Origin of the sequence: Bradyrhizobium oligotrophicum S58 (assembly GCF_000344805.1) — a bacterium.
GTDB lineage: Bacteria > Pseudomonadota > Alphaproteobacteria > Rhizobiales > Xanthobacteraceae > Bradyrhizobium > Bradyrhizobium oligotrophicum.
In genome coordinates, this window is sequence record NC_020453.1 from 4,977,038 (window position 1) to 5,203,871 (window position 226,834).

The following is a 226,834-nucleotide window of genomic DNA, read 5'->3' on the forward strand; positions in this document are numbered from 1 at the left end:
GAACCAAGTGCCGCCACGATACTGCGCGCACGACAGGCTATCCGCAGTGGTCATGGCTCCTAGATGTCGTGAGCTGCCCGGCCATGCGGCGCATCAAAGCACGGGCGTCGGGCGAGGGTTCGTCGCTGCGATCTTGCAATGCCGCTGCTCACCCCCGAAAGGGTGGACGCGAATGTCAGGGCGGCAACGGTTGGTCGGCTTCAGACGCAAGGTGTGTCGATCCACGCCGACATGGATGGGCCGGCTAGTCCGGGAATCTCGATCAGACCAAGCCTTATCGCCCTCACGACGGCGACCGTCCGGCTGTTCGTGCCAAGCTTTCTCATCGCCTTCTTGATGTGGAAGTTGATCGTGTTTTCGCTGATCTTGAGGATTATTCCGATGTCCCAGGAGGATTTGCCCTCCGCGGTCCACTTCAGACATTCGCGTTCGCGCTGCGAAAGCTCGATCGCCTTCTTGCCCGCCGCTGGCCGGGCAAGCTCGCCAAAAGCGACATGGAACTGACACGCCATAGCGTGAAGATGCTTGAGATGCCGGACCGGGTCCGCATCCTCGAAGCTGGATGCAAAGGATAGAACGGAGATACGTCCCGACGGGCCAAACAGCGGCACGCTCACCCCGTGCTTGAGACCGGCTTCGCGGCCCTCATGAAGGACCAATCGCTCGCCGTCCTGCAGCTGCCGCCGCTCGAGCAGCTGATCCCACAGGAATGGCCTGCTGTGAAACGCCGTTCTCCTGACGACCGGATCGATCTCGTGATACTTGCGCTCGAAATAGTGCTTCCGCCAATCGAGCGGAAAGTTGAGAGCGATGGCCGGCATCGGATGATCTGGCAGCCGTACCGTCTCTTCGTAGTTCAACGCGCCATAGGCCACCTGACCAAAACCCTCATCGGCTGCAGAACCGACGAGAAGATCGAACAGGTCGGACAACGACTGCGTGCGGTTTGCACAATCTATGAAGCTGAAGAGGTCCATTGCCACCTCACGGCAGACAAAGCTGCGCAGACTTCCGCCCAGATGTGATCGTGAAAGCGAATCCGTCTCAGCGCCCCGAACGCCGACGGTCCGTTCTTGCCCCCTCGTGCGCCTCGACTAAGGCGAGAAGCGGGCACTTGTTCGTCAAAACTTCAACCCAACCTGAGGTAGACTGTACCATGATACGCTCCGTCGTGCAATTGACGATCACATTCGCTTAATCATTCGGAAGCCTTGATGTCATCAGCATTGCCCTCCTCGGGAGTCGGCAGCCGAGACGATCTTGCCAACTCGGTCGACGACATCGCGCAGCAAAGTGCCTGCTGGATAGGCGCTCTCTGGCACTTCTGTCATCATGCGTTTGCTTGCTTGTATGAGCTTCCAGCGGATCATGGGCGCGAGAGACATTCATCCCGGCACGCCGCACCCGCAAGTCAGGCCTCATGGCTCTCCCACGCTGAACCCGTTCGCACCTGCCACAACAGCCTTGCAAAAGCCAAGAACCCCACCACAACACAACTCAGAATTGCGTCTAATTATAGGTGATATTGGGGCGAGGCCTGACTGCTGCCGTCCTCTGAGCAGCCAATGAGACGGCGGCCGCTCGACAGGCCCGCGAGCTACTCGACTGGGTAGCTCCCTCGCTGACGCTGCGCCGATTAGTCTGCACCTTCCTTTCACGCGGCACATTGGAAGATGCTCATGCGTACCCTTTCAATCAGGTGGGAAACCGTCCATCGATATGGCGAGGCGTGGATCTCGCATCATCGGTTGCGGTACCGGATGTTCGTCGAGCGCCAGGGGTGGTCCGTGCCTCATTATCAGGGCCTGGAATATGATGAGTTCGACACGCCGGCAGCTACCTACATTCTGGTCGTCGACGAGCACGATCAGGCCCTGGGAACTGCACGGCTGATTCCGACCACACGCCCCTACATGGTCAAGTCCTTGTGGCCTGACCTGGTTGAAGGCTTGCTGCCGCATTCGGATGCAGTCTGGGAAGCATCGCGCTTCGGCTGCGATCGCGCACTGAGCGCCGGCGGACGGCGCCGAGTGATCGGGCAGCTCATCCAGGCCTGTCAGGAATTCGGTCTCGCCAACGGCATTTCGTCCTATCTGGGGGTCATGCCCTGCTGGATCTTCAAGAATGTCATCGCTGCCCATGGCTGCCCCGTGAGGCCATTGGGAGCGAAGCTGCCGTTGCAGGGGCATGACATTGAGGCCGCCTATATCGGGGTATCATCAGCAATCCTGGAATTGGTTCGCCGGCATACAGGCATTCCGAAGGCGCTGCATGAGGGCCCCGCTCCTGTTGAGCCTGTCCCATCCGCACTGTCCCCGCGCTTGGCAGAGGACGCTCTATCGGAGCCCGCCGAAGGGCTGGCCTGCAGCCCGGACTTGGAAGGACTCGTGGGGGTTGGATGAGCGCGATCCGGAAGAGGCCAGCTCCGAGGTTGAGCGGAGCAAGCCAACGCGATGCGCGACTCCGCGTCTATTTGGCCTTGGGGCTGGTGTCCGCTTCGACTTGGCAAACGCCCGATCAGTCGCCATGAAACGTACCACCATTGCCGAGGCCAGGCGACAATGAGGTCGTTCTCGCCAAACAACTTTCGCTGGTTCTCTGCCCCCGATGCGTTCTGTTCGGTCAGGATTTCGGGCCAGACCAACGTGAGATGCAAGCGCGACTGTTCGAGACCAGGTCCGTCGCTAGGCGATTGCCGCGCTGGCGCAGCTATGGGCCTCGAGTTCCGCCTGCAACCTGGGACCGATACGTCGCGTCGTTTGGGAGAAATGCTCCAGCAGAGGCACGACCAGCCGGACGACGTGGAGCGGCGCATCGGGCGGCGTGTAGATGACCCGATAGATCGGCCGGTCGATGACGCGTCGCAGGCTTGCCGACACCGTGGCCCACTGAGCCGCCAATGAGGCGGCCGCTACGGGGCGCTCCGGAACGTCATCGAACCGGATCGACGGCGTCTGGCTCGACACGCTCGCGATCTGCCGTCGCACGCGATCGGCTTCCGCAACGGGATCGTCGCATCGGTTCGGTTCGCGCAGGCCGTGCAGGACCGCCACGCGGCTTTGCGCGACCTCCGTGACCGCGCGCATCAACGCGATCCCGCGTTCGTCATGGCATCCCCAGCCACCATTGAAAAAGCGACGCTCGGGGTGGGTCGGATCGACCAAGAAGGCGGCAAAGAACGGGATGCAATAGTCATTGGGGACGAAACGGATCACCAGCCGCAACCCGTTGCGGGCGGCGGTCTCGACGATGGCCTGAACGGCTCCGGGCAAGCTTTCACCCGTGACCCGGACCGAGCGTCTGCGGACGAACTCGATCGACCAGATGTCGCGCTCGATCAATTCATAGAGCGCGTGAATGCTCGCTTCCAGCACGCTGTTGCCGGACGCCAATCCATTGCTCGATGCGCCGTAAAGCGGCATGCCGGCATCGGGCGCCGGATTGAACGCCAGCTCAGCCGGGATCCAGCCGTCGGCGCCGCTGTCCGCATCCTCTGCGCGAGCCAGCAACAAGGCCTGATCGGGCTCGGCGCGGCGGCCCAACTTCGGCGCGAACGCGAAGACCGGGTCACAGCCCTCACCAACACCTGAGAGTTCGGATGGCAGTCCCCATCGTGTCTCGATCGGCGCGACCCCCGGCTCCGAGAAATAGGACTCGATCGCCTCCATATAGGCGCCGACCTCGGATTCGATCGGAAGCCCTCCCTTGCCAAAGGCGTAGGCACCGGTTGCAGAGCCTGGCCGTTCGCTGACAAAAATCGGAACGCCAAGGCAATCCATCGCGGTGATATCCCTGACCGTGCGGATCCGGGCCAGTTTCGCCCAAGCCATGGCGTGACGCAGGGTCGTCTCGGGAGGCACGAGGCGGGCGCTCGTATGCAATCTGTTCATGCAAGCCACCCCCGTCCCCCGAATACGCGGCACGCACACCCATCGTCGACCAGCCTGCTTGCGGGTCGGACGATCGCGAGCCCGAGCCCACGACGTCGTTCGGCGCATCAGCTCAATGAGCAAACCAGCACTTCGAGCTCTGCACCGCGCGGAGCCGAAGCAGACCGAGCGCCGCTTGATCCGGCCGCTGATGCCCCCGCGGTCTGGAAAAAGCGTCCCCGGATGCGGGACAAGACGACTGCCTTGCGGCCTTATTTGCCGGGCTCCTTCGGATCACTCGGCGGCCGATCGGGGGCATCGTCGCCATCGTCCGGTTCGTCGTCTCCGGGCGTCGGTTGGGGACAGTGAACGCCGACGGCATCAATGCCGGCAGATAGAAGCTCCAGCAGAAATTCGTTTGCCTTCGTAGACATCGTATTTTGCATCGTCGTCTCCCTCGTAGTAGCCAGAATTGGCCAGGATGCACGATCAGACTTTCCCGCGAAGCGAATGCGCATATCGATTGGCCGGTATTCACCTCGATGGCTGATGTCAGATCGGTGGCATTGAAGATCAGGTGCATCTGACAGGACATGCAGGAATCGAAGCTCTGAACTGCCCGCACGAGATCAATTCCGTGGAAACTGGCCAGACCGCTCCAGTTGGATTCCATGATTGGTGTATTCAGGACGGCCAGTTCACACGGACCCAATTCGCCCCAGGGCCGTCTCGGACCGCCGTTGATGCGCGACGGCGCCGAGACCTGATAGTTGCTGATCGCCGCGCCAGTCAGAACCGCCCGATGCGCCAGAAAACCACGGCCTGCTCCGCCAAACCCAACGCCGAAACGCTTGCCGGTGTGATCCGGCAGCGGATGCGCCCGCGGTCTTCAAAAGAGCGTCCCCGGATGCGAGACTACACGGCTGCCTTGCGGGCGGCCTTCATGCAGGGCAATCCCCCGCCCGACCGGCCGCCCGTTCCCGTCCGGGCCAAAAGGTCCGGCCCCGCTGGCGCGCGCTTCTCCAGGCCTAGCAATTGCCGGCGCGATTGACGCAAGCGGACTTGCTGGGCTCCTTCGGATCACTCGGCGGCTCATCGGGGGCATCGTCGCCATCATCCGGCTCGTCGTCTCCGGGTGGCCGACAGTGAACGCCGACCGCATCAATACCGGCAGACAGGAGCTCCAGCAGCAGCTCGTTTGCCGTCGTAGACATCGTATTTTCCATCCTCGTCTCCTTCATCGTCGCCAGAGTGGGTCAGGATGCACGATCAGACTTTCCCGCGAAGCGAATGCTCATATCAATTGGTCGGTATTCACCTCGATGGCTGACGTCAGATCGGTGCCCTTGAAGATCAGGTGCATCTGACAGGGCATGCAGGGATCGAAGCTCTGAATTGCCCGCACGAGATCAATTCCGTGGAAACTGGCCGGACCGCTCCAGTTGGATTCTATGATCGGTGTATTCAGGACGGCCCGCTCGCACGGGCCCAATTCGCCCCAGGGCCGTCTGGGACCGCCGTTGATGCGCGACGGCACCGAGACCTGATAGTTGCTGATCTCCGCGCCGGTCAGAACCGCCCAATGTGCCAGAAAACCACGGCCTGCTCCGCCGAACCCGACGCCGAAGCGCTTGCCGGTTGCCGGCAGATCGAAGGGAGTCAGCGTCTCGCGCTCACCGCGCAGCAGCAGAGCCCTTGCGCGGCGGTGGTTCTCGAGCGTCACCATCAGGTTGAATGCGACCGCATAGGCGCGGGCACGGTTGCGCTCGAAGGCGTTCCATAGCGGCGGCACCTGCCATTCCAGGCGCTCGCTGGGCAACTCGCCCGCGGGAACGTCCAGCACCACGCTGCGGCCGGTCGACGCCGCAAATTCGTTGGCCGGCATCTTCCGGGCCAGCGCACTGATATAGAGCCGGGCATAGGCACCGACCTCGAAGGTGTTGCGATCCCATACGATAGCCGTGGCCCAGCTATACGGCGGCGCATTGGAATTCTTCGCAGGGTTGCGGTTGATCGCCTTGTTCCACGGGTGATGTTGGCTCACCGGGTTGCCGGCGGGATCCTGTCGGTGCGGGTAACCCTCCCAGGCATCATAGAAGGAGCGGTCGACGAACTCCTCGATGCCGCTGTTGAGCCGCCTCAGATCGGTCGTGACAAGCTTGCCGTCGATCACCGCTCCCGGTGTCGACCATCGCTTCTCGCCCCACCGGTCGCAATTGGCGTAGGTCCCGTCGTAGTAGTCCTCGTGATCCCACTGACCGAAGTCGATCATGCTGGCCGGCCCGCGCCCCAGCTCCCGAAAGGCCGGGTTGCACGAATAGAGGAAGTCGAATACGTCGTCCCAGATCCGCGCACAGCGCTTGGCGTAATCGACAAACGGCTCGAGCTTCTGAACGAACGCATCGAGCTGGTCGGTGCCGAGCGTGAGCGAGACACCGCCCGGACAAATCGACTCGGAATGCGGATATCTTCCGCCGAGCAGGACGTAGGCGGCGCGCGCCGTCCGCATCATATCGAGCGCTTCGACGAAAAGCTTGCCGCAACCGCGGTTCAAGTCCGTCATGATCGCGCCGATGGTCTGGTAGCCGTGAACTGCCGCATGAGCGGTAGACGTGCGTTGCGCTACGGCCCAGATCTCGGGATTCGCAGACTTCACGACATCCTCGGAATAGTCGGGTCCGCACAACACGAAGAGATGCATCGGATTGTCGTTCAGGTACTGGCAACTCAGGAGGAGGTTGCGCGCGATGATGGCGAGCGGCGGCGGCCTGATCCCGAGCGCCATCTCCAGGCACTGCGCGGACGTCGCGGCATGAACGCCACCACAAATCCCCGACGCCGTCGACCCGATCAGGCCGGCATCCTGCAGGCCACGGTTGCGCAGCAGGGATTCGTAGCCGCGATACGCCGTGGCGACCGAGGCGACATCCGATACCTTCCGCTCCGCGAGATCGATGCTGCAATGGAGAACTAGCCCGCCGCCGATCCGCCGGTACGGATCCGAGTTGTCGGACTCCAGCGTCGCGTTCGTCTGCGCGATCTTGGCCATCAACGCCTTGCCCGGCCCGACGCGGCCGGCCAGACAAGCGATCGCTTCCGGACCAACCGGCGATGCGCGCTCCGCAAGGATGTCGTCGGTCTCGCAGGGTATCGGGAGCGTCAGGCTCGTCATTCTCGGCGTCCCCCTTGAAATCGCTGCGTGAATGAGAATCGCCAAGTGAATGCTTGCGAGTGAATGCTTGCGTTCGAAACTTTCGCAGGAGAACGCAGACCAGGCCGACGAAGCTGGATCGCGAACGAGCGCGCCCAACATTTACAACTCTAACGGTAATAATCCTAACATTGCACTGGAACAAACACAACAACCTATGGTATAAACTATGAAGGATCCCGAAGCGACTGTTTCAGGTCGCTAGGTTTGTTGATGCCGGCGTCAGACTCTGCCCGGTGTTCAAACAAGGGGAATTGGGGCTATGGACGCAAGCGCGGCCGGCACTGAAGCATTGAGGCCGCGGCACGGCGTCGAGACGGTTGAGATTCGGGTCCGCGGCACCGTTCAGGGCGTCGGCTTCAGACCCACTGTCTGGCGCCTCGCGAGAGACAATGAACTTGTCGGGCACGTTCTGAACGACAGCTGCGGCGTACTGATCAGGGCGACCGGCGAACAGGCGCGCATTGCCCGCTTCCTAAGTTGCCTGGAAGCGAATCCCCCGCCCCTGTCGCGCATCGAAAGTCTCGATATCCATCGTCTCGATGAGATCCTGACATTCGAAGACTTCTGCATTGCGCGCAGCATCGGCGGCGACACACGGACCAACGTCACTGCCGACGCCGCGACCTGTCCTGCCTGCTGGGCCGAGCTGCTCGACCCTCGCGAGCGACGTCACGGCTACGCGTTCACCAATTGCACCCATTGCGGACCGCGCATGTCGATCGTGACCGCGGTGCCCTATGATCGGGCGCACACGACGATGGCCGCGTTTGAGATGTGCCGGGCGTGCGCGGCGGAGTATCGCGACCCATCGGACCGGCGTTTCCATGCCGAACCGATCGCCTGTCCGGAATGTGGGCCGAAGCTGTGGTTCGAGCCGCTCGGCGGAAACATGCCGGACGACGAGTCGCCTGTCCCAGCGCTCGACGCGGCCGTGCGTTGGATCAGAGACGGCAAGATCCTCGCCATCCGCGGTCTCGGCGGATTTCATCTGGCGTGTGATGCGACCAATGCGGGCGCCGTGGACCGGCTGCGCGCACGCAAGCGGCGGTTCGGCAAGCCGTTTGCCCTGATGGCGCGGGACACCGCCGTCATCCGGCGCTTCGCAGCAATTTCGTCGCGGGAGCTGGAGCTCTTGCAGAGTCCGGGCGCGCCAATCGTTCTGCTGCGCGCCGATGGACCTCGACATCTGCCCGAGAACGTGGCGCCAGGGCTTGCTACGCTGGGCTTCATGCTGGCCTACACGCCACTGCACAAGCTGATCCTGGAAAACTTCGATGGTCCACTGGTCATGACCAGCGGCAATATCTCTGATGAACCCCAGGTCACCGACAATCGAGATGCCCGCGCCAAGCTTGCCGGGATTGCCGATGGCGCCCTGCTCCATGACCGCGACATCGCCAATCGGATCGACGATTCAGTCGTTCGCGTCATGAGCGGACGGGCGAGACTTCTTCGACGCGCCCGCGGCTTCGCGCCGACTCCGATCGCACTCCCGCAAAGCCTTGCGGACGCGCCGGACATCCTGGCCTTCGGCGGCGAGCTGAAGTCCACCTTCTGCTTGATCGGCAACGGCGTGGCCATTCCGTCCCAGCATCAGGGGGATCTGGAGGACGTCGCGACGTTCGACGACTACAACAAGAACCTCGCGCTTTACGGCGAACTCTACAGCCATCGGGCGCGTGTCCTGGCGGTCGACATGCATCCCGAGTATCTGTCGAGCAAGCTGGCCAGGAAGCGCGCGTCGGGTGACGACGCGACCGTGCTGCACGAGATCCAGCATCATCATGCCCATATCGCGAGCGCCCTGGCCGAGAACGGCCGAGAGCTTGCAGCCGCGCCGGTGCTCGGCGTGGTGCTTGATGGCTCGGGGTTCGGCGTCGATGGCACGCTCTGGGGCGGAGAGTTTCTTCGCGCCGATTATTGCGGTTACCAGCGCCTGGCGGCGTTCAAGCCGGTCGCGATGATCGGCGGTGCGCAGGCCATTCGCGAACCCTGGCGCAACACCTACGCGCATCTGGTGGCGGCATTCGGTTGGGAGCAATTCCAGCGCGATTTCGGCGACCTGAACCTCGCGCGCTATCTCGCCGGCAAGCCACGCGCGATCATCGATCGGATGCTGGCCAGTGCCATCAACGTGCCGTTGGCCAGCTCATGCGGCCGGCTGTTCGACGCCGCGGCGGCGGCAGCAGGACTTTGTCCGGAGGTGGCGCTGTTCGAAGGCCAGGCTGCGATGATGTTCGAGGACCTGATTGACGATCGGGCGCGCGCCGCCGCTGAGTCGCTCGGCTTTTATGCGTTCGGTTGCGAGACGCCGCCGGAGACCGGCCACGAAATCCTCGAACCCCGTCCCATGTGGCGCGCCTTGCTCGAAGACCTGCGGTCGGAGACGCCGACACCGGTCATTTCCGCGCGGTTTCATCTCGGCCTGGCGATATCGGTCGCTGACATGGCGGTGCGCCTCGCACGACAATCACGCGCAGAGCCGATCGATACCATCGTGCTCACGGGCGGCTGCTTCCAGAACAAGACACTGTTCGAGGCCTGCGTGGGCCGGATCGAGAGCCAAGGGCTGACGTGTCTCACTCAGTCGCAAGTCCCGATGAATGACGGCGGGCTGGCGCTGGGACAGGCGGCCATCGCGGCAGCCCGCGAGATCACCATGCGAGCCGCCGCCTGAACCTTCGGGAAATGGGAACAACACCATGTGTCTTGGAATTCCGGGCCGGATCATCCGAATTACGGACGCAGCGCGCAAACTCGCAATGGTCGATGTGAGCGGCGTGCAGCGCGAGGTGAATGTCGCCTGCGTCGTCGAGGATGCACGGCCAGTTGAGGACTGCGTCGGTCATTGGGTTCTGGTCCATGTCGGTTTCGCAATGAGCCGGATCGATGAAGACGAGGCCGCCGCGACACTCCGCGTGCTCAACGAACTCGGCGAGGTCCAACAGGAGCTGGCCGCGATGGCCGGCACGGCGTGAAGCAGACCGCATCATGGCAAGCGACGAAAACGATACGCTGAGGTCCCTCTATCCGTTCCTGCACGGCAGGAAGCAGGAGCCGCTTGCGATGAACGCCGCGCTTCTGGAGGCGGTTGGCGAGAAGGTCGGCCGGCATCGCGACGTGATTGGCACGTTCTTCGCGAAGAACGCCCAGGCGGTCATCGACGCCGCAGGCGCGATTGCGGCCATGTATCAGCGTGGCGGCAGGCTCTTTTCGATGGGCAACGGCGGATCGAGTTGTGACGCGTCGCATGTTGCCGTGGAGTTCCAGCATCCCGTAACGGCGGGCCGCCCGGCTCTAACGGCCATCGATCTGAGCGCCGATCGTACCATGTTGACCGCAGTCGGAAACGACGTTGGCTTCGAGCACATCTTTGTCCGCCAGATCATCGCTCAAGGCAGGTCCGGCGACGCGCTGATCGGTCTGTCGACCAGCGGCAATTCGAAGAACCTGGTGAAGGCCTTCATCAAGGCCAAGGAGATGGGGCTGACAACGATCGGGCTCGCCGGAATGAGCGGCGGCGCAATGGCCACGATCGGGCTGGACCACTGCCTGATCGTAGAGGCGGACAGCATTCATCGCATCCAGGAATGCCACGTGACGATCTATCACATCCTCTGGGATCTGGTGCACTCGCTGCTGGCTGATGACCGCGGCTCGCTGTCGGTGGCGGCGCGCGAATGAATGAAGGGGTTTGGCGTGAGATATGTCGACGAATTCCGGGATCCGGAAAAGGCGCGAAACCTGCTGAAGGAAATCACCGGCCTTTCCGCGAGGCTGCAGAGCGGCAAGGCGCGCCCATTGCAGATCATGGAAGTGTGCGGCGGACACACGCACGCGATCTTCCGCTACGGCATCGAGACCATGCTGCCCGACGAGATCGAACTCGTGCACGGCCCGGGCTGCCCGGTCTGCGTGCTGCCTATGGGGCGGGTCGATGATTGCGTGACCTTGACGGAAATCCCCGGCCTCATCTTCACGACCTTCGGCGATGCCATGCGCGTTCCCGGGTCGAAGAAGAGTCTCCTGCAGGCCAGGAGCGAGGGCGCCGATGTGCGCATGGTCTATTCGCCGCTCGATTCCCTGCGCATCGCGCAGGAGAACCCGGACAGGGAGGTCGTGTTCTTCGCGCTGGGATTCGAAACGACCATGCCGAGCACGGCCATGACGGTGCTGCGAGCCGAAGCCGAGGGCATTACGAACTTCTCTCTGTTCTGCAATCACATCACCATCATTCCGACAGTCAAGGCGATCCTCGATTCCCCTGAACTCGAACTCGACGGGTTTCTCGGGCCGGGCCATGTCAGCATGGTGATCGGCAATGCGCCTTACGACTTCATCGCCGGACAATATCGCAAGCCGATCGTCGTCGCCGGCTTCGAGCCGCTCGATATCCTGCACGCCCTCTGGATGGTCCTGAAACAGCTCGATGAAGGACGATCCGAAGTCGAAAACCAGTACGCCCGCGTCGTCCCCAAGGACGGCAACCCCGTCGCGCTCGATGCCATCGGCAAGGTGTTCGAGCTGCGCGAGTTCTTCGAATGGCGGGGTCTCGGCTCCATCGATCACTCCGGCGTGCGGATGCGCAGACCCTATGAGAAATATGACGCCGAGACCAAGTTCGCCATCCGCTCCACCAGGATCGCCGATCCGAAATCCTGCCAGTGCGGCGAAGTCCTCAAGGGCGTGATCAAGCCCTGGGAATGCAAGGTGTTCGGCACGGCCTGTACGCCGGAAACACCGCTGGGCGCCCTGATGGTGTCGTCCGAAGGCGCCTGCGCCGCGTACTACCAGTTTGGCGATGTCGAAAAAATCCATGCCAGGCGTGCCGAAGTCAAGGCCGTCGAACCCATGATGGCGAGGACAAGGTCATGACGGTCGTCCAACTCACGCCCGCCTCGTCCGCGCCCCGTCGTCAACTGGGCCGCATTCACGTCCCCAATGTCACGATGGCCCATGGCGGCGGCGGCAAGGCGATGCGAGACCTCATTGACGACGTTTTCGTCGCCGCATTCGACAACCCGGCACTTTCGACGATGGAAGACCAGGCGCGCTTCCGCCTCGCCGAACTGACAGCACATGGCGACCGTCTGGCGATGACGACGGACTCCTATGTGATCCATCCCATACGTTTCCCGGGCGGAGATATCGGCAAGCTGGCGGTCTGCGGCACGATCAATGATCTGGCGGTCGGGGGTGCCAGGCCGCTCTATCTCAGCTGCGCGGTCATCATCGAGGAAGGGCTGGACGTCGATACACTGCGAGAGATCGCCGGCTCGATGGCCCGTACCGCGGCCGCGGCCGGCGTCTCGATCGTCACGGGAGACACCAAGGTCGTCGACAGGGGCGCCTGCGACAAGCTGTTCATCAACACGACGGGAATCGGCGTCATTCGCGAAGGCATCGAGCTTGGCGTCGGCCGCGTCCGTCCGGACGACGTCATCATGGTGAACGGCCTGTTAGGCGATCATGGCGCAGCCATCCTGAACGCGCGCGGCGACATGGCGCTATCGACCCCGCTTGAGAGTGATTGTGCCGCCTTGCACGGATTGATCGGCACCTTGCTGGCCGCAGCTCCCGGCACGCGGTTTCTGCGCGACGCGACGCGCGGCGGCATCGCGACGGTGCTCAACGAAATCGCCGAAGCGTCGCAGGTCGGCATCCTCATTCACGAAGAGCGCACGCCGTTGCGCGACGAAGTCCGGGGGTTCTGCGAGATCCTGGGGCTTGATCCGCTCTACCTCGCCAATGAGGGCAAGATCGTGTGCGCGGTGCCGCCGGATCAGGCCGAAGCGGCGCTCGCCGCCATGCGCAACCATCCGCTCGGCCGCGACAGCGCCATCATCGGCCATGCCACGGACGGGCGGCCCGGACGTGTGGTCATGCACACCGTGTTTGGTGGGCGCCGCATCGTCGACATGCTGGTTGGCGAGCAGCTGCCGAGGATTTGCTAGAGCCGGCGCAAGACGGCGCAGCACCAGGACTGGAACGATAGAGAGAGGCTCTCTTATGCCGAGCACTGACGCCGCTGCCATCACGCCCGTCGATGCGACGATGGTCCGTATCATGGACCGCGGAGAGATCCGGGAAATCGATTACGACGGCGCCATGACCAGGCATGTCGGTTCATTGTGGTGGGGCACGGCGGTCGGCTACCGCGCCATGCAAGCCGCGGCCGAAGCCTTGTCGATAGATGGGCTGTGGAGCCGCGACAATCTCTACGTCGTCGGTGCTCACCCCGGGCCGGGCGTACGCGACGCGATCGACCATGTCACCGGTGTCGTCGGGCGCGACCGCTACAGGGTGGTTCTCGAAGCCGACTGCGGCATGAAGTGCAACAGCTCGATGAAGTTCGAATGGTGGGTCAGCGATGGCCGCAGGACGGCGTCCGTCAAGCTCCGCAAGGATTTCGTGCCGCGGGCGTTCTACGAGCTTTCCGACCGGCTTGGAACCGCCGCCGAGACCAAACAGGACAAGCGGCAGTTCGAAATTTTCAAGGTCACGCTCTCGACCCGCATCTGGGCCGCGCCGCTTGCCCGCAACTTCAACGTCGAAGTGGTCGATCGGCCGCTGGCACCCGGCGAACTGCCTGCTGAGGTGCTGCGCGACGACTATTGGAGCGATCTCGAGACCCGACATCCCGAAGGCGTCAGCGTCTAGATTCGACAGCTCACAGAGGAGCAAATGATGGCGAGCGATATGAAATGCGGTAGTCCGGTCATTGCGCCGCTGCGGGCAGCGGCCGGTCTCGGCGCGGTCGTCGCCCTGGCGGCGCTCTGTTGCGACGGCACGGCCTGCTACGCCCAGGCGGAGACGGCGATCAGGTTTCCTACGCTGAGTTCGCAATTGCCGGCGGATATTCCGGGCGGTGCGGGCAACGCGACCATTACCGACGCTGCGGTGTTCGCATGGCAGGAGTTCATCGCGCTCAATTGGCCGGCGGCGAAGCAGACCGGCGTAGCAGGATCCCAGACCCGCGGCGTGCCGGACAACAGCAAGAGGTTCGGTGACGACAGCAGCGGTGCCAACCAGGCGAACCAGCCCGTCGTCTGGGAAACCTACCGTTCCAAGGTCGAGACCTTCCCGGGCGTCGGCGACCCACCGGGCTATGTCAACGATCCGACGAAGGACTACGGCTTCGATGTCGGACCGGCCTATGTCTATGGGACCCGGTCGACAACGTCCCCTCCGAATGGTCCGCCGCTGCAGAACAATCCCGGCGGGTCTCCGCTGAATGTGCCTCCCTGCCAGAACCCGGCGCAGAGCGCGGTGGCAACGCCGGCCTACGTCAATCTGGACGAGATCACCCAGATCGGCCTGGACTCGATGCTCGCGGGCGTATTGCCGTCCTCGATCAAAAAGCCGACGGCCCAGAACGCCAACGCCCAGCCGCAACTGATCCGGTTCCTGGCCAAGGGCAACCGGACTTTCTACGACTACGTGGCGGCCAACACGTTCTGGTACCAGGGAGCGGCGTTCGTGACGGCGAAATCGAATTTCAACACCGCCGCCGTGAACAATCAATATCCGCCGCCGCAACCCACCATCGCGTTGCCGGCCGGCACCGTTCTGGTGAAGGCGGCGTGGCGACAGCTGGCGCCGAGCGAGAACGCCTCCAGCTTCCACACGAAGACCGTCCGCTTCTACGACGAAGGCGCGGGGACCCAGACCGCCTGCTATCGCGAGCAGACCTGGGCCCTGATCGCGCTTCACATCATCCAGAAGACGCCGACTGCACCCAACTTCATCTTCGCTACGTTCGAATATACCAGCAACATCCTGAACCAGAACGGAACTCCGGTCGAGAACAACAACGGCGCGGAGGTCAAGGCGCCGCCGGGCGACGCCATGAATCCGCGGCTTAACTACTTCGACGTCAACAACAAGTACTACAGCCCGGATCAACCCAAGGGCGTTCCGGCGCAGCCCCCGGCGCCGACGCCACCATCCGGTGCAACGCTGCCGCTGGTCCAGGTGACCGGGGCCTATTGCAAGCCGGAGAGCAGCTTGTACTTCCAGGACCTCGACCTCAATGGCGACCCCGTTCCGCCGGCCAATAGCGGCGTTTGCGTGAAAAAGCGCTACTTCGCGATTCCACCGCAAATCCAGCAGGTCAATGCAGCGGCACACGCTGCGCTCTCGAGCTACGGCGCTCCGCCGATATGGCAGAACTACAAACTGGTCAATGTCCAGTGGCAGCCATTCGACATCAGCGACATCGACACCAGCGGCAAGAATTCGAGCCGGCTCTCGTCGACCTTCAGCCTCGCCAACAGCGTCGTGGAGACGGACAACACGCTCCAGCAGTTCTTCGGTGGCCTGTTCTATTATCCGAATGCGAATAACGGCCTGTTCTTCAAATCGGCGTTCGAGATCGATCCGAACACCAGCAAGTCGACCGGCCCCGCCTTCAACATCTATGGCCCCCCCGGCGGCCAGGTCCCGCCGAACCAGTTCACGCGGACCAATATGGGCGGTTGCATGGGTTGCCATGGCCGGGCCCAGCGCGGCGGCACCGATTTCAGCTTCACACTGAGCGGCGGCCCCGTGGCGCAGCCCGAATTTGCGGTACCCACCACCGCGGTCCAGGCGACCGCCCCTGCCGCGCGGGGCTTCCCGGTCGGCTTCGACAAGAGCCGTCTGGAAAAGCTGCACGCAGCTCTTGCCGGACGCTGACCGGCCGTCCCTGCGCTCCGCGCCAGCCAGGCGCGGGGCGCACACACGAGCTGTCCTCCTCACGGCCGCAGCCGTCGGGCGAGGCGATGCGCGAGGACAACATGGTGGTCGCGTGATCTCAGCCTTGCACACCATCCGCACTTATCCATTTGACCCGGGTGTCCCACTCCTCTCGCATTACCCGGCCATGAAACTCGGCCACCGAAAAAGCGTGGACCACTTCGCCGGATTGCTCGCACCGATGGCTCACCAGGCCATGCGCGACGCGCCCCGGCACCAGCAGGACTGGGTGCTGACATCGCCACCGCTGCAGGGATTGCCGTGCGGCGCCAATCTGGTCTGCCGCGCGGCTTACGGCATGATCGCCAAAGCCCTGCCGCCCGGCATGACCCTGCGCCTCGACGCGATGCAGATTCAGGGCTCCAGGAAACCAATCGACAGCGAGGCCGACTTCAAGGGCTACAACGACTACAGCAAGCACGACCTGAAGACCCGGCAGCACTTTCACTTGGCGCGCGATCAGCCCGCACGCTACGATCTTTCCAACTTCGCAGGCCGCCGCGTAATCTTCGTGAACGACATCAACGTTACCGGCACGCAGCTCGCCGTGATCACGAAGCTTCTGGATGGCGCCGGTGTCGAGCGCCTCGACGTCTTGCTGATCGTGAATGTCGAGCGCCCGATCGGACGCACGTTTCCCCAGATCGAGAGCGAGATCAACGCTTCGAGCCTCGCCGGTCTCCCGGACTTCATCGCCTTCCTGCGCGATGGCGAATTCGAAGCCACGGGAAAATTGATCTCGCGGCTGCTGTCCCATGATCCGGATGAACTCGCAGCGATCTTCGACGCGCTGCGCCCTTCCGGGCGACGGGTGCTGCATCGCGCGATCCTTCAGGAGGGCCTCTATGGAGGCCGCTTTTTCAAGGAAAGAATGCAGGTGGTCGAGCGGGCCGTTCTCGAAGAATGAACGATCAGACGATCGGCTGGGGTCCGAGGGAGGCTGGCAATGACCGCGTCGATTTTCGATCTTGCGTATGAAGTCCCCATCATCAAGCCGAAGGTCTATGCCGGGAGCTATACGCGCATCCCCTTCGACTCGACTGACCCACGCCGGAACGAGCCTTTGGTCAGGCTGGAAACCGTCGGCGTCGCCTATGAAGCCCATCACGCGCGGACCGACGGCGGCAACTGGCCGTATTTCGGAGCGGTGCCTGGCGCACGCAAGGATGTCTGGCTGCGCAAGACCGTTGCCGGCATGCTGGCCGACGTCAATGACCTGCTCCGGCCCTACCGCGTCGAGCTGATCGTTTGGGATGGATATCGCACGCTCGCCTGCCAGCAAGGCATGTGGGACTTCTTCTATCGCGAAGCAGCTCGAGCGCTGCCCGACGGAACGCCGGCGACCTGGCGCGCGCAGGCGCTCAAGCATGCCGTCGATCCCAGCGATTTCAGGGAAGATGATCCGGAAACCTGGCCGACCCATGCGACTGGCGCTGCCGTCGACCTGGCGCTGCGCGACCTGCAATCCGGAGATTACTGCGAACTGGGCGGCCGTTTCGAGGACATCAACGACGTCGCCGCTACGGATTATTTCGAGCGGAAACTCGCGCGCGGGGAGATCGCTGATGACGACCCCCGACTGAGATATCGGCGCCTGCTCCATTGGGCCATGCTCAGCGCGGGCTTCGAGAACGATCCGTTCACGTTCTGGCACTATGATTGGGGTAGCCAGCTCTATGTAAAGATGACGCATGCGCTGCGAGCCGATCCGGTCAAAGCCGCCTGGTACGGCTATATCGCTCCCCCTTGAGCGTCGCCGCGGTGAACGCCGTATCAGGCGCTCGCACGACATTGTTGGATTTGCGTGGTCTTGGCTCTCCGGTCGGCGCCCAACGTTGACCCCACTCGAGAGTCGGCATGTCTTCTATTCCGAATTGCAGCGGCTTGCCGGCGTCGATGTTGGACGTCGACGCATACTGCCGATAAAATGTCTGCAGCGCGACGGCGACGCCGTCAGACAGGCCGCAGATCACTCTGCCCGGGCCTACTTGATGCGGGACATCGCACGGACGCGTGTCATACGTTTCAGACGGCGGGCATGGCTGAGCCATCTCGCGGCGATCTCCACCCGAGTTGTGGTCCTAAGTGAACCTCTTCTTCAAGAAGAGGCGCAGGGAAGACCGGGTATCGGCTGATACCCGCGGTCCGCGTGCAACAAAAAGCACGCGGCAGAACCACAGGTTCAGCCCAATATCCGGCCTTCCCTGCGCGACGGTTTTGCGGGTTATAGGCGCTCTCCCCGGGGATCGGCTGTCTTGCCCCCGTCGCCAGCGGATCATCATCACCACCGGCTTGGCATCAGCACCGCGATGCCAGGACCACACCATTTCGCCGTCGCATCGCTCCGTTCGTCGGCCCGGCTGTGACACCAGGCTGCAGAGCAACGCGCCCATCGCATCTCCGGCTCGACGCTCGTGACGATCGCGAAACGTCCCTCTTCAGCGAGCCGGGATGCGCGGAAATGTGCAGGTGATTTGCCCGACGGTGCAAGTGATAAGTCCGCGACAAACTGGCACGACGGGCAGTCGCCGCATGACGGCCATGCGGAAAATTGCTCGTCGTGCAATCTGGCCGAGCCCTGTCGGGAAGCAGAGCTGATCAATTGGCCTCGGTCCGTAGCGTCGACAAAGCGCAGCTGCCCACCGATGTCGGTGACCACCAGCGGTAGGGCACGGCGCTTCGCACCTTGCCCGCCTCGCCGAGCAGGGCGGGCGCTCATCATCCTCCCGCGAATTCGAACCAAGACGCTAGAGCGGCGTTGGTGGCAGCCGGACCGAGTGCACATCCGGCGCCAGAACCGGAGGCCGGCATGACTGTCCGCAAATTCGCTTTGACAGACGTTTCCTTCGCGCGCTCGCCCGGACAGGACGGCGACGTGTTCGCGGCCAATGTCATCGACCAGCGACACGGCGCGCCGGTCAGCATCGGCTACGGGCGTTACGCGCCCAACCAGAGCCTCGTCGAGACGATCGCCGTGGACGATGTCATGGTGGTGCTCCAGGGGCAGCTGTCGGTCTCTTCCGACGGCAGCACGGTGACCGCCGGCGCAGGCGAGATCGTACACATGCCGAAGGGCTCCGCCGTCACCATCCGCTCCCATGACGAGGGTGCGGTGACCGCCTACGTCACCTATCCGCATTGGCAGCAGGCGTCGGGCTGACGCCGCCCACCGCAATGGCGGCCAGGCACAGAATGCCTCGGGACGCCTGACGCGCTCGCAATGGATCAAGCGCTGGGGGCTCGACATCGCCAAGCGCATGCACGCCGAGGTCACCGAGGGCCTCGAGGCTTTTGAGGAACTGGTGCGATCGAGCCCTGTCGACGTCGAGCCACAGCGCGGCGGTCACCTCTACATCGCTCACCGCCAGCGCAATCTCGACAAGATCGCAGCGGAATCAAAAGTACTCAACGATGTGTTCGGCTACGCCTCGCACGTGATCTCGCATGAGGAACTGGCGAACGACTTCGTCAACGAGGCCGAGGCCGTCGGCGCGGTGCACCGCTTGGAACAGGCGTGCATCCGGCCAAGCTCGCCTTCGGCTATCTGCAGATGGCGCGCGCGCTCGGCGCGCGGGTCCATCCCGCAAGCCCGGTCCAGCGCATCGAGCAACGCGACGGGAAGTTCGTGCTGCGCACGCCCGGTGGCGCTGTCGGTGTGAACGGCGTCGGCATCGCCACCTGCGCCTATACGTCGCTCGGGCTCACGCCAAACTTGTCCGGCCGCTGCATGCCGATCCTGTCGAACTCGCTGGTCACACGCACGCTCACCGCGGCCGAACTCACCGACACGCGCACCTTGCGCTTCTACTACCGGCTGCTGCCGGATAACCGGATTCAGATTGGCAGCCGCAGCGCCATCACGGGTGCCGACGCCACGCATGACCGCCACCTCCAGCCGGCCAGGCGAAACGCGACATCGACATTGCGGCTGCGCTTGAATTCGTCGAAGAAGCCTTGCCCGAAGGTCAGGCCGAACTCGACCGAACCGAGATGCCTGCCGGCCGAGACGATCGGCACCACGCCGCGGAGCCCGAGGCCGGCGACGCCGCTCTCGAGCCCGACGATCGGCTTGCGCTCGGCGTTGGCCGCCACCACGGTCTTGCGAAAGCCCGACAGATCGTCGCCGAACTTTGCCGACTGGTGCACGCGCAGAAAGGACGTCGCCGGCGGGGTGTGAAACTGAAACTGGTCGACGCCGTAATCGGACTTCATGCTCGCCATGCCCGCGCCGAACAGCCGCATCAAGGCGTCGCGGTCGTTCTGCGCCATGGCATCCTGGACGGCGGGAATCTTGGCGACCACCGCGCTCATGGCTTCCGCACGGGTCGACTCCAGCTGCAAACGCAAATTGAAGGCGTCATATTGGGCGTGGAGCTCGCGCTCGTTGGCGCGGTCGATGATGCCGCCGATGATCCACATGGCGACCACGAGCACGAACAAGGCCGTCGCAGCGGCACCGATCACCAGAGAAGGTGATCCGGGTTCTCAAGCCACCAAACTTCAACATGCAATCCTCGAACGTTGACCGGTGCTCGAGTATTGTAGCGCTGAAACTAATTATTCCTGAATGAGTCAACCAATGTTGCGAACTAACAGCAAGGGTGCGCAGCGAGGCGAGAGGCCGCCGTCGACACTTCCGCTCCCGCTCCGTTCCCTGCCGCAAAATCTTTTAGTTGCACGACGATCACAACTCAACAAGGACAGACACTCGGCGCCCTGACGGAGCCGAGTGTCTGACGGATCGGAGAGGGCCTAGGCGACAGGACCGCCATGCGCGCGCCAGCGGCTCATGCCGCCGGCATAGTGGCGGATGTCCTGCCGTCCTGCCGCCAACGCCCGCCGCAATGCCGTGGCCGAGCGGCCGCCGGCCTGGCAGATCAGAACTACCGGCTTGTCGTGCACAAGACTGTCCGGATCGAAACGCGACAGCGGATGATTGACTGCGCCCGGAATGTGACCGCCCTTGAACTCGTGCGGCTCGCGGACATCGACGATCACACAGCTGCGCTGCTGATGCGCCTTGACCAGCTCGTCGTGCTCGATGGCCGGCACGCTGGTCGATCCCGTCAGCTTGTTGAACAATCCTGCCAGCATTGGATGAACCTTTCGACTGTTGATGAGGACTGGTCGGACGAAAGCCGCCTAGCCCCGCAAGCGCCCCGCCCTCGACTCGGACGCTTCGACCCAGAAGAAGAACGCCCCTGCGCCAATCGCGAGCGCGACGAACCAGACACCATCCGGCACGCCGGTGATATCTGGCAGCCGCACCTTGCCGAGCGCCCAGACATTGAGGATGTGGGCCTTCACCCAGTCGAAGCTCAGCGCATAGAGGATCGCGCCGACGATCATGCCGAACGCGCCGACCGCGGCATGCACGCTGCCGCTGGCGATCGCGCCGAGCGCAGTGCCGGGGCAATAGCCGTAGACGACCATGCCGATGCCGAACAGCGCCGCACCGAGCGCGACGGCCAGCATGTTGGCATCCTTGACGTAGTATTTGGTGTTGCCGGTATCGACCAGCAGCAGCACGCCGATGCCGCCGACGACGATCGCGGTGCCCATCACCTTCAAGACCGTGAAGTCGCGCAGCCGGAACTGGTTCTCGATCACGTTGCAACTCGTGACCTTGCCCTGCTGCAGGAGATAGCCGAACACGGCGCCCATCAACAGCGGGCCGGCGATGCTCGTCAATGACGTCATGGCCCTTCTCCTATGCTTTGCGGAACATGATGCGCGACACCATCAGGCCGGTCGCGAACATCACGGCGAGGAACAGCCAGCTCGACAGCGCCAGTTGCAGACCGCCTGAAATGCCGTGTCCGCTGGTGCAGCCGCCGGCCAGACGCGCGCCATACATGATGACGATGCCGCCGAGAAACGCAGCGACGAAACGCTTGAACACCGACGGACCAAAGCGCTCCCTCCAGACCTCCGGCACCAGCTCGAGGCGCCAGGTGCCGGAGATGACCGCCGAAAGGAATGCGCCGAGCGGAATGCCGACCAGGAACCAGACGCCATAATCCCATTTCAGCGGCATCGATTTCCAATAGCTGTTGGCGGCGACAGCGTCGGATCCGATCACCGGCACGGCGAACAGTGACGCGATACGCGAAAACGCCGTCGTCACACCGAGCGGGTCGCCGAACCCGGCAAAGGCCACCCAGCTGAGGATGCCGATGCCGGCGCCGACCAGATAAGGCGACCAGTCGATGCGACCGGACTTCCTTGCACCTCCGACCGCGACGTCGGTCATGATCGTCATGACGCCTGTCCTCCCTGCTCGCGCGGCCCGGTGCCGCGATCGACAAGTACGGCACTATATACGTATATTCGAACTTGTGAATGTATTTTTGAGAATATCATGCGGCGCGCAGGCTCCGAGACTCCGTCGATCCGGCGCGACTTTGCCGTTGACCGCGGCATCCGAAGCCCAGCCTACCGGGCTTGCTGCCGCCCCAAACAGGCTCATGACATCGCGCGGCCGACGTCGTGGCCGAACCAAAGATGGGCGAGCCGCTGCGCGGCGAGCAGACAGTGGCGCGTCCCGAATCCGCATCAGGCATGCGCTGCATTGCTATCCGCGCCGCTGCAGCCGGTCGAGACGGCGCCCCGTCCCTCCCCCGCCACCCGTAGAGGCGGCCTGCTAGGCCGCCCTCACGCCGGTGATGAACTTCGTGACCTCGATGCTCAGCCTCGCACTGTCGCCGGCCAGCGACTTTGCGGCGGCCAGAACCTGCGACGCGGCGGTGCCGGTATCGACTGCACCACGCTGCACATCCGTGACGTTGGCCGAAACCTGCTGCGTCCCCGAAGCCGCGTGCTGGACGTTGCGCGATATCTCCTGCGTCGCAGCTCCCTGCTGCTCCACGGCTGCAGCAATCGTCGACGAGATCTCCGACAGCTTCTCGATCGTGATGCTGATCTCCCGGATCGCTCCGACCGACTGCTGGGTCGCGGACTGGATGCCCGATATCTGCTGGCCGATCTCGCCGGTGGCCTTGGCCGTCTGCTCGGCCAGCGCCTTGACCTCGGACGCGACCACGGCAAATCCGCGACCGGCCTCGCCGGCGCGCGCGGCTTCGATCGTTGCATTGAGCGCGAGCAGATTCGTCTGGCCGGCAATCGTATTGATGAGCTCGACCACGTCGCCGATACGGGCAGCGGACTTCGAAAGCTCGCTGACCTGCTCATTGGTCTTGCGGGCCTGTGCCACCGCCTCGTTGGCCATGCGCGCAGAATCCTGGACCTGTCTGCTGATCTCGTTGACGGATGCGGACAGTTCCTCCGCCGCCGAGGCCACCGACTGCACGTTGTTGCAGGCTTCTTCGGACGCAGCGGAGACGGACGTCGCCAGGTTCTGCGCGCGATTGGCCGTATCGCTCAGTCCTCCGGCGTGCCCTTCCAATTTGCTCGACGCGGTCGAGACGGTCTCGACGATCTCGCTGACCACCGTCTCGAAACGGCCCGTCATCTCGTCAAGCCGCCGACTGCGATCCAGCTTCACCTCCGCCTCCCTCGACGCAATATTGTCGGCTACCTTCTTGGCGATCAACGCGACCTTGAAGACCTCCAGGGCGTCGGCCATCATGCCGACTTCGGTCTTCTGGCCGCGATACGGAATCTCCGTCGCCAGGTTGCCCTCGCCGAGCGCTTGCATGGGTCGGATGATCGAGGCGATACACCTGGAAATGTCACGAACGAACCAGCTTCCGATCCCGATGCCAGCGAAGACCGCAAGCGCGATGATCGTCGACATCAGTGTGAATGCCTGGGCGTAGCCATCGGCGGCGACCTTCGTCTCCGCGTCGGCGCCACGATTGTTGAGCTCGATGGACTTCTTCAGATATTCATCCGACTGATTGGCGATGCTCCGGACCGTCTTGTTGAACAGATCACTCGCCTGCTTGGTCGCATTACCGTTCCCAGCGCGCAGAACGTCGAGCACGCCATCCGCCGTCTTCAAATATTGCTCCCAGGCTCGCGACCAGCTCTCGAACAGGTCACGATCCTCAGCCGACGAGATCATCGCTTCATAGGAGCGACGCGCCGTCGTGATGGCCGCAAGCGTCGCCTTCATGTTGCGATCGAGGTTATCTCTTTCTTCGGCCGTGTCGGCGGTCATATAGGCGCGGAGCTGCGCGCGATTGAGATTGATACCGGAGCGCAACTCGCCGAGCACGCGGACGCTCGGCAGCCAGTTCTTGGCAATCTGTTCGGTATGCGTGTTGGTCGTCTGCATGCCGCGGACTGCCAGCAATCCTACCACGGCCATGGCCACTAGCAGCAGCGCAATGACGATGGCCATCTTTGCTCGAATTGAGAGTTGTGACATCTCGCGCGCCTTTGATTGCAGCAGCATTTCGTATCGGTCCACCGCATGATGGCGCCGCATTGCTCGTGAGAGTAACATTGAACCTTCGAAAATTGGTTAATGGAGCAACCGCGGAGTACATAGCAAGCTGGCGCCGAGGCCTGCTATGCGGTGATTCACGAAGACGTCGCGGCGGACGGTGGCGCTACGCTCTGCAGCGGGATCGGCGCCGATCTGGCGGCGAACAGCCATCGGTCGACGACGAAGTCGGTGAGCGCCGCGCCCAGCCACATGCCGCCGAGCACGATCCATGCGGTGAGAGCGAACACCGATGCTCCGGTCACGCCGGCGCCGACGGCACAGCCGCCGGCCAGCATCGCGCCAAAACCCATGAGAACGGCGCCGATCAGATAGCGGCGCATGCCGCGCCCATCCGAGAAGCCTTCCAGATTGAGTTCGCGCGCCAGAGCGGCCGCGACAAAGGAGCCGATGAAGACGCCCGGGATGATGCCGAGATCGAAGCCCGGCTTGAGTTGCGTGCCGGCGAGCACCTGCATCAGCAGCTCCGCCGAAGGACCGCTGAAGGTCAGGCTCTTCAGCGGCACCGGCGAGAACGAAGATTGGCCGAGCTGATAGGTCAGCAGCCAGCCGGCCGCGACTGCGGCTCCTGCTGGCACTGCCGCGCGCAGGATCTTCGGTCCGACCTGAAACTTCGACACCGCGGCGAGGCCTGCCAGGAACCACAGCATGCCGAAGCCGAGCTTCTCTGGCGTGCCGCCGCCGAACAGACCCATGATGTCGCGCGACGGGCCGCCATCGACGAGCCAGAGGTTGGTGAGCCACTCGCGCAGCGGTGAGAGCAGCCCGTGATACGCGGACTGCGCCGTCACAGCGAAGATCAGGCCCGACAGCAGCGCCCGCAGATTGCCGTTGGCCGAGAGCACCAGCAGGCGGCTGGCGCATCCGCGCGCCAGGATCATGCCGCAGCCGAACAGGGTGCCGCCGATCATCGCGCCGGAAATGCTCCCCTGCTGCGCAAGCTGGCGCGCTTCGGAAACGTCGAGCAGGCCCATCGCCACCAGCGCCTGGGTGCCGAGCAGCGCCGAGGCGAAGGTGAGGAGCCACACCGCCAGACGCGGGCCACCATATCCGCGTGCGAACTCGACCGTGGCCGCTCGCAGGCAGAAGCGGCTGCGCTGGGCGAAGAAACCGAACGCGCAGCCGACCGCGAGCCCGCACAGCAGCGACACCAGCTCCTCACCCAACAGGTCGATCAATGCGGTGAGCACGGGCGCTCTCGTTGTTCAGGTCCGCCGCGCGAGGCACCGGGCGGCATCGGCAAAGACATAAGCGCCCGTCATGGGCGCAGATAGGCATATCCGCTCTGCTGCAGCTCAGTGAGACGCACCACGCCACCCTTCTCCGCGACCGCGAAGCCGGGCAGGAGATCGTCGAGCTTCACGCCTTGCGCCTTCATCGTGTTGGCACAGGCCTCGAAGCCGACGCCGGCCTTCATGAGACGCTCGGCGAGAGCCGAGATGGTCTGATCGACCGAGATCGCATGAAAGGCGCGCAACCCCGGACCATGGATCACCAGGCGAATGTCGGCGCGTCCTGGCCCTCCGGTGCCATCGACGTGGTTCTGGAGGTTGCCGAGAACGAACAAAGCGCGGTCCTGATCGGCGAGATGATAGGCGACGCGCTGGCGCGGAGACTCCGTCGCCGCTCGTGCGCTGCCGACACCGAACATTCCAAACACGCCAGCAAGACCAGCTTGCATCAAAGATCGTCGTTCCATGGGTTACTCCTAACGCGCGGCTGCAATGAATCCTGCGATGCGATCAGCGGCATCCTCGGCGGCGAGATCACGAAAGAAGTGATCCGCGTCGTCGATCGTCTCCAGCCGGACACGGCTGCCGGCGCGAGCGGCCAGCGGCGCGAACGAGGCTGCCACGTCCGGCACGGTCTTGTCTTGCGCGGCCGCAAGCACCTGGACCGGGAGACTCACCTCTGCGATCAGCGCAGCCGTGTCCTGGCGCCGGCCGGCGCGATAGAATGCCGCGAAGGCGCGCGCGGTCACCTTGGCATCGCGGCAATAGATGAAGCCCGGCACGGACATCCACTCGCTGCCGCGCCCGGCCGCAATCGCGGCCTCAGCCTTTTCGAGCAGCGGCGCCAATGGCTGGCCGTAGCTCTCGGCATAGGCGGCTCTCAGGGTGGTCTCAATGCCTGCGGTGGCCGGAGCCAGCAGAATCGCGCCTTCAATGGCGGCATTCGCATTGGCGACCAGATAGCGCGCAACCTGATTGGCGCCGCGCGAATGCCCGAGCACAAAGAGGTGCGACGAGGTCTTACGCGCCTCGCTGAGCCACGCCGCGATCTCCGCGATCGCATCATCAGGCGCATAGTCATGAGGCTTGGCGCAGTCGTACATGCCGGTGCGGCCATCGAGGCCGAGCACGAGGTTGTGCGCGAGCGAGGCGATGCCGCGCCCGGCCAGAGCCTTGGACAGGCCCTGGATGGTCTCCATGTCCTTGTGGGCGAGCGTGCCGTGGGTCATCAGCACCAGCGGCACATCGGGCCCCGATTGCGCCGGCAGCCGGAGCGTGCCGAGCGCGATGCGGCCGCCAATGACGAGCTCGCGCGGCTCCTCCGCAGCGAGCGCGACCGATGTCACGAGCGAGACAACGAGAGCGAGCGACCACCGCATCTTCAAGCCCTTCAGGGACGCACGATCGTCCAGTTCTTCTCGGCCAGGTCCAGCAGGGTTGCGACCCCGGTCTTGACCACCGTGACACCCTCGAGCAACGGCGGCAGCCGTCCCTCCTTGCTCGCGAGCGTCTCCAGCGTATTGCCGCAGGCGATGAAGCTCACATTGGGCATCGACCTGGCAAAACCCATGACCCGCTCCCTCACCGGCGACCGATCGGCCAGCAGCATGTCCAGGCCGCCGTTGAAGGCGACGATCACGATCTCGACCTCGCCGCCCTCGCCCGAATAGTGACGCGAAACGTTGGCGGCAACGTCGAGCACCGCGCGCATCTTGGCCGGGTCGTCGTCGCTGATCTGCAGCGCGAGCCTGTGCGGCCCGGCCGCGACAGCGATGGACGCAGCCCCACCACAGGCCACCGCGACGGATGCGACCGCCAACAGCATCTGGCGGCGACTGCATCCCGCAATCGTCACTCGACGCCTCGCGGCTTGCCGTCCTTGTCCTCCGGCGTGACGTCGACCGCGGTCGCCCTCCCGGTGATCTTGACCGGCGCGATGCAGTTCTTCATGCAAGGGTCCTTCTGCCAGAACGCCTTCTCGCTCGTGGCCCGGTCGTCCATGATGAATCCGGCCTCGTTCGGCATCTTGATCGTGGAGAGATTGCTGTTGCTCAGCTCGAAATTCTGGTCGGTGACGACATCGTTCAGGTAGAGCACATAGGCGACCAGCGCATAGTACTCGTCGACCTTCAGCGACTGCGGGCTGCCGAACGGCATCGCGTGGCGGACATAGTCGAACAGCGTCGAGGCGTAGGGCCAGTAGGAGCCGACCGTCTTGACCGGATTGTCTGCCGTCAGCGAGCCCTTGCCGCCCGCCAGCACCGGCCAGCGGCCGGCGCCCTCGCCGAACTCGCCATGGCAGCTGGCGCAATTGTCCATGAAAAGCTTCTCGCCCTGCGCGACGCTGCCCTTGCCGACCGGCAGCCCCTGCCCGTCGGGACGCACATCGATGTCCCAGCCGCGAATTTCCTCCGCGCTGGGCGCGCGGCCGATGTTGAAGCGCTGCGGCGCCTTCGTCTCGATCTTGGCCTCGGTCTTCTCGCTCGGACCGCCGGCAAGTGCCGCCGAAGCTACAAGCGTTGCCAGCGCGGCGGCTGCAATGATGAGCTTAGGCGACCTCGACATTCTCGACCTCACCGTTTGCCTGCACGTGCCAGGTCTGGATGCCATTGTTGTGATAGATGGAGTTGTAGCCGCGGACCTTGCGCAGCTCGGCCTTGGACGGCTGGACGTAGCCGCTCTCGTCCTGCACCCGCGACTGCAGCAGCAGCGGCTCACCGTTCCAGTCGAACTCGTAGTAGAAGCGCGTCAGCGCCTTATCCAGCACCGGACCGTCGAGCCGCGCCGGCCACCAGTTGCGGCCGCCATCGAGCGACACATCGACGCGCTTGACCTTGCCGCTGCCCGACCACGCCAGGCCCGAGACGATCGTAAAGCCCTTGCCATGCCTGATCGGCGCCTGCGGGCTCGGGCTCGTAATCACGGATTTCGCATCCATCGCCCAAGTGAAGCGCCGCGCCTTTCCGTTCGGCAGCAGATCCGTGTACTTCGATGTCTCCTCGCGCGTCTGCCAGGGCTGATCGCCGACCTTGATGCGGCGCAACCATTTGACCCAGAGATTGCCCTGCCATCCCGGCACGACGAGCCGCATTGGATAGCCCTGCTCGGGATACAGCGCCTCACCGTTCATCTTGTAGGCGATGATGCAGTCGTCGAGCGCCTTCTCGATCGGCAGGCTGCGATCCATCGATGCGGAATCGGCGCCCTCCACCAGCAGCCACTTGCCGTTGGTCTTGACGCCGGCTTCTTCCAGCAACGTGCGCAGCGAGACGCCCGTATATTGCACGCAGTGGATCATGCCATGGGTGAACTGGCAGCCGTTGAGCTGGGCGCCGCGCCATTCCATGCCTGAATTGGCCGCGCATTCCATGAAGTGGATGCGGTTGACGCGCGGGTAGCGCTTGAGCTCGTCGAGCGAGAGCAGCAGCGGCCGATCGACCAGACCATGGATCATCAACCGGTGATCGGCAGGATCGACGTCGGCCACACCGCCATGATGGCGCTCGAAGCACAGGCCGTTCGGCGTGATGATGCCCTCCAGCTCATGCAGCGGCGTGAAGCTGACCGAGGACTCGCGCGACGCCGTCAGCCATTCGACGTCGCGGCGGACGACGTCCTTCTCGAACTTGGACGGCTTGCCGTAGGGACGCACGGCTACACCCTCGCCGAGCGTCCGCGTCCATTCCGGCACGTTCGGTGGCTGGTTGGCGGGATTGCCGGCACCGGCACGGGCCTGCGGGGCCAGCGCCGTGGCTGCGAGGCCACCGGCCGCGGTCAGGAAACCGCGGCGCGACGCGCGCGGGGCTGAGGGCAGAGATTTGTCCTTCGACATCGTCGTCACACTCCGGAGACTTTGACGGCCCGGTTGGGCTCGAGACGCACGGTTTTCTGGCGCTGCAGATAGCTCGACACGACCTCCCAGATCGGCGGGCCCTGGGTGCCCTCGTTGACGCTGGCCCAGCCAGCGACCTGATATTCGCGCGCCGGATCGATCGCTGCGCCGGTCTTGATCAGGCGCATGTCCGAGATGCGCTGCCCTTGCGGCTTGTTGACGTCGATCGCATAGGACATGCCGCCGATGCGGACCATGTCGCCGCCCTGCTGGTAGTAGGGATCGACGTTGAACAGGTTGTCGGCGACGTCCTCGATGATCTCCTTCAGGCGCGTGCCGGTCATGCCCATGCGGTAGACCGCGGGATAAGTGATCGCGGTGGCGTTGGTGACGTCCTCGAAGGTGATGTCCTGGCCCGGCATCACGCTGGTGCCCCAGCGGAAGCCCGGCGACAACGCGATCTCCGCATCGCGCTCCTGTAGCAGCGCCTGGCAGATCAGATCATCGAACGTGCCGTTGAAATTGCCGCGGCGATAGAGCAGCGTCTCGGTACGCCCGAGCGGGCGAGCGAGTTCCGCGGCGAACGGCTTGCGCACCTCGGCGATCTTGGCGGCCATCGCGGCATCCGGCGTAATCACGTCGGAGAACAGCGGGATCAGCTTGTAGCGATAGCCTTTGACCTCGCCGTCCTTGACGTCGAGATCGAGCCGCGAGACGAACTTGCCTGAGGAGCCCGACGCAATCAGCAGCGTCTTGCCGATCTTCACGGCCTCGGGCAGCGCATCATGAGTGTGCCCTGTCAGGATGACGTCGAGACCCTTGACCCGGCTCGCCAGCTTGCGGTCGACGTCAAAGCCGTTGTGAGACAACAGCACGACCAGACCAGCGCCGGCTTTGCGCGCCTTGTCGACCTGGCTCTGGACGTCCTCCTCGCGCACGCCGAACGACCAGTTCGGAATCATCCAGCGCGGATTGGCCACCGGCGTATACGGGAAGGCCTGACCGAGCACGGCGATCTTGAGGCCGCCGCGCTCGATCATCGTCGACGCCTCGAACGCCGGCTCGTTCCACTCGGTGTCGCGGATGTTGAGACCGAGGAACGGGAAGCCGAGCGCGTCGACCGCCTGCTTGACGCGCTCGGTGCCGTAGGTGAACTCCCAATGGCCGGTCATCGCATCGGGCTTCAGCAGCGCCATGCAGTCGATCATGTCCTGACCGCGGGTCTTGAGCGACGTCCATGATCCCTGCCAGGTGTCGCCGCCGTCGAGCAGCACCACCTTGTCGCCGCGCTCGGCGCGGATGGCCTTGATGACGGTGGCGGCGCGGTCGAGGCCGCCAATACGCCCGTAGGTCTTGGCCAGCGCCTCGAAATCCTCCGATGTCAGCGCGTAGGCGGACGACGATCCCGGAGCGATGCCGAACTTCGTGAGGAAGTCCTTGCCGGTGACGTGCGGCGGCTGCCCCTTGGCGTCGCCGACGCCGAGATTGGTCGACGGCTCGCGGAAATACAGCGGCATCAGCTGCCCGTGAATGTCGGTGACATGCACGAGCGTGACGTTGCCGACCGGCTCGAACGCCAGCAGCTCCTTCTCTGTCAGCTTCTGCTGCGCAAAGGCGCGGGACGTGCCGGCGAGGCCGGATCCGCCCGTCAGGGCAGCCGCCGCCAATGCGACCTGAACGAATTCGCGACGCGATATCATGATGTGTCTTCCTTGTGTCCGCTAGTTGCGGACCGACGGTGTCTCGACGGGCAGGCCGATGCCGCGCCAGGCGACGTAGACTTCGAGCGCGAGGAACTCGTCCGACAGCGGCTTGTAGGGCACGCCGCGAACGTCGAACATGCAGCCCTCGAACCGTTCGTGCAGCGGGATCAGGCGCTGATCGCGCAGCCGGTAGGTCGGAAAGCCGTTGGTCTGGCCTTGGCTCAGAAAATCAGCACGCATGAACTTGCCGTTGTTCTTCTCATGACAGGAGGCGCAGGCGAGATCGAGCTGGCCGACCCTGGTGTAGTAGATCGCCTTGCCCTTCTCGAACCAAGGCGACATCGGGCCGTCCGTCTTCACCGCCACCGGCATGCCGCGCGACTGGAAGCGGACGAAGGTCGTCATGTCGGTCAGCTCCTTGGACTTGAAGGCCCAGGGCTCCGCCTTCATGTGCTCGGTGCGGCAGATGTTGATCTGCTGCTCGAGATTGACCGGCTTGTTGAGCTTTTCGCTCCATTTCGGCATCGCCGCACCGACGTCCTTCATGCTCGTCTCGGCATCGCCGTGGCAGCTCATGCACGACTTGCCTTCGCTGCCGTCGACCGCCTTCCAGACGTCGGCGGCCCGCTCCACCGAGAGGAAGCCCGGATTCTCCAGGTCGTCGTCCTGCAGCGCGCGCGTTTCCTTGGTGCGGAACTGATAGCCCGAGATGATGGTCTGAAAGACGTGGCCGGGAGGCGCCGGAATGCCCTTCCGTTCCGCCTCCTGACCGAACGTCGCGATGGCCGAGAGGGTCAGCGCAGCCGTGGCCAGGACAGCGAGAGAACCGTAGCGAATGGACATCCGTCACTCTCCGTAGCGATCACACGCTGCCGATCAGGCCTTCAACGCGATCTTTTCCTCGGCCGTCACCACCGAGCCGTCGTCATCCGTCCAGGCGAACTTGAACGTGCCTTCCTCGTCGATCTTCGCGTCGAACTGGATGTACGGATTGGCGGAGATCGCCGGCTCCAGCACGCAGGAGAACACCGGCTTGCCGTTGAACTCGCAAGCGAACTTGTTGATGATCTTGCGTGGGATCGGCTTGCCCTGCGCATCCTTGCGCTGGCCCGATTCCATCAGATGCGAGACCAGCGTCTTGATCTGGATGATCTCGCCCTTCTTGGCTTCCTTCGGAAGCTTGATCCGCGGCTTGTCTGCCATGTTGCTTTCTCCCCTGTCTCAGCCGCCGCAGCCGCCGATGGTGACCTTGACGGTCTTGCGCTCGGTGAAGAGCGAGCCGTCGCTCATCTTCGCGATCGCGATCACGTTCTGGGTCTGCGCCAGACGAATACGGATCGACGCCTCGGCCTTGCCGGACATCGGTGTGAACATCAGCGTCGCGACGCCGGCGTTCGGATTGCCGTCGGCCACGAACAGCACTTCCTTGACGTAGTTGTCCGGCGTCATCGGGCTTTCAACCGAAAGCGCGAGCGGCACGGTATTGCCGTTCTCGGCGATTTCAGGCAGATCGAGCGTGATCTTGCCCTTGGCCGCTTCCTTGCCGCCGGTGAACGTCTTGATCAGCTCGGCCGCGTCGTTGCTCGGCTCGGCGTTGGCGGCCATCGGCATCACCGTCAGGGCGACGAAACCGCCGCCGAGAAGGAACGCCTGTCGTCTATTGATTGCGCCCATGCATCATCCTCCAGAGGCGGTTATTTCAATGTTTCGAGAAATGCGACGACGTCCTCGACCTGCGCGGCGGTGAGGACGGGCTTGCCGACGAACTCCGGACGCACGCGATTGAGGCCGTCGTTCTTGTAGAAGGCGGGCATCACCGTATCGACGAAGATTCGCTTGGGATCGGCAACGATGAGGCGCAGCTGCGCCGTATTGTAGCGACCAGCGACGCCGTCGAGCGACGGACCGAACTCACCGTGAAACTCTTCGGATTTGAGCTGCGACACCTGGTGACAAGCGAGGCAATTGCCCAGCGTCCGCGTCAAGAACACCTTCTTGCCGGCATCGGCATTGCCGGGCGCGCCCGTCAACGATTTCGGAATGGCATCGTCGACGACGTCGAGCCTGATCGACTCGTCGCCTCGCGCTGTTGCTGACAGCAACGCGCAGAACAAGGCAGCCGGGATCAAACGGCGCATGCTTCCACCCTGACCGACGAGGCTTCCCCTCGCCTGCTCATGTTCGACGAACTTACGGCTCGTCATATTCACAAATTATGATTTGATAATGTGACTAATGTCAAGCCGATTTCGATGCGGCGGCACACTCAACCTTTAGACGCGGCGAGATAGTCGCGGAACGTGCCGCGCTCATAGGCTTCGTCGCGCACGAAGCGAAACATTGCGAGGAAGTGCGGCGGCTTGAGATAGCCCGGCGCACGCGCCACCTCGCGTGCGAGCGGCTCCTTGGCTGCGACGCCGTCGGCGGAGGGCGGAAAGAACTGGAAGGTCGGCGTGAACCGGATGGCGTAGCGCTCGGCGAGCTCCTTCTCGGTGAGCTCCTTGCCGTCGAAGTCGGTCACCTTGCGGGCGCCGAGCAGATTGAGCTGCAGCACTTCGAAGTTCGCCCGGATGTAGTCGGTGATGGCAGGATCGGCAAAGTTCACCAGATGCGTCTCGCGGCAATACGGACAGCCGCGAAGCTCCCACATGATCGCGAGCCGCTTGCCTTCCGATGCCGCGCTGTCGAGATCCTCGCGGAGATCGAGGAAGCTGTTGAGGAACCACGGCTGATGATACAGCCCGTCGTCGCCGAGCGCCGCGTCCGCTCGCGCCAGCGTCGGCACGGCGCCGAGGATGGCCGCGGCAGGCAGCATGGCCATCAGATCGCGCCGCGTCATCGTCCCGGTCGAAGTCATGAGCCCGCCCAGCGCGCTTTGCCAAATCTTTCGAAGTTCGGTACACCATATTCGAATAATAGAATGTGAAAAGGACATTCGATGCTGCGCCGCGCCATCATTCTGTCCCTCGTACTGTCGTGTCTCGTCCCGAGCGTCCATCTGCATGCCGCAGAGAAAGCGGACATCGCTGCGCTGATGCCGGCGGCGATGGGCAGCCTGCGCGCCGCTGCGAGCTATGCGCGCACCGGCAATATCGGCCTCGCGCAGACCGAGCTCGACGATGCCCGGCGGGCCTGGGCAAAGCTCGGAGGACTGACCGCGCGCGCGGCAGGCCCCCATTCGGACACGTCGCTTGCGGAGCTGATCGCGGGCGGAAGCGATCGCCTGAGCAAGGCCGACGCGGCGCTGGCCGCCGGTAATGGCGCCCGCGCTGCGGCGGACATCGCCGCGCTGCGCCAGTCGATCCACGCGCTGAGACGCGATGCCGGTATGATCGAGCTCAGCGATTGCGTGTTCGAGCTCGCCCCTGTCATGGACGCATTGCGCAACGTCGCGACGCGGTTCGCGGCGAACACCGCCGCGCCCGACGATGTCGTCGAAGCCGGCGCCGCTCTGCACGCCCGGTTGCAGCGCTGCAACGGCCTCGCCGCGCCCGACATTGCGGGCCAGGCCGAATTCCGCCGCCTGATTGACGGCGCCACCGCGAGCGCCGCGGAGATCGGCCGTGCCGCGCGCGAGGGCGATGCCGGCCTCGTGCATCGCTTCGAGATCGAGCTGCAATCCTTTGTCAATCTGCTCGACTTCCGCTTCGGCTGATCAGCCGATGGTGGTGAGCGAGGGAAAGCGCTCGAAGATCCATTGCGACATCTCCGGAATGACCCCGGCGAGAAAGGCCACGCCGGTGAGGACGAGAAAGCCGCCCATCGCCTTTTCAACCCATGGCAGATGCGGCTTGATGCCCTTCAGCATCGTCATGAACTGCCCCGTGAAAGCCGCCGCGATCAGGAACGGGATGCCCGTTCCGACCGAATAGGCCGCGAGCAGCAGCGCGCCCTTCCCCACGGTGGCCTCCGCGCCGGCCATCATCAGCACGGCAGCGAGCACCGGCCCCGCGCACGGCGTCCAGCCGAAGGCGAAGGCCAGCCCCATGACGAACGCCCCGAGCAGGCCGGCCGGTGTGCGGCCGACATCGATCGTCGCGCTCCGGTACAGCAAGGGAATCCTGAGCACCCCGAGGAAATGCAGCCCCATCGCGATGATAACGAGCCCCGCGACCATGCCGAGCTGGCCGAGATGACCGGCGATGAAGCGGCCGAAGACGGAGGCTGTCGCACCGAGGCCTATGAACACCAGCGAGAAGCCGGCGACGAAGCACAGCGCCGTCAGCATCGTCCGCCGACGCTGGACCATGCCGCCCTCGGTCATCGGATCGGCCGCCGAGATGCCGGCCATGTAGCACAGGAACGGCGGGACCAACGGCAGAATGCAGGGTGACAGGAACGACAGGAGGCCGGCGGCGAGCGCAGCGCCGAGCGTGACGTCGAGATCCATCTATCCTCCCGCGGCCCAATGATGAGGCCCGCCTGCACGGCAGGATTCGGAAATCGTGCACTGGTACATATTCGAATTTAATGATAGATTGGCCGGAGAGTCCAGAGAGGATGGCAGCATGCCCGGTCAAATCACAGCGCGCAGGCTCGCAACGCTCGCCTCGGCCGCGATCGCCGTGCTGTCCCTGTCGACCCCGCTCCTCGCCTCCGAGCTCGTGATGTTCGAGCGCCCCGGCTGCGGTTGGTGCGCCCGGTTCAATGCCGAGATCGCGCCGATCTATGGCAAGACCGACGAAGGGCGCGCCCTTCCGCTGCGACGGGTCGACCTCACCCAAAAGCTGCCGGCGGATCTCGCCGGCATAGACCCCGGCGCCTTCACGCCGACCTTCGTGGTGGTCGACCAGGGCCACGAGATCGGGCGGATCCGCGGCTATCCGGGCGACGCGTTCTTCTTTGGGCTGCTCGGCCGCATAATGAATGCTACAAGCGGAACGCCGGCCCGCTCCTGACGGACAATCGAGGATCCCAAATTCATGCCGCTGCCGAAGTTGAAGGACATCGAAACCTCCGCCGAGCTCGAGCAGATGATCGAGAAGGCGCGGGAAGCCAGCGAGATGCTCAAGGCGCTGTCCCACGAGTCCCGGCTGCTGCTGCTCTGCATCCTTTCCGAAGGCGAAAAATCCGTCACCGAGCTCGAGCAGTTTCTCGGCGAGCGGCAGTCGACGGTGTCGCAGCAGCTCGCCCGTCTCAGGCTCGACCGGCTGGTGACGACGCGGCGCGACGGCAAGACGATCTATTACAGTCTCGCCAGCGAGGACGTCCGCAAGATCCTGACCGCGATCTACGACGTCTTCTGCGAGCCGGTCCGCAAGCGCCGCCGCTGAAGGTCCCGCTTGCGTTGCGACGTCGTCGGCCCCGCAGTAAGCGGGCGCGAACGCCGGCAGCGGCCTTCGCAACAGCTCTGGCTTCGCCGTCGATCCTGGCGCACAATCGCCCGGACAAGAACAAGGACATCGGGGAGGCATGCTCAGTCCGTCAGCTTTGACGTTCATGTGCGGACTGCTGGCAGGCGGCGTGCTCGGGGTCGCCGGCCGCGCGGGTCGCTTCTGCACGCTCGCGATGCTCGAGGACGCCTTCTTCGGCGCCGACACGCGGCGGCTCAAATCCTTCGCCTTGGCTGCGGCCATCGCGCTGGTCGCGACCCAATTGCTCGCCGGCTTCGGCCTCGTCGATCTGTCCCGCTCGATCTATCTGACCTCCTCCATTCCGCTCGGCGGCGCCATCCTGGGCGGCTTGTTGTTCGGGATCGGCATGGCGCTGGTCGGCACCTGCGGCTTCGGGACCTTGGTTCGCATCGGCGGCGGCGATCTGCGCGCCATCGTGGTCTTTCTCGTGCTCGGCGTCTCGGCGCTGGCGGCGATGCGCGGGCTCATTGGCTTCATGCGCGTCGGCCTGATCGAGCCGCTGTCCGTGCGTCTGCCTGACGCGATGACCCAGGGCATGGACTCGCTGCTGTCGCCTGCGCTCGGCTCCTATGCCAGGCCTGTTCTCGTCTCTCTGATGGCGGTGGCGCTCGCGGCCTGGGCGCTGGCCGATGGCCGGCTGGCAAGATCGCCGCGGCTGTTGTTGTCGGGGCTTGCCGTCGGCGGCGCGGTCGCCTTCGGCTGGTTTGCAACGGGATGGCTGGGGAATGACGATTTCGATCCGGAGCGGGTCGCCTCGCTCACCTTCGTCGCGCCGCTCGGCAACACGGTGCTGTACATCGCCACGCTCTCCGGCAGCCACGCCGACTTCGCGATCGGCTCGGTCCTGGGCGTCATCCTGGGGTCCTTCGCCGCCGCGATGGTCTCGCGCGTCTTCCGTTGGGAAGCCTGCGACGACGCGCGCGAGCTGAAGCGCCACATGATCGGCGCGCTGCTGATGGGCACCGGCGGCATCATGTCGATGGGCTGCACCATCGGCCAAGGCCTGTCCGCATTCTCGACCCTCGCACTGTCGGCGCCGCTCACAATGCTGGCGATCGCCTGCGGCGCACGCCTTGGACTCGAATACACCATGACCGGCGAATGGCGGCCGGCCTTGCGCAACCTGCTCCGGATGAGCCATTGACGTCTGCACGCAAGGGGAATGATCCCGCGCGTCCCGGCGCGACATCGTCAGGGGCACCTTCTCCACGTTTCAAACACCAGGCATGACTGCGCCATCTCGCGGCTGCTTCCGCCCGAGCTTTGCAATCAGTCGACCTCTCCTTTGAAGAAGAGGCGCAGGGAAGGCCGGGTATCGACTGATACCCGCGGTCCGCGTGCAACAAAAAGCACGCGGCAGAACCACAGGTTCAGCCCAATATCCGGCCTTCCCTGCGCGACGGTTTGACGGGTTATAGGCGCTCTCCCCGGGGATCGGCTGTCTTGCCCCCGTCGCCAGCGGATCATCATCACCACCGGCTTGGCATCAGCACCGCGATGCCAGGACCACACCATTTCGCCGTCGCATCGCTCCGTTCGTCGGCCCGGCTGTGACACCAGGCTGCAGAGCAACGCGCCCGTCGCCTCCCCGACTCGACGCTCGTGACGATCGCGAAACGTCCCTCTTCAGCGAGCCGGGATGCGCGAGAATGTGGAGGTGATTTGCCCGACGTGGCAAGTGATTAGTTTGCGGCAAACTGGCACGACGGGCAGTTGGCGCATGCGGGGCATGCGAAGATTACCCGTCGGGCAGATGGACAGGGTTAGGAGATAACCGTGGGAAGCCGTGGCCGAATACGGACATGACCACGGAGAGAGGACCGTAAACGGACGTGGATGCACTAGCTTCGTGCGGGCCCCGCTCTAAACGGCGCAACGAGGGGAGTTCGATAGCGAGCGAAGCTAAGGAGTCTTATGCGGGCCAGCAGGCGCCACCGAAATCCCGTCACCGTAATCCTACGGTGAAGTTACGCCGCTACTCACGGCTGGTATGCGTTGGCTCATGCCCCTCTCCGCGTTGCCAGCTTGCCGCAGGAAGGCTGCTGAGCTAACAACTTCGATGTCCACGATATTCACGTAGAAGAGTAATACCATTAGCACGCAATCCACATTTCTTCAGTTTTATCAATGCATTAGATCGACAATTAATATTTCCGCGCTTACCAACAATAGCTAGTGAATAGACGCGCTCTTGATACTATGCGAGACATGCATATATTTCGCGAAATCGTTCATAGGAGAATCGATTGGATACTTCCGATGAATTGCTGAAGGCTATTTTGGCTACTGTTGCACGGAATACATTTCCGCCTGCGGTTATTACCAAGATTGTGGCTCCGACCTCGGGAAGCGAAAAACAGCTCCTGGCGTACAACCTGTGCGACGGGCAGACGCCACAAGCCGAGATTTGCAAGAAAGCAAAACTCGACAAAGGAAGCTTTAGCCGCTCTCTAACGAAGTGGATAGAAGCCGGAGTCGTTGTGCGTATAGGCAGCGAGCGCCTGCCTCTACACGTTTATCCGCTCACCAAGGTCTCGGCGAGAGACGAAGATTAGGCCATGAACGAAGAAATACTGGAGAAGCTCGACATCCTCATAAGGCTGCAAGCTGCAGCTCTGACGGCGGCGATGGAATCTTCAAAGGAAAAGATCCTATTCCTTTCGGCCGCAGGCCTCCGCCCAACGCTGGTCGCTGACATCCTCGGGACTACAGCCAACAACGTCAACGTCACGCTGTCGAAGAGCCGCAAGCCGTCGAAAGCGAAGTAAAGCAGGGGAGCGACCATGGAAAGCAACGAAACTCTGGAGGAGCTACGCGCCATCAAGATGCTGCTCATCCTGAATGCGCTCGCGCAGGGCTGCCAGCAGAAGCACGTCGCTGCGGCGCTCGGCATTAGCGACGCCACGCTAAGCCGGATGTTTCCGAAGGGATTCGCCAGGGAAATTGCCAAAATTGTTGAACGCCGCCTTGTTCACACGGACACGGCATGACGGAAGAACAGGCCGCTCAGATAATCAAGGAATTGGAAATCATCCGCAAGCTTAAGCTCGCGGAAATGCTCGAGCGCGGCTATTCCCAATCACAACTCGCACAAATCCTCGGCGTGAGCCAGCCTACAATCAGCCGTATGGCGCCGAAAGTAACCGGCAAGAAAGGCTGAAGCGATGATAGGCAGGACCGCCGTAATCGACTGGTCAGGCAACTACGAAGAGAATTGCGAACGTCTTGCGAAGCACCTCGGCACTAGCAAAATCCGTCGGAAGTTGTTCGATACAATATACGGTCGCGGATCGAAACCGCGATCGCGCAAGCAGATGCGTATCGATGCCCAGCTCAAGGCGGGCGACGAGCAACAGGCCCAGAATGAACTAGACCATCTTGCGCGTTATGGCCTTATCCGCCGCGAAGATAATAATGGGCAAGTGAAAGATGGCAGCAAGTATTTGTACAGTAAGGATTCAAACGTTCGCGCCCATCGCAAGATGATCGTTAAGTTCGCCGATAATCCCAAGCTAGCCGCAGCTATACCGACCAAGCGAAGGCCCGCGGTGAAGGTATCCAACGTAAAGACTGTCACCGTTCGCGCGCTAAAGAAGCTCAAGCGACTCAATGTGTTGTACTTGACAGCCAATCCCGACGAGCAAAATTCATTGCGGATCGATGCAGAAGTTCGGCAAGTTCAAGAAGCCGTGCGTGGATCAAAGCTACGAGACAACATCGAATTACTTTATCGACCTGCTGCGGACCTCGATTCCTTAGTCGACGGACTGAATGATTATGCGCCTGGAATTGTACATTTTTCGGGGCACGGCTACAGCGGAGGCCTCGCTGTCGATCACGCTAAGGTCACTCGGCCGAAGAGAAGGATTCTGACATTTGAGCATCTTGGAAAGGCGTTCGCCGCAGTCGATACTCCTCCTCGGGTCGTCGTTTTGAACGCATGCGAAAGTGCTGGCGCAGAAAAGGCGTTGTTGCCTTTGGTTTCGGCCATTATCGTGATGAGGGACAGCGTAAGCGATATTGCGGCAACGGCATTAGCAACCCGTTTCTACGCAGCGATTGCTGCCGGTCAATCACTGAAGTCCGCATTCAAGCAAGGTGTGCTTGCAGTAGAGCATGCGTCAATAAATGAGGCCGACATTCCGCAGCTAATCACTGCGCCAGGCGTGAATTCGGCCACTTTTTATCTCGTGTAACTCACGGAGGAACGCGATCTTCGCTACCCGATGAATGCCGGTAGACCAGAGTTCTCCTGGGGGTGATATGCTGAAAGCGCTGGCAATGAGGCACCGAAAAGCGCGGAGGCTCAGGATTGAGTAGCGTTAGAGGCGCCCCACGGTCCTTCTCAATTTTGTACATAGGTCGAGGGCGGAGCCCAAAGTCCATTGTGTGATAGACTATACTGATAAAGAATGGTGCCACTTAGATTTTTTTTTGCGCCCGGTGGCGAGTGGGATTACAATGCTTGTTGATGTCTCCTGCTGGCATTTTGAGTACCTGCACGACACACCGCAGGATCGCGCGCTTCGCGCATACGATGCGTCACTCGTGCGGGGTCCAGAGTATTACGACTTCCCCGACACCGAGGCCCTGCTGAAGCACCTGGACGGGCCTGGGGACGACGACCGCTGCCGATTTCAGCAGAGCATAGCGGAGCGGCTAGGGCAGGACCCGGATGTCGCGGCTGTAAAAGCGCTCCGCACACCGCTCAAGAACCTAAAACACTTTCGGGCTTATCGTCGCCGCCAATATGACAAGTACCATGCGGCGGCTCGGCAGATTGCTGACGGGAAAGCGTCGACGACGGATCGAAAGCTTATCGACGAGTTCGACCTCGAGTTCAACGCCTCCAAGATATCACTAGACCCGGGTCAGATCTTGTTTCATGGCCGATGCAACGACCAACTCGTCGCAGAGCATCCCTACCCTAGCTACGTCTCTGCTACACTCGATCCCATCGTTGCCCTAAACAGCGCTTACAGGCGGGCTGGCGTTGACTGCATCAATGGACGCCCAATCGTTCTGGTACTTAAGTTGTGCGTGTCGCTGCGTTCGCTATGGGGCCACGTCGGGAAGTCTCAGGAATGGGAGCTGCTCCTGCCACGCGGCATAGATTGGAAAGAGACAGAGCGCCGGCCGGGGAAGGCCTTCGACATCATTCACGCCACAGCAGTTGCCGAGCCCAAACGTCCGAAAACATGAGGTCAGCTTACGAAAAACCGGCTTTTGGAGCGGCCAGTATTGATCTGGAGTGGCGCACCGCGGCAGTTGCACCCACGGCAGTGACCGCATTGGAGCCGAACAGGCCAAGCACCGCCGAGCAGCAGCCCCGTGCCAACCTAAATTACGACCTTCGAGACCAGGATGATCCTTCGACGCTCGGCAGCTTCGGCGAGCTCCTGTAGCCGCGCCTCCATTCGGGATATCTTTCGCTCGAGCCGTCTTGATCCATCAGACCAACTGTTCTCCGCGATCTTTGCACCACGAAGCGATTGGGCCTGCGTCGCTGGCGTCAGATCAAGACTTGAACGACCCCACAAACCTCCGGTCAGCCGCATCCCAGCCGTCGGGCGGTTTGAGGTTCATGACCTGCATGAGGAAGGTGTGCGGTCCGGAGAGGCGAACACGCTCCTGGCGAGCGCCGGGGCCGGATGACGGCGCCACGGAGGATGGCCAGCAGATAGCACCACGATATCCGCTCGTGACGGCCTACCCTACTCCCACTCGATCATCTTGAGCGTGACTAAGACATTGATCCTAAAGGCTTTTGCCGAGATGTCGTCTCAGGACGCCGATTACGAGACCGGCGATTTTCTTTCATCTTGATTCCACAGGAATATTTTGCGCGCTCATGCCGAGGTCCCCTTCAGCAACTATCGGCTACTATTGCCCTGCACAGCAATGAGTAACTGCTGACCTTGGAGTCAGCCGCTAGCGAATGAGAGCTGAGCGAAGACCATAGGTCGCTGTCGGCCGGCGACGCAAGCTCTGGACGCTGCAATGGCCGACATCCTCCCCGCTTGCCGACGATGTATCACGGCCACTCCGCGCAGCAGCGCCGTCGCGACGATCCTGGAGCGTTCGCAGGGATGTCGATCAAGGCAGCTCGGCGACACGATGACAGGCGACGTAGTGGTGTGATCCGATCGCATCCAACGCAGGAAGACGCTGCGCGCATTTGTCAATCGCGGCCGGACAGCGCTGCGCGAAACGGCAGCCGGGCGGCGGGTCAACCGGACTCGGCGGATCGCCCTTGACGAGATGGCGGCGTTTCAATTCGTCGCGCATGGGTCCGGGCGGCGCGGCGGCCGCAATCAGAGACCAGGTATAGGGATGGCGCGGCGCAGCGAATATCTCGGCGGCGGGCGCCTGCTCGACGATCTTGCCGAGATACATCACCGCGACCTCGTCGCAGAATTTCTGGATCACGCCGAGATCGTGCGAGATGAAGATGTAGGTGAGATCACGCTCGCGCTGCAGCCGTTTCAACAGATTCAGGATCTGTGCCTGGATCGCCACGTCGAGCGCGGATACCGCCTCGTCGCAGACGATCAGATCGGGCTCGGGCGCCATCGCCCGCGCGATGCAGAGCCGCTGACGCTGGCCGCCCGAGAATTGATGGGGAAACAGATCGGCTGCCTGCGGCGGCAGGCCGACGTCGCCCAGCAGCCTGCGCACCCGCTCGTCGCGCTCGCTGCGCGTCCCGATTCCGAGCAGGTCGAGCGGCTCGCGGATCTGGTCGCCGGCGCGGCGGCGCGGGTTGAGCGCCGAGAACGGGTCCTGGAAGACGATCTGCAGATGCCGCCGCACCTCGCGCAGCGGCCGACCGGTGAGGCTGGCGATGTCACGGTTGCCGAACACGATCTGGCCCGATGTCGCCGGCACCAGCCGCATCACCGCTTGCGCGGTGGTGGACTTGCCCGAGCCGCTCTCACCGACGATGCCAAAGGTGGTGCCGCGGCAAACGCGGAAGCTGATGCCGTCGACTGCATGGACGAAAGACGGCTTGCCCTGGCGGCGGCCGGCCGGGAAATGCACGACGAGGTCGTTGACGTCGAGCAGCACCTCGCGGGTGCCTGTCCCGCGGATCGCGTCAGCCAAGCTCATGCGGCGATCTCCGTCTTGCGCCAGCAGGACACCGCGTGGCTCGGCGCGATCGGCTCGAGCGCCGGCTGCGGCTGCGCGCGGCAAACGTCGCGGGCCTGCACACATCTTGCCAGAAAAGCGCAATCGGCGCCGCGCGCGCCGAGCGGCGGCACCATGCCGGGGATCTCGCCGAGGTCGACCCAGGGCTGCGGCGCCTGCCCCAATGCGAGGTGCGGGACGCAGCCGAGCAGACCGCGCGTATAGGGATGGCGCGGTGCCGTCACGATCTCGCGCGAGGCCCCGGCCTCGATGCAGCGTCCGGCATAGAGCACGAGGATCTCGTCAGCGAGTTCAGCGACTGCACCGAGATCGTGGGTGATCAGCAGGATCGCCGTCCCGGTGCTGCGCTGCAGTTCGGCCAGCAGGTCGAAAATCTGCGCCTGCACGGTCACGTCGAGCGCGGTGGTCGGCTCGTCGGCGATCAGCAGCTTCGGCCGCCCGGCCAGCGCCATCGCGATCATGACGCGCTGGCGCATGCCTCCCGAAAGCTGGTGCGGATAGGCATCGATCCGCTGCTCCGCGGCCGGAATCTGCACCGCGCGGAGCAGCTCGACGGCGCGCGATCGCGCCGCGGCCCGATTGAGCCCCTGGTGCCAGCGAAGCACCTCCCCGATCTGGTCACCCACGGTGAACAGCGGATTGAGCGCGGTCATCGGCTCCTGGAAGATCATCGACATGGCGCTGCCGCGCAAGGACCGCATCTCCTTCGCCGGCAGGGTCAGCACGTCCCTGCCCTCCAGCACGATGCGGCCCGAGGTAATGACGAAATCCTCCGGCAGCAGCCGCATCAGGGCCAGCGCCGTCATGCTCTTGCCGCAACCGGATTCGCCGACCAGCGCCAGGGTCTGCGCCGGAGCAACCGCGAACGACAGGTTCTCGATGACGGGTACAAGGCGGCCGGCCCCGTTGCGCATGCTCACATTGAGATCATCGACTTCGAGCAGCGCACCCATCATGACCTCCGCCGCAGACGCGGGTTGATCGCGTCGTTGAGGCCGTCGCCGACCAGGCTGATCGCGAGCACCGCAAGGAAGATCGCCGCGCCTGGGAACATCACCGCCCACCACGCATCGAGAATGTAGTTGCGGTTCTGGCCCAGCATCAGCCCCCAGCTCATGACGTTCGGATCGCCCAGGCCAAGGAAGCTCAGGCCGCCCTCGAACAGGATGGCGACACCGATCGCCAGCGTGGCCGACACGATCACCGCGGGCAGCGCATTCGGCAGCAGCACAAGCAGGATCAGGTTGGCGCTGGATGCGCCCGCCGCGCGCGACGCCTTGACGAAATCGAGATCGCGCAGCCGCATGAACTCCGCCCGCGTCAGTCGCGCCACCGAGGTCCAGCTCACCCCGCCGATCGCGAGCGTGATCGTGGTCAGCTTCGGCCCGAACAGCGTCACCAGCACCATCGCGAACAACAGCGGCGGCAGGATCTGGAAGAACTCGGTGATCTTGACCAGCCCGGCATCGATGGCGCCGCCGAAGAAGCCGCTGACGGCGCCGACGACGAGCCCGATCGCGATCGTGATCAGCGCCGCGGCGGCGCCGACCGCGAGCGTCGCGCGACCGCCGTAAATCAGTCCGGCCAGCACGTCGCGGCCGAGATAGTCGGTGCCGAACCAGGCATCGGCATCCGGCGGCATGAACGGCGCGCCGACGAGATCGAGCGGATCGACCGGATAAAGCGACGGCCCGACCACGGCCACCAGAATGATCAGGACCAGCATCCAGGCGCCGGCCACGCCCGACGGACTCTTCATGAACTGCCACAGGGCCAGGCGCCAGGGCGGCACGGCCGCCGGCGCGGAAAGATCGATCTGCGGCGTCGCCATCGGCGAGGACGTCTCAATCGTCATCGCCGCCCCGTCCGGATTCGCGGGTCGACGAGGCGGTAGATCATATCGGTCACGATGTTTGCGGTCATCACCATCAGGGCGGAGAAGAACAGCACGGCCATCAGGGTCGGATAGTCGCGACGCAGGATGGAATCGAACACGAGCCTGCCCATTCCGGGCCAGCTGAACACGGTCTCGACCAGCACGGCGCCGGCGAACAGATTGCCGAACTGATGACCGGCGACGGTCACGATCGGTATCAGCGTATTGCGCAGCGCGTGCTTGCCGACCACCAGCCATTCTGGCAGCCCCTTGGCGCGGGCTGTTCTGACATAGTCGGCCGAGAGCGCCTCGATCATGTTGACGCGCGCCAGCCGACTGTATTGCGCGATGAACACCAGGGCCAGCGTCAGCGACGGCAACACCAGATGGCGGCCGACGTCGAGCACATAGGCGAAGCCGTGCTTGGGATTCACGACGTCGGCCATGCCGACCACCGGGAGGATCGGCCACACCGAGCCGAACAACAGGAGCAGCAGCAGCCCGGTCCAGAAGATTGGCGCCGCATAGCCCGCCAGCGAGACCACGGTGACCGCATGGCTGAACAGGCCGTTCGGCCGCCGGGCACTGACCACCCCGAGCAAGGTCCCGATCGCAAGCGCGGCGGACAGCGCGCACAGCGTCAGATAGAGCGTCGCCGGCAGCCGCTGCAGGATCAGGCCGAGCACGGGCTGGTTGAAGTAATAGGAGTAGCCGAAGTCGCCGACGGCAACGTTGCCGAGGTAGATGGAGAGCTGCTGCATCAGGCTCTGGTCGAGTCCATATTTGGCGCGCAACGCCGCAACGACCTCCGCCGACGCGCCACCCATCTCGCCGGCGATCACCTGGACGGGATCGCCGGGAGCAAGATGGATCAGGCAGAAGTTCAGCACCAGCACAGCGATCAGCAGGGCAATCGCATTGACGATCTGCCTGGCCAGATGGGTGGCGAATGCCATGGTGCAGCAAGTCTCCTCGTGGCTTTCGGAACGCCGTTGTCGGTCGGATCCGCCTCAGGTCTTCGGCGGGACTTCCCAGTACAGTTCGTCGAGCGGCGACATCATGCCCCAGATCGAGTTCGGGAGATTGCCGAGCCCCTTGGCGAACGCATTGTAATACGGACTGACATTGATGAAGTAGATCGGCACCTCTGAGACGACGATCTTCTGGAATTCCGAGTAGAGCGCCTTGCGCTTCTCGGGCGAGGTCTCGACCGCCGCCGCCTGCAAGAGTTCGTCAACCTTGGGGTTGGAATATTGCTGTGTGTTCGACCAGATGATGCCCTTGCGGATGTTCGACGTCAGGTAGGTCCGGTTGACGCCGATCACTGGGTCGCCCCAGTTGTAGACGGTATCCATGGTCAGGTCGAAATCGAAATTCGAGACGCGCTGCGCCCAGGTCGGAAAATCCGGCGCGGCGCGCACCTCGAGATTGATGCCGACGCGCTTGAGCTGCGAGCGCATGTATTCGGCGACGTTGCGCTGCTGCTCGTCAGCGCCGGGAATGTAGTCGATGGTCAGCGAAAAGCGCGAGCCGTCGGCGCCCTTGGCATAGCCCGCGGCATCCAGCAGCGCGGCTGATTTGACATAGTCGACCTTGTAGGGCTCGACGCCGGCTTCGGCCAGCGGCGACTCCGGCGCGATCGGCCCGAGCGCCGGCGTCGCCTTGCCGCCCATCAGCTTGGAGACGATGAAATCGCGGTTCGCCGCATAGGCGATCGCCTGGCGCACACGGACATCATCGAGCGGCTTCTTCCTGGTGTTGAAGGCGAGCCAGTTGAGCGGGCCGACGCCGGCCATGCCCTTGTCGGTCACGATCAGGTTCGGGGCCTTCTGCAGGCGATCGATATCACGCGCACCCGCGATGAAAGGAAGCGCGCTGAAATCGCCGCGCTCCAGCGAGACCACGGCCGCATTCTGATCCGACACCAGCCTCACCACGATCTTGTCGAGCTTGGGCCGGCCGGGGATGAAGAATTTGTCGAACTTCTCCAGCGTATAATATTCGCCCTGCTTGTATTCCGTCAGCTTGAACGGACCGGAGCCGATCGGCTTGAGATTCGCCGGATGCGTCTTCAGGTCCTGGCCGTCGCCATAGACGTGCTTGGGCAGGATCGGCATCAGCGCCGGCGACATTGCCAGGAGCAGCGACGGGCTCGGGTTCTTCAGGCGGAGGATCGCGGTCGCGGGATCCGGCGTCTCGACCTTGTCGACCGCCGCCAGCATCGTCTGGAACGGATGATTGGCCTTGATCGCCATGATCGAGAACGCGACGTCCTCCGACGTCACGGGATGGCCGTCGTGGAAGACGGCATCCTTCACCAGATGCAGCGTGACGGACAATCCGTCAGGCGCAACCTCCCATGACTGCGCCAGATAGGGCTGTGGATTCCACTTGTCATCATAGCGCAGCGGGCTCGCGAAGATCTGCGCTGTCGGCATGGCCGTCGCCATGCCCGACTGCACAGCGCCGTTGAAATGCCGTGGCACCTGCGTGGTCGCGACCACCAAGGTGTTGCCGCCGGATGACTGAGCCTGCGCCGCGGGGGATGCGGCCGTGGCCGCAACGAGTCCGATAGCTCCGAGCACGAAATGTCGTCTGATCAACATGGCTATCCCGCTTCCTGATTCACGACAGGGTGGATGATGAGAAAGTCGCTTGGTGGTCCGATAGGCCTCGATGTCATCGCGTCATGCCGCAGCGGTCAGGGCGCGGTCGAGGATCGCGTCCAGTTCGTGATCCGATGGCAAATTCGCGGTGCCCACGCCCGCGAGCGTGATCGTCTCGGCCACATCAGGCGCAGCATCATCTGCCGGCGTCAGCGACCAGTTGCGCGACACCAGCTGGAACACCTGCGCCCGGTCGTCGCCGTTGACTCGGCAGATTCCCTTCAGCCGCAGCAATTGTCCCGGCAGATCGAGCACGGCCGCGGCGAGCCTGTCGCGATCGAAACGTCCGGGACGCTGATAGGTCCAGCGACGGAAATCGCTCTCATGATCCACCGTCCCCACGACCGGCTCGGCGCGGAAACGCGCGGGCCGCCCTCGTCCGAAAACGGCGTGATGCACAGGAGCTAGCGCCGATAGTTGCTCGATCGGCACATCCGGCCGGATGGCGCCGATGACGGCACACGCCGCCGCGCGCTGGCTCTCGCTGGCCAGGTCGCATTTGCTCAGCAGCACGACGTCGCATCTGGCGAACTGGTTGCGGATGGTCTCGCCGATATGCCGGTCCTCGCATTGCATTGCGATACGGGTTGCATCGGCCAGCACGACGACGCCGTCGAGCCGCAGCGACGGCTCCACCAGCGCGATCTCGGCGATGCGCCAGGGATCACCCACTCCGCTGGATTCGATCACGACGCGATCGAAGCGCCCGACATCGTCCAGCAGCCGCGCCAAGGTATCGAGAAAGCCCGCCCCGATGCTGCAGCAGACGCAGCCATTGGTGAGCGACATCGTCGTGCCGTCGTGGCTCCGGATCAAAGCCGCATCGACGTTAATCTCGCCGAAATCGTTCACCAGCACCGCGCAGCGTTCCGTGCTGGCGGATAGCAGGCGGTTGAGCAGCGTCGTCTTCCCGGCGCCGAGAAAGCCGCCGATCACGGTGAACGGAATGGGCGCTGAGACCGTCATGCGCGGGGCGCCTCCTTGACGATGCCGCCGACCACCGTGCCCCACACCGGAACGTCCTTCAACATCTCCGGCGCGACCGTCAACGGATCCTGCTCGAGGACAGCGAAATCGGCGTATTTGCCGGCCTCGATGCTGCCGACGAGATGATCGAGCTTGAGCGTATAGGCCGCGCCGATCGTGATGGCGTTCAGCGCCCGCTCCACGCTCAGCGCCTCGGTCTCCGCGCCGAGCTTGCGGCCCGACGAGGACACGCGGTTCACGGCGCACCACGCGGTGAACAGCGGCGACAGCGGCGTGACCGGCGCATCGGAGTGGATCGAGAACGGGACGCCGATCCGCTGTGCCGTGCCGGTAGCATCGAGGCGGTTCGCCCGCTCCGGCCCCATCGTCAGCTCGTAATGGGAATCGCCCCAGTAGAAGACGTGGTTTGCAAACAGATTGACGCACATGCCGAGTGCCTTCATGCGGCGGAATTGCGCCGCGTCGGCCATTTGGCAGTGCTGCAGGGTGTGGCGATGATCCGGACGAGGGTGAGCGGTCTGCGCCTTCTCCACCGCGTCGAGCGCAAGCTCGGTCGCCTCGTCGCCATTGGTGTGGATGTGAAGCTGGATGCCGGCCCGGTGGTAGAGATCGACCAGGCGCGGCAGCTCCTCCGGCGCGATGTACCAGAGGCCGTTCGGCGCGCCGTTGTGATAACCGGGCCAGCGCAAGCGCGCCGTGAAGCCCTGGATCGAGCCGTCGACGACCAGCTTGACGATGCCGTAATGCAGCTTGTCGTTGCCGGACTCGCGCAAGCCAACGATCTTTTCGATCGCCTGGTCCGGACCATGTGTGGCCGAAGCCAGCGCCGGCACCAGACGCACGCCGAAATCCGGCTGCTGCGTCGCGGAGCGGTAGAGGTCCAGCGTGTTCTCGCTGAGGTCGTTGTGCAGATCGGTGATCGTGGTGACGCCCTGCACGCAGGCTGACGACGCATAGCGCTGCACATCGGACATCGTCAGTAGCTCCGACAGCGGATTGCCCACCAGGCGGAACGCCCGAAGTCGTGCCGCGATGCCTTGCAGCTCACCGCTGGCCAGACCGTCGGCTCCGGCGACCACGCCAGAGATGTCGGTGGCGTGCAGGAGCTGCGTCCGCTCCAGCACCAGCGTGTTGACCACACTGATGTGGAAGCTGGCGTGGATCACCATGATAGGCCGCGTCGTCGAGACCCGGTCCAGCGCTTCGCGCGCCAGCTTCTGGCCACCGATATGCAGCGGATCGAAACCCCAGGCGAACAGCGTTGCATCCGGATCGGCCGTTCCGGCTTCGGCCTCGCGCAGCCGCGCGACGATGGCGTCGAGGTCAGCAACGCCGGCGACCGCCCTGCCCTCCGGCGAGCGCCGTTCGAACGCCCCGACATAGGGCAGCGACCACATGATGCCTTCCATGATGTGGCTATGGCCTTCGACGAAGCCCGGAAGCAGCACCTTGTCGCGAAAGCGCATGTCGATCCGACCGTCCGGAGCGAACTGAGCGATCTCCGCTTCGCTGCCGGCCGCAACGATCCGCCCCGCCCGCACCGCAACATGCGTCGCAAACGGCCGCGACGGGTTCATCGTCACGATCCTGCGGGCCGCGTAGACGACGGTATCTGAACTCACCGCGAACTTCCTCAATTTCCGAGAGCCGTTAAGAGCCGTTCTCGAAACCTGCGGTGCCGAATGAGTCCAGGCCAGCGCCAGATGCCATGCACAAATGGAGCCAGCCCATGCGAAACACGGCCGCAGGCATTCCGCCATGGCGCGGTTTTTGCTTTAGTTTCAGCAGCTCACAGGGTCAGGACCAAATACCTCGATGGCAAAATTCGCGCCCTTGCTGCGATCCGAAGCGGACCGGCCAACAGTTCCGATTCACGACCTCCTGTTCTGGGTTTCACTGTTCGACGGCCTGGACCGCGGCGGCACCTTCCTGCAACTTCAGATCCGACAGATGATCGTAACAGCGATCGAGGATGGTCGTCTGCCGCTCGGCGTTCGCATGCCGTCCAGCCGCGATCTCGCCGCGCTGCTCAAGGTGTCCCGCAATACCATCGTCATCGCCTATGAGCAGCTCGTCGATCAGAACTTCCTGGTCTCACGCGAGCGCAGCGGTTACTTCGTGGCCGGCCTGCCCAAGCATATCGGCGAAGCCCAGCAGCCTGCGACGGAGGTCTACAGCCGCCGCTGGACCGAGCGGTTCGCACTGCAGCCGTCGGCGCTACGCAACATCGTCAAGCCGCTTGACTGGCAGACCTATCCCTATCCCTTCATCTTCGGCCAGTTCGACCCGAGCCTGTTTCCCACCAACGACTGGCGCGAAAGCGCGCGCGCGGCGCTCAGCGTGCCCGAGATCAACAACTGGGCGCGCGACATGATCGACGGCGACGATCCGGCGCTGATCGAACAGTTGCAGCGGCAGGTGCTGCCGCGCCGCGGCATCCGCGCCCGCGCCGACGAGATCATGCTCACGATCGGAGCACAGCACGCCCTGTACTTAATTGCGAAGCTGTTCCTGCAGCCCGACACCCCGATCGGAATCGAAGACCCCGGCTATCCGGACGCGCGCAACATCTTCGGCATGATGACGTCGCAAGTCCTGCCGCTTCGGCTCGACGATCAGGGTCTGGTGCCTGACGAGGCGTTCGCGCGCTGCGCGCTGGCGTATGTGACGGCGAGCCATCAATGCCCGACCACGGCCACGATGTCGCGGGCGCGCCGCGAGGAGATTCTCAAGGTCGCGCGCGAGCGCGACATCGTCCTGATCGAGGATGATTATGAAAGCGAGCTGATGCCGGAGGGCAGCAGCCTGCCGCCGTTGATGAGCCTGGATCGCGACCAGAGCGTGCTCTATGTCGGCAGCCTGTCGAAGGCCTTGGCGCCCGGCCTGCGGCTCGGCTACGTCGTGGCGCCGGCGCCCGTCATCCGCGAGTTGCGTGCGCTGCGCAGGCTGATGCTGCGCCATCCGCCGCTGAACAACCAGCGCGTCGCGGCCTTGTTCATCGGCCTCGGACACTACCGCTCCCATCTGCAGCAGGTCGGCCGCGTGCTGCTCGAACGCGCCACCCTGCTCGACACCCTGCTGCCGCAGGCACTGCCGGGCTGCAGCTGGTCGCGCGGCCCGGGCAGCACCAGCTATTGGATCACCTGCCCCGCGGGAACGGACACGGTCAAGCTGTCAGAGGTCGCGCGCGCCGAAGGCGTCGTCATCGAGCCCGGCGACGTGTTCTCGATCAACCCGGATGCGACGCGCAACTGCTTTCGTCTCGGCTTCTCCTCGATCCGGACCGACCGGATCGCGCCGGGTATCGCGAAGCTGGGCCAGATCTTCGCCCGGTCCATGTCGTCGCAAGACACCTGAGCGGCTACAGCAGGTCGCTTAGCCCCTTGAGCGCGCTGCCGAGAGCGACCGCTGCGAGACTCGTCATCGACACCCGGCGATGCAGCGTGTCGCTGCCGCGGTGAAAACCGAGATCGCCGAGCCAGGTCCCGACCAGCATCACGGGAATACCAAGCGCGGTCAGGACCGCGACATGCAGGTCGAGGAGATCGAACGACGCGAGGGTGGCGGTCGCAACGATCGAGGAGACGAGGAAGAACACCATCATCGAGGCACGCGCAGCGATTCGGCCGAACGCGCCCGAATTGTAGTAGACGATCACCGGCGGCCCGGGCATGCCCGCAAGACCGTTGAACATACCGGCGGTGAGACCGACCAGCGCTGTGATCCTGCGCGCCGGTGCCGTCGTCAACCGAAACCCGGCGTTCAGCAGCACGACCGCGCCGACCGTGATCAGGGCAATCAGGAGGCGTGCCGCCGAGGCCGAGACCAGGCTGAGCACCAGCACGCCGATCGGAGAGCCGATTACGCCTCCGAGGATCAGCCAACGCAGCGAGGGCCAGTCACAGACCCGCGAGGCGCGCGGCAGATCGCCGAGCCCGATCAGAAGCTGCAGACAGACTGCGACCGGCACCGATTGCGTTGGCGGCATGAACAGGCCGAGCAACGGCACGGCCGTCAGCGCAAAGCCGAAGCCCGTGAAACCGCGCACCAGCGCCGCTGCAAAGATCGACAGCGCCGCAGCGAGCACCAGTGCGGCGCTCGGCAGCGAGGTGGCGGCGATGTCATAGACCGCGACGGCCAGTTGCTGCGGGGCCATCGTCAGGGTGTGATGTAAGGACACAGAGGCGGCGTCATGCGCCCAGTCATCAGGATCGCCATCGTTGTGAAAGGGCCAGCCGCGCCCGACCACCGGGCCAGTTCTGGCTACAGAGCTCGCCCGCTCTGGTTCTAGGGCCCCCAACCGCCGGCGTGGCACATGCGAGCCAAGCTCCAACCGCGGAGGACATGACATGGCCGATCTCGAAACCGTCCGCAGCGAACTGCTCGACAATCTGTTCGCCGCCTTCAACCGTCACGATGGCGCAGCCGTGATGGCCTGCATGACCGATGACATCGTGTTCGACGCAGCTGCCGGCCCCGACAGCTGCGGGCGTCGTATCAACGGCAGGGCCGACGTGCGCGCCGCGTTCGAGGCGACCTGGGGCGGCATGCCCGACGTCAGCTGGGAGTGTACGCGCCATGCGGTGTTCGGCGACCGGGCCCTGTCCGAGTGGATCTTCCGCGCGACCGCGCCCGACGGCCGGCGCATCGAAGTGCAGGGCTGCGACCTGTTCAGCTTCCGCGGCGACAAGATCTGCACCAAGAGCGCCTTCCGCAAGGACCGGCCGCCGCAGCCGGCCGCGAGCGGGAGTGCCGCGCGATGAACATGCATGCCTTGCCGACGGCCGCCTACGACCCCCACTACGACCCGCTGGTCGCCGACGGACCAGGTCGTAACCGCGACTACGCTCCCACCTACTGGATCGCCACCGCCGGCACGCCGCCGGAGAGCGACGGTCCGATCACGACCGACACGACGGCCGAAATCGCCATCATCGGCTCGGGCTACACCGGTCTCGCTTGCGCGATCTTCCTGGCCCGCGAGCACGGCATCAAAGCGATCGTGCTCGAGGCCAACCGCGTGGCCTGGGGCTGCAGCACGCGCAATGGCGGCCAGGCCCAGAATGCCTCTGGCCGGCTGACGCGCTCGCAATGGATCAAGCGCTGGGGGCTCGACGTCGCCAGGCGCATGCACGACGAGGTCACCGAGGGCTTCGAGGCCTTCGAGGAACTGGTGCGATCGAGCCCTGTTGACGTCGAGCCGCAGCGCGGCGGTCACCTCTACATCGCTCACCGCCAGCGCAATCTCGACAAGATCGCAGCGGAATCAAATGTGCTCAACGATGTGTTCGGCTATGCCTCGCGCGTCATATCACGTGAGGAACTGGCTAGCGACTTCGTCAATGAGGCCGAGGCCGTCGGCGCGGTGCACGAGCCGCTTGGAACCGGTGTGCATCCGGCAAAGCTCGCCTTCGGCTATCTGCAGATGGCGCGCGCGCTCGGCGTGCGGATTCATACCGCGAGCCCGGTAACGCGCATCGAACAGCGCAACGGCAAATTCGTTCTGCATACGCCGGGCGGCGCCGTCAGCGTGAACGGCGTCGGCATCGCCACCGGTGCCTATACCTCGCTCGGGCTGACGCCGGAATTGTCCGGCCGCTGCATGCCGATCCTGTCGAACTCGCTGGTCACGCGCCCGCTCACGGCGGCCGAACTTGCGGCGACCGGCTTCAAGACCCGGCAGGTCATCACGGACACACGCACCTTGCGCTTCTACTACCGGCTGCTGCCGGACGACCGGGTCCAGATCGGCAGCCGCAGCGCGATCACCGGCGCCGACGCTACGCATGACCGCCACCTCCAGCTTTTGATCGATGGCCTGCATCGCAAATTCCCCGCGATCACCGGCATCGAGATCGATTACTCCTGGTGGGGCTGGGTCGATGTCAGCCACGACATGATGCCGCGCATCGTGCGCCCCGATCCCCAGGCGAGACTGGTGTATGCGCTCGGCTATGGCGGCAACGGCGTGTCCTATTCGGCCCAGGCCGGCCGCCGCATGGCGCAAATGCTCGCGGGCCAATCCTTCAAGGGACAGGACCTGCCGATCTTCACCTCGCCGCTGCCGACGCATCCCTTCGCGCCGTTCCGCCGCATCGGACAGCGGATGCTCTATCGCTGGTATCATCTGCGCGACGAGGCGAGTTGAGCCTCCCTGGCGTAATGCAAGATCGACCAGACTGGCCTGCCGGTGTCCGCTTCGAGGTCAACAGCACGGAGTTCTGGTTCATGACGATCGCCAAAGGCAGGATATCAGCGTGCCGTCCTGAACGAGGGTATACCAACGCCTCGTACTACTCATGCTCTCCCAAGGGACTCTTCGATATTTGCCAGGGCAAGGCTCAGCCTTGGTGCAACGAAATCCAGGAAGGCACGGCGCTTGAGCGGCTGGACCGGTTGCGGCTGGTGCATGAGGTTGACCGGGGTTGGGTGATCGTCCCGGCGGTGCAGGATCTGCACCAGCCGACGGTCAGCGATCGCAGGAGCGGCCTGGTATGACATCAGGCGCGCGACACCGAGGCCGGCCGCCGCCGCCTCCACCACGGCGTCGGCCGTGTTGACCGAAAACCGCGGCTTGATGGGCACTGTGCGTTCGTTGGCGCCACTGCCGAACGTCCAGCTCCGGTAGGTCTGCAAGCCTTCGAAGGCGATGCAATCATGATCGCGTAAAGCCTCGAGGTTCGCGGGTTCGCCGCGGCGGGCGAGGTAGTCCGGACTGGCGCTGAGGATCCAGCGCACGTGGCCGACCTGGCGGCTGATGAGTTGGCTGTCTGGCATGCGGCCGATGCGGACCGCGACGTCGACATGCGCTTCGACGATATCGATGACGTGGTCCGACAGGATCAGCCGCACGCTGACCGGCGTATAGGCGGCAAGGAACGCATGGACGAGCGGCGCGACATGAAGCTTGCCGAACATGATCGGCGCCGTCACCAGCAACTCGCCGCGCGGTTCGCGATATTCGCCGCTGGCCGCGCGCTCCGCCTCGGCCAGATCGTCGAGCAGGCGCCGCGCCACAGCCGCGAAGGCTTCGCCGGCCTCGGTCAGGATCAGCTTGCGGCTGGTCCGCACCAGCAGCCGCGAGCCGAGATGTGCCTCCAGATCGGAAATCCAGCGACTGACCGTCGGCAGGGGCACGCCGAGCGCTCGGGACGCCGCCGAGAGGCTGCCGCCATCCACTGCCGCCACCAGCGTCCGCATCGCTTCGAAGCGGTCCATCACTCTTCCAAAAATTGAAACCTCGGCTCTCAAAATTAACGCCTACTGCTCAAAAATGGAAGAGCGTAGGTGAGGGTCATCAGCCAACAGGGCTGCCACGAAAGGACCCTCCCATGACCCGCATCCCGACCCCCGCCACCATCGCCGATGCGCCCGAAGCCTCGCGTTCGCTGCTTGAAGCGGTCGCCAAGCAGCTCGGCAGCACGCCAAATATGTTCCGTGCGATCGCGCTCAGCCCGCAGGCGCTGGCCGGCTATGTCGCTTTGTCCGGCGCGCTCGGCAAGGGTTCGCTGCCCGCCGCCACGCGGGAGCGGATCGCCTTGGCGGTGGCCGAAATCAACGGCTGCAGCTACTGCCTGTCCGCGCACACCTATCTCGGCCGCAACCTCGCCGGGCTGGATGACGCGGAGATCACCGCCAACCGCAACGGCGCGTCGAACGACCTCAAGGCCGACGCCGCCGTTCGCTTCGCAGCCCTGGTCGCTGCCAATCGCGGCCATGTCACCGACGCCGATTTCGCCGCCGTGAAGCTCGCCGGCTACACCGACGCTGAGGTCATCGAGATCGTGCAGCACGTCGCTCTGAACAGCTGGACCAACTTCTTCAACGAAGTGTTCAAGACCGAGATCGACTTCCCGGTCGTCGAAACCAGCAAGGCCGCCTGACCCCAAGGGCGTGAGGACCGCATCGGCTCTCCCCACGCGCCTGACGCCCTTTCACCCCTTCATCGGAGCTTCCCCCGTGACCCACTACAAGTTCGCCACCGTCAATGATCGCCAGGTGTTCTATCGCGAAGCCGGCGATCCGACACATCCGACCATCATCCTGCTGCACGGCTTTCCCACCAGCAGTTTCATGTTCCGAGACCTGATCCCGCTGCTGGCGGAACGGTTCCACGTGATCGCTCCCGACTACATCGGCTTCGGCCAGTCAGATGCGCCATCGGTTGCCGAGTTCGACTACAGCTTCGAGAATCTGACCACGCATGTGGCGGGGCTGATCGAGCAGCTCGGACTGAGCTCCTACATCCTCTACATGCACGACTACGGCGGCCCCGTCGGCTTCCGGCTGTTCACGCGCAATCCGAAGGCCGTCACCGGCTTCGTCATCCAGAACACCAATGCGTATATGGAAGGCGTCGGCGAGATGGCGGCGCAGGTCTTCCTGCCGCTGTGGGCGAAGCGCGACGCGGCCAGCGAGGCCGCCGCGCGCGGGCTCCTTGCCGCCGACACGACGAAGTACCAGTATCAGGTCGGCGCCCGCAATGCCGAAGCCATCAGCCCCGACAATTGGACGCATGATCAGGCGCTGCTCGACCGCACCGGCCATGATGCGGCACATCTGAACCTGCTCGAAGACTACAAGACCAACGTCGGGCTCTACGACGGCTGGCACCAGGCCTTCCGCACCCACGGCCCGAAGACGTTGATCGTGTGGGGCAGGAACGATCCGTTCTTCATCCCCGCCGGTGCCGAGGCCTATCTCGCCGATCTGTCCGACGCCCGCCTCGTCTGGCTCGATGCCGGCCACTTCGTCCTCGACGAAAACGCCGCCACGGTCGCCGCGGAGATCAAGGCGAGCTTCGCCAACTGAAGTCTCCAATCCAAGGAGACTTTGCTGTTTGCGACCATTGCGATCACTGGTGCGGCGTCGGGCTTTGGCCGCGACACCGCGAGAACACTCACCAATGTGGGGCATCGCGTATTCGCCGCGATACGCGCGATTGCCGGCCGGAAGATGGACGCCGCGAATGCACTGCTTGCCAGGGCCGGCGCGCCGAGACCGAGCACAGGATCTCAGCTTCACGGCTGCTGAGGTCCGGCTTTTCAAAAGCCTGCTTCAACCGCGGCCCAGACTAGCGCCGCCATCGACGAACAGCGTTTGTCCGGTGATGAAGCCAGCAGCGTCCGACGCGAGGAAGGCGATCGCGGCGGCGATTTCGGCGGGCGCACCCAGCCGGTTCATCGGCACCTGAGCGAGGTACCGGGCTTCACCCTCGCTGCCGGGAGCATTGTTGGAACGGAACAGCTCGGTCTCGGTCGGCCCGGGAGCAACCGCGTTGGCGGTGATGCCGTGCGGCGCCTGTTCGATGCCGATCGTGCGCGTGATGCTCTCGAGCGCAGCCTTCGACGCGGCATAGCTGGTGCGTTGCGGCAGACCCAGTGTGACGAGGCTGGTGACGTTGACGATCCTGCCGAACCGTGCGGCCCGCATCGCGGGCAGCAGCGCCTGGGTGAGGCGGAGCGCCGGTTGCAGGTTGAACGCCAGCAGACTGAGGAAGGCCGTCGGATCGACGTCGCCGAACCGCTCCGCCCGCGCCATGCCCGCATTGTTGACGATGCCGAGCACGTCGCCGCGCGCCGCGACGCTCTCGACCAGCGCGCTGGTTGCTGCCGCGTCAGCGAGGTCAACCTCGATGAATGTGCCAGGAAAGGCGGCCGGCGCGGATCGGGCGATGCCGATCACATGCCAGCCGTTTGCGGAAAGCGCCTCGGCGGCCGCTCGCCCAATGCCCTTGGAAGCTCCGGTCACGATGATGCTGCGCGCCATCGCCTCAACCCTCCGCCATCGCGATGGTCCGCGCGATCCCGCGCTGGAAGGCGGGCCGGGCCTCCAATTCGGCGATATAGCGCTGGACGTTAGGCGCAGCGTCAATCGACACTTGAGCGAACTGGCGTCGCCACAGCCAGCCGAAATGGGCGATGTCGGCGATGCTGAGCGCGTTGCCTGCGACGAAGCGCTGATGCGCCAGAAGATTGTCGAGAAGGCCGGTCACGCGCTGCGCCTCGTTGCCGAAGCGGTCGATGGCAACCGGAATCGACTGGGGCGCTAAATTGCGGAAAAAGCCCGCGTTGCCGAACGCCGGCCCCAGCCCCGACGCGTGGAAGAACAATTGTTCGAACACCCGTGCCCGCGCTGCGCCCGATGTCGGCAGCAGCTTGCCGGTCTTTTCCGCCAGATAAACCAGGATCGCGGCGCTTTCGCTCAGGACAAGATCGCCATCGACCAGCACCGGTACCTTGCCGTTAGGGTTTAGCGCAACGAAATCGGGCGCCTTCTGGCCCCCTTGGCGGATGTTGACGCTGGTGAGGATGTAATCGAGCCCCAGTTCTTCCAGCGCGATCGGAATTTTGACGCTGTTGGGCGTCGAAAAGGCATAGACGTGGATCATCGGTCAGTCTCCGGGAAATGCGGCGATCTATCCGTGCGGGCAATCAGGCGCGCGCCAGCGACGCGGCGCGGACGGCGGGCAGCATGTCAGACGGCTCAGGCCGGCGCGTGTAGTCGGGGTTCACCTCGGCATAGCGGATCGTTGCGTCCTGCCCGATCACGAAACGGCCCGGCATCGGCAGCGTCCAGCTGGCGTCGCCATTGAATGCAGGGAGATCGTTGCGCAGCACGTCGCGGTAGAGCGCGATCAGATAGTCCGGCATGCGGAAGCGCAGGCCGAACATCGCGGCAACCGTGTTTTCGGCATCCGACAGGATCGGAAAGTCGAGTTCGTTCTGGCGCACCGATTTGCGGCTGTTGACTCGGGTCTGCGGGCTGATCGCAATCAGGTTGGCTCCGGCCTGGCGAAAATCGGGCAGCGCGGCCTGCAGGGCCTGCAGCTCCATGTTGCAATAGGGGCACCAGACGCCGCGGTAAAAGCTAACGATCAGCGGTCCGCGCGCGAGAAGATCGCGCGAACTCACCAATGTTCCGTCCTCGGCGGGCAACGCGAAGTCCGGCGCCTGTTCGCCCGCCTTCAGCGCGCGGCCGGCAGCTCCCGAAGCGATCAGTTCGTCGGTGGCACGGTCCATCGTCGCAATAACGGCGGCGGGCACGCTGTAGGGCGGCTTGCCCGCGCGGAAGTCGGCCTTGAAGGCGTCGAGTCTGGCTTGCAGGGTCATGTCGGGTCTCCTGATGACAAGTGTTCGAACGGGTGTCCTGGCGGCCGGGTGGTGCGCCGCCCCGCCAGAGGAGGCGGATCAGCCTTGCGCGGCCATGCGGCGGGCGACGTCTGCGGCGCTGATCCCTTCGAGCGCGAGGCCGTAACCGGCGCCTTCGTCGATGATGCGACGCAGCTTCTGCGTCAGCGCGATGCGGGTATAGCGGCTGGTCAGCGGCGGCAGCGCAGCGAGACCGTCGGCAATCTCGTGCGCGCGCGCCAGCAGGCGGTCGGCAGGGACGATTTCGTTGACGGCGCCATATGCCATGGCGGTCCGGGCATCGAGCACCTGACGGGTGAGGATGAAATAGCGTCCCCGAACACTTCCGATCACTTCGGGCCACAACAGATTGACGCCGTCGCCCGGCACGATCCCGAAATCGAAATGCGGCTTGTCCTGAAACACCGTCTCGGGCGTCGCGAGGATGATGTCGGTCAGAAGCGCGTATTCGCTGTGCAGCAGCACCGGGCCATTGAGCGCGGTGATCATCGGAACTTCGATGTCGAGGATGTTGGAAAGGACCTTCCGGCCTTCGCGCAGGATCCTGTCATAGCCTTGCGGGCTGAAGAAATCGAAGCCGTCCGCTTCGATCGTGTCCATGAACGCGTCGCCGCTGCCCGTGAGGATGACGACGCGATTATCGCGATCCTCGCCGATCACGTGGAACAGATCGACGAACTGCTCATGCGTATGGCCGTTGAAGATCAGCTTTCCACCGCCGGAATGAAGGGCGACTTCGAGCACGCCATTGTCCTGGCGGGTCAGCCGGGCGTTGGGAAAAGCATCCTTGTAGGTATCGAACTTGGCCATCGGAACCTCTATCGGGCCATCCGGGGATCGGCGGCGTCTCGCCAGAGGTAAGCCGGGTCACGCCGGCGCGGACGATGGCTCGTGGCGATATCGCTTATTCCCATATGGAATAGATGAGTGTAACTTGCCCGTCAGTGGGGGAGGTGTCCGGCATGGACCGAATGGGAGCGATGCAGACATTGGTCCGGGTGGTCGACACCGGCTCCTTCTCGGCTGCTGCGCGTGCGCTCAACATCGGACAGCCGGCGGTCTCCAAGACGGTTGCGCAGCTCGAGGACCGTCTGGGGGTTCGTTTGCTGACCCGGACCACTCGGGGGCTCAGCCCGACCGAGGCAGGCCTGCGCTTCTACGAACGCGCGCGTCGCGCCATCGAGGAAGCCGACGAAGCGGAGCTTGCGGCACGGGGCGCCGGCGCGGGGCTACACGGCACCTTGCGTGTATCGGCGGCGACGACTTTTGCGCGGCTGCATGTCGTGAAGCTGCTGCCCGGTTTTCTCGCCGCCCATCCGAGGCTTGAGGTCGAGCTGATTCTCGACGACAGGGTGATCGATCTGGTCGAGGAGAGGATCGATGTCGCGCTGCGTATGGGCGACCTCGAGGACTCGTCTGCGACGGCACGGCGGCTGGCGTCGAGCCCGCGGTCAATGCTTGCAACGCGGCGCTATTTCGAGCGGGTGGGGATGCCCGCATCACCTTCCGACCTCGCCGGGCATGACAGCGTCGTCTACATGCAGGGGCGTCACGGCACATGGCGATTCCGGCACGATGGAACCGAGACGTCTGTGGTGGTCGGCGGTCGGCTGCGGGTCAGCAGCGCCGAGGGCATCCGTTCCGCCGTGCTGGCAGACATGGGACTGACAATCGCGTCCCACTGGATGTTCGCACCCGAAATGGCTTCGGGCGAGGTCTGTACCGTGCTTGACGCATGGACACTCGACCCCATCGACCTGTGGGCGGTCTTCCCCACTGGCCGTCTGGTGTCAGCAAAGGCGCGTGCCTTCACCGATCTGGTTGCAGCGGCGCTACGATCCGATGCGGGTTGATCGAGCCACGCACGATTGCTGCCAGGACTGGGCCTGGCCGATGGTTTCGAACAGATAGTCGACATAGGCGCGCACGCGGATCGGGCGCGACGTCGCTCCGATACAGGACCTGACTATCGTTGACGCCGATCAATCTGGGCCCCTGGGGGACAAGCAGGAAACGCACTGAGGTTGCATCGAAGATATTCTCGGTGACCGGCTCCGCGATCTGTCCTGGCTGGTGTCAGCAAATTGCAGTGATCCAAGCTCCCTGCCCCTCCCCCCATTCCTGCCTCAACGACACCAGGATGTAGACGCGGGGGTTGTCGCCGGAGCAAGGGCTTCGGAAAGCGGGTCGACTCACTCCTTGAACCACGACACGAGCACGGCGGCTATGCCGAGCGCCAGCGCTATTCCGGCGACACAGGCGCTCCAGCCGCACCGATCGAACAACTGACCGAGCAGCGCGCTGCCGGCCAGGCCACCGAAGAAATAGCAGGCGAGATAGCTGCCGCTGGCGATGCCTCGATTCTTGGTCGCAGCTCGCCCGACGAAGCCGGTGACGGCAGCCTGCGCGAAGAAGGTTCCTACCGCGACCAGCACCATGCCACTCAGCACAGCGGCGAGGTGCGCAGAGAGCAACAGCGGCAGGCCGGACGCGGCCAAGGCCACAGCCGCCCATATCGTTACGCGGGTGCCGAGCCGGATTGCGACGGGCCCCGCCAGAAGCGTCGTGACCACTGAGGGCGCGAACACAAAGTAGACGACGCCAAGCGTCATCATTCCGAGCGAGAGCGGTGGCTGCACCAGTACGAAATTGACGAAGGTGAAGGTGCCGATGAAGGCGAACAGAATGCAGAAGCCGATGCCGAAGGCCGCGCGCAGACGTGGATTGCGCCAATGTGCAGCCAGGGCTTTCCATGGACTGTCGCCGGGCCTGCCCTCGCTGATCCGCGCAACGCTGCGGATCGTGAAGTACACCAGCACGGCGCCGGCCAGGTTGAGCGCGGCAAACAGCAGGAAGTTCCAGGCCAGCCCAAGACCATCGACCACCGCTGCGGCGATCAGGCGCCCGACGAGATTGCTCACGACATTGCCGGTGATGTAGGCCGCAAAGGCGCTGCCGGCATCGGCCGCGCTGCATTGCTCGCCGAGATGAGCCAGCGTCAGCGCAAAGGCCGAGGCCATACAGAGACCCTGCATGACACGGAGCGCCGTGAAGGTCATCAGACCGGGAGCCACCGCCAGCAGGCTGGTCGGCACAGCAAGCAGAACGAGACTCAGCAGGATGCCGACGCGGCGATTGATCCGCGGGCTGAAGATGCCGACGACAAGACTCGCGATGGCCATGCCGATCGTGCAGGCGTTGACGGCAAAGCCCATCGCCGCAGGCGTCACGCCGTAGTGGCGGGTCAGTGCCGGCAGGATCGCCTGGGTCGCAAAAAGATCGACGACGGTGAGAAACGCGGTCAACCCGATGACCAGCGCGCGGCGTACGGTGCTCGGAGCATGGCTGACCGTTGCTATCGCAGCCGGCATCATCGGTGCGGAGGACATGTCGATCATCATGGGAGGGTCTCCTGCCGCCAGGACTAAAGAGATGTAACGCCCCCGCGTGCAGGCGCGGTGCGGGGCGTCGGGGGCGTCACATCGGGCAAAGCAGTCGCCTGACGAGAGGCGCTCGATACAATCGGGTCGTTACATGTTGTGATCGTGTGGATCGCGGCGGACGTCGCCCACATAGAGGATGACGGTCTCCTTGCCGAGATTCTTCCACCAGTGCGATGTGCCGTGGACTTCGGGGCGGATGTCGCCGGCCTTGTGCACGATCGGGTCGACGCAATTGGAGGCGTATTCGACGATCTCCCCCTGCTGCACGAAGATGAGTGCCGGCCGGTCGTCATGGCTGTGCCACGGCACGATGCCGCCGGGCTCGATGGTCAGCTTGCGGAAGCGCAGCTCGCGGTCCTTGATGTTGGCGGGCTGCTTCTCGAGGTCGATCGAACCCAGCGTCACGTCGGTGACGCCGACCGGTTTGTAGTCGACCATGGCGCGCGCATCCGGCTTCATCTTATCGGCCGGACATTCGCCGGCGAAGGACGGCTGCGCGGTTAGTATGGCTGTGCCGAGGACGGCCAGGCTGAGCGACAAAGTCCGGGGAAGACGGCATTGCAGGAACATCGGGAGTCTCCTCTGTTGATGGTGCATTCAGCAGCAGTGATGGCATTGTCATCGAGGGCCACGGCCTCCGGAAATGCCAAGTGTCTTTCGAGACGATATCGCGGAGCTATCCGTGTCCGAGCCTATGTCGGATCTCGGCAGTACCGATCTCACCGAGGATGTTGCGCCCGGTGCCGACAATTGGAAAATGCAGTCTGGCTCTGAACGCGATAGCGCCGCGCTATCCCAGCGCGATTGGCGACGGCTATCGAACCGATTGGGGATCGGCATTTCCGCCTCGCCGCAGACCATTGTGAGGTGTCGGCTGCGCCATGTTGCGCGGCGGCGCCCTTTCAGGAACTGCGCAGAAGCCCTATCCTGCAACCCTTGCCGGAGCCGACCATGACCGCTCTCTCCCCCGCCGACGCCGAACGGCTCAAGCTCGCGTTCCAGCGCTGCCGCGAGATGGATGGCCCCTTGAACGAACAGCTCCGCGCCTATGCGGAGGCCGGTCGCGACATCTTTCCTGCCTATGCCGCGGCCGTGGACCGGCTGGTCGAGCGGCTCGACGAGAACGGCGGCGGCGTCAATGCACCACGGCCCGGCGAACCGATGCCCCCCTTCATCCTGCCCGACGAGCGCGGTCGTCTCGTTGCACTGTCATCCCTGCTGGCGAAGGGCCCGGTCGCGGTGATGTTCTTCCGCGGCCATTGGTGTCCGTATTGCCGGCTCAACGTCCGTGCCGTGATCCAGGCCGCGCCACGGATCGAGTCCATGGGCGCGCGGTTGGTGGCCATCATGCCGGAAACGCAGGAATACACCGGCAGGTTCAAGGCGGATTGCGACGCGGACTTTCCGATCCTGACCGATCTCGACAACGGCTATGCCCTGTCGCTGAACCTCGCGATCTGGCTCGGTCCCGAGATCCAGCAATTGCTGTCCCACCAGGACATGGCGAGATTTCACGGCAATGCCAGCTGGATGCTCCCGATCCCCGCCGTGTTCGTGGTCGGCCGCGACGGCATGGTCTCGTCGCGCTTTGTCGATCCGGATTTCCGCAGGCGCATGGACGTCGAGGACCTGGTCGATGCGCTGGAGCGCGCGCGCTGAGCTTATCGCCTTATCCCGCGATCGCGCGCCAGTCGGCGCCGCGAAGCATCCGCATCACGGCCGAGGCCACGGCGGTGCGCTGGCGGCCGGCAACTCCGTAGAGATGAACGGTGCGTCGTGCGTCGAGACCCGTGATCATCGTGCGCTTCAGCGTCTCCGGCACCGGTGAGGTGTGCGGCATCATTGCAACCCCGATGTCGGCCTGCACCAGCTCAATCAGGTCTCGCTCCGAGCAGACCTCATGGCTACGATCGATGTCGAGACCGTGCTCTCGCAGACCGTCGGAAATCCGGTTGCGGTGTTCGCAATAGGTCCGGCTCAAAAGCTGTTCGGTCCGCAGATCGTCGATCTCGACCTTGTCGCGGTCGGCGAGATGATGATCCTTGCGCACGACCAGCTCGAAATCCTCGGTGAACAGCGGCCAGACATCGAGCCGATCCCAGCTCTCGTCGATCTCGGCGGCGATGCCGAGTTCAGCCTCGCCCTTCTTCAGATACTCGGCCACCTCGCGGCTGTTGCCGCGCAGGAAGCGGAACTCCAGCTGGTTGAATTGCCGCTTGATCTGCTCGAGGTGCGGAATCAGCAGCGCAAGGTCGATCGAATGCGTGAGCGCGATCCGCAGCGCGCCGACCTCACCGCTCTTGAACGAGGACGCCAGCGATCGGGCGCCGAGCGCGGCGTCATAACACTGTTGCAGGAGCGGGTGCATGCGCTGCCCGAGCTCGGTCAGTTGGGCCGCGGGGCGTTCGCGCCGAAACAAATCACCGCCGAGCTCTGCTTCGAGCTGCTTGATGGCGCGCGTGAGCGATGGCTGCGTGACATTGCACTCCTCGGCGGCCCTGGTGAAGTTGAGCAGCCGCGCAACGGCGAGGAAATAGCGGACCTGATGCATCTCCACGGATCGCCTCCCTGCTCCTTTATCCCGCGGTTGAATATCCTAAAGCCGTGACGAAGGACATCTGGCCGACAATAGCGCCGTCCTATCGTTTCGGAAGCCATCCAGCATTTCCATTGGATCGGTTGGCCCTGCAGACTGCAATCGAGATTGTGCACCCCAGGCGTCCGTTCGCAAAGATCATACGAGGGATCAGTCATGAACGTTACTGCGCCAATGCCGTCGCCGGTTACCGCCAGACCACTGTCCGGGAAGGTGGCGCTGGTGACCGGCTCGACCAGCGGCATCGGACTCGGCATCGCGCGTGCGCTGGCAGAGGCCGGCGCCGACATCGTGCTGAACGGCTTCGGTGATGCAAAAGAGATCGAGATAACTCAGGAGCAGATAGCAGCTGGGTTCGGCGTCAGGGCGAACTACTCCCCGGCCGACATGACGAGCCCAGACTCCATCGCCGAGATGATCGTCACGACCATCACTCAATCCGGCCGGCTCGACATCCTCGTCAACAATGCCGGCATCCAGCATGTCGCGCCGCTCGAACAATTCCCGCCGCAGAAGTGGGACCAGATCCTCGCGATCAACCTGTCGTCGGCCTTTCACACCACCCGCCTGGCGCTGCCGGCGATGCGCCAGAACGGCTTCGGCCGGGTCATCAACGTCGCCTCGGCTCACGGGCTGGTCGCTTCGCCGTTCAAGGCCGCCTATGTCGCGGCAAAGCATGGAATCGTCGGCCTGACCAAAGTGACGGCCCTGGAGACGGCCGAGGCTGGCATCACCTGCAACGCGATCTGCCCCGGCTATGTCTACACGCCGCTGGTCGAGGCACAGATCGACGGACAGGCCAAAGCCCACGGCATCTCGCGCGATCAAGTGATCCGCGACGTGTTGTTAGCCCAGCAGCCCAGCAAGCGCTTCGCTTCCGTCGAGGAAATCGGCGCATTGGCCGTGTTCCTGTCGAGCGCGGCAGCGGCGTCGATTACAGGGACGGCGCTGCCGGTCGACGGCGGCTGGACCGCGCATTGACACGTCAAGGTAAGCCTCGGGACGTATTACAAACACGGTGAGGGAGCTGCAGATGACAGGCAGGGACGCTGCGAAGGCGATCAACGACGAGCCGAGACAGATCGTGCTGGTGCTGCAGGGTGGCGGGGCGCTCGGCTCCTACCAGGCCGGCGTCTATCAGGCCCTGCATGAAGCGGGGATCGAGCCGGACTGGATCATCGGCACCTCGATCGGCGCCATCAACGCCAGCCTGATCGCCGGCAATGCGCCCGCGAAGCGGCTGCCGCGGCTGAGGGAGTTCTGGAAGCGGATGGAGCAGAACCCGGTCTGGAACCTGCGCACCGCCTTTCCGGGATTCAACGAACGCCTCGCCTACTGGTCGACCATCACCAACGGCATTCCCGGCTTCTTTCGTCCCAACCCGTTCGCCCATGCCGGCTATTCCTATCCGCTCGGGGCCGATAATGCAGGCTTCTATTCGACCTCCCCGCTGGAAAGGACACTGAACGACCTGGTCGATTTCGACCTGATCAATCGCTCTGCGCCGCGCCTGACCGTCGGTGCCGCGCATGTGCGCACCAGCCAGATGCGCTATTTCGACAGCCGCGACGGCGAGCTGACAGTGAAGCATGTCATGGCCTCGGGCGCCCTGCCCCCGGCCTTTCCCGCCATCCGCATCGACGGCGAGCTATACTGGGACGGCGGCATTCTCTCGAACACACCGACCGAAGCCGTGTTCGACGATAATCCGCGCAGGAACTCACTGATCTTCGCCGTCCATCTCTGGAATCCAGTGGGAGCCGAGCCGACGACGATGGCCGAGGTGTTGAACCGTCACAAGGACGTGCAGTACTCCAGCCGTATCGTGAGCCAGATTGCGCGCCAGCAACAGGCTCATCGACTCCGCCATGTCATCAACCAGCTGGCGGCGCGTCTGCCGGAGAATGAACGCAACGATCCGGCCGTCCGCGAGCTCGCCAGCTACGGCTGTTCGACGAGGATGCATGTGGTGCGCCTTCTCGCGCCGCAGCTCGACCACGAGACCCATACCAAGGACATCGACTTCAGTCCCTCCGGCATCATGCAGCGCTGGGACGCCGGCTACGCGCATACCCGATCGGTGCTGCAGCAGAAGCCGTGGATCGGCGAATTCGATGCGCTCACGGGCGTGATCCTGCACGAGCACATGGACGAGATGCCGATCGCGGCGGAGTGAGAACGCCTCCGCGAGCCATCGCGAAGCAGGGAGAAGAGCCGTGCCCGCTCGGACGCGGCTTTGATGCGCTCCTGAATCCTGGACATGCGTCGATCAGGTCCGGCCTCGCCAAGCACAAATCAGGTAGTCGAGCGAGACCCGTCCGCCGCCATGTGCCATGAGCGCAAGCGCCATCGCCGCCCAGGTGATGTGCAGCGGCCAGCCATCGGGCACGGCGAGCTCGACGATCGCGGTCATGACCAGCAGGCCGAGTGCTGCGAAGCGCGTTCCCAAACCGAGCACCAGCAGCACCGGAAACGTGATCTCGCCGCAGCCGGACATGAAGGCCATGACGCCCGGAGCCGGGAAATGATAGGGACCGCCCGGCAGATGCAGCATGAACTCGTCGGTGAACAAGGTCACGGCGGTGTCGCTCAGCTTCAGGAAGCCGTCCCATTTCAGGATGCCGGATCGCCAGAACGGCACAGCAAGCGCGACCCGCAGCGCCAGCTGGGCAACCGACAGCGGCGCGATCATCTGAACGAGGTGCCTCGCTTTGTCGACGAGGGCGCCGAGCGGAGGAACATTCGAACTGGCTGCAATGCGCTGCTCTGTGATCATGATGGATGTCCCGACGTGACTGAGGTGAAGGCGCCGGCCTCGATCAGACCTGCGATGTTGGTGGCGAGGTCGAACTGCCGCTCGGCGTCCAGGGCATTCACGGCTGCCTCGCCGAGCGGCCGGCCGTCGATCAGGCTTGCGACGAAGATTGCGCCGCCGAGCGGCAGCCGCCGGACCTCGACGTCGAAGTCCGGACGGACGACGAGAGCGTCCTCGGCGGTTGAGGCATCGATGCGTCCTGTCGGCTCAGTGGTCCGATTGGCGGCAAAGATCGTGACCGCGGCGAAGGTCGAGCGTACGAGCCGGGTGGCGGGATGCGGAGTGAACACGACATTGGCGAGCCTGTCCGGCGCGATCGTCGACAACGCTGCGGGCGCCAATGGTGCGGCGTCGGCGGCATGGTAGGCGTCCAGCCACGCACGCTCGATCCGCGCCACGTCGGCGAGCCACGGCAGCCCGGCGGCATGAGGATACGTTTCGATAAAGGCCGGAAAATCGTGGCCATACGCGAACAGCAGCGGTGACGTCGGCGGCGTCCGCCGCATGTGGCTGCGCGCCATCGCGCGAAAGAAGTCGTCGCCCGTGATCCGCTGCACCGCCGGATAGATCGCGGCCAGCGCATTGATCAGGCTCACCGTGACGTTGTTGCGGTACACGTCGTAGCGACGGCCGGCCGATCTGCCGCCAGGTCCGGCGACGTCAACCGGGGCGGCCGCGCTTGGCGCGAGCAGGCCTGCGGAAAACGCCGCTGCGTAGTTGGACGACCCGTCAGGCTGCATGGCGGATGCTCTCGGTGGCTCGATCGAGAATGCGCTGAGCTGCGGCCGCCTCGGCCTTCAGGACCGGCCACTCCGGGACCTTGCTGTCCCATTCGATCAACGTCGGTACGGGCCCGCAGCGGGCGATCACGATCTCGAATAGTTTCCAGACCGCATCGGCGACCGGTCCGTCATGGCTGTCGATCAGCAGCAGATCGCCATCGTCGCTGTGCTGCTCGGCATGGCCGGCGAGGTGGATCTCGCCGACACGCGCAAGGGGAAATTCGTTCAGATAATCCAGCGCTGCGAAGCCGTGATTGGTTGCAGAGACGAAGACGTTGTTGACGTCGAGCAGCAGCCTACAGCCGGTCCGCTGCGTGATGCTGCGAAGGAAATCAGTTTCGCTGATCGTGGAGTTGCGAAAGGTGACGTAGGTTGCGGGATTCTCCAGCAGGATGGGCCGCCGGAGCGCCTCCTGGACCTGGTCGACATGATCGCAGACCCGCGCCAGCGTTGCCGCCGTATACGGGAGTGGCAGCAGGTCATTGAAGAAGCTGGTCGCGTGCGTGGACCACGCCAGATGTTCGGACACCAGCGTGGGCTGGTAGCGTGCGACGAGCCCGCGAAACCGGGCGAGGTGGTCACGGTCGATCGGGGAATGACCGCCGATCGACATGCAGACGCCGTGCAGCGACAGCGCATGGTCGCAGCGGACACGCTCCAGCGCGCGATGCGGCGGCCCGCCGGCGCCCATGTAGTTCTCGGCATGCACCTCGAAGAAGCCGCGCTGCGGCGGCTCCCCGAGGATCGCGGGAAGATGCTCGTGCTTGAAGCAGGTGCCCGCCACACCGCCGAGCGGCGGCGGGAAGCGAAGGGGCATGCGCGTTGAACCCCGCAGCGAGATCCGATCTGTCATGCTCTCCTCCCCCTGCCCCCCGTTGTTCACCAGCTCAGATCGGCTTGAGCGATCCGCGCTTGCCGTTGGGCAGCTCGATATTGGCGCAGGTGCCACCAGCGACGAACTTCCAGGCATTGCCCTGGTAGTCGGTCGTGGAGGTGCCCTGGCACGTCGTGCCCGGTCCCGCGGCACAGTCGTTCTGGCCCTTCAGGGCGACGCCGAAGCATTTCTCTTTCTTGGCGGCCACGGCGGCATCGACCTCGGCCTTGGTGAGGGGGCCGGCGGCGGCGAGCGTGGCCAGCGCGGTGGAGACGGCGCCGGCGAGCGCCAGCGAGGTGATGGTGGTCTTGGCAGACATGGAATTTCTCCTCTTCGTTTGCTTCGCCTGGACCGGCGAAATGGCACTGTCTCCTTCGGATCGATTGGGATCGCCGTTAGCAGCGGTCCGGATCACAGATCCGTGAGACATCGACATGCGCCCACTTCGTGCAGCGCCGGGACGGATTAGTCTGGAGCTGCCGGCCGGGCGCCAATGCCTTGTCCCTATGGCGGCGTTAGCGCCTGGGCATTGGCTTTCTCCGCCCTTAGCCCGCAAAGACCTGATGTAACGAGCGGAGCCGTCAGGGCGTAAGGCGATGAAGCATGACAGGCGGGCATGGAAAGCAGACGGTGACTCCAGACGCGCAACATCGACATGCGAGACCCGCATCCCATGGCGTTACCGTCAGCATTCGCCTGGTGGTCTCGGCGATGGTGCTGGCTGCCATCCTGCTGACGGCGGTATCGTCCAGCCTGGTGTGGTGGCGGACGGCCGACGCGACCAGCCGCCAGCTGGCGTCGACCATCAACGACCAGATCGTCGCTGCGGTCCGCAAGGAGGTCGCATCCATCGTCGATCAGGCGCGCGCGGCGCACACCGCGATCCGCACCCTGTTCCTGCAGAACGTGCTCGAAACCCGCGAGGCCGACAAGCGCGAGTTCGTCTTTCTCTCGCAGTTGCAGTCGCACCCGACCATTTCCTGGGCGGCGTTCGGCTGGCCCGACGGCTCGTTCTTCGCCGCCCACAAGCTCGGGGATCGCCGGCTGGAGATGATGGAAATCTCGCTGACCGATCATGCGGGCGAGCGCCGCATCGACGAATATGACGTCGTGCCCGGCGACATCGAATTCGCCAGCCGACGGTTCGAGCCGACCGGCTTCCGCGTCGCCGAGCAGGCCTGGTTCAAGACTGCGATCGCCGCCGACGGGCCGGACTGGTTCAGGGTGGCCGAGCATCCGACCGGCGAGCGCGCGGCGATCGCGTTCGCCGGGCCGATCGACGTGTACCAGGAACGGCAGGGCGTGCTGGCGATCATCATCGAGTATACGCGGCTGTCTCGCTTCCTCGCCCAATTGGAGGTCGGCCGCACCGGGGCCGCCTTCATCTTCGACGGCAGCGGCGCCCTCGTGGCGTCGCCCGACGCGAAGGCCGACGAGATCAATCCGGCGCAGGGTGAGCCGCCGGCACTGCTGCCGCTCGCGCGACGGGCGGTCGCAACCGCCATCGCCCAGAAGATGGACGAGGCCTGGCGCAGCCGCCTCTCCGATGCCGCCGACGCCTACGAAACCACGGTGACACCATTGCCATTCCCGGGCTGGCGGCTGGTGACGGTGATCCCGGAAGCCGAGTTTCTCGGCCCGGTACAGGCAACCCTGCGCCGGTTGATCATCATGCTGGTGGCCGGCGCTGCGCTGGCCGCACTCGCCTCGGCGATCCTGGTGCGCTCCATGATCGCGGTGCCGCTCGCGCGGGTCGTCGGCGAATTGCGCCACGTCGAGGCGTTCGCGCTGGAAGCGGTGCGCCGTCATCCGTCGCGGCTGCGCGAGATCGGCAGCCTGTCGGGGGCCATCGCCGAAATGGCGTCGGGCCTCTCGGCATTCCGCAAATTCATTCCGACCGATCTGGTCCGCGGACTGTTGCGTCAGGGCGTCGAGGCGAAACCCGGCGGGACGCTGCAGGAGCTGACCGTGATGTTCATCGATGTCGCGGGCTTCACCGGCCTGTCGGAGCGAATGGGCGACGGCGTCGTCGGGCTGCTGTCGCGCTATCTCGATCTGGTCTCGGAGGTCGTCGTCGCGCATGGCGGAACGATCGACAAATTCATCGGTGACGCCGTGATGGCGTTCTGGGGCGCGCCACAGCCCCAGGCCGACCACGCATTGCGCTGCTGCCTCGCAGCGCTCGCCTGCCAGCGCGCCATCGACGAGGCCGATCTCGTCGACGATCTCGGACAGAGACTGCGGATCCGGATCGGCATCAACACCGGCCGCATGCTGGTCGGCAATATCGGCTCCGAGCTCCGGCTGAACTATACCGTGATCGGCGATGCCGTGAACGTCGCAAGCCGACTGGAGGGCGCCAACAAGGCCTATGGCACGACGGTGCTGATGGGAGAGGCGACCGCGCAGAGCGCCGGCCCCTCGGTCATCGCCCGCGAGGTGGACCGCATCGGCGTCTATGGCCGCGAACAGGGACTCGCAGCGTATGAGTTGATCGCGCGCGTGACCGGCGCAGCGATCGGGCGACGTCCGTCCTGGATCGACGACTACGAACGCGCCTTGGCCTGCTACAGGGTCAAGGACTTCGCCGGGGCCGCCGCCGGCTTCGCGCAGGTGCTGCTGGAGCGTCCACACGACGGCCCCGCGACCGTGATGTTGGAACGCAGCACGCGCATGCTCGCCAATGCCGGCGACTCCGCCTGGCAACCGGTCGCAGCCCTGACTGCAAAGTGACGACAGCCTTTTGCGAACGAGACCTGGGCTCATCGGCGTTGGCCCCGGGCTCGACGATCGTCGCAGATCGACCAACCGACGCGTATCGCAGCAAGAGCCTTCCGGCATTTCCATCGGCGCGACACGGCCTTCTTCATCGACGGGCCGGCGCCGCTGTGCAACGCCGGCACGGGATGTCGTCACGACAAGCTTCTCCACGTTTCAAACAGCAGGCATGACTGAGCCATCTCGCGGCACCTTGCGCCCGAGCTTTGCATTCGTTCGACCTCTTCGTCGGAAGAAGAGGCGCAGGGAAGACCGGGTATCGGCTGATACCCGCGGTCCGCGTGCAACAAAAAGCACGCGGCAGAACCACAGGTACAGCCCAATATCCGGCCTTCCCTGCGCGACGGTTTGACGACTTATAGGCGCTCTCCCCGGGGACCGGCTGTCTTGCCCCCGTCGCCAGCGGATCATCATCCCCGCCGGCTTGGTCTCAGCGTCGGGAGACCAGGACCACGCCACTTCGCCGTCGCCTCGCTCCGTTCGTCGGCACGGGCTGTGACACCCGGCTGCAGAGCAACGCGCCCGTCGCATCTCCGGCTCGACGCTTCATGACGATCGCGAAACGTCCCTCTTCAGCGAGCCGGGATGCGCGAGAATGTGGAGGTGATTTGCCCGACGAGGCAAGTGATTAGTTTGCGACAAACTGGCGCGACGGGCGGTTGACGCATGCGGGGCATGCGAGGATTGCCCGTCGGGCGGTTTAAGCCGGCTGTCTCAAATCCCATGGAGATTGCGGCGACAGCGAACCAAACATTCGCTTCCGCGTTAACCGCCACCGCTTCAAACCATCCGCCGGACAACCCAGGTGACGCCATGACTGTCCGCAAATTTGCTCCGACCGACGTTCGAACGCTCGCCCGGACAGGATGGCGACGTGTTCGCGGGCAATGTCGTCGACCAACGCCATGGTGCGCCGATCACGATCGGCTACGGGCGTTATGCGCCCAATCAACGCCTTGTTGAGACGCTCGCCGTAGACGACGTCATGATCGTGATCGAGGGACGACTGTCGGTCTCGACCGGCGGCAGCACCGAAACCGCCGGTCCGGGCGAGATCATCCATATGCCGAAAGGCGAGCATGTCACGATCCAGTCGCATGACGAGGGAGCGCTGACTGCCTACGTCACTTATCCGCATTGGCAGGAGGCACAGGCCTGAGTGCTCTGACGCGGACCGCGCCCACCCTCGCTCCAAATCCAAACCTCACCAAGGCAGTTTCGTGCACGGTCACCGTAACCTGGGCACCCTTCGAATGCACTACCCCCCAAAATTCCTGATGAATTTTCTGCACTTTCACCGCAACCCGCCCAGAGGCTGATTAGCGGCTAAGCCGCTCCATCGCCTCAGCAGGAGTCATTGGCAGCACGTAGTATCCAGCCCTCCATCCAGGGATAGCTTCGCACTGATCCACCTCGATCACCACGTAACGATAACCGACAAAATCATCCATGCCACTGGACGCAAACCGTGGGGGCTCCAGTCCACGGTAAAATGATGGATCAACGTGCAAAGTCATGATGCAGCCCGAAAGAGCAAGCTCGTAAACGGCTTCTCCCAGGGTAGGATTATCGCCACCTTTTGCAAACCACACCTTTGCCACGCTGCACCTTCTCGATCTGATGAACAACTTTATGACAGGCAAAAAAGAACAGCACATGAAGTGATGGTCTACGCGAACTCCCAACCTATTCGGTCCCAACTGCGTTTCGTACGTCACCCACGCCTAAACGCTTGTAACTCTCGAGAGTCGCCGCATTCTCGATATCGGTCTTATAGCTTCTCATCATCTGCAACACTTCGTCCGCCAAAACAATAAAATCTGCTTGGGGGAGATCCAAGTATTCACCATGAGCTACCTTGTTGCGCCTACTTACCAGACTTTCATCGATCAGCTTGAACTTCGTTGCATAAGGCTCTGTGGAAATATCCAACGATTCAGCAATATTAACGAAGACTTTGGACGAAAGGTTCGACTCCGTATCGATGGCGCTCGACATACTCATCTTTGCCGGCTTGTCCATTTCGGCTAGAACAAAGTCAAGAGCCTCAATATTGGACCTCGCCTTTCGGCCACTGCTTAGCAAGCCAAGACGCCCCTTCAAACCGAACACCGCAAAACAAGTCTTGAGGTCCCGATAAATGTGCCCCTGATTGTCTACGAAGTTCAGGTAGATCTCAGACGACGCCTTTATAAACCCCTCCCAGTGCGCGTAGATCAGCGCGACCCCCGCGCGGATGAAAGTTTTTGAGCTCGCAGCTTGACCCTTCGTTGCCAACTTGAAGTCAGATATTTCCTTAATGCGCCAACTCATCTCAGCGTCGAGCGCTTCTTGAAGCTGAGACAACGTACGTATCTTCGCCATCTTCTTTGGTCTCGCTACTGATTAGGATTCAGCAGCTGAGCAGCGATGGGAAGCAATTTCGAGAGACGAGTAGTCCCTCTAACTCCCGCGCCAGAACTGGTTGTAAATGCGTTGTTGTTCCAAATACCTCGAGCAACCCGCACGATAAACCCACTTCGGTCATCCGCTTCCATAGCCTCAAGTGCAGCTACGTTATGAGAAACGCCTGTGGCGAGCACCTCAAATACGGACATGAGGAATTTCCCTGCGAACGCATGGCCGTTCCAGCGCTTGAAGGCCTGATCGCTAAGAGCTTCATCTAGATACCGAAAAGTCTTGACAAATATTGCATCTTCGCCCGCCTTATCAAAATTTCGGTTCGTCGCCATTTCGATCAAGGCCCGATCTAGGTATTCGTGAACATCTAGACCGGCGCGATAAGGAACAGAACGAAAAGAGAGAAACCGCAAAACGAGCTCCACGCCGGCCTGCGCCTCTATTGCCGAATCCGTCTGCGCGGTTGTTCTTCTGAAGGGCTCATACTCTGACAGGGCAATTAGCCAGTGGTAGAAATCTGGATTGATCGAGACCGCAATACTATTTCTCACCTCCTGCTCGGTCAGCCCTGCACCGCCGGTGTTCAATCTTTGAAATAGCTCAAATTTTGCCGCGAGATCACTTTCGCTCTTTAGTATCTCCACGCGAACTCGCGCGCGCTTGATTTCAATCTGCAAAGACTGACCAATGCCATCTTCAGCTCCATCGCTGGAGTCGGCCCAGCGCTTTCCGTCCAAACTGGGCAGAAACTGAGTTCCATTTAGAACCAGAGGCCCGAGTTCTTGTGCGCGCTCACCCTTGAGATCGCCGGTAAGCTGGAACAGAGTAGACAGGCGCTGAAGGCCATCGATTAGCTCCCAAATACCACCCTCGTTCTGAAAAACGAAAATCGGAGGAAAAGGGATTCCGAGCAACAAAGATTCGATAAAACGAGTTTTACGTTCATCGTCCCAGCGAAACAGCCGCTGGAAGACGGGATCAATTTTCAGTTCGTTATCCTTGTACAGATTTATTAGTTCGCCGAGCGACATTTCATAGCCGTCAGTAACGACTTTTTTTCTGGCTGCCTTGACTTCATCGAGCAACGACATTCGTCCCTCTTTCAGAAAGAGACACTGACTAGACACGAAATTGTATTCTTGAAAGGAAGATCGCAACACCCCTTTGATCTTCCAGTCCAGTTCGATCCACTTCTTAAGCGTCGATGCGACAGAATTGATCTTTTAAGCCCCCTACTCCCACTCAATCGTCCCCGGCGGCTTGCTCGTCACGTCGTACACCACCCTATTCACGCCCTTCACCTCGTTGATGATGCGCGTCGCCGTGTTCCCTAAGAACTTCATGTCGAACGGATAGAAGTCCGCCGTCATGCCGTCCGTCGAGGTGACGGCGCGCAGGCCGACGACGTAGTCGTAGGTGCGGCCGTCGCCCATGACGCCGACGGTCTTGACGGGGAGCAGCACGGCGAAGGCCTGCCAGATGGTGTCGTAGAGGCCCGCTTTCCGGATCTCGTCGATGTAGATGGCGTCGGCCTTGCGCAGGATGTCGAGCTTGTCGACGGTGATCTCGCCGGGGCAGCGGATGGCGAGGCCCGGGCCCGGGAACGGGTGGCGGCCGACGAACACGTCGGGCAGGCCCAGCTCGCGGCCGAGCACGCGGACCTCGTCCTTGAACAGCTCGCGCAAGGGTTCGACCAGCTTCATGTTCATGCGATCAGGCAGGCCGCCGACATTGTGGTGCGACTTGATCGTCACCGAGGGGCCGCCGGTGAAGGAGACGCTCTCGATCACGTCGGGATAGAGCGTGCCCTGCGCCAGGAAATCGGCGCCGCCGATCTTCTTGGCTTCGGCCTCGAACACGTCGATGAAGAGTCGTCCGATGGTCTTGCGCTTCGCTTCCGGGTCGGTGACACCGGCGAGCTCGCCGAGGAAGAGTTTTGACGCGTCCACGTGCACCAGCGGGATGTTGTAGTGGTGCCTGAAGAGATCGACGACGGTCTCGGCCTCGTTGAGCCGGAGCAGGCCGTGATCGACGAACACGCAGGTGAGCTGGTCGCCGATCGCCTCGTGGATCAAGACGGCTGCGACGGCGGAATCGACGCCGCCGGAGAGGCCGCAGATCACCTTGCCTTTGCCGACCTGGGCGCGGATCTTCTTGATCTCCTCGGCGCGGAAGGCGTGCATGGTCCAGTCGCCGCCGAGGCCGGCGATGTTGCGGACGAAGTTGCGGATCAGCTTGGCGCCATCCGGCGTGTGCACCACCTCGGGGTGGAACATCAGGCCGTAATATTTGCGCGCCTCGTCCTGGATCACGGCGAAGGGCGCGTTCGGCGAGACGCCGGCGACCGAGAAGCCCGGCGGCATCTGGGTGATGCGGTCGCCATGGCTCATCCACACCTGGTGCTGCTCGCCTGTCTGCCAGACGCCCTCGAACAGGCGGCTATTGGTCTTCACCTCGACGTCGGCGCGGCCGAACTCGCGGTGGTGTCCGCCCTCGACGGTGCCGCCGAGCTGGGCGGCCATCGTCATCTGGCCGTAGCAGATGCCCATCACGGGGACGCCAGAGTCGAAGATCAGCTGCGGGGCGCGCGGGGAGCCGGCCTCATGGACGGATTCGGGGCCGCCGGACAGGATCACGGCCTTAGGCCTCATCTCGCGGAAGGCGGCCTCCGCCTTCTGGAACGGCACGATCTCGCAATACACGCCGTCCTCGCGCACCCGGCGCGCGATCAGCTGCGTGACCTGGCTGCCGAAATCGACGATCAGGATCTTGTCGTGGAGCGCGGCCACGGAGGTGTCGGCGGCGGCGCTGGTCTGGGTGTTGGCTGGGGCTGTCATGGCAAGGAATTACGCCGAGAGCACGAGTCCCGCAACCCTTCGACGGGGCCGACGCCCTTTCCTCCCCGTCATTCCGGGGCGCGCGGAGCGCGAGCCCGGAATCCATAACCAAGACCGGGAAGTATGGATTCCGGGCCCGCGCCAAGGGGCGCGTCCCGGAATGACAGCGTGATTGTGGCGACGCCGTCAAACCCCGCGAAAGCGGGGTATCCATTACGCCGCGGCGTCTCGGTCGGCCACGACCGGCGGTGGAATACTGGGTCCCCCGCCTTCGCGGAGGACGACAGCGGAGGGTGTCCGCGGCCGCCTGCCCCGTCATCGCCGGTGGCCGTGGGGCGGCCCCGGCTCCATCCTCCGTCATTGCGAACGCAGCGAAGCAATCCAGGGCTGCGGGTGGGACTCTGGATTGCTTCGCTGCGCTCGCAATGACGACGGAAAGAGCTTTGACGGCGGAGAGGGATTACGCCTTCTTCAGCACCGACACGAAGAAGCCGTCCGTGCCGGTGCGGCGGGGGGTCATCAGCCAGCCTTCGTCCGACTTCAGGGCGGCCTCGGCGAAGGCCTCGGCCTTGTCCCAGAGGACGGTCGCGGTCTGGTCGGGGGGCTGGATGGTGAACTCCGGGTGGCGGGCGACGAAGCTGCGGACCTGGCCGCCGTTCTCCGGCTGGAGCACCGAGCAGGTGATGTAGGCGATGCGGCCGCCGGGCTTGACCAATGCGGCTGCGCGCTCAAGCACTTCGGCCTGGTCCTTGAGGCGGATCTCGAGCGCGCCGGGGCGCATACGCCATTTGGCGTCGGGGTTGCGGCGCCAGGTGCCGGTGCCCGTGCAGGGGGCGTCGATGACGACGAGGTCGGCGGAGGCCTTGATGTCGGCGAGCGGGTCGGCGTCGCCTTTCGGCGTGCGCACGTCGGCGTTGTGGACGCCGGCGCGCGACAGCCGCTCGTGGATGGGCGCCAGCTGGCGCTTGTCGCTGTCGGTGGCGATCAGCCGGCCCTTGCCGCCCATCATCGCAGCCAGAGCGAGCGTCTTGCCGCCGGCGCCGGCACAGAGGTCGATCACCTGCTCGCCAGGCTTGGCCGCGGTGAACAAAGCCGCGAGCTGCGAGCCCTCGTCCTGGACCTCGATCGCGCCCTTGATGAAATCCTCCTCGGCATGAACGCCGGGATTGCGGGCGTCGGCGCCGAGCTGGATGCGCAGGCCGATCGGCGACCACGGCGTCGGCACGGCGCCGAGATGCTTGAGCGAGGCCTCTACTTTTTCGCGCTTGGCCTTGAGCGTGTTGACGCGCAGGTCGAGCGGTGCGCGGCTGGCCATCGCCATGGCTTCAGTGACGCGGTCATCGCCGAACACCGCCGTGAGATAGGGGTCGAGCCAGTCGGGATAGTCGCCGGCGACCGGCGGCGGCGCGCCTGCGGTGGTGCGCGACGCCAGCGCCCTCTCCTCCTGCGCCGTCAGCGGCGGCGGCGCGAAACGGCTGCCGTCGCACATCGCCGCGATGGTCGCGACATCGAGGCCGCGCTCGAGCTTGAGCATGCCGAGCACGCGCGCACGCGCCGTGTCATCCTCCATGAGATAGGCGCTGGAGGCGCGGCGGCGGAGCACGTCCCAGACCAGGCCGGCGATGGCTGCGCGGTCACCGGAGCCGGCGAAGCGGTGGCTGGTGCCCCAGTCCTTGAGGGCCTTGGCCGCCGGCGCCCTCTGGGCCTCGATGGACTCGATGATGTCGATGGCGGCGGACAGCCGGGCGGCGGGGGTCATTACGAATCCAGGGGTTAGAGCAGAAGCAATATCTTGAGGGCGAAATACAGCCACATCGCCAGCAGCACCAGCGCCGAGGCGGTCCAGGCCAGCCCGCGGCTGTCCTTGGCGCCGCTGACGAGGCCGGCATTGACGAAGCGGGTGACGACGAACACCCAGGACAGCAGCACGATGACCAGATCGGCGTGCCTCAGCGGCAGCGCAATGGCGATCAGGGCGTAGAACAGGGTCGGCAGGCCGAATTCGTCCGCAGCGTCCGAGGCTTGCGCCCGAGCCTTGTTCCAGAACAGCAGCGCGAAGGTGAGCCCGACCTCGACGAAGACGGGCAGCAGCACCATGGTCAGCGACATCGAAAATCCCCCTGGGAATGTCGAAGGCCCGGCGTGGTGCCGGGCCCTGATGATTGAACCGGTTCCCAAGGGACTCCCGACAAGCCCCGTGGTTCCCTTCATTTTCCCGGCTACGCCGAACTTTCACATCAGGAGTGGCTCAGGCCTTGTCCGGCCCGACCCGCACCAGCTGCTTGCCGAAATTCGCGCCCTTGAGCAGGCCCATGAACGCCGTGGGCGCGTTCTCGAGGCCGTCGGTGACGAACTCCTTGTACTTGACCTTGCCGTCGCGCACCCAGGCCGACATGTCCTTCAGGAAGGCGTCACGGCGGTCGGCGAAGTCAGAGACGATGAAGCCACGGATCGTGAGCCGCTTGGTCAGCACGTGCTGCATCAGGCTGCCTGCCCATTTCGGTGCAACGGCCTGGGTGTCGTTGTAATGGGCGATCCGGCCGCAGACGGGCATGCGGGCGAAATTGTTGAACAGCGGGAACACCGCCTCGAACACGGCGCCGCCGACATTCTCGAAATAGACGTCGATGCCTTTCGGACAGGCTTCCTTCAGCTTGGCGGCCAGATCGGGATCGCGATGGTCGAGGCAGTCGTCGAAGCCGAACTCGGACTTCACGTAGTCGCATTTGTCCTTGCCGCCGGCGATGCCGATGGCGCGGGCGCCCTTGATCCTGGCGATCTGCCCCACGGCCGAGCCGACCGCGCCGGAGGCGGCGGCGACCACGACCGTCTCGCCTGCCTTGGGCTGGCCGATGTCGAGCAGGCCGGTGTACGCGGTCATGCCGGGCATGCCGAGCACGCCGACGGCGGTCGAGATCGGCGCGAGGCTCGGGTCGACCTTGGCGAGGCCCTTGCCGTCGGAGATCGCATGCGTCTGCCAGCCGGCGCGCGCCAGCACGATGTCACCGGGCTTGAAGCCGGGATTGTTGGACGCGACGACCTCGCACACGGTCCCCGCTTCCATCACGCCGCCGACCGGGACCGGCTGAGCGTAGGACGGCCCGTCGCTCATCCGCCCGCGCATATAGGGATCGAGCGACAGCCAGATCGTGCGCAACAGCACCTCGCCGGCGCCGGGGGTCGGGATGGCGTGCTCCTCAAGGCGGAAGTCGGACGGCTTGGGCTCGCCGACGGGACGGGACGCGAGCACGATGCGCTTGGCTTGGGACATGGTGTTTCCTCATTCTTGTTGATGTGACGCTCGGTGCCGGCCCCAAAGGACGCCGTCATTGCGAGCGAAGCGAAGCAATCCAGAGCCGCGTGTGCAAGCCCCGGATTGCTTCGTCGCTTCGCTCCTCGCAATGACGGAGACGGTCCCGTAGCCCGGATGAGCGAAGCGACATCCGGGGTCACACGCACTGCTTGCTAGAACCCGGATGTCGCTTCGCTCATCCGGGCTACACTCGCCATTGCGAGCGAGAGTCGGCTTACGCCCCGCCCGGATAGTTCGGGCTCTCGCGCGTGATGGTCACGTCGTGGACGTGGCTTTCGCGCAGGCCCGCGCCGGTGATGCGGACGAACTCGGCCTTGCCGTGGAATTCGGCGAGGTCCTTGGCGCCGACATAGCCCATGGCCGCACGGAGACCGCCGGCGAGCTGGTGCATGACGTTGCCGACCGGGCCCTTGTACGGCACCTGGCCCTCGATGCCTTCCGGCACCAGCTTCAAGGTGTCCTTGATGTCCTGCTGGAAGTAGCGGTCGGCCGAGCCGCGCGCCATCGCGCCGACCGAGCCCATGCCGCGATAGGCCTTGTAGGAGCGGCCCTGCCACAGGAAAACTTCGCCGGGGGTCTCGTCGGTGCCCGCCAGCAGCGAGCCGACCATGGCGACGTCGGCGCCGGCGGCGAGCGCCTTGGCGAGGTCGCCGGAGAACTTGATGCCGCCGTCGGCGATCACGGGCACGTCGGCCTTCTTGGCGGCTTCCACCGCATCCATGATCGCGGTGAGCTGCGGCACGCCGACGCCGGCGACGATGCGGGTGGTGCAGATCGAGCCCGGGCCGATGCCGACCTTGACCGCGTCAGCGCCGGCATCGATCAGCGCCTGCGCGCCGTCGCGGGTGGCGATGTTGCCGGCGATCACCTGCACCGCGTTGGAGATGCGCTTGATGCGGTTGACCGCCTCGAGCACGCGCGAGGAATGACCGTGCGCAGTGTCGACCACGACGAGATCGACGCCGGCCTCGATCAGCTTCTCGGTGCGCTCGAAGCCGCCCTCGCCCACCGTGGTCGCGGCGGCGACGCGGAGCCGGCCCTGGCCGTCCTTGCAGGCCAGCGGATGCGCGACCGCCTTCTCCATGTCCTTGACCGTGATCAGGCCGACGCAGCGGTAGTGCTCGTCGACAACCAGCAGCTTCTCGATGCGGTGCTTGTGCAGGATCTTCTTGGCCTCGTCCTGGCCGACGCCCTCGCGCACCGTCACGAGGTTCTCATGCGTCATCAGCTCGGAGATCTTCTGGCGCGGATCGGTGGCGAAGCGCACGTCGCGGTTGGTGAGGATGCCGACCAGCTTGCCGGGAATGCCCTTGCCGCCGCCGGTCACCACCGGAATGCCGGAGAAGCCGTAATCCTTCATCAGCGCCATCGCATCCGCGAGCGTCGCCTCCGGCGAGATCGTCAGCGGGTTCACCACCATGCCGGATTCGAACTTCTTGACCTGGCGCACCTGGGCCGCCTGGCCCTCGGGATCGAAATTGCGGTGGATGACGCCGACACCGCCGGCCTGCGCCATCGCGATCGCCATGCGCGCCTCGGTGACGGTATCCATGGCGGACGCCATGATCGGAATGTTGAGCGGGATCTCGCGCGTCACGCGCGAGCGGATGTCGACCTCGGAGGGCAGCACATCGGACAGGCCCGGCTTCAAGAGCACGTCGTCGAAGGTGAAGGCTTCGCGAAGTCCCTGGACGGTCGCCATCGTCAACTCCTTGTCTGCGGCCGGTCACGGCCGCGATGCGATTACGGATGAGCGGCGACGCCAGCGAGACCATGCCTCGCCGTCGAATCGGAGCCCATCGGTGGGGTTGACGCGGGTCGATAGCATGGGCCCGTGACGAATCAAAGGGCCGATGCGCCGCCCTCCCGCGATTGCGAAGGGCGGCCGAGACCGGCTCTGATCAGGCCCGAAACGCGCAATAAAAGGTCGCGAATGCCCCGATTTCGGGGCGGAAGTTCCGCTGTCAGCGCCAGGCGCCCGGCGGCGGGCCGTAGCGCCTGATCGCCTCGACCACTTCGCGGTGCCGCCGGTCCTCCCGCCGCATGTGAACGGCGATCAGGGCGTGGGCCGAGGGCACCAGCAGCAAAACGTGGAAGAACAGGCCAAGGATCAGACAGATCACGCACAGCAGCAGGTTGAAGATGGCCGCGAACGGCTGGCCGTTGAACAGCAGGCCCAGCGGCGGCACCAGAGCGGCAAGCAGGTAGATCATCGGCCATCTCCAACACGTGGGACGCGACAGCGTCGCGCTGCATTTAGGCGGCCATGCGACCGGCGCAATGGCCTCCCCCGTCGCAGGGTGATAAAGCCGCAGCGCTCGCCCCCGCCCTCCTCCCGATTCCCCGCCGCAGATGAACAAGCAACGCATCATTCCGCTGATCGTCGCCACCGCCCTGTTCATGGAGAACATGGATTCCACGGTGATCGCGACTTCGCTGCCGGCGATCGCCCGGGATATCGGCACCAGTCCGCTGACGCTGAAGCTCGCCATCACCTCGTATCTGCTGTCGCTGGCGGTGTTCATCCCGGCGAGCGGCTGGACCGCCGACCGCTTCGGCGCGCGACGGGTGTTCTCGAGCGCGGTCGCCGTGTTCATGATCGGCTCGATCGGCTGCGCACTGGCCAACTCGGTCGAGAACTTCGTATTCGCGCGCATCCTGCAGGGCATGGGCGGGGCGATGATGACCCCGGTCGGCCGTCTCGTCCTGCTGCGCTCGGTCGACAAAAGCGCGCTGGTCGGGGCCATGGCCTGGGTCACCATCCCTGCTTTGATCGGCCCGGTGATCGGGCCGCCGGTCGGCGGCTTCATCACCACCTATTTCTCCTGGCACTGGATCTTCCTGATCAACATCCCGATCGGCATCGTCGGCATCATCATGGCGCTGCGCTTCATCGATCCGATCAAGAGCGACAATCCCGAGCCGTTCGATCTCTATGGCATGGTGCTCGCCGGCATCGGCCTCGCGGGCCTCGCCTTCGGCCTCTCCGTCGCCGGCCTCAATCTGCTGCCATGGTCGGTGGTCGGCAGTCTGGTCGCGATCGGCGCGATCTCGATGACGCTCTATGTCCGGCACTCCTGGCGCACCAATTCACCAGTGCTGGATTTCTCGCTGCTGCGGCTGCCGACCCTGCGCGCCTCGATCGTCGGCGGCTTCATGTTTCGCCTCGGCATCGGCGCGCTGCCGTTTCTGCTGCCGCTGCTGATGCAGATCGGCTTCGGCCTGTCGCCGTTCCAGTCCGGCCTCGTCACCTTCGGCTCCTCGGCCGGCGCGATGGGCATGAAGGCGCTGGCCGCACGCCTCATCCGCACCTTCGGCTTCCGCCATCTGATGACCGTGAACGCCGTCGTCAGCTCGGTCTTCCTCGCCGCCTGCGCGCTGTTCACGCCGGCAACGCCATTGCTGCTGATCCTGATCATCCTGGTCGTCGGCGGCTTCTTCCGCTCGCTGCAGTTCACCGCGATCAACACCGTCGCCTATGCCGAGGTCGAGACCGCGCAGATGAGCCGCGCCACGACGCTGACCAGCGTCAACCAGCAGCTTGCGATCTCAGCCGGCGTCGCGGTCGGCGCCTTCTCGGTGGAGACCACGATGTGGATGCACGGCGCGAGCCAGATCAGCGCCTCGTCCTTCGCGCCGGCCTTCATCGTCGTCGCCATCACCGCGGCACTCTCGTCGATCTTCTTCTGGCAGATGCCGGACGATGCCGGCAGCGAAATCTCCGGCCGCAAGGTCGCCGCGATCGCCAGCCGCAAGGGCGCCGAGAAGGGCGTCGAGAAGGCCGCCACCAAATCGGCGAGCGAGACCACGCAGGATGCGCGCGATCAGCGGCTGGGGTAGTTACCGGTCGTCGTCATCGCGAGCACAGCGACGCGATCCAGAGCGGCAGTCCACCGGACTGGATTAGTGCCACCGTGGCGGTCAATACAGCGCGCCCAATCTCTCCGCTGTCATTCCGGGGCATCCGCGCGCAAAATGGCACAGCCATTTTGAAGCAGCGCGGAAGAGAGCGCGGGATCCGTCTGCTGCTGTCATTCCGGGCGCTACACGCCGGAGCCCGGTGACATCACCGCCCGACGAAGCCGCGGCGGGCGAGGCCTGCCAGCGCGCCGCGCAGGCGGGCGCGGCCGGTGATGACACCGCAGGAGGAGTTGAACAATCTCACCACCAGTTTGCGGCGCTGCGATTCGTCGGGCTGCAGACGGAGGTGAACGGTCTTCCTGAACACGTCGACAACGGATGCGTCGACCCATCCGAGGCCGTCGAGATGGAGCGTCAGCATGGCCCCCGGCTTCACCGGGCTGCGATCGCGCGGTTTGGCAATCCGAGCCGACGACAGCGACAGCGCCTCGATCGAACACGGCACCACCTCACCCTCTTGCGCTAGCCACCCCGCCTCATCGCTCGGAAACAGGTCCTCGCCGCGCGGCAGCTCGAAGCACACGAGAAATGCGATGAAGGCGATCAGCATCGCGATCCCGGCCCACAGCAGGTTGAAATAGTCTATCGACGAGATCTCGCTCGCGGCGTTCGGCGACACGAAAGCCCAGACGATGGCGGCGGCCGAGCTCGCCGCGATCAGGCCGAAGATCGCGGCGAGCTTGCCATGCACGCGCGGCTGCGAGCGGTCGCCCCCCTTGTCGGTCACCTTGAATGGGCGGCCGAACGGCCTCACGGCGGCGCTCAGCAAGGTCGCCGTGACCGCGAAACACGTCACCGCATGCGTCGCCTCCATGAACAGCGGCAAGGTGCGCGAGCGCGAGATCCAGCCCATGTAGATGATGGTGCCGAGCAGCGCCGGGACGCCGTAGCGCAGGAACGACAGATAGTCGGCCTCGAACGCCGGCAAGCCGGCGAACCAGTAGATCGGCGGCGCAATCAGCAAGAGCACCATGAACGGCTTGCAGGCCCAGTTGAGCACGCCGTGGAGGAACTGCCAGCGCTGCGTAAAGCTGTAGCCGCGGCTGCGCATCGGACCATCGCGCAGCAGCGCGACCTGGATCGTGCCGAGGCACCAGCGGGCGCGCTGGGTTATGTATTCCGGCACGCCTTCGGCCGAGAGCCCGAAGCTGAGCGGCTCGTTGAGCCAGACGGTGCGATGGCCGCGCTTCAGCAGCGTGTAGGTGAGATTGAGATCCTCGGAGATCGCCGCATGCGGGAAACCGCCGATCTCCATGAGCCGCTCGCGGCGCACCACGAAGGAGGTGCCGACGCAGAACGCGCAGCCCCAGGCGTCCTTGGCCGGCTGAAACACGTCGAAGAAGAAGCGCTGATCATCGACCCAGCTGCCGGACGCCAGCAGATTGTGCTGGATCGGATCGGGATTGTAGTAGAACTGCGGCGTCTGCACGACCGCAATGTCGGGCTCCGACAGCAACAGCCCCACGGTGCGCTGCAGGAAGTCGCGGCGCGGCGCGAAATCCGCGTCGAGCACCAGGATCACCTGCGCGTTGGACTGCTGCGCGGTCGCGGCCAGCGCGTTGTTGAGATTGCCGGCCTTGGCGCCCTTGTTGTCGGGCCGCGTCAGATGGCGCGCGCCGACCTCATCGCAGAAGGCTCGAAGCCGGTCGCGCCTTGTGTCGTCGAGCACCCACACGGTCTTGTCGGGGTAGTCGAGCGCGAGCGCCGCCAGGATCGAGCGCTCGACGATCTCCATCGGCTCGTCATAGGTGCAGATGAAGACATCGACGGCGGGATGGTTTCCGCCCAGCCTGCGATGCGCCTCGTCAGCCTGCGCCGAGCGGTCGACGCTGCGGGTCAGGATCAGGATCGACATCAGCGTGTAGGAGATTGCGATGATCTCGAGCGTGATGAACAGCCGCGGCCACAACGCCTGCAAGCTCAGATCGAACGGCGGCAGCGTGTCGTGCCAGCGCCACAGCGTGTAGATCAGGAGGAAGGACGCGGCGGTCGCTCCGAACAGCACGCGGTCACGCGTCCGCGACGGATCGAGCAGCCGCGCCATCACCAGAAGCCCGAGCAGGACGCCGAGATCGGTCGACAGCACCGACGCATCGTTGCTTGCGGTCGGGAACATCATGGCACCCTCGCGCCGGTGAAGGGATTCCAGCCGGCCTCGGCGAGGACGGCCCAGGCGGTGGCGCCGAGATGCGGACGCTTGTAGTAGAAGAAGTCCGGAATGGTGGTCTGCCCGCTCGGATCGATCGACAGGCCGGTGGTCAAACGTGCGCTGCGCGTCGCATTCAAGAGCCCCGAGGCGGTGCGGTCGGCCCGCATGCCGGCGAGCAGCCGCTGGCCGTCGGCGGGATCACCGACCATCCGATAGGCGAGCGCCGCCTGTGCGGTGCCCTCGACCCAGACGCCGTCGCGATCGCCGTTGAAGTCGAAGCCGCCATCGACCGCGAGGTGCGTCCCGGCAAAGGTCAGCGCCTTGCGCCACGCCGGCGCATCCGCCACCGCCATCCACGGCCACAGCTGCACGTCGAGCGCGAGCAGATTGTCGTCGGCGAGACTGCCATCCGGCTTGGTGCCGAGCAGGAAGTGATCGCCGCGGAAGCTGCGGTCGAGCAGACGGCGGGCCTTTTGCGCGGCGTCCTGATAGCGCGGCTCCGAGGTGATGCGAAACAGCCAGCTGGCCACCGCGTGGACGTCGGCATTGTGCTCGGTCGACATCCAGGTCAGCCGTATCTGCTGCGGATCGTAGCCGTGAAAGCCGCCGCTGAAGCCGTCGGCGCCACTGCTCGCGTTGCTGATGATCCAGTCCATCAGGCGCCGTGCGGCAGACAAATAGGTCGCCTCCCCGGTCGCCTGATGCAGGGTCAGGAGCGCCAGCGCCCCCCAGGCCACGTTGCCGGTCGAGGTGCCGTCCTGCGCGGCATCCTCGCCCCAGATGTTCTTCTGGCCGTCCCACCAGCCCGGCAGCAGCGCGGCGCCGGCGCCGACCGGACCAGCGCGATAGGCGTTGCGGAGCCGGCCGTCGTCGAAGGTGCGATCGTGGGACGCGGCGTGCACCAGCGCATTGCCGATCGCCCGCGCCTGATCGACGCGGTCGCACGCGACCAGCGCGATCGCGGCCAGCGCGTTGTCGTAGACGAAGGCCGTCGTGGACAGGCCGAGCGGCAGCCCCTCCTCGTCGGCACCGGGCTCGTAACTGCGGATGAACATCGCATCATGGCCCGCGAGCTTGGGCCCGACGGCCTTCATCAGGCCGGGGCAGAACGAGCCCTCGGCACGCGCAGGCAGCGCGCCGCCGAACAGCGCCATAGCCACCATCACCATGGATATGAGCCTCATTGCGCCGACACCGCGCGAGCTGCCGGCAGCCAGTGCTCGTCCAGTTCCGGCTGCTGTACCAATGCCGGCTGCGATCGCAGGGCGTCGTCGAGCTTGGTGACGCCGGCACGGCGCGTCGCCGCGTCGGGCTCGGATGGATCGAGATCGGTGAGCGACGCAACGAGGTGGCCGAGCCGCCGCCACGTCACCGACATCGACGGAATGACGCCGTTGTCACGCGTGACCGTGACCCACTGTCCCACCGTGCAGGCGGGCGTCGCCGCCGAGGCCAGCGCCACTGCCGCCTGCTCAGCGGGCGCATCCGGCGTGATCATGACATAGAGCTCGCGCCGCTCGGTCTGCGGAAACGGCACGGCGAAGCGCTCGTCGACCTTGTCGCTGGTCTTCGGCAGCACCGCGCTGACGACGCCGGCGTGAAAGCCGCCGCCGTCGATACGCACCTTGGTCCCCGGCTTCATCTGTTCGCCCTGGCGATAGGAGAAGATCGCGACCACGAAGCGCTTGTCGCAGTCGACCACAGAGGCAATCGTGTCACCGGCGCTGACGTGGCGACCGGTCTCGGCGCCGACGGCCAGCACCTTGCCGGGCCCCGGCGAGAGCACGTCGGCCGAGGCGAGCCGCGCCAGCCGGGCGCGCTCGGACTTGATCAACCCTTCGAGATCGTCGAGCACCGCCGATTGCTGCTTCTCCTCGATCTCCATCCGCCTTGCGTCGAGATCGATGTCGCGGCGCTTCTGATTGAGCATGTTGAGCGCGACGAGGTCCTCGCCGACATAGATGCCGGCGTTCAAAGCCTTCAGCTGCGCCAGCTTCTGGTTCAGCCTGGCGTTCTGCGCATCGGTGTCGTGCAGCGCCGCCGCATATTGCTGCTCGGTCGGCTTCAGCATCTCGACGCTGGCGGCATCGCGCGCCACCATGCGGTTCTGCCGGTCGACGATCGCCTTCTTCTCGCTGCTCATCGCGTTGGACTGCGCGACGCGGGCGCGCAGCTCCTCGATCTGCGACTGCAGCTGCGCCTTGAGCTGCCCGGCCTGGCCGCCGATTTCCTCGTCGAGCGAGCTGACATACGCAATGTCGGACTGATGCTTGGCCCGGGTGGCATCGAGCTTCTGGCGCGCGTCGCCGGCCTTCTCCTCCAGCGAGATCAGCGTGGTGCGGTCGAGCCGCGAATTGCTGATCTGCGCCAGCCGATCGCTGCTGCGAACCTCGCCGCCGGGCGTGGCGGTGAGCGTCTCGACCTGGCCCGCGATCGGCGAGGTCAGCAGCATCACGGGCGCATCGACCACGGCGCGATCCGACTGGTCGGCCACGATCGGCGGCACCACGGCCGTCAGCATCAGCGCCGACAGGATGCCGGCGACGCCGATGGCGGAGACGCGGAGGATCACGGGATGGCGATGCCGGCGCACCGCGGGTTTCTCGGGTGCGGAACGTGGCGCGGGCGATGGCTTGAAACCGGCATCGAAGCGATCGGTCATCGGGTCTCTTTCGGTGTGGGTTGACGCCCCCGAAAGACGCTTCCTCGGATGATCCGGAGTTCCAGGCTCCAGTCTCGATGTTCAAGCGCAAACCACGTCGCGCGCACATCGTTTCAAGCCGAGGCCGATCTTCGCCCCTTCCTCGCGGTCACGTTATGTTGCGATGCGGCAGCGCCGTTTTCGCGCTTGCCTGCCACACTCAATCCTCATTCGCCTTGAAGCGACCGAGTCCCTTCAGGATGAACGGCGCGATCAGCGCAATCAGCGCGATGACCAGCAGCGTCGCTGAGATCGGAGATTGCAGCAAGGTCATGGGATCGCCGAGACTGATGGCGAGCGCGCGCCGCAACTGGCTCTCGGCGATCGGTCCGAGGATCAGTCCGACAACGACCGGCGCAATCGGAAAATCGAACCGGCGCATCAGGAAGCCGAGCACGCCGAAGCCCGCGAGCATCGACAATTCGACCACCGACGGCTTCGCCGCGATCGTGCCCATGGTCGCGAACACGAGGATGCCGGCGTAGAGCCAGGGCGTCGGGATGGCGAGCAGCTTCACCCACAGTCCGACCAGCGGCAGATTCAGCACCAGCAGCATGGTGTTGGCGATGAACAGGCTCGCGATCAGGCCCCAGACCAGGTCTGGGCGTTCGGCGAACAATAGCGGTCCCGGGTTGAGGCCATATTGCTGGAAGCCGGCGAGCATCATCGCGGCGGTCGCAGACGTCGGCAGGCCGAGCGTCAATAACGGCACCAGCGTTCCGGCCGCAGACGCGTTGTTCGCAGCCTCGGGCCCGGCGACGCCCTCGATCGCGCCCTTGCCGAATTGGTCCGGATATTTGGTCAGCCGCCGCTCGGCCGAATAGGACAGGAAGGTTGGAATCTCGGCGCCGCCGGCCGGCAGCGCGCCGATCGGAAAGCCGAATAGCGTGCCGCGCAGCCACGGCTTCCACGAGCGCTTCCAGTCCTCGCGCGTCATCCATAGCGAGCCCTTGATGGCCTCGATCTTCTCCTCGCTGTGATGCCGGCGCGAGGCGACATAGAGCGCCTCGCCGACCGCGAACAGGCCGACCGCCAAGGTCGTCACCTCGACGCCGTCGAGCAGCTCGGGCACGCCGAAGGCGAGCCGCGCCTGCCCCGTGAGCTTGTCGATGCCGATCAGCCCAAGCGTCAGCCCGATGAACAGGCTCGTGAGCCCGCGGATCGGCGAGTCGCCGAAGGTCGCGGACACCGTGACGAAGGCGACACACATCAGCGCAAAGTAGTCCTCCGGTCCGAAGCGCACGGCGATGTCGACGAGATACGGCGACAGGAACGCCAGCCCGATGGTGGCGATGGTGCCGGCAACGAAGGAGCCGATCGCCGAGGTCGCCAGCGCCGGGCCGCCGCGGCCGGCCTTGGCCATCTTGTTGCCTTCGAGCGCGGTCGCCATCGAGGCGCTCTCGCCGGGCGTGTTGATCAGGATCGCGGTGGTCGATCCGCCATACATGCCGCCGTAATAGATGCCGGCGAACATGATCAGCGAGCCGCCGGGATCGAGCTTGTAGGTGACCGGCAGCAGCAGCGCGACGGTGAGCGCGGGACCGATGCCGGGCAGCACGCCGACGGCGGTGCCGAGGAACACGCCGATCAGCGCATAGAGCAGGTTCATGGGCTGGACGGCGATCGCCATCCCATGCGCGAGCGCGGCGAAGGTGTCCATCAGAGCAATCTTTCGAGCGGACCGGCGGGAAGGCTCAGGGTGAGGAGACGGTCGAAGGCAAGGTAGATCAGCGTCGTCAGCGCCGCGCCGATGACGAGATCGGTGACGAAGGCGCGGCGGCCGAACGCCGCCGACGTCGTCACGAACAGCGCCGTGGTCGCCAGGATGAAGCCGCCGCCAAAGCAGATGATGCCAATCAGCAGCGCAAGCCCCACCAGAATGAGCAGCACCGCGACAGGATCTGAGCTCTCGCGCGGCGGCAGGTTGCCCCTGACCGCATCGATCAGATTGGCGAGCGCGAGGATGCCGAGCCCGATCGCGATCACCACCGGCATCACCTGCGGGCCCATGCCGTACATCGTGGTCGCCGGGATCTGGTTGGCGTCATAGACCAGCACCAGCGCGACGGCTGCGAGCAGCGCCGCGATGACGATGCCGGCCTTGTCGACGCTTCCCGAGGCGGGAGTCTCGGTGCCGGCGCTGTCCGGCGTCATGACTTGACGAGGCCGACCGACCTCAGCACGTCGGTGACGCGGACATTCTCCTTCTTGAGAAACTCGGCGAAGGCATCGCCCGGCAGATAGGCGTCATCCCAGCCCTTCTGTTTCAGGATCTCCTTCCATGCGTCCGACTTCACCATCTTCTCGACGGCGTCACTAAGCGTCTTCTTCTGCTCCGGCGTGATACCGGGCGCAGCGACGACCGAGCGCCAGTTGGCGAGCACGAGGTCGATGCCCTGCTCCTTGAAGGTCGGGATGTCGACGCCGGGAATGCGGTTCTCGGAGGAGACGCCGATCGCGCGCAGCTTGCCGCTCTTGATCTGCCCGTCATATTCCGACAGGCCGGAAATGCCGGCCGTGACCTTGCCGCCGAGGATCGCCGCCAGCGACTCGCCACCGCCCGAGAACGGGATGTAGTTGACCTTCTTGGCATCGGCGCCGACCGTGCCCGCGAACAGCGCCGCCATCACGTGGTCGACGCCGCCGGCCGAGCCGCCGGCAAACGTGACCTTGGCAATGTCGGCCTTCAGCGCCGCGGCGAGATCCTGCGCCGTCTTGATCGGCGATGCCGCCGGCACGACGATGACCTGGATTTCCTCGGTCAGCCGCGCGATCGGCGTGACCTGCTCCAAGGTCACCGGCGACTTGTTCATGGCGAGCGCGCCGACCATGACGAAGCCATTCACCATCAGCTGATTGCCATCGCCCTTGGCGCCGTTGACGAACTGCGCGATGCCGACGGTGCCGCCCGCCCCCGCGACGTTGGTGACCTGCACGCTGCGCGCCACCCCCGACGCCACGAACGCCTGCTGCATCGCTCGCGCGGTCTGATCCCAGCCGCCGCCGGGCGCGGCCGGCGCCATCACCTTGAGCTCGAGTTGCTGGGCCGAGGCCGGCGCACCGGCCAAGAGAACCAACGCGCATGTCAACGCGACAGCTGCGCCCAACAGGCGCGCACAGAACGACTTCAAAGGACCCCTCCACGGCCGACCGAGCGGCTCACGTTTCTTTATCGGTGTCGCGAAAGCGAACACGCGGCACCAAGACCCGCGCCCGCGCAGACGTGAATGCGCACAGACGGGTCAGGTCCGCTCTCGGATTCTCAAGACACACCAAAAGCTTACAGCCGTAGAAGGGGCATTCAAGGCGCCATCCTGCGACAGGATAGCGCACCCCTCTGCGCACGCGGCTCTTCAGCCGGTCGGAGCCTCGAAGGCCTAGCCGCAGGTCCAGACCATGCCGACCGGCGTCCGCGTCCAGCACGGGCCGAAGCTGCCGCCATTGTAGTGGCCGCGGTAGAAGCCGGGCTGGCCGAAATAATGCCACTCGCCGTTGTAGAGCATGTATTTCGGGGTGCCGTCGATGTACCAGTGGCGCCGGTTGCCGCGCGGCCCGTTGCGCATGGCCTCCTTGTCGGCATAGAGCGGCAGGCTGTTGTTGGGCGGCTGCCTGTAGCCGGGCAGGAAGCCGTAGCCCTGCAAGCGGTGCGCCTTGCGCTTGTGCGCCGGCGCGGCCAAGGCGAGCGCCGGCAACAGCATCAGGAGCATCACGATCGAGACGAAGAGACGATGTGGCATGACGGCAGCCCGATGGATTCGAGGTCTCGAATCTTCAGTTCGATTGCGGCACGGCAACGGCCGTCCCGTCATGAAATGTTTCAGCGATGCCGCCGATGCGCGCGACGCGGCGGAGGCTGCGGCGGCGCGAAGAACGGATTGAGGTCGCACATCGCCGCGCGGCCCGACGCCGTCGCGCGGCATTGCGGCAGCGAGGTGTAGCTGCAGTCGATCCATTCGCCACCCCAGCGGCCCTCATAGACCTTCATGCACACGGGATAGCGCGGATCATAGGCCTGGGCCTGAGCCGGAACCGACAGGGCCGAGCCCATCGTCAAAGCGAGCACGAAGGCGCTCCAGGTCAGAACACGCATCAGGACCTCCGGAATTGGGTCTCGTCGGCCCAGGCCGATTCCCGAGACCATTGTGCATCTGCTCTGTATCGCCAGGGCGGGATGGCCGCAATGACGCCATTACAACAGGTCGGCCTGCTCTCCCCCGCGGAAACCCATCGCCAGCACATAGCGTTCCGACGAGTCCTGCCGGCTCGCCGCCGGCTTGACGTGACGGACGCTGGCGTAATCGCGCTTGAGCTGCGCCAGCAGCTCGGCATCGGCGCCGCTCTGGAAGGTCTTGGCCAGGAACGCGCCGCCCGGCTTCAGCACCTCGCCGGCGAAATGCGCGGCGAGCTCGACCAGGCCGACGATGCGCAGCTGGTCGGTCTTGCGATGGCCGGTGGTGTTGGCCGCCATGTCGGACATCACCACGTCGGCGCGGCCGCCGATCATCTCCCGCAGCTTCTCGGGGGCATCGGGGGCGTGAAAATCGAGCTGGGTGAAGGTCACGCCGGGGATTTCACCCATCTCCAGCAGATCGATCGCGATCACCTTGCCCTTCCCTGCCTCGGCGCCGACCCGACGCGCCGCGATCTGGCTCCAGCCGCCGGGCGCAGCGCCGAGATCGACCACCGTCATGCCGCTCTTGAGCAAATGATGCTTGTCGTCGACCTCGAGCAGCTTGTAGGCCGCGCGCGAGCGATAGCCGTCGCGCTTGGCCTGGGCGACATAGGGATCGTTGAGCTGGCGCTCCAGCCAGAGTTTCGAGGACAGCTTGCGCTTGCCCCCGGTCTTGACCTGCACATGCATGCGGCCAGTCGTGTCTTTTGCCATGTGTGTCTCGGTGGGTCGTCACCAGTGCCGTCAACGATGATCAGGCGATGCGCAAGGTACGACAGAAATACTCGGTTCACCCTCCCCGGGAGGGGGAGGGTCGATCGGGAGCGAAGCGAGTGATCGGGGTGGGGTGAGCCACAGCGGCACCGCCCGTGTGGCTCACCCCATCCCGCCTCACATTTCGCTTTGCTCAATGTGAGCCGCCCCTCCCCCTCCAGGGGAGGGTGAAGAGGCTACGCCGTCCTGAGCGCGCCGTCCTCGCGCATCATTTCGACCAGCATGCCCTCGCGCAGGCCGCGATCGGCGACGCGCAGCCGCGGCAGCGGAAACGCCAGGCGAATCGCGTCGAGAATGGCGCAGCCGGCGAGCACGAGGTCGGCGCGGTCGATGCTGATGCAATTGTTCTCGGCGCGCTCCTGGTAGCTCATCGCCAGCAGCTTTCCGATCGTCGTCGTGATGTCGGCATCGTTGATCCAGATGCCGTCGACCCGGCGGCGATCATAGCGCGCGAGATTGAGGTGGATGCCGGCGAGCGTCGTCACGGTGCCCGATGTGCCGAGCAGGTGCATGCCGGAGAGATCACCGCCGTTCTCGGCCGCGAACGGCCCGACATGCTCGGCCACGGCTTCGACCATGGCGGCATAGATCTCCGGAGTCACATCGCGGCCGCCGAACCGTTCGGCCAGGGTGACCACTCCGAGCGGGATCGACATCCAGGCCTTGATCCGCGGCTCGGCGTTGCGGTCGCCCGCATCGCGCTCGATCCGGACCAGCTCGCTGGAGCCGCCGCCGATATCGAACAGGATCGCCCCGCGCCCGCCCGGATCGAGCAGCGGCGCGCAGCCCTTGACGGCCAGCGCCGCCTCGGTCTCGCGGTCGATCACCTCGAGCTCGATGCCGGTCTCCGCGGCCACCCGGCTGCGGAACCCCTCGGCATTGGCCGCCGCGCGGCAGGCCTCGGTCGCGATCAGGCGCAGGCGCCCGGCCTTCTTGGACTGGATCTTGTCCCGGCAGATGGAGAGCGCCGCGATGGCCCGATCCATCGCCGCGTCGCTGATGCAGCCGGTGGTCGAGATGCCCTCGCCCAGCCGGACAATGCGCGAGAAGGAGTCGACCACGCGGAAACTGTCGCCCGAGGGACAGGCGATCAGGAGCCGGCAATTGTTGGTTCCGAGGTCCAGGGCCGCGTAGACGCTGCTGCCATTGCTGGCGCAGGAAGGCGTCGCGACGTTCAGACCCGGACGCAAGCCGGGCTCCAGGTTCCCGCGCGGCATGGGACTCTCCCGCAGCCGCGTGTCATTGATCATTCAAATCTCTTTCCGCTGGCCGAACCGGCCCAGATGGAAGTTCTCTTTCATGAGACATTATCAGTGGATAGCGCCGGCGCAACAGCCCCTCCATCAGGCGTGATGCACCATTCCTAATCAACCGTTGTCCGGCCGTGGGCGCTGCACTATCTGGGAACAGCCCGCATTTGCGACCAATCCAGCCCGTTGGGTCCTCATCCATGCAAGATCACACCTCCCCGGCCTCCCTCGAAAACGCGATCGCGCTGCAGAAATACGGCGTCGGGCAGCCGGTCCGGCGCAAGGAGGACGACACGCTGGTGCGCGGGCACGGCAAATATACCGACGATTTCAACCTGCCCGGCCAGGCCCATGCCTGGATCGTCCGCTCCAGCCACGCCCACGGCATCATCAAGAGCATCGATACGGCGGCCGCCAAGGCCATGCCGGGCGTGCTCGGGGTGTGGACGGGCGCCGATCTCGCTGCCGCCGCCTACGGCCCGTTCACCTGCGGCCTGCCGCTGAAGAGCCGGGACGGCTCGCCACTGCTGCAGACCAACCGCGCCGCGCTCACCACCGACAAGGTGCGCTTCGTCGGCGACCCCGTGGCGTTCGTGGTGGCGGAAACCGCCGCGCAAGCGCGCGATGCCGCCGAGGCGGTCGAGATCGACATCGAGCCCCTGCCCGCGGTCACCAATGCCGAGGAAGCGGCCAAGCCCGGCGCGCCGCTTCTCTACGACCACATCCCGAACAACGTCGCGCTGGATTACCACTATGGCGACACCGCCAAGATCCAGGAAGCCTTCGCCAAGGCCGCCCATGTGACCAAGCTCGATATCGTCAACACCCGCGTCGCCGTGGTGTCGATGGAGCCGCGCGTGGCGCTCGCCGCCTTCGACGGCAAGAGCGAGCGCTTCACGCTGCAGGTGCCGACCCAGGGCGTGTCGGGGAACAAGGCGACGCTGGCGAAAATCCTCAACGTCGCGCCGGAGAAGGTCCGCATCCTCACCACCAATGTCGGCGGCTCCTTCGGGATGAAGAACGTCTCCTACCCCGAATATGTCTGCACCCTGCATGCCGCGAAGCAGCTCGGCCGTCCCGTGAAGTGGCGCGACGAGCGCACCACGAGCTTCCTGTCCGACAGCCAGGGCCGCGACCAGATCATCCATGGCGAGCTCGCGCTCGACGCCGACGGCAAGTTCCTCGCCGTGCATCTCTCCGGCTATGGCAACCTCGGCGCCTATATCATGGGCGTGGCGCCGCTGCCGCTGTCGCTCAACACCGGCAAGAACCTCGCCAGCGTCTACAAGACGCCGCTGCTCGGCGTCGACATCAAGACCGTGCTGACCAACGTGACCCTGATGGGCGCCTATCGCGGCGCCGGCCGCCCGGAAGCGAACTACTTCATGGAGCGGCTGATCGACACCGCTGCGCGCGAGATGGGGATTGATCGTCTCACCATCCGCAAGCGCAACTTCATCAAGCCGAGCCAGATGCCGTTCCCGGCCGCCTCCGGGGTGACCTACGATTCCGGCGACTTCGCCGCGGTGTTCGAGAAGGCGCTGGAGGTCTCGGACTACGCCGGCTTCGCCAAGCGCAAGCGCGAGAGCCGCAAGGCCGGCAAGCTGCGCGGCATCGCCGTCGGCTCCTACCTGGAGGTCACCGCGCCGCCATCCGGCGAGCTCGGCAAGATCACCTTCGATCCCGACGGCGGCGTGACCTTGACCACCGGCACGCTCGATTACGGCCAGGGCCACGCGACCCCGTTCGCGCAGGTGTTGTCGGCGCAGCTCGGCGTTCCCTTCGAAAAGGTGCGGCTGGAGCAGAGCGACAGCGATCTCGTGCGCTTCGGCAACGGCACCGGCGGCTCGCGCTCGATCACCGCGACCGGCCAGGCCATCGTCGAATCCTCGCAGCTCGTCATCGCCAAGGGCAAGCAGGCTGCAGCGCATCTGCTCGAAGCCTCGGAGGCCGACATCGAGTTCGCCAACGGCCAGTTCACCATCGCCGGCACCGACCGCAGCATCGACATCATGGAGCTGGCGCGCCGCATGCGCGAGGGCAGGATGCCCGACGGCGTGCCCGCCTCGCTCGACGTCGACCACAACTCGACCGTGACCGAATCGACCTTCCCCAATGGCTGCCATGTCTGCGAGGTCGAGGTCGAACCCGACACCGGCGTCGCGCAGATCGTGGCCTACACCGCGATCAACGACTTCGGCACCGTGATCAACCCGATGATCGTCGCCGGCCAGCTCCACGGCGGCGTCGCGCAAGGCATCGGCCAGGCGCTGATGGAGCATCTGCGCTACGACGAGAGCGGCCAGCCGATCACCGGCTCGCTGATGGATTACGCGCTGCCGCGCGCGACGGATGTGCCGATGATGACGGTCGACAACCATCCGGTGCCGGCCAAGAGCAATCCCCTGGGCACCAAGGGCTGCGGCGAAGCCGGCTGCGCCGGCTCGATGGCGAGCGTGATCAATGCGGTGATCGACGCGCTGTCGGATTATGGCGTGACCCATCTCGACATGCCCCTGACCACCGAAAAACTCTGGCGCGCCATCCAGGACGGCAAGGCGAAGACGGCGGCGTAGTTATCGACGAGGTGCAACAAGCCCGGGCATGACGACTGATTCTTAGGCGCCGTCGTTGCGAGCGCAGCGAAGCAATCCAGAGTCCCGCCCACCACCCTGGATTGCTTCGCTGCGCTCGCAATGACGGTGTGTTGGGCAGGCGGCTTGCCCCACCCTCCGCTGTCATCGTCCGCGAAAGCGGACGATCCAGTACGCCGAGACGGTTGTGATTGAACCGAAAGGCCGCGGCGTACTGGATGCCCGCCTGCGCGGGCATGACAGTTGTGGTTGGGGAGGCCGCTTGCCTCTTTCCCGGCCGCGGCGCTACGCCGCCGCCTGCGCACGCGGCTGGTAGATCGCCACGTGATGGCACTGCGCCAGCGGCCGGGTGCCATTCGCCACCACCAGCGCATCGATCTCGACGAAGCGGTGGCCCTTCTTGTCGTAGTTCGCAACCACCCGGCCGCGCGCCGTGATCTCGTCGGTTTCCTCGATCGCCGACAGCAGCTGCATCCGGCTGCCGACATGAATCCAGGGGCCGAGCACGACATTGTCGACCAGCAGCCGGTTCATCACCCGTTGCAACATGCCGGGATGCCCGAGCCGCTCGCTCGCATAGATCGGATCACGCTCGCGGATCTCGGCGAGATAGCTCGTCGCCGCCTGCCCCGGCCATGCACGGGGCGCGGTGCCGAGCCAGCTGCCGACGGCGAATGACTCCGCGCTGACTGGCGGTCGCATGGCCGCGGGCAGAACCTCGCAATACTCTGCCAGCACGACATCTGGCGCCGACGCCGCCAATGACGCGGAACCGGTGGCGCAGAGCTGGCCCTGACTCATCACCTCCAAGTCGAGCCCACCGCCCGCCTCGCTCGCCCGGACCTCGGCGACCTCGCCGTCATAGACCGGCTTGATGAACCGCGCCTCGATCAGGCCGCGCTCCAGGAACGCCCGGCCCCAGCGCGCGACAGGCTGATGCACCATATAGGCGAGCACCTCGACCCCAGGCACGAGGCCGCCGGCGAAGCCGAAGCGGCGCGCCACGCTGTCGTCGTGCATCTTGTTCTCGGACTGCTTGGCCGTGTTGAATGCCTCGACCGCATAGGCCGCGATTTCGCCTGCCATCCACGCCTCCTTGACCTTTTCGGGCGATGGTAGCGGCCGGAAAGGTCCTGGCAAGGTCGGCGTTTGGCTCGCAATTCCCGCTGCGATGGGGTACCAACCGGCCATCCCAACCGATGGCCCGATGACGATCGAAACCGCCGAACCCGCCCCTGTCAGAATCTTTGTCGACGCCGACGCCTGTCCGGTGAAGGACGAGATCTATCGCGTCGCGATCCGGCACGGCCTGCCGGTCATCGTCGTGGCCGGCGGCTTCATCCGTGTGCCCGAAGACCCGCTGATCACGCGCGTCGCGGCCGGCAGCGGCATGGATGCGGCGGACGACTGGATCGCCGAGCGCACCGGGGCTGACGACATTGTCATCACCGCGGACATTCCGTTGGCGAGCCGCTGCGTCAAGGCCGGCAGCGCCGTGATCGCCCCCAACGGCAAGCCGTTCACGGAGGAGTCGATCGGCATGACCCTGGCGGTGCGCAACCTGATGACCGACCTGAGGTCCTCCGGCGAGGTCACCGGCGGCCCGCGCTCGTTCACGCCGCGCGACCGCTCCACCTTCCTCTCCACCCTCGATACGACGATCCGCCGCGTGCAGCGCCAGCGCGCCGCGCGGATCCAGCAGCAGAGCTAGAGAACAGACATGGCGCCACCTCTCATTCAACTCAAGGACATTCGCCTGACGTTCGGCGGCACGCCGCTGCTATCCGGCGTCGAGCTGTCGGTCTCGCCCGGCGAGCGCGTCTGCCTGATCGGCCGCAACGGCTCCGGCAAGTCGACGCTGCTGAAGATCGCCGCGGGCCTCGTCGAATGCGACAGCGGCACGCGCTTCGTGCAGCCGGGCGCAACGGTGCGCTATCTGCCGCAGGAGCCGGATTTCTCCGGCCATGCCACCACGCTCTCTTATGTCGAGGCCGGGCTCGGGCCCGGCGACGATCATTATCAGGCGCGCTATCTCGTCGAGCAGCTCGGATTGACCGGCGATGAAGATCCGGCGCACGTCTCCGGCGGTGAGGCGCGCCGCGCGGCGCTGGCGCGCGTGCTCGCCCCGAACCCCGACATCCTGCTCTTGGACGAGCCGACCAACCATCTCGACCTCACGACCATCGAGTGGCTGGAAAACGAGCTCGACGGCCGCCGCTGCGCGCTGGTGCTGATCAGCCACGACCGCCGTTTCCTGACCAATCTGTCGCGCGCGACCGCTTGGCTCGACCGCGGCCAGATCCGGGAGATCGACCGCGGCTTTGCCGGCTTCGAGGCGTGGCGCGACGAGGTGCTGGCGGAAGAAGAGCGAGAGCAGCACAAGCTGGATCGCAAGATCGTCAACGAGGAGCACTGGCTGCGCTACGGCGTCTCCGGCCGCCGCAAGCGCAACGTCAAGCGGCTTGCCAATTTGCACGCGCTGCGCCAACAGCGTCGCGATTACCGCGGCACGGCCGGTGCCGCCAATCTCGCCGCCGCCGAGGCGGACAAGTCCGGCAAGCTGGTGATCGAGGCCAAGGGCGCGTCGAAAGCGTTCGGCGATCGCAAGATCGTCGACAATTTCTCCATCCGCATCCAGCGCGGCGATCGCATCGGCATCGTCGGCCCGAACGGCGCCGGCAAGACCACGCTGGTCAATCTGCTCACCGGTGGCAGCGAGCCGGACAGCGGCAGCATCCGGCTCGGTGTCAATCTGGAGACGGCGACGCTCGATCAGCATCGTGAGAGCCTCGACCCCAGAACGACCTTGGCCGATGCGCTGACCGGCGGCCGCGGCGATCACGTCATGGTCGGCGGCAAGCCCAGGCATGTCGTCGGCTACATGGAGGACTTCCTGTTTTCGCGCGAGCAGATGCGCACGCCGCTCGAAGTTCTCTCCGGCGGCGAACGCGGCCGGCTGATGCTGGCGCGCGCGCTGGCCAAGCCCTCGAACCTCCTGGTGCTGGACGAGCCGACCAACGATCTCGACCTCGAGACGCTCGACGTGCTGGAAGACATGCTCGGCGACTACGAGGGCACCGTCATCCTGATCAGCCATGACCGCGACTTCCTCGATCGCGTCGTGACCTCGGTGATCGTGCCCGAGGGTAATGGCAAATGGCAGGAATATGCCGGCGGCTACAGCGATATGCTGGTGCAGCGCGGCGCCGATCTGAAACGCGAGCACGCGAAGGCGGCGGAGGAGAAGAAGGACGCCAAGCCTGCGGCTGCTCAGCCTGCGAGCTCGCCGAAGCGCAAGCTCTCCTTCAACGAGAAGCACGCGCTGGAGACCTTGCCGAAGACGATCGCCAAGCTGCAAGCCGAGATCGCCAAGCAGCAGAAGCTGCTCGACGACCCCGCGCTGTACGCGAAGGATCGCAAAAGGTTCGACGCCGCCTCCACGGCGATGGCCACCGCGCAGGCCGAACTCACCGCTGCCGAGGACCGCTGGCTGGAGCTCGAAGTGCTGCGCGAGGAGATCGAAGGCGCGTGATGAGTCCCGTAGGGTGGGCAAAGGCGCGCCAGCGCCGTGCCCACCGCGGTCTTGCGCAACAGAAGACGGTGGGCACGCTTCGCTTTGCCCACCCTACGTTCTCTCCGTCATTGCGAGCGGAGCGACGTGTCCGCAATAGCCCGAAGGGCGACGGCGGAAGCAATCCAGAGTTCCGGCCACGACTCTGGATTGCTTCGTCGCTTCTCTCCTCGCAATGACGCAATCCAACAACGGAGTAAGCCTATGACCACCCCGCTCGCCACCAAGATCGCCCGGGAGTACGGCACGCCCTGCGCCGTCATCGACATGGACAAGGTCGAGCGCAACATCGCGCGCATCCAGGCGCAATGCGACGCGGCGGGCGTCGCCAACCGTCCCCACATCAAGACGCACAAAAGCCCGGTGCTGGCCAAGCTGCAGATCGCGGCCGGCGCGCACGGCATCACCTGTCAGAAGATCGGCGAGGCCGAGATCATGGCGGACGCCGGCATCAATAACATCCTGATCAGCTACAACCTGATCGGCGAGGAGAAGATGGCGCGGCTCGCCGCGCTCCAGGCCAAGGCCGACATGACGGTGGCCGCTGACAACGCGACCGTGATCGCCGGCCTGCCGCAGGCGGCCAAGCAATCCGGCCGTCCCCTGTCGGTCGTGGTCGAATGCGACACCGGCCGCAAGCGCGCCGGCGTCGAGACGCCGGCCGAGGCCATCCAGCTCGCGCGCCAGATCGCAGCGTCAGAAGGCCTGCGCTTCGCCGGCTTCATGATGTACCCGACCGAGACTGGCTGGGACGATGCGCAGCGCTTCTACGACGAGGCGCTGGCCGGCGTCCGCGCCGAGGGGCTGGAGGCTGCCATCGTCTCGACCGGCGGCTCGCCGAACCTGAAAAATCTCGGCAAGCTCAAGGGCGCCACCGAGCACCGGCCCGGCACCTACATCTACAACGACCGCATGCAGGTCGCCGCCGGCGTGGCCAGCTGGGACGACTGCGCGCTGCACATCTATTCGACGGTCGTCAGCCGCGCCGCGCCCGAGCGCGGCATCCTCGATGCCGGCTCCAAGACGCTGACGACGGACACCGGCGGCCTCGACGGCCACGGCCTGATCCTGGAGCACCCCGAAGCGAAGATCGCCCGCTTCGCCGAGGAGCACGGCTTCCTCGATCTGTCGCGCAGCAACACCCGCCCCAATGTCGGCGACGTCGTCCGCATCGTGCCGAACCACGTCTGCGTGGTCGTCAACATGATGGACGAGGTGGTGATGGTCCGCGGCGAAGAGATCCTGGGCACGCTGCCGGTCGCGGCAAGAGGAAAGTTGCGCTGAGGCGGAGATTTTTCGACTGTCATTGCGAGGAGCAAAGCGACGAAGCAATCCAGAGTCACACGCGCAGCCCTGGATTGCTTCCGCCGTCGTCCTTCGGGCTATGGCGGACAAGTCGCTTCGCTCGCAATGACGACTGGAGATGGGATACGCTCATTCCCGCACGAATAACCTCGAAAGAATCGTAGGGTGGGCAAAGGCGCTGCCGTGCTGCATGCTCATGCACGGCTCGAAATGGCGCCGTGCCCACCGTCTCGCCACGGTATCCGCTGTACGACGGTGGGGACGCTGCGCTTTGCCCACCCTACAATTTCAGCCATTTCGACGCGCCCCTGCCGGCCGCCGCGCCGGTCGCAAACGACGCCTGCAGCAGATAGCCGCCGGTGGGCGCCTCCCAGTCCAGCATCTCGCCCGCGGCGAATATGCCGGGCAGGCGTTTGAGCATGAAGTCTTCATCGAGCTCCTCACGCGCGATGCCGCCGGCGCTGGAGATGGCGTGTGCGAGTCCGGTCGTACCTGTCAGCCTGACCGGCACGGAATTGATCAGCGCGGCGAGACGTTCCGGCGGGAGCGACGACAATGACAAACCTTGCGACTTCGCGACCTCCTGCAGCAGCCCGATCGCGACCGGCGACAGTTGCAGCGCCTTGCGCAGCACGTTCGAGAAGGATTGCTTGCCGCGCGGTGCCGACAACCTCGCGATCAGTTCTGCGGGGCTCACATCAGGCCGCAGCGCGACGTGCAGGATCGCCTCGCCGGTCTGCGCGATCACCTCGCGTAGTTCGGCCGATAGTGCGTAGATGGCGCCACCTTCGAGGCCGCCGCGTGTGACAATGGCTTCGCCGCGCGCGCTGCGGTCGCCGAACGACAGCGCGATGCCCTTTAGCGGCTGGCCCTCAAAACGGCCGCGGAAGATATCGGACCATGCGACGGTGAAGCCGCAATTGGCCGGCCGCAGCGGCGCGATCGCGACACCTTTCGCGGCAAGGACCGAGACCCAGCCGCCGTCGGAGCCGAGCCGCGGCCAGCTGGCGCCGCCGAGCGCGAGCACGACGGCGTCGGCGACGATCGCGCGGGGTCCGTTCGGCGCCCGGAAAGTAAGCCGCCCCTCGCTGTCCCAGCCGGTCCAGCGGTGCCGCAGCTCGAAGCGCACGCCCCGCCCATCGAGCCGCCGCAGCCACGCGCGCAGCAGCGGCGAGGCCTTCATAGCAACCGGAAACACGCGGCCTGAGGAGCCGACGAAGGTCGGCTCACCCAACGCCTCGCACCACTCGCGCAGACGTTGCGGCGGAAACGCTCTGATAGCAGGCTCCAGCCAAGCCGCCGCCTCCCGATAGCGCGACAGGAACGCCGTCAGGTCTTCGCTATGGGTGAGGTTGAGCCCGCCACGACCAGCCATCAGAAACTTGCGCGCCACCGATGGCATCGCATCGTAGACGGTCACAGTGGCACCGCCCTCGGCCAGAATCTCGGCCGCCATCAGTCCGGCCGGGCCGGCTCCGATGACGGCGATGTTCGGTGTTGCTGAGGACATCGCGCAAACGGTTTGGGTCAGACGGAGGATCCACAACAGAGATCGTCATTCCGGGGCATCGCGAAGCGATGAGCCCGGAATCCATAATCACGATCGGGAGTATGGATTCCGGGCTCGCGCTTCGCGCGGCCCGGAATGACAGCGAGAATTACAGCTTGATGCCCAGCCGTGTCGCGGCCTGCGTGACATACTTCTGCGTCTGCTCGAACGCACCCTGCAGGGCCCTCGCCTTCGACATGTCGCTGATCTCAGCGAAACGTGCGGCGATCGCGTCCGGCGTCCACTCCTCCTCGGCCAGGTTGATGCCCTCGCTCTCCAGGATCTTGATCACGGCGAACGAGCCGGCGCCGGCGCCCATGATGGTGCGGGTCGGCGAATCCTCGCTGAGCAGATATTCGACTGCCGGCGTGATCGATTCCGGTTTCATCAATTGCAGCGCCTGCGGCGGCAGCAGTTCCTCGGTCATGCGGGTCGCTGCCGTCGGCGAGATGATGTTGACGCGGATGTTGGTCTTGCGGCCCTCCTCGGCCAGCACGTTCATCAGGCCGACCATGCCGGTCTTCGCGGCACCGTAATTAGCCTGGCCGAAATTGCCGAACAGGCCGGACGACGACGTCGTCAGCACGATGCGGCCGTAGTTGCGCTCGCGCATGCCGTTCCAAACCGCCTTGCAGCAGTAGAAGGAGCCGACCAGATGCACGTCGAGCACCTTGGCGAAGTCGGCGACCTCCATCTTGGCGAACGACTTGTCGCGCAGGATGCCGGCATTGGCGCACATGATGTCGACGCTGCCCCACTCCTTGGTGGCGCGCTCGACCATCGCGGTGACCTGCTCGAAATTCGAGACGTCGGCGCCGTCGGCGATCGCGGTCCCGCCGGCTTTGCGGATCTCCTCGACCACGGTCTCCGCCGCCGTCATCGAGCCGCCGGTGCCGTCGCGCGCGCCACCGAAATCATTGACCACGACCTTCGCGCCGCGGCTCGCCAATCCCAGCGCATGCGCGCGTCCCAGACCATTGCCTGCGCCGGTGACGATGGCGACGCGTCCGTCGAATCTGATTGCCATGATGTTCTGCCCTGCGGTTTGAGCTCGTCATGCCCGGGCTTGACCCGGGCATCCATCCCTTTTCAGAAGTGGATGGATCGCCGGGTCAAGCCCGGCGATGACGAGGGGTGGGTTATGACGAAGAGAGTTAGCTCAGATAGATCAGCCCGATCCAGTCGGCGACCAAAGCGGGCTTGTCCTCGCCTTCGATCTCGACCGTGACATTGGTGCGCGATTGCAACTCCTTGGGCTTGCGCAGCGTGGCCTCGGCCAGCACGAAGCGGCCGCGCACGCGTTTTCCCGATTTGACCGGCGAGATGAAGCGCAGCTTGTCGAAGCCGTAATTGACGCCCATCGCCGTGCCTTCGATCGCCGGCATGACTTCGTAGGACATCACTGAGAGCAGCGACATCGTCAGGAAGCCGTGCGCGATCGTCGTCCCGAACGGCGTCGCCTTGGCCTGCTCAGGATCGACATGGATGAACTGATGATCCTCGATCACGTCGGCATAGGTATCGATGCGCTTCTGATCGAGCACGTGCCACGACGACACGCCGATCTCCTGGCCGACCATGGCCTGATAGGCCTCAAGCGAGATCGGCGGCTTCTTCCAGATCTTGTTCATGTGTTCCTACACCTCGTGCCCGGACGGCCTGGTCTTCAGCTCCGGGAAATCCTCTTCCTTGAATTCCGTCCCGCGCAGATGATCGGTGCGGTTGTCGTCATGCTCCAGCCGGCGCAGCTGCACGCGGCGGATTTTTCCGGAGATCGTCTTCGGCAGCTCGCTGACGAGCTCCAACCGCCGGATGCGCTTGAACGGCGCCAGCCGCGCCTGAAGATGCTCGAAGATCGACAGCGCCGTCGCGCGCGAGCGCTCCGCGCCTGCCGTCAGCAACACATAGGCCTTGGGAATGGCGAGCCGGATCGGATCAGGGCTCGGCACCACGGCCGCCTCGGCAACCGCCTCGTGCTCCAGCAGCACGCTCTCGAGCTCGAACGGCGAGATGCGGTAGTCTGACGATTTGAACACGTCGTCGGAGCGGCCGACAAAGGTGAGATAGCCATCCTCGTCCCGGAACACGACGTCGCCGGTGCGATAGCGCTCGCCATCAGCACCCGACAGCTTGCCGTCCTCGCTTTGGTAGCCCTGCATCAGGCCGGCCGGACGTTCCCCCGTGAGCGCAAGCGTGATCTCGCCTTCGCTCGCAGGATTGCCGTCGATGTCGGCGACCTCGACGCGATAGCCCGGCAGCGGCCGTCCCATCGAGCCGATCTTCAGCCTTTGCCCCGGCGAGTTGCCGACGATGGCGGCGGTCTCGGTCTGGCCGTAACCATCGCGGATCGTCAGCCCCCAGGCGGCGCGCACCTGGTCGATCACCTCCGGATTCAGCGGCTCGCCTGCCCCGCACGCCTCACGTAACGACACCTTGAAGTCCGCAAGATGCTCCTGGATGAACAACCGCCACACGGTGGGTGGCGCACACAGCGTCGTCACGCCGCAACGTTTGATGATCGCGAGCAGGCCCTTGGCGTCGAAGCGCGGCTGGTTGACGACGAACACGGTCGCGCCCGCATTCCACGGCGAGAAGAAGCAGCTCCAGGCGTGCTTGGCCCAGCCCGGCGAGGAGATGTTGAGATGCACGTCGCCGGGCTGCAGGCCGAGCCAGTACATCGTCGAGAGATGGCCGACCGGATAGCTGCGATGGCTGTGCCGCACCAGCTTCGGCTTCGCCGTCGTGCCCGACGTGAAATACAGCAGCATCGGATCGTCGGGCTGCGTCGGACCATCCGGCGTGAACGCCTCGGCTGCGTCAGCCGCCTGCTCGAACGACAGCCAGCCGGCAGCGGCTGCCGGCGCACCGACCACGATGCGGACGAGATCATCGGCGCCAAGATCGGTAAACTTCGCCACCTGGTCCTGCGCCGCGACCACCGCTTTGGCGCGGCCGCGCTCCAGCCGGTCGCGCAGCTCGTCGATGGTCAGCAGCGTGGTCGCGGGGATCACGACGATTCCGAGCTTCATCGCCGCCAGCATGGTTTCCCACAGCGGCACGACGTTGCCGAGCAAGAGCAGCAGATGGTCGCCGCGCCTCAAGCCCTGCGCACGCAGGAAATTCGCGACCTGGTTGGAGCGGCGCGACAATGCCGCGAAAGACAGCTTGGTCTGGCGATCGTGCGCGGCATCGAAGATCCACAGCGCCGCACGATCGCGACTCTCCGGGTCCGACGCCAGCTCGGCATCGAACCAGTCGAGCGCCCAGTTGAAGGGCACCGCATCCGGCCAGCGGAAACCCTTCACCGCGGCATCGTAGTCGGTGCGATGCGCCAGCAGAAACGCGCGTGCGTCCTTGAATGTCACCATCAGGTGGTCCCGGCGAGGTTGCGAACGTGCTGAATGATCCCTGAGAAGTCGACGCCGCCTTGGCCGGCCGCCTCGAACGCCTTGTAGATCTCCTGCGCGTGCTGGCCAAGCGGCGTCGCCGCGCCGGCGGCCTTGGCCGCATCCTGCGACAGCGTGAGATCCTTGAGCATCAGCGCGGTGGCAAAGCCGGGCTTGTAGTCGTTATTGGCGGGTGAGGCCGGCACCGGACCCGGCACCGGGCAATAGGATGTCAGCGACCAGCACTGTCCCGACGAGGTCGAGGCGACATCGAACAGCGCCTGATGCGACAGGCCGAGCTTTTCGCCGAGCGCAAACGCCTCGCTGACCGCGATCATCGAAATGCCGAGGATCATGTTGTTGCAGATCTTGGCCGCCTGCCCGGCGCCGGCCCCGCCGCAATGGACGATCTTCTTGCCCATTTTTTCCAGGATCGGCCTGGCCTGGGCGAACGCGCCCTCCTCGCCGCCGCACATGAAGGTGAGCGTCGCGCCCTTGGCACCGCCGGTGCCGCCCGACACCGGCGCATCGACGGATGCAATGCCGTGCTTCGCGGCGAGTGCATGCGCGGCGTGCGCGCTCTCCACATCGATGGTGGAGGAGTCGATGATGACAGCGCCCTTCGACATCGCCGGCACCACCTCGGTCCAGACCGCCAGCACATGCTTGCCGGCGGGCAGCATCGTGACGACCACCTCGGCGCCGCTCACGGCCGCGACCGCGCTGTCTGCAATATCAGCACCGTCGGCCCTGGCCTGCGCGCGCGACGCCTCCACCAGATCGAACGCCACGACCTTGTGGCCGGCCTTGACCAGATTGGCGGCCATCGGTCCGCCCATGTTGCCGAGGCCGATGAATGCGATCGTTGCCATGGTTGGTTCTCTCCCCTCGACTTGTTATCTGCTTTGCGGAAATGTCAGCTCGTCGGTGCCGATCTCGGCGAAATACGGCGCCAGCATCTCCGGCGTCACCTGATCGACGTCAGATGGCGACCATCGGGGATTGCGGTCCTTGTCGATGATCGCGGCGCGGACACCCTCGCGGAAATCGTCACTGCGGAATACTTCAAGCGCCGCGCGATATTCGCGCACCAGGCACTCTTCGAGCGAGGCCGCTCCTCGCGCCAGCTGCAGCAGCTTCAACGTGACCACCATGCCGCGCGGCGACTTCTCCTTCAGCGTCTTCAGCGTCGCGAGTGCGAGATCAGAGCCATCGGCTTCGAGCGCCGCGAAGATACCGTGCATGCTGTCATGAGCTAACCAGCGATCGATCTGCGCCTGCTGCGCGGCGACCGGCCCGGCCGTCTCCGCCGTGGCGAAGCCCGCAATCAGCCGATCGACTTCAACTGATAGCGTGCCGGGCCTGACCTTGGTCAGGACATCGCGCAGCGCCGGCCATGTCTCGGTCGGCACCATGGCATCCGCGAAGCGCGCGTGGATCGCATCCGGCCCGTTCATGGTCTGACCGGTCAGGCCGAAATAGGCGCCGAGCTCGCCGGGTGCGCGCGACAACAGCCAAGTGCCGCCGACGTCCGGAAAGAAGCCGAGGCCGACTTCCGGCATTGCCAGCTTGGTCTTCTCAGTCACGATGCGGTGGCGACCGTGTGCTGACAGCCCGACGCCGCCGCCCATCACCAGCCCGTCCATATAGGCCACGTAAGGCTTCGGGAACGCCGCGATGCGCGCGTTCATGACGTACTCCTGGCGCCAGAACACCTTGCCGAGGTCGCCGTTCACCTTCGAACTCTCGTAGAGCCCTCTGATATCGCCGCCGGCGCAGAGGCCGCGCTCGCCGGCGCCTTCCAGCACCACGACCGCGACGGCCGGATCGGCCTCGAACTGATCGAGCGCCGCGTCGATGCCGATCGACATCTCCAGCGTCATCGCGTTGATCGCCTTGGGCCGGTTCAGCCGGATGATCCCCGCCGAACCTTCGTGGCGGACGATCAGGTCGCCTTCGACCACCTCGCTCATCGCGCGCCCTCGATCAGCTTGCGCGAGACGATCAGCCGCATGATCTCGTTGGTCCCTTCGAGGATCTGGTGCACGCGCAGGTCGCGCACGATCTTCTCGATGCCGTATTCGCTGAGGTAGCCGTAGCCGCCGTGCAGTTGCAGCGCCTGGTTGGCGACCTCGAAGCCGACATCGGTGCCGAAGCGCTTCGCCATTGCGCACAGCATCGTCGCATCCGCATCCTTGCGGTCGAGAGCGGCCGCCGCGCGCCAGACGAAGGTGCGCGCCGCTTCCAGCTCGATCGCCATGTCGGCAATCCGGAACTGCAGCGCCTGAAATTCATCGAGCCGCTTGCCAAACGCCTTGCGCTCCCTGGTATAGGCCAGCGTCTTGTCGAGCGCCGACTGCGCTCCGCCGAGCGAGCAGGCAGCGATGTTGAGACGGCCACCATCGAGCCCGGCCATCGCGATCTTGAAGCCGATGCCTTCTTCGCCCAGCCGGTTGGCCACCGGCACGCGCGCATTCTCGAAGATCACGGCGCGGGTCGGCTGCGCATTCCAGCCCATCTTGCGCTCATTGGCGCCGAACGACACGCCGGGCGTTTTGGAATCGATGACGAGCGTCGAGATGCCGCCGGGGCCGTCGGCGCCGGTGCGCACCATCGCGACGAGGATGTCGGTCGCGCCGGCCCCGGAGATGAACTGCTTCTGGCCGTTGAGCACATAGTCGTCGCCGTCGCGCACCGCGCGCGTCCGCAGCGCTGCGGCGTCCGAGCCGGCGCCCGGCTCGGTCAGGCAGTAGCTCGCGATCAGGTCCATGGCGCAGAGCTTCGGCAGATACGCCTGGCGCTGCGCCTCGGTGCCGAAGGTGTCGATCATCCACGACGCCATGTTGTGGATCGAGATGAAGGCCGACACCGTCGGGCATCCCGTCGCCAGCGCCTCGAAGATCAGCGCCGCGTCGAGGCGCCCCAGGCCCGAGCCGCCGACATCGTCGCGGATGTAGATGCCGCCCATGCCGAGGCCCGCCGCCTCGCGCATGACGTCGACCGGGAAATGCTTCTCCTCGTCCCAGCGCAGGGCGTGCGGCGCGATCTTCTCCGCCGCAAAGGCCCGCGCCATGTCGCGCACCGCGATCTGATCCTCGTCGAGAGCGAACTGCATCCGTTCTCCGCGTTTCCCAATTTCTGATTGTTGGCGTTCGCCGCCGCCTCAAACTCCGTCATTGCGAGGGGCGAAGCGACGAAGCAATCCAGAGTGCCGCCGCGGAGGGATTCTGGATTGCGTCGCTTCCGCTCGCAATGACGCAAGTGGGAGCCCTTGCGGGCTCCCACTTGCCCTTACTTCATCAGCGGGATCGAGAACTCCGCGCCTTCCTTGACGCCGGACGGCCAGCGCGAGGTCACCGTCTTGGTCTTGGTGTAGAAGCGGATCGAATCCGGGCCGTGCTGGTTGAGATCGCCGAAGCCGGACTTCTTCCAGCCGCCGAAGGTGTAGTAGGCGATCGGCACCGGGATCGGCACGTTGATACCGATCATGCCGACATTGACCTTGGCCGCGAAGTCGCGCGCCGCATCGCCGTCGCGGGTGAAGATGGCGACACCGTTGCCGTAATCGTGCTCCGACGGCAGCGCCAGCGCCTCGGCGTAATCCTTGGCGCGGACAACCGACAGCACCGGCCCGAAGATCTCTTCCTTGTAGATCCGCATGTCCTTGGTGACGTTGTCGAACAGGCAGCCGCCCATGTAGAAGCCGTTCTCGTAGCCCTGCATCTTGAAGCCACGGCCGTCGACGGCGAGCGTCGCGCCTTCCTTGACGCCGATGTCGACATAATTCTTGACGCGCTCGACCGCCTCGCGGGTCACCAGTGGTCCGAAATCCGCCGACGGATCCACCGACGTGCCGATCTTGAGGCTTTCCACCCGCGGAATCAGCTTCTCCATCAGCCGATCGGCCGTGGTCTTGCCGACGGGTACCGCGACCGACACCGCCATGCAGCGCTCGCCGGCCGAGCCGTAGCCGGCGCCGATCAGCGCGTCGACCGCCTGGTCGAGGTCGGCGTCGGGCATGATGATGGCGTGGTTCTTGGCGCCGCCAAAACACTGGCAGCGCTTGCCGTGGGCGGCGGCGCGCTCATAGATGTATTGCGCGATCGGCGACGAGCCGACGAAGCCCACCGCCATGATGTCCGGGTCTTCCAGGATGGCGTCGACCGCCTCCTTGTCGCCGTTGACGACATTGAGGATGCCGGCCGGCAGGCCGGCCTCGATCATCAGCTCGGCGAGCTTCATCGGCACGCCCGGATCGCGCTCGCTGGGCTTGAGGATGAAGGCATTGCCGCAGGCGATCGCGGGCGCGAATTTCCACATCGGAATCATCGCCGGGAAATTGAACGGCGTGATGCCGGCAACGACACCGAGCGGCTGGCGCATCGAATAGATGTCGATGCCCGGACCCGCGCCCTCCGTGTACTCGCCCTTCATCAAATGCGGAATGCCGCAGGCGAACTCGACCACTTCGAGGCCACGCTGGATGTCGCCCTTGGCATCGGGAACGGTCTTGCCGTGCTCGCGGGCCAGCAGCTCGGCCAGCTGGTCGTAATCGCGCTGGGCAAGCTCCAGAAACTTCATCATCACCCGCGCGCGACGCTGCGGATTGGTCGCGGCCCAGGCCGGCTGCGCGGCCTTGGCGTTCTCCACGGCGGCCCGCAGCTCGGCGCGCGAGGCGAGCGCGACCTTGGCCTGAACGTCACCGGTCATCGGCTCGAAGACATCGGCCGTCCGTCCAGACGTGCCCGCGACCTCTTTGCCGCCAATGAAATGACCGATCGAACGCATGGGGTATCCTCCGCAGGGGGTAGCAGTGCCGATTTGGCCGGCATCTTGCAGTCTTTGCGGCGTTTGGGAAGGGTCTAAGCGCTGACCGGCGCTGCGAAAATGCCGCCCCTTGGCTGCCCCGCCAAGACCTGCGGTCGCGCGCTGCGTCCCAGTCAGCCGGCGGCCCAGCGCTTCGCGGCCGCCGCCTTCTTCACCGGCTTTTTCGCGGGTGCCCGCGCCGGTGATTTACCGGCCTGCCCGCCGCCGGCGGCGACGGCCAGGGCCACCTCTCGCCCGGAGTTCAGGATCTCATCGGACAATTCGCCGCTGCCGGTCACGCGGGCCATGACCAACGTCCCCATCAGGGTCGCGAGCATCGACGATGCCCGCTTTCGCGCGGTCTTGCGCGGCACATCGACGATGTAATCGGCAAACAGCTCGATCAACTCTTCCAGCTTGGCGGCAAAGGCCTTGCGCGTCTTGGCGCTCTCGCGCGCGATCTCGGCGCCGAGCGCGGGAATCGCGCAACCATGACCGGGATCGTCGCGATGCTGCGGCGAGAGATAGCCGTCGACGATCGCAGCGAGCCGCTTCTGCTGCGGAAGCTCATCGAGCTGCTTGCGCCAACGCTCCACCGAACGGTCGATCGCGTAGCCGAACGCCTCGACCACCAGCGCCTCACGTGATTCGAAATGCGCATAGAAGCCGCCATGGGTCAGGCCCGCCTCTTTCATCAAGTCGGCGACACCGACGCCGTGAGCGCCCTTCTCGCGCAGCCGCACCGACGCCTTGCGCACGATTCGCGCGTGGGTTTCCGCTTTGTGTTCCGGAGAGTAGCGCATTGCCGTCCCATTGAATGTCTGCAGTCATACAATAGCAGTTCCGCGCCCTGCTCGCTGCAGCTATTTGATGAATTCGACTTGATCTAGATCAAGTCCGTGACACCATTCTGGCCTCGGCCGGAACTCACCTGCCATCCTGATGAGGCGACCAATGGACATGCTCAATTCCCACTGCGGTGTGACTCGCGACAGTCGCGGCGTCGCCCGGTTGACGATCTGCAACGCCGGCAGCCTCAACATCCTGGGATCGGCTGCAATCGTTGGCATCCAAGCCGGGCTGCAGTCACTCGCCGCGGATGACGGCATTCGCGCCCTCGTGCTGGCCGGAGAGAGCGAGAAGAGCATGATCGGCGGCGCCGACATCAAGGAGATGGCGACGCTCGAGCAGGCTTCGGCGGAAGCGTTCATTTCACGCCTCGCCGGGCTCTGCGAAGCAGTCCGAACATTTCCCGCTCCCGTCGTGGCGCGAATGCCGGGCTGGTGTCTCGGCGGCGGCCTGGAGGTGGCAGCCGCCTGCGACATCCGTGTGGCGGGGCATGATGCCAAGTTCGGCATGCCCGAGGTGCGCGTCGGCATTCCCTCGGTCATTCACGCCGCGCTGCTGCCGCGACTGATCGGCTGGGGCCGCACCCGCTGGCTGCTGATGACAGCGGAGACCATCGACGCGCCGACCGCGCTCGCCTGGGGCCTCGTCGACGCCGTTGCAGCGGAGGGAGAGCTGGACGCCGCGGTCGAGAAGGTCGTTGCGTCGCTGCTCGCCTGCGGCCCCGAGGCACTCCGGGGGCAGAAGGCGCTGCTGCGCCAGTGGGAGGACCTGCCGCTCAAGGAGTCGATCGAGGTCTCGATCGGCGCCTTCGGACGATCGTTCCTGACCGACGAGCCGAAGCGGCTGATGCAGCATTTCATCGACCGCAAGCGATAGCAAATTTCTCCAAGTTTTCCGGCGCGGCCCCTTGGCAATCTCGTTCCGTCTTCACCGCGCGTGCAGCGAGGATCACCGGGTTTCCTTTTTTGACACACCATTATATGATGCTTAACATCTCTTTTCAGGAAGCCCGTCATGGCGTCGTCCGAACCCATCGTGATCCTGTCCGCCGGGACGCGAGCGGCGCGCGCTGCTGCATGCGATGGAGCGGCGAGGCGACTGCGATTGCCCTGGAGAATCCTGATGTCCTGAAACGAGGGAACTTAGCTGTTTAAGTCATCCGTCCATCCTGGCAGAATGGGGGTGCGTCCCCATCGAACTGAGAAGATCATGATCTCGAACCAACTTGCAGCGGTCCTCGAACGACGCAACATCCACTACGGCTGGGTGATGGTCGCCGTGACCTTCTTCACGGCGCTGGTGTCCGCCGGCACGGTGGGCGCCCCCGGCGTCTTCATCGTGCCGCTGCAGCAGGAGTTCGGCTGGAGCACGGCGGAGATTTCCTCGGCGCTGTCGATCCGGTTCGTGCTGTTCGGGCTGATGGCGCCGTTTGCCGCAGCACTGCTCAATCGCTACGGCCTGCGCAACATCACGCTGCTGGCGCAGTTGATCGTGGTGTCGGCGCTGCTTTCGTCGCTGGCGATGAGCCAGGTCTGGCATCTGGTGCTGCTGTGGGGCGTGGTGATCGGCATCGGCACCGGCATGACCGCCCTGGTGCTCGGCGCGACCATCGCCACGCGCTGGTTCGTCGCGCGCCGCGGTCTCGTGGTCGGCATTCTCACGGCCAGCGTCGCTACCGGGCAGCTGGTGTTCCTGCCATTGCTCGCGAGTCTCACCGAGCGGCTCGGCTGGCGCGTGGCGCTCGGGCTCATCTGCGTCATGCTCGGCGTCTCCGCGACCGCCGTGCTGCTGCTGATGCGGGACCGGCCGAGCGATCTGGGCCTGCGTCCCTATGGCGACAAGGGCACCGACCCGGTCACGGGCCCTGCTCCCGTCACCATACCGATCCTCGCCGCCGCGCTCGGCACCCTGCGCGACGCCTCGCGCGCGCCGGTGTTCTGGATGCTGTTCGCGACCTTCTTCATCTGCGGCGCCTCGACCAACGGGCTGGTGCAGGTCCACCTGATCCCGATGTGCCTCGACTTCGGCATCCCGCAGGTCCAGGCCGCGAGCCTGCTCGCCGCCATGGGCATCTTCGACTTCTTCGGCACCATCGTGTCGGGCTGGCTGTCGGACCGCTATGACAATCGCTGGCTGCTGTTCTGGTATTACGGCCTGCGCGGGCTGTCGCTGCTGTTCCTGCCGTTCACCGACTTCTCATTCTATGGCCTGTCGCTGTTCGCGATGTTCTACGGCCTCGACTGGATCGCCACGGTGCCGCCGACGGTGCGGCTGACGGCCCAGCGCTTCGGGCCCGAGCGCGCCAATCTGGTGTTCGGCTGGGTGTTCGCCGGACATCAGCTCGGCGCCGGCACCGCCGCCTTCGGCGCCGGCCTGTCGCGCACCCTGCTGCAGAGCTACCTGCCGGCGTTCTTCACCGCCGGCGCGCTCTGCGTGGTGGCGGCGCTGCTGGCGCTGTCGATCGCACGCCAGGCCAAGCCGGCGTGAGACCGCGAATAGCGAATGGCGAGTAGCGAATTGGTTTTTGTCTCCGCCTCCCCTATTCGCTACTCCCTACTCGCCATTCGCCCCTCTCACGGCCGCGTCGTCATCGCCTGGGGCGGCCCCGGCGTGCGCAAGGGCTCGGCAAGGCGCGCGAACTCGCACAGCAGCCCGCGCGTCTTGCGGGGGTCGATGATCTCCTCGACCCAGAACTTCTCGGCCGAGCGGAACGGCGAGCGCAGCTTGTTGAGCCGATCCTCGATCTCCTTGAGCTTGGCCTTCGGATCCGGCGCCGCGTCGATCTCGGCGCGATAGGCCGCCTCGATGCCGCCTTCGAGCGGCAGCGAGCCCCAATAGGCCGACGGCCAGGCGTAGCGGATCGAGAACCGGTCGGCCGGCTGATGCACGACGCCGGCGACGCCGAAATTGTTGCGCACGATCACCGTGCACCACGGCACCGTCGACTGGTTGACCGCGGCCATCGCGCGCACGCCATGGCGGATGGTCGCCGCCTTCTCCGCATCGAGTCCGACCATGAAGCCGGGGCAGTCCATCAAGTAGACGATCGGCAGATGGAAGGTCTCGGCGAAATCGACCCAGCGGATCACCTTCTGGCAGGCATCCGCGGTCCATGAGCCGCCGAAGTGATAGGGATCGCTCGCCAGCACCATCACCGCGCGGCCCTCGAGGCGCGCGAGGCCGATAATAATCGGGCGGCCGTAATTCTGCGCCACCTCGAAGAACGAGCCGTTGTCGACGACCGCCTCGATGATCGGCCGCATCTTGTAGACGTGGCGGCGGTGCCGCGGCACGGCACTGATCAGCTGCTCGTCGGCGCGCTGCGGATCATCGGTGCATGGCAAGGTTGGCGGCAGCTCATAGACGGACGACGGCAGATAGGACAGGAAGCGGCGCGCACAGGCGAACGCCTCCGCCTCGGTGTCGACGGCGTGGTCGACGCCACCGGCCTTGGTCTGGATATCGGCGCCGCCGAGCTCCATCTTGCCGAGATCCTGGCCCAGCCGCTTCACCACCGGCGGGCCGGCGACGAACATCGCCGACTGCTTGGTCATCACCGAATAGTGGCTGGCGGCGAGCCGCGCAGCGCCCAGGCCCGCGACCGAGCCGAGGCCGAGTGCGACCACCGGCACCAGCGACATGTTCTCCGTCGTGTAGCGATACCAGCGATTGCCGCCGATGCCGCCGGGCAGGTTCGCCGCGCCCTTGGTCTCGATCGTCTTGACCGAGCCGCCGCCGCCTGAGCCCTCGATGATGCGGATGATGGGCAGGCGGAAGTCGTGCGCCATCTCCTCCGCCATCAGCGGCTTGGCCGCGATCGAGGCATCCGCCGAGCCGCCACGCACGGTGAAATCGTCGCCGACGACCACGACGGTGCGGCCGTCGACGCGGCCACGCCCGAACACGCAATTGGCGGGCGTCACCTGCTTGAGCTCGCCCTGCTCGTCATATTCGCCGAGGCCGGCAACCGCGCCGATCTCGTGAAAGCTGCCGGGATCGACGACGCCGTCGATGCGCTCGCGAACGGTGAGGCGGCCCTGGTCGTGCTGACGCTTGACCTTGTCAGGCCCGCCCATCTCCCGCGCGAAGGCTTCGCGCCGGGCCAGTTCCTCGAGCTCCGGCTGCCAACTCATTCGTATCCCCCGTCCCGGTGATGGTCTTGTTTTTATGGTTGGTCTTCGTGGTCACAGGAAGCGGCTTCCTCTCCATCCGGCTGTTGAAGACATCGGCTTCGGCCCCCTGCAGCAATGCTGCGATGTTGCGGCCGAGCTCGCGCATCGGCTGGGCGACCTCGTCATGCAGGCGCTGCTCGTCATACATCGCCGACAACAAGCCGATCGTGAGCACGACATAGGTCTGGTATTGCGGCGACCACAGCGGCAGCGCGAGGCCGTTGATGTGCGGGCTCCACAGCCCGCAGGCGACGACATAGCCGTGCTCCTTGAAGAACTGCCTGTTGTGCTCGAGCCGCGGCCGCAGCAGCTTGGCCGCATCGGGCATCTCCCGCTCCATCTCGGCGAGCAGCGCGTCGCCGATCTCGGGATCGAGCGCAGCGACATAGGCATGGCCGGCCGCCGTCGAGGCCATCGAGATGCGGCTGCCGGTGGTCTCATGCAGGCCGAGCGCGTTCGCGGCGCGGCCGAATTCGAGATAGACGAGGTGGAAGCGGTCCGGAATCACGAAACCGACCGTGCCGGGCAATTGCTCGGCGACGTCCTGCAGCCGCTGCCGGATCAGATTACGCAGCTGCAGGCCCCTGGTCATCGACGTGCTCATCGCAACCGCGCTCGGGCCGATGCGGTACTTCTGGTCACGCGGCAGATAGACCAGCTGGCCCATGCGGGTCAGCGTGTGCGTCAGGCGCGACACCGTCGATCGCGGCAGACCGCAGCGGTTCGAGATCTCGAGATTGCCGAGCCGTGAATCGTGCCCCTCGAAACAGCGAAGCACGTCGAACGCCCGCGAGACCACCTGGATCACTTCGCCCTCGCCGGCGATATCTCCGGGCAGCATGCCCACCCTGCTCAGTCGCTCAGACCGTCGTCCCATGCGCGTCCACCCAATTCCGTTTTACGGAATGATATTCCGCTTATTGAACAAGCTAGCGCAGCCCTTTTGCCGTCACAACCGTAGACCGTCTCTAAAAGCCGTCGTTCTTCAGCGTGTTGGCACAAGACTCGGCGTCTTCCCGGCAATGCCGGAGATGAACAGGATGGCCGGTTCCGAGTCCTGGCACTGCGGCTGCCCGCCCGGTTTCGGACCGCGTCTCTCACGCATCGGCCCCACCACGGGCCAGAGTGATCGCGCTCAATCCCTGAGCAGCGGCAACATTTGACCAGTGATGCGACAAGTGTGGGCTGGCTGCCCCGTCGCGGCTGCGACATAACCGGCGCGCCCCCTAAGTCCCCGCCGAGCTTGCCATGACGACCGAACAGCCGAAGCCGATCCGCCATCCGCAGCATTGGGCCACGGCCGCGATGCCGCCGCTGCAGCGCTTTCTCGCTGGCTGCCATGCCGAGTTCTGGCCGGATCATGACGGCGCGGTCGCCAACTACATTCCGGAGCTCGGCAAGGCCGATCCGGCGCATTTCGGCATCAGCCTCGCCACCCTCGACGGCCATGTCTACGAGGTCGGTGACAGCCGCGTGCCGTTCACGATCCAGTCGATGTCGAAGCCGTTCGTGTTCGCGATCGCGCTCGATGCGCTCGGCTCCGACCAGGTTGAACGCGTGATCGGCGTCGAGCCGTCCGGCGATCCCTTCAACTCCATCCGGCTCAATGCCGAGAACCATCCGTTCAATCCCATGGTCAATGCCGGCGCGATCGCCTGCAGCGGCCTGGTCCGCCAGGCCCGGCACGGCGACGCGTTCGAGACCATTCGCGATGCGCTCGGCCGCTTCGCGGGCCGCAGGCTCGACGTCGACGATGCGGTGTTCACCTCGGAGGCCGCGACCGGCGACCGCAACCGCGCGATCGCCTATCTCTTGAGAACGTCCGACGTGCTCAAGGAGCCCGTCGACGACGTGCTCGCGGTCTATTTCCGGCAATGCGCCGTGCTGGTCACCGCGCGCGACTGCGCGATCATGGCGGCGACGCTGGCCAATCGCGGCGTCAATCCGGTCACCGGCGAGCAGGTCGTCACGCCCTATGCGGTGTCGCGCACGCTCGCGGTCATGACGTCGTCCGGCATGTATGACTTCGCCGGCGAATGGATCTACCGCGTCGGCATCCCCGCCAAGAGCGGCGTCGGCGGCGGCATCCTGGCGAGCCTGCCGGCGCGGCTCGGGCTCGGCAGCTACTCGCCGCGGCTCGACGGCCACGGCAACAGCGTGCGCGGCATCAAGGTCTGCGAGGCGCTGTCGGCGCATTACGGCCTGCACATGCTGAACCGCTCCGACGACGCCCGCACCTCGATCATCGCCGACTACGACATCGGCGCCAACCCATCGCGCCGCAGCCGCCGCGCGCAGGAGCGCGACATCCTCGCCGCCCATCCCGACGCGGTGCGCGTGCTCGAACTGGTCGGAACACTGTCCTTCTCGAATGTCGACTACGTCTCGCGGCAGCTCGCGGGCAGCGCACGCCCGCAATTCGTCATCTTCGATCTCCACCGCGTCACGGCGATGACACAAGCCGGCTTGCGCCTGCTCGCCGAACTGTTTCGCGAGCTCGCCGACTTCCACGTCACCGTGGTGCTGTCCGGCATCCGGCGCTCGTCTGCGGAATGGCAGGAGATCACCGAGCGGACCGGCGACCTCGGGAACGTGCGCGACTTCTATCTGCTCGATACCGCGATCGAATGGGCCGAAGACCAGATCGTCTACCGCTACGGCGGCGCGATCGACTTCATCGAAACCACCGAGCTCGCCGAGCAGCCGCTGCTCGCAGGGCTTTCCGGGGACGAACGCCACGAACTCGCGGCGCTCGCGACGATCAAACATTATCAGCAGGGCGAGCGCATCCTCGCCGCCGGCGAGCCGGCGAACTCGCTGTTCTTCCTGCGCTCCGGCGTCATCCACGTCACCCTGCCCGATGGTATCAGGCTGGCCACGCTGACGGCCGGGCAGTGCTTCGGCGAGATGGCGCTGTTGGAGCCCTTGCGCTCCGCCGATGTTGTCGCCGACTTCTCGGCCACGGCATTCGAAATCACGCTGGACGATTTCGAGCGCTTCCGCGCGCGACATCCGAAGGCGGGCGAGCGCATCATGCGCAATCTGGCGCAACTTCTGGCCGAGCGCCTGACCATCGCGAATGCGCGGCTCAACCTGCTCGCGGCAGACTGATTTCACGGCGTCAAAGTCAGTCATCCAAGCGTCGCATACGGCCGGAGCTAACGAACACTTAAAGTTGCAATTCACAGCAACTGATGGCTTCCGGGCGATATTTGTCATCACTCGTATTTGTACGGCCTCGCCTAAACGTTACCGGGAGTCGGTCGCAGGACAACCATAAGCGAGCCCAATTCGCGCCGCATTACCCGACGATGTTCTGAACCGTCGATGAACGCCGAGTGGGGACTCGCGAAGCGAACGTCGAAGTGGGGTGTTCCGAGTAAAATTCCAGCCGCCGTCGCGTGCGTATTTGCGCAACGGAGAGTCGTGTCCAGTGTCCAGGGAGGAAACGGCATGAAGGAAGCCACTAAGAGGGCAACATCGGAAGCACTCGCGCACATGCTGGCGGTGACGTCGATGATTGTCATCGCCAGCGTCCTGTTCTACGGGCGATGAAGGGCTGTCTGGAGGTTCTGCGTCGCAGTTTCTTCATCGCCCGTAGGTAGGAATGTGAGCTTGATTGCTCACGCGAAAGACAGAGTAGAGTTGCGTTTGAGTTAGTAAGCGTAGCGTAACAGTTTTGCGTCAATCGCGCGGCGATCCGGGTCGGGACGAATTGGTATTGCGTATCGTCCCGTCTCGGCCGCCCCGCGTTCGTACCCTCCGAAGCCGCTCGGCGACGTCTCGTCATTCCGCTTTCCCGAAGTAAGGCACAATCCCGCCTGCGAAGGCGGTGAAACGCGCTTCGACCGCGTCGCCGATCGCAAGATCGTGGTCGCCATGGGCCATCATGCGAAAGCCCTCGCGCATATCCACCAGCACGATGTTGTAGGGCACATGCGCGCGCGTCTCCGGCGTCGCAGCGCGGCAGACCAATGACGTCGCATAGATCACCCCTTCGCCGCTCGCCGCATGGTCGGTGAGTGCGAGCGAGCCGCAGGCTGCGCAGAAGTCGCGGCGGAAATACTGCACATGGGCGCAGCACGCGCAGCGCTGATAGCGAATCGCGGCGACGCCCCTGGTCCAGTCCGTCGATTCGCTCATCGCACCCGCTCCCAGAACATGCTGACATGCGACGACAGCACGCCGCCGTCGCCATGCAACAGCGCCAGCGAGGCGTCGCGCACCTGACGCGGGCCCGCGCGCCCTGTCATCTGCAGATGCGCCTCGTTGAGATGCGCCATCGCGCCGCCGACGCCGCAATGGCCGTAGCTCAGCAGCCCACCATGGGTGTTGAGCGGCACCGCGCCGTCACGGCTGAAATGACCGGCCCTGACCCGCGCCGCCGCCTCTCCGCGGCCGGCGAGCCCGAGATCCTCGAGCAGCATGCAGAGCGTGATGGTGAAGCTGTCATAGACGGCGGCGTAGTTGACGTCTTTGATGCCGACGCCCGCTGCTGCCTTCGCCTTCTCGATCGCAATCTCGGCGCCGAGTTCGCTCAAGGCCGGCGCCGCCGTCACATGCTGATGCGTGTGCGCCTGGGCGCAGCCGCGCACGCGTACGGCAGTGGTGCCAGTCGGCTCGCGGCTGACGATGATGGCGGCGCCGCCGTCGGACACCGGACAGCAGTCGAGCAGCTTCAGCGGCCGCGCCACCGGCTTCGACGCCATCACGTCGGCAATGGTGATCGGCTCATGGAATTGCGCGCCGGGATGATCCAGCGCGTGCCTGCGCATCAGCACCGCCAACGCGGCGAGGTCCTCCTCGGTGACGCCGTGCTCATGCATGTAGCGCGAGGCGACGAGACCGTAATAAGCGGGGATGGTCGGCCCCAGCGGCAGCTCGTAGTCGGGATGGCCGACCTGTGCCAGCGCCTGGATCGAGGCGTCGCGGCTCTGCCCGGTCAGGCGATTTTCGCCGGCGACAACGAGCATGTGCTTCATCACGCCGGCCTCGACCAAATGATGGGCGAGCATCACCATCGCCAGGCCCGTGGCGCCGCCGACCTGCACGGCGTGGGCATAGGACGGCTGGATGCCGAAATGCTCGGCGAACACGGTGGCGAGCATGATGTGCGGCGACACGGTGGAATAGCCGCAGAGAATGCCGTCGATGTCGGTGCGTTTGAGCTCGGCGTCATCGAGCGCCAGCTGCGCCGCCATGCTCATCAGGTCGAGCGAGGAGCGGCCGTCGTGACGGCCGAATGATGTCAGGCCCGTGCCGGTGATGTAGGTCATCGTGCCACACCCTCCGCCATCATTCCGGGGCATCGCGCAGCGATGAGCCCGGAATCCATAACCACAGGATGTCGTTCGAGGCACGCACCTGGTTGGCATCGTGCCTCACGACATCTTCCTGGGGGTGTGGATTCCGGGCTCGCCCTTCGGGCGCCCCGGAATGACGCGTGGAGAGAGTGCGGGCACGTCACGGTCAGGAGCATCCTCAATACGACTTCGGCATACCGAGCACCTTCTCGGCGATGAACGACAGAATCAGTTGCGGGCTGATTGGCGCGATGCGCGGGATCAGGGATTCCCGCAGGTAACGCTCGACGTGATATTCGCGGGCGTAGCCGAATCCGCCATGGGTCATCACCGCCTGCTCGCAGGCCTGGAAGCCGGCCTCTGCCGCGAGATATTTCGCGGCGTTGGCGGCCGGGCCGCAGGGCATGCCCTGGTCGTATTGCCAGCCGGCCTGCAGCACCATCAGCCAGGCGGCTTCCAGCTCCATCCAGTTCTTCGCCAGGGGATGCTGGATACCTTGATTCTGGCCGATCGGCCGGTTGAAGACGTTGCGCACCTTCGCATAGGCCGACGCGCGCGACAGCGCGAGATGGCCGAGCCCAACCGCCTCGGCCGCGATCAGGATGCGCTCCGGGTTCATGCCGTGCAGGATGTAGTCGAAGCCCCGCCCCTCCTCACCCAGCCGGTCCTCGACCGGGATCTCGAAATCCTCGAAGAACAGCTCGTTGGAGTCGACCGGCTTGCGGCCCATCTTCTCGATCTCATGCACCTTGATCCGGCTGCGGTCGAAATCCGTGTAGAACAGGCTGAGCCCATGGGTCGGGCGCTTCACGTCTTCCAGTGGCGTGGTGCGCGCCAGCAGCAGGATCTTCTCGGCGACCTGAGCGGTCGAGATCCACACCTTCTGGCCGTTGACGACGTAACGGTCGCCCTTGCGCACGGCGCGCGTCTTGAGCTGGGTGGTGTTGAGGCCAGTGTTGGGCTCGGTGACCGCGAAGCAGGCCTTCTCGCTGCCATCGACGATGCCCGGCAGCATGCGCGCACACTGCTCCTTGCTGCCGAACACCACGACCGGGTTGAGCCCGAACACGTTCATGTGGATCGCCGACGCGCCGGACATGCCGGCGCCGGACTCTGCAATCGTGCGCATCATGATCGCGGCATCGAGAATGCCGAGGCCGGAGCCGCCATAGGCTTCCGGAATGCAGATGCCGAGCCAGCCGGCATCGGCCATGGCCTTGTGGAAGTCTGCCGGGAAGCCGCCCACCTTGTCCTTCTTCAGCCAGTAGGCGTCGTCGAAATCAGCACAGATCTTCGCCACCGCATCGCGGATCGATTCCTGATTGGCCGAGAGTGCGAAATCCATCGTCTCACTCCTTCGCAGGCGCCGGGGTCGTCACGCCGTCACGGATCATCGCGGCGATTTCGTCAGTTGAGAAACCGACCTCGCGCAAAATCTGTTCGCCATGCTCATTCGGCCGTGCCGCCAGACGCTGCGGCTCCGCCTTGGTCTCGGACCAGGTCGCCGAGACGCGCGTGCTGCGGATCGGACCTTCGGTCGGATGCTGGACCACGGGAAAGAAATCGGTCGCGACCAGATGCGGATCGTGGAGCAGGCTTTCGAGGTCGTGCATCGGCATGACCGGAATATCGGCCGCATTCAGCAGCTCGGTCCATTCGGCCGTGGTGCGCGTCTGGAAGATGCGCGCGAGCTCGGCATAGACCAGGTCGATGTTGGCGGCGCGCCGCGCAAAGCTGTTGAACCTGTCATCCGCGCGAAGGTCGGTGCGGCCCGACGCCGTGAAGAACGCGTCCCATTGCTTGTCGTTGTAGACGATCACGCAGATATGGCCGTCGGCGGTCTTGTAAGGCCTGCGGTCGGGCGACAGATGCCGGGCATAGCCGCCTTTGTCGAGCGGCGGCTCGTAGGTCAGCCCGCCCATGTGATCGCCCATGATGAAGGCCGCCATGGTCTCGAACATCGGCACATCCAGCCGCTGGCCGCGCCCGGTGCGGTCGCGATGCACCAGGCTCGCACAGATGGCCCCGACGGCGGTCAGCCCGACGATGCGGTCGACCAGCGCATTCGGCACATAGCGCGGCGTGCCGTCGCCGGCGACCGCCATCAGGTGCGACAGCGCCGCCCCGCCCTGGATCAGATCGTCGTAGGCGGGCTTGGCCGCGTAAGGACCGTCCTGGCCGAAGCCGAACACGCCGGCATAGATCAGCCCCGGATTGACCGCGGCGATCACGTCATAGCCGAGGTTCAGCCGCGCCATCGCCTGCGGGCGGATGTTGTAGATCAGGACGTCGGCGTCCTTGATCAGCCGCAGCACGGCTTCCCGCCCCCTGGGCGTCTTGAGGTCGAGGCAGATCACGCGCTTGCTGCGATTGGTGTTGAGGGTCACCGGCCCCATGCCGGGATGGCGCCAGGGGCCGATCTTGCGCGTGACGTCGCCCTCGGGCGATTCCACCTTGATGACGTCGGCGCCGTAATCGCCCAGCGTCTGGGCGGCATACGGCCCCATCAGCACGGTGGTCATGTCGATGACCTTGATGCCCGCAAGCGGTCCCATCGTGGCGTCGGCTCCCTCGATCGTTGTTGTCGCCAGAGCTAACGGCACCTGATGTTCCCGAGCAAGCGGGCCTGCGCGTATGGGGCCATGCGCCGGGCTTCGCCGCCACGACATTCCGTGTCGCGGACCACGGATGAGAGCCGCTGCGTTGCACCAGATGTTCCCTGCGGCGGACTGCATTCTGCGATTCCATTTCGCCATTCAGGTGTGTCAGCATGCCGGTCCAACATCAGAGAACACCACACGAGGGAGAACGCTCATGACGCTCTATCAGGGCAAATGCTTCTGCGGCACGGTCGAGATCGAGGCCGATGGCGAGCCGGAAGCGATGGGCTATTGCCACTGCGCGTCGTGCCGCTCCTGGTCGGCCGGCCCCGTCAACGCTTTCACCCTGTGGAAGCCTGAGAACGTGCGCGTGACCAAGGGCGCGGAGGCGATCGGCACCTACCACAAGACTGACATGAGCCACCGCAAATACTGCACGAAGTGTGGCGGGCATCTGATGACCGACCATCCGCCGCTCGGCATGATCGACGTCTATGCCGCGACGATTCCGGCCTTGAAATTCGCGCCCGGCGTGCACGTCAACTATGCGGAGAGCGTGCTGCCGATCAGGGACGGCCTGCCGAAGCTGAAGGATTTTCCGGCCGAGTTCGGCGGCTCCGGCGAGATGATGCCGGAGTGAGCTCGGCATAAGCTCCACCGTAGCCCGGATGAGCGGAGCGATATCCGGGATCACACGAGCTGTGCAGATGAACCCGGATGTCGCTGCGCTCATCCGGGCTACGAATAGATACACGAGCATCGATGGCCTCGCGACAGGATCTGTCCGAGCTTTGCTGATCGAACCTGCCCTCTTTCGAAACAGAGGGCGCAGGGAAGGCCGGGTGCCGACTGGCACCCGTGGCCCCCGTGCGAAAGAAAGCACGGGGAACGAACCACAGGTCCGGCCGGATCAACCCGGCCCTCCCCGCGCGATGGTTTTCACGCTTACTTCGCGCTCTCCTCGGTGTCCGGCTTGTTAGCCACCGTCGCCCTTGGGATCATCATGCCCCTCGGGCTTGGCATCAGCGTCGGGATGCCAGGACCACGCGACTTCGCGTCCGCAACCTGCCGTCCGTCCGCATGCTTTCGCACACTGCGACATGTTGCGGCCACCGCATCCCTGCCTCAACGTTCGTGACGATCGCGAAGCGCCCCTCGTGGCGAAGCAGGATGGCGGGAGTGAAGCATACTTTCTGGAAAAGCGAAACAACTATATTTTTCGCCGAGGGACTGGACAGGGCAAATCAGCTTGATTGCGCGAGGGAAATTCGCCGATCGGCGCAGCCGCGTAGCCCGGATGAGCGCAGCGACATCCGGGTTCAAACGAGCTGTACAGATGAACCCGGGTGTCGCTTTCGTCGAAGCCCTTCGGGCTTCGCCGGAGCTCACCCGGGCTACGCGCTCAGACCTGCACCTGCTCCGCCGGCCGTTGCGGCGCCATCTCGGGAGCAGCATCGGGCGGCCTCCTGTCCAGCTCCTCGATCATGCCGCGCGCGATCTCGCGCTCGCCCATGATCACGATGTCAGCCCCCAACGATTTCAGATGATCGACCTCGGCATCCGAATGCGCCCGCGCCACGATGTGCAGAGCGGGGTTGGCGGCGCGGGCCTGCTCGACGATCTGGCCGGCTTCGAATGCCTCGGGGATGGCGATGACGAGCGCGTGCGCGCCCGCGGGATTTGTCGCGCGCAGCACGTTGCTGCGTGCGGCGTTGCCGGTGATGGTCTCGACGCCGGCGCTCTTCAACGACTTCAGGACGTCGTCCGACGTCTCCACCGCGAGGAACGCATGTCTGCGCTGCTGCAGGGCGTCGCCGACGAGGCGCCCGACGCGGCCATAGCCGACGACGATGGTGTGCTCGGTGAGCTCCGTCACCGGAATCTCCGCTGGTGGCGGCGCGGCCGGCGTGGACGGATCGGCGCGGCGGCGCTCCAATCGCGGCAGCAGCCAGTCGAGCGCGGCGAACATCAAGGGATTGAGCATGATCGAGATGATGGCGCCGGCCAGGATGAGGTCCCGTCCTGCTTTCGGCAGCAGGTTCGTGGCGCCGCCGATCTCGGCGAGGATGAAGGAGAACTCGCCGATCTGCGCGAGGCTCGCGGAGATCGTCAGCGCGGTCGAGGCCGGGTGGCGGAAGGCGACCACGATCAGGAACGCGGCGACCGACTTGCCGAACAGGATGATGAACAAGGTCGCGAGCAGCGGCCAGGGCTCGCGGATCACGCTTCCCGGATCGAACAGCATGCCGGCGGAGACGAAGAACAGCACCGCGAAGGCATCGCGCAGCGGCAGCGATTCCTGCGCGGCGCGCTGGCTCAGCGGCGACTCGCCGAGCATCATGCCGGCGAAGAACGCGCCGAGCGCCAGCGACACGCCGAACAGTTTGGTCGAGCCGAAGGCGACGCCGAGCGCGATCGCCAGCACCGCCAGGCGGAACAGCTCGCGCGAGCCGGTGTGGGCGATGTAGTGCAGGATCCACGGGATCAGCCGGCGTCCGACCAGCAGCATCACCGCCATGAACACGCCGATCTTGACGAAGGTCAGCAGCAGAACGCCGGTCAAGCCGAGGCCGAAGCGGGCGGCGAGCGGATCGGCGGCGGCGACGTCGCCATTGCCATTTTGCAGGCTGGCGAAGGCCGGGATCAGCACCAAGGCCAGTACCATCGCGAGGTCCTCGACGATCAGCCAGCCGACCGCGATGCGGCCGCGCTCGGTGTCCATCAGGCGCCGCTCCTGCAGCGCGCGCAAGAGCACCACGGTGCTGGCGACGGAGAGCGCGAGGCCGAACACGAGGCCGCCGCCGAGCGACCAGCCCATCGCCCAGCTCAACGCCATGCCCATCAAGGTCGCGACCGTGATCTGCACAACGGCGCCGGGCACCGCGATGGCGCGCACCGACATCAGGTCCTTGAGCGAGAAATGCAGGCCGACGCCGAACATCAGCAGGATGATGCCGAGCTCGGCGAGCTCGGTCGCCAGCGCCTGGTCGGCGACGAAGCCGGGCGTGAACGGGCCGACGGCGACGCCGGCGAGCAGATAGCCGACCAGTGGCGGAAACCGGAACCGCTGCGCCAGGGCTCCGAAGACGAAGGCGAGGCCGAGGCCAGCGACAATGGTCGCGATGAGGGGTGTGTCATGCGGCATCTGAACTTCTTGCACAGGTTGGGCGCCGATGCACCGTGACCATTTGAGGCAGAGTTCCATCACGCTGATGGGGATGATGCGCGGCCGAGCGCCGAAATCGGTGGTGAATGGCGGCATCAGTTCCGTATGATCTGAAGCGAGCCATCACGGGGTGCCCCGACACAATGCCCGCCGATCTCGTCCAGACGCTTCGCGCCTTCGCCTACAACAATGCATGGGCCAATCACCGGCTGCTGGCGGCCTGCGGCCAGCTCAGTGCCGAAGAGTTTGCCGCCGAACGCACCGGCTTCTTCCCCAGCCTGCAGAAGACCCTGAACCACATCTACATCATCGACCTGTTCTACATCGACGCGCTGGAGGGCGGCTGGCTCGGCCCTATGGCTTGGCAGAACGAGGTGCCGTTCCCGCGACTGCCCGATCTCGTCAAGGCGCAGGGCGCGATGGACCGCAGGCTGATTTCGTTCTGCGAGACGCTGACGCCGGCGCGGCTCGACGACACCGTCCGCATCAACCGCGAGAGCCGGGTGCAGAACGAGCGCTGCGACCGCCTGCTGCTGCACCTGTTCCAGCACGACATCCACCATCGCGGCCAGGCGCACGCGATGCTGTCGGGCACATCGGTGAAGCCGCCGCAGCTGGATGAGTTCTTCCCGGCCGACGATGCGGGCTTGCGCGCGAAGGATTTGGCCGAACTCGGCTTCAGCGAAGAGAAGGTGTGGAAGCCGTAACCCGGATGAGCGCAGCGACATCCGGGGTCTCATGAGGAGCGCGTGTGAACCCGGATGTCGCTACGCTCATCCGGGCTACGCGGGACAACCGTCATTGCGAGGAGCGAAGCGACGAAGCAATCCAGAGTCGAGCGCTCGGCCCTGGATTGCGTCGCTGCGCTCGCAATGACGCGGATGGCGCTGGGCCTACTTCGCCGGTTCCAGGATCGAGACGTAGTTCGCGACAGCGGCCCCGCCCATGTTGAAGATGCCGCCGAGCTTGGCGTTGGCGAGCTGCATGCCCTCCGGCGCGGAGCCGGTGAGCTGCATGGCGGTCATCACGTGCATGGAGACGCCGGTGGCGCCAATGGGATGGCCCTTGGCCTTCAGGCCGCCTGACGGATTGACCGGCAGCTTGCCGTCTTTCAGCGTCCAGCCTTCCTTGATGGCGCGGGCGCCCTGCCCTTTCGGGGTCAGGCCCATCGCCTCGTACTCGATCAGCTCGGCGACCGTGAAGCAGTCATGGGTCTCGACGAAGGAGAGATCGGACAGGGTGACGCCGGCCTTCTCCAGCGCGCGCTGCCAGGCCACGGTGCAGCCTTCGAAGGCGAGGATGTCGCGCTTGCTCATCGGCAGGAAGTCCTGCGCATGCGCGGTGGCGCGGACGGTCACCGCCTTGGCGAAGGACTTCGCCCTCTCGGAATCCGCGAGCACCAGCGCAGCGGCGCCGTCGGACACCAGCGAGCAGTCGGTGCGCTTCAGGGGACCGGCGACGTAAGGGTTCTTCTCGCTCTCGGAGCGGCAGAACTCGAAGCCGAAATCCTTGCGCATCTGCGCATAGGGATTGGCGACGCCGTTCTTGTGGTTCTTGGCCGCGATCAGCGCCAGCGCGTCGGACTGGTCGCCGTATTTCTGGAAATAGCCCTGGGCGATCTTGCCGAACACGCCGGCGAAGCCGCCGACGGTGTCGCCGTCCTCCGGCAGATAGGACGCCTTGAGCAGGTTCTTGCCGATCTCCGGCCCGGGCGTGCGCGTCATCTGCTCGACGCCGACGACCAGCACGATCTTGGCGGCGCCAGCCGCGATGGCGCGGATGCCCTGGTGGACGGCGGCGGAGCCCGTGGCGCAGGCATTCTCCACCCGAGTGGCCGGTTTGAAGCGCAGCGCGGGATCGGCCTGCAGCACCAGCGAGGCCGTGAAGTCCTGGGGGGAGAAACCCGCGTTGAAATGGCCGAGCACGATCTCGTCGACATCGCCGGCCGAGATGCCGGCGTCGGCGAGCGCCTCATTGGCGACCTTGACGACGAGGCTCTCGACGGTCTCGGCGTCGAACTTTCCGAACGGCGTATGCGCCCATCCGACGATGCTGGCGGTCATGATCTCTCTCCCGAATGTCTCCCTGCCTTCAAATGGCGCTTTGCGCCATTCGAGTCCAGAGGCTGGTGGCGGTCTCAGGCCACGAACTTGCCGCCGAGCTCATCCTCGATGTGGATCCGGATGATGTCGTCGAACGTCTTTTCCTCGGTGGTGAAGCCGAGCTCGCGGGCGCGCTTGGCCTCGAACGTCCGCGGCCAGCCGGCGACGATACCGATGATGAAGGGGTCCGGAACCCGCTTGATGCGGGCGGCGACGGCCTCGCCCGCGACGCGCTTCAACGCCGCGATCTGCTCGCCGACGGTGGCCGTCAGGCCGGGCATGGTCAGGTTCCGGCGCGGCCCGATCTTGGCGGTATCCATGGTCGCGGCGTGCAGCAGGAAGCCGACCGCCGAGCGCGGCGTGGCGTGCCAATGCTGGACGTCTTCGGACACCGGCAGCACGGCCTCCTTGCCGGCGAGCGGTTCGCGCAGGATGTTGGAGAAGAAGCCGGACGCGGCCTTGTTCGGCGCGCCGGGACGAATGCAGATCGTCGGCAGGCGGATGCCGACGCCGTCGAAGAAGCCGCGGCGGGAGTAATCGGCCAGCAGCAGCTCGCCGATCGCCTTCTGGGTGCCGTAGCTGAGCAGCGGCGCATTGACGAACTCGTCGCCGATGGTGTCGGGGAACGGCGCGCCGAACACCGCGATCGACGAGGTGAAGACCAGCCGCGGCTTGTAGCCGTCGCCGATCAGCCTGACCGCGTCGAACAGCATCCGCGTGCCGTCGAGATTGATGCGGTAGCCCTTGTCGAAATCGAGCTCGGCCTCGCCGGAGACGATGGCGGCCAGATGGAAGATCACGTCGGGACGCGCGGCGACCAGCTTCTCGGCAAAGCCGGGCACAGCGAAGTCGCCGGCGATGGTCTCGACCGCGATCGACGTGTCCGGCTTCGCTGGCGCGACGATGTCCTGCAAGGTCATGCGGGTGATGGCGCCATCGCCGAGACGGCCGTCGCGGACCAGCCGCTCCACCAGCTTGCGCCCGACCATGCCGGCGGCGCCGAGAACGAGAATATGCAAGGGAATGCTCCTTCAATTGCAACGATGGGGCGCGGTCTCAGCGTTCGTCATTGCGAGCGAAGCGAAGCATCCAGAGTCATCGGAACGGCTCTGGATTGCTTCGTCGCTTCGCTCCTCGCAATGACGGGCGTTTGAAATCCGCGTGAGCCGAAAGCGACGCGTTGAGCCGGCTCACGGTCAAGTCCGCCCTACTCCTTCACCGCGCCGGTCATCGCCGACACATAGTGCTCGACGAAGAATGCGTAAAGGATCACGAGCGGCAGCGAGCCGACCAGGGCGCCGGCCATCAGCGATCCCCATTTGTAGATGTCGCCATCGACGAACTCGTTGACGATAGCGACCGGGACGGTCTTGTTCGGCGTCGATTGCAGGAAGGTCAGCGCGTAGATGAACTCGTTCCAGCACAAGGTGAACGAGAAGATGAAGGCCGAGATCAGCCCGGGGATCGCCAGCGGCACCACGATCTTGACCAGGATCTGCCAGCGGCTGGCGCCGTCGATCAGCGCGCATTCCTCGAGCTCGAAGGGAATCGTCTTGAAGTAGCCCATCAGCAGCCAGGTCGAGAACGGGATCAGGAGCGTGGGATAGACCAGGATCAGCGACAGCGGCGAGTCGAACAGGCCGTAGGCCTGGATCACCGAGGCCAGCGGAATGAACAGGATCGACGGCGGCACGAGATACGCGAAGAAGATCAGCACACCGACGGTGTCGGCGCCCTTGAAGCGCAGCCGCACGATCGCATAGGCCGCGAGCACCGAGGCGAAGATCGACAGCGTGGTGGCGCCGACTGCGACATACATCGTGTTCCACAGCCAGCGCGGATATTGCGTCTCGAACAGCAGTTTCGAGATGTGCTTGAAGGTCGGATGCACGACCCAGAACGGGTTGTACTTCTCCATGTCGATCAGCTGCTCGTCGGGTTTGATCGACGTCAGCCCCATCCAGTAGAACGGGAACAGCAGCACCAGCAGAATGATGCCGAGCGGCAGATACAGCGTGATCAGCCGGCGCGGCAGCGATTCGAGGTAGCTCATGCCTTCGGTGTCATCGGCGGCCGCGAGCGTGGCGGCGTTGACGGTCACGTTGGACGGAGATTTGGGGGGCAGCGCGGTGTCGGTCATTGGTCGGATCCTTGCTGCCATTTGCGCCGTTGCATGCCGAACCAGGAGATCGCGATCGCGGCCATCAGGAACGGGATCATTGCAGTCGCAATCGCGGCGCCCTCGCCGAGGCGGCCGGAGATGATGCCGCGCTGGTAGCTCAAGGTCGCCATCAGATGCGTGGCATTGACCGGGCCGCCGCGGGTCAGCGCCCAGATCAGCTGGAAGTCGGTGAAGGTGAACAGCACCGAGAACGTCATGACGACGGCAATGATCGGGGTCAGCAGCGGATAGGTGATGTAGCGGAAGCGCTGCCAGCTGGTGGCGCCGTCGAGCGTCGCGGCCTCATAGAGCGAGGGCGACACGGTCTGCAGGCCCGCGAGCAAGGTGATGGCGACGAAGGGCACGCCGCGCCAGATGTTGGCGATGATGACGGAGGCGCGCGCCCAGGAGGTGTCGCCGAGGAAGTTGATGTTCTGGGTGATGAGCCCGAGCTTGATCAGCGACCAGGAGATGATCGAGAACTGCGCGTCGTAGATCCACCAGAACGCGATCGCCGACAGCACGGTCGGCACGATGAAGGGGATCAGCACGATGGCGCGGACCATCGCCTTGAACGGCATGTGCCGGTTCAACAGCAGCGCCAGATAGAGTCCGATCGCGAATTTGATCGCTGACGCGACGATCGTGTAGAGCAGCGTGTTGAACACCGACAGCCAGAAGATGCTGTCGTCCCACAGCCATTCGTAGTTCTCGAGGCCGACGAAGACGCCGCTGCGGCCGATCTTCTCGTCGGTGAAGCTCATCCAGACGCCGAGCCCAAGCGGATAGGCCAGGAACAGGATCAGGAACGCCGCCGCCGGCAGCATGAACCACAGCGCGATGACGTTGCGGTTGGTCTTCATGCGCGCCCACGCCGAGGGCTCGCCGATGACGGCGCGCTGCGGCAACGAGGTCTGAATGGTACTCATGTATCGAGCAGCTCCCTTCGAACCGTAGGGTGGGCAAAGCGCAGCGTGCCCACCGGCGTTCGGGACGGATAGACGTTGGTTCCGTCATTGCGAGGAGCGAAGCGACGAAGCAATCCAGGGTTCTGGAAGGAAGTCTGGATTGCTTCGTCGCCTACGGCTCCTCGCAATGACGAAAATCAAACTCGTAGGGTGGGCAAAGGATCTTAGCACGATGCTCGCATCATGCTGAGGGCCGTGCCCACCGCCAGGTGTGCGTCAGTCTCTTTGGTGGGCACGGCGCGGGAGACATCGCGATCTCTCGCTTCGATCCCGGCGCGCCTTTGCCCACCCTACGCAGTCGACTCTCGGCTCAGCGGAAGATGCGCTTGGCGGACCGCTCCGCGCTCGCCATCGCCGTCTTCACGTCCTCGCGGCCGGTGCAGTAGTTGGCGAACATGTCGACCAGGACGAAGTCGGCGATCGCGGCCGCAGCCGCCTCGCCGAGCTTGCCGAGGCCGGCCGGCGTGGTCGCGGTCGCCGCAACCTCGCGATACGGCGTGTTCTTCGGGTCGACGGTCCAGATCGGGTTGGCGTCGTAGGCCTTGAGGAAGTGCGACAGGTAGCCCTGCGCCGCCTCGATCCACGGATTGAACTGCTCCGGCTCCAGCAGGAAGGCGGTGAACGCCTTGCAGGTCTGCGGATACTTGGAGAAGTTGAACACCAGGATCGGGAAGCCCAGATGCATTTCGCGGGTCTTGCCGTCGAGGCCGGGCGGCAGATGCGCGTGGTTCATGTCCTCGGCGATCTGCGGCGCTTCCTTCTTCGCGGTCACATAGATCGAGATGCCGTTGACGGTCGCATAGAGCTGGCCGGCGAGGAACGCCTTGTTGTTCGACGAGTCGTTCCAGGACGCGGTGCCCGGCACGAAATTGTCGTACAGGCCCTTGACATATTCGAGCGCCTTGGCGGTCTCCGGCGAGTTGATGACAACCTTGTTGTCCTTGTCGATGAGATTGCCGCCATGCGCCCACAGCGCCCAGTGCACCCAGCCATTGGCATCGCCCGAGGCATGGCCGAGCGCCATGCCGCCCGGCGTGCCGTTCTTGTTCATGGCCTTGAAGAACTCGGACAGTTCCGCGAGATTCTTCGGAAACGTCTTGAAGCCGGCCTTCTCGGCCGCGGAGATGCGGTAGTTGACAAGGCCGCCGGTCGCCGCAACGGGAATGCCGATCCACTTGCCGTCGAGCATGCCGTAGGCCTTGCCCGAGTCGGTCCAGCCGCCGCACTTCTTGCCGAGGTAGTCGGCGACGTCGGTCATGTCGACGCACTTGTTGGAGAACAGGAATGGCAGCGTGTAGAGGCCCCACACCATGTCGAGCCCCTGCCCCGTATTGGCGGCCACCGAGGCCTTGGGCTGGACGTCGTCATAGGATTCGTTGGAGACGTTGATGGTGACGTTGTTAGCCTTCTGGAAGGCGTCGACGATCTTCATGAAGGCCACGTCCTCGGCCTCGACGAAGCGCTTCCAGCGCATCATGTTGATCTTGGCGCCGGGCTCCGGCTTGAACGGCGAGGTCTGCGCCCATGCCTTGGCGTAGCCGAGCAGCTCGTCTGCCGACATCGTTGCCGCAGCCGCCAGCAAGGTCGCGCCGCCCTTGAGCAGAGACCGTCGATCGGTGGGGAAATAAGTCATCTGAAGTTTTCTCCCGTTGAATATTTTGCTTGTTTTGTTTGTTGTATTCTGGCGTCGCGCGACCGGATCAAAGTCTCCGGCCGCTGTCCTTGTCGAACAGATGCGCCGCCGACGCGCGCGGACGCAAATGGATCTTCTCGCCGGGATTGACCTCGTGGCGATCGCGGAACACCGCGATGATGTCCTGGGTGCCGATGCGGGCGACGATCTGGGTCTCCGATCCGGTCGGCTCGACGACGACCACCTCAGCCTCGATGCCGTCATCGGCAAGCTCGAGATGCTCCGGCCGCACGCCATAGACCACCGGACGGCCGTCGGACGCGGCCGGCGCCGAGAGCAGCGGCAGCTTGGCGCCGTTCTCGGTCACGACATGGACCGAGCCGTTGGACTTGAGGTGGCCGTTGAGGAAATTCATCGCGGGCGAGCCGATGAAGCCGGCCACGAACTGATTGTCGGGCTTGTCATACAGATCGAGCGGCGAGCCCATCTGCTCGACGATGCCGTCATGCATCACCACGATCTTGTCGGCCATGGTCATGGCCTCGATCTGGTCGTGGGTGACGTAGACGGTCGTCGTCTTGAGCCGCTGATGCAGCTCCTTGATCTCGGTGCGCATCGCGACGCGCAGCTTGGCGTCGAGGTTCGAGAGCGGCTCGTCGAACAGGAACACCTGGGGATCACGCACGATGGCGCGGCCCATCGCGACGCGCTGGCGCTGGCCACCGGAGAGCTGGCGCGGATAGCGATCGAGCAGCGGCGTCAGCGCCAGGATCTCGGCGGCGCGCGCGACGCCCTTCTTGATGTCCTCGGGGCGCGCGCCCCGCAGCTTGAGCGAGAAGCCCATGTTGTCGGCCACCGTCATGTGCGGATAGAGCGCGTAGTTCTGGAACACCATCGCGATGTCGCGCTCTTTCGGCTGCACGTTGTTGACGACGCGCTCGCCGATCGAGATCGTTCCGGCGGTGATGTTCTCGAGCCCTGCGAGCATGCGCAGCAGCGTCGACTTGCCGCAACCGGACGGCCCGACCAGCACGACGAACTCGCCGTCCTCGATCGGAATCGTCACGCCGTGCAGGACCTCGAATCCGCCGAACGATTTGCGCACGTCGCGAATTTGCACCGACGACATCAATTTCCTCCTCAATGACCGACAGCATTGGCTGCATGCCGGCGGCATCCTGACCGTTGTTCTCGGCCGTTTGATCAGGCCGCTTGTCGTTTTGTGATCTTGGTCGTGTAGCTTTGGTCGAGCAGTGTTTTTCTTGTTCGTCTTGGTCGTCCCGACTGGATCCGAAACGAGGACCAGCCCGGCTGACATTGTCCGCAGTTTAGTTCGCTTCCGCAATGCTTCGCTTAGCAACCGCGTGATAGCGCTGTCAATATCGCTTGTGTACCAGACCGCCTATGCTATGAGCGAGGCATGGGACGGAAGCGCATCGAGCCGGGCAAAGTCCGGCTGACCGAAGTTGCGGCACTGGCGGGCGTCAGCCCGATCACGGTGTCACGCTTCTTCCGCAATCCCGACACGGTCTCGGCCGGCCGCCGCGCCAGGATCGAGAGCGCCGCCAAGGAGCTCGGCTATGTGCCGAACCTCGCCGCGCGTGCGCTCGCATCGCAGCGCACCGAAGTGATCGGCGTGCTGATACCGTCCCTCACCAACAATGTGTTCTCCGACGTGCTGCGCGGCATCTATGATGCGTTCGACGGCAGCCGCTACAGCATCCAGCTGGCGAACACGCGCTACAGCGTGCTGCAGGAGGAGCGCCTGCTGCGGCTGTTCCTGATGCAGAAGCCGGCAGGGCTGATCGTCACCGGCCTCGACCAGACTGCGGAGAGCCGGTCGATCATCGAGGCCGCCGATTGCCCCGTCGTCCAGATCATGGAGCTCGGCACGGAGCCGATCGACATGATGATCGGCTTTTCGCATGTCGATGCTTGTTATGCAGCCATTTCGCACCTCCTCGCACAGGGCTGCCGCCGCATCGGCTTCATCGGCGCACGCATGGACCCAAGGGTGCAGCGCAGGCTTCAGGGCTACCAGAACGCGATGAAGGATGCCGGTTTCTTCGACCCGCGTCTCATCGTCACAGCCCCTGTTCCGACGTCGACGATCATGGGCGGCAGCCTGTTCTCCGATCTCCTGATGAAGGCGCCGGATCTCGATGCCGTGTTCTGCGCCAACGACGACCTCGCGCTCGGCGTCCTGTTCGAGTGCCAGCGCCGCCACATCGCAGTCCCCCAGCAGCTTGCGATCGTCGGCTTCAACGACATGGAATTCATGGCGGCGGCGGTGCCGCCGCTCACCAGCGTGCGCACCAATCGCTATGAGATGGGCCGGCGCGCGGCGACGATGATCATGGACGCGATCGAGGGCCGTCCCGTTGCGCAGCGCGTGGTCGATCTCGGCTTCGAGGTGATCGAACGGCAGAGCTCGACCTTGCACCGCACCGCAGGGAGCCTCGAGCCGGCGACGGGCCGTGCCTCCGGAACAAAATGGTAGCGCAACCAAAAACCATGAACTAGAACCACTCGAACCAACAACGACTTGAACGAAAGACGTAGGCGATCTTCGACAGCGGGCCGATGCGCATGAGTGCGGCGCACCGTCTCGCGATCGATGCAAGGCTTGAGGCAAGGATTCACGATGCAAGGCTTCAAGATCCAAGGCCTTAAGATCCAAGGCATCAAGATGGCGAACCTCGCTACGTTTGCACTGCGGGAGAAAACGAATGACGAAATCCAACGGACATGCCGGCAACGGCGCTGACAAGAGCCGCAAGCTGCGCTCGCAGGCGTGGTTCAACGATCCGCACAATCCGGGCATGACCGCGCTCTATCTCGAGCGCTACCTCAATTACGGCCTGACCCGCGCCGAACTGCAGTCGGGCAAGCCGATCATCGGCATTGCGCAGACGGGCAACGACCTGTCGCCCTGCAACAGGCATCACATCGAACTCGCGCATCGCGTCCGCGAGGGCATCCGCGCCGCCGGCGGCATCGCGATGGAGTTTCCGACCCATCCGATCCAGGAGACCGGCAAGCGTCCGACTGCGGCACTTGACCGCAACCTCGCTTATCTCGGCCTGGTGGAAATCCTGTTCGGCTATCCGCTCGACGGCGTGGTGCTGACCGCCGGCTGCGACAAGACGACGCCGGCTTTGCTGATGGCGGCGGCGACCGTCAACATTCCGGCGATCGTGCTGTCGGGCGGGCCGATGCTGAACGGCTGGCACGAGGGTCAGCGCACCGGCTCCGGCACCGTGGTGTGGAAGTCGCGCGAGCGGCTGGCCGCCGGCGAGATCGGCTATGAGGAGTTCATGGAGATCGTGGCGTCCTCGGCGCCGTCGATCGGTCATTGCAACACCATGGGCACGGCTTCGACCATGAATGCGCTGGCCGAGGCGCTCGGCATGTCCCTGCCCGGCTGCGCCGCCATTCCGGCGCCCTATCGCGAGCGCGGGCAGATCGCCTACGAGACCGGAACGCGCATCGTCGACATGGTGTGGGAAGACCTGAAGCCGTCGGACATCCTGACGCGCAAGGCGTTCGAGAACTGCATCGTCGCCAACTCCGCGATCGGCGGCTCGACCAATGCGCCGATCCACATCAACGCGCTGGCGCGCCATGTCGGCGTCGAGCTCGACATCGACGATTGGCAGAAATTCGGCCATGACGTGCCGCTGCTCGTCAACATGCAGCCGGCCGGCTTCTATCTTGGCGAGGAATTCCATCGCGCCGGCGGCGTGCCGGCCGTGATCGGCGAGCTGATGCGCCACAAGCGCATCCATGAGGACGCCATCACCGTCAACGGCCGCAGCATGGGCGACAATTGCCGCGACGCGGCCAAGCCCGACAACGACGTGATCTGGTCCTACGACAAGCCACTGGTGAAGGATGCCGGCTTCCTGGTGCTGCGCGGCAATCTGTTCGATTCCGCGATCATGAAGACCAGCGTCATCTCCAAGGAGTTCCGCGACCGCTATCTCGTCAATCCGAACGACCCGAACGCGTTCGAGGGCCGCGCCATCGTGTTCGAAGGGCCGGAGGACTATCACGACCGCATCGACGATGCGTCGCTCGATATCGACGAGCACTGCGTGCTGTTCATCCGCGGCGCCGGCCCGATCGGCTATCCCGGCGGCGCCGAAGTGGTGAACATGCAGCCGCCGGCCGCGCTGATCAAGCGCGGCATCCTGTCCCTGCCCTGCATCGGCGACGGCCGCCAGTCCGGCACCTCGGGCTCGCCGTCGATCCTCAACGCCTCGCCCGAGGCTGCGGCCGATGGCGGGCTCGCGATCCTCAAGACCGGCGACAAGGTGCGCATCGACCTCAACAAGGGCTCGGCCAACATCCTGATCTCGGACGAGGAGGTCGCCAAGCGCCGCGCCGAGCTGAAGGCCAAGGGCGGCTTCCCGCATCCGGCCAACCAGACGCCATGGCAGGAACTCTATCGCAACACCGTAGGCCAGCAGGCCACCGGCGCCTGCATGGAGTTCGCCACGCGCTACCACAACATCGCCGGCACGGTGGGTGTGGCGCGGCATAATCATTGAACCACCACCGTCATTGCGAGCGAAGCGAAGCAATCCAGGGCCGAGCATAAGACTCTGGATTGCTTCGTCGCTTCGCTCCTCGCAATGACGACGAGACAACGAGAATCCAAGGGAGACCCCATGTCCGACCGCCTCAAGGGCAAACGCGCCTTCGTCACTGCTGCCGCTGCCGGCATTGGCCGCGCCTGTGCCGTCGCCTTCGCGCGGCAAGGCGCCACCGTGTTCGCGACCGATATCGACGAGAAGGGCCTGGCGACACTGAAGAGCGAGGGCATCGCCGAGGTCGCGACGCTCGACGTACGCAACACCGCCGCCGTGAACGCGATGGCCGAGCGGGTCGGCAAGGTCGAGATCCTGCTCAACGCCGCCGGCTTCGTGCACAATGGCAGCATCCTCGACTGCTCCGACGACGACTGGGATTTCTCGTTCGATCTCAACGTCAAGTCGATGCATCGCACGATCCGTGCGTTCCTGCCAAAGATGCTCGGCGAGGGCGGCGGCGCCATCGTCAACATCGCCTCCGCCGCGGGCGTGTTCAAGGCTGCGCCGAACCGCTACGTCTATGGCGCGACCAAGGCCGCGGTGGCGGCGCTGACGCGCTCGGTGGCGGCCGACTTTGTCGGCAAGCATATCCGCTGCAACTGCATCTGCCCCGGCACGATCGAGACGCCCTCGCTGCTCGGCCGCGCCGCGGCCGCCGGTCCGAACGGGCTCGAGATGTTCATCTCGCGCCAGCCGATGGGCCGGCTCGGCACCGCCGAGGAGATCGCGCATCTCGCGGTCTATCTCGCCAGCGACGAGAGCGCGTTCACGACCGGCGTCGCGCACACCATCGACGGCGGCTGGACGCTGTAGCTTCTCCTCATCCTGAGGAGCCCGCCTCTTGGCGGGCGTCTCGAAGGATGGGGCCCGGACGCCGGGGCCCCATGGTTCGAGACGCGCTGCGCGCTCCTCACCATGAGGGTCGAAAGAGGAGTCTTTTTTCATGAACCACATCGACCTCACCAACCGCTGCGCCGTGGTCACCGGTGGCGCTCAAGGCTTCGGCCGGGCCATCACCGAGCGCTTCAAGGCCTCCGGCGCGAAAGTCGCGATCTGGGATCACGACATCGCACTGGCGGAGAAGACCGCGCAGGAGATTGGCCCCGAGGTGCTGGCGCTGCAGGTCGATGTCACCGACACGACCGCCGTCGAAGGCGCGCGCGATGCGACGCTGGCCGCGTTCGGCACCCTCGACATCCTGGTCAACAATGCCGGCATCGCCGGCATCAACAAGACGGTGTGGGAGACCGATCTCGAGGAGTGGCGCAAGGTGCTGCGCATCAATCTCGACGGTCCCTTCATCTGCGCCAAGGCGATCGTCCCCATCATGCTGAAGCAGGGCTATGGCCGCATCGTCAACATCGCCTCGATCGCCGGCAAGGAAGGCAATCCGAACGCCGCGCATTACTCGGCATCGAAGGCCGGCTTGATCGCGCTGACCAAGTCGCTCGGCAAGGAGCTGGCGCAGCACAACATCACCGTCAACGCCGTGACGCCGGCCGCGGCCAAGACCGCGATCTTCGACCAGATGACCGAGACCCACATCAACTTCATGCTGTCGAAGATCCCGAAGGGCCGCTTTGTGCTGGTCGAGGAACTCGCCGCGCTGGTGTCGTGGCTCGCCTCTGAAGAGTGCTCGTTCTCCACCGGCGCGGTGTTCGACATTTCCGGCGGCCGCGCGACGTATTAGGGGCCCGGATGAGCGCAGCGACATCCGGGGTCTCACGAGCTGTGTCGATGAGCCCGGATGTCGCACCGCTCATCCGGGCTACGAGTGGCCAACCTTTACGGCAAGCGGACTAATTGTGCGTCTTCCAGAAGATGCGTGCGCCCTGCACCGATTGCGCGACATTGATCCGAGCGCGCTCGAACGGCGTCACCACGCCGTCGGCCTTGGCCTTGTTCTCCAGCTTCTGTACGTGGATCTGGCCACGGACCAGCTGCTGGGTTTCCGGATAGGTCAGCCGTCCCGAGGTGATGCCGTTGTAGATGCGATGCGACTGCACGTTCTGCCGGGCATCGATCAGGGGCGTGCCCGCAAGGCATGCGCCCGACGTGACGACGAGCACCAGCGCACCGGCCATGATGGACTTCATTTTCACTCTCCTGTGGTGATGTGTCCACTGGCGTGAAGACGTCATTGTCCGCACTCGTCCAGCGAACGGCCCACAGGATGCGCGGTTTCGATGGTGCCGACTGTGCGCCCGATCACCTTGAAGCAGCAGGGAGCGGCAGCCTCTCGATGAGAGAGGTCCGATCTCAAGATCTTCCGTCAAGCATTTGAAATCACGCCGCTTGCCCGGGCGGCATCAAGCAACGCGTGAGCGCGGCCCTCAGCCTGGCGCGGCGACCGGCTTGGGCTCAGCCGTCGTCTCAGCCTTTGCGACGAACCCCTTGGCCAGCGCGTGATAGAGGCCCTCCTCGCAGACCAGCTTCGAGGTGCCATAGGCGATCAGTGACGCCGTCATCAGCGGCACCACCATCGCGTGATTGTCGGTCATCTCGGTGACGATGACGAAGGCGGTGATCGGCGCCTGCACCACGCCGGCGAAATACGCGACCATGCCGAGCAGCATGATCGGCGCCAGCGGAGCCTGCTGGAACAGGCTCGCGACGTTGGCGCCGATGCCGGCGCCGACCGCGAGCGACGGCGCGAAGATGCCGCCGGGAATGCCGCTGATCGCAGCGAAGGTGGTGGCGAGGAATTTCAGCACGCCGAAATCGGCCGGCAGCGGCGTGCCGGTCTCCAGCGCCGCCTTCACCTGCGCATAGCCGGTGCCGTAGACCGTGTCGCCCGAGGCGAGGCCGCAGATCGCGACGGCCAAGCCGCAGGCGAGTGCGAACGGCAGCGGCTGGCGCTTGATGGCGCGGCCGACGGCGCCGGGCAGCCCGCGCGCCATCGTGATCAGGATGCGGCTGAACAGGCCGCCGGCGGCGCCGCCGATCACCCCGCAGACGGGCACGGCGAGCCAGTCGATGCCCTTGCCGAGCGCCATGGGAGTCGAGCCGAAATAGGCATAGTTGCCCATCAGCGCCAGCGAGGTCAGGCCGGCAGCGATCACCGTGGCGATGACGAGGCTCGAGGTCCGCGTCTCGAAGGCGCGGCTCATCTCCTCGATGCCGAACACGATGCCGGCGAGCGGCGTGTTGAAGGCCGCCGCCACCCCGGCCGCCGCGCCGGCCAGGATCAGGCCCGGCTGGCGGCGCGGCGACAGCCGGCCGAGCGCGAACATGATGGAGGCGCCGACCTGAACCGTCGGCCCTTCGCGGCCGACCGAGGCGCCGCACAGCAGCCCGAGCAGGGTCAGCACGATCTTGCCGATGGCGACACGGAGCGACACCAGCGGGCTGCGTGCGCGCGAGTCCGAGAGGTGCCGCGCCGCGATCGCCTGCGGGATGCCGCTGCCTTGCGCATTGGGGAAGAAGCGCTGGGTCAGATACACCGACAGCGCAAAACCGGCCGGCGTGACAATGAGCGAGGCGTAGCGCGACTTGGACAACAGCCAGTTGAAGGCAAGCTGCGCCTGGTCGGCAAGCTCCGCCAGCGCCACAGCGGCGGCGCCGACCACCAGACCGCCGGCCACGAACAGCACCCGCCGCTGCCAGCGCGCTGAGGTCAGCTTGAGCCAGCGCTTGCGGCGGGGGGTGATCTTCAGCATGGGTGCGGCACGGTCCGGTCTTTACGCGGGTGCAGCACCCTCGACGAAAATCAGCCGGCGGTCCAGCGCCCTCCAGCGCTCATCCAGGGCTTGGGCATATTCCGGCGACGCATACCATTCGCGCAGCCGCGCCATCGACGGAAACTCGACGATGATGAGGGTCTTGGCGGGCGGGCCGCCTTCGACCGTCTCGGCGGGTCCGCCGCGGACCAGATAGCGGCCGCCATATTGCGCAATCGAGCCCGCCGCGAGCGCCCGGTAGCGCTCCATCGCTTCGATGTCGCGGACCTCGACCTCGGAGATGACGTAAGCCGCCATGGCCGACCTCGCTTCGTAGCCCGGATGAGCTCCGGCGAAGCCCGAAGGGCTTCGACGAAAGCGATATCCGGGGTCTCGCAGGTTCACGGACGAACCCGGATGTCGCTGCGCTCATCCAGGCTACGCAATCTACGCAATCCTGTCGACGATGCTACGCGATGGTGTCGAGGATGCCGCCCTCGGCGCGCAGCGCGGCGCCGTTGGTCGCGGAGGCTTCCTTGGAGACGGCGTAGACGACCATGTTGGCGATCTCGTCCACGCTGGCGAAGCGCTGCAGCAGCGAAGCCGGCCGGTGCTGCTTGACGAAGGACGAGGCCGCCTCCTGCTCCGACTGGCCGTTCTGGCGGGCGAGATCCTTGACGAAGGTCTCGACGCCTTCCGACATCGTCGGTCCGGGCAGCACCGCATTGACCGTGACGCCGGTGCCGCGCGTCAGCTTGGCGAGCCCGCGCGAGACCGCGAGCTGGGCGGTCTTGGTCATGCCGTAGTGGATCATCTCGGTCGGGATGTTCACCGCCGACTCCGAGGAGATGAAGATGATGCGGCCCCAGTTGCGCTTCAGCATCCCCTGCATGTAGGCGCGGGCCATGCGCACGCCGGACATCACGTTGACCTCGAAGAAGCGGCTCCAGTCCTCGTCGGGAATGTCGAAGAAGTCCTTGGGCTCGAAGATCCCGGCATTGTTGACGAGGATGTCGACCTCGGGGAGCGCCGTGATGATGGCGTTGCCGCCCTCGATCTGAGCGACATCGCCGGCGACGCCCCGCACTTTGGCGGCGGGGACCAGCTGCTTGAGCTTCGCGACCGCCTCGTCGACACGAGCTTGGCCGCGACCGTTGATGATGACCTCCGCGCCGGACGCGGCGAGCCCCTTGGCGATGGCAAAGCCGATACCGGCCGTGGAACCGGTGACGAGGGCGGTCTTTCCCGAGAGGTCGATGTGCATGGGCAGCTCTCCGTTGTGCTGAAGGAACGGATGTGGGGCGTCGTCGCGCCAACGCAACGCGCTGCACGCAGAGCTGATCCTCTTTTGCGTCCACGACCCGGGCTGAACGGCGCAGCGAAGGTCCGTAGCCCGGATGAGCGAAGCGATATCCAGGTTCACACGAGCTGTACGGGTGAACCCGGATATCGCTTCGCTCATCCGGGCTACGAATCCTCAAAATGGAAACGGCGCCGAGATCTTTAGCTCGTGGTCCCCGTCAGGATCGCAACTTGGCGCCGGCCCTTCAGCAGCTCCTCAAACTCGGCGGCGAAGCGCTCAAGGACCGCATATTCGGTCAGGAAGCGGATCGAGGCACTGTTCGGCACAATGGCCTCCGGCATGCTCCAGACCTCGGACGTCAGCTCGGCTTGCACGAGTAACCGTCCGCGAAGGTCGTGTGGTCTGATGACGATCCGGACGTGGCATTGCTTGAGATTGCCCTTATCGTCGTAATAGCCGCCCTCGATCATCGGCGGCTTCTCCGATGACAGCGGATAGGATCTTAGTCTCTTCAGGAAAATATCCAGATCGCGGCCGAACCACGCCGCGCCCTTCGCGCTGAAGGGACCGGCCTTCGCGCTCGCAATGACCTTCCCCGTGCCGTCGTCATCCGGCTCGTAGACGATCTGCAGCTCTGCCGTGCTCATAGCTGATGCTCCGATCCACCACGCCCGTCTTCGTCCGCCCGGTAGCCGAGCCGCGACCCAAAAATGAAAACGGCGCCCGAAGGCGCCGCTTTGAAACCGGGATCGGAGCGGCGCTTACGCGGCTTCCGAGGTTTCCTGCACCGGGCCGGAATCCAGGCCCTTGGCATCGACGTCGCGATCGACGAACTCGATCACGGCCATCGCGGCGTTGTCGCCGTAGCGGAAGCCGGCCTTGATGATGCGGGTGTAGCCGCCGTTGCGATCCTTGTAGCGGGGCGCCAGGACGTCGAACAGCTTCTTGACCTGGTCGATGTCGCGCATCTCGGAGATGGCCTGCCGGCGCAGCGCCAGTCCGCCCTTCTTGCCGAGGGTGACGAGCTTCTCGACGATCGGCCGGAGCTCCTTCGCCTTCGGCAGCGTGGTGACGATCTGCTCGTGCTTGATCAGCGCGGCGCACATGTTGGCGAACATCGCCTTGCGATGCTCGGCGGTGCGGTTGAGCTTCCGATGAACCTTGCCGTGACGCATTGTGTTAGTCCTTCATTTCAATCTGCCGCGACGGTTCGTCGGACATGTTGCTCAGGTGGGCTGCCTGCGTTCGCCCGGTCGTGACGAGTGGCGGGTAGGATCCCTACCCGCCATCCGCTCAGTAATGATCCTCGAAGCGCTTGGCCAGCTCGTCGATGTTCTCCGGCGGCCAGCCCGGCACTTCCATGCCGAGATGCAGACCCATCTGGGCCAGCACTTCCTTGATCTCGTTCAGCGACTTGCGGCCGAAGTTCGGGGTGCGCAGCATCTCCGCCTCCGACTTCTGCACGAGGTCGCCGATATAGACGATGTTGTCGTTCTTCAGGCAGTTCGCCGAACGCACCGACAGCTCGAGCTCGTCCACCTTCTTGAGGAAGGCCGGGTTGAAGGCGAGGTCCGGGATGATCTCCTGGGCGACTTCCTTGCGCGGCTCTTCGAAGTTGACGAAGACGTTGAGCTGATCCTGCAGGATGCGGGCGGCATAGGCCACCGCGTCTTCCGGCGAGATCGCGCCGTTGGTCTCGATCGTCATGGTCAGCTTGTCGTAGTCGAGGATCTGGCCCTCGCGGGTGTTCTCGACCTTGTAGGAGACCTTGCGGACCGGCGAGAACAGGCTGTCGACCGGGATCAGGCCGATCGGCGCATCCTCGGGGCGGTTGCGATCGGCGGCGACGTAGCCCTTGCCGGTCGCGACCGTGAACTCCATGCGGATCTCTGCGCCCTCGTCCAGGGTGCAGAGCGGCAGGTCGGGGTTGAGCACGACGATGTCGCCGACGGTCTGGATGTCACCGGCGGTGACGGCACCCGGACCCTGCTTCTTCACGACCATGCGCTTCGGGCCTTCGCCCTGCATCTTGATCGCGATGTCCTTGATGTTCAGCACGATGTCGGTGACGTCCTCGCGGACACCGGCGATCGAGGAGAACTCATGCAGCACGCCATCGATGTGCACCGACTGCACAGCGGCGCCCTGCAGCGACGACAGCAGGATGCGGCGGAGCGCATTGCCGAGCGTCTGGCCGAAGCCGCGCTCCAGCGGCTCGGCAACCACGGTGGCGAAACGGGTCGCGTCGGAGCCCGGCGTGACCTGGAGCTTGTTCGGCCGAATCAATTCTTGCCAATTCTTCTGGATCGTCACTGTTTCACCCATGGGCCAGTCACGGCATCTTCCAGTCATAGGATCTGACTGACTGGCGTTGGAGAACCGCGCATCAGACCGCGGCAACCGAAATGTCTCAAAAGCACGACGAGGCGGACATGCTGTCCGCCTCCTTACAGATCAGACGCGCCGACGCTTGCGCGGACGGCAACCATTGTGCGGGATCGTCGTCACGTCGCGGATCGAGGTGACGGTGAAGCCCGCAGCCTGCAGCGCGCGAAGCGCCGATTCACGGCCAGAACCAGGGCCGGCGACCTCGACTTCGAGGGTGCGCATGCCGTGTTCCTGGGCCTTCTTGGACACGTCCTCCGCCGCGACCTGCGCGGCATACGGGGTCGACTTGCGCGATCCCTTGAAGCCCATCGTGCCGGCCGACGACCAGGCAATGGTATTGCCCTGCGCGTCGGTGATGGTGATGGTGGTGTTGTTGAACGATGAATTCACGTGTGCGACGCCGGAGGCGATGTTCTTGCGCTCACGACGGCGGACACGTGCGGCTTCCTTGGCCATATAGGTACCTTTCCTGAGATCTCAACGCCGCCGTAATGCCAGCGGCTACACCGAACGGGCGAATGGTAAACGGCGAATAGCGAATAGGGACCTCCCCTACTCGCCACCCGCACATTTGCAATTCGCCAATTACTTCTTCTTGCCGGCGATCGCCTTGGCCGGCCCCTTGCGCGTGCGCGCATTGGTGTGGGTCCGCTGACCGCGCACCGGCAGGCCGCGGCGATGACGCAGGCCGCGATAGCAGCCGAGGTCCATCAGCCGCTTGATGTTGATGCCGGTCTCGCGCCGCAGGTCGCCCTCGACGACGTAGTCGCGGTCGATCACTTCGCGGATCTGCAGGACTTCCTGGTCGCTCAGCTGATTGACGCGGCGATCCTCGGCAATCTTGACCTTCTCGACGATATCGGCCGCGATCTTCGGGCCAATGCCATGGATATACTGGAGCGCGATGAGGACGCGCTTGTTGGTCGGGATGTTGACACCGGCAATACGGGCCACGGACTTCTCTCCTGTCACCGGTTGCGGGGCAGACCGGCCTTCGTTCTCGCTAACTCGGGCAGATGTCCGCAAACGCGAACAAGACGCCCACCCCTCGTTTCATGGGGCCCGGCATCTTTGGAAAACTATCCGACTTGGATGCGGGCTTATTAATGGATTCACACGGCGGTCGTCAACCGCCCCTACAAGATTCGATCACCTTGTCGCACGCTTTTTTGCAGATTTTGCAGAGGTTTTCCGGGTTCCCTTGGCCGCTTTGGCGGCGGCCTTCGCAACCCTGCCACCGGCCTTTGAGGCCCTGCCGACGGCCTTGGGGGCCTTGCCGGCGGCTTTGGAGGCCTTTTTCGGCGCCGTCTTGGCAGCCTTGGTCACGGTCTTGGTCGCCTTCTTGGCGGCTTTTCCGGCCTTCTTGCCCGGCGCAGCCGCCTTGGCGGCCTTTTTGGCAGCTTTATTGGCGGATTTGGCCGGCGCATTGGCGCTGCGCTTGGCAGCCGCCGCCTTCTTGGCCGAGCGACTCGCGCCACCCTTCCCGACGGCAGCCAGGATCCGGCCGATCTCCTCGGTGACCTCCTCGATCGGCATCATGCCGTCGACAGTCGCGAGCATCCGGTGGTCGGAATAATAGTGGATCAGGGGCTCGGTCTGGTCGCGGTAGCTCGCCAGGCGCTTGGTGAGGACTTCAGGGGTGTCATCCGCCCGCACCGCCTCGCCGCGGGCCCGCGTCTCGGCCGCCCGGCGCTCGACGCGCTCCAGCAGCACGCCCTCGTTGACCCGGAGCTCGATGACCGCGTCGAGCTTCATCTGCTTCTGCTTCAGCAGCGCGTCCAACGCCTCGGCCTGCGGCACGGTGCGCGGGAAGCCATCCAGGATGAAACCGTTATGCGCATCCGGCTGCTCGATCCGGTCGGCGATGATGCCGACCACGACCTCGTCAGGCACCAAGCCGCCGGCAGCCATGATGTCCTTGGCCTTCAGTCCGATCGGCGTCTGCGCGGCCACCGCGGCGCGCAGCATGTCACCCGTCGACAGCTGAACGATGCCGTGACGCTGCACCAGACGCTGTGCCTGCGTCCCCTTGCCCGAACCGGGCGGTCCCAGAAGAATGAGTCTCATCGAATTCCGCCCCCCGGCACACGGTGAGCGACCCTCCCGCACACCTTGTTCTTGGCTTTTGGTTCCCGGGCCGCGATCCGCCGCTATCAGCGGCGGCGCCCCCGCAACTTCGACTTCCTGATCAGCCCTTCATACTGATGGGCCAGCAGATAACCCTGAACCTGCGCAACGGTATCCATCGTTACGCTGACGACGATCAGAAGCGAAGTGCCACCAAAGTAGAACGGGACGGAAGCGTAGGAAATCAGAATTTCCGGGATCAGACACACGATCGCCAGATAGATGGCGCCGAGGACGGTGATCCGCGACAGCACGTAATCGATATATTCCGCGGTCCGCTCGCCCGGCCGGATGCCCGGAATGAAGCCGCCATGCTTCTTCAGGTTATCCGCCGTCTCGGTCGGGTTGAACACGATCGCGGTGTAGAAGAAGGCGAAGAACAGGATCAGCGCCAGATAGAGCACCAGGAACAGCGGCCGGCCGTGGCCGAGCTGGGTCGTGATCCACTGGAACCACTCCGGGCCCTTGCCGGCGTTGAAATTGGCAACCGTGGTCGGCAGCAGCAGCAGCGACGAGGCGAAGATCGGCGGGATGACGCCCGAGGTGTTGAGCTTGAGCGGCAGATGCGAGGACTGGCCCTCGAACATCTTGTTGCCGACCTGGCGCTTCGGATACTGGATCAGAAGCCGGCGCTGTGCGCGCTCCATGAACACGATGAACGCGATCACGGCGACCGCCATCACGATGACGACCAGGATCAGGCCGGTCGAGAGCGCGCCCTGACGTCCGAGCTCGAGCATGTTGGCGAGCGCCGAGGGCAGCTCCGCCACGATGCCGGACAGGATGATCAGCGAGATGCCGTTGCCGATGCCGCGCGAGGTGATCTGCTCGCCCAGCCACATCAGGAACATGGTGCCGCCGGTCAGCGTGATCGCGGTCGACAGGCGGAAGAACAGGCCGGGATCGGCGACGACGTTGCCCGCGCCTTCCAGGCCGACGGCGATGCCGTAGGACTGCACCGCAGCGAGAATGACGGTGAGATAGCGGGTGTACTGGTTCAGCATCTTGCGGCCCGACTCGCCTTCCTTCTTCAAGGCTTCGAGCTGGGGCGAGACGGTGGTCAGCAGCTGAATGATGATCGATGCCGAGATGTACGGCATGATGTTCAGCGCGAAGATCGCCATGCGGTGGATGCCGCCGCCGGCGAACATGTTGAACATGCCGAGGATGCCCCCGGCCTGGGTGCGGAACACCTGCTCCCAGATGTTGGGATCGATGCCCGGCAGCGGGATGTAGGTGCCGAGGCGGTAGACCAGCAGCGCACCGAGGGTGAACCAGATGCGCTTCTTCAGCTCGTCGGCCTTCGCAAGCGCGCCGAAATTGAGGTTTGCCGCAAGTTGTTCCGCTGCTGAGGCCATGTCTAGCTTTCTCCCGCCGCCCGTTCTTGACCGCATCAGCCCCGCGAGGGCTCGCGGGGCTTGGGCAGACGTCGGATATTATCTGGTGCGCAGACGCATTCTGTCCATCGCCCTGCCCCACCAAGCCTGAGCCTGTGGCGGCGCGATGACGCAGAAGTTACGCCGCTTCGCCTTCGTCCTTGGCAGGCGCCAGGATCTTGACGGTGCCGCCGGCCTTCTCGACCGCCGCGATCGCCGACTTCGAGGCGCCGTACACCTCGATGTTGATCTTGGCCTTGAGCTCGCCACGACCGAGCAGACGCACGCCGTCCTTGGACCGGCGCAACGCGCCCGACTTCACCAGGGCTTCGGCGTTGATCACGCTGCCGGCGTCGAGCTTCTTGGCATCGATCGCCTGCTGGATCCGGTCGAGATTGATCTCGACGAAATCCAGCGCGAAGATGTTGTTGAAGCCGCGCTTCGGCAGACGGCGATGCATCGGCATCTGACCGCCTTCGAAGCCCTTGATGCGCACGCCGGAGCGCGCGGTCTGGCCCTTGCCGCCACGGCCCGAGGTCTTGCCCTTGCCGGAGCCGATGCCGCGGCCGACGCGCATGCGCTTCTTGCGCGCGCCGGCGTTGTCGGCGATATCGCTGAGCTTCATCGCCCTTCTCCTTACTTCTCGTCGACGATGCGGACGAGATGATGAACCTTGGTGATCATGCCGCGGACCGCCGGCGTATCCGGCAACTCGGTCACCCGGCCGATCTTGTTGAGCTTCAACCCGATCAGCGTCTCGCGCTGCGAGTGATGCCGGCGGATCGGGCTGCCGATCTGCTCGATCTTGATCGTCTTGGCGCTAGCCATGGTCTTCACTCCGAGATGCGCCGGCCGAAAGGCGGCGCGCGTTCGTTAGTCGGCAGCTGCCTCGGCATCGCCACCGACGCGGCGGGCCTGCAGAGTCGACACCTTGATGTTACGGCGCGCAGCAACCGAGCGCGGGCTGTCCTGGTGCTTCAGCGCGTTGAAGGTCGCGCGCACCATGTTGTACGGGTTGGACGAGCCGATCGACTTCGCCACCACGTCCTGGATGCCCAGCGTCTCGAACACGGCGCGCATCGGACCGCCGGCGATGATGCCGGTACCGGCCGGAGCCGCACGCAGATAGACGCGGCCCGCACCATGACGACCGAAGATGTCGTGATGCAGGGTCCGGCCCTCGCGCAGCGCGACGCGGGTCAAATTGCGCTTGGCGGAATCGGTCGCCTTGCGGATCGCCTCCGGCACTTCGCGTGCCTTGCCGTGGCCGAAACCGACCCGGCCCTTCTGATCGCCGATCACGACGAGCGCCGCAAAGCCGAAGCGCTTACCGCCCTTCACGACCTTCGCGACTCGGTTGATGTGGACGAGCTTGTCGACGAACTCGCTGTCGCGCTCCTCGCGCTCCTTGCGATCGCGACCGCCTCGTTCCCGTTCACCTGCCATGGTGCTATCCAATCTTCTGAGGGGCTCTCGCGCCCATATCCATTGATGTTAGAAGCTCAGCCCGCTCTCGCGCGCCGCGTCGGCCAGGGCCTTGACGCGCCCGTGATAGAGATAGCCGCCGCGATCGAACACGACTTCCTTGATCCCGGCCTTCACCGCGCGCTCGGCGAGCAGCTTGCCCACCGCCTTCGCCGCGTCGATGTCGGCACCGGTGTTGCCGGCCGAGCGCATCTCCTTCTCCATCGACGACGCAGAGGCGAGCGTCTCGCCCTTCTGATCGTCGATGACCTGAGCGTAGATGTGCTTCGACGAGCGGAACACCGACAGACGCGGACGGCCGCCGGCGGAGCGGCGCAGCGACAGCCTCACACGCTGCTTGCGCCGGGCATTCGTAACCTTGGCTCTCGACATGTCCGGCTCCGTTACTTCTTCTTGCCTTCCTTGCGGAAGATAAATTCGCCCGCGTACTTCACGCCCTTGCCCTTATAGGGCTCCGGCGGCCGGTAGGCGCGGATTTCAGCGGCCACCTGGCCGACGCGCTGCGAGTCGATGCCCGTGACCGTGATCTCGGTCGGCTTCGGCACCGCGATCGTGATGCCCTCCGGGATCTGGTAGACGACGTCGTGGCTGTAGCCGAGCGCGAGCTGCAGGTTTTTGCCCTGCATCGCGGCGCGGTAGCCGACGCCGGTGATCTCGAGCTTCTTCTCGAAGCCCTTGGTCACGCCTTCGACCAGATTCGCGATCTGGGCGCGAGCGGTACCGTACAGCGACCGGGCGCGCTTGGTCTCGGAACGCGGAGCAACCTTGACCTGGCCGCTCTCGAACTTCACGTCCACGTCGTCATGGACGATGAACTGAAGCTGGCCCTTCGGCCCCTTCATCTTGACGGTCTGTCCGTCGACGGAGGCCGTCACTCCGGACGGCACCGCCACAGGCTTCTTGCCAATACGTGACATGGCTCAATCCTTCTTAGAACACCGTGAAGAGAACTTCACCGCCGACATTCGCGTCACGCGCGCTATGGTCGGCCATGATTCCCTTCGGTGTCGACAAAACAGAAATTCCGAGCCCGTTGTTCACGCGCGGCAGGTTCTTCACCGAGGTGTAGACGCGCCGGCCAGGCTTGGAGACGCGCTCGATCTCGCGGATCACGGGCTCGCCGTCGAAATATTTCAGCTCGATCTCGAGCTCGCTGCGGCCCGAGGGATGCTCCACCGTGGCATAGCCGCGGATGTAGCCTTCGGACTTCAGCACCTCGAGTACGCTGGCGCGCATCTTTGAGCCGGGAGTCGAGACCTTCGACTTCGAGCGCATCTGCGCGTTGCGGATACGGGTGATCAGATCGCTGATGGGATCGTGCGTTGACATGGTGCGATCCTCCTTACCAGCTCGACTTCACGAGGCCCGGAACCAGGCCCTTCGAGCCCAGCTCGCGCAGCGCGATGCGGCTCAGCTTGTTCTTGCGATAGTTCGACCGCGGCCGGCCCGTCAGCTCGCAACGGTTGCGGATGCGGGTCGCCGACGAGTTGCGCGGCATTTCAGCCAGCTTGAGGGTCGCGGCGAAACGCTCCTCCATCGGCTTGGTCTTGTCGGCGATGATCGCCTTCAACCGGGCGCGCTTCGGAGCGGCGTTCTTCGACATCCGCTTGCGCCGGTTGTTCTTCTCGATTGAACTCTTCTTTGCCATGCTTGGCTCCTGGGTATCCGCGTTTGAGATGCTCTTAAGTCAGCGTCTCACTGCCGGAACGGGAAATTGAATGCGGTCAGCAGGGCGCGGGCCTCGTCGTCGGTCGCCGCGGTGGTGCACACCGTGATGTCCATGCCCCAGCTCTCCCCGGCCTTGTCGAAATCGATCTCGGGGAAAATGATGTGCTCCTTGATGCCGAGCGAGTAGTTGCCGCGGCCGTCGAAGCTCTTCGGGTTCAGGCCGCGGAAGTCGCGGACGCGCGGCAGCGCGACGTTGATCAGCCGGTCGATGAACTCGTACATCTTGGTCTTGCGCAAGGTGACCTTGCAGCCGATCGGCTGGTTCTCACGCAGCTTGAAGGTCGCGATGGCGACGCGCGAATAGGTCACGACCGCCTTCTGGCCGGCGATCAGCGACAGGTCTGCAGCCGCCGTCTCCGCCTTCTTGCGGTCGTTGACGGCCTCGCCGATGCCCATGTTGAGCACGACCTTGTCGAGCCGCGGCACCTGCATGACGTTGGCGTAGCCGAACTTCTCGGTCAGCTGGCTCTTGATCTCGCGATCATATTCCGTGCGCAGGCGCGGGGTGTAAGCAGTCTCAGCCATCGATCTCAACTCCCGAGCTCTTGGCAACGCGGACCTTCTTGCCGTCCGCCTGAATCTTGAATCCAACGCGCGTCGGCTTGCCGTCCTTGCCGACATACGCGACGTTCGACAGGTCGATCGGCGCCTCTTTCGAGATGATGCCGCCTTCCTGGTTCTGCGTCTGCTTCTGGTGACGCTTCACCAGGTTGATGCCGCGCACCAGGGCCTTCCCCTCGTCGGGACGTACTTCGAACACCTCGCCGGTGCGACCCTTGTCGCGACCGGTCAGGACGATCACCTTGTCGCCCTTGCGGATCTTGGCAGCCATCACAGCACCTCCGGCGCAAGCGAAATGATCTTCATGTGGTTCTTGGCGCGCAGCTCGCGCGGCACCGGCCCGAAGATACGGGTGCCGACCGGCTCCGACTGGTTGTTGATCAGAACGGCCGCGTTGCGGTCGAAGCGGATCACCGAGCCGTCGGCGCGGCGGATGTCCTTGCGGACGCGCACCACGACGGCCTTCATGACGTCGCCCTTCTTCACCTTGCCACGCGGAATGGCTTCCTTGATCGACACCACGATGATGTCGCCGACGGTGGCATAGCGGCGCTTCGAACCGCCGAGCACCTTGATACACATGACACGGCGTGCGCCTGAATTATCGGCCACGTCGAGGTTGGTCTGCATCTGAATCATTGATGCACCTCGTCCTCTTCATCTGCTGCGCAGGAAAGCTGCGCCTTGTTTGATCCCGAAAGCGAAACCGGCCCCCTTGGGAGGGCCGCGTTTCGCGCCTCAGGCGGTTTTCTTGTGCTCGCCCCGGATCACGGTCCAGCGCTTGAGCTTCGAGATCGGCTTGCTCTCCTCGATCCACACCATGTCGCCCGGCTTGAACTCGTTGTTCTCGTCGTGCGCGTGGTAGTTCTTCGAGCGGCGGATGGTCTTCTTGTAGATCGGATGGGTGAAGCGCCGGTCGACGCGCACCACGATCGTCTTGGCCTGCTTGTCGCTGACGACGACGCCCTGAAGGGTCCGTTTCGGCATGTCGAGCCTCTTACTTCGTCTTGGCGCGCTGCTGCGCGGCGATGGTCTTGATACGGGCGATGTCGCGGCGCGCCTCACGCAGCCGCGAGGTGTTCTCCAGCTGCCCGGTGGCGCGCTGAAAACGCAGGTTGAAGCGCTCCTTCTTCAGATTGACGATCGCATCGTCCATCTGGTCGGGGCTCATCGCGCGAATGTCGGCAATCTTCATCTCGGCCATGGCCATTACTCCGCAATGCGCTCGACGAAGCGCGTCTTGATCGGCAGCTTGGCGGCCGCCAGCAGCAGCGCCTCGCGCGCGATCTGGTTGGTCACGCCGTCGATCTCGAACATCACCCGGCCCGGCTTGACGCGAGCCACCCACAATTCAGGCGAACCCTTGCCGGAGCCCATGCGGACTTCGGCCGGCTTCTTCGACACCGGAAGATCCGGGAACACCCGGATCCAGACGCGGCCGGCGCGCTTCATGTGACGGGTCAGGGCACGACGGGCCGCCTCGATCTGGCGTGCGGTGACCCGATCCGGCTCCATCGCCTTCAGCCCGAACTGGCCGAAGGCCAGCGTTGCACCCGAGGACGCCACGCCGTGGATACGGCCCTTATGCGCCTTTCGGAACTTGGTCTTCTTTGGTTGCATCATGGCTTTGAGCCCTCAAACCTGTCTTGTCGCAGCGATCGGTCAGGCCGCATCGCGGCGCGAACGGCCGCCACGGTCGCCGCCACCACCACCGGTGTCGCCCTCGGCCATCCGCTTGTCCTGCGCCATCGGATCGTGCTCGAGGATCTCGCCCTTGAAGATCCAGACCTTCACGCCGCAGGTGCCGAAGGTCGTGAACGCGGTGGCCACACCGTAGTCGATGTCGGCGCGCAGCGTGTGCAGCGGCACCCGGCCCTCGCGGTACCATTCCATGCGCGCGATTTCCGCGCCGCCCAGACGACCCGAGCAGTTGATGCGGATGCCCTCGGCGCCGAGACGCATCGCCGACTGCACGGCGCGCTTCATGGCGCGGCGGAACGCGACGCGGCGCTCGAGCTGCTGCGCGATCGACTCGGCGACCAGGGTCGCGTCCAGCTCGGGCTTGCGGATCTCGACGATGTTGATGACGACGTCCGACGAGGTAATATCGGCGACGCGCTTGCGCAGCTTGTCGATGTCGGCGCCCTTCTTGCCGATCACGACGCCCGGACGCGCCGAGTGGATCGTGACGCGGCACTTCTTGTGCGGACGCTCGATCACGATGCGGGCGACGGCCGCCTGCTTGAGCTCCTTGTGCAGGATCTCACGGATCTTGACGTCTTCATGCAGCAGCTTGCCGTACTCGGCCTTGCCGGCGAACCAGCGCGAATCCCAGGTCCGGTTGATGCCGAGACGCAGACCGATCGGATTGATCTTTTGACCCATCGTATTCTCCCAGCGCCTGCTTTAAGCGCTCGCCTCGACCTGACGAACAATGATCGTCAGCTGCGAAAACGGTTTGAAAACTCGGCCCGAACGGCCACGGCCGCGCGGCGAGAAACGCTTCATCACGATTCCCTTGCCGACGAAAGCCTGCGTGACGACGAGATCGTCGACCTCGAGCTCGTGGTTGTTCTCGGCATTGGCGATCGCCGATTCCAGGCACTTCTTGACGTCGACCGCAATCCGCTTGCGCGAAAACTGCAGGTCGGCGAGGGCTGCCGACGCCTTGCGGCCGCGGATCATCTGCGCCACCAGGTTCAGCTTCTGCGGGCTCACCCGAAGCATCCGGGCCACAGCCTTGGCCTCGTTGTCCGGGAGGCTCCGTTCGCGCTTTGGTTTGCTCATCGCTTAATCCTCAAGCCTTCTTGGCTTTCTTATCGCCCGAATGGCCGTGGAAGGTACGGGTCGGCGAGAACTCGCCGAACTTGTGGCCGACCATCTCTTCGTTGATCGCCACCGGCACGTGCTTCTGGCCGTTGTAGACGCCGAACGTCAGGCCGACGAACTGCGGCAGGATCGTCGAGCGGCGGCTCCAGATCTTGATGACGTCATGACGGCCGGACGCACGCGCAGCATCTGCCTTCTTGAGCAGCGACGCCTCGACGAACGGGCCTTTCCAGACTGAACGAACCATGTCCGTCGTTCCTTACTTCTTCCGCTTGTGGCGGCTCAAGAGAATGAATTTGTCGGTCGACTTGTTGGTGCGGGTCTTCTTGCCCTTGGTGGGCTTGCCCCATGGAGTGACCGGGTGACGACCGCCGGAGGTACGGCCTTCGCCGCCGCCGTGCGGATGGTCGATCGGGTTCATCGCGACACCGCGGTTGTGAGGCCTGCGGCCCATCCAACGCTTGCGGCCGGCCTTGCCGATCGAGGTGTTCATGTGGTCCGGGTTCGACACCGCACCGATGGTGCCGCGGCAACGGCCGTGCACCAGGCGCTGCTCGCCCGAATTCAGGCGCACGATGACGTAGTCGTGGTCGCGGCCGACGAGCTGGGCATAGGTGCCGGCCGAACGCGCGAGCTGGCCACCCTTGCCGATCTTGACCTCGATGTTGTGCACGATCGTGCCCACCGGCATGTTGCCGAGCGGCATGACGTTGCCCGGCTTCACGTCGACATAGTTGCCGGCGACGATGGTGTCGCCGACCGCCAGCCGCTGCGGCGCCAGGATGTAGGCGAGCTCGCCGTCCTGATACTTGACCAGGGCGATGAAGGCCGTGCGGTTCGGATCGTACTCCAGCCGCTCTACGGTGGCCGGAACGTCGACCTTGTCGCGCTTGAAGTCGACCGTGCGATACGACTGCTTGTGACCGCCGCCGAGGAAGCGAACCGTGATGCGGCCGGTGTTGTTACGGCCGCCGCTCGACTGCTTGCCTTCCGTCAGCGCCTTCACAGGCTTGCCCTTGTAGAGGGCCGAACGATCGACCATCACCAGCTGGCGCTGGCCCGGCGTCGTGGGGTTGAATGTCTTCAATGCCATGGCAGCTCAGCCTTACAGTCCGGTGGTGACGTCGATCCGGTGGCCCTCTTCGAGGGTCACGATCGCCCGCTTGCTGTCCGATTGCGAACCGAAATGACCGCGGAACACCTTGGTCTTGCCCTTGCGGACGAGCGTGTTCACGCTCTTGACCTTGACGTCGAACAGCTTCTCGATCGCTTCCTTGATCTGCGGCTTGGTCGCCTTGGCGGCCACCTTGAACAGAACCTTGTTGTGCTCCGACGCGAAAGTCGCCTTCTCGGTCACGACCGGCGCGAGGATGATGTCGTAGTGGCGCGGATCGATGGTCTTCATTTGAAGCGCGCCTCCAGCGCATCGATCGCCGCCTTGGTCAGCACGAGCTTCTGACGGCGCAGGATGTCGTAGACGTTGATGCCCTGGATCGGCAGCACGTCCATGTTCGGGATGTTGCGGGCCGCAGCGGCGAAGCCGTTGTGCAGCTCGGCGCCATCGATGATCAGGGCGTTGGTCAGGCCGAGACCGGAGAAGTGCCCGATCAACGCCTTGGTCTTCGCCGCCTCGAGGGTGGCGTTCTCCAGCACGACCAGATCACCGTCCTTGGCCTTCGCCGACAGCGCATGCTTCAGCGCCATGGCGCGGACCTTCTTCGGCAGATCAGTCGCATGCGAGCGAACGACCGGACCGAAGGCGCGGCCACCGCCACGGAACTGCGGCACGCGCGCCGAGCCGTGACGAGCACCGCCGGTGCCCTTCTGCTTGTACATCTTCTTGCCGGTGCGCCAGATCTCGGCGCGGCCCTTGGCCTTGTGCGTGCCCGCCTGACGCTTGTTCAGCTGCCACTGAACGCAGCGCTGGATGATGTCGGCGCGCGGCTCGAGACCGAAGATGGCGTCGGACAGCTGGACGGAGCCGGCTTCCTTGCCCTCGAGGGTGGTGACTTTCAGTTCCATTTATGCGCCCTCCTGCACGGCCGGCGCTTCGGCACCCTGCTCACCCGCGACCTTGAACTTGCCGGGCTTCGGCGCGTCCTTCGGCAGCGGCTTCTTCACGGCGTCGCGCACCGAGATCCAGCCACCCTTCGAGCCGGGCACGGCGCCTTCCACCAGGATCAGGCCGCGCTCGACGTCCGTCTGCACAACCCGCAGGTTGAGCGTGGTGACGCGATCGACACCCATGTGGCCAGGCATCTTCTTGTTCTTCCAGGTCTTGCCGGGGTCCTGACGACCACCGGTCGAACCGATCGAACGATGCGAGACCGACACACCGTGTGTCGCGCGCAAACCGCCGAAGTTCCAGCGCTTCATGCCGCCCGCGAAGCCCTTACCGACCGAGGTGCCGGTGACGTCGACGAACTGGCCGACGACGAAATGGTCGGCCAGGATCTCGGCGCCGACCGGGATCAGCGAGTCTTCGCTGACACGGAATTCGGCGAGCTTGCGCTTCGGCTCGACCTTGGCGACCGCGAACTGGCCGCGCTCCGCCTTCGGCATGTAGACCGTCTTGCGGCTGCCGCTGCCGAGCTGCAGCGCGACATAGCCGTTCTTCTCGGTGGTGCGGTGACCGACCACCTGGCAATTGCCGAGCTTCAGCACGGTCACGGGGATATGTTCGCCGGTCTCCGTGAAGACCCGCGTCATCCCGACCTTTTGTGCGATCACTCCGGAGCGCATCGGCGTGCTTCCTGTTCTTCTCTATGTCCGCGAAACGGCGAACGTGAATCCAAAAACTTAGAGCTTGATCTCGACGTCGACACCGGCGGCCAGGTCGAGCTTCATCAGAGCATCGACGGTCTGCGGGGTCGGATCGACGATGTCGAGCAGGCGCTTGTGGGTGCGCATCTCGAACTGCTCGCGGCTCTTCTTGTCGACGTGCGGCGAACGGTTCACGGTGAACTTCTCGATGCGGGTCGGCAGCGGAATGGGTCCGCGAACCTGCGCGCCGGTCCGTTTCGCCGTGTTGACGATCTCGCGCGTCGACGTATCGAGGATACGATGGTCAAACGCCTTGAGACGGATGCGGATATTTTGGCCGTTCATTGCCGTATCTTTCTTTGAGTAGTGAGTGGCGAGTAGCGAACAGCGAATGGATTTCTCCATTCGCCACCCGCCATTCCCTATTCGCTTTTGTTACTCGATGATCGAGGCGACGACGCCGGCGCCGACGGTGCGGCCGCCTTCACGGATGGCGAAGCGCAGCTTCTCTTCCATCGCGATCGGCACGATCAGGTGCACTTCCATCGCGATGTTGTCGCCCGGCATCACCATCTCGGTGCCTTCCGGCAGGTGAACGACGCCGGTCACGTCGGTCGTGCGGAAGTAGAACTGCGGACGGTAGTTGGTGAAGAACGGAGTGTGACGACCGCCCTCTTCCTTGGTGAGGATGTAAGCCTCAGCCTTGAACTTGGTGTGCGGCTTGACCGAACCCGGCTTGCACAGCACCTGGCCGCGCTCGACGTCCTCGCGCTTGGTACCGCGGAGCAGCGCACCGATGTTGTCGCCAGCCTGGCCCTGATCGAGCAGCTTGCGGAACATTTCGACGCCGGTGACGGTGGTCTTCTGGGTCGGACGGATGCCGACGATCTCGATTTCCTCACCGACCTTGATGATGCCGCGCTCGACACGACCGGTCACCACGGTGCCGCGGCCGGAGATCGAGAACACGTCTTCGACCGGCATCAGGAAGGGCTGGTCGATCGGACGCTCCGGCTGCGGAATGTACTCGTCGACATTGCGCATCAGCTCGAGGATGGCGTCGTGGCCGAGCTTCTTGTCCGAATCTTCGAGAGCGGCGAGCGCCGAGCCCTTGATGATCGGGATCTTGTCGCCCGGGAATTCGTACTTCGAGAGCAGCTCGCGAACCTCGAGCTCGACCAGCTCGAGCAGCTCCGGATCGTCGACCATGTCGCACTTGTTCAGGAACACGACCAGCGCCGGCACGCCGACCTGGCGGGCGAGCAGGATGTGCTCGCGGGTCTGCGGCATCGGGCCGTCGGCAGCCGACACGACCAGGATCGCGCCGTCCATCTGGGCAGCGCCGGTGATCATGTTCTTCACGTAGTCGGCGTGGCCGGGGCAGTCGACGTGGGCGTAGTGGCGGTTCTTGGTCTCGTACTCGACGTGAGCGGTCGAGATCGTGATGCCGCGGGCCTTCTCTTCCGGCGCCTTGTCGATCTGGTCGTAGGCAGTGAACGTCGCACCGCCCGTCTCGGCCAGGATCTTGGTGATTGCAGCCGTCAGCGAGGTCTTGCCGTGGTCGACGTGACCGATGGTGCCGATGTTGCAGTGGGGCTTGTTACGTTCAAATTTAGCTTTGGCCATTTGACTCTCCGTTCAGTCGCTCACTTGAGCTCGCGACAATCAGGCAAACTTCTTCTGGACTTCAGCCGACACGTTGGCCGGCGCTTCAGCGTAGTGCGAGAACTGCATCGTGAAGGTCGCGCGGCCCTGGCTCATCGAGCGCAGGTTATTCACGTAACCGAACATGTTCATGAGCGGCACCATCGCGTTGATGACGTTGGCGTTGCCGCGCATGTCCTGGCCCTGGATCTGGCCACGACGGGAGTTCAGGTCGCCGATGACCGAGCCGGTGTAGTCTTCCGGGGTCACCACCTCGACCTTCATGATCGGCTCGAGCAGAACCGACTTGCCCTTCTGCAGCGCTTCACGGAATGCCGCGCGAGAGGCGATTTCGAAGGCCAGCGCCGACGAGTCGACGTCGTGATACTTGCCGTCGACCAGCGACACCTTGACGTCGACCACCGGGAAGCCGGCGACCACGCCCGCGCCGAGCACGCTCTCGATGCCCTTTTCGACGCCGGGGATGTATTCCTTCGGAACCGCACCGCCGACGATCTTGGACTCGAACTCATAACCGACGCCCGGCTCGTTGGGCTCGACGACGATCGACACTTCGGCGAACTGACCGGTACCGCCGGTCTGCTTCTTGTGCGTGTACTTGACTTCCGCCTTCTTGGTGATGCGCTCACGGAACGCCACCTGCGGCGCACCGATATTGGCGTCGACCTTGTAGGTCCGACGGAGGATGTCGACCTTGATGTCGAGATGGAGCTCGCCCATGCCCTTGAGGATGGTCTGGCCGGACTCCTGGTCGGTCGACACCCGGAACGACGGATCTTCCGCCGCCAGCTTCGCCAGCGCGACGCCGAGCTTTTCCTGGTCGGCCTTCGACTTCGGCTCGATCGCGATCTCGATGACCGGCTCCGGGAATTCCATCTTCTCCAGGATCACCTGGTTGTTCGGATCGCACAGCGTGTCACCGGTGCGGGCTTCCTTGAGGCCGGCGAGAGCGACGATGTCGCCCGCATAGGCTTCCTTGATGTCCTCGCGATTGTTCGCATGCATCAGCAGCATGCGGCCAATGCGCTCCTTCTTCTCGCGGGTCGAGTTCACGACACCGGTGCCCGAGGCCAGGATGCCCGAATAGATGCGGCAGAACGTGATCGTCCCGACGAACGGGTCGTCCATGATCTTGAACGCCAGCAGCGCCAGAGGCTCCTTGTCGTCCGCCCTGCGCACGACCTCGTTGCCCTTGTCGTCGGTGCCCTTGATCGCGGGCACGTCGACCGGCGACGGCAGATAGTCGACGACGGCGTCGAGCAAGGGCTGCACGCCCTTGTTCTTGAAGGCCGAGCCGCACAGCACGGGATAGAACGCGCCGGTCAGCACGGCCTTGCGGATCAGGCGCTTCAGGGTCGCCTCGTCCGGCTCCTTGCCGTCCAGGAACGCGGCCAGGGCGTCGTCGTCGAGCTCGACGGCGGCTTCCACGAGCTTCTCGCGATATTCGGCAGCCTGATCGGCCAGATCAGCCGGGATCTCGGCGTAGTCGAACTTCGCACCGAGCGCCTCGTCGTTCCAGACGATCGCCTTCATGGTCACGAGGTCGATGCAGCCCTTGAAGTTGTTCTCCGCACCGATCGGCAGCTGGATCGCCACCGGCTTCGCGCCCAGGCGGTCGACGATGTCGGCCAGGCACTTGAAGAAGTCTGCGCCGGTCTTGTCCATCTTGTTGGCGAAGACGATGCGCGGCACCTTGTACTTGTCGCCCTGGCGCCAGACGGTCTCGGTCTGCGGTTCGACGCCCTGGTTGGAGTCAAGCACGCAAACGGCGCCGTCGAGCACGCGCAGCGAACGCTCGACTTCGATGGTGAAGTCGACGTGGCCGGGGGTGTCGATGATGTTCAGGCGCTTGCCGTTCCAGAACGCGGTGGTGGCAGCCGACGTGATCGTGATGCCACGCTCCTGCTCCTGCTCCATCCAGTCCATCGTCGCGGCACCTTCGTGCACTTCGCCGATCTTGTGGCTCTTGCCGGTGTAATAGAGGATGCGCTCGGTCGTCGTGGTCTTACCGGCGTCGATATGCGCCATGATACCGAAGTTGCGGTAGTCCTCGATGGCATGTTGGCGGGGCATGAAGGTGTTCCCTGATTTCCGTTCGGGCCGCTATTACCAGCGGTAGTGCGAGAAGGCGCGGTTGGCTTCCGCCATCCGGTGCACGTCTTCACGCTTCTTCACGGCGTTGCCTCGGTTGTTGGAGGCGTCGAGCAGCTCCGCCGAAAGCCGCTCGGTCATGGTCTTCTCGTTGCGGTCGCGCGCAGCCGAGATCAGCCAGCGGATGCCCAGGGCCTGCCGGCGGGTCGAGCGCACTTCGACCGGAACCTGATACGTCGCACCGCCGACGCGGCGCGAGCGCACTTCGATCGTCGGCATGACGTTTTCGAGCGCCTGCTCGAACACCGTCAGCGGGCTCTGCTTGGTCTTGGATTCGATGATGCCGAACGCGCCGTAGACGATACCTTCGGCGACCGACTTCTTGCCGGCGTACATCACCGAGTTCATGAACTTGGTGACGATGATGTTCCCGAACTTCGGATCCGGAAGCACTTCACGCTTTTCGGCTGAATGGCGACGCGACATGTGATCTGTTCCCGCTTCTCTCGAACGTCTTACTTCGGACGCTTCGCGCCATACTTCGAACGGCGCTGCTTACGGTTCTTGACGCCCTGGGTATCCAGCACGCCGCGGAGGATGTGGTAGCGCACGCCCGGCAAGTCCTTGACGCGGCCGCCGCGGATCATGACCACCGAGTGCTCCTGCAGGTTATGGCCTTCACCCGGAATGTAGCCGATCACCTCGAAGCCGTTGGTCAGGCGCACCTTGGCGACCTTACGAAGCGCCGAGTTCGGCTTCTTCGGGGTCGTGGTGTAGACGCGCGTGCAAACGCCACGCTTCTGCGGCGACTGCTGCAGCGCCGGCACCTTCTTGCGCGACTTCTGCACTTCGCGCGGATTTGCGATCAGCTGGTTGATCGTCGGCATCTTGGCCTTCACCCTTCTCAACGTTTCGCACGGAGACCGCGACCGGTTTCCGCAAATTCTGTTTGAGGTTCCCCGCCTCACCGGGCCGTTTCGCGCGATCAAAACCCGCGCAAAACGAAATCGCGCCAACCGTTCATCGCTGAACGGAAAGCGCTTGCGCCACAGAGGACCGCGATCGCTACCAATCAGCTTGCGCTGGTCGGCGGCCTACCGAGGTCATGCATCCGAAATTGGTCTCAAGAGAACAAGCTCGAGAGATCTAATATCGTTTTGGCATTGCCTAGCTATGATCGACAGCGTTTGAGCGGCATTCGTCGAGGTTGGTGCCCGCTCCCGCCCGTTTCCGAAGGGGTTTGGGTGATCCGTACCGACGCTAGCGAAGCTCACCGCCTGTCGTTGAGTGGCCGCCTTTTATAAGCGGTAAATATCCAAGTCAAGCAAAACGACACCGCAGGACGTTTATCATGGCCCGGATAAGGCGGTCGCCAAAACCAACGGCCTGCGGCGGTCGCGGCATGCGGCGATCGCACTCTCCTGCAACTCCGTGGGGAGAAACAGGCCCCACATCCAGTTACCGCGGACAGCCTTCCGGGGCGCAGGTGCGAGCTTCGGCACCTCCCGAAACATCCAGAAACACGCAGGATAAGCCTTTTTTCGGCTTTGGGCGACAAGGATGGGGTCGCGACGAGGCGCCTAGTGACAAGATATACCGACATAGCGATCATTGGCGGCGGCCTGGCCGGCTCGATCGCGGCTGCCATGCTCGGAAAGGCGGGCGTATCAGCGATTCTCGTCGATCCTCATGCCGTCTACCCGCCCGACTTCCGAATCGAGAAGATTTCCGGCGCCGCGCAGATCGCCCGATTCCGTCGCACCGGCGTGGCGGACAAGGCGCTGCAGCAGGCGACCTTGGCTTCGGAGAACTGGGTCGCCCGATTCGGCCGCGTGCTCGACCATGCGCCGGTGCAGCAGTACGGCATCCCGTACGACGCGCTGGTGGCGGCCGTGCGCGCGCAGATCCCCGGCACGGTCGAGCGAATCGCGGCCAAGGCGGTGGCGATCACGCCAAGCGAGGATCGCCAGTCGGTCGTCCTGTCCGACGGACAGGCGATCTCGGCGCGCCTCGTGGTGCTCGCCAATGGGCTGAACGTCGGACTTCGGCACATGCTGGGAATCACCCGCAAGCTCACCAGCCCCGCCCATTCGATCTCGGTCGGCTTCGACCTGATCCCGGTCGGCCGTTCCGCCTTCCCGTTCCCGGCCATGACCTATTTCCAGGAACGGAGCAGCGCGCGCGTTCCCTACATCACCCTGTTTCCGATCGGCGACCGCATGCGCGCCAATCTGTTCGCCTATCGCGACGTCGATGATCCCTGGCTGCGGGCGATCCGGCGCGCCCCGGCCGAAACGCTGGCAGGCGCCCTGCCCGGCCTGCGGCGGATCGCCGGTGACTACGCGGTCAGCGGGGAGGTCAAGGTCCGGCCCGCCGACCTCATCGTCAACAGCGGCTACCGCATGCCGGGCGTGGTGCTCGTCGGCGACGCCTTCTGCACCACCTGCCCTGTCACCGGCACCGGCTCCGACAAGGTGTTCACCGACGTCGAGCGCCTGTGCAGCCTCCACATTCCGCGCTGGTTGGCGACCGACGGCATGAGCGAGGCCAAGATCGCGGCGTTCTACGCCGATCCGGTCAAGACCGCCTGCGATGCCTGGTCGCTCGACGAGGCCTATCGGTTCCGCGAGGTCTCGATCGGCACCAGTCCCTATTGGCTGGCGCAGCGCTGGGCGAGGTTTGCGGTCTCCCTCGGCCGCGGCGTACGGCACCGTTTGGCTGGCCCTCTGCTCCAGGCACGCTCGCGTAGCCCGGATGAGCGCAGCGACATCCGGGGTCTCACCGAAAGCTCATGAGGTCCCGCATATCGCTGCGCTCATGCGGGCTACGCGTTACTCCTCGTCGTCCTCGTCCTCGTCCTCATCATCCTCGTCGTCATCGTCATCTTCCTTGTCCGCCTGATCGAGCCGGCTCGGCTGATGGCCCTGGTCGTCCCAGAGCTTGCGATAGACGCCGTTCATGGCCAGGAGCTCGGCGTGGCTGCCGCGCTCGATCGCGCGGCCGCCGGAGATGACGATGATCTCGTCCATCTCGACCACCGAGGTCAGGCGGTGGGTCGACCAGATCATGGTGCGGCCCTTGGCGACCTTCAGCAGCGTGCGGTTGATCGCCGCTTCCGTGGTCTGGTCGAGCGCCGAGGTCGCCTCGTCGAGCAGCAGCACGGAGGGATTGCGGATGATGGCGCGCGCGATCGCGATGCGCTGGCGCTGGCCGCCGGACAGCGTGTCGCCGCGCTCGCCGACGAGGGTGTCGTATTTCTGCGGCAGGCTCATGATGTAGCGGTGGATCTCGGCCTTCTTCGCCGCCTCCTCCACCTCCGCATCGGTGGCGCCCTCCTTGCCGAGCCGGATGTTCTCCCGCAGCGACATGTTGAACAGCATGTTTTCCTGGAACACCACCGCCATGCTGCCGCGCAGCGAATCGCGCGTGACCTTCCGGATATCGACGCCGTCGATGGTGACGCGGCCTTCATCGGGCACGTAGAGCCGCAGGATCAGATTGAGCAGCGTGCTCTTGCCCGAGCCGGAAGGACCGACGATCGCGATGCGCTTGCCGACATCGAGCCTGAGGCTGAGATTGTCGAGCACTGGGGTCTGGCTGCCCTCGTACTGGAAGCCGACGCGCTCGAACGTGATGTCGTGGCTGATGCGCGGCAGATCCGGCGCGCCCGGCCGGTCGGCGCCGCGGGTCGGCTCGTCCAGCAGCTCCTGCATGTGGCGGATCGCGGCCGCCGAGGAGATCGACACCGGGAGGAAGTGCATGACATGGGCGATATTGTACGACACCTCCCAGAACGCGCTCTCGAAGGTCACGAAGGTCCCGATCGTGATCTGGCCCTTGGTGGCGAGATAGGCACCGAGCGCGAGCACGACGAGATGCAGCAGGAGAACGGAGATCGTGACGGTGCGCTCGACCATGGTCGACAGGAACATCGCATCCGCCATCTTGCGCCGTGCCGCGTCATTCCGGAAGCTGAACCAGCCGAACACCTTGCGATGCAGGCTGAAGGCCTTGATGACGGCCTGCGCCGCGATGTTCTCCTGGATGACGCCGAGCAGTGACGCCTCGTTGAGCTTCTGCTCGTAATTGGCCTGGACGGCCTTGGGCGTCAGGATGCGCGGGCCGATCAGGGTGATCGGGAACACCAGCAGCGCGATCGCGGCGAGCTGCCAGTTCAGGAACAGCATCAGGATGATGCCGGCGATGAGCTCCAGCAGCGGCAGCGCCGCGCTGTTGGCGAAGGTCTTGACCACGCCCTCGAACGCCGACATGTCGACCGAGAAGCGCGACAGGATCTCACCGCGCTTGGTGCGCTGGAAATACGCCGCCGGCAGGTTCTGCACGTGGTCGAACAGGCGCGTGCGCACATCCGAGATGACGCAAGCGGCGAGACGCGCATCCCAGCGCTCATAGAGCACGGCGACGATCGAGGTGAAGATGCCGGCCGCTGCGAGCACGCCGAGAATGCGGTAGAGCGCCTCGAAATCCTCCTCGCCGAGCGCGTCGTCGATCAGGAACTTGAGGCTGAGCGGCATGATGACGTTGAACAGCGTCTCGATCAGGACGCCGATCCCCACGAAGGCCAGCATCTTCTTGTATTTCGAGAGCAGCGGCCTGACGAAGCCGTAGATCGTCGCGAGCGCGCCGGCAGCCTCGCGCGCGCTATAGACGACGAGATCCTCGTCATCATCGTCGTCGTCGAGATCGTCGTCCTCGCCCTCGCCGTCCTCGTCGTCGGAAGGCGGCGGCGCAGGCTTGCTGGCCTGTGGCAGCTTTGAGGGCTCCGCCGGCTTTGAGGGCTGTGGCGGCTTGGAAGGCTGCGCCGGCTCTGGAGGCTGCGCCGGCTTGGCTGCCTCCGGCGGCGTGCGGGCCAGTATCGGCTCGGAAGGCTGCGGCACTTCGGTCGTCGTCGGCGGGGCGGCGGCAACCGGTGCTTGAGTTGCCGGCGGCGATTCGGGTGTCGTTGGCGTCGCGGGCGCGGCGGTTCCAGAAAGCCGCTTTGCGATCTCGGCAGCGGCGCCGGCGGCAGCCGCAATTCGTTCGCCAGCGATCCGATCGTCTTCAGTCTGACCGGGCGCAGCCGAGCCCGAACCGGATTTCGAACCTCGCTTCGAGCCTGATTTGGAGGCCGGACTCGACCCTGACTTGGACTCTGGTTTCTTGGGCGCCATGCAACCAACCGAAGCAGCGTGGCCGACGACGCGCCAGCCTTGCGCGTCAGGCCTTTAACATCTGCACAGCGCCGCGGCCAGCGTCCTCAATCTTCGTCCTCGACCTTGTCGAAGAACGAGTAACGCAGGCTGTCCGCGTCCGCATACCACTGGCCCGGGCCCTTGTTGGCGGCCAGGGTCGCAGCCCACACCTCATCGGTGCAATCGCGGCGGTGCATGGCAAGATCGAAGCCGTTGCCGAAGAACAGCTCCGACCACTCCCACCAGGTGCCGAGCTTCTTGACGCCGCGCAGCAGGTCGTAGCGGTCGACCAGCGCCGGCGCCATGTCCGAGGTGATCGAGCCGAACACGAGGCCGGTCTTGACCACGCGGTTGAGCTCACGAATCGCGCGCCCGACCTGCTTGTCGCCGAGGTGGCAGAGGCTGGTCTCGAACACGAAATCGAACTCGCCGGCCTTGAACGGCATGTCGGTGATCGAGCCGAGCTTGTTGTACTTCCTGAGCGCCTTCGGCGTCTTGCCGTGGATGTAGCGGTTGTTCTCGATGCCCCAGGCATCGATCCCGCGCTCGCGCAGCGCGCCCACCAGTTCGCCACTGGCGGAGCCGGCGACCAGGAGCTTGTAGCCCTTGCCCTTGCTGGCCCGGTTCCAGACGATCTTGATCAGGCCGGTCAAATAGTCCGGGTCGGTGAAGTGCGCCCAGGATTCGCTATACGGACCCTGCCCGCGATAATTGTCGAAATAGTCGCGGTCGATCTTGTCGGACAGCGGCATCTCGGCCTGCGAGCGCGCGCGGCGCAGCCGCATCATCTCGGTCAGGATGATGTCGGTGGCGGCATCGGAGGAATCGAGCAGCCCGTTCAAGGTCGAATCGAACAGATAGTCGCCGACCACCACGATGCCGGGATGCTCCTTCGGCTCCGGCCGGTGATTGGTCATCACGTCGCGCACCGGCAGGCCGCCGGGCAGCGCATTGACCGACGACAGCCAGCGATGGATCTTGCCTTCCAGGAAGTGCGCCCTGCTATCGCCAAGCGCAGCCGGGAGCGACTTCAGCGCGGCATCGATCAGTTCCTGATCCGAGAGGTTGGCGAAGGCGAGCGCATCCGAGCCTGCGATCAGCCAGTTCAGCACGCCGTGCTTGCCGACATCGTGGCGCGAGCCCTCATTGTAGATGCAGCAGCCGCCGAACGCCTCGGACATGAACCAGGAGCCCGGGATCTTGTCGCCCCAGAACGGCTCGTCGAACAGGATCGAGACCCGCAGATAATGCGCCGGGCGGTCGAAATAGGCGACGTGCTTGACCATAGACTGGCGCAGCTTCTCACCCTCCCAGCCGACCGTCGACAGCCAGGAATGCGGCAGGCACACCAGCACGAGATCGAACTCGCGCGTCTCGGGCCCCTTGCCGTTCATCATGTTGAGCCGGTAGCGGCCCTGTTCGGTCTTGCCGATGCGCAGCACGCGGTGATTGAGCTGGATGTCCGCGTCGACCTCGGAGCGCAGGCACTCGATCAGCTGTTCGTTGCCGTTCTGGATCGAGTACAGGCCGATGTAGTCGTCGATATCCATCACGAAGTTCTTGAGCGCGTTGAGGCCATTGGTGTTGTGGGCCTCGGTCGCAAGGTCGGAGCGCGACATCACCTTGAAAAAGCGCTTGGCGGTGGCGTCCTCGACCTCCTCGTCGAGCAGCTCCTCGCAGGTCTTGTAGGCCCAGGGGTGCTCGTTGTCGTGGGCGCCGACACCTTCGTAATATTCGACTGGCGACATCACCTCGGTGCAGCGCTTGCGGAACGCCTCGACGGCGGCAGCCGTCTTCGGCCCGTATCTGCGGCGCAGCCCCGGCACGTCGTCGAGCAGCTCGCCGTCGAGCTGGACCTGCAAGGCATCCATCGGAATCGTCTGCAGGCCGAAATGCTGGATCAGCTCGCGCAGCGGATCGGGACCGGTCATCGAGTAGTCGTAGATCTCGGCGACACCGGCTTCGTACATCGCCGGCGCACTATCGAACTTGCGCGTCACGATCTTGCCGCCGAGGCGGTCGGATGCTTCGAAGATCGTCACCTTGCAGAGATCGCCGAGTTTGCGCCTCAGGTACCAGGCGCTCATCAGGCCGCCCGGACCGCCACCAACAATCGCAAGGTCAAGCATCGAAGTTCCGCCATCTCCGGCTGTCAGCGACGTCGCCGGTCGTCCGTGTCACGGGTCCTGCCACCCTTCGGGCCCCATCAGCCATAGCGTATCCGCTCCGCACAGGGTTTGCGCCCACGCAAATCGGCGCATCTCATTAGCGGTCCCGGAAATCACTTCGGCGGATCAGATGATCCAAAAAGCGCCTTTGTCCCTGAAGGGAAGATGAACAACAGGGCTGCAGCGCGGCAACAGGAGAAGATAATGTTAAAAAAGGCCGGCAAAGGCCGGCCTTTTTCTATGCTCGATGAACGTACGGCAGAACCAAGCACCGCTGGCCGGGTTCGCCGTGGTCGTTCGTTTACTCGGCCGGCGGCAGCGCCAGCGGCTGAGGCTCGGGCTGCGCCGGCACGATCGCCGCCTGCTTCTCGCGCTCGTCGAGAATCAGCTTGTCGCGCTTCAATGCGACTTCGCGGATGCGGGCCATCGAGGCGCCGGTGCCGGCCGGGATAAGACGGCCGACGATGACGTTCTCCTTGAGACCCTCGAGCGGATCGATCTTGCCGTTGACCGCCGCCTCGGTGAGGACGCGGGTGGTCTCCTGGAACGAGGCCGCCGAGAAGAACGACCGCGTCTGCAGGCTCGCCTTGGTGATGCCGAGCAGAACCGGGGTGCCGGTGGCGGGCTTCTTCGCCTCCTCCAGCGCCTTCGCGTTGAGCAGATCGAACTCGATCTTGTCGACCTGTTCGCCCGAAATCATGTCGGTGTCGCCCTGGTCGGTGACCTCGATCTTCTGCAGCATCTGACGGACAATCACCTCGATGTGCTTGTCGTTGATGAGCACGCCCTGCAGCCGGTAGACCTCCTGGATCTCGTTGACCAGATAGGCCGCGAGCTCCTCGATGCCCTTGATCGCCAGGATGTCGTGCGGCGCCGGGTTGCCTTCGACGATGAAGTCACCCTTCTCGACGATGTCGCCATCCTGCAGATGGATGTGCTTGCCCTTCGGGATGAGGTACTCGCGCGCCTCCTCCGTCTTGTCCATCGGCTCGATCGAGATGCGACGCTTGTTCTTGTAGTCGCGTCCGAACCGGATGGTGCCGGCGATCTCGGCGATGATCGCGGCATCCTTCGGCTTGCGCGCTTCGAACAGTTCCGCCACCCGCGGCAGACCGCCGGTGATGTCGCGCGTCTTGGCGCTCTCGGTCGAGATACGCGCCAGGATGTCACCCGACTTCACCGTCGACCCGATGTCGACCGAGAGAATCGCGTCGACCGACAGCATGTAGCGGGCATCGCCGCCGCGGGCGAGCTTGAGCACCTTACCGTCCTTGCCCTTGATCACGATCGCCGGACGCAGGTCCGCGCCACCGCGCGTGCTGCGCCAGTCGATGACAACGCGCTTGGCGATGCCGGTCGACTCGTCGAGCGTTTCCGAGATCGACAGGCCCTCGGTGAGGTCCTCGAAACCGATCGTGCCCTCGGCTTCGGTGAGGATCGGACGGCTGTAGGGATCCCACTCCGCGATACGCTGGCCGCGCTTGATCATGTCGCCGTCGTCCACATGCATGCGCGAGCCGTACTGGATACGGTGCGTCGCACGCTCGGTGCCGTCGGGGTCGACGATCGTCACGACCATGTTGCGGACCATCGCGATCAGGTGACCCTCGCTGTTGCGCGCGATCGCCTTGTTCTTGATGACCACCTTGCCTTCGAAGTTGGACTCCACGAAGGACTGCTCGTTCAGCTGCGCGGCACCACCGATGTGGAAGGTGCGCATCGTCAGCTGGGTGCCGGGCTCACCGATCGACTGCGCGGCGATGACGCCGACAGCCTCACCGTGGTTGACCGGCGTACCGCGCGCGAGGTCGCGGCCGTAGCACATCTTGCAGATGCCGTTGACGAGCTCGCAAGTGAGCGCCGAGCGGATCTTCACCTCCTGCACGCCAGCCTGCTGGATGGCGTCGATGTGGCTCTCCTCCATCAGCGTGCCGGCCTTGACCACCACGGCGTTGGACGAGGGATCGCGCACGTCGTCGCAGGGCACGCGGCCCAGGATGCGCGAGCCGAGCGAGGCCACGACGGTGCCGGCATCGATGATGGCGCGCATCTTGATGCCGAGATGGGTGCCGCAATCGTCCTGCGTGATGATGCAGTCCTGCGCGACGTCGACCAGACGCCGGGTCAGGTAGCCCGAGTTCGCCGTCTTCAGCGCGGTGTCCGCGAGACCCTTGCGGGCGCCGTGGGTCGAGTTGAAGTACTCGAGAACCGAGAGGCCTTCCTTGAAGTTCGAGATGATCGGCGTCTCGATGATCTCACCCGACGGCTTGGCCATCAGGCCGCGCATGCCCGCGAGCTGGCGCATCTGCGCCGGCGAACCACGGGCACCGGAGTGGGCCATCATGTAGATCGAGTTGATGTCGGCATCCGCGCCCTTCGCCGTCTTCTTGGTCGAAGAGATCTCCTTCATCATCTCCTTGGCGATTTCCTCGGTCGCCTTCGACCAGGCGTCGACGACCTTGTTGTACTTCTCGCCATGGGTGATCAGACCGTCATTGTACTGCTGCTCGAAATCCTTCGCCAGCGTACGGGTCGTGTCGACGATCTTCCACTTGCCGTGCGGCACGACCATGTCGTCCTTGCCGAACGAGATGCCAGCCTTGAAGGCGTTGTAGAAGCCGAGCGCCATGATGCGGTCGCAGAAGATCACCGTCTCCTTCTGGCCGCAGTGGCGGTAGACCTGATCGATCACGCCCGAGATTTCGCGCTTGGTCATCAGCTTGTTGATGAGCTCGTACGAAATGCGCGTGTGACGCGGCAGCACGTTGCCGAGCATGACGCGGCCGGCCGTGGTCTCGATCCAGCGCTTGGAGATCTTGCCGGTCTCGTCCATGCCTTCCCAGCGGTACTTGATCTTGCTGTGGAGGTGGATGACCTTGGCATGCAGCGCGTGCTCGAGCTCGGCCATGTTGCCGAACTTCATGCCCTCGCCGTGCATGCCCTCGCGCATGATCGAGAGGTAGTACAGCCCGAGCACGATGTCCTGCGACGGCACGATGATCGGCTGACCGTTGGCCGGATGCAGGATGTTGTTGGTCGACATCATCAGGACGCGCGCTTCCAGCTGCGCCTCGAGCGACAGCGGGACGTGCACGGCCATCTGGTCGCCGTCGAAGTCGGCGTTGAAGGCCGAGCAGACCAGCGGATGCAGCTGGATCGCCTTGCCCTCGATCAGCACCGGCTCGAACGCCTGAATGCCCAGGCGATGCAAGGTCGGGGCGCGGTTCAGGAGCACCGGATGCTCGCGGATGACCTCGTCCAGGATGTCCCAGACCTCCGGACGCTCCTTTTCGACCAGCTTCTTGGCCTGCTTGACCGTCGTCGACAGGCCCTTGGCGTCGAGCCGCGAATAGATGAACGGCTTGAACAGCTCGAGCGCCATCTTCTTCGGCAGGCCGCACTGATGCAGGCGCAGCTCCGGACCGACGACGATGACCGAACGGCCGGAATAGTCGACGCGCTTGCCGAGCAGGTTCTGACGGAAGCGGCCCTGCTTGCCCTTCAGCATGTCGGCGAGCGACTTCAACGGACGCTTGTTGGCGCCGGTGATGACGCGGCCGCGGCGGCCGTTGTCGAACAGCGCGTCGACGGCCTCCTGCAGCATGCGCTTTTCGTTGCGGATGATGATGTCGGGCGCGCGCAGCTCCATCAGCCGCTTCAGGCGGTTGTTGCGGTTGATGACGCGGCGATAGAGGTCGTTGAGATCGGAGGTCGCGAAGCGGCCGCCGTCGAGCGGCACCAGCGGCCGCAGATCCGGCGGGATCACCGGCACCACGGTCATGATCATCCATTCCGGCTTGTTGCCGGAGTGGCGGAACGCCTCGACGATCTTCAGGCGCTTGGCGAGCTTCTTGTGCTTGATGTCGGAGTCGGTCTCCTGCATCTCGGCACGCAGCGTCTGCTCGAGCTTCTCCAGCTCGAGGCCGCGCAGCAGCTCACGGATGGCTTCCGCGCCGATCATGGCGGTGAAGCTGTCCTGGCCGTACTCGTCCTGCGCCTTGAGGTACTCGTCCTCGGACAGCAGCTGACGGTCCTTGAGCGCGGTGAGACCCGGTTCGAGGACGACGTAATATTCGAAATACAGGATCCGCTCGAGATCCTTCAGCGTCATGTCGAGCAACAGGCCGATGCGCGACGGCAGCGATTTCAAGAACCAGATGTGCGCGACGGGAGCTGCGAGCTCGATATGACCCATGCGCTCGCGCCGGACGCGCGACAAGGTCACCTCAACCGAGCACTTCTCGCAGATGATGCCCTTGTACTTCATCCGCTTGTACTTGCCGCACAAGCACTCGTAGTCCTTGATCGGCCCGAAGATGCGGGCGCAGAACAGGCCGTCGCGCTCGGGCTTGAAGGTACGGTAGTTGATCGTTTCCGGCTTCTTGATCTCGCCGTAGGACCAGGACAGAATCTTCTCTGGCGACGCAATCGAGATCCGGATCTGGTCGAAGACCTGAGCCGGCGTCGTCGGATTGAAGAGATTCATAATTTCTTGGTTCATCGTATTCTCCTCGCAGGCCGATCGGGGGTCGGCCGCAAATTCGAAAATCTCGCAACGGGCGCCCTGTCCTGACCCGCGGGGGAAGGCGCCGGCACCCGGCCGTCCATGACGGCCGGGCCTGATGTCGTGGCTACTCGGCGGCTTCCGACGTCGGCGCCGGTCCGAGCTTGGAGTTGTGCAGGTCGACGTTGAGGCCGAGCGAGCGCATTTCCTTGACCAGCACGTTGAACGATTCCGGAATACCGGCCTCGAACGTGTCGTCGCCGCGCACGATCGCCTCGTAGACCTTGGTGCGGCCGGCGACGTCGTCCGACTTCACCGTCAGCATCTCCTGCAGCGTGTAGGCCGCGCCGTAGGCTTCGAGGGCCCACACCTCCATTTCGCCGAAGCGCTGGCCGCCGAACTGGGCCTTGCCGCCCAGCGGCTGCTGGGTGACCAGCGAGTACGGACCAATCGAACGGGCATGGATCTTGTCGTCGACCAGATGGTGCAGCTTCAGCATGTAGATGTAGCCAACGGTGACCTTGCGGTCGAACGCATCGCCGGTGCGGCCGTCATAGACGGTCGACTGGCCAGAGGCGTCGAGCCCGGCGAGCTTCAACATCTCCTCGATGTCGGCCTCCTTGGCACCGTCGAACACCGGCGTGGCGATCGGCACACCGCGGCTCAGATTGTGACCCAGCTCGATCAACTCGTTGTCGTTGAGCGACTTGATGGTCTCGTCCTCGCCATAGATGCGCTTCAGCGTCTCCTTCAGTGGCTTGACGTCCTGCTTCGACAGATAGGCGTCGACCGTCTGGGCGATACGCTTGCCGAGGCCGGCGCAGGCCCAACCGAGATGCGTCTCGAGGATCTGTCCGACGTTCATGCGCGAGGGCACGCCCAGCGGGTTCAGCACGATGTCCGCATGGGTGCCGTCCTCCAGGAACGGCATGTCCTCGATCGGAACGATCTTGGAGACGACGCCCTTGTTGCCGTGACGGCCGGCCATCTTGTCGCCCGGCTGGATCTTGCGCTTCACCGCGACGAAGACCTTGACCATCTTCATCACGCCCGGCGGCAGCTCGTCGCCACGCTGCAGCTTCTCGACCTTGTCGAGGAAGCGCTGTTCCAGCCCCTTCTTCGACTCGTCGTACTGCTTCCGCATGGCCTCGATCTCGGCCATCAGCTTGTCGTTGGCCGAGGCGAACAGCCACCACTGCGACTTCGGATACTCGTCGAGCACCGCACGCGTGATCTTGGTGTCCTTCTTGAAGCCCTTCGGCCCCGAGATGCCCTGACGGCCATCCAGCATGTCGGCGAGACGGCTGTAGACGTTGCGGTCCAGGATCGCCTGCTCGTCGTCACGGTCCTTGGCCAGACGCTCGATCTCTTCCCGCTCGATCGCCAGCGCACGCTCGTCCTTGTCGACGCCGTGACGGTTGAACACGCGGACCTCGACGATCGTGCCCTGCACACCGGGCGGAACACGAAGAGACGTGTCGCGAACGTCGGAGGCCTTCTCGCCGAAGATGGCGCGCAAGAGCTTCTCTTCCGGCGTCATCGGGCTCTCGCCCTTCGGCGTGATCTTGCCGACCAGGATGTCGCCGGCGCGCACTTCCGCGCCGATATAGACGATGCCGGCTTCGTCGAGGTTCTTCAGCGCCTCTTCCGACACGTTCGGAATGTCGCGCGTGATTTCCTCCGGACCCAGCTTGGTGTCGCGGGCCATCACCTCGAATTCCTCGATGTGGATCGAGGTGAAGACGTCCTCCTTCACGATCCGCTCGGAGAGCAGGATGGAGTCCTCGAAGTTGTAGCCGTTCCACGGCATGAACGCGACCAGCACGTTGCGGCCGAGCGCGAGCTCGCCGAGATCGGTCGACGGACCGTCAGCGATGATGTCGCCCTTCTTGACGATGTCGCCGACCTTCACCAGCGGACGCTGGTTGATGCAGGTCGACTGGTTCGAGCGCTGGTACTTCATCAGCCGGTAGATATCGACGCCCGACTTGGTCGGATCGAGATCCTCGGTGGCACGGATGACGACGCGGGTGGCGTCGATCTGGTCGATCACGCCCGAGCGGCGCGCCGCGATCGCAGCGCCCGAGTCACGGGCCACGACGCCTTCCATGCCGGTGCCGACGAACGGCGCCTCGGCGCGAACCAGCGGCACCGCCTGGCGCTGCATGTTCGAGCCCATCAGCGCGCGGTTGGCGTCGTCGTTCTCGAGGAACGGGATCAGCGCCGCGGCGACCGAAACCAGCTGCTTCGGCGACACGTCCATGTAGTCGACCTTGTCCGGCGTCATCGGCACGACTTCGCCGGCATGACGGCAGACCACGAGGTCCTCGGTGAAGCGGCCCTTGGCATCGAGCGGCACGTTGGCCTGCGCGACGCGGTAGCGCCCCTCCTCCATGGCGGACAGATACACCACCTCGTCGGTGACGCGGCCGTCCTTGACCTTGCGGTACGGCGTCTCGACGAAGCCATACTTGTTGACGCGGGCGAACGTCGCCAGCGAGTTGATCAGGCCGATGTTCGGACCTTCCGGCGTCTCGATCGGGCAGATACGGCCGTAATGCGTCGGATGCACGTCGCGCACCTCGAAGCCGGCGCGCTCGCGCGTCAGACCGCCCGGTCCAAGCGCCGACAGGCGGCGCTTGTGGGTGATCTCCGACAGCGGGTTGGTCTGGTCCATGAACTGCGACAGCTGCGACGAGCCGAAGAATTCACGCACCGCAGCCGCGGCAGGCTTGGCGTTGATCAGGTCCTGCGGCATCACGGTGTCGATGTCGACGCTCGACATGCGCTCCTTGATGGCGCGCTCCATGCGGAGCAGACCGATGCGGTACTGGTTCTCCATCAGCTCGCCGACCGAGCGGACGCGGCGGTTGCCGAGATGGTCGATGTCGTCGATCTCGCCCTTGCCGTCGCGCAGGTCGACCAGCGTCTTGATCACCGCCAGGATGTCTTCCTTGCGCAGCGTACGCTGGGTGTCCGGCGCATCGAGCTCGAGGCGCATGTTCATCTTGACGCGGCCGACCGCCGAGAGGTCGTAGCGCTCGGCATCGAAGAACAGCGACTGGAACATCGCCTGCGCCGAATCGAGCGTCGGCGGCTCACCCGGACGCATCACGCGGTAGATGTCGAACAGCGCGTCCTCGCGCGTCATGTTCTTGTCGGCGGACAGCGTGTTGCGGATGTAGGGGCCGACATTGACGTGGTCGATGTCGAGCAGCGGCAGGTCCTTGTAGCCCTGCTCGTTCAGCACCTTGAACAGCTTGTCGGTGATCTCGTCGCCGGCCTCGGCGTAGATCTCGCCGGTCTTCGGGTTGACGAGATCCTCGGCGATGTAGTTGCCGAGCAGCTCCTCGTCCGACATGCGCAGCGCCTTCAGCCCCTTCTCCTGGAGCTGGCGGGCGGCGCGGACGGTGAGCTTCTTGCCGGCCTCGAGCACGACCTTGCCGGTGTCGGCGTCGATCAGGTCGTTGACAGTCGAATAGCCGCGGAAACGGTTGGCGTCGAACGGAACGCGCCAGCCTTCCTTGATGCGCTTGTAGATCAGCTTCTTGTAGAAGGTCGACAGGATCTGCTCGCCGTCGAGGCCGAGCGCGAACATCAGCGACGTCACCGGCAGCTTGCGGCGACGGTCGATGCGCGCGAACACGATATCCTTGGCGTCGAACTCGATGTCGAGCCAGGAGCCGCGATACGGGATGACGCGGGCGGCGAACAGCAGCTTGCCCGACGAATGGGTCTTGCCCTTGTCGTGGTCGAAGAACACGCCAGGCGAACGGTGCATCTGCGAGACGATGACGCGCTCGGTGCCGTTGACGATGAAGGTGCCGTTCATGGTCATGAGCGGGATGTCGCCCATGTACACGTCCTGCTCCTTGATGTCCTTGACCGACTTGGCGCCGGTCTCTTCATCGATATCGAACACGATGAGGCGCAGCGTCACCTTGAGCGGCGCAGCGAAGGTCATGCCGCGCTGGCGGCACTCGTCGACGTCGTATTTCGGCGGCTCGAACTCGTAGCGGACGAATTCCAGCATCGAGGTGCCGGAGAAATCGGAGATCGGGAACACCGAGCGGAACACCGCCTGCAAGCCCTCGTCCGCTCGCCCGCCCGTAGGCTCGTCCACCATCAGGAACTGGTCGTAGGACGCCTTTTGAACCTCGATGAGGTTCGGCATCTCCGCGACTTCCTTGATGTGTCCAAAGAACTTGCGAACGCGTTTGCGACCGGTGAATGTCTGCTGCGCCATCGTGGCCTCTCATTTCGTCGCCCGGAGGGGCGAACCTTCCGAAACAGCAGCTGCCACCGCCATCTCGGGTTGAATTTCGATCCATTTCGAGGGTCGAAAGTGCAGAGCGCGGAACGGAAACGTCCCAGATCTGTTCTTCAGACCAGCAAAACGCAAAACGACGCGCGAGGCGCGAGGGCGCACCCGCTCGTCACAACCATCTCGTCACGGACTGCAAAAGCCCGAAATTGCCTATCTCCCAACGGTCCACGGTCGGAGACGCCACTCCACCGATAACCGGCTTTTCGTGCTGCCGACCCAATATGGGCCGACGATAACCGAGATTCGAGGGGGAAGCCCCCAAATCTCCACACTTTTTCGTGTTCGGCCCGCAACGGGCGATCCTGTTGCACGCCTTTTGCAGTATCCCGGGCCGCACCCGACACCTCTGCAAAACTCTTTGTCCCGATGATGACCGGGCGATGTTACCACCCGGTCACCAGAATCTCTCGAAACCTTCCGACCTGCCTCAGGCTGCCGAAAGGTTTCGCTTGCGCAATCTTGCGATTACTTGAGCTCGATCTTGGCGCCAGCCTTCTCGAGCTGAGCCTTGATCTTCTCGGCCTCGTCCTTGTTGACGCCTTCCTTGACCGGCTTCGGAGCGCCCTCGACCAGGTCCTTGGCTTCCTTCAGGCCCAGGCCGGTGATGGCGCGGACTTCCTTGATGACCTCGATCTTCTTGTCGCCGGCGCCAGCCAGGACAACGGTGAACTCGGTCTTCTCTTCCGCCGGAGCAGCGGCGGCAGCGGCCGGGCCGGCAACCGCGACGGCGGCAGCGGCGGACACGCCCCACTTCTCTTCCAGGAGCTTCGCGAGCTCGGCGGCCTCGAGAACGGTGAGCGAGGACAGGTCGTCGACGATTTTCTGCAAGTCAGCCATTGATCTACTTCCTTAAGATGGTTCGGTTCGAAACCAGGTTTTGAGTGTTTGCGAAGGGCGTCAGGCCGCTTCGCCCTTTGAGGCATGAGCCTGAATGACGCGCGCGACCTTGGCCGCGGGTGCATTGGCGAGCTGGGCGAGCTTGGTCGCCGGAGCCTGGATCAGGCCGACGAGCTTGCCGCGCAGTTCGTCCAGCGACGGCAGCGAGGCGAGTGCCTTGACGCTGTCGACATTCAGGACGGTTTTACCCATGGAGCCGCCGAGGATGACGAACTTTTCGTTCGCCTTGGCGAATTCCATGGCAACCTTGGGCGCCGCGACAGGATCGTTTGAAGTTGCGATCACGGTCGGCCCCTTCAACAGGGAACCGATGCCGACGACGTCCGTGCCTTCAAGAGCAATTTTGGCGAGACGGTTCTTCGAGACCTTCACCGACGCGCCAGCCTGCTTCATCTGCATGCGCAGCTTCTGCATCTGGGCCACGGTAAGGCCGGAATAGTGAGCGACGACCGCGACGCCCGTGGTCTTGAAGACCTCGTGCAGCTCCTCGACCGCCTCTTTTTTTGCCGCTCGTTCCACAGCAAGCTCTCTCCGGTTGGCGGCCTTCGCCAGAAAGCGGGACCGCCGGGTTAAACCCGCCGTCCCACCAAACCCGACCTCTGGACGCTTAAGGACCCCGAGGACACGTCAGGCAGCACGACGATGAATAGCCTGCCCTTCCGAAGGCCTGATCGGCCCAGGGAGTGTCGAGGTTCGAACCAAACCTTGCATGTGACCCGCGACCAGCGCGAGACGACATGCCGAAATCCGGTCTTCACCCGTCTATGCAGGCTGTATGATTAAGCCATTGAGGAAATTGGATTCCGCGCCGGCGCCTGCAGTCTCGGACAGGATTCGGAGGGATCGGCGGACCGACCTCCCCTGCGGCATTTTCGAGAGCAGAAAGATCCTTCTTCCTTCCGAGAAATCCAAACGGATATCCTCAAAAGGAATGTTGGCTCCCCTCAACTTTCGGAATGCGCACACGGGCGCGCCAGCAAAAGCCGACCCGCCCGGAAGCCGGTTCTTTAACCGCTCGATCGCGACTTGCCAAGACCCCAAGAGCAAAAATCGCACCAGTTCGGCCATGCCGGGGCCCCGTGGGCCCCGTAGCCCGCATGAGCGACAGCCGGCGCGCGGGACGCGCGTCGGCGACAGCGACATGCGGGGTATCACGTGCTGTGCCGGAGAACCCGGATGTCGCTATCGCTCATCCGGGCTACGGGGAATCGCGCGCGCAGGGGCGCGATCCCGCCTCACCCCTTCGGGCAAGCCGCTCCGGCGTCGGCCCAGGCCTTGATGAGCTCGCCGAACTGCTTCTGCGTCCCTGGCGCAGGCGTCCGTCCCCCTCCTGGATTCCAGCCCCAGCCGACCAGCTCATCCTCAGCCATATGGTGAACCAGCTGGGCCATGGTCTTGCCGCCGTTGAGCTTCGGATCCTTGATCTGGGTGCAGATCTGGCCGAGCGAACGGCCCTGCCAGGCCATCTCGATCGGGGCCAGCTGCCACTTCGGATTGCCGGGCACCCGCGCCGCGTCGAAATTCGCCTCGTGGTGACACGTCGTGCAGGCGAGACCGCCGGGCGCGCCCACCCCGGCCTCGCCGCGGACCACCATCGGCTGGTGCGGTGTCATTCGGTCGGTCTGCGTCGGACGATCGCCGGCCGGATGGCAGTTCATGCAGCGCGGCGACTGCAGCACCTTGCCGGCCTCCTCGAACAGCGCCACCGCGCGCTCGTTCTTGTTCGCGATCTTCGCAAAGTCGGCGACCGGTTTCAGGCCGCCGGCCACGCGCGTCGCCTCCGGCGCGGCATCAGCGCGATCAAGTCCTGGATAGGCCGCGATCGCGACCGCAACCGCGCTGCCGGCCAGCAGCGCCAGCGCTCCCGTTCCAACCAGTCTCATGCGGTATCTCCGGGCCGGACCGGCAATTGGGTCGGTCGCGGCAGGCCGAGCTTCGCCATGGCGTTGGCAACAGCCGGTCCGAGCGGCGGCACACCGGGCTCGCCGACCCCTGAGGGCTTCTCGGTCGACGGCACGACGACAACCTCGATCTGCGGCATCTCGTTGATGCGCAGCGAGCGGTAGGTGTCGAAATTGCCTGCCACCGGACGCCCTTCGTCGAGCGGCTGCTGCGCATAGAGGATGTGGCCGAGGGCAAAGCCGATGCCGCCTTCCATCTGCGCGCGGATGATGTCCGGGTTGACGGCGACGCCGCAATCGACGGCGCACCACACCTTGTGAACCACCGGTCCGTCGGTGCCCATCGACAGTTCGACCACCTGGGCAACGTAGGTATTGAAGCTCTCGACCACGGCGACGCCGCGGGCGCGGCCGGTTTCGAGCTTGGCCCCCTTCCAGTCCGCGAGCTGCGCCACCGCCTTGAGCACGCCGGCGTGGCGCGGCTTGTCGGCCATCATGGCGAGCCGCCCCTCCACCGGATCCTGACCAGCGGCTTCGAGCAGCTGATCGACGAACGCCTCGACGGCGTAGCCGGTGTGGGTGTGGCCGACCGAGCGCCACCACAGCACGGGCACGCCGACATCGACCTGGTGCACGTCGCAGCGGAAATTCGCCACCTCGTAGGGAATCTCGTTGGATCCCTCGTAGGCCGTCGAATCGAGACCATTCTTCATGGTCATCGCCTCGAACGGCGAGCCCTTCATGATCGACTGGCCGACGATCGTATCCGACCACGCCACGATCTTGCCGTCGCGGACCACGCCGCGCATGCGGTGCAGGCTGAACGGCCGGTAGTAGCCGCCGCGCATGTCGTCCTCGCGGGTCCACACCAGCTTGACCGGGCGCCCCGGCCCGATCGCCTTGGCGACCTGCGCCAGCTCAAGGGCGACATGCGTCGATTGCTGCGCCCGCCGGCCGAAGCTGCCGCCGGCCAAAATCGTCTTGAGATCCACCTTGTCGATATCGAGGCCCAGCACCTGCGCGATCACGGCATGATCCGGCGTCGGAAACTGGCTGCCATAGCGCGCCGAGGCGGTCTCGCCCTTCCAATGGATGAAGGCGTTGATCGGCTCCATCGGCGCATGGGCCAGATACGGGAAGACGAACTCGGTCTCGATCAGCTTGCCGCCCTTGGCGATCTCGGCATCGACATCGCCCTCCTGCTTCACCAGCGCGCCCTGCTTGCCGGCGCGCGCGCGAAACTCTTCCAGCAGCTGCGCCGTGCCGCGCGTCTCCGCCTTGCTGTCGTCCCAGCTGATCTTGAGCAGGTCGCGGGCGGTCTTGGCCGGCCAGAAGCCCTCGGCATAGACGGCGACGCCGTTCGGCACCTCCTTGACGTCGACCACTCCCGGCACGGCCTTCGCAGCCGACGCATCGAACGAGGCCACCTTGCCGCCGAACCGCGGCGAGCGCGCCACCAGCACGGTTAACGTGCCCGGATCCTTGATGTCGAGCGTATACTCGGCCGACCCGTTCGACTTGGCGACGCTGTCGAGACGCTTCACGGCGCCTTCCTTGCCGATCAGCTTGAAGGCCGAGGGATCCTTGAGCTGCGGGTTCGCCGGCATCGGCTGCTGCATCGCCTTCGCGGCCAGGGCGCCGAAGCCGCTCTGCTTGCCGGACGCATGGCGGATGATGCCCTTCTCGACCGTGATCTCCTCGGCCGGGACTTTCCATTCATCGGCGGCAGCCGCGACCAGCATCGCGCGCGCGGCGGCGCCGACTTTTCGCATCTGCTCGTAGGAATTGGCGATCGCGCTCGAGCCACCGGTGCCCTGCACCCCGAACAAAAGGTTCTTGTAGAGCGCCGGATTGGACGGCGCGTGATCGGCACGCATCTGCGCCCAGTCGGCATCGAGCTCCTCGGCGACTAGCGTCGCCATGCCGGTGAACGGCCCCTGCCCGAACTCGATGTGCTTGCACAGCACCGTGACAGTGTCGTCCTGGCCGATGACCAGGAACGTGTTCGGGGCGATGTTGACGGACTTCGCCGCGTTGGCGTCCTGCGCATAAGCGACACCGTTGCGGGCGACGTAGGTGGCGAGAACCAGCCCCGCGCCCGCCTTCAGCAGCGAACGGCGGGACAATGAGCCGGCGGAGGCTTCAGGCTTGACATGCGCGTTCATGCTCAGCCCTCCAGCGTCTTGGCGGCGGAATGGATCGCGGCGCGGATGCGGACATAGGTGGCGCAGCGGCAGATGTTGCCGGTCATCGCGAGGTCGATGTCCTGGTCGGTCGGCTTGGGATTGAGACCGAGCAGCGCGGCCGCGCTCATCACCTGCCCGGACTGGCAGTAGCCACATTGCGGCACATCGTGCGCGGCCCACGCCTTTTGCACCGCGGCGCCTTCCTTGCTGGTCAGCCCTTCGATCGTGGTGACCTCGCTCTTGCCGACGGCAGACACCGGCAGCGAACATGAGCGCACGGTCTGGCCATCGAGATAGACGGTGCAGGCCCCGCATTGGGCAACGCCGCAGCCATATTTGGTGCCGGTCAGCCCGACATTGTCGCGAATGGCCCACAGCAAGGGCGTGCCCGGGTCGACATCGACCTGATGCTCCCGCCCGTTTATCTTCAAGGTGAACGCCGCCATTGCCGCCCTCGCTGTCCTTCGTTCGACACCGCGAGTTAGATGCATTCGAGAATGGCTCGCAATTCACAGAGCCGTGCAGTGCGTCAAAATATTTCTGCGCTGGCGCGGAACGTTCTGGCGGCGACGGAGCGACATCCGGGTTCATCACCGGCATCCCGGACAACCCGGATGTCGCTCCCGCCTCCGCCCTGCGGGCGCAGGCGAAGCTCATCCGGTCTACGACACCGCGCGCGCTCTATTCACCGTCATTGCGAGCGCAACAAAGTGGTCCGGAAACAGCGGACGCACGTCAGCGGCCGCACGCCCGTAGCCCGGATGAGCGCAGCGACATCCGGGGTCTCACGTGCAGCTCGTGAGAACCCGGATGTCGCTTTCGTCGAAGCCCCGCGGGCTTCGCCGGAGCTCATCCGGGCTACGGATCTCTACTTCACCTGATAAGGCAACGCCTGGCCGGCGAAGAACGCCGTGAGGTTCGCCACGACGCAGGCCTGCATCGCGACATGCGCCTCCCTTGTGTTGCCGCCGATATGCGGGGTCACCACCACGTTCGGCAGCGCTGTCAGCTCATCCGGTGCATGCGGCTCGGTCTCGAACACGTCGAGTCCGGCACCGGCGATGGCGCCGTCCTTCAGCGCGACGACAAGCGCGCGCTCGTCGATGACCGAGCCGCGCGAGATGTTGACGACATGACCGTCGGGACCGAGCTTCTTCAGCAGCTCCGCATCGACGACATGGGTGGTCTCGGCGCTGGCACGGACCGCGATCATCAGCACGGTGCACCATTCGGCGAGCGCATCGAGGCTCGGGAAGTATTGGTACGGCAGATCGTCGTAGCGGCTGCGGTTGAAATAGCCGACCTCGGTCTCGAACGCCGCAACGCGGGCCGCGATCTTGCGGCCGATCTCGCCCATGCCGTAGACGCCGACCCTGCAGCCGGCGAGGCTCGGCGGCGGCCTCATTAGCGGCGACGGCTTGGCCCCGGCCCAGCCGCCGTCGCGCACATAGGGGTCGGCAACGATCAATCGCCGCACGCTCGCCAGCATCAGCATCAGCGCGATGTCGGCGACCGCCGCGGCATTGGCGCCGGGGCTATGGCCGACCGCGATATTGCGCGCCGCCGCCGCCTTGAGATCGACGCCGTCATAGCCGGTGCCGTAGCAGACGATCGCCCCCAGCGCCGGCAGCCGGTCCATCTCGGCCGCGCCCAACCGCGTGGCGCCGGCCGTGATCAGCGCCCGGATCTGCGCCACCTCGTCGGCCGGAAACAGTTCGTGCGCCGGCTTGCCGCCAGTGTCGAGCAGGTCGAAACGATCGGCAAAGCGCTGAATCATCGATTTGGGAAAGCGGGAATAGATCAGGACCTTGTCGGGCATGTCGGCCGATACTCCAAAATGCGAAGGGCGGGATCGATGAACGATCCCGCCCTTCCTCACTAACTCATGCGTGGGCGCTTACGCGAGCACCGTGCCCGGCTCGACCTTGACGCCCGGGCCCATGGTCGAGGAGACCGCGACACGCTGGACGTAGGTGCCCTTGGCACCCGCCGGCTTGGCCTTCACGACCGCATCCGCCAGGGCCTTGATGTTCTCGACCAGCTTGTCCTCGCCGAACGAGGCCTTGCCGACGCCGGCCTGGATGATGCCGGCCTTCTCGACGCGGAACTCGACCGAGCCGCCCTTGGCGCCCTTGACCGCTCCCGTGACATCCATGGTCACCGTGCCGATCTTCGGGTTCGGCATCATGCCGCGCGGACCGAGCACCTTACCGAGGCGGCCGACCAGCGGCATCATGTCGGGGGTGGCGATACAACGATCGAAGTCGATGTTGCCGTTCTGCACCTTCTCGACCAGGTCCTCCGCACCGACCACGTCGGCACCGGCCGCCCGGGCTTCGTCGGCCTTGGCGCCGCGGGCGAACACGCCGACGCGGAGCGTACGGCCGGTGCCGTTCGGCAGCATGACCACGCCACGGACCATCTGGTCGGCGTGGCGCGGATCGACGCCGAGGTTGATCGAGACCTCGATGGTCTCGTCGAACTTCGAGACGGCCCGCTCCTTGATCATCTTGATCGCGTCAGCAAGCGGGTAGAGCTTGGTGCGATCGATGCCCTCGCGGGCCTTCTTCAAACGCTTTCCGATAGCCATGGCCGCTTACCCCGCAACTTCCAGACCCATCGAGCGGGCAGAGCCCTCGACCATCTTCATGGCCGACTCGATCGAGTCGCAATTCAGGTCCTTCATCTTCTTCTCGGCGATCTCGCGCACCTGCGCCTTGGTCACCGCGCCGGCCTTGTCCCGACCCGGGGCCTTGGAGCCCGACTGGATCTTGGCGGCCTGCTTGAGGAAGAACGACATCGGCGGCGTCTTCATCTCGAAGGTGAAGGACCGGTCCGCGTAAATGGTGATGACCACCGGGATCGGGGTGTTCTTCTCTTCCTTCTGGGTCTGCGCGTTGAACGCCTTGCAGAACTCCATGATGTTGAGACCGCGCTGACCGAGCGCGGGGCCGATCGGCGGCGACGGGTTGGCCGCGCCGGCCGGAACCTGAAGCTTCAGGTAACCGGTTACTTTCTTTGCCATTATGACTCTCCAATGCGCTCGCAGCTTTGCCAATTGCGAACGCAACGCCTCAGGCGACAAAACCCGATGGCGGTGGTTTGGGACCGTGGTCCGGCGCGCTTGGTCCGGCTGGCAATGCCGGTCACGCCTCCCACGAACGAAATCGCCCCCCGTTCGGGGAGCGAAGGGCGCCCGATACACGAGATCGGACGAAAAGGGAAGCCCGGCGACGCCGCAGATGCGGCGACCTGGCTTAGCCGACCACCTTCTCGACCTGGTTGAACTCCAGCTCGACCGGGGTGGCGCGGCCGAAGATCGACACCGCGACCTTGACGCGCGAGCGGGCCTCGTCGATTTCCTCGACCACGCCGGAGAACGAGGCGAACGGGCCGTCGGCGACGCGGACGTTCTCGCCGATCTCGAACGACACCGACGACTTCGGCCGCTCCACGCCTTCCTGCATCTGGTTCAGGATGCGCATCGCCTCGCCTTCGGAGATCGGCATCGGCTTGTTCTCGGCGCCGAGGAAGCCGGTCACCTTGGGCGTGTTCTTGATCAGGTGGAACGCCTCGTCGGTCAGCTTCATCTTCACCAGCACGTAGCCGGGGAAGAACTTGCGCTCGGCGTCGATCTTGCGGCCGCGGCGCACCTCGGTGACCTTCTCGATCGGCACCAGCACCTGCTCGAACAGATCCTCGAGATTGCGCTGCTTGGCCTGCTCGCGGATCGACTCGGCGACCTTCTTCTCGAAGTTCGAATAGGCGTGGACGATGTACCAGCGCTTGTCGGACGATTGCGTTGCGGTTGCCATCAGTGGATGCCCAGCACGAGGGTGATGAGATAACGGATGATCTGATCGGCGGCGAAGAAGAAGATCGAAGCCAGCGCCACCATCACGAACACCATGATCGTGGTGATCGTGACCTCGCGGCGGGTCGGCCAGGTGACCTTGGTGGTCTCCGAGCGCACTTCCTGCAGGAATTTGAACGGGCTGGTAGCCATCGTCAGGGGTCCGCGTCCGTCATCAGACGATTGAAGAGTTTACAGGGAAAACCGAACAGCCGACCTTGGCCCACCCTCTTGTCGGAGAGATGAGCCGATCCACGGGCTCGCTTGTTCGGGGATTGAAAAGCCGCGCCGGATATCCGCTTTTGTCGCGGGCCGGCTGCAGGTTGGTCCGATATCTACTGTCAGGCCGGTCAAAGGTCAAGATATGGGCATGCCGGGCCTTCCCGGTCATATCAGCGGCAGGCCGCCACCTGCCCCATCCCGAGACCGCTTTTCGTCCCACGGCAGGCCATTTCCGCACCACGGCAGGTTGAGCAGTTGCCGCGACGAAATGCCCGTGGCGGAGCGGTTCCTGCCCTTGCCCGGCCTGCAGCGCCCGCCCATGCTCATAGGCAAGTCGATGCCGTTGATGCCCTGCCGGCCCGATGGTCGGCAGGCCCAACATGCCGCGCGGCCGATCCTATTGCGCCGTGACCTGAGCCGCCGCCTGGATCGGCGACGAGCCCTTGAGGCATTGCCGCGCGGTCTCGATCTCCGCGTCGGTGGCGCCGCGACTGCGCGCCCAGGTCTCGGCCGCCGGGGCGGAATATTTGGCGACATAATAGCGGATGACAACACACGACACGTGCCGCAGCGAACCCGGCGGGCTCGCCGCGAAACCAGCATCGAGCGACGCCAGCAGCAACCCCAACGCAACAGTTCCCCGCAGCATCATGGCGCACCACCCCTCGATTGGAACCGGCCCCTGAACGCGACGACAACGGCATAAGTTCCGCACGCCGCGAGAAATCGCGCAGCGGAGCCGTGGGCGGAGCGGTTTCAGAGAGATCGTGAAGGCGGTCGCTGGCAGGAGTGGAGAGGCTCGAACTCCCAACCCCCGGTTTTGGAGACCGGTGCTCTACCAATTGAGCTACACTCCTACGGGACCGGCCGCCAGCGTCGTCCGGTCCGCGCGCTTTCAAGCATAGACCTCCCCCCGAATGCAAGGGTGCAATGGGGCAAATCGACTGGTCAGAGCACAACTTCCGCGCCAGACTTGATGCAAATCGACAACATGCCCTCAGGGAGAGCCCATGACCCCGCCAACCGCCGCCTCCAGCGTGCCCTTTTCCGCGCTCCGCTCGCTGACCCCGCCGCTGCCGGATGACCGCCCCGAGGCGCTCGGCCTCTCCGCCGTCCGGCTGCAGCGGGCATCGGATGCGTTCAAGCGCGAGGCCGACAAGGGAACCATGCCCGGGGCGACGCTGCTGGTTGGGCGCCGGGGCCGGATCGGCTGGTTCGATGCGATCGGCCGGCAGGCACCGGATGCCGACACGCCGATGCGGCCCGATTCGATCTTCCGCATCTTCTCGATGACCAAGCCGATCGTCTCGCTGGGCATCATGATGCTGGTCGAGGACGGCGACCTGCTGTTGTCCGACCCCGTCGCAAAATTCATCCCGGAATTCGGCGACCAGAAGGTCGGCGTGGACAACGGCGGCAAGCTGGAGCTGGTGCCGGTCGCCCAGCCAATGACGGTGCAGGACCTGCTGCGCCACACCTCGGGGCTTGCCTATGAGCACACCGGCACCGGGCCGGTGCACCAGCTCTACCAGCAGTCGCGGGTGCGCAGCCGCAAGATCAGCAACGCCGAGCACGCCGCGATCGTCGCCGGCCTGCCGCTGATCTGCCGGCCGGGCGCCGCGTTCAACTACAGCCGCTCGACCGACATCCTCGGGCGGATCATCGAGGTCGTCGCCGGCCGATCGCTCGGCGTGTTCCTCTCCGAGCGCATCCTCGCTCCGCTCGGCATGAACGAGACCGCCTTCTTCACCAGCGAGGCCAATGCCGGCCGGCTGGCCGAGCCGTTCGCCAAGGACCCCTGGACCGGCGAGGCGGTCAATCTGTTCAAGATGACCGAGCAGCCGCTGATGGAATCCGGCGGCGGCGGCCTGGTCGCGACCACGATGGATTACGCCCGCTTCTGCGCGATGCTGCTGAACAAGGGCAGCCTCGATGGCACCAGGCTGGTCGGGCGCAAGACGCTCGAGCTGATGGCCTCCGATCATCTCGGACCTCACGTCGGCATCCAGGGCACGATCCTGTCGCCCGGTCACGGTTTTGGCCTCGGCTTTGCCGTGCGCCGCGAGGCCGGCATCGCCCCCTTCCCCGGCTCGCCCGGCACCTTCTTCTGGAGCGGCATCGCCGGCACCTTCTTCTGGATCGATCCGAAGGAGGAGCTGTTCTGCGTGTTCATGGCCCAGGCGCCGGGCCAGCGGGACTTCCTGCGCACCTTGGTGCGCGACGTGGTGTATGCGGCGGTGGAGTGAGTTCTTGTAGCCCGGATGAGCGGAAGCGACATCCGGGTTCTCCCGCGCTCCTCGTGTGAACCCGCATGTCGCTTCCGCTCATGCGGGCTACGGACCATGCCGCGTTTGCCGTGGTCGACCGACAACCACAGCTGTCGTCCTCGCGAACGCGGGGACCCATACCGCGGAAGCTGTCGAGGGATGTCACTGCCCGTTGCCCGCCTCATTCCGGCGTGTGGTTATCGGTCCCGGCGTTCGCCGGGACGACATTGGTGAGTGTGGCCGCACCACCGGCCATAGCAGCATTTGCTCTCAACTGATCGTCGCGCCGCCGTCGATCACCATCGTCTGCCCCGTCATGAAATTTCCGGCGGCCGAGCCGAGGAACACCGCCGCTCCGGCGATCTCGTCGGGGATGCCGATGCGCAGCAGCGGCGAGCGGGCGGTGGAGGCTTTCAGATTGTCCGGATTGTCCCACAGCGCCTTGGCGAAATCGGTCTTGATCAGGCCGGGCGCGATGCAGTTGACGCGGATGTTGTGCGGGCCGTATTCGCAGGCGAGATTGCGCGCGAGCTGCATGTCGGCAGCCTTGGAGATTGCGTAGGCGCCGAGAATGGTCGAGCCCTTGAGCCCGCCGATCGAGGACACGATGATGACCGAGCCATCCTTGCGCGCGATCATCTGCGGCACGACCATGCTGATCAGCCAGTTGTTGGCGACGATGTTGTTGTCGAGGATCTTCCGGAACTGATCGTCGGAGATCCCGGCGAGCGGGCCATAATAGGGATTCGACGCGGCGTTGCAGACGAGCACGTCGATCCGGCCGTAGATGCGGTTGGCCTCGTCGACCAGGTTCTGCAGATTCTCCTTGCTGGAGATGTTGGCCGCGACCGCCGCCGCCGTGCCGGCGCCGAAGCGGTCGTTGAGCTCCTTAGCGACGGCTTCGCAGACATCGGCCTTGCGCGACGAGATCACCACCTTGGCGCCATGCTCGGCCATGCGCTCGGCGATGGCGAGCCCGATGCCGCGGGTCGATCCGGTGATGACGGCGACCTTGCCGGTCATGTCAAACAGGGTCATGGGGGAGTCCTCCTTGGTGCGTTGTTGTGAACGAGATGTAGCCAAGAGCGCTGACGCGTAGCCGGATGAGCGCAGCGACATCCGGGGTCTCACGAGCTCTCACGGTGAACCCGCATATCGCTCCGCTCATGCGGGCTACTTCCTTACGCCAGCTTGCTCGTCGTCACCTCCGGCCCGGCCGGCTGGTGCATCGCCTTGTGCGCCGCATCGGCGATCCAGGGCTGCTGATTGACCATCGGCAATCGCCATATGCCGGTGTCACCACTCACGATGTGATCCAGCCGGGTCACCGAGCAATTGTCGATGTCGAAAGCGAGACCCTTCTCGACCAGGCCGCCGAGCGCGAGAGCGACGGCGGCCTTGATGGTGCCACCATGGCCGACCGCAATCACGTCGCGGCCCGCTTCCGCATCCGTGATGCGCGCGATCGCCGCGGTGACGCGGGTATAGAGATCCATGTAGCTCTCGCCGCCGGGCGCGGGCCGATCGATATCGGCAAACCAGCTGCTGCCGGCGGGACGGCTCGCCAGGAACGCGGCGCGGTTCATGCCCTGCCATTGGCCGAGATGCTGCTCGGCAAAGGCAGCCTCCTTGATCATATCAGCAGGCTGCGGAAAGCCGGCGGCCCAGATCGCCTCCGCGGTCTGATGCGTGCGCATCAGATTGCTCGCATACCAGACCGCGCTGCGCGGCAGGATTTTGGCCACCGCCTCGAACACCTCGCGATCGCCCGTGTCGCAGGCGATGTCGGACTGGCCATAGATGTTGCCGCCGTCGCTGCGCACCGGCGCGTGACGCACCCACCACCAGCGCGTGGTGACGACAGAAGGCCTCGTTCCATCAGCTGTCATCGCGCAACCCTTCCCTCCGCTGCCCTCTCGCTGTACGTCAGGAGTCAGCCCGTCTCAAGCCGCGTCGTGACGCCGGCACGTTTGAAACGGCGTTTGAATTCCGTTGTGCGGGACGCAACGGATCAACAACGAAGCAGGAGGAAACATGGGCCGCCTCGAAGGCAAATCCGTCATCATCACCGGCGCCGGCAGCGGCATCGGCCGCGCGGCATCCTTGATGTTCACGAAAGAAGGCGCGCGGCTGATCGCGGTCGATCGCAGCGAGGGCGTCAAGGAGACGGTCGAGCTCGTCAAGCAGCAGGGCGGCATCGCCGAGGCCGTGATCGCCGACGCCGGCTCCGAGGCCGACGTGTCTGGCTTCATCGATCGCGCGGTCGCGACCTACGGCAAGCTCGACGTGATCTGGGCCAATGCCGGCATCTCCGGCGGCCTGATCCCGATCGCCGAGCAGACCGTCGAGCACTGGCAGGAGATCCTGCGCATCAACCTGATCGGCCCGTTCCTGGCGGTGAAGTACGCGATGCCGCACATGGTGCGCCAGCAGCGCGGCGCCATTGTCTGCACCGCATCGGTCGCGGGATTGAAATCCGGTGCGTCGGGCCATCCTTACGCGGCCAGCAAGGCCGGCGTGATCAGCCTGGTGCAGACCACGGCCTATTCGCTGTCCGGCACCGGTGTGCGCATCAACGCGGTCTGCCCCGGCCTGATCGAGACCGGCATGACCAAGCCGATCTTCGATGGCGCCAAGGAGCGCGGCACCGAGAGCAAGATCGGCCAGCTCAATCCCTTGAAGCGCGCCGGCCAGCCGCACGAGATCGCGGCCATGGCCCTGTTCCTCGCCAGCGACGAAGCCTCCTACGTCAACGGCCAGGCCTTCCCGGTCGACGGCGGCCTGACGGCGTCGATGCCGTATGCGGGGAAACCGATCTAGGCGGACTGCCACCAAAAACATCGGTAACGTCCCGGCGAACGCTGGGACCCATACTGCGGTATCTCGCGAGGAACGTGACTGCCAGTTGCCTGTGATACGCCCGGCTGTGGCTATCGATCCCGGCTCGACGCACCGCCAGTGCGCTCGCGCTGTCGGTGCTTCGCCGGGACGACAGTCCTGCCCGCAGCCCTCATCGCGAGCGCAGCGAAGCGATCCAGAGTCTTCACCTGAGCCCTGGATTGCTTCGCTGCGCTCGCAATGACGGAGTTCAATCATGCAGAATTAGTCCCGCTGCGCGATCCGCGCCCGAGTGATCCCGAAATTCCCGCCCTCTTCCATCAGAGGGCGCAGGGAAGGCCAGGCGTCGGCTGACGCCTGCGGCCCGCCTGCGAAAAAAATGCAGGCGGCAGGTACCACAGGTGCAGCCGAGAACACCCGGCCTTCCCTGCGCGACGGTCTTAACGCTTACTTCGTGCTCTCCCCGGGGACCGGCTTGATTGCCCCCGTCATCGACGCAACGCGCAAGCGCTGGCGTCGACTTGACCTCGGCACCGGGAGGTCAGGACCACACGACTTCACGTCCGCCGACTACCGTTCGTCCGCACGCCAGATCAGCATGCTGCGGCAATCCGCGGCCATCGCCTCCCCGCCTCGCGTGTCGTGACGATCGCGCGCAACGCCCCTCTTCGGTGAGGCGGGATGACGCAAGCAAATCATGATTTCCGAAAACGCGAAAGTAAAATTTTTGAGCGAGTGCTGGCGAAAGTGCTCATCGCGCTGAAGAACCACGCAAACTTTTTTTGTTTGCGCAGCCTTTCCCCAGGGCCGGATGGCGCTCATCAATGCTCCGCCCAGATGTCGTGTACCCGAGTCGCCCGACGGGCACGCGCGGCGCAGGTAACTTGCATCATCGATCCAGCGCCAACAGGCTCCGTCCCGCCACCGGCGAATAATCGACCGGCGTCAGCAGTCGGTCCTCGATCTGCCCGACCATCAGCCCATGCTCGGCATGGGTGACGCGCTTGATCTCGGTCCATTCGGCGTCCGCCATGAAGGCGGCCCACCCGGCTGTCTTGGCCGCCTCGTCCGGCCACTCCAGGACATAGACGAACTCGGTCTGCTCGCCGAACCTGCTCTCCCACATCGCCACGATCCGGAAGCCGTAGCGCGTCCGCATGATGCGGGCGGCGTGATCGCGGAAGCGGACGTGGAACGCAGCCTTGTTGTGCTCGAAGATCTCGTAGATGCGAAGCTGGTGGATCATGACGGGTCTCCCGCGCGTCAGATATGGAGCCAGTCGCGCGACGGCAATGGGCGGCGACGCAACCTGCATGTGCGTGTGCATCGCTTGCCATTGGCACGTCCGAGCGCGCGGCATGAGCGGGATGCGTAGCCCGCATGGGCGCAGCGATATCCGGGGTCTCACGCGCTCCTCGTGTGAACCCGCATGTCGCTTTGCTCATGCGGGCTACGCCATCGCCGTCACGTCGCATCGACCGACGGCCTGGTTCAAGCTGTGATGGCGGTGCTGGCCCCATTTATTCAGGGCCCACCTTCGAACCGCCTGCTGCGAGGCGCCGTCGAACTTCGCAAGCGGACCATTCCGGCTTCGCCAAACGAAGGATGGAAGAGATGTCGAGGATAACGAAACTGCCCCTGCTCGCCCTGATCGGAGCCATGGCCGCCGGCGCGGCCGCAACCAGCGCCAGCGCGCGCCAGTTCTCCTTTCCGCCGTGCGAACAGGCCTCGTGGGGGGCCTGCGGCGGCTACGAAGCGCCGACGCAGCCGGCGTCCCGTTCTCGTCAACACGATACGTCGCCGACCTACATGAAGCAGACCGACCCGCGCTACAGCAACTCGATGACCACGGCCGGTGGTGGCGGAGGAGGTGGTGGCGGCGGTGGCCGATGAGTTGCAATGGCGGCGCGTAGTGCGTAGCCCGGATGAGCGGAGCGACATCCGGGGTCATCGCCAGCGTCCGTGGTGAACCCGCATGTCGCTGCGCTCATGCGGGCTACGACGACAACGTCACGATGCCGCGCCGGCCTTCTGTGCGTAGGCCCAGGCCTGCTTGGTCATCGGCACCATGCGCTTGACCGACTCGATCGCCTTGTCGTTGGCGGCAGTGCCGTCGCGGATGCGGCCGATGATACCCTGCAGAATGCCGGCGAGGCGGAACAGATTGTAGGCGAAGTACCAGTTGAGGTCCGGCAGTGAGGTGCCGGTGACGCCGCCATAGATCGCGGCCGCCTCCTCCATGGTCGGAATGTTCAGCGCCTTGAGATCGACGCCGTCGAGCCCCGGCATGATCCACTGCATCAGCAGATAGGTGAAGTCGGCCATGGGATCGCCAAGCGTGGACAGCTCCCAGTCGAGCACCGCGATGACGCGCGGCTCGGTGGCGTGGAAGATCATGTTGTCGAGCCGGTAGTCGCCATGCACGATCGAGACGCGCTGCTGCGCCGGCAAGGTGCGCGGCAGCCACTCGATCAGCTTTTCCATTTCAGGCAGATGCTCGGTCTCGGACGCCCGGTACTGCTTGGTCCAGCGGTCGACCTGGCGGGCGAAGTAGTTGCCGGGCTTGCCGAACTCGCCGAGGCCGATCGCGGCGGGATCATAGCTGTGCAGCTTCGCCAAGGTCTCGATCTTGCTGGTGAAGATCGCGCGCCGCTCGGGTGCCGCGACATGCGGCAGGGTCGGATCCCAGAACACCCGGCCCTCCTCCATCGACATGATGTAGAAGGCAGCGCCGATGACGTTGTCGTCGTTGCACAGCGCATAAGCCTTGGCGACCGGAAAGCCCTGCTTGCCCAGCGCTGCGATGACGCGGAATTCGCGGTCGACCGCATGCGCCGACGGCAGCAGCTTGCCGAACGGCTTTCGTCGCAGCACATAGGAGCGCGCCGGTGTGTTCAGCCGGTAGGTCGGGTTCGACTGGCCGCCCTTGAACTGCAGCACCGTCAATGGGCCGGCATAGCCCTCGACATGCTCGGCCATCCACGCCGCGAGCTTCGCCTCGTCGAAGCGATGCCGCTCCTCGACCGGCTTGGTGCCGGAGAATTCTTCGTCCTTCTTGACGCCGTCGGCCACGACGAGGCTCCCTTGGCTCTCATTGAATTCGTAGGGTGGGCAAAGCGAAGCGTGCCCACTACCCTGCTGCATGCTCGAAAATGGTGGGCACGCCGCCATCATCGCGCTCCGCGCGACGATGAAGGCTTTGCCCACCCTACGAGACTACATGTCTACGCTCAATGGCGCGGCTCGTTAGCGTATTTCTTCATCTCGAGCCGGGCGATGGCGCGGTTGTGCACCTCGTCGGGACCGTCTGCAAGCCGGAGCGTGCGGATTCCGGCGTAGTCCTTGGCGAGACCGGCCTCGTCCGACACACCGGCGCCGCCGAACGCCTGGATGGCGTCGTCGATGATCTTGAGCGCCATGTTGGGAGCGGCGACCTTGATCATCGCGATCTCGCCCTGCGCGGTCTTGTTGCCGACCTTGTCCATCATGTCGGCGGCCTTGAGGCACAACAGGCGCGTCATCTCGATGTTGGTGCGGGCTTCGCCGATGCGCTGCTCCCACACCGAATGCTCGATGATCTTCTTGCCGAACGCCTGCCGCGTCATCAGCCGGCGCACCATCTTCTCCAGCGACTCCTCGGCCTTGCCGATGGTGCGCATGCAGTGATGGATGCGGCCCGGACCGAGGCGGCCCTGCGCGATCTCGAAGCCGCGGCCCTCGCCGAGCAGGATGTTCTCCTTGGGCACCCGGACATTCTCGAGCAGCACCTGGGCGTGGCCATGCGGCGCGTCGTCGAAGCCGAACACCGGCAGCATCTTCTCGACCTTGATGCCGGGGGTGTCGAGCGGCACCAGGATCTGCGACTGCTGCTGATGCTTGGCGGCTGCGAAATCGGTCTTGCCCATCAGGATCGCGATCTTGCAGCGGGGATCGCCGACGCCCGACGACCACCATTTGCGGCCGTTGATGACGTAATGATCACCGTCACGCTCGATGCGGGTCTCGATGTTGGTCGCATCCGACGACGCCACCGCCGGCTCCGTCATCAGGAACGCCGAGCGGATCTCGCCATCCATCAGCGGGCGCAGCCATTTGCGCTTCTGCTCCTTGGTGCCGTAGCGGATGAACACCTCCATGTTGCCGGTGTCCGGCGCCGAGCAGTTGAAAACCTCCGAGGCCCAGGAGATGCGGCCCATCTCCTCCGACAGCAGCGCATATTCGAGATTGGTCAGGCCGGCGCCGCGGAACTCGTCGTCCTCATGCGGTGACGGCGGCATGAACATGTTCCAGAGCCCTTCGGCTTTGGCCTTGGCCTTGAGGTCCTCCAGGATCGGGATCACCTTCCAGCGACCGCCCTCGGCGTCCTGCTGCTTGTAGATCGGCACCGCCGGGCGGACATGCTTGGTCATGAAGCTGCGCACGCGCTCCAGCCATTCCTGCTGCTTCGCCGACATCGTGAAGTCCATGGGACTCTCCTTGGGTGTTTCCTCAGAACTTTGTTTGGCCGCAGTGTCGGTCCGCGGCCCGCGTCCGCGCAAGAGCGATCTTGCGCGGCACGATTCCTAAAGGCCCGCTCGCTGCAGCGCCGAAATCTCGTCCCGCGGAAGCACCGCGATTGACATTCCGGCCGTCTCAAACAATAGTTTCATACAATTGTTTGAAACGCAACTCCCTCACGCCGCGTCATCGTCCGGAGGACGACCATGGCCACCGACCACACAAGGACTGCGATCCTGATTGCCGCCGAGCGGCTCTACGCCGAGCGCGGCTTCTCCGACGTCACCTTGCGCGACATCGTGGCGGAGGCGAACGTCAACCTCGCCGCGGTCAACTATCATTTCGGCTCCAAGGACGAGCTGATCGCCGAGCTGTTCGTGACGCGCTCGATCGCGCTCAACCGCGAGCGCCTGCGCGAATTGCGGGCGGCGGAAGATGCCGGCGGCGGCCGTGCCGAGATCGGCGCCATCCTGCGCGCGCTGGTCGGCCCGATCCTGCGCGGCTGCCTGGGGCCGGAGAACCAGCGCTCGCCGGTGGCGCGCTTCATGATCCGCGCCTCGATCGAATCGGTGCCGCCGATCCGCCGCATCAAGAACAAGGAAATCGATCACTTGCGCAAATTCGCCGCGGCGATGAAGCGCGCGCTGCCCGACAACTCCGAGGTCGATCTGTTCTGGGGCCTGCACTTTGCGCTCGCCATGGCCCACCACACGATCCGCGAGAGCGAGCGCCTCACCAAGCTCTCCGACGGCCGCTGCGACCTCGACGATGTCGAGGATGTGATCGCGCGCGTGGTGCGCGGCGCCGTGCTCGGCCTCACGACGCGCGAGACGGCGACGAAGCCACCGGCTAAGCTTGCGGCACGCGAGGCGCGCTAGCCTCGCTTGATGAGATTGGAGCCCGCCGCATGACGCAGCATCTGCGATTGATCATGGCCGCCGCCGCCACAGCGCTCGCGCTGCTGACGGCCAGCGACCCGGTGCTGGCGCGCGGCGCCGCCGCCAACATCATGAACTCCCCGGGCTACCAGCGCCGCCTGCAGGAATCGCGGCAGCAGCTCGCCGTCCCTGAGCCGCAAGCGCCCGTTCCCGTAAAGCCTCGCGCAAAGCACCGCCATCGTCACGTCCATTGAGGCCTCGAACTCGCCACGAACACAACGCCCATAGCCCGGATGAGCGCAGCGACACCCGGGGTCGTCGCCAGCGTTCGTGGTGATCCCGGATATCGCTGCGCTCATCCGGGCTACGGGAGCGGTTCCTGCGGCTACACCACGCCCTGCTGCTTCAACGCTGCAATCTTCACTTCGTCATAGCCGAGCTGTGACAGCACGTCCTGCGTATGCTCGCCGAGCAGCGGCGGGGCGCGGTACTCGGTGATCGGCGTGCCCGAGAAGCTCAGCGCGTTGCGGATCAGCGACAGCTGCGGCTCGAACGGATGCTCGACCTTCACCTCCATGCCGCGCGAGCGGACATGCGGATCGGCGAAGACGTGGGCGAAATCGTTGACGGGGCCGCACGGCACACCCGCCTTCTCCAGTTCGTCCAGCCAATGCGCGACCGAGTTCTTCAGGAACAGGCCGGCAAAAACGGCCATGATTTCCTTGCCGTTGACGACGCGATCGTTGTTCTTGACGAATTTCGGATTCGTAGCGAGCTCGGGCGCGCCGAGCACGGCGCAGGTGCGCGCGAACTGCGCGTCGTTGCCGACGACCAGCATCAGCTCGCCGTCGGTGCAGCGGAACACGCCGGCCGGCATGCCGCCATTGCCCCAGGTGCCGCGGCGCGGCGGCGACTTGCCGTTCACCAGGAAGATCTGGGCGTAATGCGACAGCGAGGCGATCACCGTGTCGAACAGGCAGACGTCGACGTGCTGGCCGCCGCCGCCATTGACGTCGCGGTGATACAGCGCCGAGAGGATGCCGATCGAGGTGTTCATGCCCGTCATGTAGTCGACGATCGAGGGACCGACCTTCATCGGCCCCGCCCCCGGCTCGCCGTCCATATGGCCGGTGACGCTCATCAGCCCGCCCATCGCCTGGAAGATCGCATCATAGCCGGCGCGCGGCGCATACGGCCCGGTCTGGCCGAAGCCGGTGACGGAGCAGTAGATCACGTCCGGGTTGACGGCTCGGATCGCGTCATAGTCGAGCCCATAGCGCTTGAGGTCGCCGACCTTGTAGTTCTCCATGAAGACGTCGCAGTCTTTCGCCAGCGCGCGGATGATCTCCTGGCCTTCCCGAGACGCGATGTTGACCGTGACCGACTTCTTGTTGCGGTTGGCGCAGATGTAGAACGAGTTGTTGTTGTTGGCCTTGCCGTCGGGATCCCTGAGATAGGGCGGGCCGAAGGCGCGGGCGTCGTCGCCGGTGCCGGGCCGCTCGATCTTGATCACCTCGGCGCCGAGATCGGCCAGCATCTGCGCGGACAGCGGTCCGGCCAGCACGCGCGTGAGATCGAGAATCTTGATGCCAGAAAGCGGCAGGGCCGACATGGAGTTCCTCCGGGAGCTTTATTCCTTGTGGCGGACATCCCGCGCGAGAGCGCCGCCTGTCACCCGCGGATACACCATTTCGCAGCTCCGAGCACTGCGCTGGCGGCATGCCGCCTTGCCGTAGCGGGCCGGGAGGCCGGAGCACGCGGCTGCCGCTCCAAATGACGGCGTCATTCCGGGGCGTGCGCAGCACGAGCCCGGAATCCATCGGGCGGCAGAACGTGCGGAGCAATGGATTCCGGGCTCGCGCTTACGCGCGCCCCGGAATGACAGCGGGGGTGCGGCGGGCGGCGATGCCGCCAGTTCCGCCGGCATGAGCGCCGCCTTTCTTGCTTCATTTTGTGTGCAGCCTGCGGCGAGACACATCCGGACACACGGAACAAGGAGCTGTTAAGCGTTACAATCGCACCTGGACCCAGGTTTGATGTTTCAACCTGGAGCACGCCATGACATCGATCTCCGCCTCCTCCATGAGCGGCCTCTCGCCGCTCGACCTGCTCAAGCAGGAGCTGACCAAGGAAGTCTCGGCCGGCAAGGTCAGCTCGACCGACCAGACCGCGCTGTCGTCCGCGCTCGACGACATCGATTCCGCGCTGAAGAGCGGCAGCAGCAGTTCGTCGTCGTCGACGACCTCCAGCACCCCGCCCTCGCCCGAGGCGATGAAATCGAAGATCGACGATCTCATCCAGGGCGAGGTCGACAGCGGCAAGCTCACCTCCGACCAGGCGAGCGAGCTGAAGAACGTGTTCGCCAGCGCCTTCTCGGGTGGTCCGGGCGGCGCCGGTGGTCCGCCGCCGAGCGGCGATTCCAGCAGCGACACCACCTCGAGCACGTCGTCGTCATCCTCGTCGAGCACCTCGTCCGACGTCGAGGAGCTGTTGAAGAAGCTGCTCGACGCGCTGCAGAGCTCGAACGGCAGCAAGTCCTCGTCCTACAGCGCCAGCGGCACCAGCTCGTCGAGCTCGTCCAGCAAATCGCTGGTGGTGGATTTCTCTGCCTGAAGCCTAGCACTACGTCGCGCAGCCGGATGGTCCGTATGTCTGGCTGATCGTGATGCCCTGCGCTCTCACCTCGTCATTGCGAGCGTAGCGAAGCAATCCAGAGTCCTCGTGACGCCCTGGATTGCTTCGCTGCGCTCGCAATGACGGTGGAGAGGCCGCATAGCAGCGTAGCCCGGATGAGTGCAGCGACATCCGGGTTCATCGCACCAGCGCGGGAGACCCCGCATGTCGCTTTCGTCGAAGCCCTTCGGGCTTCGCCGGAGCTCGTGCGGGCTACGGGACCTTATTCCGGTGCATTGAACGTTCGCGCGAAATACACCGGCGTTGCCGCGGGCTTCAGCCGATAGAGCTGCGCCGGCCGGTTCGGGCCCTTGCGCATCTTTTCGATCGGCTCGATCAGGTCGGCCGAGAGCATGCGGGTGCGGAACGCGCTCTTCTCCAGCGGTCGGTCCAGCACGATCTCATAGGTGCGCTGCAGCTCGGGCAAGGTGAACTCTTCCGGCATCAGATAGGCCGGCAGCGAGGTGTACTCGACCTTGTTGCGCAGCCGCTGCACGGCGGCTTGCAAAATCTCAGCGTGATCGAAGGCGAGCTTCGGCGTCACGCCGAGGCCAGCGAGTGGAAACCATTGCGCGTCGGCGGCGAGCGCGGCCTCGGCGGCTGAAGCCGGGATCAGCGCAAAATAAGCGTGCGTCGCCGACCAGCCGCGCGGATCGCGGTGGGCGCTGCCCCAGCTGCCGAGCTGCTCCAGATACGGGCTGACGACGCCGGTCTTCTCCGCGAGCTTGCGCCGGGCGCAGGCATCGAGATCGGCGTCCTTGTCGACGTCGACGAAGCCCCCGGGCAGCGCGAAAGCGTCCGGGAACGGCTCGCCGTCGCCATGGCCGCGTCGCACCAGCAGCACCTGCAGCGCGTCCAGGCGGATGGTGAAGATGACGACGTCGACCGTCGTCAGCGGCCGCGGGAAATCGAGCCCTGCCGGATCCCGGCCCTGTCCCTTCGACGGCGTCCCGCCGCCCTGCCCCTGCCGTCCCGCCATGCCGCCTGCCCCCGATTTTGCCGCTTGACACTAGCATACTTAGTTGTACTGTCCAACTTACTAAGTTGGCGTGACACACTTACGCCAGTCAACGTCAGGAGGCCGCCATGTTCGGCTTACGCTTCATCAAGGCCCAACCCACCACCTATCTGCTCAAGTACCGCGCCGGCCGCGTGGTCGAGGAAGGTGCCGGGCTGTCCACTTTCTATTACGGACCTGCCACGTCGCTGGTCGCGATCCCGATCGGCAGCCGCGACGCCGCCTTCATCTTCCAGCAGATCGCCCGCGACTTTCAGACGCTCACGATCCAGGGCCAGGTCACCTACCGCGTCGGCGAGCCCCGGAAGGCGGCGGCGATGCTGAACTTCACCCTCAAGCGCGACGGCAAGACCTACGAGTCCGACGATCCGGAACAGCTGCCGCAGCGCGTGCTCGGCGCGGTCGAGGTGCTGGCGCAACAGGCGGTCAAGGACATGACCCTGAAGGAAGCGCTGCGCGCCTCCGACCGCATCGCCGAAGCGATCGCGACCGGGCTGCAGCGCCGCGCCGACATCGAGGCGCTGGGGCTCGAGATCCTCGGCGTCGCAGTGCGCGCGGTGAAGCCGACGCCGGAGACCGCCAAGGCGCTGGAGGCGGAAGCGCGCGAGGCGATCCTGAAGACCGCCGACGAGGCCATCTTCGCGCGGCGCAACTTTGCCGTCGAGCGCGAGCGGGCGATCCGCGAGAGCGAACTCGACACGGAAATCGCCGTCGAGCAGAAGAAGCGCTCGATCCGCGAGACCCAGATGGATGCGGAGGCCAGCGTCGCCGCGAAGAAGAACGATCTCCGCGAGGCGGGCATGGTCGCCGACATCGGGCTCGAGGCCAAGCGCAAGGACTTCGTGTCGCTGAACGCAGCGAACACCCGCACGCTGGCCGATGCCGAGGCCTATCGCGTCGGCGCGCTGATGAAGATCTTCGAGGGCGTCGACACCCGCGTGATCCAGGCGCTGGCCGCCACCGGCATGCAGCCGGGTCAGCTGATCGCGCAGGCGTTCTCCGGCCTTGCCGAGAAGGCGGAAAAGATCGGGCAGCTGAACGTCTCGCCGGAGCTGTTGAACAGCCTGATGCAGCAGCCCGCGGAGGCCGCCCGTGTCCGGAAATGACCGCAAGGTGGTGCTGGTCACGAGGCAGACGCGGCTGGAGGAGCTGATCGCAAAGTTCCTCACCGCGGACCAGGCCCGCTTCTATGTCGAGCATCTCGGCGCCGACTTCTCCGACTACGAACGCGAGCACGCGGCCTACCAGGCCGCGCGCGCCGCGGCGACGCAGACGCTGGAGCGCTGGGGCCGCTACCAGATCGTCGACCGCGGCTTCCTGCCGAACTTCATCTTCGGCCCCGCCGACATCGTCGCGGCGCTCGGTCCCGATGGCCTCGTCGCCAACACCATGAAATATCTCGACGGCCAGCCACTGCTCGGCCTCAACCCGGATGCGCAGCGCCATGACGGCGTGCTGCTGCCGTTCGCGCCGGATGACCTCGCGAGCCTGCTGCCCGAGGTCGCCGCCGACAAGCGCGCGGCCAAGGCGGTGACCATGGCGAAGGCGAGCCTCGCCGACGGCCAGGTGCTCTATGCCGTCAACGACCTCTTCATCGGCGCCCGCACCCATGTCTCCGCACGCTACGAGATCGCCACGCGCGCGGCGCATGAGCGGCAGTCGTCCAGCGGGCTGATCGTGGCAACCGGCCTCGGCTCCACCGCCTGGTTCAAGAGCATCGTCACCGGCGCGCTCGCGATCGCCGGCAGCTATGGCAGTCGCAGTGATGGCGACTACACCGCCCTGCCCTGGGACGCCCGCGCCTTGCGCTTTGCCGTGCGCGAGCCGTTTCCGAGCAAGACGTCACAGACGACGCTGGTGTGCGGTGATCTCGACGGCGCCGAGACCATGCGCCTGCGCTCGCTGATGCCCGAGAACGGCGTGATCTTCTCCGATGGCATCGAGGCGGATCATCTCGATTTCAACGCGGGGACTGAGGCGGTGATCTCGATTGCGGAACGGCAGGGACGATTGATTGTGTAAGTCGAGGCCGCAATCGGCATCGCGGAGCGCCAGGGTCTGCTGATTGTGTGGTGCGCCTCTGCAGATCGCTTCGCCGATGGGACGCCCCGCTCTCACCGCGTCATTGCGAGCGCAGCGAAGCAATCCAGAGTCCCGCCCACCACCCTGGATTGCTTCGCTGCGCTCGCAATGACGGTGGAGATAGCCGGGTCTCCTCGCGCATAACGCTCTGCGCATGGAATTGCACGCTCTCTCCACGCCGTCATTCCGGGGCATTCGCGCGCAAAATGGCGAAGCCATTTTGAGGCAGCGCGGATGAGCCCGGAATCCATAACCACGACCGGCTGTTTGTCGAAGATTGGCGCCACGATCACCTCGTGTCACACGCCAGCCTGTGGTTATGGATTCCGGGCTCGCGCCGCTGCGCGACGCGCCCCGGAATGACGAGGAGAGAGCGCGGCACAGCCCATCACCCTCGCGCAAACACCAGCACGCCATTCGCCGGGATGGTCACGTCAGCCGAGCATGGCTGGCCGTGCAGCGCCGGGCCGCCTGCGGTCACCGCGCCGTTGTTGCCGACCACGCCGGGATTGACCCAATTGTCGTAGACGTCGCTGTTGAACACCTCGTGCCACGTCCCCACCGCCGGAAAGCCGATCGCGTAGTCGTGCCACGGCGTCTCGCTCAGGCTGACGATCACCACCACGTCGTCGCCCTGGCCGTCCCAGCGGTGGAACGCCAGCACGCGGTTGCCGTCATGGACGTGGACGATGGCGCAGCCTTCGGCGGTCAGCGCCGGATGGGTGCGGCGGATCGCGATCAGCTCGCGCGTGAAGCGCGTCGCATCCGCGGTGATCTTGTCCTCGCCGTCGAGCAGCGCCCAGTGGATCGTCGTGTCCGGGTTCGGCGTGTCGCTCCACGGCCTGTCCTCGAACAGCTCCTGGCCCATGAACAGCATCGGTATGCCCGGCGCAGTCAGCAGAAGGCTCGTGGCGACGCGGCTGCGGCTGCGCGCATACCAGCAGCGGCTGTCGAGGGGATCGGCGAGGCGCGGGATGCGCGGCTCGCGGCCGGCATAGACGATGTCGTGGTTCTCGATCGAATTGACCGCGCGCCAGCGCTTGTCGAGGCTGAGATCGGCGATCGCGGCCGCGATCGGCTGCATCGGGACGACAGCCCCTGCGCCACCGGCCGCGCTGGCGATGGCCCCTCGCACCGCGAGCCGCAGGGCGTCGCTCCAGGTCGCATCGAACCCGGCGCCGCCGATCGCGATGTCCTTCACCACCCATGGATTGACCGGCCAGTATTCGGCGATCTGGATCGCGTCCGGCTTCTCCGCGCGCAATGCCTCGGTGAGCTGCTGGCAGGTTGCCCAGCCGCCGAAATGATCCATCACGCTGACCTCGTCGAAGCGCAGGCCGTCGGCGTGATATTCGCGATAGAACATGATGGCGTTGTCGACGAGATACTGCCGCACGTCGGCGTTCCAATAGGCGAACACCTGCCCGCCGGCCCTGCCCTGGTCGGTGAAATACAGGCTGCGGTTCGGATCGCCGTACGACTGGCGGTCGAAGAACCAGATGCTGTTCTCGTCGAAGCCGCCGCCGGCGTGGTTGTAGACGACGTCGAACAGCACGGCGATGCCATGGACATGGCAGACGTCGATCAGCGCGCGCAACTGGTCGTCGCAATGGCGCAGCGTCTCGACGCCGGCATAGGGCGCAGCGCCCGCAGCGGTCAGGATCTCGTTGGTGCGCGCGACATAGGCTGCAAGATGCGCCTCTTCCGCCTCGCCATAATCCGTCTCCGGGCTGAACAGGTCGGTGCCGTTGTAGCCCATGCTGAACATCGACGGGAATTCCTGCACCGGCAGCAGCTCGATGGCGTTGATGCCGAGCCTGGCCAGATGCGGCACGCGCTCGATGACGTCGAAGAAGCAGCCGTCTGGATTGCCGGCCTTCATGTCGAAGGTGCCGACATGGAGCTGATAGATCACGAGCTCGTTGTAAGGCGGCGGCGTGAAGTCGATGTCGTGCCAGGGAAACGCCTGGGGGTTGCGCAGCACCGCATGCGATTGCGGGAACGGCGGATCGACCGTGAGCAGCCGCGCATGCGGATCGCGCTTGTAGCCGGAGGTGCCCTCGCCCTCGACGAAATACATATAGGCGTCGCCGTCCTTGAGGGACGGCACGAAGATCGCCCAATGGCCGTTGCCGATCGGCGCGAGACGGCAGCTCGCATCCTGCGCCCAGTCGTTGAACGGGCCGGAGACGTAGATGGCGGTCGCGTGCGGCGCGAACACGCGGAACGTGGCGCCGCCGGTCACCAGGGTGCCGCCCATGGGAGCCTGGAGAAGATGCATCTGCCTGAGTGAGATCCTGAGGCCTTCGGGGAATGGCGGCAGCGTAACAGGTTCGAGCAGCATATCCATCGCGGTCACTCTCCCCCGGTACTCAGAACAGACGCGCGCCATTCGGCACGGCCCTGTCGGGCTGGAACAGCACGACGTTGCCCTCTTCATCGGGAAAGCCGAGCGTCAGCACCTCGGACATGAACTTGCCGATCTGGCGCGGCGGGAAGTTGACGACGCCGGCGACCTGGCGGCCGACCAAGGTCGCCGGATCATACAGCGCAGCGATCTGGGCGCTGGAGCGGCGGGTGCCGATGCCGGGGCCGAAGTCGATCGTCAGCTTCAGCGACGGCTTGCGGGCTTCGGGATAGGCCTCGGCCGCGACGATGGTGCCGACGCGGATGTCGACGGCCAGGAACTGGTCGAAGCTGATGGGGGCCGCCGCTGGTGCCGTGGGGTCGTGGGACAGATGCATGGCGGCCTCATCGAACGCAGGACTGGCCGCGGGGAAGGCGTGGTTCCCGGCGCGGCTCGGAATGGAGATTCCTCAACCGGATCAATTTCTAATCGCCAGCTCGGGCGGTGACAATGCACCGTCCTGGGGACGGCGTCCCGCGCACACGACTGGCCGGCCCGGTGTGGCGGATGGGTCGCAGGCCGAGCAAGGCAACGCCGTCGTCTCGGCGGCCCTGCGCGGCTCCGACACCCTCCGCTGTCGTCCCTGCGAACGCATGCGAACGCAGGGACCCATAACCGCAGGACGATGTCGCGACGCGAGCCGGCACGGCTTGCGCAAGCTAACGACCGACACGGAGTATGGATCCCGGGTCAGCGCCCCGCCGCCGCCTCGCGCCGTCGCGGCTTGCCCGGGACGACAGCGGAAGGTGGCGAAAGAGCTGAGGTCCAGCAGACCGCGCTCCGCACATGGACCCTGAGTCATGCTCTTCGAGACCATGCACGCTCTATCCTCGGTCATTGCGAGGAGCGAAGCGACGAAGCAATCCAGGGCGGCATCCGTGGCCCTGGATTGCTTCGCTGCGCTCGCAATGACGCGGTGAGAGCGTGCGTTAGCTGGTAGCCCGCATGAGCGCGGCGATATCCGGGGTCGTACGTGCTGTATCGGAGAACCCGGATGTCGCTGCGCTCATCCGGGCTACGGCTTCACGCATTCTCCAGATGACACGCCACCCACTGATCCTCGCCCTTGTGCCTGAGCTCCGGTGCTTCGCTGCGGCAGCGGTCGAACGCGAGGGGGCAGCGGGTGTTGAAGCGGCAGCCTTTCGGCGGATTGACCGGGCTTGGGACGTCGCCCTTGAGGATGATGGGGGTGCGCTCGGCGCCGGGCTCGGGGATGGGCACGGCTGAGAGCAGCGCCTTGGTGTAGGGATGGCCAGGCGCGGCAAAGATCTGCTGCCTCGGCGCCATCTCGACGATCTTGCCGAGATACATCACGGCGACGCGGTGCGTCATGTGCTCGACGATGGCGAGGTCGTGGCTGATGAACAGCAGCGCCAGGCCAAACTCGCGCTGCAAATCCTGCAGCAGGTTGACGATCTGCGCCTTGACGGAGACGTCGAGCGCGGAGACCGCCTCGTCGCAGACGATCAGCTCGGGCTTGGCGGCGAGTGCGCGGGCGATGCCGATGCGCTGGCGCTGGCCGCCGGAGAATTCGTGCGGCCGGCGGTTCACGGCATCGCGCGGCAGCCGCACGATCTCCATCAGCTCGGCGATGCGGGCGTCGCGCTCGGCCGCGTCCTTGGCGAGGCCGAAATTGTTGATCGGCTCGGCGAGGATGTCGCGGATCCGCATGCGCGGGTTGAGGCTGGAGAACGGATCCTGGAACACGACCTGGACGCGGCGGCGCATCTCGCGCAGGCTGCCCGGGCCGAGATCGTCGATGCGCTTGCCGTCGAGCACGATCTGGCCGGCGGTGATGTCGAACAGCCGCAGGATGGCGCGGCCGACGGTCGACTTGCCACAGCCGGATTCACCGACCAGCGACAAGGTCTCGCCGCGCGCGATCTCGAACGAGACGCCGTCGACCGCGTGCACCTTGCTCTTGCTGCGGCCGAACAGGCCGCTGCGGATCGGAAAATGCTTCTTGAGGTCGTTGACCTGGAGCAGCGGCATGGTCATGCGGCGGCCTGCTCCTTCGCGGCGAAATGGCAGGCGGCGATGTGGTGCGGTGCCTTCTGCTCCAGCCCCGGCGCATATTGCCGGCAGACGTCGGTGGCGAGCGCACAGCGGCCGGCGAACACGCAGCCCTCGATGCGCTGCTTCAGGTCCGGCACCTGGCCGGGAATCTCGGCGAGGCGCTTCGTCTCCCCCGACAGCGACGAGCCGAGCTTCGGCAGCGCGCCGAGCAGGCCCTGCGTGTAGGGATGGCGCGGCGAGCGGAACAACTCCTTGACCGGGGCCTCCTCGACCTTGCGGCCGGCATACATCACCATCACGCGCTCGGCGACTTCGGCGACGACTCCGAGATCATGGGTGATCAGGATGATCGCGGCGCCGACGCGCTGCTTCAATTCCAGCATCAGCTTCAGGATCTGCGCCTGGATGGTGACGTCGAGCGCGGTGGTCGGCTCGTCCGCGATCAGGAGCTTAGGATTGCAGGCCAGCGCCATCGCGATCATCACGCGCTGGCGCATGCCGCCCGATAATTGATGCGGATATTCGCGGACGCGGCGTGCCGGCTCGGGGATGCCGACGAGGGTCAGCATCTCGACCGCGCGCGCCTCGGCCTGCGCCTGGTCGAGGCCCTGATGCAGCCGCAAGGTCTCGCCGATCTGGCGGCCGACGGTCAGCACCGGGTTGAGGCTGGTCATCGGCTCCTGGAAGATCATCGAGATGTCGTTACCGCGGAGCTGACGCATTTCGCGGTCGGAGAGCGTCAGGATGTCCCTGCCCTCGAGCTTGATCGAGCCCGCGATCTTGCCGGGCGGTTCCGGGATCAGGCGCATCATCGACATCGAGGTCACGGACTTGCCGCAACCGGATTCGCCGACGATGGCCAGCGTCTCGCCGGGATTGACGTAGAACGACACACCGTCGACGGCGCGGTTGATGCCGGAGGGCGTGCGGAAGTGCACCTGCAGGTTCTCGACCTCGAGCAATGGCATCATTTCAGCTCCTGGCGAGAGATCGAGGCCGCATGTTGGCCACGCGCAGAATCGTAGCCCGGATGAGCCGACGACTGCGCCCGCAGGGCGGAGGCGGACGCGACATCCGGGTTCTCACGCACCGTCACTGGTGAACCCGGATGTCGCTGTCGCCGACGCCGAAGAGGCGTCGGCTGGCGCTCATCCGGGCTACAAGGAGCCGGCGCCGAGACCGGCGCTGCACGTTGGCCAGCCTCTCGGCTTCTCAAAAGTCCGTTCATGGGCTCTTCGCCATGCGCGGGTCGAGCGCGTCGCGGAGGCCGTCGCCGACGAGGTTCACGGCGAGCACGGTGACCGAGAGGAACGCGGCGGGGAAGAACACGATGTAGGGCTTGACCTGCCAGAGCGCGCGGCCCTCGGCCATGATGTTGCCCCAGGACGGAATGGTCGGCGGCGTGCCGGCGCCGATGAAGGACAGGATGGCCTCGGTGATCATCGCGCTGGCGCAGATGTAGGTGGCCTGCACCAGCATCGGCGCCGTCGTGTTCGGCAGGATGTGGCGCAGGATCACCATCGGCGTGCGCGTGCCCGAAGCGACGGCGCCGTCGACATAAGGCTGCTCGCGCAAGGAGAGCACGACGCCGCGCACGAGGCGCGCGACGCGCGGAATCTCGGCGATGGTGATGGCGAGAATGACGTTGCCGACGCTGCCGCGGGTCAGCGCCATCAGCGCCACGGCGAGCAGGATCGGCGGGATCGACATCAGCCCGTCCATGCAGCGCATCAGGACGCCGTCCGCCCAGCGCACGAAGCCGGCGACGAGGCCGATGGTGAGACCGATCAGCGACGCCGCCAGCGCGACCGACAGGCCGACGGTGAGCGACACACGGGTGCCGTAGAGCACGCGCGAATAGATGTCGCGGCCGAGCGCGTCGGTGCCGAACCAGAAATCCGCCGACGGCAGCCGCGTGCGCTTGGCTGGCGCGATGGCGGTGGGATCAACGGTGAACAGGAACGGCGCGAACACGCCGATGATGACGAGCAGCAGCAACAGCGCGCCGCCGATCGCGACCGTCGGATGGTTGCGCAGGAAGCCGATGGCGCCGCGCCGGATTTTCGGCGCGACCATCAGGTCCGGCAGAGCGGGCGCGATGACGAGGCCCGGCGGCGGAGACGTTGTGGTCGTGGCGGTCAATAGCGGATCCTCGGGTCGACCAGGGTGTAGGTGATGTCGATCAGGAGATTGACGAGCACGTAGACGAAGCTGAAGAGCAGCACGATGCCCTGGATCACCGGATAGTCACGGCGCAGGATGGCGTCGATGGTCAGCCGTCCGAGGCCGGGGATGGCGAACACGCTCTCGGTGACGACGGCGCCGCCGATCAGAAGCGCGATGCCGATGCCGACCACGGTGACGATCGGCACCGCGGCGTTCTTCAGCGCATGGATGAACAGGATGCCGCCCTGCCCCAGCCCCTTGGCGCGCGCGGTGCGGATGTAGTCCTGCTGCAGCACTTCGAGCATGGCGGCCCGGGTGATGCGCGCGATCAGTGCGATGTAGACGCAGCCGAGCGCCACCGAAGGCAGGATCAGGTTCTGCAGCCAAGGCCAGAATCCTTGCGCGAGCGGCGTATAGCCCTGCACCGGCAGCCAATCGAACTTCAAGGCAAAGACATAAGCCAGGATGTAGCCGACCACGAACACCGGCACCGAGAAGCCGAACACGGCAAATGCCATGATCACCCGATCGATCCAGGTGCCCGCCTTCCACGCCGCGACGACGCCGAGCGGCACCGCGACGATGATGGTGAGACACAGGGTCACCATCATCAGCGACAAGGTCGGCTCGATGCGCTGGGCGATCAGCGCCGACACCGGAAGACTGGTGAAGATCGAGGTGCCCAGATCGAAATGCAGCAGGCGCCACACCCAGCTGCCGAACTGGACCAGGAAGGGCTGGTCCAGTCCGAGATTGGCTCTGATGCGCTCGACGTCGGCGGGGCTCGCCTGGTCGCCGGCAATGATCACGGCCGGATCGCCCGGCGCGATGTAGAGCAGGCTGAAGACGAACAGCGCGACGATCGCCATCACCGGCAATGTCGACAGCACGCGTCGGAGCGCATAAGCGAGCATGAGGTGTCTTTCGCCCGAGAACATGCTGCGTTTCCTCGGAAACGCAGCATGTTCTCATCCCTTATGTTTTGAGCATGATCTTGTCGGAAAACCGGTGCCCACTTTTCCGGATCATGCTCTACGCCGTCTTCGACACGCCCCAGAACAGCGGGATCGGCCCCTTGGTCACGCCGGAGACGGTCTTGCGCCACGCGGTGTAGCCGAGGAAGAACCCGGTGGGTGCGAACACCACGTCGTCGATCGCGGCCTTGTTGATGCGCGCGGCAACCGCCTTCTCCTCGTCGAGCGACTTGGCGGCGAACCAGTTGGTGATCTCCGTCTCCACCGGCTCGCTGGTCGGCCAGCCGAACCAGGCCTTGTCGCCATTGGCGCGCAGCGCGGTGTAGGCGGCCGGGTTGATGCAGTCGGCCCCCGCATGCCAGGTGTGGAACATGTGCCAGCCGCCTTGCGCGGGCGGTGTCTTCTGGGCGCGGCGGGCGCCGACGGTGCCCCAGTCGGTGGCGACGAAGTCAACATTCATGCCGAGCTTCTTCAGGAGATCCGCGGTGACGTCGCCGAACGCCTTGGTGATCGGCTGGTCCTGCGCGACGACGCAGGTGATCGGCTCGCCCTTGTAGCCGGCCTCCTCGAGCAGCTTCTTGGCGCCGGCGAAATCGCGCTTGCCCTTGAGGATGTCACCGCCGGCCTCGGTGTAGAGCGGCGTGTCCGGCGTGAAGAAACCGGGCAGCGGCTTCCACAGCGCGTTGTCGTCGCCGACCAGCGCGCGCATGTAGTCTTCCTGGCTCAGCGCCATCAGGATCGCCTGGCGCGCCTTCACGTTGTTGAACGGCGCGTGCAGATGATTCATGCGGAACGAGCCGACATTGCCGAGGGGATCGCCGATGTCGACGCCGATGTTCTTGTTGCTCTTCAGAACGGGCACCAGATCGGTGATCGGGTTCTCCCACCAGTCGACCTCGCCGTTCTGCAGCGCGGCGGCGGCCGTCGCCGGATCCGGCATGATCACCCACTCGACGCGATCGACCAGCACCTTCTTGCCGCCGGCAAGCCACACCGGCTTTTCCTCGCGCGGCACGTAATCGGTGAACTTCTCGAACACGGCTTTCGCGCCGGGCACCCACTCGCCCTTGGCGAATTTGAACGGGCCGGAGCCGACATATTCGGTCATCTGCTTGAACGGATCGGTCTGCGCGATGCGCTCGGGCATGATGAAGGCGCACGGCGCGTTGCCCTTGCCGAGCGCGAACAGCATCTTCGGGTAAGGCTGCTTCAGCACCCATTTGAAGGTCTTGTCGTCGACCGCGGTGAGTTCGTTCTGGATGGCCTTGAGCATCAGGCCCATCGGGTCGCGCGCCGACCAGCGCGTGAGGCTGGCGACGACGTCCTTGGCGAGCACCGGCGTGCCGTCGTGAAATTTCAGGCCGGGGCGCAGCTTGAAGGTCCAGGTCAGGCCATCGGACGAGACCTCCTCGGACTCCACCATCTGGCGCTGCGGCACGAACTGGTCGTCGATGCCGTACAGCGTGTCCCACACCATCGCGGCCGCGTTGCGCACGACATATTGCGTGCCCCAGATCGGATCGAAATTGGCGAGATTGGCCTGCGGGACAAAACGCAGCGTGCGTGCGGCCGCACCTTGCGCAATCGCCGGCGCCGCAAACCCCGTCAGAGCCAGGCCACCCGCGCCCGCCAATCCCTTCAATACCGTTCTGCGATCCATGTTCTCTCCTTATGCAACGTGCCTGAGTTCAATTGCCGAAATTGTAAGCAAACGCCATGCCATGCGCGTGGAGTGCATTCATTTGAACGCAAATGAGGCATCGGGCGCAAGAGCCCTGCTCTCTCCTCTCGTCATTCCGGGGCGCGCGTAGCGCGAGCCCGGAATCCATAGCCACAGACCGCTGTGTGGGGCATGGAGGTGATGACATCTCGTCTCACGACATCGGCCTGTGGTTATGGATTCCGGGCTCATCGCTGCGCGATGCCCCGGAATGACGGAGGATAGAGAGGCGCCACGCATCACTCTTTCTGCACCGGCGAACCATCCGCCATCAGCGCCGTGCCCTTGCGCTCGACGATCATGCCGTAGGCCTGCGGCTGGCGATGGACGTCGAAATTGAAGATCGTCTGCTTGTAGGAGTTGCACAGATCGAGGTCACAGCGCGCCAGCGCGATCTCGTCGCCCTTGGTGGCGCAGGCGGCCACGATCTCGCCCGAGGGGGCGATGATGCAGCTGCCGGCGATGTGGTCGATGCCCTCCTCGATGCCGCCCTTGGCGACGCCGATCACCCAGGTGCCGTTCTGATAGGCACCGGACTGCATCACGAGGCGGTTGTGGAACAGCGAGAGGTCGTCATGCTCCGGCGCGGGCGGATTGTGCACCGGCGTGTTGTAGCCGATCAGCACCATCTCCACGCCCTGCAATCCCATCACGCGATAGGTCTCGGGCCAGCGGCGGTCGTTGCAGATCGCCATGCCGATGACACCGCCGAACGCATTCGCCACGCCGAAAGACTTCCCCGGCTCGAAATAGCGCTTTTCCAGATGCTGGAACTTGCGCCACGGCTCGTGCTCGGCATGTCCCGGCAGATGCACCTTGCGGTATTTCGAGACGATACGCGCGTCCTTGTCGACGAGAATGGCGGTGTTGTAGCGGCGCACGATGCCGTCTTCGATCGTGAGCTCGGCATACCCCAGGCAGAAGCCGATGCGCAGCTCCTTCGCGAGCGCGAACAAGGCCTGCGTGTCCCGCCCCGGCATCTCGCGCTCGAAATAGAGATCGATCTCGGCCTGATCGGCCATGTACCAGCGCGGGAAGAAGGTCGTCAGCGCGAGCTCGGGATAGACGATCAGGTCGCAGCCATTGGCGTGCGCCTGTCGCATCAGCGCGCTCAGCCGCGCAACCACCGCGGTCCTCGTCTCGCTCTTGGCAATCGGGCCGAGCTGACCAATGGCGACGTTGACGAAGCGCGGCATCATTCTGTTCCTTATTTCGGAACGAACCTGTCGTTCCGTCGGCGCGCAGCTCTTGCACCGATCATGCCACGCAGCCCCGCCAGCGCAAGCATCTCATTCGCGAATGCCAGGCGCGTAGCCGAACGCCGCCGCAGGCTCGGCCGCGGTCTCGACCCACACGCTCTTCACCTGCGTGTATTCATAGAGCGCCTCGACGCCGGAGGAGCGGCCATGGCCGCTGTTGTTGTAGCCGCCGAACGGCGAAGCGACGTTGATGGTCTTGTAGGCGTTGATCCAGAACGTGCCGGCCTTGACACCAGCTGCAACGCGGTGTGCGCGCGCGACGTCGTTCGTCCAGACCGCACCGGCGAGGCCGAACTCGCTGTCATTGGCGATGGCGATCGCCTCCTCTTCGGTGTCGAAGCGGATCGCGGCGACGACGGGGCCGAACACTTCCTTCCGCGCGATGCCCATGGCGTTGGTGACGTTCTTGAGCACGGTGGGGCTGACGTAGTAGCCGCCGAACTGGGTCTCGCCATGACTGCCGGTGACGATCTCAGCCCCCTCCTCCGCGCCCTCGCGGATCAGCGACAGCACATGGTCATATTGCCTGGCGTTGTTGATCGGACCGACCTCGGTGTCAGGCGACAGCGGATTGCCGCATCTGATCTTGGCGGCGCCCTGCGCGACCAGATCGACGAAGCGGTCGTACACCGCGCTCTGCACCAGCAACCGCGAGCCGGCGACGCAGCTCTGGCCGGCGCCGCCGAAGATCGCGGCCTGCGCGCCAACCGCGGCGCGTTTCAGATCGGCGTCATCGAACACGATGTTGGCCGACTTGCCGCCGAGCTCGAGCACCGACGGCACGAGGCGCCGCGCCGCGGCTTCGCCGATCAGCCGCCCGGTCGGCACCGAGCCGACGAACACGACCTTCTTCACCGCGGGCTGCGCCAGCGCCGCCTGTCCGGTGGTGTGGCCGAAGCCGGCGAGCACGTTGACGACGCCTTTCGGCAGCCCCGCGCCTTCGGCGATCACCGCGAGCGCCAGCGAGGTCAGCGGCGTCAGCTCCGAGGGCTTGAGCAGCACCGCATTGCCCATGCTGATCGCGGGCGCGATCTGCCAGCCCGCGGTGAAGACCGGCGCATTCCACGGCGTGATCTGCAGCACCACGCCCATGGGCTCGCGGCGGGTGTAGTTGAGATGGCTCGTCGGCACCGGGATGACGTCACCGTGGAATTTGTCGGCCCAGCCTGCGTAGTACTCGAACATCTCCGCGACCTTGGCGACCTCGCCTCTGGTGTCGCGGATCGGCTTGCCCGCCGAGAGCGCTTCGAGCTGTGCGAGCGGCTCAGCATTGGCGAGGATCGCCCGCGCGATGGCCTGCATGATGCGGCCGCGGCCCGCGGCGGTTACCTTCGCCCATTCCGCCTGCCCGGCCGCTGCAGCCTGCGCCGCGGTCGCGGCGACATCGGCGCCGGCATCGGCATAGCTGAACAGCACCTTGCCGGTCGCGGGATCGTTCACGGTGACGGTCGCGCCAGTGCCGATGACGGGCTCGCCGCCGACATGCGAGCCGATGATCTCGACATCAGGCCAGAACGGCAGCGTGGCTGCGCGCAAACGGGGATCGATGAAATGGGTCATGGCACTCTCACGGCTTCGACTGAGGGCCGAGCTGCAGCTCGACGATGCGGTTGAAATCCTCGGGGTCCGCGATGCTGGCGGCGCTGTCGGCCCAGATGCGTGCGGTGTCGGCTGCGATCGGCAGCGCGAGGCCTAGCTCGCCGATGAACTGCGCCGCGAGCCTGACGTCCTTGCGCATCAGCTGCATGGTGAAGCCGGAATCGAACGCGCCGTTGAGGATCCAGTTGGGCACGTTGACGAGCGTCACGCCTGATCGTCCCGAGCCGGCGTTGAGCCCTTCGAGCAGCCGCTCGGCATCGACGCCAGCAGCATTGGCGATACGCAGCGCTTCCGCTGACGTGAGCAGATGCGCCGCGCAAAGCAGATTGTTCACGATCTTGGCGACGTTGCCGGCGCCGACGCTGCCGACATGCACGCGCCTGGCGCTCATGCGCTCCAGCACCGGCAGCACGCGCGCGAGATCGTCATCCTCGGCACCGATCACCATCGTCATCGTGCCGCTCGCCGCGCCCTTCGGCCCGCCACTGACCGGCGCATCGACGAAACCCATGCCACGGGTCTTGAGCAGCGCAGCCAGCCGGCGCGAGGTCTCGGGATGCGACGTCGAGGTATCGACGATCACGACGCCCGGCCGCGCATGGGCGAGAATGCCATCGGCGCCTTCCACAACATCAGCGACGATCTCCGCCGTCGGCAACGAGAGGATGACGATATCAGCGGCCGCGACGACCGCGCCGATGCCAGCGGCGATCGCGATGCCCTCGGCCGCCAGCGCCTCGCGCGTCGCTGCGAGCGCGTCATAACCGGTGACGGCGAAGCCCGCGCCCTTCAGCGTGAGCGCCATGCCGCGCCCCATATTGCCAAGTCCGATGATGCCGACCGCGCCCACGAGGCCTCCTGCCAGAATTGCCTCAGAAACGTAGCAGCCCGATTTCAGGGCAGACATCAGCAGTCCTCGGCGCTAGTGTTGCCCTCAGGTCAACACTCCCGGGGCGCCTCATGTCCGCGCTGCTCGATCATCACCGCCTGCACTATCTGCACGAGGCGATCCGGCTCGGCTCCCTCCGCGCCGCGGCCGAGGCGCTGGACGTCAACGCGTCGGTGATCAGCCGGCAGATCGCGCTGCTGGAAAAGGAGCTCGGGCTCACCCTGGTCGAGCGGCTGAGCAGGGGCATCCGCGCGACCGAGGCCGGCGCGCTGCTGGTCGAGCGCTTCCGGCACTGGCAGGCCGACCAGGCCGACACGGTTGCAAAACTCCGCGAGTTGCAGGGCCTCAAGCGCGGCCATGTCGACATCGTGCTCGGCGAAGGTTTCGTCAGCGACCTGATGTCCGGCCCGCTCGGCCGCTTCTGGCAACGCCATCCCGATCTCACGATGGCGTTCGATCTCGCCGGCACCAACGAGGTCGTCAACGCCGTCGCCGAGGACCGCTATCACATCGGCCTGGTGTTCAATCCCGGCGCCGACCCGCGCATCAGCATCGCCACCGCGAGCCGCCAGCCGCTCTGCGCGATCGTGCCGCCGGGTCATGTCCTGGCGCGGCTCGGCCGTCCGTTGCGGCTGCGCGAGCTCGCCGACCACCCGCTCGGCCTGATGCACCCAAGCTACGGCACCCGCCAGATCGTGGCGATGGCGGAGACCGCCGAGCGCATCGCTCTGTCACCGAAGCTCGCGACCAGCTCGATCAACGTGCTCCGCCACTTCGTCAAGAGCGGCCTCGGCCTGACGCTTCTCCCCGCCTTCTCGATCGCGGCCGATCTCGCCGACGGCTCGCTGGCCGCGCTGCCGATCGACAATCGCCAGCTGTCGTCGAGCGAAGCCTGCGTCATCACACGGCGCGGCCGCGAGCTGCCGCACGCCGCGGGCCAGCTGCTGCGCTTTCTCAGCGGCCAGATGCGGGCGTTCACAGCCGGCGCCGCTGACTGCAAGACCCCGACGCGCGCGCGGCGCTAGCCGCGTCCGCGACGATCGTTTTCAGTTGCGCGCCCGCTCCGGTTGCGGTTGGATGTTGCAAGCTCAGGAAGGAATCGCCATGCGCAAGCTTCTCGCGATCGCATTCAGCCTCTCGCTGACGACCGCTGCAATGGCGGAAAACTGCCAGATCGTCGGCAACCAGATCCTGTGCGACAATGGCGTGTCGGGACAGCGCATCGGCAACAACACCTATTGGAGCGACGGCTCCTCGTCGCAGCAGCTCGGACGCTTCACCTACAACAGCGACGGCACGAGCTCGCAACACATCGGCCATCGCAACTATGACAGCGATGGAACGTCGTCCGATACGATCGGCAATACGACCTACTTCAGTGACGGCACGTCCTGCCGGCGGCTCGGCAATCGCATCTCTTGCGACTAGTGCAGCGGGTCGCGAACTCTCTCCTGCGTGCCGGCATTGCTGCATCACACTTGCCGGCAACGACCCCTTATAGAGCCCCGCCCTAGAGCCCCGCCCCCTTGGCGATCGCCGCGGAGAACGAGCGGTCGAGAATCCCCGCGGCGTCGAGACGTTGCTTGATCAGGCCGGTCCGCGTGTACAGGTCGATCGTCGTCTGCTCGTCGGCCACGACGGCATCGTCGACCGGGACGATGCGCACTTTGGCCCGCTTCAGCCAGTTCAGCGGCACGGCCGGCGGGATGTTCATCAGCCGGCCCCAGGTCTCGGCGTAGCTCTCGACATTGCCGAGCGACCAGACCCGCGCCGCCGCGAGACGCTGCACGAAATCCTCCAGCGCAACGCGCTTGTCCTTGATCGCCGCGGGCGTGGCGACCTGGAAGCTCAGGCCTGGCGTCAATCCCTCGCCAGTGATGATGCGGCGTGACCTGAACAGCACCTCCTCCTGGCTGACATACGGCTCCCAGGTCGACCAAGCATCGACCGAGCCTTGCGTGTAGGCGACCTTGGCGTCCGCAGGCGACAGGAACACGAGCTGGATGTCGTTGGTGGTCCAGCCGCGCGACTCCAGGGCCGCAAGGACCAACTGGTGCCCGATCGAGCCGCGGCCGGTCGCGATCTTCTTGCCTTTCAGCTCGTCGAAGCTCTTGATGGTGGAGCTCTCCGGCACCAGCATCGCCAGCCCTTCCTGCGTCTGCCGGATCGCAGCGATCGCCTTGACCGGCACGCCCGAGGCAGCGGCGAAGGTGAACGGCGCGTCGCCCACGAGCCCGGTCTCGATCGCGCCGGCGCCGAGGGCTTCCAGCAGCGGCGCGGCCGCGACGAACTCCTTCCACTCGATGGTGTAGGGCACGTCCTTGAGCACGCCCGCCGCCTCCATCACGGCGCGGGCATTGCCCTTCTGGTCGCCGACGCGCAGGGTAACCTGCGCGACCGCCGAGGCTGACAATGCGAGCAACAGGCCCGCGGCGAGGAGAACGCGCTTCATTCCGCCGCCACTCCCTTCGCGCCCTGCCGGCGGGCGATCAGTTCGCGCGTCGCCGGCATCAGCTCGCGGCCATATTCGATGGCATCGATCAGCGGATCGAAGCCGCGGATCAGGAAATGGCTGATGCCGAGATCGTAATAGTCGCCGAAGACCTCGGCGACCTGCTCGGACGTACCGACCAGCGCCGTGGTGTTGCTGTTGGCGCCGGTGAGCTTGGCGATCTCCGTCCACAGCCGCTTGTCGACGCGCTTGCCCTGTTCGGCAATCGCGAGCAGGCGCTTCGCGCCATCCGTGGCGTGACCATCGGCCGGCTTGCGATAGCCAGTCTGGTCCTGCAATGCGGTCGCGCGTTCCAGAATATCCTGCGCCTTGGCCCAGGCCTTCTCCTCGGTGTCGGCGAGGATCGGCCGCACCGACAGCGAGAAGCGCGGCGCCGGCCGGCCGTGCCTCGCGGCGGCTGCGCTGACACGGGCGACCTGCTCGCGCACCTGCGCATAGGATTCGCCCCACAGCGCATAGGTGTCGGCATGCCGGCCCGCCACGTCGATCGCGGCGTCGGATGCACCACCGAAATAGATCCGGATGCCCTCCTTGCGATAGGGCTTCACCTGCGCAAACGCATTCTCGACCTGATAGTACTTGCCGGCATAGGCGAACGGCTTCTCGCTGGTCCATTCCGCGCGCACGATGTCGAGGAACTCGGCCGTGCGGGCGTAGCGCTCCTCCTTGTCATCCAGCGTGTTGCCGTCCTGGCGCAGCTCGGTGGCGTTGCCGCCGGTGATGACGTGCAGCGCGACACGCCCCCGCGAGAACTGGTCGAGCACGGCGAACTGCCGCGCCAGCAGGGTCGGCGAGGTGAAGCCCGGCCGCTGCGCGATCAGCACGTTGAGCTTCCCGGTCACGCCGAGCACATGCTGGGCCACTTGCAGGCTGTCGGGCGAGGTCGAGTGGAACGCCAGCAGCGCGCGGTCGAAACCGGCATTCTCATGCGCCTTCGCCACCGTCTCGATGTGTACGGGATCGAGCACCGGCCCTTTGCGGACGACCGTCTCGGACGAGTTGTTGTTGGAAATGAAGCCGATGAATTCGATCTCGGACATGGGTCCTCTCTCCTGCTGCTCTCAAAGTCCAAGGGCCAGACGGCCGGCGGCGATCCGCGTGGCGTCGTCCTGCGGGGTGTGCACGCGGCCGCACAGCACATCGCGATAGTGACGCTCCAACGGGTTGGCGCGGCTGAGCCCGTGATTGCTCGACAGCGACAGCGCGTCCTCGACTGCGGCGACCGCGTTGTTGGTCACGGTGAGCTTGATGATGTTGCCCTCGACCGGGCTGACCACGCGCCCCTCGTCGAAGTCATCAGCGACGCTGTCGATCAGCCGCGCATTGACCTGCAGCCGCGCCTCGATCGCGCCCAGCACCTCCTGCGCGCGGGCCAAGGTCGCCAGCGGTGCACCGAGACTCGACGGCGTCCGCGTCTTGAGGAAGTCGACGATCCAGTTGCGCGCGGCCCGGGCGACACCGTCATAGATCGCACCGACGAAGGCGGCATGGACCAGCGCCTGCGCCGGATCCTGCACGCGCCAATCTTCCGGCTTGCGCAGCTCGATCTCGTGGTCGAGCGGGATCACGACGTCCTCGAATACGACGTCGTGGCTGCCGCTGGCGCGCAGGCCGAGATGATCCCAGGTCTCGACGATGCTGATACCGGGAAGGCCTGCCTGCACCAGGAACAGGCCGAGCCGCGGCTCCGCCTCGTCTGTCTTCGCCCACACCGCGTACCAGCTCAGGATCGGCGCGCCGGTCGAATAGATCTTGTGGCCACTCAGGCGCCAGCCGGTCTCCATCCGCCGCGCGGTCGTCTCAGGCAGGCCGCCGCGCGAAGGCGAGCCCAGCGCCGGCTCGACGCGGAACGCATTGATCAACGCGCCGCGCTCGATTGACTCCCGCGCCAGCTTGCGCGCAATCCGCGGCGGATAGTCTTGGTGCCGCGCCATCACGAAGTGCTGGATATAGTGCATCGCCAGTACCAGCGCCGTCGACGGATCGGCCTCGGCGATGATCCCGAGCACACGCGCCGTGAGGCGTGCGCCCGCACCGTGTCCGCCCAACGCCGTCGGCACCGTCAGCGACAGCAGACCCGCCTCGAACAGATCCTGAAAGTTCTGGAACGGAAAGCTGCGGTCGCGGTCATGCGCCGGTGCTCGCGCGGCAAAGATCGGCACCAGCCGGCGCGCCCGTGCGATCAGCTCGTTCTCCGCACCGGCCTGGCGCTGCGCGATACTTTCGATAGCGGCTACCATGTTGCTGCCAATCCGAGCAGCCCGAGGATCTGCCGGCGCAGATCGGCGAGATGCGGATCGCCGCGATGTCGCGGATAGGGCCTGTCCACGACGATGTCGGCCTTGATCCGTGCCGGACGGTCGCTGAGCACGACCACGCGGTTGGCGAGCACCAGCGCCTCCTCGACGTCGTGGGTGACGAGCAGCGTGGTAAATCCCTTGCGCTGCCACAGCGCCACGAGCTCGCTCTGCATCGCGATCCGCGTCAGCGAATCGAGCTTGCCGAGCGGCTCGTCGAGCACCAGCACCTTCGGATCGTTGACCAGCGCCCGCGCCAGTGCCACGCGCTGCGCCATGCCGCCGGACAACTGATGCGGATAGGCATTGCGGAAGTCCGTGAGGCCGACGAGATCGAGCGCCGCATCGACGCGATGCCGCTGCTTCTTCAAGATGCCCTGCGCTTCGAGCCCGAGCGCGACATTGTCCCACACCGTGCGCCATGGAAACAGCGTCGGATCCTGGAACACGACGACACGCGAGGGATGCGGCCCCCTGATGCTGATGTCGTCCTCGCGCAGCACGCCGCCGCGCGGTTTGTCGAGGCCGGCGATCAGGCGCAGCAAGGTCGACTTGCCGCAACCCGAGGGCCCGAGCAGGGCTACGAACTCGCCGGGCTCGACGATCAGGCTGACATCGTCCAGCACCTTCAGCTCGGTGCCGTCGATGTCGAAGGCATGGTCGACATGTGCGATGTCGATCGCAGCCCCCGGGAACGACGTTCTTACGGTTTCCGCGACGGCTACCATTTGACGACACCCTTCTGCCAGACCAGCACGCGGTCTCGGGTCTTGAACAGCAGCGTGATCGCGCCCGAGCACAACAGCGACATCACCAGCAGCGCCGCGTACATGTTGGCGTAGGCGGCCCAGCCCTGCGCCCATTGCAGGTACCAGCCGAGACCGGCCTTGACGCCGATCATCTCGGCGACGACGAGCACCGCGAAGGAGGCGCCGAGCCCCATGAACAGGCCGACGAACACGTGAGGCAGTGCGGCAGGGATCGCGACCTTCAGCACCAGGAACGACGGCTTGGCGCCGAGTGTGCGCGCTACGTCGTAATAGGCGCTCGACACGCTGGCGACGCCCGACCAGGTCAGCACCGTCACCGGAAAGCCGGTGGCGAGTGCGATCAGGAAGGTCGATGCGCTCCAACTGGTTGGAAAAGTGAAGAACGCGATCGGCAGCCACGCCGTTGCCGGCAGCGGCCCGATGAAGCGCAGCACCGGGTGCACCCAATAGCCGATCCGTGTCGACCACCCGATCGAGACGCCGGTGACGAAGCCTAAGGTGGCGCCGATGACGTAGCCGCCGAGCTGCAGCTTGACCGAGGCCCAGACACTGTCGAGCAGCTTCGGCAGGTCGTCGGTGTAGACCTCGATGATCGCCTGCGGCGGCGGAAAGAACGGCAGCGGCAGCCAGGCGAATTTTGCGGTGGCGAGCTCCCAGAGCGACAGGAAGACGCCGAGCACGATCAGCCAGGGGCTGCGCCGGCGGATCGCATCGCCGGCCCGCCCCAGACGCGAGGCCGCAATGCCGGCCACGAGCACGAGCGAGGCAACGACGAAGGCCGCGATGGCGACATCCGTCGTGCGCGACCAGTCGCCGACGTCCTCGCGCACCAGGCAGGATGCACCGAACGCCGCCCACGCCAGCACCGCGGCAATGACCGGCGCCGCCTCGCGGAGCTTGTCAGTGAGCCCGGTGCTCCGTTCGATCTCGCTGGTGGCAACGTCAGACAGAGAAAATGTCGACATAGATGCGCTCTGCAAATTTGTTGGTGTCGGTGCTCGGCTTGAA

The 226,834-nt window shown here is 65.0% G+C and carries 218 protein-coding genes, 1 tRNA gene and 3 pseudogenes (1 of these 222 only partly in view); 59 read left to right on the plus strand and 163 right to left on the minus strand.

What is annotated here, in order from left to right; genetic code table 11:
- Nucleotides 1-200: 200 nt before the first annotated feature.
- The gene (locus tag S58_RS21410) at nucleotides 201-977 is read right to left on the minus strand and encodes a helix-turn-helix transcriptional regulator (RefSeq protein ID WP_015667466.1); all 777 of its coding nucleotides are present in this window, start codon (nucleotides 975-977) and stop codon (nucleotides 201-203) included.
- A 702-nt stretch (nucleotides 978-1,679) separates the two neighbouring features.
- Between S58_RS21410 and S58_RS21415 the strand changes: the two genes are divergently transcribed.
- Nucleotides 1,680-2,402, plus strand: a complete 723-nt coding sequence (locus S58_RS21415; RefSeq protein WP_042340846.1) for an acyl-homoserine-lactone synthase — start codon at nucleotides 1,680-1,682, stop codon at nucleotides 2,400-2,402.
- Here S58_RS21415 and S58_RS39475 read toward each other — a convergent pair.
- The 6 genes and pseudogenes from S58_RS39475 to S58_RS21430 form a co-directional block, all read right to left on the minus strand.
- Nucleotides 2,337-2,639 (minus strand): DUF2274 domain-containing protein, encoded by a 303-nt coding sequence (locus S58_RS39475; RefSeq protein ID WP_407637885.1) that lies wholly within the window; start codon nucleotides 2,637-2,639, stop codon nucleotides 2,337-2,339. The genes S58_RS21415 and S58_RS39475 overlap by 66 nt on opposite strands.
- A gap of 45 nt (nucleotides 2,640-2,684) precedes the next feature.
- Nucleotides 2,685-3,860, minus strand: coding sequence for a YcaO-like family protein (locus S58_RS21420; protein WP_160167605.1), 1,176 nt, complete (start codon nucleotides 3,858-3,860; stop codon nucleotides 2,685-2,687).
- Between the two features lie 281 nt (nucleotides 3,861-4,141).
- Nucleotides 4,142-4,315 (minus strand): hypothetical protein, encoded by a 174-nt coding sequence (locus tag S58_RS38185; protein WP_160167606.1) that lies wholly within the window; start codon nucleotides 4,313-4,315, stop codon nucleotides 4,142-4,144.
- 143 nt (nucleotides 4,316-4,458) lie between these two features.
- Nucleotides 4,459-4,740: pseudogene (locus S58_RS39370) on the minus strand (nickel-dependent hydrogenase large subunit); the annotation flags it as partial.
- A gap of 157 nt (nucleotides 4,741-4,897) precedes the next feature.
- Nucleotides 4,898-5,095 carry a hypothetical protein gene (locus S58_RS21425; protein ID WP_015667469.1) on the minus strand — a complete coding sequence of 66 codons (198 nt, stop codon included), beginning with the start codon at nucleotides 5,093-5,095 and terminating at the stop codon, nucleotides 4,898-4,900.
- 68 nt (nucleotides 5,096-5,163) lie between these two features.
- A complete protein-coding gene (locus tag S58_RS21430) occupies nucleotides 5,164-7,041 on the minus strand; it encodes a nickel-dependent hydrogenase large subunit (protein ID WP_015667470.1) in 1,878 nt (625 codons plus the stop codon).
- 301 nt (nucleotides 7,042-7,342) lie between these two features.
- Between S58_RS21430 and hypF the strand changes: the two genes are divergently transcribed.
- The 12 genes and pseudogenes from hypF to S58_RS39095 all read left to right on the plus strand — a co-directional run.
- Nucleotides 7,343-9,760 (plus strand): carbamoyltransferase HypF, encoded by a 2,418-nt coding sequence (gene hypF, locus S58_RS21435; RefSeq protein WP_015667471.1) that lies wholly within the window; start codon nucleotides 7,343-7,345, stop codon nucleotides 9,758-9,760.
- 25 nt (nucleotides 9,761-9,785) lie between these two features.
- Complete coding sequence (locus tag S58_RS21440) at nucleotides 9,786-10,061, plus strand: HypC/HybG/HupF family hydrogenase formation chaperone (protein ID WP_015667472.1); 276 nt, start codon at nucleotides 9,786-9,788, stop codon at nucleotides 10,059-10,061.
- Nucleotides 10,062-10,074: 13 nt separating this feature from the next.
- Nucleotides 10,075-10,767: a D-sedoheptulose-7-phosphate isomerase gene (locus tag S58_RS21445; protein WP_015667473.1), complete on the plus strand. Its 693-nt coding sequence runs from the start codon at nucleotides 10,075-10,077 to the stop codon at nucleotides 10,765-10,767.
- Nucleotides 10,768-10,782: 15 nt separating this feature from the next.
- Nucleotides 10,783-11,958: a hydrogenase formation protein HypD gene (hypD, locus tag S58_RS21450; protein ID WP_042340848.1), complete on the plus strand. Its 1,176-nt coding sequence runs from the start codon at nucleotides 10,783-10,785 to the stop codon at nucleotides 11,956-11,958.
- Nucleotides 11,955-13,037 (plus strand): hydrogenase expression/formation protein HypE, encoded by a 1,083-nt coding sequence (gene hypE, locus S58_RS21455; protein WP_015667475.1) that lies wholly within the window; start codon nucleotides 11,955-11,957, stop codon nucleotides 13,035-13,037. Before hypD ends, hypE begins: the two co-directional genes overlap by 4 nt.
- A 55-nt stretch (nucleotides 13,038-13,092) precedes the next feature.
- Complete coding sequence (locus S58_RS21460) at nucleotides 13,093-13,743, plus strand: hypothetical protein (RefSeq protein ID WP_015667476.1); 651 nt, start codon at nucleotides 13,093-13,095, stop codon at nucleotides 13,741-13,743.
- Between the two features lie 27 nt (nucleotides 13,744-13,770).
- Entirely contained in the window at nucleotides 13,771-15,759 is a 1,989-nt protein-coding gene (locus S58_RS21465; RefSeq protein WP_144058368.1) for a hypothetical protein, read from the plus strand.
- Between the two features lie 211 nt (nucleotides 15,760-15,970).
- On the plus strand, nucleotides 15,971-16,726 hold the full coding sequence (locus S58_RS21470; RefSeq protein WP_244440622.1) for a phosphoribosyltransferase family protein: 756 nt from the start codon (nucleotides 15,971-15,973) through the stop codon (nucleotides 16,724-16,726).
- Nucleotides 16,727-16,765: 39 nt separating this feature from the next.
- Complete coding sequence (locus tag S58_RS21475) at nucleotides 16,766-17,569, plus strand: M15 family metallopeptidase (RefSeq protein WP_015667479.1); 804 nt, start codon at nucleotides 16,766-16,768, stop codon at nucleotides 17,567-17,569.
- Between the two features lie 1,059 nt (nucleotides 17,570-18,628).
- Nucleotides 18,629-18,979 carry an AraC family ligand binding domain-containing protein gene (locus tag S58_RS21480; protein WP_015667481.1) on the plus strand — a complete coding sequence of 117 codons (351 nt, stop codon included), beginning with the start codon at nucleotides 18,629-18,631 and terminating at the stop codon, nucleotides 18,977-18,979.
- Between the two features lie 97 nt (nucleotides 18,980-19,076).
- Nucleotides 19,077-19,478, plus strand: coding sequence for an FAD-binding oxidoreductase/lyase (locus tag S58_RS39090; protein ID WP_015667482.1), 402 nt, complete (start codon nucleotides 19,077-19,079; stop codon nucleotides 19,476-19,478).
- Nucleotides 19,370-19,657 (plus strand): annotated as a pseudogene (locus S58_RS39095) (FAD-dependent oxidoreductase); the annotation flags it as partial. The gene S58_RS39090 and the pseudogene S58_RS39095, both read left to right, overlap by 109 nt.
- A 59-nt stretch (nucleotides 19,658-19,716) precedes the next feature.
- Here the strand turns inward: S58_RS39095 and S58_RS36765 are convergent.
- From S58_RS36765 to S58_RS21570, 17 genes and pseudogenes are all read right to left on the minus strand, one after another.
- Nucleotides 19,717-20,326, minus strand: a pseudogene (locus tag S58_RS36765) (cache domain-containing protein); the annotation flags it as partial.
- A gap of 245 nt (nucleotides 20,327-20,571) precedes the next feature.
- Nucleotides 20,572-20,913 (minus strand): rhodanese-like domain-containing protein, encoded by a 342-nt coding sequence (locus S58_RS21495; RefSeq protein ID WP_015667484.1) that lies wholly within the window; start codon nucleotides 20,911-20,913, stop codon nucleotides 20,572-20,574.
- A 48-nt stretch (nucleotides 20,914-20,961) separates the two neighbouring features.
- On the minus strand, nucleotides 20,962-21,519 hold the full coding sequence (locus S58_RS21500) for a YeeE/YedE thiosulfate transporter family protein (RefSeq protein WP_015667485.1): 558 nt from the start codon (nucleotides 21,517-21,519) through the stop codon (nucleotides 20,962-20,964).
- A gap of 10 nt (nucleotides 21,520-21,529) precedes the next feature.
- Entirely contained in the window at nucleotides 21,530-22,072 is a 543-nt protein-coding gene (locus S58_RS21505; protein ID WP_042340068.1) for a YeeE/YedE thiosulfate transporter family protein, read from the minus strand.
- Nucleotides 22,073-22,462: 390 nt separating this feature from the next.
- Nucleotides 22,463-24,151 carry a methyl-accepting chemotaxis protein gene (locus S58_RS21510; RefSeq protein ID WP_042340850.1) on the minus strand — a complete coding sequence of 563 codons (1,689 nt, stop codon included), beginning with the start codon at nucleotides 24,149-24,151 and terminating at the stop codon, nucleotides 22,463-22,465.
- 155 nt (nucleotides 24,152-24,306) lie between these two features.
- The gene (locus tag S58_RS21515; protein ID WP_015667488.1) at nucleotides 24,307-25,419 is read right to left on the minus strand and encodes a YeeE/YedE family protein; all 1,113 of its coding nucleotides are present in this window, start codon (nucleotides 25,417-25,419) and stop codon (nucleotides 24,307-24,309) included.
- A gap of 68 nt (nucleotides 25,420-25,487) precedes the next feature.
- Nucleotides 25,488-25,928 carry a DsrE family protein gene (locus tag S58_RS21520; protein WP_015667489.1) on the minus strand — a complete coding sequence of 147 codons (441 nt, stop codon included), beginning with the start codon at nucleotides 25,926-25,928 and terminating at the stop codon, nucleotides 25,488-25,490.
- A 9-nt stretch (nucleotides 25,929-25,937) separates the two neighbouring features.
- Entirely contained in the window at nucleotides 25,938-26,840 is a 903-nt protein-coding gene (locus S58_RS21525) for an alpha/beta hydrolase (RefSeq protein ID WP_015667490.1), read from the minus strand.
- Between the two features lie 11 nt (nucleotides 26,841-26,851).
- The gene (locus tag S58_RS21530; RefSeq protein ID WP_015667491.1) at nucleotides 26,852-27,286 is read right to left on the minus strand and encodes a DsrE family protein; all 435 of its coding nucleotides are present in this window, start codon (nucleotides 27,284-27,286) and stop codon (nucleotides 26,852-26,854) included.
- Between the two features lie 26 nt (nucleotides 27,287-27,312).
- Entirely contained in the window at nucleotides 27,313-28,071 is a 759-nt protein-coding gene (locus S58_RS21535) for a c-type cytochrome (protein WP_042340072.1), read from the minus strand.
- Nucleotides 28,010-29,293, minus strand: a complete 1,284-nt coding sequence (gene soxC, locus S58_RS21540) for a sulfite dehydrogenase (protein ID WP_015667493.1) — start codon at nucleotides 29,291-29,293, stop codon at nucleotides 28,010-28,012. Before soxC ends, S58_RS21535 begins: the two co-directional genes overlap by 62 nt.
- A gap of 5 nt (nucleotides 29,294-29,298) precedes the next feature.
- Nucleotides 29,299-30,993, minus strand: coding sequence for a thiosulfohydrolase SoxB (soxB, locus tag S58_RS21545; protein WP_015667494.1), 1,695 nt, complete (start codon nucleotides 30,991-30,993; stop codon nucleotides 29,299-29,301).
- A 21-nt stretch (nucleotides 30,994-31,014) separates the two neighbouring features.
- Entirely contained in the window at nucleotides 31,015-31,839 is an 825-nt protein-coding gene (gene soxA, locus S58_RS21550; RefSeq protein WP_015667495.1) for a sulfur oxidation c-type cytochrome SoxA, read from the minus strand.
- 33 nt (nucleotides 31,840-31,872) lie between these two features.
- Nucleotides 31,873-32,199, minus strand: a complete 327-nt coding sequence (soxZ, locus tag S58_RS21555; protein ID WP_015667496.1) for a thiosulfate oxidation carrier complex protein SoxZ — start codon at nucleotides 32,197-32,199, stop codon at nucleotides 31,873-31,875.
- A gap of 18 nt (nucleotides 32,200-32,217) precedes the next feature.
- Entirely contained in the window at nucleotides 32,218-32,670 is a 453-nt protein-coding gene (soxY, locus tag S58_RS21560) for a thiosulfate oxidation carrier protein SoxY (RefSeq protein WP_015667497.1), read from the minus strand.
- Nucleotides 32,671-32,690: 20 nt separating this feature from the next.
- On the minus strand, nucleotides 32,691-33,134 hold the full coding sequence (soxX, locus tag S58_RS21565; RefSeq protein ID WP_015667498.1) for a sulfur oxidation c-type cytochrome SoxX: 444 nt from the start codon (nucleotides 33,132-33,134) through the stop codon (nucleotides 32,691-32,693).
- A gap of 128 nt (nucleotides 33,135-33,262) precedes the next feature.
- Nucleotides 33,263-33,811 (minus strand): SoxW family protein, encoded by a 549-nt coding sequence (locus S58_RS21570; RefSeq protein ID WP_042340851.1) that lies wholly within the window; start codon nucleotides 33,809-33,811, stop codon nucleotides 33,263-33,265.
- Nucleotides 33,812-33,934: 123 nt separating this feature from the next.
- Here S58_RS21570 and S58_RS21575 point away from each other — a divergent pair, with 123 nt between their 5' ends.
- Nucleotides 33,935-34,651 (plus strand): hypothetical protein, encoded by a 717-nt coding sequence (locus S58_RS21575; protein WP_015667500.1) that lies wholly within the window; start codon nucleotides 33,935-33,937, stop codon nucleotides 34,649-34,651.
- Here the strand turns inward: S58_RS21575 and S58_RS21580 are convergent, their stop codons facing one another.
- Nucleotides 34,652-35,386 (minus strand): cytochrome c biogenesis CcdA family protein, encoded by a 735-nt coding sequence (locus S58_RS21580; RefSeq protein ID WP_015667501.1) that lies wholly within the window; start codon nucleotides 35,384-35,386, stop codon nucleotides 34,652-34,654.
- Between the two features lie 118 nt (nucleotides 35,387-35,504).
- Between S58_RS21580 and S58_RS21585 the strand changes: the two genes are divergently transcribed.
- From S58_RS21585 to S58_RS21615, 9 genes are all read left to right on the plus strand, one after another.
- Nucleotides 35,505-35,894, plus strand: a complete 390-nt coding sequence (locus tag S58_RS21585) for a thioredoxin family protein (RefSeq protein WP_015667502.1) — start codon at nucleotides 35,505-35,507, stop codon at nucleotides 35,892-35,894.
- 24 nt (nucleotides 35,895-35,918) lie between these two features.
- A complete protein-coding gene (locus S58_RS21590) occupies nucleotides 35,919-36,269 on the plus strand; it encodes an ArsR/SmtB family transcription factor (RefSeq protein ID WP_008960790.1) in 351 nt (116 codons plus the stop codon).
- A 139-nt stretch (nucleotides 36,270-36,408) separates the two neighbouring features.
- Nucleotides 36,409-37,494, plus strand: a complete 1,086-nt coding sequence (locus S58_RS21595) for a YeeE/YedE family protein (RefSeq protein WP_015667503.1) — start codon at nucleotides 36,409-36,411, stop codon at nucleotides 37,492-37,494.
- A gap of 1,102 nt (nucleotides 37,495-38,596) precedes the next feature.
- Entirely contained in the window at nucleotides 38,597-38,905 is a 309-nt protein-coding gene (locus S58_RS36770) for a helix-turn-helix domain-containing protein (protein WP_015667504.1), read from the plus strand.
- A 3-nt stretch (nucleotides 38,906-38,908) separates the two neighbouring features.
- Entirely contained in the window at nucleotides 38,909-39,118 is a 210-nt protein-coding gene (locus S58_RS21600; protein ID WP_015667505.1) for a hypothetical protein, read from the plus strand.
- 15 nt (nucleotides 39,119-39,133) lie between these two features.
- Complete coding sequence (locus tag S58_RS21605; protein WP_015667506.1) at nucleotides 39,134-39,340, plus strand: hypothetical protein; 207 nt, start codon at nucleotides 39,134-39,136, stop codon at nucleotides 39,338-39,340.
- Nucleotides 39,337-39,510 (plus strand): helix-turn-helix domain-containing protein, encoded by a 174-nt coding sequence (locus S58_RS36010; protein ID WP_015667507.1) that lies wholly within the window; start codon nucleotides 39,337-39,339, stop codon nucleotides 39,508-39,510. Before S58_RS21605 ends, S58_RS36010 begins: the two co-directional genes overlap by 4 nt.
- A gap of 154 nt (nucleotides 39,511-39,664) precedes the next feature.
- On the plus strand, nucleotides 39,665-40,546 hold the full coding sequence (locus S58_RS21610; RefSeq protein WP_244440623.1) for a CHAT domain-containing protein: 882 nt from the start codon (nucleotides 39,665-39,667) through the stop codon (nucleotides 40,544-40,546).
- A 265-nt stretch (nucleotides 40,547-40,811) separates the two neighbouring features.
- Nucleotides 40,812-41,552: a hypothetical protein gene (locus S58_RS21615; RefSeq protein WP_015667509.1), complete on the plus strand. Its 741-nt coding sequence runs from the start codon at nucleotides 40,812-40,814 to the stop codon at nucleotides 41,550-41,552.
- Nucleotides 41,553-42,446: 894 nt separating this feature from the next.
- On the opposite strand, the gene S58_RS21620 is transcribed toward S58_RS21615, so the two are convergent.
- The 7 genes from S58_RS21620 to S58_RS21650 all read right to left on the minus strand — a co-directional run bounded on the left by S58_RS21620 (nucleotide 42,447) and on the right by S58_RS21650 (nucleotide 50,647).
- Nucleotides 42,447-43,457 carry an ABC transporter ATP-binding protein gene (locus S58_RS21620; protein WP_015667510.1) on the minus strand — a complete coding sequence of 337 codons (1,011 nt, stop codon included), beginning with the start codon at nucleotides 43,455-43,457 and terminating at the stop codon, nucleotides 42,447-42,449.
- On the minus strand, nucleotides 43,454-44,449 hold the full coding sequence (locus S58_RS21625) for an ABC transporter ATP-binding protein (protein ID WP_015667511.1): 996 nt from the start codon (nucleotides 44,447-44,449) through the stop codon (nucleotides 43,454-43,456). Before S58_RS21625 ends, S58_RS21620 begins: the two co-directional genes overlap by 4 nt.
- Nucleotides 44,449-45,351 (minus strand): ABC transporter permease, encoded by a 903-nt coding sequence (locus tag S58_RS21630; protein WP_052351217.1) that lies wholly within the window; start codon nucleotides 45,349-45,351, stop codon nucleotides 44,449-44,451. The genes S58_RS21625 and S58_RS21630 overlap by 1 nt, the downstream gene beginning before the upstream one ends.
- Nucleotides 45,348-46,328, minus strand: coding sequence for an ABC transporter permease (locus S58_RS21635; RefSeq protein WP_015667513.1), 981 nt, complete (start codon nucleotides 46,326-46,328; stop codon nucleotides 45,348-45,350). The genes S58_RS21630 and S58_RS21635 overlap by 4 nt, the downstream gene beginning before the upstream one ends.
- A 54-nt stretch (nucleotides 46,329-46,382) precedes the next feature.
- Nucleotides 46,383-47,978 (minus strand): ABC transporter substrate-binding protein, encoded by a 1,596-nt coding sequence (locus S58_RS21640; RefSeq protein WP_015667514.1) that lies wholly within the window; start codon nucleotides 47,976-47,978, stop codon nucleotides 46,383-46,385.
- A gap of 81 nt (nucleotides 47,979-48,059) precedes the next feature.
- A complete protein-coding gene (locus tag S58_RS21645; protein ID WP_015667515.1) occupies nucleotides 48,060-49,004 on the minus strand; it encodes a CobW family GTP-binding protein in 945 nt (314 codons plus the stop codon).
- Nucleotides 49,001-50,647 carry an amidohydrolase gene (locus S58_RS21650; protein ID WP_015667516.1) on the minus strand — a complete coding sequence of 549 codons (1,647 nt, stop codon included), beginning with the start codon at nucleotides 50,645-50,647 and terminating at the stop codon, nucleotides 49,001-49,003. The genes S58_RS21645 and S58_RS21650 overlap by 4 nt, the downstream gene beginning before the upstream one ends.
- Nucleotides 50,648-50,840: 193 nt before the next feature.
- On the opposite strand from S58_RS21650, the gene pdxR reads away from it, so the two are divergent.
- A complete protein-coding gene (gene pdxR, locus S58_RS21655) occupies nucleotides 50,841-52,382 on the plus strand; it encodes a MocR-like pyridoxine biosynthesis transcription factor PdxR (RefSeq protein ID WP_015667517.1) in 1,542 nt (513 codons plus the stop codon).
- 4 nt (nucleotides 52,383-52,386) lie between these two features.
- Here the strand turns inward: pdxR and S58_RS21660 are convergent, their stop codons facing one another.
- Nucleotides 52,387-53,181 carry a sulfite exporter TauE/SafE family protein gene (locus S58_RS21660; protein WP_042340074.1) on the minus strand — a complete coding sequence of 265 codons (795 nt, stop codon included), beginning with the start codon at nucleotides 53,179-53,181 and terminating at the stop codon, nucleotides 52,387-52,389.
- 193 nt (nucleotides 53,182-53,374) lie between these two features.
- Between S58_RS21660 and S58_RS21665 the strand changes: the two genes are divergently transcribed.
- Together S58_RS21665 and S58_RS21670 are read left to right on the plus strand one after the other, a co-directional pair.
- A complete protein-coding gene (locus S58_RS21665) occupies nucleotides 53,375-53,788 on the plus strand; it encodes a nuclear transport factor 2 family protein (RefSeq protein WP_015667519.1) in 414 nt (137 codons plus the stop codon).
- Complete coding sequence (locus tag S58_RS21670) at nucleotides 53,785-55,173, plus strand: NAD(P)/FAD-dependent oxidoreductase (RefSeq protein ID WP_015667520.1); 1,389 nt, start codon at nucleotides 53,785-53,787, stop codon at nucleotides 55,171-55,173. Before S58_RS21665 ends, S58_RS21670 begins: the two co-directional genes overlap by 4 nt.
- A 149-nt stretch (nucleotides 55,174-55,322) precedes the next feature.
- Here S58_RS21670 and S58_RS21675 read toward each other — a convergent pair whose 3' ends face one another.
- Nucleotides 55,323-56,243, minus strand: coding sequence for a LysR substrate-binding domain-containing protein (locus tag S58_RS21675; protein WP_015667521.1), 921 nt, complete (start codon nucleotides 56,241-56,243; stop codon nucleotides 55,323-55,325).
- A 113-nt stretch (nucleotides 56,244-56,356) separates the two neighbouring features.
- On the opposite strand from S58_RS21675, the gene S58_RS21680 reads away from it, so the two are divergent.
- Together S58_RS21680 and S58_RS21685 are read left to right on the plus strand one after the other, a co-directional pair.
- On the plus strand, nucleotides 56,357-56,908 hold the full coding sequence (locus S58_RS21680) for a carboxymuconolactone decarboxylase family protein (protein ID WP_015667522.1): 552 nt from the start codon (nucleotides 56,357-56,359) through the stop codon (nucleotides 56,906-56,908).
- Nucleotides 56,909-56,984: 76 nt separating this feature from the next.
- Nucleotides 56,985-57,836 (plus strand): alpha/beta fold hydrolase, encoded by an 852-nt coding sequence (locus S58_RS21685; RefSeq protein ID WP_015667523.1) that lies wholly within the window; start codon nucleotides 56,985-56,987, stop codon nucleotides 57,834-57,836.
- Between the two features lie 246 nt (nucleotides 57,837-58,082).
- Here S58_RS21685 and S58_RS21690 read toward each other — a convergent pair whose 3' ends face one another.
- The 4 genes from S58_RS21690 to S58_RS21705 form a co-directional block, all read right to left on the minus strand.
- The gene (locus tag S58_RS21690) at nucleotides 58,083-58,793 is read right to left on the minus strand and encodes an SDR family oxidoreductase (RefSeq protein ID WP_015667524.1); all 711 of its coding nucleotides are present in this window, start codon (nucleotides 58,791-58,793) and stop codon (nucleotides 58,083-58,085) included.
- Nucleotides 58,794-58,797: 4 nt separating this feature from the next.
- Nucleotides 58,798-59,415, minus strand: coding sequence for a glutathione S-transferase family protein (locus tag S58_RS21695; protein WP_015667525.1), 618 nt, complete (start codon nucleotides 59,413-59,415; stop codon nucleotides 58,798-58,800).
- 43 nt (nucleotides 59,416-59,458) lie between these two features.
- Entirely contained in the window at nucleotides 59,459-60,136 is a 678-nt protein-coding gene (locus S58_RS21700) for a peroxiredoxin-like family protein (RefSeq protein WP_015667526.1), read from the minus strand.
- Nucleotides 60,137-60,214: 78 nt separating this feature from the next.
- Nucleotides 60,215-60,985, minus strand: a complete 771-nt coding sequence (locus S58_RS21705) for an enoyl-CoA hydratase/isomerase family protein (RefSeq protein ID WP_015667527.1) — start codon at nucleotides 60,983-60,985, stop codon at nucleotides 60,215-60,217.
- 152 nt (nucleotides 60,986-61,137) lie between these two features.
- Here S58_RS21705 and S58_RS21710 point away from each other — a divergent pair, with 152 nt between their 5' ends.
- Entirely contained in the window at nucleotides 61,138-62,028 is an 891-nt protein-coding gene (locus S58_RS21710; protein WP_015667528.1) for a LysR family transcriptional regulator, read from the plus strand.
- 339 nt (nucleotides 62,029-62,367) lie between these two features.
- Here S58_RS21710 and S58_RS21715 read toward each other — a convergent pair whose 3' ends face one another.
- Both S58_RS21715 and S58_RS21720 read right to left on the minus strand, forming a co-directional pair.
- Nucleotides 62,368-63,576: an MFS transporter gene (locus tag S58_RS21715; RefSeq protein WP_015667529.1), complete on the minus strand. Its 1,209-nt coding sequence runs from the start codon at nucleotides 63,574-63,576 to the stop codon at nucleotides 62,368-62,370.
- Nucleotides 63,577-63,705: 129 nt separating this feature from the next.
- The gene (locus S58_RS21720; RefSeq protein ID WP_015667530.1) at nucleotides 63,706-64,188 is read right to left on the minus strand and encodes a cupin domain-containing protein; all 483 of its coding nucleotides are present in this window, start codon (nucleotides 64,186-64,188) and stop codon (nucleotides 63,706-63,708) included.
- Between the two features lie 381 nt (nucleotides 64,189-64,569).
- Here S58_RS21720 and S58_RS21725 point away from each other — a divergent pair, with 381 nt between their 5' ends.
- Complete coding sequence (locus S58_RS21725; RefSeq protein ID WP_015667531.1) at nucleotides 64,570-65,277, plus strand: peroxiredoxin-like family protein; 708 nt, start codon at nucleotides 64,570-64,572, stop codon at nucleotides 65,275-65,277.
- Nucleotides 65,278-65,287: 10 nt separating this feature from the next.
- Here the strand turns inward: S58_RS21725 and S58_RS21730 are convergent, their stop codons facing one another.
- On the minus strand, nucleotides 65,288-66,175 hold the full coding sequence (locus S58_RS21730) for a LysR family transcriptional regulator (RefSeq protein ID WP_015667532.1): 888 nt from the start codon (nucleotides 66,173-66,175) through the stop codon (nucleotides 65,288-65,290).
- Nucleotides 66,176-66,370: 195 nt separating this feature from the next.
- Between S58_RS21730 and S58_RS21735 the strand changes: the two genes are divergently transcribed.
- Both S58_RS21735 and S58_RS21740 read left to right on the plus strand, forming a co-directional pair.
- Entirely contained in the window at nucleotides 66,371-67,195 is an 825-nt protein-coding gene (locus S58_RS21735; protein WP_015667533.1) for a 3-hydroxybutyrate dehydrogenase, read from the plus strand.
- Nucleotides 67,196-67,247: 52 nt separating this feature from the next.
- Nucleotides 67,248-68,390 (plus strand): patatin-like phospholipase family protein, encoded by a 1,143-nt coding sequence (locus tag S58_RS21740; protein WP_015667534.1) that lies wholly within the window; start codon nucleotides 67,248-67,250, stop codon nucleotides 68,388-68,390.
- Nucleotides 68,391-68,483: 93 nt separating this feature from the next.
- Here S58_RS21740 and S58_RS21745 read toward each other — a convergent pair whose 3' ends face one another.
- The 4 genes from S58_RS21745 to S58_RS21760 are packed head-to-tail and all read right to left on the minus strand — an operon-like array spanning nucleotide 68,484 to nucleotide 71,004.
- Nucleotides 68,484-68,990, minus strand: a complete 507-nt coding sequence (locus tag S58_RS21745; protein ID WP_015667535.1) for a DoxX family protein — start codon at nucleotides 68,988-68,990, stop codon at nucleotides 68,484-68,486.
- Nucleotides 68,987-69,769: an HvfC/BufC N-terminal domain-containing protein gene (locus S58_RS21750; RefSeq protein WP_015667536.1), complete on the minus strand. Its 783-nt coding sequence runs from the start codon at nucleotides 69,767-69,769 to the stop codon at nucleotides 68,987-68,989. Before S58_RS21750 ends, S58_RS21745 begins: the two co-directional genes overlap by 4 nt.
- On the minus strand, nucleotides 69,759-70,664 hold the full coding sequence (gene bufB, locus S58_RS21755; RefSeq protein ID WP_015667537.1) for an MNIO family bufferin maturase: 906 nt from the start codon (nucleotides 70,662-70,664) through the stop codon (nucleotides 69,759-69,761). Before bufB ends, S58_RS21750 begins: the two co-directional genes overlap by 11 nt.
- 34 nt (nucleotides 70,665-70,698) lie before the next feature.
- A complete protein-coding gene (locus tag S58_RS21760) occupies nucleotides 70,699-71,004 on the minus strand; it encodes a BufA1 family periplasmic bufferin-type metallophore (RefSeq protein ID WP_042340080.1) in 306 nt (101 codons plus the stop codon).
- A 392-nt stretch (nucleotides 71,005-71,396) separates the two neighbouring features.
- Between S58_RS21760 and S58_RS21765 the strand changes: the two genes are divergently transcribed.
- Complete coding sequence (locus S58_RS21765) at nucleotides 71,397-73,418, plus strand: adenylate/guanylate cyclase domain-containing protein (protein WP_015667539.1); 2,022 nt, start codon at nucleotides 71,397-71,399, stop codon at nucleotides 73,416-73,418.
- A 919-nt stretch (nucleotides 73,419-74,337) separates the two neighbouring features.
- Nucleotides 74,338-74,622, plus strand: a complete 285-nt coding sequence (locus S58_RS21770) for an AraC family ligand binding domain-containing protein (RefSeq protein ID WP_015667540.1) — start codon at nucleotides 74,338-74,340, stop codon at nucleotides 74,620-74,622.
- 160 nt (nucleotides 74,623-74,782) lie between these two features.
- Here S58_RS21770 and S58_RS37695 read toward each other — a convergent pair whose 3' ends face one another.
- The 9 genes from S58_RS37695 to S58_RS21810 form a co-directional block, all read right to left on the minus strand.
- A complete protein-coding gene (locus tag S58_RS37695; RefSeq protein ID WP_015667541.1) occupies nucleotides 74,783-75,064 on the minus strand; it encodes a hypothetical protein in 282 nt (93 codons plus the stop codon).
- An 85-nt stretch (nucleotides 75,065-75,149) separates the two neighbouring features.
- Nucleotides 75,150-75,827, minus strand: coding sequence for an MAE_28990/MAE_18760 family HEPN-like nuclease (locus S58_RS21775; protein ID WP_015667542.1), 678 nt, complete (start codon nucleotides 75,825-75,827; stop codon nucleotides 75,150-75,152).
- 14 nt (nucleotides 75,828-75,841) lie between these two features.
- Nucleotides 75,842-76,954 carry a DUF262 domain-containing protein gene (locus tag S58_RS21780; protein WP_015667543.1) on the minus strand — a complete coding sequence of 371 codons (1,113 nt, stop codon included), beginning with the start codon at nucleotides 76,952-76,954 and terminating at the stop codon, nucleotides 75,842-75,844.
- Between the two features lie 141 nt (nucleotides 76,955-77,095).
- Nucleotides 77,096-78,700 carry a glutamine-hydrolyzing GMP synthase gene (gene guaA / locus S58_RS21785; RefSeq protein ID WP_015667544.1) on the minus strand — a complete coding sequence of 535 codons (1,605 nt, stop codon included), beginning with the start codon at nucleotides 78,698-78,700 and terminating at the stop codon, nucleotides 77,096-77,098.
- A gap of 460 nt (nucleotides 78,701-79,160) precedes the next feature.
- Nucleotides 79,161-80,459 carry an RsmB/NOP family class I SAM-dependent RNA methyltransferase gene (locus S58_RS21790; protein ID WP_015667545.1) on the minus strand — a complete coding sequence of 433 codons (1,299 nt, stop codon included), beginning with the start codon at nucleotides 80,457-80,459 and terminating at the stop codon, nucleotides 79,161-79,163.
- A gap of 14 nt (nucleotides 80,460-80,473) precedes the next feature.
- The gene (locus S58_RS21795; RefSeq protein ID WP_015667546.1) at nucleotides 80,474-80,809 is read right to left on the minus strand and encodes an MAPEG family protein; all 336 of its coding nucleotides are present in this window, start codon (nucleotides 80,807-80,809) and stop codon (nucleotides 80,474-80,476) included.
- Nucleotides 80,810-80,948: 139 nt separating this feature from the next.
- A complete protein-coding gene (locus S58_RS21800; protein WP_015667547.1) occupies nucleotides 80,949-81,971 on the minus strand; it encodes an NADP-dependent oxidoreductase in 1,023 nt (340 codons plus the stop codon).
- Between the two features lie 256 nt (nucleotides 81,972-82,227).
- Complete coding sequence (guaB, locus tag S58_RS21805) at nucleotides 82,228-83,715, minus strand: IMP dehydrogenase (RefSeq protein WP_015667548.1); 1,488 nt, start codon at nucleotides 83,713-83,715, stop codon at nucleotides 82,228-82,230.
- 262 nt (nucleotides 83,716-83,977) lie between these two features.
- Nucleotides 83,978-84,226 carry a hypothetical protein gene (locus S58_RS21810; RefSeq protein ID WP_015667549.1) on the minus strand — a complete coding sequence of 83 codons (249 nt, stop codon included), beginning with the start codon at nucleotides 84,224-84,226 and terminating at the stop codon, nucleotides 83,978-83,980.
- 139 nt (nucleotides 84,227-84,365) lie between these two features.
- Here S58_RS21810 and S58_RS21815 point away from each other — a divergent pair, with 139 nt between their 5' ends.
- The gene (locus S58_RS21815; RefSeq protein ID WP_015667550.1) at nucleotides 84,366-85,853 is read left to right on the plus strand and encodes a DHA2 family efflux MFS transporter permease subunit; all 1,488 of its coding nucleotides are present in this window, start codon (nucleotides 84,366-84,368) and stop codon (nucleotides 85,851-85,853) included.
- A 226-nt stretch (nucleotides 85,854-86,079) separates the two neighbouring features.
- Here S58_RS21815 and S58_RS21820 read toward each other — a convergent pair whose 3' ends face one another.
- From S58_RS21820 to S58_RS21865, 10 genes are all read right to left on the minus strand, one after another.
- A complete protein-coding gene (locus S58_RS21820) occupies nucleotides 86,080-88,050 on the minus strand; it encodes a glycosyltransferase family 2 protein (protein WP_015667551.1) in 1,971 nt (656 codons plus the stop codon).
- Nucleotides 88,050-89,252 carry a hypothetical protein gene (locus S58_RS21825; RefSeq protein ID WP_015667552.1) on the minus strand — a complete coding sequence of 401 codons (1,203 nt, stop codon included), beginning with the start codon at nucleotides 89,250-89,252 and terminating at the stop codon, nucleotides 88,050-88,052. Before S58_RS21825 ends, S58_RS21820 begins: the two co-directional genes overlap by 1 nt.
- Nucleotides 89,253-89,263: 11 nt before the next feature.
- Nucleotides 89,264-90,745: an HlyD family secretion protein gene (locus S58_RS21830; RefSeq protein ID WP_015667553.1), complete on the minus strand. Its 1,482-nt coding sequence runs from the start codon at nucleotides 90,743-90,745 to the stop codon at nucleotides 89,264-89,266.
- Between the two features lie 199 nt (nucleotides 90,746-90,944).
- Entirely contained in the window at nucleotides 90,945-92,444 is a 1,500-nt protein-coding gene (locus tag S58_RS21835; protein WP_015667554.1) for a tripartite tricarboxylate transporter permease, read from the minus strand.
- Nucleotides 92,444-92,938, minus strand: a complete 495-nt coding sequence (locus tag S58_RS21840) for a tripartite tricarboxylate transporter TctB family protein (protein WP_015667555.1) — start codon at nucleotides 92,936-92,938, stop codon at nucleotides 92,444-92,446. Before S58_RS21840 ends, S58_RS21835 begins: the two co-directional genes overlap by 1 nt.
- Entirely contained in the window at nucleotides 92,935-93,915 is a 981-nt protein-coding gene (locus tag S58_RS21845; protein ID WP_015667556.1) for a Bug family tripartite tricarboxylate transporter substrate binding protein, read from the minus strand. The genes S58_RS21840 and S58_RS21845 overlap by 4 nt, the downstream gene beginning before the upstream one ends.
- A gap of 246 nt (nucleotides 93,916-94,161) precedes the next feature.
- Nucleotides 94,162-94,521: a hypothetical protein gene (locus S58_RS21850; protein ID WP_173424435.1), complete on the minus strand. Its 360-nt coding sequence runs from the start codon at nucleotides 94,519-94,521 to the stop codon at nucleotides 94,162-94,164.
- Between the two features lie 80 nt (nucleotides 94,522-94,601).
- On the minus strand, nucleotides 94,602-94,874 hold the full coding sequence (locus tag S58_RS21855; protein ID WP_015667558.1) for a DUF3551 domain-containing protein: 273 nt from the start codon (nucleotides 94,872-94,874) through the stop codon (nucleotides 94,602-94,604).
- Between the two features lie 99 nt (nucleotides 94,875-94,973).
- Nucleotides 94,974-95,669, minus strand: a complete 696-nt coding sequence (locus S58_RS21860; RefSeq protein ID WP_015667559.1) for an RlmE family RNA methyltransferase — start codon at nucleotides 95,667-95,669, stop codon at nucleotides 94,974-94,976.
- A 236-nt stretch (nucleotides 95,670-95,905) separates the two neighbouring features.
- Complete coding sequence (locus S58_RS21865; protein ID WP_015667560.1) at nucleotides 95,906-96,979, minus strand: Ppx/GppA phosphatase family protein; 1,074 nt, start codon at nucleotides 96,977-96,979, stop codon at nucleotides 95,906-95,908.
- Between the two features lie 200 nt (nucleotides 96,980-97,179).
- Here S58_RS21865 and S58_RS21870 point away from each other — a divergent pair, with 200 nt between their 5' ends.
- Complete coding sequence (locus S58_RS21870; RefSeq protein WP_015667561.1) at nucleotides 97,180-99,555, plus strand: xanthine dehydrogenase family protein molybdopterin-binding subunit; 2,376 nt, start codon at nucleotides 97,180-97,182, stop codon at nucleotides 99,553-99,555.
- Between the two features lie 303 nt (nucleotides 99,556-99,858).
- Here the strand turns inward: S58_RS21870 and S58_RS21875 are convergent, their stop codons facing one another.
- Nucleotides 99,859-100,659: a hypothetical protein gene (locus S58_RS21875; protein WP_015667562.1), complete on the minus strand. Its 801-nt coding sequence runs from the start codon at nucleotides 100,657-100,659 to the stop codon at nucleotides 99,859-99,861.
- 121 nt (nucleotides 100,660-100,780) lie between these two features.
- On the opposite strand from S58_RS21875, the gene S58_RS21880 reads away from it, so the two are divergent.
- The 3 genes from S58_RS21880 (at nucleotide 100,781) to S58_RS21890 (ending at nucleotide 104,428) form a co-directional block, all read left to right on the plus strand.
- Complete coding sequence (locus tag S58_RS21880) at nucleotides 100,781-101,284, plus strand: YaiI/YqxD family protein (RefSeq protein ID WP_042340089.1); 504 nt, start codon at nucleotides 100,781-100,783, stop codon at nucleotides 101,282-101,284.
- A 9-nt stretch (nucleotides 101,285-101,293) separates the two neighbouring features.
- On the plus strand, nucleotides 101,294-103,105 hold the full coding sequence (locus tag S58_RS21885) for an ABC-F family ATP-binding cassette domain-containing protein (RefSeq protein WP_015667564.1): 1,812 nt from the start codon (nucleotides 101,294-101,296) through the stop codon (nucleotides 103,103-103,105).
- Between the two features lie 243 nt (nucleotides 103,106-103,348).
- Nucleotides 103,349-104,428 carry a D-TA family PLP-dependent enzyme gene (locus S58_RS21890; protein ID WP_015667565.1) on the plus strand — a complete coding sequence of 360 codons (1,080 nt, stop codon included), beginning with the start codon at nucleotides 103,349-103,351 and terminating at the stop codon, nucleotides 104,426-104,428.
- A gap of 301 nt (nucleotides 104,429-104,729) precedes the next feature.
- Here S58_RS21890 and S58_RS21895 read toward each other — a convergent pair whose 3' ends face one another.
- From S58_RS21895 to S58_RS21935, 9 genes are all read right to left on the minus strand, one after another.
- Nucleotides 104,730-105,959 (minus strand): BaiN/RdsA family NAD(P)/FAD-dependent oxidoreductase, encoded by a 1,230-nt coding sequence (locus tag S58_RS21895; protein ID WP_042340092.1) that lies wholly within the window; start codon nucleotides 105,957-105,959, stop codon nucleotides 104,730-104,732.
- Between the two features lie 148 nt (nucleotides 105,960-106,107).
- Nucleotides 106,108-107,025, minus strand: a complete 918-nt coding sequence (locus S58_RS21900) for an SDR family NAD(P)-dependent oxidoreductase (RefSeq protein WP_015667567.1) — start codon at nucleotides 107,023-107,025, stop codon at nucleotides 106,108-106,110.
- Between the two features lie 127 nt (nucleotides 107,026-107,152).
- Complete coding sequence (locus S58_RS21905) at nucleotides 107,153-107,629, minus strand: MaoC family dehydratase (RefSeq protein WP_015667568.1); 477 nt, start codon at nucleotides 107,627-107,629, stop codon at nucleotides 107,153-107,155.
- Nucleotides 107,630-107,635: 6 nt separating this feature from the next.
- Nucleotides 107,636-109,366 carry an AMP-binding protein gene (locus S58_RS21910; RefSeq protein ID WP_015667569.1) on the minus strand — a complete coding sequence of 577 codons (1,731 nt, stop codon included), beginning with the start codon at nucleotides 109,364-109,366 and terminating at the stop codon, nucleotides 107,636-107,638.
- On the minus strand, nucleotides 109,366-110,256 hold the full coding sequence (mmsB, locus tag S58_RS21915) for a 3-hydroxyisobutyrate dehydrogenase (RefSeq protein ID WP_015667570.1): 891 nt from the start codon (nucleotides 110,254-110,256) through the stop codon (nucleotides 109,366-109,368). The genes S58_RS21910 and mmsB overlap by 1 nt, the downstream gene beginning before the upstream one ends.
- Before the next feature lie 24 nt (nucleotides 110,257-110,280).
- Nucleotides 110,281-111,357 (minus strand): enoyl-CoA hydratase/isomerase family protein, encoded by a 1,077-nt coding sequence (locus tag S58_RS21920; RefSeq protein ID WP_015667571.1) that lies wholly within the window; start codon nucleotides 111,355-111,357, stop codon nucleotides 110,281-110,283.
- On the minus strand, nucleotides 111,354-112,499 hold the full coding sequence (locus S58_RS21925) for an isobutyryl-CoA dehydrogenase (RefSeq protein WP_015667572.1): 1,146 nt from the start codon (nucleotides 112,497-112,499) through the stop codon (nucleotides 111,354-111,356). The genes S58_RS21920 and S58_RS21925 overlap by 4 nt, the downstream gene beginning before the upstream one ends.
- Before the next feature lie 176 nt (nucleotides 112,500-112,675).
- The gene (locus tag S58_RS21930) at nucleotides 112,676-114,172 is read right to left on the minus strand and encodes a CoA-acylating methylmalonate-semialdehyde dehydrogenase (RefSeq protein WP_015667573.1); all 1,497 of its coding nucleotides are present in this window, start codon (nucleotides 114,170-114,172) and stop codon (nucleotides 112,676-112,678) included.
- 152 nt (nucleotides 114,173-114,324) lie between these two features.
- The gene (locus S58_RS21935; RefSeq protein WP_015667574.1) at nucleotides 114,325-114,993 is read right to left on the minus strand and encodes a TetR/AcrR family transcriptional regulator; all 669 of its coding nucleotides are present in this window, start codon (nucleotides 114,991-114,993) and stop codon (nucleotides 114,325-114,327) included.
- A gap of 151 nt (nucleotides 114,994-115,144) precedes the next feature.
- Here S58_RS21935 and S58_RS21940 point away from each other — a divergent pair, with 151 nt between their 5' ends.
- The gene (locus S58_RS21940; protein ID WP_015667575.1) at nucleotides 115,145-115,915 is read left to right on the plus strand and encodes an enoyl-CoA hydratase; all 771 of its coding nucleotides are present in this window, start codon (nucleotides 115,145-115,147) and stop codon (nucleotides 115,913-115,915) included.
- Between the two features lie 333 nt (nucleotides 115,916-116,248).
- A complete protein-coding gene (locus S58_RS21945; protein ID WP_015667576.1) occupies nucleotides 116,249-117,526 on the plus strand; it encodes an MFS transporter in 1,278 nt (425 codons plus the stop codon).
- A gap of 86 nt (nucleotides 117,527-117,612) precedes the next feature.
- On the opposite strand, the gene S58_RS21950 is transcribed toward S58_RS21945, so the two are convergent.
- A complete protein-coding gene (locus S58_RS21950; RefSeq protein ID WP_015667577.1) occupies nucleotides 117,613-119,172 on the minus strand; it encodes an acyl-CoA carboxylase subunit beta in 1,560 nt (519 codons plus the stop codon).
- The gene (locus S58_RS21955; protein WP_042340095.1) at nucleotides 119,102-120,088 is read right to left on the minus strand and encodes an IclR family transcriptional regulator; all 987 of its coding nucleotides are present in this window, start codon (nucleotides 120,086-120,088) and stop codon (nucleotides 119,102-119,104) included. The genes S58_RS21950 and S58_RS21955 overlap by 71 nt, the downstream gene beginning before the upstream one ends.
- A 371-nt stretch (nucleotides 120,089-120,459) precedes the next feature.
- Between S58_RS21955 and glsA the strand changes: the two genes are divergently transcribed.
- Entirely contained in the window at nucleotides 120,460-122,322 is a 1,863-nt protein-coding gene (glsA, locus tag S58_RS21960; protein ID WP_015667579.1) for a glutaminase A, read from the plus strand.
- 675 nt (nucleotides 122,323-122,997) lie between these two features.
- Here the strand turns inward: glsA and S58_RS21970 are convergent.
- The 4 genes from S58_RS21970 to S58_RS21985 form a co-directional block, all read right to left on the minus strand.
- Nucleotides 122,998-123,354, minus strand: coding sequence for a Zn-ribbon domain-containing OB-fold protein (locus S58_RS21970; protein ID WP_015667581.1), 357 nt, complete (start codon nucleotides 123,352-123,354; stop codon nucleotides 122,998-123,000).
- On the minus strand, nucleotides 123,351-124,487 hold the full coding sequence (locus tag S58_RS21975; RefSeq protein ID WP_015667582.1) for a thiolase family protein: 1,137 nt from the start codon (nucleotides 124,485-124,487) through the stop codon (nucleotides 123,351-123,353). Before S58_RS21975 ends, S58_RS21970 begins: the two co-directional genes overlap by 4 nt.
- Nucleotides 124,488-124,692: 205 nt before the next feature.
- Complete coding sequence (locus tag S58_RS21980) at nucleotides 124,693-125,859, minus strand: acyl-CoA dehydrogenase family protein (protein ID WP_015667583.1); 1,167 nt, start codon at nucleotides 125,857-125,859, stop codon at nucleotides 124,693-124,695.
- Nucleotides 125,860-125,863: 4 nt separating this feature from the next.
- Nucleotides 125,864-127,069, minus strand: coding sequence for a CaiB/BaiF CoA transferase family protein (locus S58_RS21985; protein WP_015667584.1), 1,206 nt, complete (start codon nucleotides 127,067-127,069; stop codon nucleotides 125,864-125,866).
- A gap of 259 nt (nucleotides 127,070-127,328) precedes the next feature.
- Here S58_RS21985 and S58_RS21990 point away from each other — a divergent pair, with 259 nt between their 5' ends.
- Nucleotides 127,329-127,754, plus strand: coding sequence for a GFA family protein (locus tag S58_RS21990; protein ID WP_015667585.1), 426 nt, complete (start codon nucleotides 127,329-127,331; stop codon nucleotides 127,752-127,754).
- Between the two features lie 762 nt (nucleotides 127,755-128,516).
- Here S58_RS21990 and ybaL read toward each other — a convergent pair.
- Entirely contained in the window at nucleotides 128,517-130,259 is a 1,743-nt protein-coding gene (gene ybaL / locus S58_RS21995) for a YbaL family putative K(+) efflux transporter (RefSeq protein WP_015667586.1), read from the minus strand.
- 164 nt (nucleotides 130,260-130,423) lie between these two features.
- Between ybaL and S58_RS22000 the strand changes: the two genes are divergently transcribed.
- Nucleotides 130,424-130,987: a DinB family protein gene (locus tag S58_RS22000; protein ID WP_015667587.1), complete on the plus strand. Its 564-nt coding sequence runs from the start codon at nucleotides 130,424-130,426 to the stop codon at nucleotides 130,985-130,987.
- Between the two features lie 186 nt (nucleotides 130,988-131,173).
- Here the strand turns inward: S58_RS22000 and S58_RS22005 are convergent, their stop codons facing one another.
- The 6 genes from S58_RS22005 to S58_RS22030 form a co-directional block, all read right to left on the minus strand.
- Nucleotides 131,174-132,343 carry an acetyl-CoA acetyltransferase gene (locus S58_RS22005; protein ID WP_015667588.1) on the minus strand — a complete coding sequence of 390 codons (1,170 nt, stop codon included), beginning with the start codon at nucleotides 132,341-132,343 and terminating at the stop codon, nucleotides 131,174-131,176.
- A gap of 74 nt (nucleotides 132,344-132,417) precedes the next feature.
- Nucleotides 132,418-133,401 carry a D-erythronate dehydrogenase gene (denD, locus tag S58_RS22010; RefSeq protein WP_015667589.1) on the minus strand — a complete coding sequence of 328 codons (984 nt, stop codon included), beginning with the start codon at nucleotides 133,399-133,401 and terminating at the stop codon, nucleotides 132,418-132,420.
- Between the two features lie 188 nt (nucleotides 133,402-133,589).
- Nucleotides 133,590-134,522, minus strand: coding sequence for a carbohydrate ABC transporter permease (locus tag S58_RS22015; protein ID WP_015667590.1), 933 nt, complete (start codon nucleotides 134,520-134,522; stop codon nucleotides 133,590-133,592).
- The gene (locus tag S58_RS22020; RefSeq protein WP_015667591.1) at nucleotides 134,519-135,472 is read right to left on the minus strand and encodes a carbohydrate ABC transporter permease; all 954 of its coding nucleotides are present in this window, start codon (nucleotides 135,470-135,472) and stop codon (nucleotides 134,519-134,521) included. The genes S58_RS22015 and S58_RS22020 overlap by 4 nt, the downstream gene beginning before the upstream one ends.
- Before the next feature lie 349 nt (nucleotides 135,473-135,821).
- A complete protein-coding gene (locus S58_RS22025; RefSeq protein WP_015667592.1) occupies nucleotides 135,822-137,144 on the minus strand; it encodes an ABC transporter substrate-binding protein in 1,323 nt (440 codons plus the stop codon).
- A gap of 67 nt (nucleotides 137,145-137,211) precedes the next feature.
- Nucleotides 137,212-138,273: an ABC transporter ATP-binding protein gene (locus S58_RS22030; RefSeq protein WP_015667593.1), complete on the minus strand. Its 1,062-nt coding sequence runs from the start codon at nucleotides 138,271-138,273 to the stop codon at nucleotides 137,212-137,214.
- Nucleotides 138,274-138,564: 291 nt separating this feature from the next.
- Here S58_RS22030 and gntR point away from each other — a divergent pair, with 291 nt between their 5' ends.
- The 4 genes from gntR to S58_RS22050 all read left to right on the plus strand — a co-directional run bounded on the left by gntR (nucleotide 138,565) and on the right by S58_RS22050 (nucleotide 143,429).
- Nucleotides 138,565-139,644, plus strand: a complete 1,080-nt coding sequence (gene gntR, locus S58_RS22035) for an HTH-type transcriptional regulator GntR (protein ID WP_015667594.1) — start codon at nucleotides 138,565-138,567, stop codon at nucleotides 139,642-139,644.
- Nucleotides 139,645-139,873: 229 nt separating this feature from the next.
- Nucleotides 139,874-141,697: an IlvD/Edd family dehydratase gene (locus tag S58_RS22040; protein WP_015667595.1), complete on the plus strand. Its 1,824-nt coding sequence runs from the start codon at nucleotides 139,874-139,876 to the stop codon at nucleotides 141,695-141,697.
- A gap of 120 nt (nucleotides 141,698-141,817) precedes the next feature.
- Complete coding sequence (locus S58_RS22045; RefSeq protein ID WP_015667596.1) at nucleotides 141,818-142,552, plus strand: SDR family oxidoreductase; 735 nt, start codon at nucleotides 141,818-141,820, stop codon at nucleotides 142,550-142,552.
- Between the two features lie 130 nt (nucleotides 142,553-142,682).
- The gene (locus tag S58_RS22050) at nucleotides 142,683-143,429 is read left to right on the plus strand and encodes an SDR family NAD(P)-dependent oxidoreductase (protein ID WP_015667597.1); all 747 of its coding nucleotides are present in this window, start codon (nucleotides 142,683-142,685) and stop codon (nucleotides 143,427-143,429) included.
- A 109-nt stretch (nucleotides 143,430-143,538) separates the two neighbouring features.
- On the opposite strand, the gene S58_RS22055 is transcribed toward S58_RS22050, so the two are convergent.
- From S58_RS22055 to rpsL, 36 genes are all read right to left on the minus strand, one after another.
- Nucleotides 143,539-143,835 carry a hypothetical protein gene (locus S58_RS22055; protein WP_015667598.1) on the minus strand — a complete coding sequence of 99 codons (297 nt, stop codon included), beginning with the start codon at nucleotides 143,833-143,835 and terminating at the stop codon, nucleotides 143,539-143,541.
- Between the two features lie 237 nt (nucleotides 143,836-144,072).
- On the minus strand, nucleotides 144,073-145,398 hold the full coding sequence (locus S58_RS22060; RefSeq protein WP_015667599.1) for a chloride channel protein: 1,326 nt from the start codon (nucleotides 145,396-145,398) through the stop codon (nucleotides 144,073-144,075).
- A 21-nt stretch (nucleotides 145,399-145,419) separates the two neighbouring features.
- Nucleotides 145,420-145,716 (minus strand): DUF1330 domain-containing protein, encoded by a 297-nt coding sequence (locus S58_RS22065; RefSeq protein WP_015667600.1) that lies wholly within the window; start codon nucleotides 145,714-145,716, stop codon nucleotides 145,420-145,422.
- A 151-nt stretch (nucleotides 145,717-145,867) separates the two neighbouring features.
- Nucleotides 145,868-146,662: an SDR family NAD(P)-dependent oxidoreductase gene (locus S58_RS22070; protein ID WP_015667601.1), complete on the minus strand. Its 795-nt coding sequence runs from the start codon at nucleotides 146,660-146,662 to the stop codon at nucleotides 145,868-145,870.
- A gap of 239 nt (nucleotides 146,663-146,901) precedes the next feature.
- Nucleotides 146,902-147,348, minus strand: a complete 447-nt coding sequence (locus tag S58_RS22075; protein WP_015667602.1) for a hypothetical protein — start codon at nucleotides 147,346-147,348, stop codon at nucleotides 146,902-146,904.
- 114 nt (nucleotides 147,349-147,462) lie between these two features.
- Nucleotides 147,463-147,876 carry a 50S ribosomal protein L17 gene (rplQ, locus tag S58_RS22080; protein WP_015667603.1) on the minus strand — a complete coding sequence of 138 codons (414 nt, stop codon included), beginning with the start codon at nucleotides 147,874-147,876 and terminating at the stop codon, nucleotides 147,463-147,465.
- A gap of 118 nt (nucleotides 147,877-147,994) precedes the next feature.
- Nucleotides 147,995-149,026, minus strand: coding sequence for a DNA-directed RNA polymerase subunit alpha (locus tag S58_RS22085; protein ID WP_006611862.1), 1,032 nt, complete (start codon nucleotides 149,024-149,026; stop codon nucleotides 147,995-147,997).
- A 129-nt stretch (nucleotides 149,027-149,155) separates the two neighbouring features.
- On the minus strand, nucleotides 149,156-149,545 hold the full coding sequence (gene rpsK / locus S58_RS22090; protein WP_006611861.1) for a 30S ribosomal protein S11: 390 nt from the start codon (nucleotides 149,543-149,545) through the stop codon (nucleotides 149,156-149,158).
- A 129-nt stretch (nucleotides 149,546-149,674) separates the two neighbouring features.
- Nucleotides 149,675-150,043 carry a 30S ribosomal protein S13 gene (gene rpsM / locus S58_RS22095; RefSeq protein WP_008969420.1) on the minus strand — a complete coding sequence of 123 codons (369 nt, stop codon included), beginning with the start codon at nucleotides 150,041-150,043 and terminating at the stop codon, nucleotides 149,675-149,677.
- Between the two features lie 195 nt (nucleotides 150,044-150,238).
- Nucleotides 150,239-151,156 carry an adenylate kinase gene (locus tag S58_RS22100; protein ID WP_015667604.1) on the minus strand — a complete coding sequence of 306 codons (918 nt, stop codon included), beginning with the start codon at nucleotides 151,154-151,156 and terminating at the stop codon, nucleotides 150,239-150,241.
- An 86-nt stretch (nucleotides 151,157-151,242) separates the two neighbouring features.
- Nucleotides 151,243-152,574 carry a preprotein translocase subunit SecY gene (gene secY, locus S58_RS22105; protein WP_015667605.1) on the minus strand — a complete coding sequence of 444 codons (1,332 nt, stop codon included), beginning with the start codon at nucleotides 152,572-152,574 and terminating at the stop codon, nucleotides 151,243-151,245.
- Nucleotides 152,575-152,731: 157 nt separating this feature from the next.
- On the minus strand, nucleotides 152,732-153,217 hold the full coding sequence (rplO, locus tag S58_RS22110) for a 50S ribosomal protein L15 (protein WP_015667606.1): 486 nt from the start codon (nucleotides 153,215-153,217) through the stop codon (nucleotides 152,732-152,734).
- 11 nt (nucleotides 153,218-153,228) lie between these two features.
- Entirely contained in the window at nucleotides 153,229-153,420 is a 192-nt protein-coding gene (gene rpmD / locus S58_RS22115; RefSeq protein WP_006611856.1) for a 50S ribosomal protein L30, read from the minus strand.
- Nucleotides 153,421-153,465: 45 nt separating this feature from the next.
- Nucleotides 153,466-154,038: a 30S ribosomal protein S5 gene (gene rpsE / locus S58_RS22120; protein ID WP_006611855.1), complete on the minus strand. Its 573-nt coding sequence runs from the start codon at nucleotides 154,036-154,038 to the stop codon at nucleotides 153,466-153,468.
- A 48-nt stretch (nucleotides 154,039-154,086) separates the two neighbouring features.
- Complete coding sequence (gene rplR, locus S58_RS22125) at nucleotides 154,087-154,449, minus strand: 50S ribosomal protein L18 (RefSeq protein ID WP_006611854.1); 363 nt, start codon at nucleotides 154,447-154,449, stop codon at nucleotides 154,087-154,089.
- Between the two features lie 11 nt (nucleotides 154,450-154,460).
- Nucleotides 154,461-154,994 carry a 50S ribosomal protein L6 gene (rplF, locus tag S58_RS22130; RefSeq protein ID WP_015667607.1) on the minus strand — a complete coding sequence of 178 codons (534 nt, stop codon included), beginning with the start codon at nucleotides 154,992-154,994 and terminating at the stop codon, nucleotides 154,461-154,463.
- A gap of 13 nt (nucleotides 154,995-155,007) precedes the next feature.
- Nucleotides 155,008-155,406, minus strand: coding sequence for a 30S ribosomal protein S8 (gene rpsH, locus S58_RS22135; protein ID WP_015667608.1), 399 nt, complete (start codon nucleotides 155,404-155,406; stop codon nucleotides 155,008-155,010).
- 13 nt (nucleotides 155,407-155,419) lie between these two features.
- A complete protein-coding gene (gene rpsN, locus S58_RS22140; RefSeq protein WP_015667609.1) occupies nucleotides 155,420-155,725 on the minus strand; it encodes a 30S ribosomal protein S14 in 306 nt (101 codons plus the stop codon).
- A 47-nt stretch (nucleotides 155,726-155,772) separates the two neighbouring features.
- The gene (gene rplE, locus S58_RS22145; RefSeq protein ID WP_015667610.1) at nucleotides 155,773-156,330 is read right to left on the minus strand and encodes a 50S ribosomal protein L5; all 558 of its coding nucleotides are present in this window, start codon (nucleotides 156,328-156,330) and stop codon (nucleotides 155,773-155,775) included.
- Nucleotides 156,323-156,637 carry a 50S ribosomal protein L24 gene (rplX, locus tag S58_RS22150; protein ID WP_015667611.1) on the minus strand — a complete coding sequence of 105 codons (315 nt, stop codon included), beginning with the start codon at nucleotides 156,635-156,637 and terminating at the stop codon, nucleotides 156,323-156,325. Before rplX ends, rplE begins: the two co-directional genes overlap by 8 nt.
- Nucleotides 156,637-157,005 carry a 50S ribosomal protein L14 gene (gene rplN / locus S58_RS22155; RefSeq protein ID WP_006611848.1) on the minus strand — a complete coding sequence of 123 codons (369 nt, stop codon included), beginning with the start codon at nucleotides 157,003-157,005 and terminating at the stop codon, nucleotides 156,637-156,639. Before rplN ends, rplX begins: the two co-directional genes overlap by 1 nt.
- Nucleotides 157,006-157,104: 99 nt before the next feature.
- Entirely contained in the window at nucleotides 157,105-157,353 is a 249-nt protein-coding gene (rpsQ, locus tag S58_RS22160) for a 30S ribosomal protein S17 (RefSeq protein ID WP_015667612.1), read from the minus strand.
- Between the two features lie 10 nt (nucleotides 157,354-157,363).
- On the minus strand, nucleotides 157,364-157,570 hold the full coding sequence (gene rpmC, locus S58_RS22165) for a 50S ribosomal protein L29 (protein WP_015667613.1): 207 nt from the start codon (nucleotides 157,568-157,570) through the stop codon (nucleotides 157,364-157,366).
- A 5-nt stretch (nucleotides 157,571-157,575) separates the two neighbouring features.
- Nucleotides 157,576-157,989 (minus strand): 50S ribosomal protein L16, encoded by a 414-nt coding sequence (gene rplP / locus S58_RS22170; RefSeq protein ID WP_015667614.1) that lies wholly within the window; start codon nucleotides 157,987-157,989, stop codon nucleotides 157,576-157,578.
- Between the two features lie 39 nt (nucleotides 157,990-158,028).
- Nucleotides 158,029-158,751 carry a 30S ribosomal protein S3 gene (gene rpsC, locus S58_RS22175; RefSeq protein WP_015667615.1) on the minus strand — a complete coding sequence of 241 codons (723 nt, stop codon included), beginning with the start codon at nucleotides 158,749-158,751 and terminating at the stop codon, nucleotides 158,029-158,031.
- Between the two features lie 21 nt (nucleotides 158,752-158,772).
- Nucleotides 158,773-159,153 carry a 50S ribosomal protein L22 gene (gene rplV / locus S58_RS22180; RefSeq protein ID WP_015667616.1) on the minus strand — a complete coding sequence of 127 codons (381 nt, stop codon included), beginning with the start codon at nucleotides 159,151-159,153 and terminating at the stop codon, nucleotides 158,773-158,775.
- A 10-nt stretch (nucleotides 159,154-159,163) separates the two neighbouring features.
- Complete coding sequence (rpsS, locus tag S58_RS22185) at nucleotides 159,164-159,442, minus strand: 30S ribosomal protein S19 (protein WP_006611842.1); 279 nt, start codon at nucleotides 159,440-159,442, stop codon at nucleotides 159,164-159,166.
- Between the two features lie 12 nt (nucleotides 159,443-159,454).
- On the minus strand, nucleotides 159,455-160,288 hold the full coding sequence (gene rplB, locus S58_RS22190; RefSeq protein WP_011926053.1) for a 50S ribosomal protein L2: 834 nt from the start codon (nucleotides 160,286-160,288) through the stop codon (nucleotides 159,455-159,457).
- A 12-nt stretch (nucleotides 160,289-160,300) separates the two neighbouring features.
- Nucleotides 160,301-160,600 (minus strand): 50S ribosomal protein L23, encoded by a 300-nt coding sequence (locus S58_RS22195; RefSeq protein WP_012045043.1) that lies wholly within the window; start codon nucleotides 160,598-160,600, stop codon nucleotides 160,301-160,303.
- Entirely contained in the window at nucleotides 160,597-161,217 is a 621-nt protein-coding gene (gene rplD / locus S58_RS22200) for a 50S ribosomal protein L4 (protein WP_015667617.1), read from the minus strand. The genes S58_RS22195 and rplD overlap by 4 nt, the downstream gene beginning before the upstream one ends.
- Nucleotides 161,218-161,937, minus strand: a complete 720-nt coding sequence (rplC, locus tag S58_RS22205) for a 50S ribosomal protein L3 (protein ID WP_015667618.1) — start codon at nucleotides 161,935-161,937, stop codon at nucleotides 161,218-161,220. It abuts the gene before it with no gap.
- A gap of 57 nt (nucleotides 161,938-161,994) precedes the next feature.
- Nucleotides 161,995-162,303 carry a 30S ribosomal protein S10 gene (gene rpsJ, locus S58_RS22210; RefSeq protein WP_002712302.1) on the minus strand — a complete coding sequence of 103 codons (309 nt, stop codon included), beginning with the start codon at nucleotides 162,301-162,303 and terminating at the stop codon, nucleotides 161,995-161,997.
- A gap of 90 nt (nucleotides 162,304-162,393) precedes the next feature.
- A complete protein-coding gene (gene tuf / locus S58_RS22215; protein WP_006611837.1) occupies nucleotides 162,394-163,584 on the minus strand; it encodes an elongation factor Tu in 1,191 nt (396 codons plus the stop codon).
- Nucleotides 163,585-163,623: 39 nt separating this feature from the next.
- Complete coding sequence (fusA, locus tag S58_RS22220; protein ID WP_015667619.1) at nucleotides 163,624-165,696, minus strand: elongation factor G; 2,073 nt, start codon at nucleotides 165,694-165,696, stop codon at nucleotides 163,624-163,626.
- 33 nt (nucleotides 165,697-165,729) lie between these two features.
- Nucleotides 165,730-166,200, minus strand: coding sequence for a 30S ribosomal protein S7 (gene rpsG / locus S58_RS22225; protein WP_015667620.1), 471 nt, complete (start codon nucleotides 166,198-166,200; stop codon nucleotides 165,730-165,732).
- Nucleotides 166,201-166,229: 29 nt separating this feature from the next.
- On the minus strand, nucleotides 166,230-166,601 hold the full coding sequence (gene rpsL / locus S58_RS22230; protein WP_006611834.1) for a 30S ribosomal protein S12: 372 nt from the start codon (nucleotides 166,599-166,601) through the stop codon (nucleotides 166,230-166,232).
- Between the two features lie 696 nt (nucleotides 166,602-167,297).
- Between rpsL and S58_RS22235 the strand changes: the two genes are divergently transcribed.
- Nucleotides 167,298-168,509, plus strand: coding sequence for an FAD-dependent oxidoreductase (locus S58_RS22235; RefSeq protein WP_015667621.1), 1,212 nt, complete (start codon nucleotides 167,298-167,300; stop codon nucleotides 168,507-168,509).
- A 36-nt stretch (nucleotides 168,510-168,545) separates the two neighbouring features.
- Here the strand turns inward: S58_RS22235 and S58_RS22240 are convergent, their stop codons facing one another.
- From S58_RS22240 to S58_RS22320, 16 genes are all read right to left on the minus strand, one after another.
- A complete protein-coding gene (locus tag S58_RS22240; protein WP_042340114.1) occupies nucleotides 168,546-170,885 on the minus strand; it encodes an ABC transporter ATP-binding protein in 2,340 nt (779 codons plus the stop codon).
- Nucleotides 170,886-170,971: 86 nt separating this feature from the next.
- On the minus strand, nucleotides 170,972-173,035 hold the full coding sequence (locus tag S58_RS22245; RefSeq protein ID WP_015667623.1) for an FAD-dependent oxidoreductase: 2,064 nt from the start codon (nucleotides 173,033-173,035) through the stop codon (nucleotides 170,972-170,974).
- A gap of 340 nt (nucleotides 173,036-173,375) precedes the next feature.
- Complete coding sequence (rpoC, locus tag S58_RS22250; RefSeq protein ID WP_015667624.1) at nucleotides 173,376-177,575, minus strand: DNA-directed RNA polymerase subunit beta'; 4,200 nt, start codon at nucleotides 177,573-177,575, stop codon at nucleotides 173,376-173,378.
- Between the two features lie 130 nt (nucleotides 177,576-177,705).
- Nucleotides 177,706-181,824: a DNA-directed RNA polymerase subunit beta gene (rpoB, locus tag S58_RS22255; protein WP_015667625.1), complete on the minus strand. Its 4,119-nt coding sequence runs from the start codon at nucleotides 181,822-181,824 to the stop codon at nucleotides 177,706-177,708.
- Nucleotides 181,825-182,370: 546 nt separating this feature from the next.
- The gene (gene rplL, locus S58_RS22260; protein WP_015667626.1) at nucleotides 182,371-182,742 is read right to left on the minus strand and encodes a 50S ribosomal protein L7/L12; all 372 of its coding nucleotides are present in this window, start codon (nucleotides 182,740-182,742) and stop codon (nucleotides 182,371-182,373) included.
- Between the two features lie 60 nt (nucleotides 182,743-182,802).
- Nucleotides 182,803-183,321 carry a 50S ribosomal protein L10 gene (rplJ, locus tag S58_RS22265; protein WP_015667627.1) on the minus strand — a complete coding sequence of 173 codons (519 nt, stop codon included), beginning with the start codon at nucleotides 183,319-183,321 and terminating at the stop codon, nucleotides 182,803-182,805.
- A 716-nt stretch (nucleotides 183,322-184,037) separates the two neighbouring features.
- Nucleotides 184,038-184,685: a hypothetical protein gene (locus S58_RS22275; RefSeq protein ID WP_015667628.1), complete on the minus strand. Its 648-nt coding sequence runs from the start codon at nucleotides 184,683-184,685 to the stop codon at nucleotides 184,038-184,040.
- Nucleotides 184,682-186,868: a xanthine dehydrogenase family protein molybdopterin-binding subunit gene (locus S58_RS22280; RefSeq protein WP_015667629.1), complete on the minus strand. Its 2,187-nt coding sequence runs from the start codon at nucleotides 186,866-186,868 to the stop codon at nucleotides 184,682-184,684. Before S58_RS22280 ends, S58_RS22275 begins: the two co-directional genes overlap by 4 nt.
- A 2-nt stretch (nucleotides 186,869-186,870) precedes the next feature.
- Nucleotides 186,871-187,335: a (2Fe-2S)-binding protein gene (locus S58_RS22285; protein ID WP_015667630.1), complete on the minus strand. Its 465-nt coding sequence runs from the start codon at nucleotides 187,333-187,335 to the stop codon at nucleotides 186,871-186,873.
- Nucleotides 187,336-187,757: 422 nt separating this feature from the next.
- Nucleotides 187,758-188,708: a 2-hydroxyacid dehydrogenase gene (locus S58_RS22290; RefSeq protein ID WP_015667631.1), complete on the minus strand. Its 951-nt coding sequence runs from the start codon at nucleotides 188,706-188,708 to the stop codon at nucleotides 187,758-187,760.
- 78 nt (nucleotides 188,709-188,786) lie between these two features.
- Nucleotides 188,787-189,479, minus strand: coding sequence for a 50S ribosomal protein L1 (gene rplA / locus S58_RS22295; RefSeq protein ID WP_015667632.1), 693 nt, complete (start codon nucleotides 189,477-189,479; stop codon nucleotides 188,787-188,789).
- Nucleotides 189,480-189,485: 6 nt separating this feature from the next.
- A complete protein-coding gene (gene rplK, locus S58_RS22300; RefSeq protein WP_007602986.1) occupies nucleotides 189,486-189,914 on the minus strand; it encodes a 50S ribosomal protein L11 in 429 nt (142 codons plus the stop codon).
- Nucleotides 189,915-190,146: 232 nt separating this feature from the next.
- Complete coding sequence (gene nusG, locus S58_RS22305) at nucleotides 190,147-190,704, minus strand: transcription termination/antitermination protein NusG (RefSeq protein WP_015667633.1); 558 nt, start codon at nucleotides 190,702-190,704, stop codon at nucleotides 190,147-190,149.
- Nucleotides 190,704-190,895 carry a preprotein translocase subunit SecE gene (secE, locus tag S58_RS22310; protein ID WP_015667634.1) on the minus strand — a complete coding sequence of 64 codons (192 nt, stop codon included), beginning with the start codon at nucleotides 190,893-190,895 and terminating at the stop codon, nucleotides 190,704-190,706. Before secE ends, nusG begins: the two co-directional genes overlap by 1 nt.
- A 466-nt stretch (nucleotides 190,896-191,361) precedes the next feature.
- Nucleotides 191,362-191,616 (minus strand): hypothetical protein, encoded by a 255-nt coding sequence (locus tag S58_RS22315; protein WP_015667635.1) that lies wholly within the window; start codon nucleotides 191,614-191,616, stop codon nucleotides 191,362-191,364.
- Between the two features lie 129 nt (nucleotides 191,617-191,745).
- Nucleotides 191,746-191,821 (minus strand) — tRNA-Trp (locus tag S58_RS22320).
- 153 nt (nucleotides 191,822-191,974) lie between these two features.
- On the opposite strand from S58_RS22320, the gene S58_RS22325 reads away from it, so the two are divergent.
- Nucleotides 191,975-193,210 carry a serine hydrolase domain-containing protein gene (locus tag S58_RS22325; protein WP_015667636.1) on the plus strand — a complete coding sequence of 412 codons (1,236 nt, stop codon included), beginning with the start codon at nucleotides 191,975-191,977 and terminating at the stop codon, nucleotides 193,208-193,210.
- 291 nt (nucleotides 193,211-193,501) lie between these two features.
- On the opposite strand, the gene S58_RS22330 is transcribed toward S58_RS22325, so the two are convergent.
- Nucleotides 193,502-194,269 (minus strand): SDR family NAD(P)-dependent oxidoreductase, encoded by a 768-nt coding sequence (locus S58_RS22330; protein ID WP_015667637.1) that lies wholly within the window; start codon nucleotides 194,267-194,269, stop codon nucleotides 193,502-193,504.
- 143 nt (nucleotides 194,270-194,412) lie between these two features.
- The gene (locus tag S58_RS22335; protein WP_042340121.1) at nucleotides 194,413-195,120 is read right to left on the minus strand and encodes a histidine phosphatase family protein; all 708 of its coding nucleotides are present in this window, start codon (nucleotides 195,118-195,120) and stop codon (nucleotides 194,413-194,415) included.
- A gap of 145 nt (nucleotides 195,121-195,265) precedes the next feature.
- Here S58_RS22335 and S58_RS22340 point away from each other — a divergent pair, with 145 nt between their 5' ends.
- Nucleotides 195,266-196,051, plus strand: a complete 786-nt coding sequence (locus S58_RS22340; RefSeq protein WP_015667639.1) for an SDR family NAD(P)-dependent oxidoreductase — start codon at nucleotides 195,266-195,268, stop codon at nucleotides 196,049-196,051.
- A gap of 588 nt (nucleotides 196,052-196,639) precedes the next feature.
- On the opposite strand, the gene S58_RS37705 is transcribed toward S58_RS22340, so the two are convergent.
- Nucleotides 196,640-196,891 carry a hypothetical protein gene (locus S58_RS37705; protein ID WP_042340123.1) on the minus strand — a complete coding sequence of 84 codons (252 nt, stop codon included), beginning with the start codon at nucleotides 196,889-196,891 and terminating at the stop codon, nucleotides 196,640-196,642.
- Between the two features lie 67 nt (nucleotides 196,892-196,958).
- On the minus strand, nucleotides 196,959-197,315 hold the full coding sequence (locus S58_RS22350) for an NIPSNAP family protein (protein ID WP_015667641.1): 357 nt from the start codon (nucleotides 197,313-197,315) through the stop codon (nucleotides 196,959-196,961).
- A gap of 368 nt (nucleotides 197,316-197,683) precedes the next feature.
- Between S58_RS22350 and S58_RS22355 the strand changes: the two genes are divergently transcribed.
- On the plus strand, nucleotides 197,684-197,962 hold the full coding sequence (locus S58_RS22355) for a hypothetical protein (protein ID WP_015667642.1): 279 nt from the start codon (nucleotides 197,684-197,686) through the stop codon (nucleotides 197,960-197,962).
- Nucleotides 197,963-198,079: 117 nt separating this feature from the next.
- Here S58_RS22355 and S58_RS22360 read toward each other — a convergent pair whose 3' ends face one another.
- Nucleotides 198,080-199,141, minus strand: coding sequence for a phosphotransferase family protein (locus tag S58_RS22360; protein ID WP_015667643.1), 1,062 nt, complete (start codon nucleotides 199,139-199,141; stop codon nucleotides 198,080-198,082).
- Nucleotides 199,142-199,299: 158 nt separating this feature from the next.
- Nucleotides 199,300-200,535, minus strand: coding sequence for an acyl-CoA dehydrogenase family protein (locus S58_RS22365; RefSeq protein ID WP_015667644.1), 1,236 nt, complete (start codon nucleotides 200,533-200,535; stop codon nucleotides 199,300-199,302).
- Between the two features lie 237 nt (nucleotides 200,536-200,772).
- Between S58_RS22365 and S58_RS22370 the strand changes: the two genes are divergently transcribed.
- Nucleotides 200,773-201,444: a TetR/AcrR family transcriptional regulator gene (locus S58_RS22370; RefSeq protein WP_015667645.1), complete on the plus strand. Its 672-nt coding sequence runs from the start codon at nucleotides 200,773-200,775 to the stop codon at nucleotides 201,442-201,444.
- A gap of 29 nt (nucleotides 201,445-201,473) precedes the next feature.
- Nucleotides 201,474-201,698 carry a hypothetical protein gene (locus tag S58_RS22375; RefSeq protein ID WP_015667646.1) on the plus strand — a complete coding sequence of 75 codons (225 nt, stop codon included), beginning with the start codon at nucleotides 201,474-201,476 and terminating at the stop codon, nucleotides 201,696-201,698.
- Between the two features lie 131 nt (nucleotides 201,699-201,829).
- Here S58_RS22375 and S58_RS22380 read toward each other — a convergent pair whose 3' ends face one another.
- Entirely contained in the window at nucleotides 201,830-203,056 is a 1,227-nt protein-coding gene (locus S58_RS22380) for a CaiB/BaiF CoA transferase family protein (RefSeq protein ID WP_015667647.1), read from the minus strand.
- Between the two features lie 446 nt (nucleotides 203,057-203,502).
- Here S58_RS22380 and S58_RS22385 point away from each other — a divergent pair, with 446 nt between their 5' ends.
- Nucleotides 203,503-204,057, plus strand: coding sequence for a hypothetical protein (locus S58_RS22385; RefSeq protein ID WP_015667648.1), 555 nt, complete (start codon nucleotides 203,503-203,505; stop codon nucleotides 204,055-204,057).
- A gap of 283 nt (nucleotides 204,058-204,340) precedes the next feature.
- On the opposite strand, the gene S58_RS22390 is transcribed toward S58_RS22385, so the two are convergent.
- Nucleotides 204,341-205,096, minus strand: a complete 756-nt coding sequence (locus tag S58_RS22390; protein ID WP_015667649.1) for an NUDIX hydrolase — start codon at nucleotides 205,094-205,096, stop codon at nucleotides 204,341-204,343.
- Nucleotides 205,097-205,203: 107 nt separating this feature from the next.
- Between S58_RS22390 and S58_RS22395 the strand changes: the two genes are divergently transcribed.
- Entirely contained in the window at nucleotides 205,204-206,241 is a 1,038-nt protein-coding gene (locus tag S58_RS22395; protein WP_015667650.1) for an SPFH domain-containing protein, read from the plus strand.
- Nucleotides 206,228-207,157 carry a diacylglycerol kinase catalytic domain-containing protein gene (locus S58_RS22400; RefSeq protein ID WP_015667651.1) on the plus strand — a complete coding sequence of 310 codons (930 nt, stop codon included), beginning with the start codon at nucleotides 206,228-206,230 and terminating at the stop codon, nucleotides 207,155-207,157. The genes S58_RS22395 and S58_RS22400 overlap by 14 nt, the downstream gene beginning before the upstream one ends.
- Before the next feature lie 448 nt (nucleotides 207,158-207,605).
- On the opposite strand, the gene S58_RS22405 is transcribed toward S58_RS22400, so the two are convergent.
- The 10 genes from S58_RS22405 to S58_RS22450 all read right to left on the minus strand — a co-directional run bounded on the left by S58_RS22405 (nucleotide 207,606) and on the right by S58_RS22450 (nucleotide 220,208).
- Nucleotides 207,606-209,567 (minus strand): alpha amylase C-terminal domain-containing protein, encoded by a 1,962-nt coding sequence (locus S58_RS22405; RefSeq protein ID WP_015667652.1) that lies wholly within the window; start codon nucleotides 209,565-209,567, stop codon nucleotides 207,606-207,608.
- A gap of 22 nt (nucleotides 209,568-209,589) precedes the next feature.
- Nucleotides 209,590-209,961 (minus strand): tRNA-binding protein, encoded by a 372-nt coding sequence (locus S58_RS22410; protein ID WP_015667653.1) that lies wholly within the window; start codon nucleotides 209,959-209,961, stop codon nucleotides 209,590-209,592.
- A 686-nt stretch (nucleotides 209,962-210,647) separates the two neighbouring features.
- On the minus strand, nucleotides 210,648-211,622 hold the full coding sequence (locus tag S58_RS22415) for an ABC transporter ATP-binding protein (RefSeq protein WP_015667654.1): 975 nt from the start codon (nucleotides 211,620-211,622) through the stop codon (nucleotides 210,648-210,650).
- The gene (locus S58_RS22420; protein WP_042340857.1) at nucleotides 211,619-212,608 is read right to left on the minus strand and encodes an ABC transporter ATP-binding protein; all 990 of its coding nucleotides are present in this window, start codon (nucleotides 212,606-212,608) and stop codon (nucleotides 211,619-211,621) included. The genes S58_RS22415 and S58_RS22420 overlap by 4 nt, the downstream gene beginning before the upstream one ends.
- A 256-nt stretch (nucleotides 212,609-212,864) precedes the next feature.
- A complete protein-coding gene (locus S58_RS22425; RefSeq protein WP_015667656.1) occupies nucleotides 212,865-213,782 on the minus strand; it encodes an ABC transporter permease in 918 nt (305 codons plus the stop codon).
- Nucleotides 213,779-214,720 (minus strand): ABC transporter permease, encoded by a 942-nt coding sequence (locus S58_RS22430; protein ID WP_042340858.1) that lies wholly within the window; start codon nucleotides 214,718-214,720, stop codon nucleotides 213,779-213,781. Before S58_RS22430 ends, S58_RS22425 begins: the two co-directional genes overlap by 4 nt.
- A gap of 118 nt (nucleotides 214,721-214,838) precedes the next feature.
- The gene (locus tag S58_RS22435; RefSeq protein ID WP_015667658.1) at nucleotides 214,839-216,440 is read right to left on the minus strand and encodes an ABC transporter substrate-binding protein; all 1,602 of its coding nucleotides are present in this window, start codon (nucleotides 216,438-216,440) and stop codon (nucleotides 214,839-214,841) included.
- Nucleotides 216,441-216,739: 299 nt separating this feature from the next.
- Nucleotides 216,740-217,696: an N-carbamoyl-D-amino-acid hydrolase gene (locus S58_RS22440; RefSeq protein WP_042340859.1), complete on the minus strand. Its 957-nt coding sequence runs from the start codon at nucleotides 217,694-217,696 to the stop codon at nucleotides 216,740-216,742.
- A 93-nt stretch (nucleotides 217,697-217,789) separates the two neighbouring features.
- Nucleotides 217,790-219,319, minus strand: coding sequence for an aldehyde dehydrogenase family protein (locus S58_RS22445; RefSeq protein WP_015667660.1), 1,530 nt, complete (start codon nucleotides 219,317-219,319; stop codon nucleotides 217,790-217,792).
- Between the two features lie 7 nt (nucleotides 219,320-219,326).
- The gene (locus tag S58_RS22450) at nucleotides 219,327-220,208 is read right to left on the minus strand and encodes an NAD(P)-dependent oxidoreductase (protein ID WP_015667661.1); all 882 of its coding nucleotides are present in this window, start codon (nucleotides 220,206-220,208) and stop codon (nucleotides 219,327-219,329) included.
- A gap of 110 nt (nucleotides 220,209-220,318) precedes the next feature.
- On the opposite strand from S58_RS22450, the gene S58_RS22455 reads away from it, so the two are divergent.
- Together S58_RS22455 and S58_RS22460 are read left to right on the plus strand one after the other, a co-directional pair.
- Nucleotides 220,319-221,272, plus strand: coding sequence for a LysR family transcriptional regulator (locus S58_RS22455; RefSeq protein ID WP_015667662.1), 954 nt, complete (start codon nucleotides 220,319-220,321; stop codon nucleotides 221,270-221,272).
- A gap of 79 nt (nucleotides 221,273-221,351) precedes the next feature.
- A complete protein-coding gene (locus S58_RS22460) occupies nucleotides 221,352-221,675 on the plus strand; it encodes a hypothetical protein (RefSeq protein ID WP_015667663.1) in 324 nt (107 codons plus the stop codon).
- Between the two features lie 82 nt (nucleotides 221,676-221,757).
- Here S58_RS22460 and S58_RS22465 read toward each other — a convergent pair whose 3' ends face one another.
- The 6 genes in view from S58_RS22465 to S58_RS22490 are tightly spaced (at most 21 nt apart) and all read right to left on the minus strand, a layout consistent with a single transcriptional unit that may run on beyond the window.
- Complete coding sequence (locus S58_RS22465) at nucleotides 221,758-222,699, minus strand: ABC transporter substrate-binding protein (protein WP_015667664.1); 942 nt, start codon at nucleotides 222,697-222,699, stop codon at nucleotides 221,758-221,760.
- On the minus strand, nucleotides 222,696-223,799 hold the full coding sequence (locus S58_RS22470) for an LLM class flavin-dependent oxidoreductase (protein WP_015667665.1): 1,104 nt from the start codon (nucleotides 223,797-223,799) through the stop codon (nucleotides 222,696-222,698). Before S58_RS22470 ends, S58_RS22465 begins: the two co-directional genes overlap by 4 nt.
- Nucleotides 223,800-223,820: 21 nt before the next feature.
- On the minus strand, nucleotides 223,821-224,999 hold the full coding sequence (locus S58_RS22475) for an acyl-CoA dehydrogenase family protein (protein ID WP_015667666.1): 1,179 nt from the start codon (nucleotides 224,997-224,999) through the stop codon (nucleotides 223,821-223,823).
- Entirely contained in the window at nucleotides 224,993-225,784 is a 792-nt protein-coding gene (locus tag S58_RS22480; RefSeq protein WP_015667667.1) for an ABC transporter ATP-binding protein, read from the minus strand. Before S58_RS22480 ends, S58_RS22475 begins: the two co-directional genes overlap by 7 nt.
- Nucleotides 225,778-226,791, minus strand: coding sequence for an ABC transporter permease (locus S58_RS22485; RefSeq protein ID WP_015667668.1), 1,014 nt, complete (start codon nucleotides 226,789-226,791; stop codon nucleotides 225,778-225,780). The genes S58_RS22480 and S58_RS22485 overlap by 7 nt, the downstream gene beginning before the upstream one ends.
- On the minus strand, nucleotides 226,769-226,834 hold the end of the coding sequence (locus S58_RS22490; RefSeq protein WP_015667669.1) for an ABC transporter substrate-binding protein. It continues 1,026 nt past the right edge of the window; the window shows 66 of its 1,092 coding nt (coding positions 1,027-1,092); its start codon lies beyond the right edge, outside the window — the gene reads right to left on this strand; the stop codon is at nucleotides 226,769-226,771. The genes S58_RS22485 and S58_RS22490 overlap by 23 nt, the downstream gene beginning before the upstream one ends.

Coding starts and splice junctions, on each gene's coding strand:
- S58_RS21430 (WP_015667470.1), bottom strand. CDS start 7,041: ATGACGAGCCTGACGCTCCCGATACCCTGCGAGACCGACGACATCCTT.
- rplQ (WP_015667603.1), bottom strand. CDS start 147,876: ATGCGTCACGGCAAGGTTCATCGGAAGCTCAACCGCACCGCCGAGCAT.
- S58_RS21725 (WP_015667531.1), top strand. CDS start 64,570: ATGACCGCTCTCTCCCCCGCCGACGCCGAACGGCTCAAGCTCGCGTTC.
- S58_RS21825 (WP_015667552.1), bottom strand. CDS start 89,252: ATGGTGATGGTGGCTATGGCGCTGTTCGGCGGCGCGCTGCCTGCGCGT.
- S58_RS22430 (WP_042340858.1), bottom strand. CDS start 214,720: ATGCTCGCTTATGCGCTCCGACGCGTGCTGTCGACATTGCCGGTGATG.
- S58_RS21775 (WP_015667542.1), bottom strand. CDS start 75,827: ATGGCGAAGATACGTACGTTGTCTCAGCTTCAAGAAGCGCTCGACGCT.
- S58_RS22375 (WP_015667646.1), top strand. CDS start 201,474: ATGACGCAGCATCTGCGATTGATCATGGCCGCCGCCGCCACAGCGCTC.
- ybaL (WP_015667586.1), bottom strand. CDS start 130,259: ATGCCGCATGACACACCCCTCATCGCGACCATTGTCGCTGGCCTCGGC.
- S58_RS21695 (WP_015667525.1), bottom strand. CDS start 59,415: ATGATCCACGTCTATGCCTTTTCGACGCCCAACAGCGTCAAAATTCCG.
- S58_RS21495 (WP_015667484.1), bottom strand. CDS start 20,913: ATGCTGGCAGGATTGTTCAACAAGCTGACGGGATCGACCAGCGTGCCG.
- S58_RS22410 (WP_015667653.1), bottom strand. CDS start 209,961: ATGCATCTGTCCCACGACCCCACGGCACCAGCGGCGGCCCCCATCAGC.
- S58_RS21440 (WP_015667472.1), top strand. CDS start 9,786: ATGTGTCTTGGAATTCCGGGCCGGATCATCCGAATTACGGACGCAGCG.
- S58_RS21460 (WP_015667476.1), top strand. CDS start 13,093: ATGCCGAGCACTGACGCCGCTGCCATCACGCCCGTCGATGCGACGATG.
- S58_RS21615 (WP_015667509.1), top strand. CDS start 40,812: ATGCTTGTTGATGTCTCCTGCTGGCATTTTGAGTACCTGCACGACACA.
- S58_RS21920 (WP_015667571.1), bottom strand. CDS start 111,357: ATGAGCGAGGTGGTCGAAGGCGACCTGATCGTCCGCCACGAAGGTTCG.
- S58_RS21580 (WP_015667501.1), bottom strand. CDS start 35,386: ATGGATCTCGACGTCACGCTCGGCGCTGCGCTCGCCGCCGGCCTCCTG.
- soxY (WP_015667497.1), bottom strand. CDS start 32,670: ATGGGCGCAATCAATAGACGACAGGCGTTCCTTCTCGGCGGCGGTTTC.
- S58_RS21860 (WP_015667559.1), bottom strand. CDS start 95,669: ATGGCAAAAGACACGACTGGCCGCATGCATGTGCAGGTCAAGACCGGG.
- S58_RS21990 (WP_015667585.1), top strand. CDS start 127,329: ATGACGCTCTATCAGGGCAAATGCTTCTGCGGCACGGTCGAGATCGAG.
- S58_RS21465 (WP_144058368.1), top strand. CDS start 13,771: ATGGCGAGCGATATGAAATGCGGTAGTCCGGTCATTGCGCCGCTGCGG.
- S58_RS22355 (WP_015667642.1), top strand. CDS start 197,684: ATGTCGAGGATAACGAAACTGCCCCTGCTCGCCCTGATCGGAGCCATG.
- S58_RS22365 (WP_015667644.1), bottom strand. CDS start 200,535: ATGGACTTCACGATGTCGGCGAAGCAGCAGGAATGGCTGGAGCGCGTG.
- S58_RS21585 (WP_015667502.1), top strand. CDS start 35,505: ATGCCCGGTCAAATCACAGCGCGCAGGCTCGCAACGCTCGCCTCGGCC.
- rpsJ (WP_002712302.1), bottom strand. CDS start 162,303: ATGAACGGCCAAAATATCCGCATCCGTCTCAAGGCGTTTGACCATCGT.
- S58_RS21765 (WP_015667539.1), top strand. CDS start 71,397: ATGGTGCTGGCTGCCATCCTGCTGACGGCGGTATCGTCCAGCCTGGTG.
- S58_RS21590 (WP_008960790.1), top strand. CDS start 35,919: ATGCCGCTGCCGAAGTTGAAGGACATCGAAACCTCCGCCGAGCTCGAG.
- S58_RS21505 (WP_042340068.1), bottom strand. CDS start 22,072: ATGACCGACGTCGCGGTCGGAGGTGCAAGGAAGTCCGGTCGCATCGAC.
- fusA (WP_015667619.1), bottom strand. CDS start 165,696: ATGCCCCGCCAACATGCCATCGAGGACTACCGCAACTTCGGTATCATG.
- S58_RS22335 (WP_042340121.1), bottom strand. CDS start 195,120: ATGACAGCTGATGGAACGAGGCCTTCTGTCGTCACCACGCGCTGGTGG.
- S58_RS22455 (WP_015667662.1), top strand. CDS start 220,319: ATGTCCGCGCTGCTCGATCATCACCGCCTGCACTATCTGCACGAGGCG.
- gntR (WP_015667594.1), top strand. CDS start 138,565: ATGGGACGGAAGCGCATCGAGCCGGGCAAAGTCCGGCTGACCGAAGTT.
- S58_RS21625 (WP_015667511.1), bottom strand. CDS start 44,449: ATGGGTGCGCTGCTCGAAGTCGATGATCTCAATGTGAGCATGCGCAAC.
- S58_RS21935 (WP_015667574.1), bottom strand. CDS start 114,993: ATGCGCTACTCTCCGGAACACAAAGCGGAAACCCACGCGCGAATCGTG.
- rplP (WP_015667614.1), bottom strand. CDS start 157,989: ATGATGCAACCAAAGAAGACCAAGTTCCGAAAGGCGCATAAGGGCCGT.
- S58_RS39090 (WP_015667482.1), top strand. CDS start 19,077: ATGCACGCCGAGGTCACCGAGGGCCTCGAGGCTTTTGAGGAACTGGTG.
- S58_RS21930 (WP_015667573.1), bottom strand. CDS start 114,172: ATGCGTTCGATCGGTCATTTCATTGGCGGCAAAGAGGTCGCGGGCACG.
- S58_RS22415 (WP_015667654.1), bottom strand. CDS start 211,622: ATGACCATGCCGCTGCTCCAGGTCAACGACCTCAAGAAGCATTTTCCG.
- bufB (WP_015667537.1), bottom strand. CDS start 70,664: ATGACAGATCGGATCTCGCTGCGGGGTTCAACGCGCATGCCCCTTCGC.
- S58_RS22315 (WP_015667635.1), bottom strand. CDS start 191,616: ATGATGCTGCGGGGAACTGTTGCGTTGGGGTTGCTGCTGGCGTCGCTC.
- rplO (WP_015667606.1), bottom strand. CDS start 153,217: ATGAAGCTCAGCGATATCGCCGACAACGCCGGCGCGCGCAAGAAGCGC.
- S58_RS21475 (WP_015667479.1), top strand. CDS start 16,766: ATGACCGCGTCGATTTTCGATCTTGCGTATGAAGTCCCCATCATCAAG.
- S58_RS21895 (WP_042340092.1), bottom strand. CDS start 105,959: ATGTCCTCAGCAACACCGAACATCGCCGTCATCGGAGCCGGCCCGGCC.
- S58_RS21945 (WP_015667576.1), top strand. CDS start 116,249: ATGATCTCGAACCAACTTGCAGCGGTCCTCGAACGACGCAACATCCAC.
- S58_RS22075 (WP_015667602.1), bottom strand. CDS start 147,348: ATGAGCACGGCAGAGCTGCAGATCGTCTACGAGCCGGATGACGACGGC.
- S58_RS21500 (WP_015667485.1), bottom strand. CDS start 21,519: ATGACGTCATTGACGAGCATCGCCGGCCCGCTGTTGATGGGCGCCGTG.
- S58_RS22100 (WP_015667604.1), bottom strand. CDS start 151,156: ATGAGACTCATTCTTCTGGGACCGCCCGGTTCGGGCAAGGGGACGCAG.
- S58_RS21535 (WP_042340072.1), bottom strand. CDS start 28,071: ATGGCATCCAGACCTGGCACGTGCAGGCAAACGGTGAGGTCGAGAATG.
- rplN (WP_006611848.1), bottom strand. CDS start 157,005: ATGATTCAGATGCAGACCAACCTCGACGTGGCCGATAATTCAGGCGCA.
- S58_RS21480 (WP_015667481.1), top strand. CDS start 18,629: ATGACTGTCCGCAAATTCGCTTTGACAGACGTTTCCTTCGCGCGCTCG.
- S58_RS22445 (WP_015667660.1), bottom strand. CDS start 219,319: ATGACCCATTTCATCGATCCCCGTTTGCGCGCAGCCACGCTGCCGTTC.
- S58_RS22485 (WP_015667668.1), bottom strand. CDS start 226,791: ATGTCGACATTTTCTCTGTCTGACGTTGCCACCAGCGAGATCGAACGG.
- rplV (WP_015667616.1), bottom strand. CDS start 159,153: ATGAGCAAACCAAAGCGCGAACGGAGCCTCCCGGACAACGAGGCCAAG.
- S58_RS21865 (WP_015667560.1), bottom strand. CDS start 96,979: ATGATCAATGACACGCGGCTGCGGGAGAGTCCCATGCCGCGCGGGAAC.
- S58_RS21940 (WP_015667575.1), top strand. CDS start 115,145: ATGGACATGCTCAATTCCCACTGCGGTGTGACTCGCGACAGTCGCGGC.
- S58_RS22340 (WP_015667639.1), top strand. CDS start 195,266: ATGGGCCGCCTCGAAGGCAAATCCGTCATCATCACCGGCGCCGGCAGC.
- S58_RS22405 (WP_015667652.1), bottom strand. CDS start 209,567: ATGGATATGCTGCTCGAACCTGTTACGCTGCCGCCATTCCCCGAAGGC.
- rpsC (WP_015667615.1), bottom strand. CDS start 158,751: ATGGGTCAAAAGATCAATCCGATCGGTCTGCGTCTCGGCATCAACCGG.
- S58_RS21525 (WP_015667490.1), bottom strand. CDS start 26,840: ATGCGGTGGTCGCTCGCTCTCGTTGTCTCGCTCGTGACATCGGTCGCG.
- tuf (WP_006611837.1), bottom strand. CDS start 163,584: ATGGCCAAAGCTAAATTTGAACGTAACAAGCCCCACTGCAACATCGGC.
- S58_RS22370 (WP_015667645.1), top strand. CDS start 200,773: ATGGCCACCGACCACACAAGGACTGCGATCCTGATTGCCGCCGAGCGG.
- S58_RS22440 (WP_042340859.1), bottom strand. CDS start 217,696: ATGCCGCGCTTCGTCAACGTCGCCATTGGTCAGCTCGGCCCGATTGCC.
- S58_RS22195 (WP_012045043.1), bottom strand. CDS start 160,600: ATGAAGACCATCGATCCGCGCCACTACGACATCATCCTCGCGCCGGTC.
- rplK (WP_007602986.1), bottom strand. CDS start 189,914: ATGGCAAAGAAAGTAACCGGTTACCTGAAGCTTCAGGTTCCGGCCGGC.
- S58_RS22470 (WP_015667665.1), bottom strand. CDS start 223,799: ATGTCCGAGATCGAATTCATCGGCTTCATTTCCAACAACAACTCGTCC.
- S58_RS21660 (WP_042340074.1), bottom strand. CDS start 53,181: ATGGCCCCGCAGCAACTGGCCGTCGCGGTCTATGACATCGCCGCCACC.
- S58_RS21635 (WP_015667513.1), bottom strand. CDS start 46,328: ATGGCATTCGCCACCCATCTGGCCAGGCAGATCGTCAATGCGATTGCC.
- S58_RS22380 (WP_015667647.1), bottom strand. CDS start 203,056: ATGTCGGCCCTGCCGCTTTCTGGCATCAAGATTCTCGATCTCACGCGC.
- rpmD (WP_006611856.1), bottom strand. CDS start 153,420: ATGGCTAGCGCCAAGACGATCAAGATCGAGCAGATCGGCAGCCCGATC.
- S58_RS22460 (WP_015667663.1), top strand. CDS start 221,352: ATGCGCAAGCTTCTCGCGATCGCATTCAGCCTCTCGCTGACGACCGCT.
- S58_RS21710 (WP_015667528.1), top strand. CDS start 61,138: ATGGACCGAATGGGAGCGATGCAGACATTGGTCCGGGTGGTCGACACC.
- hypF (WP_015667471.1), top strand. CDS start 7,343: ATGGACGCAAGCGCGGCCGGCACTGAAGCATTGAGGCCGCGGCACGGC.
- rpsQ (WP_015667612.1), bottom strand. CDS start 157,353: ATGCCGAAACGGACCCTTCAGGGCGTCGTCGTCAGCGACAAGCAGGCC.
- S58_RS22020 (WP_015667591.1), bottom strand. CDS start 135,472: ATGAGTACCATTCAGACCTCGTTGCCGCAGCGCGCCGTCATCGGCGAG.
- rplC (WP_015667618.1), bottom strand. CDS start 161,937: ATGCGCTCCGGAGTGATCGCACAAAAGGTCGGGATGACGCGGGTCTTC.
- secY (WP_015667605.1), bottom strand. CDS start 152,574: ATGGCCTCAGCAGCGGAACAACTTGCGGCAAACCTCAATTTCGGCGCG.
- S58_RS21985 (WP_015667584.1), bottom strand. CDS start 127,069: ATGGGACCGCTTGCGGGCATCAAGGTCATCGACATGACCACCGTGCTG.
- S58_RS21410 (WP_015667466.1), bottom strand. CDS start 977: ATGGACCTCTTCAGCTTCATAGATTGTGCAAACCGCACGCAGTCGTTG.
- S58_RS21875 (WP_015667562.1), bottom strand. CDS start 100,659: ATGGCAGGCGAAATCGCGGCCTATGCGGTCGAGGCATTCAACACGGCC.
- guaA (WP_015667544.1), bottom strand. CDS start 78,700: ATGACAGCCCCAGCCAACACCCAGACCAGCGCCGCCGCCGACACCTCC.
- S58_RS22390 (WP_015667649.1), bottom strand. CDS start 205,096: ATGGCGGGACGGCAGGGGCAGGGCGGCGGGACGCCGTCGAAGGGACAG.
- S58_RS22275 (WP_015667628.1), bottom strand. CDS start 184,685: ATGAGACTGGTTGGAACGGGAGCGCTGGCGCTGCTGGCCGGCAGCGCG.
- S58_RS21675 (WP_015667521.1), bottom strand. CDS start 56,243: ATGGACCGCTTCGAAGCGATGCGGACGCTGGTGGCGGCAGTGGATGGC.
- S58_RS22085 (WP_006611862.1), bottom strand. CDS start 149,026: ATGGGTGAAACAGTGACGATCCAGAAGAATTGGCAAGAATTGATTCGG.
- S58_RS21665 (WP_015667519.1), top strand. CDS start 53,375: ATGGCCGATCTCGAAACCGTCCGCAGCGAACTGCTCGACAATCTGTTC.
- S58_RS22395 (WP_015667650.1), top strand. CDS start 205,204: ATGTTCGGCTTACGCTTCATCAAGGCCCAACCCACCACCTATCTGCTC.
- S58_RS21890 (WP_015667565.1), top strand. CDS start 103,349: ATGACCACCCCGCTCGCCACCAAGATCGCCCGGGAGTACGGCACGCCC.
- S58_RS21630 (WP_052351217.1), bottom strand. CDS start 45,351: ATGACGATTGAGACGTCCTCGCCGATGGCGACGCCGCAGATCGATCTT.
- S58_RS21740 (WP_015667534.1), top strand. CDS start 67,248: ATGACAGGCAGGGACGCTGCGAAGGCGATCAACGACGAGCCGAGACAG.
- S58_RS21975 (WP_015667582.1), bottom strand. CDS start 124,487: ATGACCTACATCACCGGCACGGGCCTGACATCATTCGGCCGTCACGAC.
- S58_RS21510 (WP_042340850.1), bottom strand. CDS start 24,151: ATGTCACAACTCTCAATTCGAGCAAAGATGGCCATCGTCATTGCGCTG.
- pdxR (WP_015667517.1), top strand. CDS start 50,841: ATGGCAAAATTCGCGCCCTTGCTGCGATCCGAAGCGGACCGGCCAACA.
- S58_RS22070 (WP_015667601.1), bottom strand. CDS start 146,662: ATGCACATCGACCTCTCGGGAAAGACCGCCCTCGTCACCGGTTCCACG.
- S58_RS21750 (WP_015667536.1), bottom strand. CDS start 69,769: ATGCAGCCTGACGGGTCGTCCAACTACGCAGCGGCGTTTTCCGCAGGC.
- S58_RS22350 (WP_015667641.1), bottom strand. CDS start 197,315: ATGATCCACCAGCTTCGCATCTACGAGATCTTCGAGCACAACAAGGCT.
- rplD (WP_015667617.1), bottom strand. CDS start 161,217: ATGGAACTGAAAGTCACCACCCTCGAGGGCAAGGAAGCCGGCTCCGTC.
- soxZ (WP_015667496.1), bottom strand. CDS start 32,199: ATGGCAGACAAGCCGCGGATCAAGCTTCCGAAGGAAGCCAAGAAGGGC.
- S58_RS22325 (WP_015667636.1), top strand. CDS start 191,975: ATGACCCCGCCAACCGCCGCCTCCAGCGTGCCCTTTTCCGCGCTCCGC.
- glsA (WP_015667579.1), top strand. CDS start 120,460: ATGACGACCGAACAGCCGAAGCCGATCCGCCATCCGCAGCATTGGGCC.
- rpoC (WP_015667624.1), bottom strand. CDS start 177,575: ATGAACCAAGAAATTATGAATCTCTTCAATCCGACGACGCCGGCTCAG.
- S58_RS21595 (WP_015667503.1), top strand. CDS start 36,409: ATGCTCAGTCCGTCAGCTTTGACGTTCATGTGCGGACTGCTGGCAGGC.
- rplL (WP_015667626.1), bottom strand. CDS start 182,742: ATGGCTGACTTGCAGAAAATCGTCGACGACCTGTCCTCGCTCACCGTT.
- S58_RS21600 (WP_015667505.1), top strand. CDS start 38,909: ATGAACGAAGAAATACTGGAGAAGCTCGACATCCTCATAAGGCTGCAA.
- S58_RS22480 (WP_015667667.1), bottom strand. CDS start 225,784: ATGGTAGCCGTCGCGGAAACCGTAAGAACGTCGTTCCCGGGGGCTGCG.
- rpsS (WP_006611842.1), bottom strand. CDS start 159,442: ATGGTTCGTTCAGTCTGGAAAGGCCCGTTCGTCGAGGCGTCGCTGCTC.
- rpsE (WP_006611855.1), bottom strand. CDS start 154,038: ATGGCAGGTGAACGGGAACGAGGCGGTCGCGATCGCAAGGAGCGCGAG.
- S58_RS22475 (WP_015667666.1), bottom strand. CDS start 224,999: ATGGTAGCCGCTATCGAAAGTATCGCGCAGCGCCAGGCCGGTGCGGAG.
- S58_RS21840 (WP_015667555.1), bottom strand. CDS start 92,938: ATGACGCCGGACAGCGCCGGCACCGAGACTCCCGCCTCGGGAAGCGTC.
- S58_RS21530 (WP_015667491.1), bottom strand. CDS start 27,286: ATGCTGTTGGCGGTCGCATCCGTCGCGGTGGCCTGTGGTGGGGCTGCG.
- S58_RS21760 (WP_042340080.1), bottom strand. CDS start 71,004: ATGTCTGCCAAGACCACCATCACCTCGCTGGCGCTCGCCGGCGCCGTC.
- S58_RS37705 (WP_042340123.1), bottom strand. CDS start 196,891: ATGAGCGCCATCCGGCCCTGGGGAAAGGCTGCGCAAACAAAAAAAGTT.
- S58_RS22290 (WP_015667631.1), bottom strand. CDS start 188,708: ATGCCCGACAAGGTCCTGATCTATTCCCGCTTTCCCAAATCGATGATT.
- S58_RS22040 (WP_015667595.1), top strand. CDS start 139,874: ATGACGAAATCCAACGGACATGCCGGCAACGGCGCTGACAAGAGCCGC.
- S58_RS21950 (WP_015667577.1), bottom strand. CDS start 119,172: ATGAGTTGGCAGCCGGAGCTCGAGGAACTGGCCCGGCGCGAAGCCTTC.
- S58_RS21870 (WP_015667561.1), top strand. CDS start 97,180: ATGCAAGATCACACCTCCCCGGCCTCCCTCGAAAACGCGATCGCGCTG.
- rplR (WP_006611854.1), bottom strand. CDS start 154,449: ATGTCGAGAGCCAAGGTTACGAATGCCCGGCGCAAGCAGCGTGTGAGG.
- S58_RS21680 (WP_015667522.1), top strand. CDS start 56,357: ATGACCCGCATCCCGACCCCCGCCACCATCGCCGATGCGCCCGAAGCC.
- rpoB (WP_015667625.1), bottom strand. CDS start 181,824: ATGGCGCAGCAGACATTCACCGGTCGCAAACGCGTTCGCAAGTTCTTT.
- S58_RS21795 (WP_015667546.1), bottom strand. CDS start 80,809: ATGTCGCTGACCATGGTGCTGCTGCCCGTCTTCGTCGAGGTCGGGCTC.
- mmsB (WP_015667570.1), bottom strand. CDS start 110,256: ATGGCAACGATCGCATTCATCGGCCTCGGCAACATGGGCGGACCGATG.
- S58_RS22285 (WP_015667630.1), bottom strand. CDS start 187,335: ATGGCGGCGTTCACCTTGAAGATAAACGGGCGGGAGCATCAGGTCGAT.
- S58_RS38185 (WP_160167606.1), bottom strand. CDS start 4,315: ATGCAAAATACGATGTCTACGAAGGCAAACGAATTTCTGCTGGAGCTT.
- S58_RS22045 (WP_015667596.1), top strand. CDS start 141,818: ATGTCCGACCGCCTCAAGGGCAAACGCGCCTTCGTCACTGCTGCCGCT.
- guaB (WP_015667548.1), bottom strand. CDS start 83,715: ATGGCGACCGTCCAGGGACTTCGCGAAGCCTTCACCTTCGACGACGTG.
- S58_RS21640 (WP_015667514.1), bottom strand. CDS start 47,978: ATGTTGATCAGACGACATTTCGTGCTCGGAGCTATCGGACTCGTTGCG.
- S58_RS21885 (WP_015667564.1), top strand. CDS start 101,294: ATGGCGCCACCTCTCATTCAACTCAAGGACATTCGCCTGACGTTCGGC.
- S58_RS21790 (WP_015667545.1), bottom strand. CDS start 80,459: ATGACCCCCGCCGCCCGGCTGTCCGCCGCCATCGACATCATCGAGTCC.
- S58_RS21700 (WP_015667526.1), bottom strand. CDS start 60,136: ATGACCCTGCAAGCCAGACTCGACGCCTTCAAGGCCGACTTCCGCGCG.
- S58_RS22385 (WP_015667648.1), top strand. CDS start 203,503: ATGACATCGATCTCCGCCTCCTCCATGAGCGGCCTCTCGCCGCTCGAC.
- S58_RS21955 (WP_042340095.1), bottom strand. CDS start 120,088: ATGGGACGACGGTCTGAGCGACTGAGCAGGGTGGGCATGCTGCCCGGA.
- S58_RS22005 (WP_015667588.1), bottom strand. CDS start 132,343: ATGACCGCCAGCATCGTCGGATGGGCGCATACGCCGTTCGGAAAGTTC.
- S58_RS22420 (WP_042340857.1), bottom strand. CDS start 212,608: ATGCCATTGCTCGAGGTCGAGAACCTGCAGGTGCACTTCCGCACGCCC.
- S58_RS21905 (WP_015667568.1), bottom strand. CDS start 107,629: ATGAACAAGATCTGGAAGAAGCCGCCGATCTCGCTTGAGGCCTATCAG.
- S58_RS21605 (WP_015667506.1), top strand. CDS start 39,134: ATGGAAAGCAACGAAACTCTGGAGGAGCTACGCGCCATCAAGATGCTG.
- S58_RS21910 (WP_015667569.1), bottom strand. CDS start 109,366: ATGGTGACATTCAAGGACGCACGCGCGTTTCTGCTGGCGCATCGCACC.
- rpsL (WP_006611834.1), bottom strand. CDS start 166,601: ATGCCGACGATCAACCAGCTGATCGCAAATCCGCGCGAAGTGCAGAAG.
- hypE (WP_015667475.1), top strand. CDS start 11,955: ATGACGGTCGTCCAACTCACGCCCGCCTCGTCCGCGCCCCGTCGTCAA.
- S58_RS21815 (WP_015667550.1), top strand. CDS start 84,366: ATGAACAAGCAACGCATCATTCCGCTGATCGTCGCCACCGCCCTGTTC.
- S58_RS22065 (WP_015667600.1), bottom strand. CDS start 145,716: ATGGCGGCTTACGTCATCTCCGAGGTCGAGGTCCGCGACATCGAAGCG.
- secE (WP_015667634.1), bottom strand. CDS start 190,895: ATGGCTACCAGCCCGTTCAAATTCCTGCAGGAAGTGCGCTCGGAGACC.
- S58_RS21720 (WP_015667530.1), bottom strand. CDS start 64,188: ATGTTCCTGCAATGCCGTCTTCCCCGGACTTTGTCGCTCAGCCTGGCC.
- S58_RS21735 (WP_015667533.1), top strand. CDS start 66,371: ATGAACGTTACTGCGCCAATGCCGTCGCCGGTTACCGCCAGACCACTG.
- S58_RS22330 (WP_015667637.1), bottom strand. CDS start 194,269: ATGACCCTGTTTGACATGACCGGCAAGGTCGCCGTCATCACCGGATCG.
- soxC (WP_015667493.1), bottom strand. CDS start 29,293: ATGTCGAAGGACAAATCTCTGCCCTCAGCCCCGCGCGCGTCGCGCCGC.
- S58_RS21780 (WP_015667543.1), bottom strand. CDS start 76,954: ATGTCGTTGCTCGATGAAGTCAAGGCAGCCAGAAAAAAAGTCGTTACT.
- soxX (WP_015667498.1), bottom strand. CDS start 33,134: ATGCGCCGTTTGATCCCGGCTGCCTTGTTCTGCGCGTTGCTGTCAGCA.
- S58_RS21800 (WP_015667547.1), bottom strand. CDS start 81,971: ATGTCCCAAGCCAAGCGCATCGTGCTCGCGTCCCGTCCCGTCGGCGAG.
- S58_RS22055 (WP_015667598.1), bottom strand. CDS start 143,835: ATGAAGTCCATCATGGCCGGTGCGCTGGTGCTCGTCGTCACGTCGGGC.
- S58_RS21850 (WP_173424435.1), bottom strand. CDS start 94,521: ATGCCACATCGTCTCTTCGTCTCGATCGTGATGCTCCTGATGCTGTTG.
- S58_RS22025 (WP_015667592.1), bottom strand. CDS start 137,144: ATGACTTATTTCCCCACCGATCGACGGTCTCTGCTCAAGGGCGGCGCG.
- S58_RS21835 (WP_015667554.1), bottom strand. CDS start 92,444: ATGGACACCTTCGCCGCGCTCGCGCATGGGATGGCGATCGCCGTCCAG.
- S58_RS21900 (WP_015667567.1), bottom strand. CDS start 107,025: ATGGCAATCAGATTCGACGGACGCGTCGCCATCGTCACCGGCGCAGGC.
- rpmC (WP_015667613.1), bottom strand. CDS start 157,570: ATGGCCGAGATGAAGATTGCCGACATTCGCGCGATGAGCCCCGACCAG.
- S58_RS22050 (WP_015667597.1), top strand. CDS start 142,683: ATGAACCACATCGACCTCACCAACCGCTGCGCCGTGGTCACCGGTGGC.
- S58_RS36010 (WP_015667507.1), top strand. CDS start 39,337: ATGACGGAAGAACAGGCCGCTCAGATAATCAAGGAATTGGAAATCATC.
- S58_RS22245 (WP_015667623.1), bottom strand. CDS start 173,035: ATGCTTGACCTTGCGATTGTTGGTGGCGGTCCGGGCGGCCTGATGAGC.
- S58_RS22280 (WP_015667629.1), bottom strand. CDS start 186,868: ATGAACGCGCATGTCAAGCCTGAAGCCTCCGCCGGCTCATTGTCCCGC.
- S58_RS22240 (WP_042340114.1), bottom strand. CDS start 170,885: ATGGCGCCCAAGAAACCAGAGTCCAAGTCAGGGTCGAGTCCGGCCTCC.
- S58_RS21690 (WP_015667524.1), bottom strand. CDS start 58,793: ATGGCGCGCAGCATCATCGTGACCGGAGCTTCCAAGGGCATTGGGCGA.
- S58_RS21855 (WP_015667558.1), bottom strand. CDS start 94,874: ATGCGTGTTCTGACCTGGAGCGCCTTCGTGCTCGCTTTGACGATGGGC.
- rplX (WP_015667611.1), bottom strand. CDS start 156,637: ATGGCTGCCAAGATCCGCAAGGGCGACAAGGTGATCGTCCTGACCGGT.
- S58_RS22000 (WP_015667587.1), top strand. CDS start 130,424: ATGCCCGCCGATCTCGTCCAGACGCTTCGCGCCTTCGCCTACAACAAT.
- S58_RS21820 (WP_015667551.1), bottom strand. CDS start 88,050: ATGTTCCCGACCGCAAGCAACGATGCGTCGGTGCTGTCGACCGATCTC.
- S58_RS22030 (WP_015667593.1), bottom strand. CDS start 138,273: ATGTCGTCGGTGCAAATTCGCGACGTGCGCAAATCGTTCGGCGGATTC.
- S58_RS21970 (WP_015667581.1), bottom strand. CDS start 123,354: ATGAGCGAATCGACGGACTGGACCAGGGGCGTCGCCGCGATTCGCTAT.
- rplB (WP_011926053.1), bottom strand. CDS start 160,288: ATGGCATTGAAGACATTCAACCCCACGACGCCGGGCCAGCGCCAGCTG.
- S58_RS21705 (WP_015667527.1), bottom strand. CDS start 60,985: ATGGCCAAGTTCGATACCTACAAGGATGCTTTTCCCAACGCCCGGCTG.
- S58_RS21610 (WP_244440623.1), top strand. CDS start 39,665: ATGCGTATCGATGCCCAGCTCAAGGCGGGCGACGAGCAACAGGCCCAG.
- S58_RS21980 (WP_015667583.1), bottom strand. CDS start 125,859: ATGGATTTCGCACTCTCGGCCAATCAGGAATCGATCCGCGATGCGGTG.
- rplE (WP_015667610.1), bottom strand. CDS start 156,330: ATGGCTGAGACTGCTTACACCCCGCGCCTGCGCACGGAATATGATCGC.
- S58_RS22435 (WP_015667658.1), bottom strand. CDS start 216,440: ATGGATCGCAGAACGGTATTGAAGGGATTGGCGGGCGCGGGTGGCCTG.
- S58_RS22060 (WP_015667599.1), bottom strand. CDS start 145,398: ATGCTGAAGATCACCCCCCGCCGCAAGCGCTGGCTCAAGCTGACCTCA.
- S58_RS21570 (WP_042340851.1), bottom strand. CDS start 33,811: ATGCTGCCTGCCGCGGCCATCCTCGGCGCCGTGCCGACGCTGGCGCGA.
- S58_RS21645 (WP_015667515.1), bottom strand. CDS start 49,004: ATGACGGTCTCAGCGCCCATTCCGTTCACCGTGATCGGCGGCTTTCTC.
- S58_RS21810 (WP_015667549.1), bottom strand. CDS start 84,226: ATGATCTACCTGCTTGCCGCTCTGGTGCCGCCGCTGGGCCTGCTGTTC.
- rplA (WP_015667632.1), bottom strand. CDS start 189,479: ATGGCTATCGGAAAGCGTTTGAAGAAGGCCCGCGAGGGCATCGATCGC.
- rpsK (WP_006611861.1), bottom strand. CDS start 149,545: ATGGCCAAGGAAGCCGCACGTGTCCGCCGTCGTGAGCGCAAGAACATC.
- S58_RS21715 (WP_015667529.1), bottom strand. CDS start 63,576: ATGATGATCGACATGTCCTCCGCACCGATGATGCCGGCTGCGATAGCA.
- S58_RS21415 (WP_042340846.1), top strand. CDS start 1,680: ATGCGTACCCTTTCAATCAGGTGGGAAACCGTCCATCGATATGGCGAG.
- S58_RS21925 (WP_015667572.1), bottom strand. CDS start 112,499: ATGCAGTTCGCTCTCGACGAGGATCAGATCGCGGTGCGCGACATGGCG.
- rpsH (WP_015667608.1), bottom strand. CDS start 155,406: ATGTCAACGCACGATCCCATCAGCGATCTGATCACCCGTATCCGCAAC.
- soxB (WP_015667494.1), bottom strand. CDS start 30,993: ATGATATCGCGTCGCGAATTCGTTCAGGTCGCATTGGCGGCGGCTGCC.
- nusG (WP_015667633.1), bottom strand. CDS start 190,704: ATGGCAACCGCAACGCAATCGTCCGACAAGCGCTGGTACATCGTCCAC.
- S58_RS21520 (WP_015667489.1), bottom strand. CDS start 25,928: ATGGAACGACGATCTTTGATGCAAGCTGGTCTTGCTGGCGTGTTTGGA.
- S58_RS21830 (WP_015667553.1), bottom strand. CDS start 90,745: ATGACCGATCGCTTCGATGCCGGTTTCAAGCCATCGCCCGCGCCACGT.
- S58_RS22465 (WP_015667664.1), bottom strand. CDS start 222,699: ATGAAGCGCGTTCTCCTCGCCGCGGGCCTGTTGCTCGCATTGTCAGCC.
- S58_RS21575 (WP_015667500.1), top strand. CDS start 33,935: ATGCTGCGCCGCGCCATCATTCTGTCCCTCGTACTGTCGTGTCTCGTC.
- S58_RS21425 (WP_015667469.1), bottom strand. CDS start 5,095: ATGGAAAATACGATGTCTACGACGGCAAACGAGCTGCTGCTGGAGCTC.
- S58_RS21880 (WP_042340089.1), top strand. CDS start 100,781: ATGACGATCGAAACCGCCGAACCCGCCCCTGTCAGAATCTTTGTCGAC.
- S58_RS21670 (WP_015667520.1), top strand. CDS start 53,785: ATGAACATGCATGCCTTGCCGACGGCCGCCTACGACCCCCACTACGAC.
- soxA (WP_015667495.1), bottom strand. CDS start 31,839: ATGTCCATTCGCTACGGTTCTCTCGCTGTCCTGGCCACGGCTGCGCTG.
- S58_RS21620 (WP_015667510.1), bottom strand. CDS start 43,457: ATGAGCTTGGCTGACGCGATCCGCGGGACAGGCACCCGCGAGGTGCTG.
- S58_RS21745 (WP_015667535.1), bottom strand. CDS start 68,990: ATGATCACAGAGCAGCGCATTGCAGCCAGTTCGAATGTTCCTCCGCTC.
- rpsG (WP_015667620.1), bottom strand. CDS start 166,200: ATGTCGCGTCGCCATTCAGCCGAAAAGCGTGAAGTGCTTCCGGATCCG.
- S58_RS21445 (WP_015667473.1), top strand. CDS start 10,075: ATGGCAAGCGACGAAAACGATACGCTGAGGTCCCTCTATCCGTTCCTG.
- rpsN (WP_015667609.1), bottom strand. CDS start 155,725: ATGGCAAAGAAGAGTTCAATCGAGAAGAACAACCGGCGCAAGCGGATG.
- S58_RS22015 (WP_015667590.1), bottom strand. CDS start 134,522: ATGACCGACACCGCGCTGCCCCCCAAATCTCCGTCCAACGTGACCGTC.
- rplF (WP_015667607.1), bottom strand. CDS start 154,994: ATGTCACGTATTGGCAAGAAGCCTGTGGCGGTGCCGTCCGGAGTGACG.